We start from the raw sequence: 225005 nt of genomic DNA on the forward strand, positions 1-225005 counted from the left end.
AAGCAGCGGCCACACTCGTGAGCGGGCCGCCGACGGCACTGCGTCTGGGACCGGCGCGATTACACGGCAGCACCCTGCTGCTGCGGCTGCCGCGCTACACCGACTTTCCGCAGTGGCGGGCGCTCCGGCTGCGGGATCGAGCCTTCCTGGAACCGTTCTGGCACACCTCGCCCCTGTGCTGGGCCGAAAGGCACACCGAGAAGGCCTGGGTGCGTGAGTGTCTGGAGGCGGCCACCAATGCGCGCACCGGCCATCGGGTGGCCACCGTCATCGAGATCGACGGCCGCTTCGCCGGGCAGGTGGAGATCGGCAATATCGACGATCGGGCCAAGCAGGGCGAGATGGGGATCTGGATCGACGCGCGGCTGGGGCGGCACGGTTTCGGCGGCATCGCGGCGGGCCTGATCCTCGACTTCGCCTTCGACGCACTCGGTTTGGAGCGCGTGAACGCGCCCATCTCGCCGGGGAACGCGGCCGCCACCAGTGGCGCGGTGCAGATCGGGTTCGTGCGCGAGGGCCGGATGCGGCTGCACTTCGATGTCGGCGGGGCGCGCGCCGATCACGATCTGTGGTCGATGACGCGGGCGGAGATCCCGCCCAAGGGCTTCACCGAGATGTGGACCGAACGGACCCTCGAACACCGCACCCCGCCCGCGCCGCCCGGTAGGCCCGAGGACACTCTGCCCGACCCGGTAATGCCCGATACCGCCATGGTTTTCGGCGTCCAGGCCCGCTATCGCGCCGGGCAGGCGTGGCGAGCCGCGCGGCAGTTGCTGCCCGCCCGGCCGGTGACCTTGCGGCTGCCCGGTCACGACGGGGTGGTCTTGCGTTCGGCGCGGCCCGCCGACGGCCCGATGCGGGCCGCCGCGGTGCGTAACGCGGGACCCGTGACCGCCGACGGAATCGGTAGCAGCGGAACGGCGTGGCTACGCGAAATCGCCCTCAGCGCAGCGGGTGTCCGCTCCCCCGCCGGTCTGCTGTTCGTCCTCGACGTCGCGGGCGCCTACGCCGGCACCGCCCGGCTGTTCGACCTCGACCTGTTCGATCGCAATGCCCGGATCCAGCTGTGGGCCGATCCCGCCCGCGCCGACGACGCCGTGCGCACGGCCGCCATCCGGGCACTGCTGGGCTACGCCTTCGACCGGCTCGGACTGTTTCGGGTCAGTACGGCCGTGGCGGCCGCGGACACCGCGTCCGCCGCCGTCGCCGCCGACGCGGGCCTGCACAAGGAGGGAACCATGCGCAGTTACACCGGACTCGACGGACACCGCGGCGACCACGACCTGTGGGCCATCACCGCCGGGGGTGATCACCGTGCGTGACTACCGGCGCAGCAATGCGATGCAGGCCCGCCTGCACGAACTGGTGCCGGGCGGCGCGCACACCTACGCCCGCGGCGCGGACCAGTATCCCGAGGACATGGCCCCGATCCTGGTGCGCGGCAACGGCGCCCGGGTCTGGGACGCCGACGGCAACGAGTACGTCGAATACGGCATGGGCTTGCGCTCGGTGACCCTGGGCCACGGCTTCGCGCCGGTGGTCGAGGCGGTGGCGCGGACCATCGCCGACGGCGTCAACTTCTCGCGGCCCACCGAGCTGGAACTGGCGGCGGCCGAGGACTTCCTGCGTCTGGTGCCGGGCGCGGACATGGTGAAGTTCGCCAAGAACGGCTCCGACGCGACCACCGCGGCCGTGCGGCTGGCGCGCGCGGCGACCGGGCGGGAGAAGGTCGCGATCTGCGATCAGCCGTTCTTCTCGGTGGACGACTGGTTCATCGGCGTGACGGAGATGAACGCGGGGATCCCGGCCGCCCCGACCGTGAAGTTCCGGTACAACGACCTGGAATCGCTGGAAGCCGTGCTGCGCGGCGAGGACATCGCGTGCGTCGTCCTCGAACAGGCCACGGCCCTGGCCGATCCCGCGCCGGGCTTCCTCGAAGGCGTCCGCGCCCTGTGCGACGGGTACGGCTGCCTGCTGATCTTCGACGAGATGATCACCGGGTTCCGCTGGTCGGCCGGTGGGGCGCAACAGCTCTACGGGGTGGTGCCGGACCTGTCGTGCTGGGGCAAGGCCATGGCCAACGGCTTCCCGCTCTCGGCGCTGGCCGGGAAGCGCGAATACATGGAACTCGGCGGTCTGCGCACCGACGCGGACCGGGTGTTCCTGTTGTCCACCACGCACGGGCCGGAAACCGCGTCGCTGGCGGCCTTCCGGGCCGTCGTCCAGGCCTACCGCGACGGTGATCCCGTGGCGCGCATGGAGGCCTCCGGCAGCCGCCTGGCCGCCGGGGTGAACGCCATCGCCGCCGATCTGGGCATCGCCGACCATCTGGAGGTGGCGGGCCGACCATCGTGCCTGGTGTTCCTCACCCGGGACCCGGAAGGCGTTCCGTCGCAACCCTTCCGGACGCTGTTCCTGCAGGAGCTGCTGGATCGCGGGGTGCTGGGCCAGTCCTTCGTGAACTCGGCCGCCCACACCGCCGCCGATATCGACCACACCGTCGACGCCTGCCAGTCGGCGGCCACGACCTACCGCAAGGCGCTCGAGCAGGGCACGGTCACGGGGCTGCTCGCCGGGCGGCCGGTGGCCCCGGCACTGCGGCGCACGGCCGCACCGCGCCGGCTCGCGGATTGATCGAGGAGTTCTGATGTCGGCACCCCGGATCGCGCTGGTCCACGAACGCTTCACCGAATACGGCGGCTCCGAGGCGGTGGTCGCGGAGTTCATGAAGACCTGGCCCGGCGCACCGGTTTTCGCGCCCATCACCGACCCGCGGTGCACCCGCACTTTGCTGGAGGCCGCGGGACTGAGCCCCGGGACTTCCGGCACGGGCGGCCCGGGCGCGCTGTCCACGCCGGCGAGCGAGCTGGTGCGCGACACCTGGCTGTCGCGGGCCTACGCGGCCGGCGGGCGACGCTCGCACGCCCCGCTGCTCCCGTTCGCGCCGAGGGCCTTTCGCGCCCTCCCTCTCGACAACGCCTACGACGCGGTCGTGGTCAGCCATCACGCCTTCGCGACCCAGGCCGCCTTCGCCACCGCCGCACCGGTCATCGCGTACGTGCACAGTCCGGCCCGCTGGGCCTGGGACAGCGCGTTCCGGGCCCGCGAGGCGGGCGGGCGGGCCGGGCAGGCCGTGCTGACCGGTCTGGGCGCGCTGGCCCGGCGCAACGAACTGCGGGCCGCGCCCCGGCTCGCGCACGTGGTCGCCAATTCCCAGGCGGTCGCCGATCGGGTCCGCGACTGGTGGGACCTGCCCGCGTCGGTGGTGAATCCACCGGTGCGCGTTGCCCGTTTCGCCCCCGATCCGAGTATCGAGCGCGAGGACTTCTTCCTCTTCGCGGGCCGCCTGGTCCCCTACAAGCGACCCGACCTCGCCATCGCCGCCGCCCAGCGGGCCGGGGTGCGGCTGGTCATCCTCGGCGGCGGCCGCTACCGCCAGCAGCTCGAGGCGATGGCGGGCCCGGAGACCACCTTCCTCGGCGCGGCGCCCGATGACGTCCTGCTCGACATGTACCAGCGCTGCCGCGCGCTGCTCATGCCGGGCGTGGAGGACTTCGGCATCGTCCCGGTGGAGGCCATGGCCTGCGGCGCGGCGGTGCTCGCGGTCGGCGCGGGCGGCGCGCTGGACACCGTGGTGCCCGGCATCTCCGGCGAGCACGTCCCGGCCGGGAACGACGCGGAGGTGACCGACGGATTCGCGCGCGCCATGCGCGATTTCGACCCGGCCGCCTATCACGCCGACACCATCCGCAAGCATGCCGCCACCTTCTCCCCGGAGGCGTTCCGCACCCGAATCGCCGACATTGTGTCGCGCAATTCCCGCTGACCGACTATTCATGGATCTGCAAAAGCCATCGCGCTCGATAGCGTCAGCGGCGGCGTCATCATGGTCCAGGAGTAGCCAACATGCCCACCGTCCCCCTCGTCGATGCCCACATGCACCTGTGGGACACCAGCGCACACGCCTGGTACCCGAGTTTGGCGAGGTTCGTCGATGCCGGAAAACCCGAGATCGCGCAGAACTTTCTACCGGCCGACTTCGACCGCGGCCTCGGCGGCATCCGGGTGGACGGGCTGGTGCACGTGTCCGCAACCACCGCGCCGCACGCGTACCTGGCCGAAACCCGGTGGGCCGACGGCATCGCCGACGCCGATCCGCGGCCGTTCGCCCTGGTCGGCGGCATCGACCCGACCCTGCCCACGGACGAACTGATCGATCACCTCGACCAGCAGGCCCGCACCCCGCGGCTGCGCGGCATCCGGGCCTTCGCCGGGCTGTCGCCGAACACGCCCGCCGCCGACACCATCGTGGGCTGGCTGCAGGAGCACGACGCGGTCTTCGATCTGGTCGCCCAGCCCGGCGAGATCCTGGACTGGATCGACTTCCTGGCGGGCTACCCCGATCTGCGGGTGGTGCTCGAACATCTGGGCTTCCCGCAGGGCCGCTCCTCCGAGGCCCGCACCGCCTGGCACAACGCGATCTCCCTGGCCGCCAAGGAGACCCAGTGGCTGTGCAAACTGTCCGGGTTCGGACTGATCTGCCGCGACCTGTCCTGGCCGACGGTCGAGTACTGGCTGGAATCGAGTGTGGCGTTGTGGGGCTGGCGGCGACTGATGTTCGCCTCCAACATGCCGGTGGACTCGATGGCGGGGACCTACACCGAACTGGTCACCACCATCGATCAGGCCGTCACCACCGATGCCACCGAGCAGGAGGCGGAGTACTTCTACCGCACCAACGCCCTGGACACCTATCGGCCGCAATAGACCCGGAGTCGACGGGGCGGCGACCGAGCGCCGCCCCGTTCTCCCGTCAGGTCCTGTACCGGAACAGGATTCGCCCCCGATTCAGGTCATAGGGGCTCAGCTCGACGAGCACCCGGTCCTCGGGCAGGATCTTGATGTAGTTCTTCCGGATCTTGCCGCTGATGTGCGCCAGGACCCGATGCCCATTGGGCAGTTCCACCGTGAACGTGGCATTGCGCAGGCATTCGACCACGGTGCCCTGGATCTCGATGCCCTTTCCTTTCCGGCCCGGATTCGTCATCGCAGCACCAGTTCCAGGTTGCCGCCGACCCGGCGCGCGCCGACACTGTCGAACAGTGCCAGGGCCGGACCGTTCGACTCGTTCACTTCGGCTGTCGCGGTGGATATTCCGCGATCGTGCAATGCGCTCAGCGCCTGGGACAGCATGGCCCGGCCGATACCGCGACGCCGGGCATCGGACCGCACGGCGATCAATCCGATGCGCGGCAAGCGCGTCACCTGGACCACGCGCAGCAGTCCGACATAGCGATCGGCCTGTGCGGCGGCCACGTACAGCTTCGGATCCACCACGGTGTCACCGCCAGGCCCGCACAGGATCTCGGCGGGCATCTCCTGCCAGCCGATCGTCGATTCGACTTCGTCGCGAATGAACCGGTCCACGATGCGCAGTGGTTCCTCCTCCGCGCTGCCCGCGGGTACCACCGTGATGTCCGGGGGTGGTGTCACAACCCCCAGTCCGGTGGTCGCGGGAGCAGTGGGCACCGAGTACTCCCACTCCCGCCTCCGGGTCACGAAACCCGCTCGCCCCCAATGGGACAGCAGTCCGTCGTCGGCCTCGTCGACCACGGTGTGCAGTGGCCGTCGCAGGGTGGCGAGCATGGCCGCCGCGATCTGATCGAAGACGTCGTCGTGCCACGCGTCGATGCTGGCGAACAGCCGCCCATCGGGCCGTCGGGAAACTTCGCCGCACGCGACCACCCGGTCGTTCTCGACGGCTTCCCACCGAGTCGATTCGACCCGGCGGATATCTACAGAATTGGTGTTCATCGGTCGTCACCTTTCGGGATTGCCTACGCGGAGAGGCGCTCCCGGCGACGACTAGTTCGTTCGCCCATCCGCGACCACGAGGGGGAGCCCCCACATCGGTACTGTCTGCACGGGTCTCACCTCCTCGCCTGATGTCACGGTGGTCAGCACGCTAACAGGCCACTCCCCCACCTGCCCACCGATTTTCTACCTGCGGTTGTTCCGGCCCCCGGCGACCGCGTCACCGCCATCGCACTGCTCGTCGACCCGGCCCGCCTCGCCGCGCTGCGACCGGACCCGGCCCCGACCGGCGATCGAGAGGGCACCGCACACTGACAATCAATCCCCCGGAATCGGCCACGCGGTTGATCTTCGACCGATACGTTGGCCGAAATGTCCAGTTCGGTCGGGTGATGGTGGTCGCTATGGCGTCTCGTGGGTGGGGTGTGCGCAATGCCGGTGTCGCGGCGTCGGTCGCGGTCGTGGCCGCGATGACGGTCGGCGGACCGGGAGGTACGGCCGGAGCCGAGACACCGGGATGCGATGCGCCGCAATGGGTGAGCGGATGGATGGCCGCGCCCTCGGACGCCTTCGGGGCGGTGGATCCGTCGATGGTGCCGCAGGCGCATGTGGGCGGACAGACGTTCCGGCTGGTCGCGACACCGCACCTGGGCGGATCCGTTCTGCGGATTCATCTGAGCAACCAGAATCGGCCGGTACCGGTCGAATTCGCGCACGTCACCATTGCCGAGCAGGCCGCCGGGGCGGCGATTCGCGGCGAGACGCTGCGGGAGGTGAGCTTCGACGGGAGTTCCCGCGTCACGGTGCCCGCGGCCGGTGAGGTGGTCAGCGATCCGATCGAGTTGACGTTCGAGGCCTTTCAACCGCTGGCGGTGAGCGTGTACGCGCCCGGGCTGGCGGTGCTGCCGACCGAGCACTTCAACGCCAATGCCACCAGCTACTACAGCCTGCCGCTCGCCGGCGACGCCACCGACGAACCGTCCGGCGCGGCGCTGCCGCTGCCGACCACCTCGATGCCGTTCCTGTCGGGCCTCGACGTCCAGGCGCCCGGCACCACGTCGACCATTGTCGCGTTCGGGGATTCGATCACCGACGGCTATGTCGGCGCGACCTACCTGAGTGTGCCGCAGGACCCGGGCGTGGTGGACCGCAATGTCCGCTACCCCGACTTCCTGCAACGCCGCATCGACCAGGCGGGCCTGCCGTTCACCGTGGTCGACGCCGGGATCAGCGGAAACCGGGTCACCCGAGACGGATTGATACCGCAGTTCGGTCCGTCGGGCGTGAGCCGGGTGCAGCGCGACGCCATCGCCAAGGCCGGAGTCACCGACGTCATCATCCTCGAGGGCATCAATGATCTCGGCGTCCCGATCGGCGTCGATGCCGACCAGCTGGTCGCGGGTTACACCGACCTGATCGCGCAGCTGCACGCCGCCGGGCTGGCCGTGCACCTCGGCACGATCATGCCCGCGGGCAACGCGCTCTCCGACGGCATCGCCACCCTGCCCCTCGCCGGGCCGGTGCGGCAGCGGGTCAACGCGTGGATCCGCGCCCAGACCCTGTCGGACAGCGTCATCGATTTCGACGCCGCCCTGCGCGATCCCGCCGACCCCGATGTCCTCGCGCCGCGCTACGCCGGCGCCGACAATCTGCACCCCAACCCGGCCGGCTACCAGGCCATGGCCGAGGCCATCGATCTGAGCGTCTTTCGCGGCCGCTGCCGCTGACCCCGCACCGCCCTCCCGTGTGACTCGAATCATGGCGGGACGGCGGCCGTTCCCCGGTCGCGGCAAGTGTGACTCTTGTCGGCTTCACTCCGTAGTAGACCGATCGTCATACTGAACTCGGTACCTACTGATGAGTAACACCGAGGAAAGGTGGAGGTCGATGAATCGCCGTCGAGTGGCGACCGGGATTGTTGTCACCGGTATCGCGTTGAGCGCGCCCCTGCTGGGCGCGGGCTCCGCGGGAGCGACTCCGGTGAGCGCGGGCTGCCATTCCGGCGACCGCGTGCCGACCTCCGATCCGCACACCTACGACTCGTGCATCGAGGGCGAGTGGGGCAACCTCCGCCAGTGTCCGCCGTTCACGATCGTGACCCAAGCCGCCGACGGCGACGTCCGTTGCGTCAACGAATAACCGCAATCAATTCGCAATCGAAACAAGTGAGCGGCCGCTCAGGACAATTGACCAGTTGCCCGTGAATTGCCGAGTGCGCCTCCGAGTTACATCAAACCCTTTGTTACACACACCAACTCGAATAGCCCCGAGGTGACCAGTCACACAGGGCCGGAACGGCTATTCGGCTTGAATGGCAATTCGCGGAACCGTAAAGTTACCGACCAGTTAGGCACGATGGTGTTCCTACCTCGGCCCGACATTCTGCTAGGGGGCCGATCACACAACGTCCGCATCCACCGACGCATGTCGGACGAACCCCGTTGGGTATCAACAGGTTCGTAATAAGGAGGGGACGATGACTTCCTACATCGTCACGGGCGGAACCGGATTCCTCGGTCGGCGGCTCATCGCCGGACTGCTGGAACGCGACCCGGAAGCCGTGGTCCACGCACTGACGCGGGAGGCCTCGGTGGCCAAGCTGCGCGAGATGGCGGCGGGCTGGGGGGCCGAAGACCGCGTGTTCCCGCTGGTCGGCGACCTGACCGCGCCCGATCTGGGACTGATCGACGACGCGCCCCGCGCCGACCACGTGATCCACCTCGGCGCGGTCTACGACATGACCGCCGACCCCGAGGTCACCTACGCCGCCAATGTGCGGGGCACCGCCTCGGTGATCGCGCTGGCCCGCGAGCTCGGCGCGGTCCTGCACCACGTGTCCTCGGTCGCGGTCGCGGGCGATCACCGCGGCAAGTTCTTCGAGGACGACTTCGATCTGGGCCAGGGCCTGCATTCGCCCTACCACCGCACCAAGTTCGAGGCCGAGAAGATGGTGCGCGAGGCCGCCGACCTGCGCTGGCGGGTGTACCGCCCGGCTATCGTGGTCGGCGATTCCCGCACCGGCGAGATGGACAAGATCGACGGTCCCTACTACTTCTTCCCCGCCATCGCCGGACTGGGCGCGCTGCCGTCGGAGCTGCCGGTCCCGATCCCGGATCTGGGCGCCACCAATATCGTTCCGGTCGACTACGTGGTCGCGGCCATGCTCGAACTCATCGCCAAGCCGGGCCTGATCGGCCGCACCTTCCACCTGACCAACCCGGAACCGCAGCCCTTCACCGAGATCTACAACGCGCTGGCGCGCGCGGCCGGGGCCCCCACCGCGATCGGCACCGTTCCGGGCTCGCACACCGCGCTGCACGCCCTCGGCGGCCTGCCGGGCGTGCCCACGGTGCGCGATTTCCTGTTGGAGCGCTTCGGCATTCCCGCCGAGGTCGCCCCGCACACCGCCTTCGAGTCGACCTTCGTCTCCGAATCCACCCGAGCCCACCTGCGCGGCACCGGTATCGAGGTCCCGGCCTTCGAGGACTACGCCGAGACGCTGTGGTCGTACTGGCGCACCCATCTCGACCCCGACCGCGCCCGCCGCCACCACGGCGGCCTCGGCGGCCGGGTCGTGCTGATCACCGGCGCGTCCAGTGGCATCGGTTTGGCCACCGCGCACGCCGTCGCCAAGCGCGGCGCGACCGTGCTGATGGTGGCGCGCACCGAGGAGGACCTCGAGGCCGCGGCCGCCGCGGTGCGGGCCGACAGCGGTGCGGCGCAGGCGTATGTCTGCGACATCACCGACGAGAAGTCGGTGGAGCTGCTGGTGAAGCAGGTGCTCGCCGACCACAGGCACGTCGACTACGTCGTCAACAATGCCGGGCGCTCGATCCGCCGTTCGGTGCTCAACTCCACCGACCGCATGCACGACTTCGAGCGGACCATGGCGGTCAACTACTTCGGCGCGGTGCGGCTCATCCTGGCGCTGCTGCCGTCCATGCGGGAGCGCCGCTTCGGGCACTTCGTGAACATCTCCTCGATCGCGGTGCAGACCAAGGTGCCGCGTTTCGCCGCGTACGTGGCGAGCAAGTCGGCGCTGGACAACTTCAGTGAGATCGCCGCGGTCGAGAACGCCGACGCCGGAATCACCTTCACCTCGGTGCGCATGCCGCTGGTGCGGACCGCGATGATCGCGCCGACCGACCTGTACAAGTCGATCCCGGTGCACAGCCCGGATCAGGCCGCCGACATCGTGGTGCGGGCGCTCGAGCACCGACCCAACCGCATCGACACCCCGATCGGCACCTTCGCACAGTTCGTGGACACGGTCATGCCGTCGGTGAAACGCGCCATCCTGCACCAGGGTTACCGGATGTTCGGCGAGTCCAAGGCGGCGCGCTCGCAGCCGAAGACCGGGCACCCGGCGGTGGACGCCGAATCCACCACGGCGAGTGGTGAGAGCGCGGCGGAGAGCACCGCCAAGCCTGACTCCCGCAGTCCGCTGCTGGCGCTGGCCCCGATCGTGCAGCCGCTCATGGGCCTGCCCGCTCCCGCGGCCCGGATCACCAACCGGATTCCGGGCCTCAACTGGTAATCACTCTGCCCGGCAACGGCATTCAGGCCCGATCGGCCGGGTGAACAGCACCACACAGAGTTCGGCCCGGTGCGGGACAGCGCACCGGGCCGACTCGTGCGATACCCGCGGCTCACTGTGGGATGAGGCCCCGAGTGCCGTGACACCCGACGCCCCGCGAACCGCGGGTACCCGGGCCCCGCTCCGGGGTCTCGCGGGCGGGTCCGCCGAGACCGCCCGGGAGCCGGGCCCTTCCCCTCCCCGGGGTCAGATGTGGTTCGCGGCGAAATTGGCCGCGGCCACCAGATCACTGCCGTAGGCGACGTGCGCGTCGGCATTGAGGCCGGAACCACACACCGGGTCGCCGCCCACGCACCAGTCCCCCGTGCGGGACAGGAACTCGCCGGGCACATTCCAGCCCAGGCCGCGAACGGGGTCGCCGAAGAGCAGGACCGCCGCCACCCGGTCGCCGAGATAGCCCGGCAGCTGGACGCGGCCCGGGTACCAGGACACCACGCCGGTGCCCAGCGCGGCCTGCACGACCGCCGCCCCCTGCGAGTAGCCGACCAGGACGAACTGCTGACCGGGGCAGACGGTGGCGCGAACGGTCAAGTGCCGCACCAGATCCGCGCTGCCCGCGCCGACGTCGAAGCTGTAGTCGGCGGGATAGTTCACGCGGTAGGCGGACATCGAGACGGGCAGCCGATCCCGCAGGACACCGAAGAGGGGGTCGCCGATCTGATCGCCGAGCCAGCCGGGTTCGCCTGTGCCCCTGGCCACTACGACGTCCACCTCGGCGCAGCCCTGCGCGTGGGACCTCGGTTGTGGCACGAACGCGGCTGCGATCGTCAGCATGATCGCGACACCCCATGCCGTACGCCATCTTCTCGGCAGCAGCACCTTCCGGTCGCCCATCGTCCTCACCTCTCACATCGTTGTGAGAAGTCCGGTGACTCTTGTCATTGACTAGAGAACGATCACCGGACCATGTGACCCACGGTAAGAATGCGCCGGAAGGGCGGCAACGAATTCCACTGGAGAGACACCTGATTGGTACCCAACCGTTTCATCATGAAACTTGTTATCTACGTGCAACTTTGGGGCAACAAAACGGCCTCGGACCGGATCCAGAGCACACCGCGAACCGCACGCAAAATACAACCGGTTCTCATAGTGTGTTGGTATGGAACGACTTACCGGGCTCGACGCGAGCTTCCTCTATTTCGAAACAGACACCCAACTCCTGCACGTCTGCGCATTGCTGATACTCGACCCCGCCGCCGACGGGGTCACCTATGAGCACGAGGCGTTCAAGGCCGAACTCGGCCGGCGGCTGCATCTCATCCCGGCCATGACGCGGCGGCTGCACGCCGTCCCGTTCAACCTCGATCATCCGGTGTGGGTACGGGATTCGAACTTCGACCTCGACTACCACGTGCGGCGGCTGGCGCTGCCCAGCGGAGCCGGGGACCGCGGGCTGGCCGAACTGGCCGCCGACATCGCCGGACGCCCCCTCGACCGCGCCCGCCCGCTGTGGGAGATGTGGGTGGTGGAGGGCCTGCCGCACGGCCGGGTGGCGGTGGTCTCCAAGTACCACCACGCCATCGTGGACGGCATCACCGGCACCAACATGATGATGCACCTGTGCGATATGCAGCCGGGCGTGACCTACACCCCGCCCGCCGAGGCCGAACCCACCGAGGCCGAACCCACCGATCTGCAGCTCGCCGGTGAGGCGCTGCTGAACCTGCCGGGGCGCCTCGGCATGGTCGGCATGGTGCCCAAGACGGTCGGCATTCTGGGCGGGCTGGTGCAGCGGCGGCGCGAATCCGGCGGTCGCGGTATGCCGTTGCCGTTCACCGCGCCCCGCACGCCGTTCAATCGGGCAATCACCCAGCATCGGGCCATCTCCTTCGAACAGACCGAGTTGTCGGATATCAAGGAGATAAAGACCGCCTTCGGGGTGAAGGTCAACGACGTGGTGCTGGCCGTCGTCGGCGGCGCGCTGCGCAGCTACCTCGAACTGCACGACGAACTGCCCGAAACCTCGCTCATGGCCTCGGTTCCGGTGTCCACCCACGACACCTCACGCCACGAGGAGGGCACCAACAAGGTGTCGACCATCTTCGCCCGGCTCTACACCGAGATCGAGGATCCGGTCGCGCGGGTGCTGGCCATAGCCGAGGACAATCGCGGGGCCAAGGAGGAGCACAACCTGATCGGCGCGGACTTCCTCCAGGATTGGGGAAAGTACGCCCCGCCCAACACCTTCCAGCTCGCCGCGCGGGCGTACTCGTCGCTCAAACTGGCCGATCACCACCCGGTGGTGCACAACCTGGTGATCTCCAATGTGCCCGGGCCCAACTTCCCGATGTACTTCTTGGGGGTGCGGGTGTCGTCGATGTATCCATTCGGACCGGTGTTCCACGGCGCGGGCCTGACCGCCACCGTGATCTCCAACAACGGCCACCTGGACTTCGGCTTCATCGCCTGCAAGGAACTGGTCCCCGATGTGGACAAGATCGCCGACGCCGTCCCCGAGGTGATCACCGCGCTGCTCAAGGCCGCGCGCGAAAAGGGCTGAGCCCGAACCGAGTGGCTACCGTCTAGAGCCGCTCCGCCACCGACTGCACGGCCTCGAGGAACACCGGGACAAAGACGTCCGCCTCGAGTGCGCAGGCCGCGTGTCCCGCCTTGGCGAGGAAGATCTCCGCTCCCGGAATCGCTTTCGCCATCTCCAGCTGACGGAAGACGGGCAGCGCCCGATCCCGCGTGGTGATCACCACCGCCGTCGGCATCTTCAGCATCGGCAGCCATTCCGACGCATCGAAACGCCCCAGCACCGCGAGCGCCTGCGCGAGCGCCCAGCCGCTGGTGGCCCGCAGTTCCGCCATCGCCCAGCGATCCATCCGGCCCACCGGCCACGAGGACTCCGGCAGCGTGGGCAGTTTGTCGCGGCGCAGCTCCGCCCGGCGGAAAGACCACTCCGAGAACAAGGCGGCCGTCGCCGACCAGCCCCGATGGAAGGCGCGCTCACGCCACTTCTCCTGGAAACGGTAGGTGGTCGCGGCCAGGACCAGCCCGCCCACCCGGTCCGGGTGCCGGTGCGCGGCCAGCTGGGCCACCACGCCGCCCATGGAGTAGCCCGCCAGGATCGGGCGCTCGACGCCCACCGCGTCGGCGACCGCGATCACGTCGTCGGCCAGATCGTCGAGATCGAAACGCTCGGAACGGATTCCGTGACCGTGCCAGCGCTGATCGAACAGGACCACCCGGTAGTGGGCGTTCAGCTCGCGCAGCGAGGGGAACCAGTTGAGCATGGCGGTGGTCGCCATACCGTGCAGCAGCAGCACCGTCGGCGAATCCGCGGCCGGGCCCGGCAGGTCCACCACGTAGGTGGCGCCGCGGCCGGGCAGCTCCACCATCTCGCCCTGCGGCACCTCGGTCAGCCGGGAGATGCGCGGTGACAGGCGGCGACCGCGGCGCGGCGCGGCAGTCGTGGTCGGATCCGAGCTGGGGTTCGTCATCGAGGGCCTCCCGGCACACCGTCGCGGCGGTCGAACTGGAACACGTTTCACTCGATGATGCCATACCGCGGGCGCGGCGGCGGGTTACGGCGTGCAGGGCGCGGGGGCGGCGACCACCGTGGTCACGACCACCGGGGCCGGGGGCTCGGGCGGGGCGGGGGACGGCTCGGCAGTGATGTCGTAGAGCTGAATTCCGGTGCGGCGCAACTGCCCCGGCTCGATCGCGACCCCGGGGACATACGCGACATGGCCGTAGATGTCGGTCACCTGGGCGGTGAACGGGCCCCTGCCGATGCCCGACACGGTCCAGTAGTTGTCGTAGCCCCGGCGCATCGGGCGGTAGTCGCCGCCGGAATCCGGGCGCAAGGCTACTTGCGCGAGGGGATTGCCGGTGCCGGAGAACAGGATTCCGATCCAGCTGGTCGAAGAGCTCTGCTGGACGCGGTAGAACAGCTCCGGCGCGGGGTTCGGGTCGCGAACGATGCTGATCCTGACCGGTGCGACGCCGTCGACGGAATCGGCGATCGCCTCGAAAGCCGAACGGCTCAAGTCGTATTGGTCCGGGCCGCAGCCGGTGCAACGGTCGACGATCTGGGCACGGACGCTGCCCAGCGGGCCGTCGATGTCGACGTAGGAGCCGCAGGGGGCGGAACCCTCGTATCGGCTGGTCGGGACACCGACGTAATAGCCGTCCGGCGGCAGATCCGGCAGTGAGCAGGCGACACCCGGACCGAAGTCGTAGAACCGGGCCTCGACCTGCTCCAGGGGCGGTGACGCGTCCACGGTTCGAATCTGCTGAGGAGTAACCGCGCTCGGTGCGGGTGCGGCGGACAGCGTGACGACCGTCGGCGTCGGCGCGGCAGTGCTGCAGCTCAACGACTGCGGTCTGACCCACCACGCGGCCAGTCCCACCACCACCGCTCCCACCAGAATCGTCCACAACCACGGCCTGCCAGGATGGACCTCTTCGTGTCCGGTGCGGTGCATGGCCGGTCCCCAACCCTCCGAATTGTGTTTGCTGACTCGATGCTGCACTCCCCTTCAGGAAAGCAGCCGGGGTCGCTACGCTGAGGTCGAATGGCAATTTCGGAATGAAAAGCGCGGCGTGTTGGCGGTGTGTCCGCGATGTAGAACCCCGGGCCCGACCGCTACGTATGTCCGGATGTCCATATCTCCGACGTCACCACACCCGGGGAGAGATGCCATGGCCCAGCTCGCGCCCTTCTACCGGCAGGTCCAGGCTCACTACGACCTGTCCGACGACTTCTACGCGCTGTTCCTCGACCCCTCCAAGACCTACAGCTGCGCCTACTTCCAACGCGCGGGCCTGACGTTGGAGGAGGCCCAACTGGCCAAGATCGATCTGGCGCTCGGCAAGCTGGGGCTCGAACCCGGCATGACCCTGCTCGACGTCGGCTGCGGATGGGGCTCGACCATGATCCGCGCCGTACTCACCTACGGGGTCCGCGTCATCGGACTCACCTTGAGCCGCAACCAATTCGAGTACGTTCGCACCGAACTACGCGATCTGGGCATCTCCGAAGCCGAAGTGCGCCTGCAAGGTTGGGAGGAATTCGACGGCACCGCCGACCGCATCGTCAGCATCGGGGCGTTCGAACACTTTCGCAAACAGCGCTACCCCGAGTTCTTCACCCGCTGCCACCGCATGCTTCCCCCCGGTGGCCGCATGCTGCTGCACACCATCATCGGCCACAGCCTCGCCGACCTGCGGGCCGCCGAGATTCCGGTGACCCGTGAGGACGCCCTGTTCCACATCTTCGTCAAACGGGAGATCTTCCCCGGCGGCCAGCTCCCCCAGAAGGACACCGTCCCCCGGGAGGCCGAGGCGGTCGGGTTCCGCACGACCCGAATCCAATCCTTGCGCCCCCACTACGCGAAAACCCTTGACCTGTGGGCGGAATCCCTCGCGGCCCACCACGCCGAGGCCGTCGAGCTCACCTCCGAAGAGGTCTATCAGCGCTACATGAAGTACCTGACCGGGTGCGCCCATTACTTCCGCGCGGGGCACCTCGACGTCATGCAGTTCACGCTGCAGAAGTAGACCGGCCGAGGAAGGTCAGCAGCCGGTCGTGAGCGGGCGCGTCGGCGGACGACGGCCGCGCCGGGCCGAAAATGCCGGGGTGCCGGAAGGCGTCGAAGTCCATGGATCGCATGACGGTGAGCAGGTAGTCGGCCTGCCGCTCGTCGATGAGGTGCCGCTGCCCGGTGACGACGGCCAGGTCGATGCCGTGGACCAGGATTTCGGTCAGGTGGATCAGGGCGGCCATGCGGCCGGGCATCGGTCCGAAGCCGAGCCGGACGGTGGTGTCCAGCGCGCCGGGGCGCGACCAGGCGTCGCGGTCGAGGTGCGCGGCGGCGGCGTACGCGGTGCGGTGGCAGGTGCCGAGCCAGTCGTCGTGGTGGTCGCCGCCGGGATCGGTGTGGGTGAGTTCGGCGGCGAAGACGCGCAGGCCGCCGACCAGATGGTTGAGTTCGAATCCGACATCCCAGCCGGGGCACAGCGAGGGCAGGCCGAGCTGTGTGTCGCCGATCCCGGCGACGATGGCGCCGGTGGCGTCGAGCGCGTCGTGGATCCGATCGACGAGGGTGGGGGCCACGGTGTTCATGGTGGTGTCTTTCGGTCGGCGGATTCAATCCATCGAGCCGGAACGGTTCCGTCTCGTCTATGCCGAGAACGGTACCGCCGGTCAAGGCGATACGCAACCGTTCCGTCTCGTGTTAGCGTGTCTCGCATGCCCCATCCCCCGCGTCGCACGTCCGGCGGCCCGGTCCTGCAGGACGCCCTGACCGAGGCGCTCACCACCGCCTTCTTCGAGGAGCTCGCCGCGGTCGGCTATGGACGCCTCTCCATCGAGGCCGTGGCCCGCCGCGCGGGCGCGGGCAAGGCGGCCGTCTACCGCCGCTGGCCCTCCAAACAAGCCATGGCCACCGACCTCATCACCAAGATCGCCGTCGACGCCGCCGACACCCCCGACACCGGAACACTCCGAGGCGATCTCCACGCCTTCCTCACCGCGGCCGCCGCCGGCCTCCGCCACCCCCTCGCCTCGAAGATCATCCCCGACCTCCTGGCCGAAGCGGCCCGCGAACCAGCCCTGGCCGCCACCCTCACCACCGGCATCGCCACCACCCGCCGCGACCGCGCCACCGCCCTCCTCCACCGCGCCATCACCCGAGGCGAACTCCCCGACGACCTCGACATCCCCCTCGCCCTGGACTTCCTCGCGGGCCCCCTCTACTGGCGACTCACCATCACCGGCATCCCCCCCGAACCCACCTACCTGGACAACCTCACCACCATGCTCCTGACCGCCTTCCGCGCCAACACCCTTCCGACCTAGCGGCGCCGCATAGCGGCCAACACAGCGGGGTCAGCGGGGGCGATCGTCACGTCCTGCGGAGCGTTCCGGGGGAAGGTCCAGGTCAGTTCCAGGGTGGTGGTAGCGACCACGAAGTCCGCATCGAGGGTGACCCGGTGGAACGGGTTCGAGGTTCCCGACACCGCGACCCACCGCAGCGTGTTCTCCTCGTCATCGTCGGTCAGCGCAACCCATCCGATGCTCCCGTTCGACGCCGACTCCCCCACCATCGCCCGACTCCCACCGTGCACAGCCGAATCGAACGTCGCATCCACGTCGATCCACTCCACCGCCGACCAAGCGCTAGCCCTGAAATCCTCCTGCCAGAACCACTCATCCGGCTTCAAAACCCCGCCCCCAGGCTGCTGAAACCTGCGCCGCACCAACGACATCGTCACCAACGTTCCGTCGCCGAACACGATCGAGTCCCCATCCGGCGCCTCCCGCCCCCGCCACCGCTCGAGCACCTGCCGCACCGTCGCTTCACGACTGGTCATCGCAAGCACCCCTTCAAGCCTGGCCCACATCTGACCAACGGCCTTCTCCCCATCGAGAATCGACCCGAGGTGTGCCCGAAATGCCTGCTGTTCGGACGCATACATCGCAAACCACCGCGTCCCGACACTGGCTTCGACATTCGCGATCCGATCCGCCAGCTTCAGAATCACCGCCGACGGACAGCCCGCGATCTTGGCATAGATGTCCTCGTTCCGCTCCTCCCGCGTCCCCCCGATCCCGGTCACCGCCCACACCAGTTCAGCGACCCCCACACCAAACGCCCCCTCCAATTCCGCCCCGGTAACCGCCGTGTCCTCCAGAACATCGTGCAACCACGCAGCCACCCCCAGATCCCCCGAGAACCCGAAGTCGTCCAGCACATCCCGAACCGCCGCCAAATGAACCGAATACGGTGCCCCACCGTATGTTTGGCCACCATGCGCCGCCCGCGCGAAACACCGCGCGGCCTCTTCGATGTCGTCGCCGATCATGAACCCGAAGCTACCGTGGTAGGAGGATCCGGGCCGCCGAAGGCGGTGCGGAGGAAGGCGACGAGTTGGGTGCGGACCCGGGGTTGGGTGAGGCCGTCGGCGCCGGCGCGGAGGGCCGAGAGCAGGGCGGAGACGAGGAGGGAGAGGAGGACTTCGCCGGCTATGGCGGGATCGAGGGTGGGGTCGAGGTAGCCGTGGGCGATGCCCTCGCGGATTCGGGCCACCGATTCGGCGGCGTAGGCGCGGGCGTTGTGGAGGCAGCGGTCGAGGACGGCGTCGTCGATCGAGGAGGCTTCCAGGAGAAAGAAGTTCACCAGGCCGGGTTCGGTGGCGACCAGGTCGTAGCAGCGGTCGATGACCCGGGCGTAGCGGTCGCAGAAGGCATCCAAGGTGGTGGGGATGATGTCGCCTTCGGGGCCCAGGAGGAGGTCGCGGATGTGGCGGAAACTGTGGTCGATGACGGCGTCGAGGATGGCGCGTTTGTTCGGGAAGTAGTTGTAGAAGGTGCCGTGACTGACGCCCGTCGCGGCGGCGATGTCGTCGACGGAGATGGCGCGGAAGCCTCGGGCGACGACCAGTTCGTAAGCGGCGGTGATCAATTCGGCTCGGCGGCGGTCGGCTCGGGACCGGCGGGGTCGGTCGCGGTGCGGGTCAGCGGTCATGGGGGCGGGCTCGGGGGTGCCGGCGGGCGCAGGGGGCGCAGCGTTCGGTCGAGGTAGGCGAGGACCGCGGTCATGCTGCGATCGCGGATGGCCGGATTGCCCGCGCCCAGCAGTTCCCGCATGAGCCACGGGCCGACCAGGGTGGGGATGGTGTGGCCCAGCACTTCCGGATCGATGTCGGGACGAATCCATCCTGCCTCCAGGCCGCGGGTGAGTTCGGCGGCGATCAGGGAGGCGGTGAGGGCCTCCAGGCCGAGCAGGCGGTGCGCCAGTTCGGGATCGATGGCCCCGGCCTCGACCACCAGCAGCCGCAGCACGCGCGGCTCACGTTCGAGCAGGTCGTAAAGACGGGCCACGGCGGCGCGGACCGCGGCCACCAGGTCGTCCACCGAGGCGGCCGCGCCGAACACGGTGTGCAGTCGCATGGCGTCGGTCACCTTCTCGATGCCGAGATCGATGACGTGGTCCAGGATTTCGCGTTTGCTGCCGAAGTAGCGGTAGACGGTGCCCTGGCCGATGCCGGCGCGGGCGGCCACCTCGGAGATGGCGGTGGCCTCGTAGCCGTGCGCGGTGAACACCTCGTAGGCGGCTTCGATGATCTCCCGGCGGCGGCGCGCGGGGAGTTCGCGCTGCGGCGGGCGGCCGATGCGTGCCGAGGCTATTTCGCGGCCCCGCCCTTCACACCGGCGTCCTTGGGGCCGTAGTCGGTCACCAGCCACTCGCCGTCCCGCCCGGCCACCGTCACCACCAACAGGTTCGGCACCGTCGCCGGGTCGGGCTGCTGCACGTTCTGGGTGCGCTGGGTGGCGTAGACGGTGACCGTGTACTGGTCGTTGCCCTTGGCCTCCACCGAGGTGCCCACTACGTCGCCGGAGGCCACCACCTGGGCATCGGTCATGATCTTGGCGAGAGTGTCGTGGAACTGGGTGTACTTGTCGCGCAAGGGATCCGATGCCCCGCGCTGCACGCCGTCGAAGAAGGCGGGCAGGTTGCGGTAGTCGTAGGTGAGCGAGCGCAGCGTGTAGTCCTTGGCCACCTGCGCGGCGCGATCACGATCGGCGTCGCGGGACTTCAGCGCGTCGTAGTCGCCCGAGGCGTTGTGCCACAGCACCCCCAGCACCACGGCCGCGATCGCGAAGAGCGCCGCGGCCGCCACCACGAACGGATTGAGTCGTTCACCGATCCCCTTCGGGGACACCTTCGGAGATTCCTCGACGGTCTCCCCCGCGTCGGGCTGGTCGGCCTCGGTCTGCTCGGTCTCGGTCACGGTCTGCCTTCTCTCTAGCGAGGAATCTCGATGCCCACGTGCGCCGCGCCGTCGCCGGGGAACGCGGTGGACAGCAGGTCCACGATCGATCCGGCGTCCACGCGCAGCGGTTTGATCACGCTGGTGGCGGGTTTCAGGACGGTGGCGATCTGCCCGAGGTCGGGTCCGATCAGCCGCAGGTATTCGTCGATCTTGGTGACCAGCGGCCCGATCGGATCGTCGAAGATGTGCTCGCCGATGTAGGAGTAGTTCTGGAACGCGGCGATGATGTGCAGCAGCTCGGGCAGCGCGGTGGTGAGATCCCCGGCGGCCGCGCTCAGCATGGGTGCGCGCCCGTCGAACTTGTCACCGAGGGTCTGCACGTTCGAGTACAGCCGCCCGATGGCTTCGCGCTTGTCCCGCAATAGATTCGCGGTGCCGACCAGCGCCTTGGTGAGGTTGGCGACCTCGGCGTCACGGCCCTCGAACCCGGCGGCCACGGTGGTGGCCAGATTCTGCAGTTTGGCCGGATCCAGTTGCGCGGTCAGGGCATCCAGTTTGGCGAGGGCGTCCCCGACGGTGGTCGCGACCCGCACCTGCCGGTTGGGCACCACGCTGCCGCCGCGCAGGAACGGCCCCGCGGTCCCGGTCGGCCGGAAGTCGAGGAACTGCTCCCCCGCCGCGGACAGGTTGGCGATCTGCACGACGCTGTCCACCGGAATCCGGTACTTGGCGTCGTATTCGAGGGTGACCGCCAGCCCGCGCGAGGTCGCACCGATATCACGCACCTTGCCGATGGGCAGGCCGCGCAGCGTCACCTGGGAGGTCTTCATCAGCCCGCCCGACCCGTCGAGCAGCACGGTGACGGTGTTGTTCTGGCGGCGCGGATCCAGATTCAGCACCCCGACCGCCATGTAGCCGCCGCACACGAAGGTCAGCACCAGCAGCATGACCATCGACACCGGCCCGGACAGTGAGAGCTTCATTCAGGGCACCATCCCGATCCCGCGCAGCGTGCCGATCAGCTGATCGGCCTGCGCGTCGGCGGCGGACACATTGCGCACCTTCACATCCGGCGCGTTCAGGAAGGGAATGATCTTCTCCTTCAGCAGCGTGTGAACGGTGTCGAGGTTGGCCGCCAGGGTCAGGTCCGCGTACCCCGCCGTCACCGCGGTCGGCGCGAGCACCGACACGATCGACCGGAAGTCCCCCAGATGCGGCAGCACCAGGTCGCCGGCGTTCTTGGCGAGCGGACCGCCGCTGATGATCAGATTCACCACCGCCAGCAGCACATCCGATAGTCCGGCGGCCCGATCCGGTCCGAGGGTGAGGATCCGATCCACCGCCCCGCGACCGGATTCCAGCTTCCCGGTGATCTGCTGCGCCGAGGTGAGAATGCGATTCAGCTCGTCGGTGTGGGTGGCCATATCGTGCAGGGCCGCCCGGCCCGCCCGGTTGACCCGGTCCAACTCGGCCGGGTCCGACGGGAACGCGGCATTCACGTCGGTCACCAGTTTCTGGATGTCGGACCATCGTCCGCCGGTGATGATGTTCGACAGCGCCCGCAGAATGTCCTCGACATTGGTGGCGGGAATGGTCTGCGACACCGGAATCACATCGCCATTGCCGAGCAGTGTGCCGCCGGCGTTCTTGGGCGCTTCCAGCGCGATATGGATGTCGCCGAGAATGGTGGACTGCCGCAACTCCGCCGTCGTGGACTTCGACAGTTCGGCGTCGGTGTGCAGTTTCACCGTCGCCACCGCGGTGGTCCCGATCAGCTCGATGTGGTCGAGCATGCCGACCTCGACACCGTCGGAGATCACCTTGGCGCGGTCGGGCAGATTCAGCACCGACCCGAATTCGATGCGCACCGTATAGGTGTCGCCGGAGGGGTAGGTGCCGGGAATCGGGATATCGGTGGCCTTCACCCCGCAGCCGGTCAGAACCAGCGCGGCGGCGGTGACCACCGGCAGCAGCCGGACGACCGCGCGCCTCATTTCGCACCCGCCTGCGGTAGCTGCGCGGCCAGCGGCGGCAGCGCGGTGAGCAGCGAGGTGATGTCGCCCTGATGCTGCTGCACGAAGGTGTGCGCCTGCGGCAGCACCACATCCAACAGGCTGTAGATCTGCTGATCGTATTTCCCGGCATTGCGCGCGATCACCGGCAGGAATTCGACCGCGATATCGACCGCCCCGGAGAATTCGGCCGAGAACTGCCCGATCAACTGCAAACCGTTGCGCAGATTGCTCAGCACCTGCGCCATATTCGGCCAGTTGGTCACGAACATGGTGGTGAGCTGATCCAGATTGTCGACCAGCCGCCGGAACGCGGCGTCCTTCCGCGCGGGATCACCGACGACCGCGGACAGCCGCTGCAGCAATTGATTCCACTGCTGCCCGGTCCCGTCGATCGCCCTATCGGCCGCGGTCAGGGTGTCATCCAGCAGCGAATCCGGCTTACCGGCGCCACCCCCGGTCAGATCACCGGCCAGTGTGCCCATCGCGTCGAGCGCCTCACTGATCCCGATGGGCGTCTTGGTCCGTTCCATCGGAATGCATGTCGCCGTGTCGAATCGCGGGCCGCCGGTGTAAGGCTTGGTCAGCTCCAAGTGCCGGTCGGTCACGATGGAACTCGACATGGTGACGGCCGCGATATCGGCGGGCAGTTTCACCGAGTCCTTGACGCTCAAGGTGACCCGCATACGGTCGCCCAGCGCCTCGATCTTGGACACGGTGCCGACCTCGACCCCGAGCATGGTCACACTGTTGCCCTCGTACAGTCCGACGGTGTCGGTGAACTCGGCGCACACGTTCTGCTTCGGATCGCGGACGGTCGTCGCCCACGACACCCCCACCGCGCCGGCCGCCACCACCGCGACGGCGACGCCGGCGGCGAGTGCTGTTCTGCCCCAGTTCATTCAGCACGCCTTGCCTTCGAAGGGAATGCACAGCCGGACGCCGGCGGCCGGGTCCTTGACCTGCACCTGAGTGCCCAGCAGCCCGCTGAGCCGGTTGATCACCTCGCGCATTCCGGTGATCACGGTGTCGAGCCGGTTCGGGTCCTCCATGAGTTTGGAGAACAGCTGCTCGAACTGGGTGACCGACGGCTCGATGCCGTCATAGGCCATGAGCGGCCGGTGCAGCACGATCAGGAACCGTTTGAGCAGGGCGAACATGCTGACGATGTCGTTCTTGCGGTTGCCGAGCCGGTCGGCCACGGTACCCAGCTGTTTCACGAAATCCGCCAGCAGCGCTTTGTCGTCGGCGGTGGCGGCGATGTACTCGTCGGAGACGGTGAGCGCGCTGTTGAGCTGATCGGTGCGCTCGGCCAGCAGCCCGGTGAGCTCGTTGGCATTGCCGATCACCCCGCGCAGTGCGTCGGGCTGTTGCGCCAGCGCCGAATTCAGCTGCCCGATGGTGTCGCGCATGGTGGTGGCGTCGACCTTGCCGAATACCGGGGTGCCCTGGTCGAGAATGTCGCTCAGCTCGAACGGGGTGGTGGTGCGCTCGGGCGGGATGTGCTTCGACGCCAGGTCCTTGTCCCCGGCCGGGGCCAGCGCCAGGTAGTGGCCGCCGATCGGGGTCAGCATCTTGACCTCCACCGCCGACCGGTCCCCCACCCGCACATCGCGGTTCACGGTGAAAGCGACCTCCACGTGATCCCCGACCAGGTCCACGGCACGGATCTTGCCGACATTGATCCCCGCCACCCGCACCTCGTCGCCCGGCCGGGCCCCGCCCGACATCCGGAAGTCGGCGACGTAGGTGCGCTGCCCGAACGGGATCACGTACACCGCGCCCGCGACGGCCAGCGCGATCACGCACACCACGACACCGGCGATACCCCAGCGCAATTGCGTGTTCTGGTCCCCGCGACCGGTGAGCACGTCCCGGATCAGCTCGCCCATCCGGGCGATCAACGCTTTCATCAGTTGCACACCACCAGGTTCTGGTTGGACAGGATGACACCGGCTACCGCGGGCAGCGCGGCCTCACCGTGGGAGCAGGTGATGCGCGGCTTGGACCCCTGCCCGGGGACCGTCTGATTCAGCCCGGTCACCAATTGCGGTGCGAGAGCCAGGATCTGGGTCAGCTCGTCGGTCTGGGGCACCAGCCGCCGGAGCAGTCCGTCGACCGGACCGTAGGCGGTGTCGTAGGCGTCGCGGGTCTCCTCCAGCAGCGGCACCACCGGCGCCAGCAGGGTTTTCGCGGTGTCGACCGCGCTCAGCATGGCCTGGGTCTTGGCGGTGAACTGGTGCAGGATGCCCGAGAGCTGCTGCACCAGGTCGCCGACCGCCTTCGACTTGCCGCCGATGGCGTCGGCGACCACGCCCAGATTGCGGATGAGCAGCACGATCACGGCCTCGCTGTTACGGGCGTGCTTGGTGAGCGTGTCCACGTCCGCGAGCACCGGCCCGATCCCGGACCCGTCACCCTGGATGACGCGCAGCAGGTTGGTGCCGAGCTGGTTGAGCTGCGCGGGATCGAGCGTGTCGAACATCGGCTTGAAGCCGTTGAACAGCTTGGACACATCGAAGCTCGGGATGGTGCGCTCGACCGGGATCGTCGTCCCGGCGGCTATTTTCGTGCGCCCCGGCCCCTCGGTGAGCAGTTCGACGTACCGCTGACCGATGAGGTTCTGGTATCGCACCGCGGCCTTGGTGTTGTCGTACACCGGCCGCTCCCGGTCCACCGTGAAGTGCACCCGTGCCCGGCTGCCGTCCAGCGACACCGTCTCCACCTTCCCGACCGCGACACCGGACATGCGCACCGAGTCCCCGGCGAACAGGCCCGACACATCGGTGAACACCGCGTCGTAGGTGACCTTGTCGCCGGGGATCGGCGTCCGCAGCGCGGTCACGATGAAGGTGGTGCACCCGGCCACGACCAGCAGGAACGCGACCAGTTTGAGGGCCGACCTGGTGACCTCGCTCATTTGGCCCCTCCCCCGAGCGAATCCGCCAGGTACGGCATGGTTTTCGCGATCAGCTCGACCTGCAGCCGCACCCGGCCGTCGACCACCGGGAACGCCCCGTCCATGGCCCGCAGCAGATTCGGGACCCGATTGTGGGCCGCGGCCACCGAGCCCACGGACACGCTGATCGGCACCGCCACGTCGAGAATGCCGTCGAGGACCTTCTCCAGCTCCGGGTTGTTCTGCTGCAGCAGATTCGAGATGCCCACCAGCACCGCGTCGTCGACGCCGTGGGTGGAACGGTTGGTGCGCGCCCGGTTCTCCGGATCCCCGAAGTAGGCGCTCTGCTCGAGCACCGCCAGGATGGCGTGCCCGGCCGCGGGCGTCACGTCCCCGAACGCGCCGGTCATGTCGCCGCCGATGCGCAGGTAGTGCGCGAGACTGTTCTGCTGTCCGTCGGCCAGGGTGCGCGCGGTCTCGAAGAACGACCGCAGGACCGGGCCCATGCCGGCGGCATTGTCGAGCATCAGATCGAACAGCCGGTGCACGGCCGCCGAATCCAGCACCTGGGTCAGGCGCGCCGCCCGCCGGAACACTCCGGCGACGGTGGCATTGGTGGCGCCCGCCCCGATCTGGAGCACGGCGTGCTCACGCAACCTTTTGCCGTCGGTGCCGGGCACCAATTCGATGGCGCTGGAACCGAACACGTTCGACGAGGTGAACCGCGCCGTGACATCGTCGGTCAGCGCGTCGGCCTGTCGCCGGTCGATCCGCAATCCGATGCGCTGATGCCCGTAGCCCACGGTCTCGACGGTCGACACCGTCCCGATCGCGTACCCGCGGAATTTCACCTCCGCTCCCGGCGCCAGCCCCTCGCCGAGGGTCGCCGCATCGACGGTAACCTCGAACCGATCCGCGAAAGAGCCTCGGGCATAAGAACTCACGACAATCGTCACAGTGACGAGGACGACGGCGACCACCAGGCCGCGCAATCGCAGCAGCCACGGTCCGGCGCTACGGCCGGAATGATCCTTGAAGACGGCCATGTTTCACCCCGAGATCCGGATGCCGACATCCAGGCCCCAGATCACGATCGTCAGGATCATGTCCAGGATGACCACCAGCACCAGGCTGGCGCGAATGGCGCGACCCGAGGCCCGGCCCACGCCCTCCGGCCCGCCCGAGGCGTAGAAGCCCTGGTAGCCGTGGATGAGAATGATGGTGACCACGAAGATCGTCGCCTTGATCAGCGAGGCGACTACGTCGCCGGGCTGCAGGAAAGCGTCGAAATAGTGGTAGTAGGTGCCCGAGGACTGCCCGTGCAGGACGTTCACCACGGTCGCGCACGACAGGTACGACAGGATCAGGGTGAGCAGGTGCAGCGGCACGATGGTGATCGCGCCCGCGATCACACGGGTGGTCACCACGAACGGCATGGGCCGAATGCCGATGGCCTCCAACGCGTCGATCTCCTCGGAGATGCGCATGGCCCCGATCTCGGCCGTCATCCGGCAGCCCGCCTGCGCCGCGAAACCGATGGCCGCCACCATGGGCGCCATCTCGCGGGTGTTGGCGTAGGCGGAGACGAACCCGGTCAGCGGGCCCATTCCGACCATGTTCAGCGCGGTGAAGCCCTCCACACCGATGGACCCGCCGACCGCGATGCCCAGGAAAGCCAGCACCGCCACGGTGCCGCCGCCGACGATGAGCGAGCCGGAGCCCCAGGTGATGTCGGACAGGATGAGCATGGTCTGACGCCGGTACACCCGCAGCGTGTGCGGGATGGCCGCCAGTACCTCGTAGACGAAAGTCGCTTGGTGACCGAGGGATTCGACCAGGGACACGGGCGCCTGCGCCGAGGCGCCGATCGCCCGCCCCGCGGTCCCGAGTGGGGTGTACTTCGCCGGTACCTGGGTCATCAGCCCACCTGCGTCGGGATGAACATCGACACCAGCTGCGTGATCACCAGATTCACGCCGAAGGCGGCGATCACGCCGATCACCACCGCCGCGTTCACGGCATTGGCCACGCCCTTGGGTCCGGCGGTGGCCTCCAGACCACGCTGGCACGACACGATGAGCACGATGACGCCGAAGAGGATCGACTTCACGATCGCCACCCACAGGTCGCTCATCTTGGCGAAGGCCGCGAACGCCGACAGGTACGAGCCGGGCGTCACGCCCTGGAAGCCGACGGCGATCACGTAACCGGTGAACACGCCCATGAAGATGATCAGCATGCACAGCAGCGGCGTCAGCGCGATCATGGCCGCCAGCCGCGGGGCGACCAGCCGCCGCACGGGGTCGATTCCCATGACGCGCAAGGCGTCCACCTCGTCGCGAATGGTGCGCGCGCCCAGGTCCGAGGAGATGGCCGAACCCGCCGCGCCGCCCAGCAGCAGCGCGGTCACCATGGGCGCGCCCTGCCGGATGACGCCGAGGCCGCCGGCCGCGCCGGACACCGAGCTCGCGCCGACCTGCTGGGTCAGGCTCCCCACCTGGACCGCCACGATCACGCCGAACGGAACCGACACCAGCACAGCGGGAATCGCGGTCACGCTGACGATGAACCAGCCCTGCTGGAGGGTGTCACGCCAAGGATGGCGAAGTGTGATGATATCGAGGATCAGGAACCGGAATGCCGCGATCGCCAGCTGAATGGTGCGGCCAAACGTGCGCAGCCCTGAGAGTACGAATTCGATTGCCTGCCATAGTGATTCCGGCCCCCGGACAACTTTCTCGACCAATGTTCACCACCCCACAGCCCCTACTGTTTGGTCGATGCCGACCGGTCCCTCTGTTGACCCGGTTCCGACTGACCGAGACAGTAATACAGATTTCGGACTGACGTGTCAGTCTTCACCGAAATAACCAGGGCCTTGACAGGGGTCGCAAGAGCGGAGAAAGATACGCGCGCCGCGCGAATAGCATGCCTTACCAGCACATTTCAGCAATGAGTGGGCAAATGCGAAATGCCACCGGACCATTCGGTTGGCCCAGTGGCATTTCAGATATAGCGAGGTGTTAGCTCAACTGCGGGCGTCTGCCCTCACGACTGTCCGGACAGTACGATCGCCTCGGCCAGCGGCAAGGATTCGTCGACGCACGCCCCCGCGTCCAGCACCGCTCCCCGGCCGATCAGGTCCCGCGCGACCCGGAACTCCGCCGGGCGGGCGATCGCCACCACACCGACGGCGCGGCCGTCGCGCAGCGCCAGCACGGTCGCGTCGCCGGACTCCGCGCTCCCCCGCGCGATCAGCTCGTCATCGGCCTGAATCACGCCCGCGAACTGCACGTTCCGGCCGTACTGCATCGACCAGCCCCACGGCACCTCCGCGGTCAGAGCGGGCAATCCGAGCATCGATCGCGCCGCCGCCGCACCCTGCGCCTGCGCGCTGTTCCAATGCTCCTCGCGGCGGTACCGGCCCGATTTCGGATCCAGTCGATTCACCGCGTCACCCGCGGCGAACACCCCCGGGGCCGACGTGCGATACCGCTCGTCCACCCGGATACCGTCGTCCACGGCCAGCCCACCGGTAACAGCGAGCCGAGTGTCCGGGACAGATCCGATCGCCACCAGCACCGCCGCGGCGGTCCAGATCCGGTCGTCCTCGGCCACGGCGACCACGTCGTTGCCGGTGTAGGCCAGGTGCGAGAGCCGCACCTCGGTCGAGATGGCCACCCCGTTGTCCGCGTGCAGCTTTCGGATGTAGTCACCGACGACGGCGGGCGCGACCCGCTCCAGCGGCGTGGTTCCGGCGTCGAGCACCGTCACCTCCGCGCCCAGACCCCGTGCGGTCGCGGCGACCTCGCAGCCGATGAGCCCGGCCCCGATGATCAGCAACGACGGATCCCGCTCCAGCGTCGCCCGCAGGGCTTCGGCCTCGGACCGGCCCCGCAGGGTGTGCACCGGCAACGCGGCGTCGGACACCACGGATCGATCCGAGGTCACCGCCAGCCGCCGCGACACGGCGCCGGTGGCCAGCAGCAGCGAGTCGTAGCCGATCGCGGTCCCGTCGGCCAACCACACCAGACCCGGTCCGGGATCGATGGATTCGACCGGCACGCCCACCCGCAGGTCGATGTCGTTGCCCGCCCAGAAGTCGGCGGGATGCAACAGCGACCGCCGGTCCTCGACCGCGCCGGCCAGCAGTTCCTTGGAGACCATCGGCCGCCGGTAGGGCGCGGTGGGTTCCGCGCCCAGCAGCACGATCTCCCCGGTGTAGCCCTCGGTGCGCAGGGTGCGCGCGGCGGTGGCCCCGGCCACGCCCGCGCCCACGATGACGATGCGCCCGCTCACGCGCGGCTGACCTCGACCATCTCGAAATCGCTCTTGGCCGCGCCGCAATCCGGGCAGGACCAGTCGTCGGGGATGTCGTCCCAGCGGGTGCCGGGCTCGATGCCGTCCTCGGGCCAGCCCAGCGCCTCGTCGTATTCGAAGCCGCACTGCAGGCAGCGGAAGAGTTTGAAGTCGGTGCTCATGTCAGTGTCCCTTCTGAGCGGAAGCCGGTTCGAAGTCGATCTTTTCGCGCACCCCGCAGTCGGGGCAGCACCAGTCGTCCGGGACGGCGGACCAGGCGGTACCCGCCGGGAAGCCCTCGCGCGGCGCGCCTTTCGCCTCGTCGTAGACGTAATCGCAGATCGGGCAGCGGTAGGAGGCCATCACGCCGCCACCCCGTACCGGGCGAGCACGCGGGCGCGCTTGCGGGGCTGGACGTTGGCGCGGGTGATGTCACCCGAATAGTGCTCGAGCACGCGGTGATCCATCACCTTGCGCCACAGTGGCGGGAAGTAAGCCAGTGAGATCATGCTCGCGTAACCGCTGGGCAGGTTCGGGGCGCCGTCCATACTGCGCAGGATCTGGTAGCGGCGGGTGGGGTTCGCGTGATGGTCGCTGTGCCGCTGCAGGTGGTAGAGGAAGATATTGGTGACGATGTGGTCGGAGTTCCAGCTGTGCTCCGGGGTGCAGCGCTCGTAACGGCCACTGGCGGTCTTCTGCCGCATCAGGCCGTAGTGCTCGAGGTAGTTCACCGTCTCCAGCAGGGTGAAGCCGTAGATCGCCTGGATCACCAGCCACGGCAGCACCGCCGGGCCGAACGCCACGGCCAGCGCGCCGAACAGCACCACCGACATCATCCACGCGTTGAGCACGTCGTTGCGGATCGTCCACGGCCGCTTGCCGAGCCGCTCCAGGCGCTTGGCCTCCAGCTCCCACGACGAGCGCAGGCTGCCCCACACACTGCGCGGCAGGAAGCTCCAGAAGGTCTCCGCGAAGCGGGCGCTGGCCGGGTCCTCCGGGGTGGCGACGCGGACGTGGTGGCCGCGGTTGTGCTCGATGTAGAAGTGGCCGTAGAACGTCTGGGCCAGGGTGATCTTCGACAGCCAGCGCTCGAGCTCGTCCTTCTTGTGGCCGAGTTCGTGCGCGGTGTTGATGCCGACGCCGCCCATCACTCCCATGCTCAGCGCCAGGCCCAGCTTGGAGATCAGGCCCAGGCCGCCGTCGACGCCCAGCCAGGACAGGTCGCTCGCGGTCCACAGGTAGCAGGCCACGGTCAGGCTCAGCAGCTGGAACGGGATGTAGGCGTAGGTGCAGTACCGGTAGTACTTGTCGTTCTCGAGGTACTCCATCACCTCGTCGGGCGGGTTCTGGCCGTCCGGGCCGAAGAAGCGGTCCAGGATCGGCAGCAGGACGTACACGATCAGCGGGCCGATCCACCACCACACCGGCGAGACCGCGGTCCAGCCGAACTCGTTGAAGGCCCAGACCAGAGCCATCGCCAGGAACAGGGCGGTCGGGGGAACGAGACCGAGCAGCCACAGATAGCGCTTGCGGTCACGCCACTGCGGGCGGGCCGTGGCCTCCGGCTCACTACCGCGTCCGGCTCGAGAATGAGACGTCGTCATTGCCGTACTCCTAGCGTTTACACTTTCTCAAGAACTGTATTCATTAGATACACTGTGATCCAGTCTGTCAACGACGAGACGAAAGTTGAGCCCATGTACGATCGGGACGTGGTTGAAGCACCGAACTTCCAGACCGAGATGCGGCTGTTGCTGCGCGAGCGGATCATCGAAGCGGGCCGGCGCATCGTCATCACCGAGGGCTGGGGCGCGGTGAACATGTCGCGGCTCGCCAAAGAGGTCGGCGTGAGCCGCCCGGTGCTCTACAAGGAGTTCGCCAACAAGCACGAGCTGGCCGAAGTGGTGATCCAGCAGGAGGTCGACACCTTCCTGGTGGGCATCTCCGAATGCCTCGCCGCACATCCGACCGAGGTCGCGACCGGGATGACCGCGGCGGCCGAATTCACGCTGCGGACCGGCGCCGACAACACGCTGATCAAGGCGGTGCTGGCCGGGCGATCGGAGACCGACAGCTCCCTGCTGCCGGTGCTGATGACCGAGACCGAGCCGGTGCTGGGCCGCGCGGTCACGGCGCTCTCGGCGGGCATCCGGTCGCAGTACGGACTGCCCGCGATGAGCGACGCCGAACTGACCTCGATGACCGAGGTGCTGGTCCGGCTCGCGCTGAGTCATCTGTTCCAGCCGACCGGGCCGATCGACCGGGCCGTGGGGCAGATCAACAAGGTGATCGTCGGCGCCTACGGCTCGGTGCTGTGAGGACGGCGCGGCACGCGAAGCAGCCTGCCGCGCCCCCGAATCGGGCTACGCGAGCCGCGCCGCCAGGCGGGTCGCGTTCATGTACGCGATCGCCTCGATACTGACCATCGGGTTCACCCCCGACGAGGTCGGGAAGCAGGAGGCGTCGGCCACCACGATGTTCGGCACCTCCCAGGTGACGCCGTCGGGATCGGTCGCCGAATCCGCGGCCGAACCGCCCATCCGGGCCGAGCCCATGATGTGCAGCGCGCCCATCGAGCAGCGGCCCGGCGCGTAGCCGGCGGCGGCCGCCCGGGCGGCGAAGTCCTCGTGGCTGCCCTCGACGCCCGGCGCGTAGCCGACGCCCGCCTGATGCCCGGAGAAGATCCGCTGCGCGCCTGCCGCCTCCAGAATGCTTGCGGCATTGACGATTCCGGTGTGCATGTGGGCGGCGTCGCGGGCCGAGAGCCGGTAGCGCACCACGGCCTCGCCCTGCTTGTCGGTCTCCACCGAGCCGTGGTCGCGGTCGCGGGTGATGACGCCGACGGCCACCGTGTTCGCCAGTTTCAGCATGCGGTCGCGATGCGCGGCCGCGCCGGTCCACGCCTGGAAGCCCACCGACAGGCCCGGGGTCATGGGCCCGGTCTCGTAGATGACGCCGTAGCCGTGGCCGTCCAGGTCGCGGTCCTGTTTGGAGTATCGGGTCTGCAGGCCGCCCTCCCACGGGCGGATCTCCTCGTCGAAGACGCCGAACACCGCGGTGGCCGGATGCAGTCGGAGATAGTCGCCGATGGCACGATTCGTCAGTCCGGAGCGGCGCAGCAGGGCGGGGGTCTGGATCGCCCCGGCGGCGACCACCACCGCGCGGGCCCGCACCCACACCGAATGCCCGTCCGCCGTCACGGCTTCCACGCCGGTGGCGGTGCCATTGCTGACCTCGATGCGCCGCACGTCGGTGCCGACGAACAGGCGCGCGCCCGCCGCGGCCGCATCCGCCAGCCAGGTCTTGACCGCCGACTGCTTGGCCCCGATGCGACAGCCGAAACCGCAACGCCCGCATTCGATTCCGGCATCGCAATCGCGGACGTTGCGGGGCAGCGGCTCGACGTGCCAGTCCAGTTTGCGCAGGCCACGTTCGAGGATCTCGTCGCGGCGCGAGGCGGGCGAATGGTCGAGGTTCACCCCGAGCCGGGACACCACCGCGTCGAGCGCGTCGGTGTACTCCTGCTCGGCGAACTGGCTCGCGCCCAGCCCGGCCCATTCCGCGCGCACGTCGTCCGGGGTGCGGAAGGAGGTGGTCCAGTTGACCACCGTGCCGCCGCCCAGCGCGCTGCCCGCCACCAGACTCAGCTGGCCCTCGGCGGTGGCGGCCGGACCCGGCGCGTACAGCTTCAGGAACCCTTCCTTCTCACCGATGCCGAAGTCCGGGTCGTCGAGGTAGTCGCCGCGTTCCAGCACAACGACATCCAGGCCCGCCTGGGCCAGGACCGCCGCGGCCGTCCCGCCGCCCGCACCCGACCCGATCACGACCACATCGCACACGACGGTCGTGTCGGAGTCCGGCCGCTCCGGGCTGAGCCCGCGTTTCGCGCCCTCCACCGGGCCGAACGCGGGCGGGAAGCCCATCTTGTCCCACACCGGATTCACCCCGGTCGGCCCCGGCGTCAGGTAGTAGGAGGTGACCGCGGCCCCCTTCAACGCCTGGAACAGCGCCCGCTTCTGCTCGATCCGGGAGTTGGCCATCCCGAGCAGCATGCGCTCCCGCTCCGCGGCGCCGAGCCGCGAGAACTTGCGCCACCCCGCCCCATTGAGCGCCCCGAACACCCGCGAATCCCACACGCGCATGAGCAGTTCGAACTGCCGCCGCTCCGCCTCCCGGGGATTGCGCCCGAGCAACTCGGTGACCGTGTCGACGACCCCCAACGCGGAAGCCGCCACCACCTCACCCCCGTCCCCCGGCGCGAAAGTGTCACACACCATCTCGAGTACGGCCCGCCGCGCCGCATCTGAACCCATGCCGCCATCATGCGCTACCCACCCGCCCCTGTCCCGGCAATTGCGGCACACCGCCCTCACATGCCGCGCCGGCGAATCCGCCTACCCTCGAATCGTTCCACCAGCCCTAGCGAACAGGACCGGTCTTGACCCTCGAACAGAACTGGGATCGCATCCGCGAGACCGTCTCTCGCGCCGCCCACTGCGCCCTCGCCTCGACCGACCCCGATGGCGCGCCGTCCATCGCACCGATCGGCACGGTGTTCCTGCGCGACGACACGACCGGCTTCTACTTCGACCAGTACGCCGAGGCGCTGGGCCGCAACCTGGATCGCGATCCGCGGGTCTGCCTGCTGGCGGTGGACGGCCGGGGACCGTTCTGGTTCCGTGCGCTGCTGACCGCGCGCTTCCCGTCGCCACCCGGAGTTCGGCTCTATGGAACCGCCGGTCCCACACGCGCCGCGACCGAGGACGAACTGCGGCGGGTACGGGCGCGAGTGCGACTCCCGGCGCGGCTCCCCGGCGGAAAACTGTTGTGGTCGGACTTCTCTCACGTCCGCGACATCACCTTCACCGACTACCGGCCGGTTCGGTACCCGCACATGATGTCCCACCTCTGGCAATAGGCCGCTGCCCGGATCGCGGAGTTGGCACGATTCGACACTTTCTCCGGCGCACGCCGGCATGCGACAGTTGCTCGGCCAGTGCTGTCGGGTGCCGACCGAATGTGGGGTGAAGGCATGATCATCGCGATCTGGGTGGTACTGCCGTACGCCGCTGTCGTGTCGTGTGCGGTCGGACATCTATGGCGGTATCGGCGCGACGGCTTCCGCGGCTATCTGTACGGCCCGCACATCGACAAGGCACAGCGGATCGGGATCGCGGCTGTGCGCATCGGCTTCCCGGTGGTGTTCGCGGTGCGGGTGGCCGAGATGCTCGCGGCGGGGCCACACACACGGCCCGAACACGACATCCAGGTCCTGCTGTCGGCGGTACAGATCGTGGCCGCGCCCGTCACCGTCGCCGGAGTGGCACTGATCCTTATCCCGCCCCTGATCTCCGCCGACGTGCGGCACCGGGTCACACCCCTGGATCGGCTCACGCTGCCACTGCTCAGCGCCGCGCTCCTGTCGGCCGTACTGGTCACCTTCGACGGCAGCGCCACCGACGGCCGCTACCGCGCCGCCGAGACCCTGTTCCCCTGGGCGCGTTCCCTACTGAGCCTGCACCCCAATCCCTCCGGCATGGATCACGCGCCGCTTCTGTATCAGGCGCGCGGGCTGATCGTGGTGGCGATCATCGCGATCTGGCCGTACACGCGGCTCTCCGGGATCCTGTCCGTACCCGTCCTGCGGCTGCTGCGGCAGGCGGTCCCCGCCCCCTATCGGTCCGCGCCCACGGTCTGATCCGTCCCACCATCGAGGTTTCCGGGAGATAGCTCCTATTTCTCAGAACTCCTGTTTCGCGCACGGCAGAACGATTGTTCGCATGTGCGCGGATATCACCTTGGATCCGAGTAATGCGGTACTCATGACGCCGCCGACGGAAGCGGCGACACTCGGGAAATGGCGCGCATTTTCCTCAGCCATTCCAGCCGGGACAACCGGCAGGCCATTGCGCTGAAGGCCTGGCTCGTCGCGCAGGACCCCGCTCTGGCCGATGAGATCTTCCTCGATCTGGATCCCGACACGGGGATCGCACCCGGGGTCCGATGGAAAGATGCCCTGGTCCGAGCTACTTCCCGATGCGAGGCAGTGATCTGCCTGCTGTCGGAGCACTGGGATTCCTCGCCGGAATGCCGCACCGAGCTACGGACCGCGGAGAACCTCAACAAACGGATCTTCGCCGCCCGCCTGGAACCATTCGTGAGCCGAGAATCGACCCGGGAGTGGCAGCAATTCGACCTGTTCCCCGCCGGACCGGCCACGGCGGTACCCGTCGCCGGGGGCCCGCCCGTCGAATTCGCGACCGAAGGACTGCGACGGCTGTGGCGGGGTTTGCGGGAAGCGGGTATCGGAGCCGAATATTTCGAGTGGCCGCCGACCGGTGACCCCGGGCGGGCGCCCTATCGGGGATGGGCGCCGTTCGACGCGGTCGACGCGGCCGTGTACTTCGGCCGGGACGCGCAGATCGTGCGCGGCCTGGACATGCTGCGCGGCATGCGGACCTCCCGCGTGGAGAACCTGTTCGTCATCCTCGGCCCGTCGGGCACCGGCAAATCGTCGTTCCTGCGGGCCGGACTACTCCCCCGCTTGCGGCGCGACGACCGGCACTTCCTGGTGCTCGACATCGTCCGCCCCGAACGGGCGGCGGTCACCGGCCCGGTCGGCCTGGCCGCATCCCTCTACGCGGTGCGACGGCGGTTGGGGCTCACGCAACCGACCCTCGGTGCGATCAAGGCGGCCTGCGCGTCCGACCCCACTCGGGTCACCACCTGGCTGCGGGAGGCACAGGACGCCGCCACGGCGGGAACGCCCGATTCCAGCGACACCGTGCCTCCGACGATCGTGCTACCGGTGGACCAGGCCGAGGAACTGTTCGGCAGTGAGGCCGGACGCGAAGCCGGGCTGTTCCAGTCGATTCTCGCCCATCTGGTCGACGACGGCCTGGATATCATTGCCGCACTGACCATTCGTGCCGATCGCTACGAACCGCTGCAGACCTCACCCGCCCTCGCCGCGGTGAAGAGCGTGGTATTCGACGAGTTGCGCCCGTTGCAACCCGCGCGGTTCGCCGAGGTCGTCCGGGGTCCGGCGGAGCGCGCCACCGCCGCGGGCAGTCCGCTCACGGTGCGCGAGGATCTCGTGGAACGACTGCTCGCCGACTGCGCGGACAGCGCCAACCCACTGCCACTGCTGTCCCTGACGCTGTGGCGGTTGTACCTCGACTACGCCGCCGCCGGCGAACTGACCAGCGCCGACTACACGGCGATGGGCGGAATGGCGCACGTGGTCGAGTCGGAAATCGATTCCATACTCGCCCAGGATGATTCGGAGCGACAACAACAACTGGCACACCTGCGCGCGGCCTTCGTGCCCTGGCTCGCCACCATCGCCTCGGACAATGATCAGCCGCTGCGCCGCATCGCCCGACTGACCGATCTACCCGCCGCCAGCCGCCCGCTCATCGCCGCGTTCGTCGACCACCGCCTCCTGGTCCAGGATGAACGCGGCGGCGAGACCACCATCGAGGTCGCGCTGGAAAGCCTGCTGAGCGAATGGCCCGCCCTCGCCCAATGGTTGCGCGAGGAAGCTGCCGATCTACGGACCGCCGACGGTCTCGACCGCGCCGCCACCGAATGGGAGAGCAGCGGGCGCGACGACGCCTGGCTGATCGAAGGCACCCGGCTGAGCGAGGCCGAGAAGGTCGCCGCCACTCCGGGTTTCGCCGATCGGCTGGCCTGCGCGCGCGAGTACCTCGCCGCGTCCCGGCAGCGGCAGGATGCCGAAATCGCAGCCGAACAGCAACGGCGCGAGAAGGAGCTGAACGACGCCCGCGCCTACGCCGACGGGCTCCGCCGCCGGACGCACATCCTGCGGGCGGTCCTGGCACTCACCGTCATCGCGGCCCTGGTCGCCGGATTCTTCGCGGTACGAACCACACTGGCACAGAACGAGGCCGATCGGCGGCTGCACGAAGCGACCGCCCTGCGCCTGGTCTCCGAAGGGCAAGCCATGCTCGCCGGAATCCGGCCCGGTGGTGACACGCGAGCCATCCAACAGATCCTCGCCGCGCGCCGGATCGGATCGCATGCCGACGACGGCGCGGTCCTCGACGCGCTGACAGTTACGGCCGACGAGGTGAAGATACTCGACACGCCCGCAGAGAATTCCGTCACGGCATTCACGGTCAGTCGCGACGGACGGCACGCAGCCTCGGCAAGTGCGGGAAAGATACAGCTTCGCGACGGCAGCACCGGGCGAGCCACGGGGGCACCATTCACCGCGCATGACCGTCTAGTCGAGAAGCTCGCATTCAGTCCAGATGGAACGCGCCTCGCCTCTGCGGGCAATGATGGAACTGTTCAGGTGTGGGATACACAGAACGGCTCGCATGTCGCTGGTCCGTTTCGGACCGGACAGACCGCGGTCGTATCGGTCGCGCTGAGTTCCGACGGACGCCACCTCGCCGCCGGAGTCTTTCCTGACACGATTCAGATCTGGGATATCGGTGCCGGACAACAGATCCGCGTGATTCCGACCACCGACGCACCACTACAGATGGCCTTTCCGTCCGGAGGAACCCGCCTGGTCGCCACGGCAGATTCCGGACTGGCGATGTGGGACATGGAGACGGGCAACGTGGTCGCGCGAACACCCGATCAGAAGTACAACTCCCAATTCGCTGTCGCGGCCGATCCGAGCGGCAGTCTGATCGTCTCCGGGGGTACCGACCGACTCGTTCACTTCTGGGACGCAACAACCTTGCAACCGGCCGGTGAGGCGCTGAGCGGCCACGGTGACAGCGTGGAAGCCGTGGCATTCAGTGCGGATGGGCGCCGCGTGGCGTCCGGCAGCTCCGACGGATCGATCCAGGTGTGGAATGCCGTATCCCGCCAGCCGATCGGCCACCCTCTGGTCGGGCATCGCGACAGGGTCAGCGGCGTGGGTTTCAGCAGCGACGGGCGCCATGTGCTGTCGGGTGGCGATCACAGCGTCCGGGTATGGGACGCCGATGCGGCCGCCACCATCGGCACCGTCTTGACCGAGGACGATGACGCGGTTCTGTCGGTTCGCTACAGCGCGGATGGCACTCGCCTCGTGTCCGCCGGCTCTCGGCGCGATCCGGATTCGAGTGCCCCCGGCGTCATTCGCGTGTGGGATACAGGCACAGGAGCGCTGCGAACGACTATTCCTACCGACCCGGTGTTTCCCTTCAATGCGTACTTCAGTCCGGACGGCAACCGGATCCTCGCCTACGAAGCCGGAATCACAGCGCCTTCCGATCGCGTCGTGACGACATTCGATGACTTGGACTTCACATATATCCTCGCGACCTTCGACTCCAAAACCGGTGCACCACTGAACAAATGGGATTCTGAAGGTCAGAAATCCGTCGCCGCGACGGCACTGAGCCCGGACGGCACGATATTCGCCACCATCGGCGGCGTGATACCGAAAATCCCCGATGAGGGGCACCGGGTGCACGACCCGAGATCACCGTCATTGGACTTCAGTGTCTACCTGTGGGATCCGACCACCGGGAAGCGTCTCGGTGCTCCGATCGATGAGCATTCGATGGTCGGCGCGGTAGCGTTCAGCCCGGACGGCCGGCGCATGGTGACCAATGGACTTCGCGAACTCCGGATGTGGGATGTGGCATCCCACCGTCAGATCGGCGAGCCGTTTTCCGACACCGACGCGCCGACGATGCTCGCGTTCAGCCCCGATGGCCAACGACTCGCCACGGCGAGCCAGGAATCCATCCGCCTGTTCGATGTCGACTCACGCAAGGTCATCGGCGATCCGATAGGAGACCCCGTGCTGAAGATCAATGCCGTGTCGTTCAGCCCGGACGGCCGATACCTGATCGCGGCCGCGGGCAAGACGATTCGGATCTGGGATGCGGCCTCCGGTCTACCTGTCGGCAAGCCGATCACCGGCCCCACCGACACCATCACCACATTGGCCGTCAGTCCCGACGGCCGCCAACTGGTGACCGCTAGCGACAAGGCGGGGACAATCAGCGTCTGGCCCGGCCCCTCCGCCTGGACGGACCGCCTGTGCGACAAGCTCGGCGCGAACATGAGCCAAAAGCAGTGGAACGAGTGGGTGTCCCCGGACATCCCCTACCGCGAGGCATGCGACGGTCTTCCGCGCGCCTCGGACTCCGGTACATGAGCGGGACCGACGATCAAGTCGTCGCCGAACTCTGGGCCGACCGGCTGCGCTGGTCACAGGCGGCCTGCCGGCTCAAGCGCCGCCTCGATCGCGCGCGGATCACGGCGTTCACGGCCAGCACCATCGGCGCGCTGTGCACGACCGCGGCTGCGACGGTGGCGCATTCGGGCGGTGTGGCACGGACCTGCGTCGCGGCGGTCGGCGCGGTGTGCCTGGCCCTGGCCGCTTTCGTCGGATTCCAGTACCTGACCCCGGATGCCGTCCGGGCGTGGACGCGGGCCCGGGCCACGTCGGAGGGCATCAAACGACTGATCTTCGAGTTCCGCGCGGGCGCCGGGACCAGCATCGATGCCCTGCGCCACCAGATGACCGAAATCGTCACCGCCGCCGCGGATCTGCTGCCGTACGTCGACAACGGCGCGCCGCAGCCGACCCCGCCGCCGCCCGCTCTGACACCGGAAGCATATGTCCGGCAACGACTCCAGGGTCAGATCGACTACTACCGGCCGACGGCCCGCCGATACACGCGGTACGCGACGCGCTGGCGCCGGTTCGCGATCGCGCTGGGTATGGTGACCGCGCTCGTCGCGGCCGCCGCGGCCATCGCGTCCGGCACCGGCCCCACCGCCCTGGCCCCCTGGGTCGCGGTCCTGACCACGGCCACCGCCAATGTCGCCGCCTACCTGACCGCGCAGCGCTACGACTACCTCGCCATGACCTACCTCACCACCGCCCACCGCCTCCGCGCTCTCGCCGACGACTGGGCCGCCGGAGTCCACGCCGACTGGCCCGCGTTCGTCTCCGCCTGCGAATCGGTGATCGCCACCGAGAACACCGCCTGGATGGCCAAGTGGACCGAGGGGTCCACCGCTGGTTCCTGATCGGCATTCGCTTGCCGAGGCAACGGAGCCGCACTGCCCGCGCCGACGGCCCGATCATTCCCGGAGGCGGGCTTCGAGGCCGCTAGAGTCGGGCGAGAAACGGTTCGCCGGTCACCACCCACGCCCGATGGGAGCCACCGTTATGCACGATGACCGCCGGTTGATCGAGGGCAGGCTCGGGCGGGTGCTCGACCGCATCAAACCCGCCGTATACCCGGAATCGACGCCGATGCGGGTGTCGATCTGGGAAGCGCCGGGCGAACCGGTGCCGGTGGCCGAGGGGATCGCCGCGCCGCGCACGCCGACCGCGCCGGGCACCCCGTGGGGCGCACCTTGGGGCACCAGCTGGCTGACCATCGAGGGCACGGTCCCGCCGGAGTGGGCGGGACGCACCGTCGAGGCCATCATCGACCTCGGGTTCGACGCGAACCAGACCGGATTCCAGTGCGAGGGTCTGGTGTACCGGCCCGACGGAACACCGGTGAAGGGGCTGCATCCGCGTAATCAGTGGGTGCGCATCGCCGCCCCGGCGCGCGGCGGCGAACAGGTGCTGTTCCATGTGGAGGCGGCGTCGAACCCGATCATCCCGTTCTTCGGGCCGACCGGGCTCGGCGACCTCGCCACCGCGGGCACCGATCCCCAATACCGTTTGGGTCGAATGGATCTCGTCGTCTTCGATGACGACGTGTGGCAGCTGGTCCAGGATCTCGAGGTGCTCGGCGAGCTCATGCACGAGATGCCCGAGGACCCCGCCCGCCGCTACGACATCGTACGGGCCATCGAACGCGCCCTCGACGCCATCGACCTGCAGGACGTCAACGCCGGGGCGAGCGCCGCCCGCGCCTGCCTGACCGAGGTGCTCGCGCGCCCGGCCGTGCCGTCCGCGCACCTGATCTCCGCGGTCGGGCACGCCCACATCGACACCGCCTGGCTCTGGCCGCTGCGCGAGACCGTCCGCAAGGTCGCGCGGACCACCGCCAATATGACCGCGCTGCTCGACGCGGAACCCGACTTCATCTACACCATGTCCCAAGCGGCGCAATACGATTTCCTCAAACAGCACCGGCCCGAGGTGTACGCCCGGGTCAAGCAAGCGGTCGCGGAGGGACGATTCGTGCCCGCGGGCGGCATGTGGGTCGAATCGGACACCAATATGCCCGGCTCCGAGGCCATGGCCCGCCAGTTCGTGCACGGCAAACGGTTCTTCCTCGAGGAATTCGGCATCGAGAACGACGAGGCGTGGCTGCCCGACACCTTCGGCTTCGCCGCCGGACTGCCACAGATCATCAAGGCCGCCGGATCCAAATGGCTACTCACCCAGAAGATCTCGTGGAGCCAGACCAACACCTTCCCGCACCACACCTTCCTGTGGGAGGGCATCGACGGCACCCGGATCTTCACCCACTTCCCGCCCGTCGACACCTACAACTGCTCCATGCAGGGCCGCGAGATCGCCCACGCCGCCAAGAATTTCAAGGAGAAGGGCCGCGCCAACCGGTCCCTCGCCCCGACCGGCTGGGGCGACGGCGGAGGCGGGACCACCCGGGAGATGATCGCGCGCGCCGCCCGCCTGCGTGACCTCGAGGGCTCACCGAAGGTCACCTGGGAGCGGCCCGCCGACTTCTTCGCCGCCGCCGAGGCCGAGTACGCGAACCCCGCCGTCTGGGTGGGCGAGCTGTACCTGGAACTGCACCGCGCCACCCTGACCAGCCAGGCCAAGACCAAACAAGGCAACCGGCGCAGTGAGCACCTACTGCGGGAAGCCGAACTGTGGGCCGCCACCGCGGCCGTCCGCACCGATTTCGAGTACCCCGCCGCCGACCTGGACCGGCTCTGGAAGACGGTGCTGCTGCACCAGTTCCACGACATCCTGCCCGGCTCGTCCATCGCGTGGGTGCATCGGGAGGCCGAGGCCACTTACGCGCGGGTGGCCGCCGAACTCTCGGCCATCATCGAGCGGGCGCAATGGGCGCTGGGCGGGGAACGGTCCGGCTCCCACGTCTTCAACCCCGCCCCGCACGCCTGGCGGGGTGTCCCGGCGGGCGGGGCGGGACCGGTGGTGCCCGGCCGCGGCGCGACGGTGACCGAGCGGCCGGACGGAGGGTTCGTGCTCGCCAACGACCGGACGCGCGTCGAGATCGACGCGCGCGGACTGGTCGTGTCGGTCTACGACCTCGGGCAGCGGCGCGAGACCCTGCCGCCGGGTGCGGCCGCGAATCTGCTCCAGCTGCACCAGGATTACCCGAATTCCTGGGACGCGTGGGACGTCGACCAGTTCTATCGCAATACCGTCACCGACCTCACCGAGGTGGACTTCCTGGTGGCGGAGTCCGGGGCCACCACCGACGTCGCCATCCGCATCGGCCGCTCCTTCGGCTCCTCCACCGTCGAGCAGGTCCTCACCCTGCGCCCGGACACCGGTGCGCTGGAGATCGCCACCACGGTCGACTGGCACGAGACGGAGAAGTTCCTCAAACTCGCCTTCCCCCTGGACATCCACGCCGACCGCTACGCCTCCGAAACCCAGTTCGGGCACCTGTACCGGCCCACGCACACCAACACCAGCTGGGAGTACGCCAAGTTCGAGGCCTGCAATCACCGCTTCATCCACCTGGCCGAACCCGGCTGGGGCGTGGCCCTGGTCAACGACTCCACCTACGGCCACGATCTGACCCGCGCGGTGCGGCCCGACGGCGGCACCACCATCACCGTCCGCGCGTCCCTGCTGCGCGCGCCGCGGTTCCCCGATCCGCAGACCGACCACGGCGCACACCATTTCCGGCACGCGCTGCTGCCGGGCGCCTCGATCACCGATGCCGTGCGCTCCGGATACCGGATCAATCTGCCGCCGGTCACCCCGGGCGTCGCCGAACCCGTGGCACCGCTGTTCACCGTCGACAATGACGACGTGGTGACCAGTGCCGTCAAATTGGCCGAGGACGGTTCCGGCGATGTCGTGATCCGGCTCTACGAAGCGGGCGGCGGTCGCGCAACCGCTTTGCTCACACCGGATTTCGAGTACTCCGGTTATCGCCGCTGCGACCTACTGGAGCGGCCATTACCCGAGGAAAACGTCATGGAATCCGCCGATGCGGGAATTCGACTGCGCCTGCGGCCTTTCCAGCTCATCACGCTCCGATTCACCCGGTAAATCATTGCCGCCACCGGATTTTCAGGACGACCTCACATAATCGAACCGGCGGCTGCTCTGATCCAGTGAGCGGAAACTCCCGACCTGCGTTCCCTGAGTCGGACAGAGGAGGGTCGTGCTCTTGACCATCGAGGTCGAATTCTCCGGCCGAGCCGCGTCTTCACCACTGTCTGCCATGCGCAGGGTGGCGGTGAATCCGCCCGACGGAATGACCGCGTACAGACCCTCACCGTTTCCTAACCGGGCGCTGCGGAAGGTGAGACCGCCCGCTCCGTCGAAACTCAGCACGGTCCCGGGTTCACCCTCGACGGCGAATTCCCCGCGGTAATCCCCCAGGCTCGATCCGCACGTGCCCGCGGCCCCGCTGATCGGCGCGTTCGCGGTCATCACGGCGGAAACCGCCAGCGTGAGCGCCGCCGCGACGGCGATCCTCGAACCAGGTCCAGCAGCCATTGCGCGTCCCTCTCGGTCGGGTCCTTCCGGCAGTCCACAATAGAAGCGGACGAAACACCCCCGGACACGCCGGTTCGTAACCGAAACGTGGTCTAGCACAGTCCATAACACGATAGTCCGAAAACATGCCGTTCCGACCGATTAGTTTGTCTGTGCCACAGTGGAATTCACCCAACTGTGTACACGATCAGCAGGTTGCGACATTCCGGCGATCCGGCAATACCACGAATTTTGTTGAGCTGGTTGTAGCGTGGTGCGACATGACGCAAAAGAAAGCGATCGGCCTGCTCGTCAGTGCGTTCGTTTGTGCGGCCGTATTCACCATGAACCCGTCCGCGGCATGGGGATCCGGCGACGTCGGGACGCCCGGTTCGGCGCCCGGAGCGGTGGCGCCCAACGCCCCGGCCGGCAATGGACCCGCCGCGGTCGCGCCGGAGCGGATCGTCCCCGCCCCGCCGCCCGCCGGTGCCTTCCTCTGCCCGACCCCCTGATATCCCCATCCACCACTACCCCCGAAAAGTCCACCCCGACCAGCTCGTGCCGCGCCCGCCGGAAATCGGGTCCGCGGCACGAGCGATTCGGCTTTGACGGGGAATTCAGGCCGCCAGGGCCGACGACAGCCGCCGCAACTCCGCGACCGGCTCGGCGACATCCACGACCAGGCGCGTGAAATGCGCGCCCGCCAGTTCGATCAGCACGCCCTGACCGTCGAAACGCGTGTCCCAGAATTCCTTGCGGCCCTTGCCGCGGAAGATACCCGCGGCGATCACGCCCGGGAAGAACGTCCCCGGCGTCCGCAGCCACGGCGGGCGCAGATCCACGGGGGCGGGCGCGACCGCGGTGACCTGGGCCAGGTCGAAGCTCACGTGGTCGCGCAGCGCGAGCAGTTTGTGCGCACCGGTGACCCGGGCCGTCACAGTGGTTCCGGTGACCTCGAATTCGACCATTCCGCACCTCGCACGCTCGCCCGACACTGTCTGCCATCCACAGTGCCGGGCGAATCTGGTCGTAGCCTGAGGGTTTCCTGACGCTTCTCTCAGGCTTGCCCGCGCGGGGGTTCACGCCCTGGCGGTCAGATCCGCGACCAACCGCTTCGCCTGGGCCCGCGCCCCGGCGCGCAATTCCCTGACCTCGGCGCGGGTCACGTGCGACGGCATCGCCTGCTGGTCGGCGGCGGCCTTCGCCAGAGCCCCGGCGCGGGCCACCGAGGCGGCCCGCATGCTGCGCTCGGCGCGGGTCCGGGCCCCGGTCAGATGGCCCGAGATCAGGTCCGCGAGCACGTTCTTGTTCGACATCGTCGTTCTCCTTCTCCGGCGCCGGAACTGGTGTTTCCGGCTACGAGAGAACGATGACGGCCGCCGCTGACAGGCCGCCGACAACGCGCCGACAGCCCGAGCGGGTTCGCTGTCAGTCGGTCGGCAGGGTGATGTTCTCCGCGGCGGCCTTGGCGGCCACCTCGGCGGGGAAGATATTGCGGAACAGGTACAGGTCGCGGCCGAGCTTCCACCCGGGCGCGAGCGCCACCGCGTACCGCTCGAAGTAGCCGAGCTGCTTGCCCATCAGCACCAGCTGCTGCGGGCCGGACGCGCCGCGGCGCTTGCCGAACTCCAGCAGGCGCGCCGAGACCAGGCCCAGATCCAGCTTGTCCAGGCTGCCCGAGAGCACCGGACCCAGCGCCGTCGCGAGCTGACGGCCGATGGTGGCGTCGTCGCCGCTGTCGTCGGCCACCAGGTCCAGGGCGCGCAGCGCGCGAGCCACCGGCCGGAAGTCGTTGTCGATGGAGCTGGCGTAGAACAGCGCGCGCACGAACTCGCGCCATTCGGCCTCCATCCGGCCCACGATGCCGAAGTCGAGCATGGCCACCCGGCCGTCGTCGAGCAGCCACAGGTTGCCCGCGTGCACATCGCCGTGGAAGACCCCGTGCACCGCAACCGATTCCATCCACGCCTTCACCAGGCGGCGGATCAGCAGTTCCGGTTCCGGGTGGGCCTCGCGGATGTCGTCGAAGCGGTCCAGCGGCATGCCGCGCATGCGCTCCATGCACAGCACCCGGGGCGCGCAGAAGTCCCAATACACCTCGGGCACGGCCACCTGGGTGTTGTCGCCGAAGGCCGACAGATGCTCGCGGGCGCGGGCCTGGTTCTCGGCCTCGATCAGGAAGTTCAGTTCCGCGACCGTGGCCTCGTACAGATCCCGCACCACCGCTTGGGTATTGGCGACGCGGGCGTTCTCCGACCGCTTCTCCAGGGTGCGCGCCAGCCGCATGGCGGCGCGCAGGTCCACGATCATGCGCCGGGCGATCTCGGGCCGCTGCACCTTCACCACCGCGGGCCGGCCGTCGGGCAGCACGCACGCGTGCACCTGGGCGATCGAGGCGGCCGAGAGCGGTTCGTCGTCGAACTCGAGGAACAGCTCCGAGATCGGCTTGCCCAGATCGGCCTCGATGATGGCGCGCGCGTCCGCGGCCGCGAAGGGCGGGACGTCGTCGAGGCAGCGCAGGCAGGCGTCGGCCAGCTCGCGTGGGAAGGCGCCGGGCGAGGACGCGATGAGCTGGCCCAGCTTCACGAACATCGGTCCGAGCGTCTCGAAACCGTTGACCACGCCCTCGGCCGCGGCGCGCTTGCGCTTGGCCGGGCGCAGGCCCCCGCGCAGCACGCTCGCCACCACCGAGCCGCCCAGCACCGCGCCGACGACCGCGGTCCGCCGCCACTCCGAGAATCCGAAGGTGTCCAGGTCCGGCCGGATCACCTCGGGCGTCCCCGCTCGCACAGTTATAGGTGAGCTCACGGGCGGCAGTGTATCGCTGACGGCGGCGGACTTCGCGCCACGGGCGGGGCCTGGCGCGGCTCGAGACCGAAGCTCGACCGGCGCGAGACCTGGCACATCGCCCGGCGTTCGCTGGTTAGGAAGGGGACGGGCACGGTACCGTGAGCGGTCGAGTCGTGATCCGGCTCTACGCGGGCACCGATCGAGCCCGGCCATTGAAGGTGAAAGGCGAGACCTACGTAATGACGGGTACAGCGGAAAAGCTGGCGGAACTGCGCAAGCTCCTGGAGATCGCCGAGGAACCGACCGGTGAGAAGGGTATCCAGAAACGACTTGCCAAAGGCGTCGCCAGCGCCCGAGAACGGGTGAACCTACTGCTGGACCCGGGCAGCTTCGTCGAAATGGGCGCGCTCATGCGCTCGCCGGGCCAGTCGCACGCGCTCTACGGCGACGGCGTGGTCACCGGTCGCGGCCTGATCGACGGCCGCCCGGTCGTGGTCATCTCCCACGACTCGATGGTGCAGGGCGGTTCGGTCGGCGAGACCTTCGGGCGCCGCGTCCGCCTGGTCATGGAGTTCGCGTACAAGAACGCCTGCCCGGTCGTGGTGATCAACGACTCCGGCGGCGCCCGCATCCAGGAGGGCGTGACCGCCCTGGCCTGGTATGCCACCATGTGCCGCCTGCAGGAGGACCTGTCGGGCTTCGTGCCGATGGTCGCGGTCATGTTCGGCAAGTGCGCGGCCGGCTCGGTGTACGGCCCGGTCAATATGGACGTGCTGGTCGCCACCGACGACTCGTACATGTTCGTCACCGGCCCCGAGGTCATCAAGGGCATCACCGGCGAGGACATCAGCGCCGAGGAACTGGGCGGCGCGGCCGTGCAGGCCCGCAACGGCCTGCTGCACCACGTGGCCCGCACCGAGGTCGACGCGCTCAACTGGGCCCGCGAGTACCTCAGCTACCTGCCCAGCAGCTGCATCGAGGAGCCTCCGGTCATCAACCCGGGTCTGGAGCCGGAGATCACCGACTCCGATCGCGAACTGGACCGGATCATCCCGGACTCCGATCGCCAGGGCTACGACATGCACGAGGTGCTGCTGCGCATCTTCGACGACGGCGCCTTCCTCGAGGTCGGCGAAGCGGCCGCGCAGAACCTGATCACCGGGTTCGCCCGCGTGGACGGCCGCCCGGTCGGCGTCATCGCCAACCAGCCCATGGTGCTGGGCGGCGCGCTCGACGCGGCCTGCTCGGACAAGGGCGCGTACTTCATCCGCCTGTGCGACGCGTTCAACATCCCGCTCGTCTACGTCGTCGACACCCCCGGCGTGCTGCCCGGTGTCGAGGAGGAGCGCAACGGCGTCATCAAGCGCGGTGGCCGTATGTTCCGCGCGCTGATCGAGGCGACGGTCCCGATCGTCACCATCGTGACCCGCAAGGCGTACGGCGGCGGCTACGCGGTCATGGGCTGCAAGCAGCTCGGCGTGGACGTCAACCTGGCGTGGCCGACCGCCCGCATCGCGGTCATCGGCGCCGACGGCATGGTGACCGTCACCGGCAAGAAGACCCTCGCGGCCACCCCGCCCGAGCAGCGCGAGACCGTCCGCCAGCAGATGGTCGACTTCTACAACGCGCTCATCGACAACCCGTGGGTGGCGGCCGAGCGTGGCTACATCGACGCGGTCATCGAGCCCTCGGCAACCCGCCTCGAGATCCGCAAGGCCCTGCGTCTGCTGCGCGACAAGAACGCGGTCCGCAAGCCCAACCCGCGCAAGCACAACCTCTTCCCGATGTGACGCAGACCCAACTCTCGGGGGCTCTCAGGGGCTTCCCCTGAAACCCCTTCCACGAAGCTCCGGGGGCTTCCCCGGAAGCGTTGGTTCTCGCTGATGGTGAGAAGCGCTGCCCGCGTTCAACACTCGTTGGGCGCGGGTATGCCCTGCAATCTCTGGTCGAGCCAGGTCAGGGATTCGGGGTAGCCGGTGAAGGCGCCGATGAAGTGTTCGCCGAGGACGCTGCGGTAGACGGCGGGCACGCCCAGGTCGCACTGCTCGCGGTAGAGGTTCTTCGCGCCTTCGGCGGGGACCCAGAATTCCTGTTCGCCGTTGAAGATGAACAGCGGCACGGGTGACTTCCTGCCGTCCATGCGGGTGATGCCGTAGATCTCGTGCGCCAGATCGCTCTCGAGCGGATCGGGGATATTGGCGGCGATGTCGATGGGCAGCTGCAGCACGCCCGGGAGCGCGAACACCTCGCTGCACTGACTGTTGATCAGCTGCGAGGTCGTCACCCACTGCGCCAGATGGTTCATCCGGGCCAGGATCTCGGGCCGCTCGCGGCCGATCCCGAACACCGCGCCCAGGAACACCCCCGAGGCGAGATTGGCGTTCATCGAGTGCGCCAGGATGCTGAAGTCCGCGGGCACCCCGCCAAACGCCGCGCCGACCACCACCTCCGACAGTTCGGGGGCGTACTCGGCCATCAGCTTCACCGCGCCGTTGGTGGCGATGGCGCCGCCGGAGTACCCGATCATCCCGAACTTGCTCTCCCCCAGCTCATCCGGCAGGTAGCCGCGGGTCGCGCGGATGGCGTCGAGGATGGCGTGCCCGGCCACGGTCGGCTCGGCGTAGGCCATGCGCGGGCCCTCGTGGTCGGTGATGAGCACGCCGTAGCCGCGCAGCAGCGCCAGCTGGGTGGTGGGCAGGGCATAGCCGGTCAGATTGGCGGCCCGGGTAAACCCGTGCGCGAGTGTGTATCCCGGGTTGCAGTCGCGGCCCAGCGCGTCGATGGGCAGATTGTTGACCACCACCGGCCGCTGTCCCGGCCCGGTCCACTGCCCGTCCGGCAGCACCAGACTGGCGATCCCGTAGGACGGCTCGTCGTGAGAGTCGTTGGTGCGGTATTTGAACTGGAGCACCTGCCGCACCGGCACGATCAGAGTGGGTGCGGCCGTGGCGGTTACGTCGCGCACCGCGACCATGCCGCCCGGGTCCACGGCGTCGAGCCCGGCGGGCCAGTCGTCGATGAACGGATCGCCGATCGGCGCGGGCATGGTGGCGGCCCGCAGCGCCGCCAGATCCGGTGCCAGCTCCGGAGTGTCGACCAACGGGGACTCCACGGGGGCCGGGGGGAGGGCGGGCGCCGGGAGCAGCTGGTCGATCCAATGCTGGATGTCGGGCAGGGAGATGCCGGGCGGGTTCGGTGCGGTTCCAGGTTCGGGTGGCTGCGCGAAACCCGGTGCGGCGCAGTACGTGACGATCACGCAGCAGCCGATCGTCAAGGCACCGGCCAGTCTTCGGAAGCGACTCCGCACAATACCCCCACGGATCGGTCAGTCGGTGGTCCGCGAAGCCTACGGGGACACACCACTGTGACACTCGGGAGTGGTCGGTTCGACGCTGGTTCGAGACCGGTCCGTGCCCTGACCGGACCGCGTGTCACGCCCATCCTGTCATCGATCCGCGATCTCGCGGACCGATTGCCGAGGGCGCCGGCGGATTACAGCCGCTTGCGCATCACCATGTCGAGTTGGGCGTTGCTGATCTGGCGGCCCGCGTTGGACACCGAGGTCACCATGCAGCTGCCGAACGACCCGATCCGGTCGAACAGCGTGGCCACACCCACCGCCAGGCCATGTTCGCTGAAGTGGCTGTCGGCCTCCACGCCGATCTCGGTGCCCTCGGGCTGCCGCGAAAGGCCCAGCGTCATATCGGTATTGATGAACCCGATGCCCTTGTCGCCCCAGTTGGTCATCATGCTGGTCGCCTCGGCCACCACCGCGACCCGCACGAACGGGCTCAGCTCCTCCCCGGTCACCACCCGGATCGGGTTCTGCCAGGTGCGCTTGCGGTCGGCGTTCTCATGGTCGGTGGGCACCGAGTTCCACACCGGCGAGTCCTCGCCGCTGTTGAACAGCGGCGTCTGCGGCAGCGCCGAGGGCGGGGCGATGTCGCGCGAAGGCGGCTGCGGTTCCCGCTCTCGCCGCCACAGCTCCCCCGGCGGCTGCTCGGACGGCTGCAGCAGCACGGCGGTGGCGCGCGCGGCGATGGTGCCGCCCTGCACCACGCTCACGTCGGCGACCCGGATCCGCTTGCCGTCGCGCACCCGCACGACTGGCGTCGTGGTGTGCTCGAAGCGGGCGGCGCTGAACAGGTCCACGGTCAGCCGCACCGGCACGAAACCGTCGGTGGCCTGGGTCCGTTCGAGTTCGCGTGCCAGCAGGCCGGTCAGGGCCGGCCCGACCACCTGCGCCGAGGACCACTGGCTGGCCGCGAACGACGTCGGGAAGAACCCGCCGTCCACCTCGTCGAAATACGCGGGCACATCCACCACGGCACCGGCTCCCGTCCACTCGAATCGATCAATCCACTGTTCCCAGAGCTAACACAGGCGTGAAACCCGTTTCAATCCGGGGCCCGCTGGGTGGGTGATCGAGTCCCCGTCGGGCGGGTGGTCGACTCACGGATTCAGCGGGCCGGGGCACGGGTACGCCATCGACATGGTCCGCGCCATCGACCGGCTACTCGGCACCCTGACCCTCGCCGTACAGACCCTGCAGGACAACGACATTCCCTGCGCCCTCACCGGGGAGTGCGCGGTGTACGCCCGCGGCGGTCCGGTGACCGAGACGCCTCCGGAGGTCGACGTGCTGCTGCGCCCGTCGGACCTGCCGCGCGGGGTGCTCCTGTTGTCCGCCGCGGGCCTGCGGCCGCCACCAGGGACCGAGTCCGAGCGGGCCACGCTCTACGACGGCGGGGTGCGGCTGGATCTGGTGTTCGGCACCGATCGCCGCCCCGTCACCGACGCGCTGCTGGCACGCGCCGAGCGGCTGCCCATCGGGCCGATCGCGGCGCCCGTGGTGACGGTGGCCGACTTCCTGGTGGACGAACTGACCGTGGCCGATCCGCAGCGGCTGGATTTCACCCGGCTGCTGCACATCGCCCGGGAGTTGCGCGCACAGGTCGACTGGGAGCTCGTCAGGACCGGGACCACGGCCGCACCCTACGCACGCGCGTTTCTCAGCCTGCTGGACGATCTGGGCATCACTGACGGCCACGACGGTGTGCGGGCGGGCCTGTTGTGATCGCCGCGCGGCCGCGGTGGTTGCGTACAGGGGGCGACACCGCGTGATTCGGCCGAACCTGACCGGGTATCCGCTTGTTATCGGTTCTGCATTACCTCCGGAGAAAGGACAGTGATGTTGCCTGTCACTCCGTACGCGTACCCCGTCGCCCACATTCCGCCGGGCGGCGACCACATTCCTCGTGGCGGCACCCGCAATCGGCCGGGTGGCACCGGCCGGCCGCCGGACGAGACCCCCTATCGGCCGAGGGCCATCCAGAATCTGCCGGGCCCGATTCTGACCGCCTCCGGAATCGTGTCGATCGCATTGACTTTGACGACCGCCGGGTACGGTGAGCTCGTCTGGAGCGTGCTGTGCGGGCTCACCGGGGCGCTCTGCCTGCGTTTCGGAATCGGCCTGATGGTCCTCGAACAAGATCGGATCAAAGCTGCGAAGGCCCAGGACAGGGCTCATCACGGTGATAATTGATCTTCAGCGAATTCCTGGATAAAGCGGAACAGGCGTTTCCCTCCGGAACTTTCGATCGGAAGTACTGGGAAAGCCCTGTTCGGGGCGCATTACAACCTTTCGCCAACCATCGTTTCGCAAACTCATAGCATCCCGAAAAGCACTCTGACACTGCGAATTCGATGTTGCAGATGTACTTGCATCTGCGCAACGCACGGTCATAGACTCGTCGTTGCAAGGCACCAATAGGGGACAACCAGAGAGCCGAGCGGTGAATCACCGGCGATTCTTCGCCCACGGTCAGCCGTCGGCCTGGCGTCAGGGGCGTTCGAATGAACCAGCCAATCAACCTCAGCCGACTCGGGTTTGCCGACAGAAGTCAGCCGGAGCAAACCTATTCACGTGAGACGGCAACCGCTTTCGTCATTCGCCAGGTCGAATCCACTGGAGCGGCCACTCGGTATGATTTCGACATCGAGCGGATCGTCACCACGGCACACGCCATGGTGAACGACTGGGATCTGCACCATATGCAGCCGGAGGCGTTCTGGCGGATCGCTTCCAGCTTCATCAGGCAGTAACCGAATCCGGCCGTGCCGCAGACCCGCCCGGTTCGCGGCACGCTGATAGGGGCCCCGTGAGGGGCCCCTTATCCGTCTGCGGGGGTATCCGCAGGGCAGCCGGCGCGGGTCCTGATGGCCCCGCGCGGCGCTCAGTCGAGCTTCTCGGCAATCTTCGCCAGCTCTTTGCGTGAACGCTCCGGCGGCTCCGCCTGCACGCTGAGCTGATCCATCACCTGCCGGTACAGCTCGAGGTCCTCACGGCGATCCAGATACAGCGCACTGGTGAGCTGCTCCAGATACACGATGTCGGGCAGTTCGGCCTCGGCGAAGCGAAGCATGGTGAACGAGCTTCCCGCAGCCGCGTGGCCACCCGCCCCGTACGGCAGGAACTGGATGGTGACGTTCGGGCGCTTGGAGATCTCGATGAGGTACTCGATCTGACCGCGCAGGACGCCCGGCCCGCCCACGGGACGATGCAGGACCGCCTCGTCGAGCACGGCCCAGAAGCTGGGCGCGCCATCGCGGGTGAGTAGCTCCTGCCGACGCCGGCGCAGCGAGACGCGGCGCTCCCCATCCACATCGTGCCCGAGGGCAACGATCGAGCGAGCGTAGTCGGGGGTCTGCAACAGACCCGGAACCAGCTGTCCCTCGTAGGTGCGGATGGACTTCGCCGCGTGCTCGAGCCCCAGATAGGTTTCGAACCAGGAAGGCAGCAGATCGCTGTAGCGGTGCCACCAGCCCGGCTGATTCGCCTTGCGCACCAGGTCCAGGAACTGCTCGCGCTCACCGGGATCGTCAACGCCGTACAGCGTCAACAGATCCCGGATATCGCGCTCCTTGAATCCGGTGCGCCCGAGTTCCAGGCGACTGATCTTGGCATGGGACCCGCGGATGTGTTCACCCGCGGCCTCCCGCGTGATTTTGTTGAACTCCCGCAGCTTTCGTAGCTGGCTGCCCACCGCGATCCGCAGTGCGGTCGGGCCGCGTTCGGCGACAGCGGAATCCGCCTGCAGGTGGGCAAGGGGTTCTGCGATCATGAGGTCCACTCCGATGCTCGGGTTTGCCGGCAGTGGACTCACAACGGCTAGTCGCGAACCACCGCGCCGATTGCCAATGCTACCGCTCAGCGCGCGAGGTCGTCGAACTCTCCACTCTTCGCGCCTTGCAGGAACGCATCGATCTCCGGGCGCGTGTACACGATCAGCGAGCCTTCGGGGTCGCGCGAGTTGCGCACGGCGACCTGCCCATTGGCGAGCGGGGCGAGTTCCACGCAGTTCCCACTGGGATTGCTGAAGGTGCTCTTGCGCCACAAGAGATTCGAGCGATCGATCGAGGTTGCCGAGATGTCCGTCATTTCAGACTCCTTGCCAGTACCGCCCGCAGACGGTGGTCCCAGTACTTGCAATTGTTCGATCAGATGTACTTACAGTTGCAACCGCAAGCACGACGATAGCACGCAGGTAGCCCATGATCGATGGCCTCGAGCATGCACATCCTTTGCAACACAACAGATTTGATCTTGAAACCCATGCTCAAGAGCGAAGTTGCGAAGGGGGGACAGAGAATTCGGGTCAGTTCGTCCCGTTCGCCCGATTGTTTCCGGGACCCCATGCCCGAAAGGTCACGTGACGCCGGAATCTCTCCTCGAGACCCGCAACGAGCGTGCAGATGTGCTTGCATCTGCACGATCCGAGCTCCTAAACTCGGTGCACCAATCCCCCACTCGGCCAGAGGCATCCCATGACGCAGATGCTCGTCCGTACCACCGACGCCGTCGCTCGCGGCGACCAATCCGGTGACTGCGAGGCGGAACCACGCACCCTCACCTACCGCCAGGCCCGCGCCCTCCTCCGCGCGCACGACCAGCACTTCGCCTGCCGGCAGTATCTGGCGGCCATAGCGTACCTGTCCGCCGACAACGACGTGGACTGACCGTACCGGGCGCGCGCACTATTGCGTTCGCGTCGATGCCCGATGACGAACAAGAGCGCGACTTCCCTTGCGTGACAGTGGGTCCGGCGAGTACCCCGGAGGGTGAATTGCCCCATGTGGAAGAGCGCCGAGATGTTTCTTATTGCCGCCCACGAGCTGCTGACCCAGATTCAGCACGCGCAGATCGTCGATCCCACGCCCGAGACCCCACCCGCGGCCGACAAGCTGATGCGGCTGGTCCGGTACTTCACCTGGTTCGTGCTGCTTTCCGGAGTCCTCGCCATCACCTACGCGGGCGGTCGCTTCGCGTGGGAAAAGTGGAGCGGCAGCGGTTTACAGTCGCCCAAACAGGTGGCCGGGGCGCTCGTCGGCGGCATTGTGGCGACGAGCGCGGGCACCATCATGAACGCGGTAATCGGTCAATAGCTCCCAATTCGGGCGCTGAAAATCGTCGAGAATTCTGCCAAGAGGGGTTGTCTGAGACGAGACCGACCCGTCGGCCCGAACTCACGCGGTCGCGGCCACCACACCGGCGGCGCCGGATCCGGCCGCACCGACCAGTTCCTCGAAGCGCGCCACCACTTTCCGGTGGTACATGCCGAACAGATCCTCGAACAGCGCGAGCTGCGCCTGACTCGGACCGGCGTCGGATTCCCACACCGCCACCAGCGCCCGCCACACCAGCACGTGCAGATCCGGGGAGACCGCGAAGTACGCCTCGACCGCTGCCGGCACCTCGAGCACCATCTCGCCGATCGAGTTGAGCACCGAGCGCTGCACCGAGAGCCCGAGCGCGGTGAGCATCCGGCGCAGCAGCCCGAGTTCGATGCTCAGCATCCGGTACGGATCCGGGTCCGTGCCGCGCGCAAGGGTTTCCAGTTCGTCGATCTCGGCCTTGAGTTCGGCCGGATCGAGCGGGCGCTCGCTGCCGGTGTAGGCGAGCAGCGCCTCGAGCGCGATCCCGCGTTCCTCGTCGACGATATTGCCGAACATCTCCGCGGCGATCTCCGGTTCCGGCATGGACAGCCGGAACAGCCGCCCGTACACGTCCACGCCGCCCTCGGCGCGGACATCGCGGATCACGAATCCCTTGCCGCGGTGGGCGTCCACGAAGCCGTAGGATTCCAGCCGGCCCAGAATCAATTGCGCTGTCGCGCGATTGAGGTCGAACTCCTCGGCGACCTGGCGGACGGACGGCATCAGACCACCGGGCTCGTACTCCCCGGATGCCACGCGGCGCGCCAATTCGTCGGCAACGTCGGCGACGACCGTCCGGTCTCCCATCGTGTCACCTCTCCAAATCCCTCGATTACGTCCCAGACAGTCTAGGTGGTTGTTCGATCAACCGCACAAGTCTTCGAATCCGCAGGCAGCGGGGCCGGACAGTCCGGTATCTTTACGAATTCTCTACGGCATGGGGTTCCGATTCTCCCGGTTTTCAGACCTAGGCTGCGGAGCGTGGTTTCACCGATCGACGTAGCCAAACGACTCGTGCTCGGACGGCCGTTTCGCAGCGATCGGCTCGGCGAGACCCTGCTGCCCAAGCGGCTCGCGCTGCCGATCTTCGCCAGCGACCCGCTGTCCTCGGTCGCCTACGCCACCCAGGAGATCCTGCTCATCCTGACCCTGGGCGGGCTGGCATACCTGCACCTGACACCGGTGGTCGCGGCGGGCGTGGTGGTCCTGCTGGCCGTCGTGGCGCTGTCGTATCGGCAGGTGGTGCAGGCGTATCCGTCCGGCGGCGGCTCCTACGAGGTGGTGGCCGAGAACCTCGGCGCGCTGCCCGGCCTGGTGGTGGCGGCCGCGCTGCTGGTCGACTACGTGATGACCGTGGCGGTGTCGGTGTCGGCCGGCGTGGACAACATCATCTCGGCGGTGCCCGATCTGAACGCCTACCGGGTGGTCATCGATCTGGGGTTCATCGTCTTCCTGACCGCCATGAACCTGCGCGGTGTGCGAGAGTCCGGCCGCGCCTTCGCGATTCCCACCTACGGGTTCGTCCTCGGGGTGTTCGCGCTCATCGTGGTCGGGCTGGGACAAACCCTGCTCGGGCACACCCCGGTCGCCGAGAGCGCCCACTACGAGATCCACGCCGAGCAGGTGGGGCTGTCCACCGTCGGGGTCGCCTTCCTGCTGCTGCGGGCCTTCTCCTCCGGCTGCACCGCGCTCACCGGCGCGGAGGCCATCTCCAACGGAGTGCCCGCCTTCCGCAAGCCCAAGGCGCTCAATGCCGCGCGGACCATGACCGCCATGGGCGTCATCGCCATCGCCATGTTCTCCGGGGTGACAGCGCTGGCGATGATCACCAAGACCCGGGTCACCGAGAACACCTGCGACATCATCGGATTCGCCGGGGACTGCCACAACGACGCGCAGAAGACCGTCATCGCGCAGATCTCGGCGGCCGTGTTCGGCGGCAACAGCCTCGCGTTCTACTACCTGATGGTCACCACGGCGCTGATCCTCATCCTGGCCGCCAACACCGCCTACAACGGCTTCCCGCTGCTGAATTCGATTCTCGCGCAACACCGCTACATGCCGCGCCAGCTGCACACCCGCGGCGACCGGCTGGCCTTCTCCAACGGCATCATCCTGCTGGCGGTGGCGGCGGGGACGCTCATCTATGCCTTCGACGGGTCCACCACCCGGCTCATCCAGCTCTACATCATGGGAGTGTTCACCTCGTTCACACTGTGCCAGACCGGCATGGTGCGGCACTGGAACCGGGAGCTGCGGACCGCGCAGAGCTCCGGCGAGCGGCTGCGAATCCACCGGGCGCGCTTCATCAATGCCTTCGGCGCGTGCTTCACCGGCGTGGTGCTGGTGGTCGTGATGATCACCAAGTTCACCCACGGCGCGTATCTGGTGGTCATCGCCATGCCGATCCTGGTGGCCATCATGTGGCTGATCCACCGGCACTACACGTCGGTGCGCGGCGAACTCGCGATCGATCCGGACGAGCTGGAGATGCTGCCGGGGCGGGTGCACGCGGTGGTGCTGGTGTCGGGCTGGCACAAGGCGACCCAGCGGGCGGTGCAGTTCGCGCGCGCCACCCGGCCGGACACGCTGATGGCGGTGACGGTCAATGTGGACGACGCCGATACCCGCGATCTGGCCCGGGACTGGGAGAGCTTCGGGGTCGGCATCCCGCTCAAGGTCATCGAATCGCCGTACCGGGAGATCACCCGGCCGGTGCTCGACGAGATCAAGCGGCAGCGCAAGTCGCGGCCGCGGGATGTGGTGAGCGTGTTCATCCCCGAGTACGTGGTGGGTCGCTGGTGGGAGAACCTGCTGCACAACCAGAGTTCACTGCGACTCAAGGCGCGGCTGCTGTTCGAGCCGGGGGTGATGGTGACGAGCGTGCCCTGGCAGCTGCATTCGTCGCGCTTCCGCGCCACACCGCGCGAGGAGCACATGCCGGGTGAGATCCGGCGCGGCATCACCGGGTCGGGCGACAGGGCCTGATCGTCCGGCGCCACCGGGCCTCGCGTGCGCGGCGCCCTTACCCGCCGTCGGTGTCGCGTGTGCCCTCGAGGTTGTCGGCCCACCGCTCCGACCACTCCCACACGCCTTCCAGCGCGCGGCCCAACTCCGTACCGGCGGTGGTCAACTCGTAGGACTTGTCGGGGCGCTTGAGCACGACCCCGGCGTCGGCGAGCCGTTGCAGGCGCACCGACAGCATGCTCGACGAGCAATTGCCCATGCGGCGGCGCAGTTCCAGGAAGCCCAGTGCGCCCGGCTCCAATTCCCAGATCACGCGCAGGATCCAGCGCTGGCCGAGCAGGTCCATGGCGGCCAGGAGCGGGGCGGCCGAGTCGTCGGCGCGGCTGTTGGCGGGCGGTGGCTGACTTGCGCTTCTCATTTCGAAGTACCAATGTAGTGCTTCTGAATTAGAAGCACTCTGGAGGATGGAGGTCGCGCATGACTACGACGACAGGGACCGAACCGCGCATCGTGCTGATTACCGGGTCCTCCCGCGGGATCGGCGCGGAGACCGCGCGGGTGCTGGCAGGCCGGGGCGACCACGTGGTCGTGAACTACCGGGAGAAGCGCAAGCGCGCCGAGACGCTGGCCGCCGAGATCGCGGACGCGGGCGGCAGCGCCTCGGTGGCGGGCGCGGACATCGCGGATCCCGAGAGCGCGCGGGCGCTCGTCGAGAATGTGGTGGCGGAGTTCGGCCGCCTGGATGTGCTGGTGCTCAACGCCTCCGGCGGCCTGGAGCGCGATGCCGCGCCCGACTACGCCATGCTGCTCAACCGCGACGCCCAGACCGGGCTGGCCGCGCTCGCGCTGCCGCATCTCCCGGCGGGCGGTCGGATCGTGTTCGTCACCAGCCACCAGGCCCACTTCTCCCCCACCCGCCAGGCCCCGCCCGGCTACGAGCAGATCGCCGCGAGCAAGCGGGCCGGTGAGGACGCACTGCGTGCCATGACCGGCGAATTCGCCGACCGCGGAATCGGTTTCACCGTGGTGTCCGGCGACATGATCGACGGCACCATCATCGTGCGCCTGCTCGAACGGCGCGACCCCGATGCGGTCACCGAGCGTCGCGACCAGGGCGATCTGCCGACGGTTGAGGAGTTCGCCACCGCGGTCGCCGACGCCACCACCCTCGACGCGCCGCTGGGTCACACGGTCTACGTCGGCGGGCAGGACTTCCTGTCGGAGCCGACCACACCCGCCGCCTCCCACGGCTGACCCGCGCGCAGCAGCGCACGGCCACAACCCGCGGCGCACCATCGGGACCCCGGTGGCCGCGTGCCGCGCCCACCTCGACGGCCCGCCGGTCGCACTGTGGTGCGAGTCCGGGAGGCGCTCGGGGCCGGAAACGCGCGCGGGGCACAGGGTTTGCCGCAGCGCGGTCCCGTTCAGGTGCGAGCCGAGTCGAGCGTGAGCGGGGTCAGGTCAGCGGGCGTCAGCGGCCAGGCCGAGGCCGAGCGCGACGAGGATCGCGGCCAGGGCGCGTTCGATGCGGTGGCGAATGCCGGTGCGGCGCAGCCAGGTTCCGGCGCGGTCGGCGGCCAGGACGACGCCGACGCACCATGAGGTGTCGATGACCAGCTGGATGGCGGCCAGGATGAACACCGTCGGCAGCACCGGGCCGCTGCTGGGTAGGAACTGCGGCAGGATCGTCAGGCCGAAGACCGCGGCCTTGGGGTTGGCCGCGATGGAGATCAGCGAGGCGCGGAAGGCGGCCGCGGGCGTGCGGCCGCCGGGCAGCGCGGCGGTCAGCGCCGCACCAAAGGCGTCGTCGGCGCGGGCCCCGCGATCACCGCGGGTGCCACGCCAGGCCTGGACGCCCAGCCAGATCAGCACGAGCGCGCCGATCAGATGGATGCCCAGGTTCAGGACCTGGTTGGCCACCAGCAGTGCCGACAGTCCCGCGCCTCCGGCGACCGTCCACCCGAAGATGCCGATCTCATTGCCCACCACGGCCGCCAGCCCCGCGGCGCGGCCGTCGCGCACCGACCGCTGCAGGAACAGCGCGGTGGCCGGTCCGGGCAGCGCGGCCAGGATGAGCGAGGCGAGGGCGAAGGCGGGCAGCACCTGAATCCAGTGGGGCATGCCTCGATGCTGACATACGACCCAGTGGCCTCGGCCAGCGGTTTTCGCCAGAATGCCGTACTTCGCACCCCTGATCGGCATGTCGCCGCGTACACGCCGACGCCCTGCGAGGTCCCAGCATCCGGTGCCTCCCATGCGGTCAGGATGACACTGCCGCCGCAAGAGACCCATCGTGCCCAGTGCCCAGTGCCCAGTGCCCAGTGCCCAGTGCCCAGTGCCCAGTGCCCAGTGCCCAGTGCCCAGACGATGCCTACCCGACCGCCCATGGCCGACTACACCGCCGACTCGATCTCGGTCAGGCATCGAGGCAGCGGAATCGGCCGGCCGGGCGTGCCGGGCCGCCGTCGCGGGGACGATCATGGTGGTATCCAGCGCGGAACGGGTAACGCCAGGGTGAGGAGGTGCGGCGATGGTCAATGATGTGGAGAAGCGGTGGAACGATCCGGAGATGCTGCGGCACGCGACCCGCTACGTGCTGAGCGTGCTGGGGATCGCCGTGGCGGGCGGCGTGATCGTGCTGGTGTGGGCCTCGGCCCGGGATCGGTGCCTGAACGCGGGGTCGGTGCTGTGCGACGGCACCTCGAAGGTGGTCGTGGGCCTGGTGCCGGGCGGGGTCCTGCTCGCCGGCGGCATCCTCGCGCTGGTGCTCGCGTACCGGGCGTGGCGGGCCGGGCGGGCGTGGCCGATCTGGCAGGGCGTGGGCTGGTTCCTGTTCACGCTGATGGTCGTGTACCTGGGCATCGTCGGCTCCCAGGGCTGACCGATCAGACCGGGCGGCGCGCGGTGTCGACGGTGCTGTCGTGGTGGTCGAACGGGGTGCCGTGGATTCCGGCACGGGCGGCGAGGTAGCGCGCGATTCTGGTGTTGCGGTCCCACATGGGGTCGATGTGGCGGGCGCGGCGGATCATGCGGGCGCGGGTGTGCCATGGTGTCAAAACCCGGTCAGCTGGCGGAATCTGGTGATCGGGTCCGAGCCCCGATCGGCGTGGACCGGGCAGTAATGTCCGGGCTCGCTGTATCAGTACTTCCCGAACAAGGACGCGATCGTGGCCGCGGTCATCGAGCGCTATACCGCCGAGGTGACCGAGCGGGTCCGCGCGGGTGCTGTCGAATATCGGCCGCCCATCCCGCGCGAGCGCTTTCTCGCCGACCTCACCCGGCTGATCCTCAACTACTTCCGCGAGCCCGTGTCGCGAGCCGAACGCGGGTGATGGTTCGACGCTTCAGCGCCGCATGACCTTCCGCCGGTTCTGGATCCGGACGCCGGGGAGGGCGAGCAGCAGGTCGACGGCCCTGGAGGCGCTCTGGGCCGCGCTCTCCATCGTGGCCGACCAGTCGGTTCGGGTCCAATCCCCCGCCAGCACCAGCGTGGGCACCGAGGTGGCCTGGTCCGGCCGCAACCCGTCGGTGCCGACCACCTGCGAGAAGGTGGCCCGTGGCATCGGAACCACCTGCGCGTGCAGCACTTTCGCGTCCTCGGCGGCCGGGTAGTAGCGGCGCAGCAGCGCCATCTGCTCGTCGACCACCTGGTGGTGCGGCTTGTGGATCTGCTCGTACGCGCCGCTGGTGGTCAGGCAGTACAGCCAGCCGTTCAGCGTCCCGCGCCCGTGCATGCGCTGGCGGTCGAAGACCTCGTCGATGACGCCGGTCCCGCCGATGAGGGCCTCCATGGCGGCTTTGGTGCCGAGCGGGCGGTCCAGGTACAGGTTGGTGCTGACGATCGGGGTGTACCCGAGTTTGTCGGCGGCCGAATAGATGCGGTCGTGCTCGGGCAGCTCGTCGAGCAGTCCGCCGATGTAGGAGTTGGGAACCGCGCACACCACCGCGTCGGCGGGTTGCACCTCGCCCCCGGCCAATTCGACGCCGGTGACCGCGCCGTCGGTGATGTGGATGCGGCGCGCCACCGCCCGGTATTTCACGTCCACCCCGTGCCGGTCGAAGACCCGCTGCGCACCGGAGACCAACAGGGTGTCCAGGTCGGTGGTCGGGTAGCCGATGGTGACCGGCCGCATCCGCTTGACGCCCAAGCGGATTCCGGTGGCCAGTACGTCGGCGAACACCTTGGCCGATTCCTGCCGCACCGGTTCGGCGGCGATGCCGAGGGCCAGCCAGTCCCACAGCGCCTCGCGGGCGGTGTCGGGCATGCCGAGGCGGCGGAACCACTGGTCGGTGGTGAGGTCGGCCAGATCGCCGGGCTGGCGCAGACTCTGCCAGCCCATCTTGACGGTGGCGGCGGCCGCGCGCACCCGGTCGGCGGCGCTCGCGTCGGGGTGGGCGCCGAGCAGGGCGCGCACAGCGGGAAATCCGGCGGTACCCATGATCGCCGTGCGCCCGCCGGGCCAGCGCAGCACGCCCTGCTGCGGGAAGCTCACGTACTGCCGGGTGCCGACGCTGGTCAGGTACCGGAACAGATGCTCGTACCCGCTGGCGATCACGTGCTGGCCGTTGTCGGGAATGTCGCGCAGCGGCGCGACTTCCAGCGAGTGCGTGCGCCCGCCGAGCCGTCCGCGGCGTTCCAGGAGCGTGACCTGTTTCCCGGCTTCGGCGAGCCAGACCGCGGAGGCCAGTCCGGCCAGTCCCCCGCCGATGACAACGTAGCGTCGCGGATCGTTCATGTTCACCCCTGGAACTAGCCTGCACCAAGCAAGCTACGCCCGCCGCGTGCTCCGCATGCCCGGATTTCGTTACCTCGCAGAGGGAATGAGACCGGGGCGAAACGACGCCGCCCGCCCGGCCACCGGTGGGCGGCGGGGCGGGCGGCGTCTCGGACCCGTCCGGAGTTACTGGTGGACAGCGTTTTCCGCGGATTTGCGGGACATGAACGGGTAGGCCGCGCACACCAGCAGACCCCACACCGCGCCGACCACGAGCGCGCTGCGGCCGTCCTCGGTGAAGAACAGCAGCACCACGACCAGCGCGAGGAACGCCAGCGCCAGTGCCGTGGTGATCGGGGCTCCCGGCAGCCGGTAGTCACTGCCCGGCAGCACGCCCTGCTTGACGCGGACCCGGTAGATCAGGTGGCAGACCAGGATGATGCCCCAGACGAAGATGATGCCCATGGTGGACACCGAGGTGATGTAGCCGAACGCCTTGTCCGGCGAGAAGTAGTTCACCGCGACACCGATCACCATGACCGCCGCCGAGACCGCGATTCCGACCGCGGGGACCGACCGGCCGCTCAGGTTCGCCAGCGCGGACGGCGCGTCCTGACGCTGTGACAGGCTGCGCAGCATGCGCCCGGTCGAGTAGATGCCCGAGTTGCAGGACGACAGCGCCGCCGTGAGGAGCACGAAGTTGATGATCCCGGCCGCGCCCGGAATGCCGATCTGCTCGAAGACCTCCACGAACGGGCTGCGGCCCGCGTGGAAGGTGCGCCAGCTCGACACCGACATGATGACCACGAGCGCGCCGATGTAGAACAGGCCGATCCGCAATGGCAGCGAGTTGATGGCCTTGCGCAGGGTCCGCTTGGGGTCGCGCGCCTCACCGGCGGTCACGCCCACCAGCTCCACGCCGACATAGGCGAAGACGACGATCTGCAGGGCCAGCAGCGCCTGCCCGAAACCGTTGGGGAACACGCCGCCGTCGTTCCACAGATTGGTGACGGTCGGGTTGGTGGCGTGGCCGAAGTGGAAGATCAGCACGCCCAGGCCGAGCACGATCATGGTGACGATGGCGGTCACCTTGATGGTCGAGAACCAGAACTCGCCCTCGCCGAACAGTCGCACCGACACCAGGTTGGCGACGAACATGATGCCCAGCACGACCAGCGCGGTCACCCACTGCGGGATGTCGAACCAGTACTGCACGTACTTCCCGGCCACCGTGATCTCGGCCATGCAGGTGGCCACCCACACCGCCCAGTAGGTCCAGCCGGTGGCGAATCCCGCGAAGCGGCCCAGGAATTCGTGCGCGTACTCGGCGAAACTGCCCGCGACCGGGCGGTAGGTGAGCAGTTCGCCCAGCGCCCGCATGATCACGAAGATGGCCAGACCGGCGGCCAGGTAGCAGAGGATGAGCGCGGGACCGGCCTTCTGGATCGCGCCGCCCGCGCCGTAGAACAGGCCGGTGCCGATCGCGCCGCCGATGGCGATCATCTGGATGGTGCGCGGTGAGAGGCCGCGCGAATATCCCTCGTCCGTGGATGCGGCGCCGGTGTCCGGTAGCTGCCGTTCCGAGGCTGTCAAATGGTGTTCCTTCCGCGTGCCGGCGGCCGGAACCCCCCTGTTCGCACCTGCGAGACACCGGCCGCGTCGAGCTTGCCGACGAATTGCGGCGCTCGATCCAACGGCGTGTCACGCTACCGGAGTGGTCCGCGGCGCACAGTCACCACGGCGCGTGGTGTCGGGTCGGCCCGGTGCGGGGTGGCCGCCGTGGCGCGTGGGGCCGGTCAGCGCGGCGAGGGGCGCTGGGTCTCGGTCCAGTCGCCCTCGTCGATCAGCTCCAGACCGGTGACGATCTCGGCCTCGATGCGGATGACGTGGTCCATCGGCATATTGATCCACGGGTCCAGCAGCGTCTCGTAGCGCTGCACCTGTTCGGGATCCATGACCACCCGCGCCACCCCGGTGACGATCACGCTCCAGCCCTGCCGGGTGTGCTCGTCGAACGAGTCGGCCTCATACGCCACCACCTGACCGTCACCGCGCAGCAGGCTGGCGCCCAGGTGCGCGCGCACCACGACGACATCCTCCTCGACGATGTGATTGACCGGCCGGATGATCGGAAGTCCCCGGCGCGAGTAGACGATTCGCCCGTAGTGCGCGCCCGCCAGTCGTTTCAGTGAATCGGCAGCCGAAAGCTCGCGTAGCTTCCGTGCCCCTACGCCGCCCATCCCTCCGATTGTGGTCGATCGGCGCCGATAACGCCAATTGCCTTGCCCCATCGCGAGGTTCGCCGCGGTGTCAGCGCACTGGCGGGACCGAGACAAGGGCGGGCGGTTTGTCCGTGCGCAACCCCTTCCAGCTGGGCATGCGCAGGCGCTCGCCGGAGTATTCGCGATATTCGACGTCGGCGACGAGGATCGGATCCACCCAGTGCCAGCCCGCCCCTTTCGCTTCCGGCGGCGGCGGGTCGAAAGGGGCTGCGGAGACGGTGATCCCGTCGAGGGCGCCGCGCAGGACGCGGCGTGCGGCCTGGGTGAAGCCGGTGCCGACATTGCCGAGGTAGACGAGCCGGCCGGTCTTGTCGTGCGCGCCCATGATCAGCGAGCCGAACGTGGTCCCGAACGCGCCCGCGCCCGGCGTCCACCCGGCCACCACGACCTCGGTGTTCTGCCGCAGCGGCGTCTTGATCCAGGCCGGGGACCGGCGGCCTGGCAGGTACACCGAATCGGTCCGTTTGGACACGACGCCTTCGATCCGGTGTTCCCGCGCCACCTCCAGCAACTGTGCCGCGTCCACATCGAGCCAGTGCGGCGGCGCCGACAGCGGTTCGTTCAGCGGCAAGCCGGCCAGCCGCTCACGGCGCTGGAGGTAGGTCTCGCCGGTGATGTCGAGGTCGTCCACACCGAGCACGTCGAAGACGAAGAACCGCACCGGGACCTCGGCGATCAGCTGCTCCCCCGGCCGCACCACGTGCATGCGCCGCTGCAGCCGCCCGAACGAGGGCGCTCCCTCGCGGTCCGGCGCGACGATCTCGCCGTCCAAGATCAGAGATCCCTTGCCGGGCAAGTCTTTCAATGCCGTGACGATCTCCGGATAGGCCGCGCTGACGTCATTGCCGTTGCGGCTGAGCAGGGTGCAATCCCCGGCCTCGCGGATCGCGATGATGCGGACTCCGTCCCACTTCATCTCCACCGCCCACCCGGGCCCACCCGGCGGCGGCCCCCCGGTCGCCAGCATGGGCGACGGGCCGCGGCGGACCGAGGCGGCCACGCGGGCCGCTATCCGCGCCGATATCCGGGCGAACGGGACATGCCCGGGAGTTTGCTACCGAGTTGTCCTCCCGCTGCCGCGGCACGCCGGGGACGCCCGGTTCGTTATGGTCCGCCAACTCGGCCACCCTCATTCCGCGGGGCGGAGGCACGGGGATCGATGGGCGCACAGAATCCGTCACCGCCCCGTCGAACGCTCACCGGAGAGGGTCGTCACGATACTGGTGACGGTGGCGACCGATTTGCCGTCACCGCGGGTGATATCGCACCGGTAGTGCGTGATGGTGCGGCCCGAATGCGTCGGGTATGCGTGCGCGCGAAGGGTGTCGCGCCAGACCGGGCGCAGGAAGACCGCCCGCAGATCGATGCTCGTGAACGATTCGCCGGGACCGACCACCGTGGAGTGCGCGGTGCCGATGGCCGCGTCCGCCAGTTCGGTGAGCAGCCCGCCGTGCACCGTGCCCTGCTGGTTGCCGTGCACCGCGGGATCGGTATCGATCTCGACGACCGCCCGGCCCAGGACGACCGCGGTCAGGCGGATCCCGAGAGTGCGGGAAATCGCTGTCGGATACCGGAACTGGCAGGTCTGGCCCTCGGCCAGGGTTCCGGCCAGCTGGGCGTGCAGGTAGTCCAGAACCGGCAGTTCGGTCGGCGAGATCGTCATGGACGGGACGGTAGGACCGGTCAGATAGGACGATCAAGAAATTGTCCTAGGTACAGTCGGGTGATGCGCACGTATCAGCAGGTCGCGGCCGAACTCGCGGCGCAGATCCGCGCGGGACGCTGGGCCCCGGGGCAGCGGCTGCCGACCCATCGGGAGCTCGCGGCCGGGCACGGCATCGCGGTGGCCACCGCGACCCGGGTATTCGCCGAGCTCAAGCGTGTCGGACTGGTCGTCGGCGAGCCAGGCCGGGGCAGTTTCGTGCGGGACCGATCGGTGCGGCTGGCGTCGGCCGAATACGGGGCGGGCGCGGACACGGTGTGGGCGGATCTGGCCTTCACGCAACCGATGTCGCCGCGCCGCGCGGAACTGCTGCGCACCGCGCTGCGCGACCTCGCCGGCGGCGGCGACCTGGACGCCCTGCTGCGCCAACAGCCTCCGGGTGGGCGGCCGCACGACCGCGCGATAGTCACGGAGTTCCTGGATCGACGCGGAATCGCCGCCGACCCCGCGCGCGTCGTGCTCACCCATGGGGCACAGCACGGATTGGATCTCGTTGTCCGCGCGCTGTTCTCACCCGGAGACGTGGTCGCGGCGGACGAGCTCACCTATCCCGGCTTCAAGCTGCTCGCCCATGCCCACGGAGTCGATGTCGCGCCGATCCCGGCCGTCGCCGACGGCCCGGACCTGGACGCCCTCGACCGGCTGTGCGCGCGACGGCCGGTGCGCGCCGTCTACGCCATGCCGACCCTGCACAATCCGCTCGGCTGGGTCCTCGACCGCGGGCAGCGCGAGCGCCTCGTTTCGATTGCGCGGCACCATGATCTGTTCCTGATCGAGGACGCTGCCTATGCCTTCCTCGCCGACACCGCACCCGCGCCACTGGTCACCATGGCTCCCGAGCGCACGTTCTGGGTCTCGAGTCTGTCCAAGAGCGCCGCGGCCGGTCTGCGGTTCGGCATCCTGGTCATCCCGCCGCGCGCCGAACCCGCGCTCGGACGATTGCTCCGCGCGACCATGGCGAGCCCGCCGGGCCTGGTCACGGCCGTGGCGGTGCGCTGGATCGGCGACGGCACGGTCGACGCCCTGGAACACGCGAGCCGCCGCGCGGCCGGAGACCATCAATATGTCCTGCGCCAGGAACTGGGCGACCTCCGGCCGATCGCCCATCCGCGCTCGTTCTTCGCCTGGCTCCCCATCGACCCCGACCAGCGCATGGACCGCATCGCGGCCGAACTGTCGCGCCGCGGCGTCCGGGTCTGCACCGGCGACGTCTTCGCCGTCACCCAGCACGTCCCGCACGGTCTGCGCATCGCCCTGGGATCGCCCGCGCTGGAAGAGCTTCCGCTCGTACTCGCCGAATTGCGGGACGTCCTGGACTCGGTGCCACCCGGCTGACGGTGCGCCGGGGAGTCGATCGGCAGGCGAGTGCTCTCGATCCGGCTCGCGGCGTGGTCCGCCCCCACTCCCCCGACGCCGAATGCGATGAGCCGGTCCGGGTCTCGCTGGGGTACGCAGCCGGGCACACGCATCTCCCACCGCCCGCCGTCCACCGCTCCCCCGGGCCCGGTGCCCGTTTCGTGGCTTCCGGCGAGTCCGTGCACAGGTCGTCAGCGCCCGCCGATTCCAGCCTCCCGCAGCGAAGCACGGATCAGCCGGGCCAGCTGTGCCGCGACGATGTCGAGGGGTTCGTCCGATCGGCGCACCCGGGCCAGCAGGGTCGCACCCTCGTAGGCCGCGACCACGGTCACCGCCAACCCGGCCGCGTCCGCCTCGGGCAATCCCAGATCCGCCAGGAGTGAGGCGAATCCGCATTCCATGGCATCGAACGCCGACGCGCAGGCGGCACGGACGGTCTCCACGTCGCTGCCCCCGTCCAGCGCCGGGGTGCCGACCGGGCAGCCATCGGTCCAGTCCGAGTCGGCGAGTTTCGCGGCCATGAAGCCGAACAGCGTTGTGGTCGTGGCGAATACGTCGTCCGGCGCCTGCCGGATCATCCGTCCGACGAGGTTCCCGGTCCCGGCGATCGCCGCCACCGCGATCTCCTCCTTCCCACCGGGAAAATGGTGATAGATCGAGCCGTACGGCAGACCGGCGGCGCCACTGAGCGCCTTGAGCCCGAATCCGTGATACCCGCGCCGGGCCAGCAACTCCGCCGCGGCCACCACGATCCGCCGTTTGGAATCCGACATCCTGCCCTCCGCACACCCTTGACTAGAAAGAACGTTCTAGCGAAACTCTAGTCCATGCGGAGATTGATGCTGGATGGTCCCGGACGCCTGCGCTGGGAAGACTGCCCCGAACCGACACTCGACCATCCGGACCAGGCACTGGTTCGGCCGGTGGCGCTGGCGACCTGCGACCTCGATCCGGCCGTGCTGCGCGGTGGTTTCCCGCTGCCCGGTCCGTTCCCTTTCGGCCACGAAGGTGTCGCGGAAGTCGTGGCGGTGGGAGAGGACGTACGCACGGTCGCGGTCGGGGACCGGGTCGTGGTGCCGTTCCAAATTTCCTGTGGCACTTGCGAACCGTGCCGGCGCGGGCGGACCGGCAACTGCGCGAGCCACCCGATGATGTCAACCTTCGGTCTCGGCGCGATGGGTGGGCTGAACTGGGGCGGCCTCTGGGCGGACCTCGCCGTGGTTCCGCATGCCGACGCCATGCTCGTTCCGCTCCCCGACGGCATCGACCCCGCCGCGGTGGCCAGCGCCAGCGACAACATTCCCGACGCGTATCGCACTGTGGGACCGCGGCTCTCGGCCGAGCCGGGGGCGGAGGTGCTGGTGCTCGGCGGGCCCGCAGCGGCGTCGATCGGCCTCTACGCCGCCGGATTGGCGGTCGCGTTGGGCTCGTCGCGGGTCGTGTATGTCGACACCGAACCCGAACGGCTGGAGATCGCAACGCGATTCGGCGCCGAAGCCGTCGAGGCCGGACCCGACGCGAGAGTCGGGCGATTCCCTGTCACCGTGGAGGCGTGCGGCGGCGCGATCGCGCTGCGCGCCGCGATCAACGCCACCGGCCCGGACGGCACCTGCACCAGCGTCAGCGTGCAACGCGAGGACGTCGAGCTGCCGCTGCTCGCGATGTACTCGCGCTGCTGCACCTTCCACACCGGCCGCGCCCACGCCCGCCCGGCCATTCCGGCCGTTCTCGACCTGGTCGTCGCCGGCAGGTTCGATCCCTCGATCGTCACCACCCGCACCGCGGGGTGGGAGGAGTCCATCGACGCTCTGCTCGAGACACCGATGAAACTGGTGGTCACCCGCTGACGGCCGGGCCGGGCGCTACTTGGCCGAGAAGCCCTGGCCTCGAATGGCGTCGAGGACCTCGCCGTAGGTGAGCGAGGAGGTGACCGAGATGGTCTCGGCCGCGCGATCGACGGTGACCGCACTGGTGGAGTCCATGCCGCGCAGGGCGCGTTCGGCGAGGGTCGCCTCGGAGGCGAAGTGCGGCATTTCGTAGGTGTAGGTCGACATTGGTTCGCTCCCGTTCATAGTGCGTGAGTTCGCATTCCAGGCATAGCCACGGATTCGGCGGATAAACGGGCAGGACTCGCCGGACAACCTGCCGATTCGGGGTTTGGCCTGCGTGACAGCGGGCATTGCCCCGATATGTTCACAATCATCGGGCTCATCGCTCTGCTGGGTGCTGTGACCGTGGGCGTGGCCGGGGTCGCGGCCAACAGCGGTGACTCGCACGCACTTCCCAACGGCTTCACCGTATTCGATCACACCTACCACGGCTCGAGCGGACTGTTGTTCGCGTACGGGATGATGATCGGCGCGGCCGGCGCGGCCGGAACGATCCTGCTGCTGGCCGGAATCTGGACCACCTCACGGCGCGGCCAGGTGGCGCGGCGCGAGCTGCGTCAGTCGCGACGGGAAATGGCCGCCGCGCGAAAGGAACTCACGAAACCTGTACCCACCTCCAAGCCCGCGGGTAACGTGGAGCCACCTCGGAAGCCGGTGGTTCCCCTGGCCAAGGTGGCGCCGAAACGTGCCCTCTCGAAGCCGAACTGGTCGGTCAACCGTTTCCTCGGTCGCCCGAGCGGGTCCCCCGCACCGACAGAATCCGCCGCCAAATAGGAACCCTCCGAATGTTCGTCGTGCTCGGCCTGGCGCTGCTCGACGCCGGCTGGCTGCTCGCCACCCCGGCCCTGTCCTCGCTCGGAATCATCGCCATGGCCGTCGCCCTGATCCAGTGGCTGATGGGTGCGCCCGCCCGCTGGCTCGCGCACCCGCGCTATTGACTCGCGTACCCGTATCACCGACTCGCGTACTTGTGTCATCCACCGGACACCGAGGTCCGGTGCCACCACGCCGACCGGGATCCCACCCGGTCGGCTAGCGTCGGTTTCATGACGGTGACGGTGCTGGTGCCCGACGAACACGGCTTCGCGGCGATTTCCCGGCTGCCCGGGGCGCGGCCGCTGCGCTACACGCTGGGCGAGCCGCTCCCTGCCGGGGCGGACGAGGCCGAGGTGTTCGTGCCCGCGTTCCTGGCCAGCCGCCCCGAGAATCTCGAACTCGCTCGCGCGCTGCCCAAACTGCGCTTGGTGCAGCTGCTCACGGCGGGCGCGGAAACCTGGGTCGGACAGCTGCCCGAGCACGTCAGGATCTCCACGGGTCGCGGCGCGCACGGGGCCAGCACGGCGGAGTGGGCGATCACCGGATTGCTCACCGTCTACCGGGAATTCACCGAATTCGCGCTCGCCCAGCGTGAACACCGCTGGATTCAGCACCGCACGGATACCTTGCACGGCAAGCGCGTCCTGATCGTCGGCGCGGGCGACCTGGGCACCGAGATGCAGCGCATGCTGCTGCCTTTCGGCACAACGGTCGAACTGGTCGGTACGCGAGCCCGCGCCGGCGTCCACGGCGTCGACGAACTTCCCGCGCTGCTCCCGCATTTCGACGCGGTCATCCTCATGGTTCCGGTCACCACCGACACCATCGGCATGGTCGACGCCTCGTTCCTGTCCCGGATGGCCGACCGCGCCATCCTGGTCAATGCCGCCCGCGGCCCCGTGGTTCGCACCGACGACCTCCTCGCCGAACTGCAATCCGGCCGCCTGCGTGCCATTCTCGACGTCACCGACCCCGAACCACTGCCCGCCGACCACCCGCTGTGGGACGCACCGGGCCTGCTGCTCACCGCGCACGTCGGCGGCAGCAGCACAGGAAATCTGGAGCGCGGCTGGACCATCGCCACCGCCGAAATCGCGCGCTACCTCGCGGGTGAGCCGCCGGAGAACCTCGTCAGCGGCGAATACTGAACTGGCACAACACGAACCCGAGCGCCATGCGGGTTACAGCGTGTCCTTGCCGATCGGCCGATTGATGCCGCGCCACTCCCGCTCCCAGCGCGCATACCGCCGGGCATCGAGCACGGTCCCGGTGAACCACACGGTCGCCGCGGCGGCACACCAGGTTTCGACGAGTATCGCCAGCCCGGTCCCGATCCCCTCCGCGGCCGCGGACCCGGGCCGTGACGGCGCGATGGTCGGCTGCCCGTTCTTCGTCCACAATGTCACCGTGGCCCCCGCGGCCTGCGGTCCCGGCACATCCACGGTCGCGGTCGCGATCTTCCCGCCACTGTCCCACTGCACCGGCGCCTGATACCGCACCTGATGCGTCGCGTACCGATCCGAATCCGGCACCCGCACCGCATCCGCGGTCTCCGTGGCCACCACCCGGACCTTCCCCGAGTCCTGCGCCACGATCCGGGCCTGCGCCCCCGTATAACTGACGGTCCCCACCGCCCCCGCCACCGGCACCGCCGCGGCCACCACCACCACGGCCAACGCCCGGAGCACCACCTCCGCCCGATCCGACACACGCATCAACGGACTGGAGTTCCATGGGCGCACTCGCCACAGCCGCGTCGACCACGAAGGACGCATCGACACCTGGACCACCTCTCCCCACGCGCCGTCGTACCGCTTACATCGGTAGCTGTACCCAGAGGGATACGCCATGAACCAACGAACGTCAAGGTCAACGCATCGTCATGTTCGACGTGGCAGCGGACAACGACGACCTGCGGTTCTCGCTGGGCGGACCGCCCCCGGCCGGAGTCGCGGCAGCTATGGGGTCCGATTTCCGCCGGAAGCATGACCACGGTGTTTCTAGCGTCGGAGACATGGAACTCGATGTCATTCCGTCCTCGCGGGAATGGGTGCTGCGGACACCCACGGTGTGGTTCATGGCCTTCGCGGCCGCGCTCGGGACCGCGAGCATGTATCCGTTGTATCCCGCGATAGCCGAGTTGGCCGAGTCACTTCAGGCTTCGACGGCCGCCGCGGGCACGGCCTTGGCGTGCGGGCCGATCGGATACCTGGTGGGACTGGCGTTGCTGGTGCCGCTGGTCGATCGGTACGCGGCGCGCGCGGTGGTCTCGGTTCAATTCGCCGCGCTGGCCGCGGTTCTGGCCGCCACGGCGGCAGTCGGTTCGCCGTGGCCGCTGGGCCTCGCGGTGGGGCTCGTCGGGGCGGGATCCTCGATCGGCGCGCAATTGAGTTCGGTCGCTGGAAGATTCGCGGCCTCGCACAAGCGGGCCACCGTGCTCGGCATCGTGACGGCCGGCATTTCGGCGGGCATCCTCGCGGGCCGAATCGTCGGTGGCTGGCTGACCGATGTCGTGGGGTGGCGGGGAATGCTGCTCGTGTTCGCCGCGGCGTGCGTCGGCTGTGCCGTCGCCGCCCGCGTCGCGCTGCCCGCGGCGGCGGGCACCGCCACCGCAGGCTATCTCGCGACCCTGCGCGGAATGCCCGCGCTGTTCACCCGGCATCCGGCGCTGCGCCTGGCGGCGATCCGAGGCTCCCTCTGGTTCTTCGCCTTCTGCGCGATCTGGGCCGGACTCGCGGTCGCCCTGTCCCAGCCGCCGTTCTCGTATTCCCCCGAACGGATCGGCCTGTACGCCGTCGCCGGGATCCTCGGCATTATCGCCACCCGAATCGCGGGAACCTGGACCGATCGCATCGGTGCACGCCAGGTGATTCTGCTCGGCCTGCCGCTGGCGATCGCGAGTACGGCGATCCTCGCCGTCACTTTGTCGAACACGGCACTGACCCTGTTGTGCCTCGGCCTCTTCGACGCCGGACTGTTCGCCGCCCAAGTTGCCAATCAGAGCACGGTCCTGGCCATCGACCCCACCAGCCCTGCCCGTTTCATCAGCGCCTACATGGTCGTCTACTTCATCGGCGGCAGCCTCGGCACCGCGTTCGGCGCCGCGGCGGTCGGCTGGTTCGGCTGGACCACCACCGCGATGGCCGCGGCCACGGCGACCATCCTGGCCGCGATCATCACCGCCCTGACCGGACGAGTCAGCACACGGTTGTCATCCCCGGATGGCCTTCACTAGCACCACCGCCGTCTCGGCGCCGGCCCGGCGATCTTCCGAGATCCGTTGATAGTCATCCGATTCCGCCCAGTCCCGGAACGACGCCTCATCGGGAAAACTCATCAACACGACCTTGTCCCGGTCCCACTCCCCTTCGACGACCCGCGGCGCCTCATCGGCCACGAGCAGCGTTCCCGAATAGCGTTGGAACACATCCATGAACGCCGCCTGATACCGGTTGTAGGCGTCGCGGTCGGTGAACTTCAACTGAGCGATGGCATAGACGGTCATGCGGCCACCGTAGCCATCCCACCGCGTGCGGCAAAGGGGCGTACCGGTCGCAGACCGCGGTCTCGCGCCCTGGCCGCCCGGTTCAGGATGTGCGCACGCCGAATTCCGCGGCGATCGTCGATGAAATCGGGGAGATCATCCGGATCGCGGGAGGTGATCAGCGTCCAGCCCGCGGCGTTGCTGCGGACGACGGGCTCGTCGACCCAGGACGGACCCGCGTTGATCAGATCGGTGCGCAGTGAGGGATACAAGGCCTCAACCCTGTGCCGCAGCGGAATTCGCGCTACCCGGGCCATCGTGTACACGCGGCGGCGATCGTCCGCGCGATTTCCAGCTCGGTGTCCTGGCAACAGACCTCCAGCAGCCGGTCCACGCACCGCGCTCCGGTGACCACCCGTAGGACTCGCCGGCGGCCGCGGGCGTGGTCGTCGGCATCCAGAATGGCCTGGAGCCCGGAGATGCTCAGGAAGGTCAGTCGCGATAGGTCGACCACCACGAGCCGAGTACTCGTGGAGATCGCGTAGCCGAGGTGTTCGCGGAAATCTCCGACGTTGCAGTAGTCGATCTCGCCAGTAGCGGTCACTACCGTCGTGGACGGTGATGGTGCGCTGTGAGTGACTCCCAGCAGCGAGTGCCGTCCGCGCCGCTCGACGATCGCCGATCCACCAGCGACGATGAATGAAGTCGGCATCAGGATCAGATCCTTGTCCGTTTCATGTGACGTGCCCCGCCTGAGGCCGTCGCATCATGAAGCACCCATGCCGCAGGGCACAGGCTGGGCTGGTGGTTTTCAACCGTGAGCATGGAGTACCCGCTCCGTTCGCGAGATACACCTGCGATCTGTCCCGCCGCTTCCGCGAAATCAGGGTCTATGCGTGCGCCGGCACCGGACCGGGCGTCGCGTAGTGCCGCAGCAGTGGACGTAGCCGATCGAACAGCGAGTCGGTGCGGTCGAACTGGGAGAAGTGGTCGCCCGGCAGGATGCGTACCTCGCTGTGGACCGTGGTGTGCTCACGCCAGGCGGCCAGGTCGAGTTCATCGACCAGCGGATCGGCTTCGCCGCCGAAGGCGTGGATCGGGCACGGGAGCGGAGGGCGGGCGTCGTTTCGAGCGTCCGCGCAGACCCGGAGATCGTCTCGGATCACCGGCAGCGCGGCCGTGAGCAGCGCCGGGACCTCGAGGATCGGTGCGGGCAGCCCGCCCAGGTCGGTCAGCAATCGGATCAGCGCCATGTCGTCGAGCGCCTCGACCGGGGGCAGTGGCCACGGCAGGTGCGGGGCCGCGCACCCGGAAATGATCAGTGCGGCAGGCAATGTCGCACCCCGGTCGTGTCGGCGGCAGGCGAGCCGGTGCGCGATGAGCCCACCCATGCTGTGCCCGAAGAAGACGTGCGGTGCGGCCAGGTGTTCGTCCAGCCGAGCGTCCAGGTCGGCGAGCAATGGCTCGATTTCGCTGAATCGCGGCTCCGCGCCGCGTCGTTCGCGGCCCGGCAGCAGTACCGGTCGCACCGTGATGTGCGGGCCCAGCGCGCGCTGCCAGCCACGGTAGGGCGAGGACCCGCCGCCCGCGTGGTGGAAACAGAACAGCCGCAAGGACTCCGGATCCGCTGCGGCGACGGGGTCGAGGTACCCGTTCACCCCGCCGCCCGCAGGGTCTCCAGCTCCTCGGCGAGAATCTTCACCGTGGAGGTGATCTGTTCCTCGGTGTGGCAGGCGGTGATGAAGAACCGCAGCCGGGCCTTGTCCTCCGGGACGGCGGGATACAGGATCGGGTTGGCGTTGACGCCCCTGCGCAGCAACGCATTCGACAAGGCCAGCGCCCGCATCGAGTCGCCGATGATGCACGGCACCACCGGGGTGTCCTGACTGTCGCCGGTGTCGATGCCCGCTTCCTGGGCGAGGGTCAGGAACAGCCGGGACAATTCGCGCAGTCGCCGCGGCAGCTCGGGTTCGGCCCGCAGCTGGCGGATCGCCGCCAGTGAGGCCGCGGCATTGGCCGGGGTGATGCCGACGCTGTAGATGAATCCGGGGGTCGTGTATTTCAGGAAACGCACCAGTTCGGCGCTGCCCGCGACATAGCCGCCGCAGCCCGCGAGCGCCTTCGACATGGTGCCGGACCACAGCTCCACGTCGGCGCGGTCGATATCGAAGTGCTCGCCGATGCCGCCGCCGGTCGCGCCGAGCACGCCGATGCTGTGCGCTTCGTCGATCATCAACAGCGCCTTGTGTTTCCGCTTCACCTCGATGATCGCGGGCAGGTCGGGGATGTCGCCGTCCTGGCTGTACACGCCCTCGATGACGATCAGGACCCGCCGGTAGCGGCCGCGGATGTCGGCGAGTACACGGTCGAGCGCGGCGTGGTCGTTGTGCGGGAACGGCCGCCGGGTGGCTCCGGAGAGCTTGCAGCCCTGCAGGATGCTGTCGTGCGCCAGGCTGTCGTGGACGATCAGGTCGCCGGGGCCGACGATGTGCCCGATCACGGTGACATTGGTGGCGTGTCCGCTGGTGAAGGTGATCGCGTCCTCGGTGCCGAGCAGGGCGGCGAGCTCGCGCTCGAGTTCGGCGTGGATCGTCTTCTCGCCGGAGAGCAGGCGGCTGGCGGAGACGGAGCTGCCGTATCGCGTCACCGCGTCGCACACAGCGGTGGTGACGGCGGGGTGGCCGGACATGCCGAGGTAGTTGTAGCTCGAGAAGTTCAGGACGTCCTGTCCCCCGATCACCGAGGTATCGCGGGTGACTCCGTCATTGATCAGAAAATACGGGTTGCTGACGCCGAGCTGCTCGGCCAGCCCGATCCGGTCGAAGATCGCCCGCACCTCCGGGAAATCCGCGATGCGATACTGCGGTTCGACGCCCGGGGCGGGCTCCGGCACGAGCGGTTCCGCGGGCTCCGCCGGCGACGGCGCGGCCACCAGCCCGATCACGTCCGCGATCGTCGTCGCCGGGGTGAACCACTCGGGTGTGATGGTGAATCCCGGTACGCGGCGGGCGATTCCACCGAACAGGTCGGCGATCATGATCGAGTCGAACCCCAGGTCGCCGCTGACGGTCTGATCGCCGGTGAGCCCGGCTACCGGAAATCCGCTCACCCGTGCGAACTCGGCGCGGACCACGGCCGCGGCATCGGGGCTCGCGCCGCTGTGGGCGGGCACGGTGAGGGCGCGGGGCTGGGCCGGGTGCGCCGGGCCTGCGACGGACCCTCCGGCGGCGGCCGACAGCAGGGCGTTCTGTTCCCGGAACAGCGCGATGAGTTGGTCCATGGTGGTGTCCTCGAGCGTGGGTGTCGGTGACGGGGCGGGCGTGGAGTCGATCCGGGTCCAGTAGCGGTGGGTCGTGTCGAAGTCGTAGCCGCCGACGCGCCGCCGGATCCGATCGCCGGGTTCGTACAGCGCGTCCCAATCCGGGTCGAGCCCATCGCGATACAGCGCCGCGATGGTCTCGGCCAGCTCGTCGCCCGAGGCTCGCGGTCCGGCGCACGGCGCGTGCACCGGGATCGCCGGACCGTCGGCCGATCGGCCGAGCAGGGTCGCGAGCGTGCGCTGCGGGCCCACCTCGATCAGGTGGGTCGGCTCGGTGGCCAGCGCGGCGGCCGCGGCGTCGGCGAAGCGCACGGTGGCCTCGAGCTGATCGGTCCAGTAGGCGGCGTCCATCGGCTCCCCGGCGTCGAGCAGACGGCCGCGCAGCGTCGAGTAGATCGGGATTTCGGGCGGCTGGTAGGCGCATTCCCGTGCGACCGTGGCGAACTCGTCCCGCATGCCCGCCATCAGCGGCGAGTGGAAGGCGTGCGAGACGGTGAGCCGCCAGACGCCGACGCCGCGGCCGGTCAGCACCGTGCCGAGGCGCTCGATCGCGTCGCCCGCACCCGAAACCACCACGTCCTGGGGACCATTGATCGCCGCCAGCGCCACATCGGGCTCGTGCGCGATCAATGCGGCGGCCGTCTCAGGCGTCGCGCGCACCGCCAGCATCGCGCCGTCGCCCGGCAAATTCTGCATGAGCCGCCCGCGGGCGGCGATGAGCCGGCACGCGTCGTCGAGGGAGAACACCCCGGCGATCGCGGCCGCGGCGAACTCGCCGACACTGTGCCCGAGCAGCCAGGCGGGTTCGGCCCCTAGCGCGAGCAGCGTCCGAGACAGCGCGTATTCGACCGCGAACAGCGCCGGCTGCGCGAACTCGGTGCGATGCACGCTGCCATCATCGTCGCCGAGCAGCAGATCGGCGATCGAGCGGTGCAGGTGAACCGCCATGCGCTCGTCCACCTCGGTGAGCGCGCGCCGGTACACCGCGGAAGCCCGGTACAGCGCGCGCGACATTCCGGGATACTGGGAGCCCTGCCCGGTGAACATCCAGCCGATCGACAACCGCTGGGCGGCACCGGAGTTCATGTCGAGGACGACCGGGTCCGCGGCGCATTCACGCAGCGCGGCCACCGCGCTCTCCCGGTCCCGCGCCACCAGCGCCAGCCGGTGGCGCCCCGACGACTTCACCTGATTCGTCGACCAGCACAGCTCACTCAGCCGACCGGACTCCCCCGCGATCCGATCGGCGAGCCGAACAGCGTTGCGCCGCAGTCCTTCCCGATCGTTCGACGACAGGGTGAGCACGCCGCCGCCATCGGCCGCAGACGCCGGTGTGACCGGCGGAGCGCTCGTCAGCAGCATGTGCGCGTTGGTGCCGCCCATGCCGAAGCTCGAGACGGCGCCGTGTATCCGCCCCTCCGGCAGGGCCATCGGCTCGTCGAGCAGGCGCAGCCCGTGCTCGGCCAGGCGCAGCCCCGGGTTCGCCTCGGCCGCGTACCGGGTGGGCGGGACGGTGCCGTGGTGCAGGCTCAACGCCGCCTTGATCACTCCCGCGATTCCGGCGGCCCCTTCGGTGTGGCCGAGGTTGCCCTTGATCGAGCCGATCGCGCACGGAGTCGCGGCCCGTGCCGCGTGCACCGCGCCGAGCGCCTTGATCTCGATCATGTCGCCGAGCACGGTCCCGGTGCCGTGCGCCTCGAGGAACGCGACCTGATCGGCGTCCACCCCGGCCCGCCGGTACGCCTCGGCGACGACCTGCTGCTGGGCCCACCGATTCGGCGCGGTGATCCCATTGCTGCGGCCGTCGTTGTTCACCGCGCTGCCGGTGATCAGCGCATAGATCGGCAGCCCCGCGGCCTGGGCGTCGGCGAGCCTGCGCAGCACCAGCACCGCGACGCCCTCGCCGCGGCCGATGCCGTCGGCCTTGCCGCTGAACGGTTTACAGCGCCCATCCGGCGCGGACAGGCCGGCCTGGGTGTAGAAGACGTTGAGCGCGGGGGTCACCGCGATATTGACGCCCCCGGCCAGCGCTTGATCGCATTCACCGGCGCGCAACGCGACGCAGGCCTGGTGGATCGCGACCAGCGACGACGAGCACGCGGTGTCGACCGCCATGCTCGGCCCCTTCAGATCCAGCTGGTAGCTGAGCCGGTTCGCGGTCATGAAATACCCGTTGCCCGAACCGATCTGCGGGGTGATGCGCTCGTAGTCGCGCATCCGCACGGTGGCCCATTCGTTGGCCATGACCCCGACGAACACCCCGGTGTTCGAGCCCGCCTGCCCGCGCGGGTCCAGGGTGGCGTCCTCGAACGCCCGCCACGCCGCCTGCAGCAGCAGCCGCTGTTGCGGGTCCATCGCCTCGGCCTCGCGCGGCGTGATGCCGAAGAAGTCGTCGTCGAATGCGTCCGCGTCGGTGAGGAATCCGCCGGTGCGGTTGTTGACCCGGCCCGGGCCGCCCGCGGGATCATGAAAATCGGCCGCACGCCAGCGGTTGCCGGGAACCTCGGTGATCGCGTCCCCGCCCGCCATCAGCAACGCCCAGAGCGCTTCGGGGTCCGGCGCCTGCGGGAAGCGGCAGTCGATTCCGACGATGGCGATCGCGTCGTTCATGCCTGCGGCCCGGGTAATTCGGCGACTCGGCCGGTGATGTAGCCGCCGAGTTCGAGGATGGTCGGGTAGTCGAACACGATCGTCGGGTCCACCGCGAGGTCCCATTCGACTTCGATCTCGCCGCACAGGCTCACCGCGGACACCGAGTCCATGCCCAGTTCGGCGAGCGGCAGGGTGGGGTCGATATCACGCGGGGATCGGCCGAGGTACCCGGCGACCCGGGCGGTGAGCCAGTCCACGACGACGGCGTCCTGGCGAGCGGGCGCAAAGGGTCTCATCGGTGGTGTCTCCTGAGGTTTCGATTGCGGTCGGGTCAGCGGGCGAGAACGTTGGTGCGCAGCAGTTGGACCGACGGTTCGATCTCCTCGTGCAGCACGCCGTCGACGGTGTTGTCCAGGAACGCGGATCGCATCGAATTGCGTTGCACCTTGCCGCTGGTGGTGCGGTGGACCGCGCGGTGCTCGACGAGCACCACGTTCGGCGCGGGCAGCTCGAACCCGCGCGCCACCGCCGCCTTGATGCGGGACGACAACTCGGCGATGGGCAGCTCGCCCAGCTGCGCGGTGCGCACGCCCTGGACGACCAGCAGACGCTCCTGGCTGTCGGTGTCGATCGACAGCACCACCCCGGGCGCGTCGGCCACCGCCGGATGGGTGTCGCGCACGGCCTCCTCGATATCGTGCGGATACAGGTTGCGGCCGTTCACGATGATCAGGTCCTTGAGCCGTCCGGTGATGAACAGCTCGCCGTCGCGAAGCGCGCCCAGGTCGCCGGTCCGCAGATAGGGCCCCAGACCCTCGGTGCGGGCTGCGAAGCGGTCCCGGGTCTCGTCGGGCCGATTCCAATAGCCTTGTGCCACACTGGGTCCGCCGAGCCAGATCTCGCCGATCTGCCCGTCGGGCAGGGTCTTCAGGGTGCCCGGGTCGACGATCCGGACGTCGATGCCGGTGACCGCCGCGCCGCACCCCACCAGGCGGGTGCCGTGCGGGGCGGGCACGAGCCGATTGTGTTCCAGCTCCGCGGAATCCACGTCGAGGTATACCGGCGGCATGCCGGGCCGCGCCGCGGTCGCCATCAGCGTCACCTCGGCCATGCCGTACGCCGGGAGGAACGCGGTCGGGGCGAGACCCGCCGGGGCCAGGTGCTCGATCACCGCGTCCATGGTGCGGGCCCGGATCGGTTCGGCGCCGTTGAGCGCCACCCGCAGCGACGAGAGATCCAGGCCCGCGCGCTGCGCGTCGGTCACCCGGCGCGCGAGCAGTTCGTAGGCGAAGTTCGGGGCCGCCATGAGGTTCCCGCGGTAGCGGTCGACGGCTTCGAGCAGCCGGACCGGATGCTTGAGGAACGTCACCGGCGACATGAAGACCAGGTTCGCGCCCGCGTACAGCGGTTGCAGCAGCATCCCGATCAGGCCCATGTCGTGGAAGTGCGGCAGCCACCCGACGACGACGTCGGTGTCGACGACGGCGGCTCGCTCGGTGATGGCCGCCTCGTTGTGCATGAGGTTGGCGTGCGACACCGCCACGCCCTTCGGCTCGCTCGTGGAACCCGAGGTGTACTGCAGGAAAGCGATCGTCTCGCCGGTGATGCCCGGCATCGCCCAGGCCTCCGGATCACCGAGGGACTCCGCGTCGGTGGCCACGACGGCGACCGATCCGTTCTGGGCGTGCAGCCACCCGGCCACGGGTTCGCGCAGCGCGGTGGCGGTGAGGACGAGTCCGGCGCCGGCATCCGCGAGCATGCCCGCCACCCGCCGCATGCTGCGCGCGTCGGTGGGGACCGGCGCGGGCACCGCGATCACCCCCGCGTACAGGCAGCCGAGGAAGGCGCGCAGGAACTCCGGACCCGGCGGATACAGCAGCAGGACCGGTCGGTCGGCCTCGGCGCGCGATGTCAGCCAGTCGGCCAGGGCCCTGGCTTCGCGGTCCAGCTCGCGGTAGGTCGAGACGTCCTCGACCAGCTCGCGACCGGCCTCGCGCAAGTAGGTGCAGGTCCTGGCATCGCCGAGAGCCTCGGCTCGGCCGCGGAGGTGGGCGACGAAGGTGGAATGCATCCGGTGGACTCCTGGCTGGCGGATTCTGTCGTCGGGGGGACATTTCGGACCGTGCCCTGCCAGCAATGATGTGCGTGCAAATCTCCGGCAAATAGCCACCCAGGGAATGGGACGAACCCACCCTCTGGGGTTCGCGCCGAGTCCGAGGGTGCGCGTCACCAGCGGGCAGAGCGGTGGCCACGCCTCAGGGGATCTCCCCGGGCATGGCGAGGCCGATATCGACAGACACTAGGACACAACACAATTCAGGAGAAACAGAGATTTCGGGGCAATTCACAACCTGCACGTGTCAAAGCCCCGCGCCGATCCCGGGCGGCTCGGCAGAGAATCCGAATCCGGCGCCGGCGGGTACTGCCGCCACACCGGGCTCACCGCCCTATCACTACCCCATGAACGGGTTGTGGCGCACGGTCAGCTGCTTGTACAACATCCGCTGAATGGTCTCGCGAACCTGATCGGCGACCTCGAACATGGTCATCGGATCGTCAGCCGCCTGCGGGCCATAGTCGGCGGTGGGGATGGGGCGGCCGAAATCGATGTACCACTTCGACGGCAGCGGTACGCACCCGAGCAGACCCAGCTGCGGGAACAGCGGCGTCACCGGGAAGTACGGGAGCCCGAGCAGCCGGGCCAGCGGCGCGAGGTCGGCCAATTTCGGATAGATCTCCTCCGACCCGACGATCGAGCAGGGAATCAGTGGCACACCGGTTTTCAGGGCCAGCGAGGCGAAGCCGCCGCGCCCGAAACGCTGGAGCTTGTATCGCGCGCTGTACGGCTTTCCGACGCCCTTGAAGCCCTCGGGGAACACCCCCGCCAGCTCGCCGGTGCGCAACAGCTGCTCGGCGCCCTCGGGGCAGGCCGGCGTGTGCCCCGCCCGGCGCGCCAGCCCGCTCACGATCGGCAGCTCGAAGACGAGGTCGGCGGCCAGCAGGCGCAGCGCCCGATGCTCGGGGTGACGATCGTGCACGGCCAGTTGCAGCATCAGCGCGTCCAGCGGCAGCACCCCGGCATGGTTGGCCACGATCAGCGCGCCCTCGGCGTCCGGGAGATTCTCGATGCCGGAGACCTGGACCCGGAACCACCGCTGCGACAGCGGCCGCAGCACCGGCAGAATCAGCGACTTCAGGAGATGCTCGTCGAGGCCGAACTCGTCGCGATGGAAGTCGCCGGTGAGGCGGCGACGCGCGAAATCGGCAGCGCCACGGACACCCGCGACGAGATTGCCCGGCGCCAGATCACCGAGTATCACGCGAGGACCGCGACGACGGCGAGCTTCCGAATCCGCATGTTGTGAACCACCGTTCGATTAGTTACGGGAACTGCAAACGTGGGGTGTGGAGCACGGGAAAGCGTGATCGGGACGATCCTATGGGAACTCGGCGGAATTGCTTCGTAGTCACCATCGGAACCAGTGTCTGTGCGCCTCCGCCTCGTCGGCACGGGGGAAGCCGAACGCGAAGATAAACACCACCAGGAGCGCCGCGGCGACCCACCATAAGGCATTCAGTGCGAAACCGGCCGCAAAGACAATCCCTGCGAGCAGGAGCACCACTAGCGGAATAATCATTCTTTCGCACCTCCTACCGGCCGCGTACCCGGATTTGCCCCCTGCTAACAACCGGGCCGCAGCGCGCGGCCCGCGTGGCCGAACCGATCCGGGATCGCCCCACGTGCACGGGTTTCCGGTGGACGAGGGTCTCGCCCCAGCGTCGCGGTAGTACACGTGGGGCGCGACCCTCGTATCGGCTCAACCGTCGGGGTTGTGTGTTGCGCCGACATCTCAGCGCATACCAATGGGTCCGTCTTCTCAACCGGTCGGTGCCGATCGCGGCGAATAGGTGACCGGGTCGTTACCGGATCCCCCACCCTCCCCGGGAGTACTATTTGTTCAGGGTTTATGAAAAAGCCTGGTCACTCGCGGCCAAGCAGGGTGCTGACCGCGAACGGCGTTCTTCCAATGCGCCCCGAAACCCAGGTGATGGTAATGAACCGTCCAACGAACCCTGTTCTCATGACCACCTCGGCCACGATCGCGGACCATACGAACGTCTGCACCATCGGTGGCGAGATCGACGCCCTGACCGCCCCCGCCTTTCAGAAGGCACTGCTCGACAGTGTCGGCATCGGCGGATCGACCGTCATCGACATGACCGCGGTGACTTTCTTCGGCATAGCCGGGATCGGCGCCTTGATCGCGGCCCGCGATTTCGCCGATCGCCGGCATTGCGCGCTCTGTCTCGACGGCTCGTACTGCGTCACACGAGTGCTGGAAGTAGTCGGTTTGGCATCGGAATTCGATGTCCGCCGGTCGTCCGTCCTGCTGGGCATTCCGCCCGGCGAATGACCACCGGGGCCACGGTCTCCTTTCGCCGTCTGCGATGATCGAATCCGAAGATCTCGATCCGTGCCCAGGCAGCCGAAGAGTCACACCGAACAGCATGGACCAGCGCCGGACCGTTCAGACCCTGCTCGCCCTCTGACCGGCCTGCCGCGGAAAGGTCGCCATGTCGAGCCCTCGTGCGACAGCTCTCGCTTTCGACCGCGTGATCGCCCGGGCGGATCAATCGATGTGGATAGTCACGACTATCGCGGACGGCCATCGCGCAGGCTGTCTGGTCGGTTTCGGGACGCAGGTCGGTATCGAGCCGCGGCGGTTTCTCGCCTGCTTGTCCAAGGCCAATCACACCTACGGCGTGGCGTCTCGCGCGCGCCACCTCGCCGTTCATCTCCTCCCGGCGGGCGCGGGCGCCCTCGCCCAGCTCTTCGGCACCGAAACCGGTTCGGAAGTCGACAAATTCGAGCACTGTGAATGGCATGAGGGCCCGCATTCCCTGCCAATCCTGGAGACGGCCGCCGGGTGCTTCGCCGGCGAGATCCTGCGGCACGACGACTTCGGCGATCATGTCGGCTTCCTGATAGCTCCGACCTGGGCCGAGGCGGGCGGCGCCGAGCCACCGTCCATGCGCTACGACGAGGTCGAGGACCTCGTGCCGGGACACCCGGCCTAGTCGGCGGCACGTCGGTGCTTGCGATGACTGGTGTCGCACAGTGGATAGATCTCCGACCGCCGGCACAGGCACAGCGCCACCACACAACGGTCGCAGCGAATGGTGCGGCCGTCGGCGGTCACCAGTTCCACGGGGCCCTCGACGAGTGCGGGGCCATCGGCGGTGAAAGTGATTGTCCGCCGGTCATTGTCGGGGTCGGTCGGCACGGATGACCACCAGCTCCTCGTCTCGTTGCCCCGGCCGGATCCGCGCGGTGCGGGTGAGCCAGGCGGCTCGGCTGCGCAGGACCGGGCCGAACGGGATCGTCGTCCGGGCGACCGCGGCCGCCTTCAAACCCGCGTCGCGCAGCAGGGCCAGGGTGCCGTCGACGCCGGACAGCGCGGATTGCACCATCAGCAAAGTGCCGGTGTCGGAGAGCAACTCGGGCGCGAGTCGGCACAGCGAGTCGATGACCGACCGCCCGTCCGCCCCCGCGTCCCACGAGCGTGCCGCACCACGGGGTGGATCGCGATGTGGGCACGGAACATACGGTGGGTTGCACACCACTACATCGAAAGTCCTGCCCGGCAGCACTGTCCGGAAATCGCCGTGAAGCAGTTCGACATCGACGCCCAGGAGGCGGCAGTTGAACCAGGCCGAGGCGAGAGCGGTGCGTGAGATGTCCACCGCGGTAACCGACCTGGCGCATCGGGCGGCAGCGATGGCCAGGGCGCCGGTTCCGGTGCACACGTCGACGACCCGGCGGTGCGGTGGAATGTGCGCATCGGCGTACGCGCGAACCAACAGCCGGGTGTCGGCTTGGGGGCGATAGACGCCGGGCGCGCGAATCAACATCATGAACCAGGGATAGCCCTGAATTCACTGTTCATTCGCGAGCGGGCGATCGAACTCGCCTCCGGCTCCGGCCGGCCCCTCCGAGAGCAGCGAGGTGCGGCCGTCACGCCAGCGGGCGAGCACATGCTCGGCGAAGCGATCCTCCAGCAGGCCGGTGGCGTGAATGCCGAAGGCGATCGACGCGCGGAGTTCGGGTTCGGTCGCCCGCAGATCGCCGATCACCTCCCGCCGCATCAGCTGTTCGTGCACGGCGTCGGCCTCCACGTGTTCGCGGTAGAACCGGATGCAGGCTGGATCGGCGTGCAGCCGCTCCAAGGCGCCGACCAGGCGTCGCGACGCGGGCGAGGACGTGATCTCGACGGCGGCGAAGTGGCCGACACCCGCACCGCGCAGACCACGGTGCAGTCCGAACAACGACATCATGTTCACGATGGCGAGCATGTGGGCCGGAACAGCATCGAGATAGAACAGGTACGCGGAATTCATGCCCGCCCCGGCCAGCAGATCCGCGTAGAGCAGCTGATGGATCCGATCCGCCCGCCCGCCCCCGAACTCGTCGAATTCGACGGCGACCAGCGCGGCTTTGGCCCGGCCCCGCAGGCGCGGAATCAGCCACGCGTACGGGTCGGCCTCTTGGTGGTGCAGGATCGACCGGTGCGCGAAATACTCTCGCACCTGCCAGGGCTCACCGCGCTCCTCGAGGAACGCCGCGACACCGGTGTCTTCGTCGGGGACGGCCAGCAGAGCATCGAGCTCGCTGTCGAGATCGAGATCTGCCCCGACGTCGCTCCGCAACATGGTCAGGAACCGGTTCTCCAATTCGGAACGCAGACACAGCAACCGGGGATCCCACTCCCAGTCCTCGTCGATACCGTCGAAACCCGCGTAGTGCAGCGCGTAGCAGGTATGCAGCGCCACGTGCAGATCGCGGCTGTCCGCGGTCGCCCGGTCCGGCGCCGTCGGCACCGCCGATCCCGCCCTGCCGCCCAAGGCCGCGAGCACGCCCGCGGACAGTTCGCCGCACGGCTGCGGCAACGCCCTCCGCACGATGAACACCTCCTGCTGACGACAGCTCAGGAAATCACGGTCCGGCTAGCCTTGTGTTCGCCAGTCGCGCACCGCGTCTCGGACGCGGTCGAACACGGCCAGCGGCGGTCCGGCGATCAGGTTCGCCGCGCCCGAGGATCCCGTGTGCGGATGCGGCCGGGTGGGGGCCACCGCCTCGGCGGCACGCACGGATCCGGCCATGTGCTGGAGCTGGGTCGCCGAATACTGGCGTCGCAACAAGACGAATTCCTCCGCCTCCTCGTGCGCCGCGTGATCGGCGACCGCGTCGGCGAAATCGGCGAGCTCGGCCTGGAAATTCGGATGATGGACGCCGAGATCGTAGAGCTGCGCGAGCGCGCGTTTGGCGTGACTCTCTTCTTCCAGCCGGGCGTCGACCACTTCCTCGGCGCCGAACCTGGCGCGCTTGGCGATAGGATGCACCACTTCTTCCTCGGCGCTTTCGTGAATCGCGAGCAGACGGACCAATTCGGTGAACAGTTCCTCCTGATTCTCCCGCTCGGACTTCAGTTGTTCGAGCAAGGTGGCGATCTGCTCGTGTTGTGCGGTCAAGAGGTCGACCACATCCTGTTCGGCCATGACGGTGCCCTTCTTTCGTTCGATTTCGATCTCACGGGTAGGCGATACCCCGGCCGCTGCGGGCTATTACTGCGATAACCAGTTTTCCCACGGGATCGAGCACCGATGAACGACGAAACAGCGCACCATGATCAGGTCGCACAACCGCACTCCGACAGCGAACCGGCCCCCATCCAGGCCGCGGAGGAACGTGCGGCGGAACTCTCCAGCGATCGGCATCCGCTCGGCAGGCCCGGGCGCAGATTCGACCGGAACTCGCCGTTCATGGTGGGGCTGACCGGTGCCGCCGGGGTGCTGGTCACGGTCGGCGCGGTGCGGATCGTGCTTGCGGCGCACGAGGCCTTGCTGCTGGTGGCGGCCGGGTTGTTTCTCGCCATCGGAATGGAGCCCGCGGTTTCCTGGCTGGTTCGACACCATGTCCGGCGCGGTTTCGCCGTCGCCCTGGTGTTCCTGATCGTCGCGGGCGGTCTGGCCGGGTTCCTGTGGGCCGCCATCTCGCCATTGATCGATCAGGGACAGGGTCTGGTCCATCACGCACCCGACGCGCTGCGCGGCCTCGAGGACCGCTATCCCCTGGTCCGGGAGGCCGCCGAGCGATTCCACCTCGACCAACGACTCAGGGAGACCACCGACGCCGATTTCGGCAAGGTCTCCCACGGCCTGGTCGGCGCGGGGAAGGTGATCTTCGGCGGCATCACCGCCACCGTGCTGGTCGCGGTGCTCACCGCGTACTTCTCGGCGAACTTCCCGGCCTTGCGCGCCAATCTCTATCGGCTGGTCCCACGCGATCGGCGGCCGCGCGCGATCCTGCTCGGGGATGCGATATTCGCCAAGGTCGGCGGTTACGTGCTGGGAAATCTGTTGATCTCCTTGATCACCGGTGTGGTCACCTTCATCTGGCTGGCAGCGTTCGGTGTCCCGTTCCCGCTGGTGCTGGCCGTACTCGCGGCGGTGCTGGACCTCATCCCGTTGATCGGCTCCACGCTGGCGGGCATCGCCATCACGCTTGTCGCACTGACGGTTTCGCTGCCGGTCTGCGTGGCGACCGTAGTCTTCTTCATCGCGATGCGCATGATCGAGGACTATCTGCTGGTGCCGCGCATCATCGGGCGCACGGTGCAGGTTCCCGCGGTGGTGACGGTGGTCGCGGTGCTCGTCGGCGGTTCGGTCCTCGGCGTGCTGGGCGCGCTGCTCGCCATTCCCGTCGCCGCCAGTCTGCTCCTGCTGGTCCGGGAGCTGCTCTACCCGAGGCTGGACCATCCTGCGAAGCCCGGTCCGGCTGCCACGCGATCGCCGGGGTGATTCCCGTGCACAGTGGCGAATCGACCACCGTCAGGATGTGCGTACACAGAATTCCGCGGCGATCGCGTCGACGAAGTCGGGGAGATCGTCGGGTCTGCGGGAGGTGATCAGCGTCCAGCCTTCGGCGTCGCTGCGGACGACCGGCTGGTCGACCCAGGTAGCCCCGGCGTTGACCAGATCGGTACGTAGTGAGTGGTAGGAGGTCAGGGTCTTACCCGCGACCACCGCGGCCTCCACGAGCAGCCAGGGGCCATGACAGATGGCCGCGATCGGGCGGTCCGCCGCGATCAGCGATCGAACGAGCTCCCTTGCCGTGGCGTTGGTTCGGAGCTTGTCGGCATTGACGGTGCCGCCGGGGATCACCACGCCGTCGAACGAGCCGGGATCCACCTCGCTCAGCGCCAGGTCGGGCCGCACGGGCTCGGAAGGGATGAGGTCGTGCCGAAATGTCTGCACGTCGATATCCTCCGCGGCCGCATGGGTCACGAACGCGCCGCGAGCGCGCAGTTGATCTCGGGGAACAACCAGTTCGTCCCGCTCGACCCCGGTATTGGAAGTGACGATCAGGACGCGAACACCATCGAGTTCCGCTGACACCGATCTCTCCTCTCCCTTGGTATCGCGATTCGCGCGCAAATCTCGCCGTCGAGACACCGTCGCCGTTGACGACGCTGCTGGTACGGACCGCGACGGCCGTCCGGAAGTAATGCCTGCCAGACCATCTGGTCTGGACATCGTTCGCAATACCCGCGTGCAGCCGTCTCAACCTGTCCGGCGGGCCCGACATTTCCGAATTCCCCGATCGATCGCATGGGGCCGTCGGTGATTCCGGGCCGGCAGTGGGTAGCCGACCGGTATCCCATCGGCACCGAACGGAAGGACACCGCCGTGACCCGGTTCGGATACACCCTGATGACCGAGCAGAGCGGCCCGCGCGAGCTCGTCCGCTACGCGGTCGCGGCCGAACAGGCCGGATTCGACTTCCTGGTCAGCTCCGATCATTACTCGCCCTGGCTCGAGTCCCAGGGGCACGCACCCCACGCCTGGACCATGCTCGGCGCGGTCGCACAGGCCACCGAACGCATTCCGCTGATGACCTTTGTGTGCTGCCCGACCATGCGCTACCACCCGGCGGTCGTCGCGCAGCAAGCGGCGACCCTGCAGATCCTCGCCGAGGGCCGGTTCACCCTCGGACTCGGCAGCGGCGAAAGCCTCAACGAGCACGTGATCGGTGCGGGCTGGCCCGGTCTCGACGAACGCCAGGACCGCCTCGCCGAGGCCATCGGCCTCATCCGGGACCTGCTCACCGGGGACACGATCAGCCGCCGTGGGCGGTGGTATCGGGTCGACGCCGCCAAGATCTGGGATCTGCCCGCCCAACCCGTGCCCATCGCCGTCGCGGTCTCCGGGCCCCGGTCGGTCCGGCGCTTCGCGCCGCTGGCCGACGAGATGATCGCCACCGACCCGGACCCCGAGCCCGTCGACGCCTGGCAGCGCATTCGCATCGCCGAACACGACGACGAACCCTCGCGAGTCACCGGACAGGTTCCCGTCAGCTGGGACACCGACCGGGACAAGGCGATTCACCGTGCACACGACGAGTTCCGTTGGTCCACCGGGGGCTGGCACGTCAACGCCAACCTGCCCACCCCGGCGGGATTCGCGGCCGCGACACAATGCGTCCGCCCCGACGACATCGCCGAGCAGATCGCCTGCGGCCCCGACCTCGACGCCATGACCGAATCCGTGCACCCCTACCGGGCGGCGGGCTTCACCGATGTCGCGCTGGTCCAGATCGGTGACGAACAACAGGATCGATTCCTGGCCGAGGCCGCACCGCCGCTGCTGGACAAGCTCCGCGGTACCTGAGGTGGCCCGGAACCCGCACCGCCCGACCGCAGAGGAGGCGTCGTGAATCATTCCGCCGCACCGATACTCGATGCCCTGGCCGACTATCAGCGCCAGGGCCGCTACGGCTTCACCCCGCCCGGCCACCGGCAGTCGCGCGGAGCCGATCCGCGCGTGAACGAGATCCTCGGCCCGGCCCTGCGCGCGGACATCCTCGCCGGATCGGGCATGGACGATCGCTTGTCCCGCGGCCACCATCTCACCGACGCCGAGGAATTGATGGCCGACGCGGTGGGCGCCGACTACGCCTTCTTCTCCACCTGCGGCAGTTCGCTGTCGGTGAAGGCGGCCATGCTGGCCGTCGCGGGCGGGGACGGCGGGCTCATCCTGGGCCGCGACAGCCACAAATCGATCGTCGCCGGACTGATCTTCGCCGGTGTGCGGCCCTACTGGGTGCCACCCAGATGGGATGCGGCTCGACACTTCTCGCACGCGCCGTCCCCGGAACAGGTGCACCGGGCCTGGGAGCGATATCCGGAAGCAGCGGGTGCGCTGATCGTCAGTCCCACCCCGTACGGCACCTGCGCCGACATCGCCGCGATCGCCGAGGTCTGCCACAGCCACGGCAAACCCCTCATCATCGACGAGGCATGGGGTGCCCATCTGCCGTTCCACGAGGACCTGCCGACCTGGGCCATGGACGCGGGCGCGGACATCTGCCTGGTCAGTGTGCACAAGATGGGCGCGGGATTCGAGCAAGGGTCGGTGTTCCATCTCCAGGGCGATCTCGTCGACCGGAATCGGTTGCGCGAGTGCGCGGATCTGCTCATGACGACCAGTCCGAACGTGTTGCTGTACGCCGCCATGGACGGCTGGCGGCGGCAGATGGTCGAGCACGGCCACGACCTGCTCGGCGCGGCACTGAAGACCGCCGGGTACGCGCGCCGCGAACTCGACGCCATCCCGGGCATTTCGGTGATGGAGGACGAACTGCTCGGCGTCGAAGCCTCCCACGACCTGGATCGGCTCCAGGTCCTGATGGACGTCTCCGCGACCGGCGCATCAGGGTACGAGATCGCCGACTGGATGCGCGAACACCGGCGCATCGATCTCGGCCTGTGCGATCACCGCCGAATCCTCGCGACCCTGTCCATGGCCGACAGCCCCGACACCGTCGACGCCCTGATCTCCGGTCTCATCGCCTGGCGCACCCAACTGCGCGACCCGGCGCCCCCTGAGGTCCACCTGCCCAGTCCTCGTGACCTGCAACTGGATTCGATCATGCTGCCGCGCGACGCCTTCTTCGCGCCCTGCGAATCGGTTCCGATCGACCGCGCTCCCGGACGGATCGCCGCCGAACAGGTCACGCCCTATCCGCCCGGCATCCCCGTCATCGTGCCCGGCGAACTGATCGACGTCGCCGTGATCGACTACCTCCGCTCGGGCATCGCCGCCGGAATGAATGTGCCCGACCCCGCCGACCCGTCACTGGACACCCTGCGTGTCGTCGCCCGGGACGCCCTCCGGTAGACGCGCACGCAGAACGCCGGCACCGGGCGACTACTCCGGTCCGCTTACGCGGGCTGTCGGTAGGTAAGCGGCCGATATGGAGTTGCTGGATCGAATGCTCGGCCTCACCTCGGGCACCGCGCGCAACCTCACCCGCGGCGTGACGACCGCGGTCGAGGTCGGTGCGCAGCTGCGGCACGATCTCGGGACGCTGCTCGACCCCGGGCTGCGACGGGACCGGCGGGTGGTGCGGGTCGGGGAGCGGGTGTTCGTCGAGGCGCGCGGGCTCGATTCCGAGCGGGGCAGGAAGATGGCGGCAGCGTTGCGCGGCACGCTGGGCGCGCTGGCCGGAGTCGAACGGGTTCGCGCGAATTCGATCACCGGGCTGGTCGCGGTCACGGCGGATTCCGATACCGAGATCGCGGATCTGGTGCGGGCCGTGGCGGAGGTCGAGCGGCAGTTCGGGGTCGAGGATCGCGAATGGGATCCGACGACGCCGCATCCCGGGGATTTGGAACCGGCACTGTCCGCGGCGATTTCGCTGGCGGGCGATACGGTGGCGCTCGGTCTCGCGGTCGCGGGTGCGCTGACACCACGGCGGGCGCCCCTGCGTTTCTTCCAGGCGACGGCGGCATTGTTCGAGACGCAGCCGCGGCTGCGCACCGTGCTCGAGGATCGAATCGGGCAGGCGCGCACCGATCTGGTGGTCACGACCGCGAACGCCATCGGTCAGGCCGCGGGCGAGGGCGTGGGCACACTGCTCGTGGACGCGGGTCAGCGCGCGCTGGTTCTCGCCGAGGCGGGTGCGCGCCACGCGCGATGGCGGCAGTGGGAGCTGGAGGCGGATCACACCCACCAGGCAGGCACTCCGGATGAACCGCTCAGGATCGGACCCCGGCCGACGGAACTGCCGGCCGGACCGGTCGAGCGGTGCGCGGACGAGGTCGCCACCGGTTCGGCGCTGGCCGCGGCCACCGCGTTGTTCGGCCGCGGCGCCACCGACACCGCGCCCGCGCTCGGCCTGGCCGCACCGAAAGCCGCACGCACCAGCCGCGAATCGTTCGCCGCCGCCCTCGCCATCCGGCTCACACTGGCCGGGGTGGTGACGGTCGACCCGGGAGTGTGGCGGCGCCTGGACCGGCTCACCGCGATCGTCGTCGACGGCGAGGTCCTGCTCGGCGCGCATCGTCTCGTACTCGAGGCCGAAGCGACGGACGACCGGGAACGGCGCCGGATCTGGAGCGCCGCTCAGCATCGTCTGTGGAATACCGAAGGCGCGAATTCCGATGCCTCGGACGCGGATTCGGATTCCGAAGATTCCGCGACCGATTCCGCGACCGAGGACACCGCGATGTCATTCGATCCGGTCGAGGCGAGCGAGCGAGATCTGCCTGAGCCGGTCTGGTACGAAGTCCGCGACTGTTCCCGGAAGATCGGGCGTGTCCTGGTCGGCCACGAACTGCATCCGCATGCCCAGGCCATCCTGCTCGCGGCCCGCGACGCCGGGTTGCGGGTAATACTCGCCGGAACCCGCGATACCGCCGAACTCCGCTCGTCCGCGGACGAATTCGTGCCTCGCGGCCGCTCGCAGCACGACCTGGTGCGCCGGTTGCAGGAACAGGGCCACGGCGTCGCGGTCGTCTCCCTGTCCGCGGATCGCGCACTGGCGGCGGCCGACGCGGCCTTCGCCGTGGTCCGGAACGATATGGACTGCCGGACGCCGTGGGCGGCGGACGCCGTGTGCACCGATCCGCGGCAGATCCTCGACGTGCTCGCCGCGATCGCACCCGCGCGCGCCGCCAGCGGACGCGGCCGCGGGCTGGCGCTGTCGGCCGCGGCGCTGGGCGGCCTGCTGCTGGCGGCCGCTCCCCAGCGTCACAACGAACAACTCCCGGTCACCGCGGCCCATGCGGCTGGTCTCTTCCTGGGCGGCATGAGCGGTTGGCGCGCACCGGCTTCCGACCTGACGGCGGCCGAGGCGCCGCTGCTGCCCTGGCACGCGCTCGAGGCCCGTGAGGTGCTCACCCGGTTGCCCGAACCGGAGCCCGACGAGCCGTCCCGGCCGCATCCGCTCTCTCCCATTCTGACCCGCGTGTCCGCCGCCGCTACCCCCTTCGCCCGTTTCGCCGGACATCTGCGCTCGGAGGTGGCCGACCCGCTGACGCCGATCCTGGCCGTCGGAGCCGGCGCGTCCGCGATTCTGGGCGCACCGACCGATGCCCTGCTCGTGTCCTCGGTGCTGACGGTCAATGCCCTGGTGTCGACCGCACAACGCTCGAGCGCCGAGTCCGCGATCCGGGATCTGCTGCACGGCGAGCAGCTGTGGGCCTGCCGAATCGACCGGCGCGACGCCGTCGCGCCGGACATGGGCAACGTCGACAGCCTCGCCGGGCAGCGCATCCCGGCGGGTGAGCTGCGGATCGGCGATGTCGTGCTGGTGCGCACCGGTGATGTGGTGCCCGCCGACGCCCGACTGCTGTACTGCGACGATCTGGAGATCGATGAGTCCGCCCTCACCGGCGAGTCGGTCACCGTGGAGAAGCGGGTGGCCGCCACGCCCGGAGCGGCGCTCGGAGACCGGTATTGCATGCTGTTCCAGGGCAGTACGGTCGTCAACGGCGTCGCCGTCGCCGTGGTGGTCGCGGTGGGCGGTGACACCGAAGCCGAACGGGCCGCGGCGGCCGCCGTACCGCCACGCCGCACCGGGGTGCAGGCCCAGTTGCGGCGCCTCACCGATCAAACGCTGCCCGCGACCCTGGCAGGCGGGTCCGCGGTCACCGCGCTCGGCTGGCTGCGCGGCCGCCCCCTGCGCGCCGCACTGGCCGAGGGCGTGGCGGTCGCGACCGCGGCGGTGCCCGAGGGCCTGCCGCTGGTGGCGACGGTCGCCCAGTCGGCGGCCGCCCGCCGGTTGTCCCGCAGCGGAATTCTGGTGCGCGCCAGCAGGACCGTGGAGGCCCTGGGCCGGGTCGACACGATGTGCTTCGACAAGACCGGCACGCTCACCGAGGGCAAGCTGCGACTGACCACCCTGGCATCGCTGGATGCCGAATGGGAGCCCGGCGACGATGATCCCGTGGCCCGCCGACTGCTGCGCGAGGCCGCGCACGCCTGCCCGGATCCGGACGGCCCGATCGTCCACTCGACCGACCGGGCCGTCCTCGACGCCGCCGCCGAACTCCCCGAGGATCAGGACTGGGAAACGGTGGAGGAGTTGCCTTTCGAGTCGAATCGCGGCTTCGCCGCCACCCTCGGCCACAACCCGCGACGGCTGCGCCTGGTCGTCAAGGGCGCATCCGAAGTGGTCCTCGACCGCTGCGCGAAGGTGCGCCAGGACGGCGAAAAACCCTTCAGCGCCGACTTTTCCGCGTCCGAGCGCGAGCGGGCGGACACCCTGGTGCACGAACTCGCCGACCGAGGCCTGCGCGTGCTGGTGGTGGCCCGCCGGGATCTGCGGTCCACGCCCGGAGATATCGAGGACGTGGTCGAGAAGCTCACCCTCGTGGGATTCCTGGGCCTCGCGGACACCCCGCGCCCCCAGGCTCACCCGCTGATCACCGCCCTGCGGCACAACGACATCGGCGTCCGCATCATCACCGGCGACCACCCGGTCACCGCGGCTGCCGTCGCCCGCGAACTGGGTATCGACGCCGAGACCGTCACGACCGGCGCGGACCTCGACGAACTCGACGAACAGGGACAGGCCGAACTGATCGAGAACAGCGCGGTGTTCGCCCGGGTCAGCCCGCATCACAAGGTCCGCATCGTGACCGCCCTGCAGCACAGTGGCCATGTGGTCGCGATGGCCGGCGACGGCGGCAACGACGCCGCCGCCATCCGCTCGGCCGACATCGGAATCGGTTTGGCCGCACGGGGTTCCACGGCGGCGCGCAATGCCGCCGACCTGGTGCTCACCGATCCGGATCCGCTCGTCCTTCTCGAAGCACTGGCCGAGGGCCGCAGTATGTGGCGCCGGGTCAGCGATGCGGTCGGCGTCCTGGTCGGCGGCAATGCGGGCGAGGTCGCCTTCACCGTGCTGGGCACCGCCGTATCCGGCCGCGCACCTCTGGGCACCCGGCAATTCCTGCTCGTCAACCTGCTCACCGATATGTTCCCGGCCATGGCCGTAGCGCTGGCTCCCGACCCGGTCGCCGAGGTCGACGCCGGAACTCTCGGCCGCGCGGACGAACTCGGCGCGCGCCTGGCGGCCCGGCCACCCGCCGACCTGGGCGCGGAGCTGCTGCACGCCATCACGTCCCGGGGAGCCACCACCGCCGCCGGCGCGACGGCCGCGTGGCTGGTGGGCCGCTACACCGGATCCGAGCGGCGGGCCGGCACCATCGGCCTGGTCGCGTTGATCGGCACCCAGCTGGGCCAGACCCTGCTGGCGGCCCGGCACAGCCCGCTGGTCTGGTTCACCACCGCGGCGAGCGGAGCGGTGTTGTTCACCGTGGTCATGACACCCGGGATCTGCACCTATTTCGGCTGCCGCCCGCTGGGCCCGGTGGGCTGGACGATCGCGATCGGCGGGGCCGGAATCGCCACGGCGATCAGCGCGCACGAAGGTCGAGCGCTCCCGCCACTCCGGTGATTCCCGTGGGTTGATCAGTGTTTGAGGTCCGACACGCCGGGAACTGCGTGAGGGCCATAGCCGCTTTCCACGAAGGAATAGTCATGATCATCCTGGGCCTCATTCTGCTGATCTTGGGGTTGGTTCTCGGGATCGGCATCCTCACGACCATCGGTGTCATTCTGCTGCTCATCGGCGCGGTCCTGTGGCTGCTCGGGGCGGCCGGACGGCCGATCGGCGGCCGCGCGCACTACTGGTGATCGGACGATCCCCGAAGCGCGTCGCGGAAGCCGGAATCCCCGGCCCGCGACAGCGCGGGCCGGGGGCTCGGTACGGTCGCGCTAAGCCTCACCGCTCTGTCTGCGCCAATCGCGGATGCCATCGCGGATCCGGTCGAACACCGCCAGCGGCGGGCCGATGAGCAGATGTGCGGCCAGGGATGCGCCCGCGCCGGGATGCGGGCGCGTCGGCGCGAGGCTCTCGGCGAAGCGCACCGCGCCGGCCAGGCTGACGCGCTCGTCGTACGGGACCTCCAGCTGCAATCGGCTGAACTCCTCCTTCTCCTCGAGCTCCGCGTGCTCGATCACACTCTCGGCGAAAGCCGTGAATTTCGAGTCGAATTCGGGATGCGCCGGACCGAGGTCGTAGAGCACGGCCAAGACACGCTCGGCCTCCTGCTCCTCGCGCAGCCGGCTGTCGACGATCTCGTCGCCGACCGAGCGATGCCGGGAGGTAGGGTGCACGATCTCCTGCTCGGCGGCCTCGTGCACGGCGAGCAGCCGCACCAACTCCTCGAACTTCTGTTCCCGGGTCGCGCCGACGGCCATCTGCACCTGATGCAAGAAGGACTTGATCTCACAATGCTGGGAGACCAGCAGGTCAATCACGTCCGCGTCACGGTCGGACATGGATATTCCTCCGATTGTCTGATTGCAGGGACAACCGGGACCTACCCGCGATCGCCGGACGGAAACGAACTGCCGGACAGTCCGTTTCGACGAAGCGGGGTGGTTGTTTCGGGCGCACGGGGCCGGGCAATCGACAGAAGGGGTGACCGAGATACGAGGAAGTGTTCCCCATGACCGGACACACCGTTCGCACCGTGACCGTCCTGGCCGCGGCACTGCTGATTCCCCTCACGGGGGCATGCGATCAGGCCAAGGAAGTCGTCAACAAGGGCGGCAGCACGCCGTGCAGCGAATTCACCCAGCAGGACCAGGCGAAGCAGCGGATCACCGTCCGCAAATACCTCGAACAGGACACGAAGGTGACCTCGTCGGCCGCGCCGGACACCGTCGACGCGTCCATCGCGGCCATCACCGTGATGTGCGAGGCGCAACGCAATCCGGACACCCCGATCCGGGACGCGGACCTCACCGGCATCCTCGTCCCGAAGAAGTAGCGACCGAGTCTCGTGATCGGAAGCTCACGCGGGGACGGCGCGCGTGGCGCGTCGCCAGACCCGGTGCCGCGCCAGAACTTCCGCGAAGGCATCGGCGAATCGCGCCGGGATGTCCCGACCGGACGCCGTGGTGACCACGACGCCGTCGACATTGCCGAGTCCGTCGTCGGGCGGTATCGGACTCAGTCCGATGGTCCGCAGCAGCGCCGCGCCCGCCCCGAATCCGCCGATCGGTTTGGCGTGCTTGTAGGCCTCCAGCACGAAGTGGACCGCGGGACCGTCACCGCCCAGCGATTCGACCGCGTCCGGACCACCCGCGACCAGGACACCGTCGTACAGGACCGACGACACGGTCGCCAGCGAACGATCCACCGGCACCGTCCCGCCGCCCTCGGCGCCGACCTCACCGCCGTGGGCCGCCAGGGTTTCCAGCACCGCGCCGCGCCCTCGCAGCGCGGAACTCACCCGTTCCAGCCCATCGGCGTCGACGCCGTCCGCGATCAGCACGGCGATCTTGCGGGTGGCGATGCCCTCCCCGGGCAAGTTCGACTGCGACAGCGCCGGGGACGCGGTCACCTCCCCGTTGTACGACACACCCGGAACCCGCATGCCGAGTTCGGCGGCCACCCGGACCGCCAGATCGGCGTCGATGCGCGCGAGGTGTTCGAGGACGCGTTCGCGGATCTCGGGCCGGGTCAGCTTGCCGAGTTCGAAGGCGAAGGCGGCCACGATGTGATCGGCTTCGGGTTCGGACATACTGCGCCAGAACATGCGCGGCTGCGCGTAGTGCTCGCGGAACTTCGCACCGCGCGCCCGGGCCGTGGCGCCGTACAGCGACTCGGAATGGTGCTGGAACGCACCGTCCCCGGCCAGGACCGGGCAGCCGCCCCCGATCGTGTTCTCGGTGTAGGCCGCCTCGCCCTGCGGGATGGCGTGCTGTCCGTAGCCGTCCTGCTGGTGGTTGACCACGTCCGCCACCGGCCGATTGATCGGCAGCTGCGCGAAATTCGGCCCGCCCAGCCGGATCAGCTGCGTGTCCAGGTAGGAGAAGTTGCGCAGTTGCAGCAGCGGATCGTCGGTGAAATCGATGCCGCGCACCAGGTTCGCGGTGTGGAAGGCGACCTGTTCGGTCTCGGCGAAGAAGTTGTCCGGATTGCGATCGAGCACCATGGTCCCGACCGGTCGCACCGGAACGTATTCCTCCGGAATCAGTTTCGTCGCGTCCAGCAGATCGAAGTCGAAATCGAATTCCCGATGCTCCGGGATCAGCTGCACCCCGAGCTCCCATTCCGGGTACTGCCCGGCGGCGATGCAGTCCCACAGATCGCGCCGATTGAAGTCCGGGTCGCGCCCGGCGATCTGCTGACATTCGTCCCACAGCAGTGAGTGCACGCCGAGTTTGGGTTTCCAGTGGAATTTCACGAACGTCGACTGCCCGTCGGCGTCGACGAGCCGGAAGGTGTGCACGCCGAAGCCCTGCATCATCCGATAGCTGCGCGGCAGGGCCCGGTCCGACATGAGCCACAGGATCGCGTGCAGGGTCTCCGGTTGCAGTGCCACGAAGTCCCAGAGGGTGTCATGGGCCGAGGCGGCCTGCGGGATCTCGTTGTGGGGTTCGGGTTTCACCGCGTGCACGAAGTCGGGGAACTTGATGCCGTCCTGGATGAAGAAGACCGGGAAGTTATTGCCGACCAGATCGTAATTGCCCTCCGCGGTATAGAACTTCGTCGCGAAACCGCGCACGTCGCGGACGGTGTCGGCGGATCCGCGCGATCCCGCGACCGTGGAGAACCGCACGAACACCGGCGTCTCCACGGTCGGATCGGTGAGGAACCGCGCCGTGGTGAACCGGCCCAGCCATCCGGTGTGCGGCCGGAAGCGCCCGTGGGCCCCGGCTCCGCGCGCGTGCACGACGCGTTCGGGAATCCGCTCGTGATCGAAGTGCGTGATCTTCTCGCGGGCGTGGAAGTCGGCCAGCAGGGCCGGGCCACGATCGCCCACCTTCACCGTGTCGTCGGTGCCGTCCACCCGGACGCCCTGCTGCGTGGTCAGGTAGCCCCTGTCTCGCGCGACGCGATATGAATCCAGCTGGCGCTGCTTGTCGTTCCTCTCACTGTCCATATGGCGACCTTCCTCCGCTCGATGGCCGGAAACCCGGATGTCTGCGTATCGCCCGCTTACCCGACCCGAGCGGTTTCACACACCCGCCCGCGACATGTCCGCGCCGGAGGCCGGTCAGACCTCGATGCGCTCGCCGAGGGTCACCGTGCGGTGGCGAGGCAGGCGGAAGTAGTCGGCCACGTCCGCGGAGAGGTGGCTGGTGGCGATGAACAGCCTGGTGCGCCAACGGGACATCGCGGGGTTGTCGGCGGCGCGGAGTTCTACTTCGGACAGGAAGTAGGAGGCATGGTCCAGGTCGAGTTCGCCTTCGGCCTCGTCGGTGTCGAGGGCGGCCAGGGCGGCGTGGACATCGGGGGTTTCCATGTAGCCGACTCGGACGGTGACGTGGACGATGCCGTCGTCGCGGTAGCCGAGGTGGTCGACGCGGACGCGGTCGTCGGATGGGATTCGAGGGACGGGTTCGGTTTCCACCGAGGCGATGACGGTGTGGCGGTGGCGGACGCTGTTGTGTTCGACATTGGCGCACAGGGCCAGCGGCACGGTGTCCTTGCCGCGGCTGAGGAAGACGGCGGTGCCGTCGACGATCGTCAATCGTGAGGGGTCGTGCCACAGGTCGTCGACGAACTCGCGCAGGGAGCCTTCCAGGCGGTCGCGTTCGGCGGCCACCACGCCGCGCCCGCGCTGCCAGGTCGTCATGACCACGAAGGCGGCCAGGCCGATCAGCAGCGGCAGCCAGGCGCCGTGCAGGAGTTTGGTGAGGTTGGCCGCGACGAACAGCAGGTCCACCGTGAGCAGTGGCGTCCAGACCACCACGACGAGCCACAGCGGCAGTTGCCATTTCGCGTGGGCGAGGTAGCCGAGCAGCAGGGTCGTGATGGTGATCGTGCACGTGACCGCCATACCGAAGGCGAAGGCCAGGGCGGTAGAACTACGGAAGGCCAGCACCAGGGTGAGCACCGCGACCAGCAGCAGCCAGTTGACCCACGGCACGTAGATCTGCCCGGGCGTCGAGTCCGAGGTGTGTGCGATGCGCAGCCGCGGCAGGTAGCCGATGCGTGCGGCCTGGGAGGCCACCGAGTACGCGCCGGTGATCACCGCCTGCGACGCGATGACCGTCGCCGCGGTGGCGAGGGCGACCATGGGCAGCCGGCCCCACTGCGGGACCAGCAGGAAGAACGGGCTCGCCACGTGGGCGCGGGTCCCGAGGATCAGGGCGGCCTGCCCGAAATAGCTGAGCACGCAGGCGGGCAGCACCAGCACGAGCCAAGCGGTGGTGATGGATCGGCGGCCGAAGTGCCCCAGATCCGCGTACAGCGCCTCCGCGCCGGTGACCGCCAGCACGATGGCGGCCAGCGCGAAGAACGCGACGGCGAAATGCCCGGCGAGGAAGCCGAGCGCGTAGCCGGGCCACAGCGCCTTCAGGATCGCCGGGTGCCGGCAGATCCCGCCGATGCCGCATGCCGCGATCGCCAGGAACCAGGTCACCATCACCGGCCCGAACAACCGGCCCACCGACTCGGTGCCGAGGTGCTGAAAGATGAACAGCAGCACGATGATCAGAGCCGTGACCGGCACGACCGCCTTGGCCAGAGACGGTTCCACCACCTCGATCCCCTCCACCGCGGACAGCACCGAGATGGCGGGAGTGATCATGCTGTCGCCGAAGAACAGTGCCGCGCCGAAGATTCCGAGAGCGGCCAGTATCGCGGCGGGTCGGCGGCCGCGCGCGGCGAAGCGCCGCACCAGCGTGATCAGCGCCATGATCCCGCCCTCACCGTCGTTGTCGGCGCGCATGGCCAGCAGCACATAGGTGACGGTCACGATGATCAGCACCGACCAGAACACCAGCGACACGACCCCGTACACATTGGCGGGTTCCACCGGCACGGGATGCGGGTCCGAGGGGTCGAACACCGTGCGCAGCGTGTAGATCGGACTGGTCCCGATATCGCCGAACACCACCCCCACCGCCCCGATCAGCAGACCCGGCCGGAGCGCGTCCCGCATCGAACCGCGTCCGCCCGACGCACCGGACTGCCCGGCCGACCCCGGGTCATCGGAGACCGTCGATTCCTGGCGCTCGGACATACCGTCACCTGGCCCGATCGTGGTCCGGATCGATCCCGATCGATAGGTTCGGTCCGCCGGTTCGGGGTACTGCGGTCATGTCCCTACCCTCCTCGCCGAGTGCTGATGCCTTCGGCGTACCCGCTCAGAGAGCGGAGACACAGCATCGGAGCAGTGCCATGCCCCAGGAATGGACGAAGAAAGAGGAACGTCAGTACGAGCACGTCCGCGACTCCGCCGAGGACCGCGGCGAGAGCCCGGCCCGGGCGCGGGAGATCGGTGCGCGCACGGTCAACAAGAACCGGGCCCGCGCGGGCGAGACCAAGACCGCCAGCCGGACATCCTTGCAGGGTAAGTCCCCGCAACAGCGTGGTGGCGAGCGTTCGGGTCGGCGCGGACCCAAGGGCCTGACCAAGGACCAGCTGTACAACGAGGCCAAGCAACGAAACATCAAGGGCCGCTCGGGAATGTCGAAAGCGCAGCTCGCCCACGCTCTCGGCCGGGCCTGAACCGCCGCGGGCATCGGTTCGCCATGGCTGCCCGGTCATGGCGAACCGTCGCCCGGTCCGAGGTTCGCCCATTCCCGTTGCAGAGCTGGATGATTGGAGGCTTCGAGCAGTAGGGCGTGGACGAACGCCTGCGGTAGATTGCCCCGCAGCTGGCGCTGCGTGACATCGAATTCCTCGGCGAACAGGCCAGGTGTGCCGCAGGCGGCGCGGTTGCGTTCGAAGTAGCGGGCCGCGGTGACGGGCAGCGACAGATCGGCCGTCGCGATCGCCATCGCGAAGCCGCACAGCAGAAAAGCACCCTCGTTGTCGCCGAGCGGGTTCTCACCGTCGCGATACCGGTATACGTAGTAGTCGCTGGACAATTCGCGCGCGACCGCGGACACCGTGGCCCTGACTCGCGGATCACCCAGCGGCACGGCGCCGCGGATGATCGGCAGGAGCAGTGCGGCATCCACTTCCGGATGCCGCGGCGACCGTTGCCAGCGGCCCGTGGGGTGCACACTCGTCTTCGCCACCCGCGAGACCAGCGCGTCCGCCAAGGCGGTGCAGACGGCGCTGTCGGCTCCGGTGTCCGGCGACCCGGCGACCGCCCGCAGCCCGGCGGCGCAGATCAGCCCGGAGTGCGCCCAGTGCTCGTCGTCGATCTCCCAGATCCCGGCGTCACGCCGATCACGATGTGCGGCAATGGCTTCCACCGCGAGACCGACCGCTGACCGGTATTCGGCAGGCAGATGGTCGTGGCGGGCCGCGGCGGCGAACACCAGCAGCGCCTCGCCGAAGATGTCGAGCTGGAACTGGTCGCGCACGCGATTGCCGACGACTCCGGTGCCGCCCGGATAGCCGGGCAGGTCGACGTCCCGCTCACGCGGCACCGCCTCGCCTCGCAGGGTGTAGGCGGGCATCAACGATGGACCGTCGGCGAGCAGGCGTTCGGCGATGAAGCCGACCGCGGAATCGAGCAGGGGTAACGCGCCGGCCGCCGCGGCCGCCTGCCCGGCCAGGCACTGATCGCGGATCCAGACGTAGCGGTAGTCGTAGTTGGCTCCCTGTTCGTCCCGTTCGGGCAGCCCGGTGGTGGCCGCGGCGACCATGCCGCCGCCGGACCCGGTCATACCGCGCAGCACCGCGTACGCGTGGGACGCGTCGCGCGGCGCGGCATTCGCCCGCAGCACGGGCACCTCCTGATTCCAGTTGAATTCCGTTGCCGTCCAGGAGAATTCTGGATCCGGCGGAGCATCGGGCAAGCCGATGTCCGACAGTTCGAGGACCAGGTCCCGGTACTCGCCGGGTGGCACTCGCAGGAGCAGACGCCAACCCGGGCACACCGGGTCTTCATCGAACGCCGCGTCGGGTGCACCGCTCCATCGCAGCCGGAGTCGCCCGCACCGCGCCTCCCACGCACCGGCCGCGCGCCGGACATCGCGCAGCGGCGCCTGTCCGTAGTCGTGGACCGGGTTCAGTTCGACCAGGACCCGAGCTTCGTCGTGCAGCGCCCGCACCCGGCGCAGCACGACGACCCGGTGCGCGTCTCCCGGAAAGGCCAGCGCGTCACGGCATTCGATCACCGTGGATCCGGTGACCCACCGGGAATTCCAGATCAGACTGCGCGGGTCGTAGTGGCCGCCCCAGACGCAGCGCTCGTCGGGAGTCACCGAGTAGACGCTCGATCCCCCGATCAGCGTGTCGAAAACCGGCGCGCTGTCCCACTGCGGTGCGCACAGCCACGCGATGTCACCGCGCGGACCGATCAGCGCGCCCCGTTCGCCGTCAGCGGCGAACGCGTACTCCCGCAACACGTGTGGTTGCTCGATCCGGGTCGGTTCCACTCGGTTCGAGTACCACACGGTCGCGGGAGTAACCGTCCGGTGACGACGCCCCTACATGGGCGACGGCACCGGGAACATCAAGCTCCACACCATGCGGAACGTGTCCGTCATCATCTGCCAGACCATGACCATCACCTCCTGACCATTTCGGGGTTGCCATGACGCAGTACCCCGTTGAGCCCGACACATGCGATGGCAGGTTCAAGCGCTCCTACCGCGATGCTCGTGCCATGGATGCAATACCCAGATGGCCACGAAGAGGATGCCGGAAACAATTCCGGCGATGACTCCCGGCCGGGTACCGCCGACGGTGTCGAAAATGAGCACCGCCACCCCCGTCAACGCGACACCGAGCAGGCTCAGGCCCACGATCGCGTAGCGATGCGCGGCGGTCACCACATTCTCGAGCCGGTGGCGCCGGAACAGCATTCGATGCGCGGCGACCGGCGCGATCAGGCAGATGGTGGCCCCGATCGACGCGGCCACCACCACGAGGTAGACCACCCGCATCACGCCGGACAGCATGGTGAATCGCGCCTGGAACGGCAGTGTCAGCAGGAAACCGGTCAGCAATTGCACGCCGGTCTGCACGACGCGCAATTCCTGCATCAGGCTGTTCCAATTGCGATCCAGCCGTTCGGTGGGCGTTTCGTGCCGGTCACTCATGGACTGGGTTGCGGCACATCGACATGGCAGTCGGCGATCTTCGGATTCATGCCGAGGTAGTTGAGCGGACCCGCCACTATCGTGACCGCGATGGTTCCGGCGCTCGCGCAGTTGCTCGGCGCGCTGTCGTAATAGTGGCGTTGCCCCGCGGCCACGGCCCCGATGATCAGCCAGATCACGACCACCAGCAGCAGCAGGCTGCTCGCACCCGTGCGGCGTCCACGCCACACCCGACGGTCATTCGTGAAAGTTCTCATTTCTCATCACCTTCTCCTGACGGGCGAATACCCCGACAATCGGCCGCCTAACAGGGCAATCGACGCCGTTCCGCGAGCGTGGGCGCACAGGGGAAATCCCCTGGCCTGTTGCGCTGCGAGCCAGGGGATTTCGGTGTGGTTACGTATGAATCGGATCAGCGGTGCTGCTGCGCGCGCTGCCGCTGCTCCTCGGCCTCGGCCCGGGCGCGATCCTTCTCGGCCTGGGCCTCCCGCTTGGCGGCGTCGCGCTGGGCCTCGGCCTTGTCCTGCTGAGCCCGCCCCTCCTCGCGCAGCCCCTCATTGCCGAAGACCTTGCCCGCGGCTTCCTTGGCCGCGCCCTTGACGCCCTCGACCACGCCTTCGGCGCCTTCCCGAGGACCGCTCTTCTCGTGCTCTGACATGGGATATACCTCCGTATATCGATTGCAGGGACATTCGGGACCTACCCGGGGCTCTGGACTCGAAACAGGTTGTCGGCCATTTTGTTTCGAGCCTTCATCCCGACCGTCAGTGACGGGCCGGACGCATCTCCTGTGCCTTGGTCTTCGCACCCTGGACGATCAGGTGCCAGCCGCCGGGGTCGCCACGCAGGATGGCTTCCGCGGTGGCCTTCAACTGCTCCCAGGTGGCGTGTGGGGGTATCGGAGGGACTTCCGGATCGGTGCGGAAGTCGAGCAGCACCGGCCGGTCCGCGGATAATGCGGTGTCCCAGGCGGGGCCGACATCCTCGGGACGGTCGACCGCGACGGCGGACAGGCCCATGCAGCGGGCGACGTCGGCGTAGGAGATGTCCGGAAGCGTCTGCGATTCCTCGAATTTCGGTTCGCCGCCCATGGCGCGCAGTTCCCAGGTGACCTGGTTGAGGTCGTTGTTGTGGAAGACGCACACGATCAGTCGCGGATCGGCCCAGCGATCCTGATACCGCTGGACGGTCATCAGTTCGGCGAGCCCGTTCATCTGCATCGCCCCATCGCCGACCAGGGCGATGACCGGGCGATCGGGATGGGCGAACTTGGCGCCGATCGCGTACGGCACCCCGGGCCCCATGGTCGCCAGCGTGCCCGACAGCGATCCGCGGATATCGCCGCGGAAGCGCAGGCAGCGCGCGTACCAGTTGGCCGCCGAACCGGAATCGGAGGTGAGGATCGTGTTCTCGGGCAGGCGCCGCGACAGCTCCCAGGCCACCCGCATCGGGTTGACCGGCTTCGCGTCGAGCATGGACTGGTTCTCGATCGTCTGCCACCAGCGGGCCACGCTCTCCTGGATGTCGATCGCCCAGGCCCGGTCCGGGTTCGGCGTCAGCATCGGAATCATTTCGGTCAGTGTGGCTTTCGCGTCGCCGACCAGGTTGACCTCGGTCGGATAGCGCATGCCGATCATGGTGCCGTCGATGTCGATCTGGACGGCGCGGGCCTGTCCGAAATCCGGAAGGAACTGGGTGTAGGGGAAATTCGAGCCCACGATCAGCAAGGTGTCGCAATCGCGCATCAGCTCATAGCTGGGCCGCGTGCCGAGCAGCCCGATCGAACCGGTCACGAACGGCAGCTCGTCGGAGAGCACGTCCTTGCCCAGCAGCGCCTTGGCCACGCCGGCGCCGGTCAGTTCGGCGATGCGGGTGAGTTCGGTCGCGCACCCGCGAGCGCCCTGTCCAGCCAGGATCGCGACTCTGGTTCCGGCATTGATGATTTCCGCTGCGCGCTCGATCTCCGCGCGCAGCGGAATCACCGTCGGCGCCACCAGGGTGCCCGGGGAGCTGGAGGGCACCTGTTTGAATTCGTGTTCGGGCGCTTCGTATTTCTCCTCTTGCAGATCCGAGGGAATGATCACCGTGGTCGGCGCGCGCCGGGTGAGCGCGGTGCGGAAGGCCCGGTCCAGCGCGTTGGGCAGCTGGCTCGACACGTTCACCTCGACCAGATAGTCCGAGGCCACGTCCTTGAACAGGCTCTGCAGATCGACTTCCTGCTGGTAGCTGCCGCCCATGGCGCTGCGCGCGGTCTGGCCGACGATCGCCACCACGGGCACATGGTCCAGTTTCGCGTCGTACAGCCCGTTCAGCAGATGGATAGCGCCGGGACCGGAGGTCGCCGTGCACACTCCCACCTTGCCGCTGAACTTCGCGTACCCGGTCGCCTGGAAGGCGGCCATCTCCTCGTGCCGGGCCTGGATGAAGGCCGGGTCGCCGTCGGCGCGACCGAAAGCCGCGATGAGGCCGTTGATGCCGTCACCGGGATAGCCGAAAACCTGCTCGACACCCCATTCCCGCAGCCGCCGCACGACGTGATCACTCACTTGCCGGGTCATGGCCTCTCCTGTCCCTGTGCCGGATCTCCGCGAACAGCGCCCGAGTACCCGTGAACCCGCACCCCAATCGGCATGTGATCAGTCGGGCACAGCGGGTATTCGCGACGGGAGAACCGAAAACCGCAGGTGACCACCGGAGTGGAGGCACGCCGATGACGGCTGGATCCGATCGACAGCACCGAGCCCGACAACGCACGCGGCTGCCCCTGGAGGCAGTCGCCGCCGATCTGCGACGCGCCGTCGCCGGGGAGGTGCGCTTCGATCCGGGATCGCGGGCGGCGTACTCCACCGACGCGTCCAACTATCGGGCGCTGCCGCTGGGCGTGGTCGTGCCCCGCACGCCCGAGGATGCCGAGGCCGCGCTGGCGGTGTGTCGTGCGCACGATATGCCCGTTCTGTCGCGGGGCGGCGGCACCAGTCTGGCGGGTCAATGCTGCAACGCGGCGGTCGTGCTGGACTGGAGCAAGTACTGCCACCGGGTCACCGATCTCGACGCCGAAGCGCGGACCGTGGTTGCCGAACCGGGCATCGCCCTCGATGCCCTCAACACCGAGCTGGGGCCCTACGACCTCATGGTGGGGCCGAAACCGGCGACCCACGTCAGCTGCACCATCGGCGGGATGATCGGCAACAATTCGTGCGGTTCCACCGCACAGGCCTACGGGAAGATGGCCGATTCGGTGCGCAGGCTCGAGGTGCTCGCCTATGACGGCACCCGGATGTGGGTCGGCCCCGGGATGGCCGGACTCACCGACCCGCTGCGCGACGGATTGCGCGATCTGACCGAACGCCACGCCGACGACATCCGCCGCGCCTATCCGCGCATCCCCCGGCGGGTTTCGGGCTACAACCTCGACGCGCTGCTGCCGGAACGCGGTCCCGACGCGGCCACACTGCTGGTGGGCAGTGAGAGCACTCTGGTGACGGTACTGCGCGCCGAGCTCGACCTGGTCCCGGTCCCCGCCGCCAAAGCGCTCGTGGTGCTGGGCTTCCCCGATGTGTTCGCCGCCGCCGACGCGGTGCCCGAGGTGCTCGAGCATCACCCGGCCGCCCTGGAGGGTTTGGACGAGCGGCTCGTCCAGCTCGAGCACAGCCGGCACCTCGCCGAGCCGGCGATCCGGCGGCTGCCGGACGGAAACGCCTGGCTGATGGTGCAATTCGACGGCGACAGCCCCGACGAGGCCGATCACGCGGCCCACCGGATGATCCGCGCCGTCACGCACCACACCGGCGCGAGCGCCGCCCTGGTCGACGAGCCCGAGCGGGAAGCCGAGCTGTGGGCGGCGCGCGAGGCCGGGCTCGGCGCCACCGCGTATCCGCCCGGCGGCCGCGAGACGCACGAGGGCTGGGAGGACGCGGCGGTGCCGCCCGAGCGGCTCGGCGACTATCTGCGCGACTTCGAGCGGCTGCTGACGGTGTTCGACTACGAATCCAGCTCGCTCTACGGCCATTTCGGCCAGGGCTGCGTGCACACCCGCATCCCCTTCGATCTACGCACCGCCGACGGTATCGCCCGTTATCGCGAATTCGTCACGCGCAGCGCTCATCTGGTGACCGATTACGGCGGTTCGCTGTCGGGTGAGCACGGTGACGGGCAGTCACGCGCCGAGCTGCTGCGCATCATGTTCGGCGACACAGTGGTCGAGGCGTTCGGCGAGCTGAAGCACCTGTTCGATCCACACAACCGGATGAACCCGGGAAAGATCGTCCAGCCACGACCGTTGGACGGCGATCTGCGCCAAGGCGTGAACTATCGGCCGTGGGAACCCGCGACGCATTTCGCTTTTCCCGACGACGGATTCCGATTCAGCCATGCCGCCAATCGCTGTGTCGGCGTGGGCAAATGCCGCGGCGACAGCGGCGGCGTCATGTGCCCCAGCTACCGGGCCACCCGCGAGGAGCAGCATTCGACCCGCGGCCGGGCCCGTCTGCTGTTCGAGATGCTCGAGGGCGACGTCATCACCGAGGGCTGGCGCTCGACCGAGGTGCGCGACGCTCTCGATCTGTGCCTGGCCTGCAAGGGGTGTCGCAGCGACTGCCCGGTCGACGTGGACATGGCGACCTACAAGGCGGAGTTCCTGTCCCATCACTACCACCGCCGGCTGCGGCCGATCGCCCACTACTCGATGGGATGGATTCCGCTGTGGGCCAGGCTGGCCGCGCCCGTCGCGCCGGTCGTCAACGCATTGACCCACGCCCCCGGACTTCGTGGGGTGATCGCCCGCGCGGGCGGGGTGGATCCGCGACGGCAGCTCCCCCGCTTCGCCCGCCACCGGTTCACCGAGACATTCACCGGTTCGGACGGTCTCGCCGCGGCGTACCGCGGCCGTGTGCTGCTGTGGCCGGACACCTTCACCAACAACTTCGAACCCGCGATCGCGCAGGCCGCGGCGGAGGTGCTCACCGCCGCGGGATTCCATGTCGAGATCCCGGACCGGACCGTGTGCTGCGGCCTGACCTGGATATCCACCGGCCAGCTGCCGACGGCCCGCCGCATCTTGCGGCGCACCCTGCGCATTCTGGAACCCGCACTGCGCGAGAGCATTCCGGTCGTCGTGCTCGAGCCCAGCTGCGCGGCGGTATTCCGGTCGGACCTGCCCGAGCTGCTGCACGGCGACGAGGACGCCCACCGCCTGGCCGAGCAGACCCGCACGCTGGCCGAGCTGCTCGCCGAACGCGCTCCCGACTGGTCGCCTCCGCGGATCGGCGGTTCCGCCGTGGTGCAGCCGCACTGCCACCACCATGCGATTCTGCACTTCGACCGGGATCGGGAGCTGCTCACCGCCACCGGCGCCGAGGTCGACGTCCTCGATGCCGGATGCTGCGGTCTCGCAGGCAATTTCGGCTTCGAGCGGGGGCACTACGAAGTGTCCGTCGCTTGCGCAGAGGACGCGTTGCTGCCTGCGCTGCGGGCCCGTTGCGCCGATTCGCTCGTCGTCGCGGACGGGTTCAGTTGCCGCACCCAGATCCGCGATCTCCTGCCCGATGCGCGACCGCGGCACGCGGCCGAGCTGCTCGCGGCCGCGATCCGAGGTGAATCCCGGTGACCACCCCGCCCATCGACGACGTCACCGTGGAGATCTATCGATTCCCGACCCCGCAGACCGAAGCGGACGGAACACTCTCGTGGGACGCGACCACCGCGGTCGTCGTCTCGATCCGGGCCGGGCGGGAAACAGGGCTGGGCTGGACCTACAGCTCCCCGGCGGCGGCGACGGTGGTCGAATGTGAACTGGCGTCGTTGCTGTCGGGCACCTCACCCAGCCATGTCACCGACACCTGGCGGCGGCTGCGGCGCGCCTGCCGCAATGTCGGAACGCCCGGAGTCGTCGGACATGCGCTGAGCGCCGTGGACATCGCCCTGTGGGACCTCACGGCCCGGCTGCTGCGCGTGCCGCTCGCCACCCTGTTCTGTTCCGGCGGCCGAGCCACGCCCGTCTACGGGTCGGGCGGCTTCGTCAACCTCACCGACGAGCAGCTCGCCGAGCAGGTGGCCGGCTGGCAGGCCGCGGGCTGCGCGGCCGTCAAGATCAAGATCGGGGTGGACGCCGAGCGCGATCTCGAGCGAATCGCCCTGGTGCGCAGGCTCGCCGGAAGCCGGATCGACATCATGGTGGACGCGAACGGCGCGTACACGCCGGGCCAGGCCCGCCGGGTCGGCACCGAACTCGACCGGCTCGGCGTCGTCTGGTTCGAGGAACCCGTCACCAGCGACGACCTGCCGGGACTGCGCGCGGTGCGCGATGCCGTCGGCTGCGATGTCACCGCGGGCGAATACGTCTACAGCGCGTACGAGGCCGAACGTCTCATCGACGTGGTCGACTGCCTGCAACTCGACATCACCCGCTGCGGTGGCTACACCGGATTCCTACGCGCCGCCGCCATCGCCGCCTCCGAACACCGTGACATCTCGGCACATTGCGCTCCCGCCCTGCACGCGGGCATCGCCGCGGCGGTGCCGAGGCTGCGGCACATCGAATGGTTCGTCGACCATGCCCGGCTGGAACCACTACTCGTGACCGGGGCGCCGGAGGTCGTGGCGGGCTGCATCGCGCCACGCGGCGCCGAGGCAGATCCCTATGGGCACGGAATGCGTCTGTCGGAACGCGCTGCGCCGTACCGGATCTAGATTCCGCTGGATCGACCGATCGACAACAGCTTGCGCATCAGCCACGTCTGCGCGCTGTGCGGGTGGGCGCGCTGATCGAATTCGCCGTGCGCGCCGTAGTCGTGGCCGTCGGCGTGGTCCAACGGGGCCCAGAGATTGTCCGCCCGTTCCCGGGCCGGACGGTCGGTCTGCTGGCTGTCGAATCCGGTGTGGGCCAGATACCGGTCCAGCACGGCGGGAGCCAGCCGCTGAGCGATCAGCGTGCCGACCGTGCTCGCGCCGACCCAATAGTGCTTGTGCCGTGGATGTCCGGCCGCGATGACGATGGCACCCGCGACCACCTCCGGTTGATAGATCGGCGGCACCGGCTGCGGGGTGCGCGGCAGCCGCGACCGCACCCACGAGAACTGCGGGGTGTTCACCGCGGGCGCCTGCACGATGGTGATGTGCACATTGCTGTGCTCGTGCATCAGCTCCACCCGGACGGCCTCGACGACGCCGTTCACCGCGTGCTTGCCCCCGCAGTACGCCGACTGCAAGGGAATCGACCGCTCCCCCAACGCCGATCCGACCTGCACGATCACACCCCGATCCCGCGGCCGCATACGCGCCAGCGCCGCCCGTATCCCGTGCACCGACCCCAGATACGTCACTTCGGTGACACGCTGGAACTCTCGTGGATCGATCTCCCAGAACGGCGCGAACACCGAGGTGAACGCCGAATTCACCCACACGTCGATGGGACCCAGTTCCGCCTCGGCTCGGGCCGCGGCGGCGTCCACGGCGGCGTGGTCCGCCACATCGACGGGAATGGCCAGGGCCCGCCCGCCCGCGTCGCGCACGTCGGCCGCGGCGGCGTCGAGACCGGCCTGCCCACGCGCCAGCAGCGCGACCGACGCTCCTTGCGCACCGAACCTCCGCGCCGCGGCCCGCCCGATCCCCGCACTGGCTCCGGTAACGACGACCACCTTCGGTCCCTTGCTCGCATGCGGCTTCATGTCGGGCGGATACCACCCCGCACCGCCCACAACCGCCCCCCACGCGATCGCCCCCGCGACCTCGTCCGGAAGAACGCGAGCAGGCGGATAATGGGGTGATGGAGTCGTCGGCCGAACTTCCCGCGGAATCACTCGTCTGGGCCGCGGGGAAATACCCGGGCCCGCGGACGGGAAGTTTCCGCTTCTGGTTCGCGACCCGCCGCTGGGAATGGTCCGCCGAGCTGTACCGCATGCACGGCTACACGCCCGGCGAGGTCGAACCCACCACCGAACTCCTTCTCGCCCACAAACATCCCGACGATCGAGGCAAGGTCGCCGAGGCGATCACCCGCTCGGTCTCCTTGGGCGAGCCGTTCTCGAGCCGCCACCGATTCATCGACACCCACGGGGTCGAGCACCACGTGATGGTGGTCGCCGACCGCATCCTCGACGAAGGCCGCCCGGTCGGCACCACGGGGTTCTACATCGACCTGGAGGGCACCCTGATTCACGCCCAGCACGAGGCCATCGAGCAGCAGATGCCCGGCGTGGTGGAGGCACGCGCCGTGATCGAGCAGGCCAAGGGCGTCCTCATGCGCATGTACCGCATCAACGACGAGCAGGCCTTCAAACTACTGGTCTGGCGGTCCCAGGAGACCAACACCAAGCTCCGCGCCCTGGCCGAACAGCTCCTGCGCGAACTGCCCAATATTCCGCCCGCGCAGCCCGGCACCGTGTCGGCGTTCGACCACATCCTGCTGACCGTGCACGAACGCATCCCCGAGTGAACCCACGGCCTCCGCGGCGAATCGCGCTCACATCCCGTTGAATTCGACGATCGGCGGCGGATAGTCGGCCGCGAGGACGCCCGCCCGCCACGGGCGTTGGATCTCGGCGCCGGGCAGTTGGGCGAGTTCGGGTAGCCAGCGGCGGACGTAGTCGCCCTCGGGGTCGAATCGGTCGGCCTGGCGCAGCGGGTTGAGGACGCGGCTGGAGCGGGTGTCGGTGCCGGTGCCGGCCATCCACTGCCAGTTCAGCCGGTTGTTGGCGACGTCGCCGTCGACCAGCCAGCGTTCGAAGTGTTCGGCGCCGATGCGCCAGTCCACGCGGAGGGTTTTGACCAGGAAGCTGGCGGCGATCAATCGGGCCCGGCCCGGCATCCAGCCCTCGGCGAGCAGTTGCCGCATGCCCGCGTCGACCATGGGGTAACCGGTCCGCCCGGCTTGCCAGGCCGCTACGCCACGCGGATCGGACCGCCAGGGCTCGGCCGAGGTGGTCTTGTAGTCGGCCACGGCGACGCGGGGTTCGTCGGCCAGGACCTGGTGGTAGAAGTCACGCCAGGCGAGCTGACGGAGGAAGGCGAGGGCGCCCGGGTCGGTGGCGGGGGTGCGAGTCACGATCTCGGTGACGGACAGACAGCCGAAATGCAGGTAGGGAGACAGTCGGGAGGTGCCGTCGGCGGCGGGGATGTCCTTCTCGTCCTCGTAGCGGCGGACCGGGCCGGACAACCACTGCTCGAGCAGTTTTCGACCAGTCGTCTCGCCACCGACCGCCAGCCGCGGCGACCCGGGACCCGCGTCGAGATCGGCCGCGCCGGGGATCGCATCGCTCTCCACCTCGGGGACCGTCACGGTGACCGGCGGCGGCACCGGGCGACGCAGCGGCGTCTCCAGCCAACGGTTGAAGTACGGCGTGAAGATCGCGTAATGCCCGCGCCCGGTATCCGGCCGGATCGCACCGGGATCCACGGCGGTGATCGAGCTGCCGTGCACACGCAGCTCACATCCGGCCGACGAAAGCCGTTCCCGCAGCGCGTCCTCCCGCCTCCGGCTGTACGGGGTGCCGTCCGCCGCGAGGTGCACCGTGTCCGCCCCGACCTCGCGCGCGGCCCGGCCGACCTCATCGACCACCCGTCCGTGCCGCACCACCAGCCGCCCGCCCCGCGCACCCAGCTCGTCGTCGAGCTCGCTCAGCGCCGAGCACAGGAATCGCAGCCGGTTCGCCGCATCCCCGACCCGAGCCAGCAGGTCGGTGTCCAGAACGAACAAGGGAACCACCGACTTGTCCTCGCGACACGCGGCCGCCAGCGCCGGATTGTCGTGGACCCGCAGATCCCTGGTGAACAACACGATCGACGTCGTCATGCCCGCGCCCCGCCTCCTGATCGATGGTTGCCTGATCGAAGCGACAGTACGGTCCGGCGGCCCGGCTCGCCCGCCCCGCAACGCAGGGCCGGTCGACGCGGATCATGATCAGCGTGCAGAATCGGACATATGCCTCACTCAAATCCGATCAGTGCCTGGAAATCGCTCCGCGACGGCAACGAGCGCTTCGTGTCCGGCAGTCAGGTCCACCCCTCGCAGGGCGCCGGTCACCGCGAAGAGCTGGTCGCCGGCCAGCACCCCACCGCCATCCTGTTCGGCTGTGGTGACTCCCGGGTGGCCGCCGAGATCATTTTCGACCAGGGCCTCGGCGACATGTTCGTGGTCCGGACCGCGGGCCACGTCATCGACTCCTCGGTGCTGGGTTCCATCGAGTACGGCGTGCAGGTCCTCAACGTGCCGCTGATCGTGGTGCTCGGCCACGACAGCTGCGGCGCGGTGAAGGCCACCCTCGACGCGCTGGACGGCGGCGCGGTGCCCGGCGGGTTCATCCGCAGCCTCGTCGAGCGCGTCACCCCGTCGATCCTGCTGGGCCGCCGCGAGGGCCTGAGCACCGTCGACGAGCTCGAGGCCCGCCACGTCGCCGAGACCGCGCGGGTTCTCATGGAGCGCTCGCAGATCATCTCGCAGGCCGTCGACGCGGGCCGCCTGGCCATCGCCGGCGTCACCTACCAGCTCAGCGACGGCCGCGCCCACCTCAACCAGGTCATCGGCAATATCGGCGAACAGCCCTGAGTTCGGCCGTGCGGAAATCGACAATTCCGCATTGAAATACCAACGGGTCCTGAGGCTTTCGCCGTAATCACCGCAGGAAACAGGCGGCGCTATTCCGCATTCGATTTCCGGATTAGCACCGCCTATTTCTGCGTACACTCTCCCGCGATAGCCGACACCTATACAGCAGGGCTCAACAATGACAAAGCTCGACTGGACCACCACCGTGACAACCGGCCCCGGCGGCATCCGCACCGAGGAAGCCGGCACCCTCGACGGTGAGATCACCCTCCGCACCTTCTGGTCCGACACCGACAATCTCGCACTGGTCACGGTGCAACACAAGGAAATCCGCGAGTGGTACACGGTGGCGGGCAGCCCCGTCCCCGCCGACTCCAAGGAACTCGCCGAGGCCGCCCACCAGGCCGCCGTGGCCGCCGCCCGCGAGGGCGACAACGCCACCTCGGGGTAGCGATTCCCCAGAGCGCCCAATCCACCACGGTTTTCGCTCACGCATCGATTCCCACGGCTCGATCGTTCAGAGGCGAAGACTGGTGGATCAAGGTGGAACAGGCGTAATTCAGATGCATTCGCGCACCTGATCATTCGAGTGTGTCGATCTGTTCACCCGTGGAACATCCTGTAGCTCCGGAACATTGGGTTCGGCGCTACGAGGCGCCTCCAGGATATGCCGGTCCTGGCAGCGGCCGGGTCGGTGATGTTCCAGGAGGATTCGTGGTGACGATGCGCGACGCGCGCCGGTATCTGCCCAATACAGCGGCCACCATGGCGTTGATCGCGCTCGCGGTCGGCGGGGTCGCGATCACGGCGGATGCGCCGCAGAACGAACGGGCGGGCACGGTCGTGGCGTCGTCGAAGGTCTCCGATACCTCCACCGAGGCGGACCCGGCCACCGAGGCGGACCCGGCCACCGAGCTCGGGCCGGTCACCGAGCTCGCGGACGTGACCGAGACGCCCGAGGACGGGACCGTGCCGGACGACATGCCGGTGGCGGACACCCCCGACAGCGGAGACGTGCCCGGGACCGAGACGCCGAGCCCCGACACCACCGACCCCGCAACCAGCACGCCGGTCACGACGACGATCGACACTCCGACCACGAGCCCGTCGCCGGGTCCGACCATCAACGTGAATGTGAGTGCGAGTCTGGGCATTTCGGCGCAGGTCTCCCCGCCGACCGACGTCGTCACGACGCTGACGCCCGGCCTCACCACGGTGACCGCGAGCCCTTCGCCGACCACCACGACCACAGACCCGGCGCCGCCGGTCCCCGTCGCGGCAACAACAACCACCACGACCGCGCCGGTCCCTGCCGCCGCGGCGACAACCACCACCGCGACCCCGGTCCCTGCCGCCGTAGCGACAACCACCACCACGACCCCGGTCCCCACTACCGCGGCGACAACCACCACCCCGGTTCCTGCGACGACGACCACCACGGTCGCACCCACCCCGACACCCGCCAAGGGGACGACGACCACCCCTACCACGGTCCGCACGACCACCCCGTCCGGCAAGCCGACGACACCGCGCCACACCCCGACGTCGACCACGGTCACCAAAACGACCGCGCCCAAGCCGGTTCCGTCCTCGGCCCGTCCGACGGTCGCGCAACCGCCGACCACGACGCACCGGCCGACGCCGACGACCACCACGGTGGCTCCGACCACGCCCAAGCCCGTCCCGGCCAAGTAGCACCGATGGCGATGACAGCGCGTCCGGCGCTGCTGGTGGCCGCGGCCGCCGCGATCCTCGCGGGCTGCGGCGCCCCCGACGGAACTCCCGATCCGCTGCCGCCGCGCGCGACCGAGTCGATCCCGGCGATTCGCCTCGACGCGGCCGAGTCGCCGCTCGACCAGCTCCGCGAGTGGGCGCGTGCGCGTTCCGAAACGAGCGGCATCCCGATGCGAGCCCTGCAGGCGTACGGCTATGCGACGGTGGTCATGTCGAAGGCCCAGCCCGGTTGCCATCTCGGCTGGGTGACGCTGGCCGGTATCGCCCGCGTGGAAAGCAATCACGCCCGTTTCGGCGGCGCGACCATCGCCACCGACGGATCGGTGCGCCCACCGATCCGAGGGATCGCGTTGGACGGCACCGGGGGCAATGCGCGGATCACCGACCTCCATGCCACCACCCGAGCCGGTCATACGGTGTACGCGCGCGCGATGGGCCCGTTCCAGTTCATCCCCGACACCTGGAACCGCTGGGGCGTCCACGCGGCCGCCGGCTACAACACCCTCGCCCCCATGCTGAAGGCCGGCAAACCGGCTGCCACCGGCGACCTTTCGGGCAGTCCGGACAATATCGACGACGCGGCCCTCGCGGCCGGTCGATACCTGTGCGCGGCGGGAGGCGATCTGGCCACGGCTCACGGCTGGCGGCAGGCCATCCTGGCGTACAACCACTCCGCCGTGTACGTCGATCAAGTGCGCAGCACCGCGCTCGGCTACCAGAAGTAGCCGAGCGACCGGAACGGAACCGTCAGCCGGCCTTGGCGGTGGTAGTGGTCCGGCCGTTCGAGGACGGGGTCGTCGTGGGCATGTCGATCACATCCGGCAAGCGACCACCGCCGAGGACGGGTACCGCGCTGGTCGGGGACGGCGGGACCAGTGGGGTGCTGCGGTGATCGCCGCATCCCGTGATCGCCGCCGCCACCATCGCTATCGCCGCCACCGTGATCAAGTGCTTGGGCACGAGTCAACCTTTCGAAGAGGGTCCACCAATTCTGATGCACCCGCCTCGAGAATGTGGCGCGAAAGATCAACTTAGGCACGCAAAGTCGGCCCCGGTGGCACATCGCCGCCCGAATAGTTCCGTGAGTCCAGTTCTCCGACAGCAAATTTCGTAGCGACTCAGCAGCGAACGCCTGTGATGGCGAACCGTTCGACGTCGGCGACGTGTCCCCCGGTCGCCGCGACGATGGTGAGCGTGGCCGGACAGGCATCCGAAACGGACACCGTCGCACTCCAGGGCGATCCGGTACCGCCCGCGGGAATCGGAGCGGATCCACCGACGGGCTGATCCCGATCCGCGCGCAGGATCCGGACCCGAATGCTCTCGTCCACACCGGTAATGGTGCCGCCCACGGCCACCGGCGACGAGACCGCGCTGCCGTAGCGCGGCGTGGTCAGATGGAATGTGGTGTCGTCGGTGCCGACGACCTCCCACGGCGCGGTGTCACCGTGCCCCATCCGGGCCAGATGCACGACGGCCGCTATGACAGGCACACCGTTCGGATTGTCGAAACCGACGCTGACCCGCGACTGGTCCCCGTCGGTGGCCACCTTCACGATCTTGTCCACGCTCGAGAACCCGAGGTAGTGCTGGGTGAAGGACTGCGCGGTGGCGGCGGGATCGAGATGCCAGGGTTGATGCCCGGACCCGGCGTCCCGCTGCCAGGCCGCGGCTTCGGCGCTGTCGCGGAACGGCCACAGCGGTTGATACGGGAACTCCGCGGCCGCGGGTGTCGTCGTGGCGGCCGGCCCCGAGGTCCCCGGTGCGGAACTGCCCGGAGCGGCGGTCGTGGACGCACTGCCCGGCGCGGCCGTCGTGGTGGCGGCGGGCCCACCCCCGCCGGAACAGCCCACCAGCCCGGCCGCCGCCGGGATCACGACCATCGCGAGGACGGTGCGGCGCCGAGAAATTTTCGTGGTCATGTCCGCACCGGCCTCCTGCCGAAAATGGGCGCTTGGTCGGATTATCGGACGAATCATCCATGATCGCCATCATCTCCACGACCATGCCCGGAACCGAATACATCGCGATTGTCGGGGTAAGCGAGCGGTATGGAACCCCTGAGCGTCCGATCCGGTATCGAGTCGGACGGTGCCCCGGTTCCTCCGGTGCGACCGCCGGAACCGGTCCCACCGTTGGAGCCGGGGGAACCCATCCCCGAGCCCGAGCCGCCGGCACCCCTGCCCTCACCGGGCCCACCGATCCCCCGGCCACCTGATCCGCATCCACCGCCCGTGCCGCCGGCGCCGATTCCTGATCCGCTGCCACCGCTCGCACGTTTCGGTCCCGCATATCGGGTTACTCGACCGACTGCCGGCAGTCCGTCCGGCGCTCACGACAGCGGAAGGAAGACCTTATGCTGATGCTCACCCCCACTGCCGTCGAGGCGGTACGCGGTATCACGTCCGGGGAAGGCGCCCCGCGCGACGCCGGACTACGGATCACCACGCCGGATGACGCCGAAAGCTTTCGGCTCGCGGTCGCGGAGGGGCCGTCCGAGGATGACGAGGTATTGACCGCGGAGGGCGCGCGGGTCTACATGGACCGCCGGTCCGCGGAGTTCTTCGATGACAAGATCCTCGACGCGGGCCTGGACGCCACGGGCAATGCCACCTTCGTCGTCGGACCCCAGGCCGCCAACAGCTGATCGATCGCCATGTCCGGCAATCTGGCGCGCACACTGATCGCCTCGCATCTGGTGGCGGGTGCGATGACGCCGGGCACCGAGATCGCGATTCGGATCGATCAGACGCTGACCCAGGACGCCACCGGCACCGTGGTGATGCAGGAGCTCGAGGCCTTGGCCCTCGATCGCTCACGCACCGAGGTGAGTGTCCAGTACGTCGACCACAATCTGTTGCAGACCGACGAGAAGAACGCCGAGGACCACGAGTATCTCCGCACGGCCGCCCAGCGCTTCGGCCTGTGGTTCTCCAAGGCGGGAAACGGCGTCTCCCACCCCACCCATATGCAGCGTTTCGGGGTCCCGGGCAAGACGCTCGCCGGATCCGATTCGCACACGCCGGCGGCGGGTTCGCTGGGCATGCTCGCCATCGGCGTGGGCGGATTGGAAGTGGCGCTGGCCATCTCGGGTCAGCCGCTGCACCTGCGGATGCCGAAGATCTGGGGCGTTCGACTCGAAGGCGAACTGCCGCAGTGGTGTTCGGCCAAGGACGTGATCCTGGAAATGCTGCGCCGCCACGGCGTCAGCGGCGGGATCGAGCGCATCATCGAATACCACGGGCCGGGCCTGGCGGGACTGTCCGCGATGGACCGGCATGTGATCGCGAACATGGGCGCCGAACTCGGCGCCACGACCACGGTTTTCCCGAGCGACGAGGCCGTCCGCGCGTTCCTGCGCGCGGAGGGCCGCGAGGGCGACTGGGTCGAGCTGGCCGCCGGCCCCGGCGCCGAGTACGACATCGAGGAGACCATCGACCTGTCCACGCTCGAACCCCTCATCGCGAAACCGTCGTCGCCGGGCGCGGTGGTGCCGGTGCGCGAGGTGGCGGGCACCGCGATCACACAGGCGGTGATCGGGTCCAGCGCCAATCCGGGCCTGCGTGATTTCGCCATGGCGGCGGCCATGGTGGCCGGACGGCAGACCGTTCCGCAGGTGAGTCTCGACGTGAACCCCACGTCGCGGGAGATCCTCACGGATCTGACCCGGATGGGTGCGGTCACCGACCTGGTCGAGGCGGGTGCGCGCATCCACCAGGCCGGGTGCCTGGGGTGTATCGGCATGGGCCAGGCCCCCGCCGCCGGCCGCAATTCGCTGCGGACCATGCCGCGCAACTTCCCGGGCCGCTCGGGCACCAGGGAGGACTCGGTCTGGCTGTGCTCGCCCGAGACGGCGGCCGCTTCCGCGCTCACCGGCGTGATCACCGATCCGCGGGAGTGGGCGCGTACGGTCGGCATGGACTACCCGAAACTCGAACTGCCCGTGCGGGCCTCGGTCAATACGGCGATGCTGGTTCCCCCGCTCGAGCCGGAGCGGGCACGGCTGGTGCGGCCGGTGAAGGGGCCCAATATCTCCAGCCTGCCCGAGCTGACGCCGCTGCCGGATCGGATCGTCGGGCCGGTGCTGTTGAAGCTCGGCGACGATATCTCCACCGACGCCATCTCCCCCGCCGGAGCCCGCGCCCTGCCGTACCGATCCAATATTCCCAAGCTGGCGATGTTCGCCTTCACCCCGATCGACGAGACCTATCCCGAACGGGCGCAGCGGGTTTCCGATACCGGACACTTCGTCGTCGCGGGCGAGAACTACGGTCAGGGGTCCTCGCGCGAGCACGCGGCGATCACGCCCCGCTACCTCGGTCTGCGGGTGGTCATCGCCAAATCCTTCGCCCGTATCCATTGGCAGAACCTGGCCAACTTCGGCGTCCTGGCCCTCGAATTCGAGGATCCCGCCGACTACGACCGCATCGACCGCGATGACGTGCTGGGACTGCTCGATCTGCACGCCATCGCCCGCGTCACCACGCTCGAGGTGCTCGATATGAGCAAGGAATCCACTTTCACCGTGCGACACCGGCTTTCGCCACGTCAGGTGCGAGACGTCCTGGCCGGAGGCCTCATCCCCCGGCTGGCGGCGCGCGGCCTCGCGTTTGAGGACGAGGACGCCGGGAACAGCGACGACATCAGCGCCTGCTGAGACAGCCTTCCGGAAAGGAATCACCATGCTGCGACGTATTGCCCACCCCCTGCTGGCGACCGCTTTCGTCGCCGACGGAATCGACACGCTCACCCATCCCGATTCCCGGATCAAGACCGCGACCGAGGCGGTGCGGCGGGGCGAGCAGCGGTTGCCGGCCAAGCTCGCGGCCTATCTGCCCGACGATCCGGCCACGCTGGTCCGGATCAACGCGGCGGTCCGTGTCGGCGGCGGTGCGCTGCTGGCCCTGGGCAAGTTGCCCCGGTTGTCCACCGCCGTGCTCGCCGCGACCGTGATCCCGTCGGCCCTGACCGAACCGGGGTTCTGGACCGAGGAGGACCCCGAACGGCGTTCGGCCCGACGCAACGCGCTGCTCAAGGATGTGAGCCTGCTCGGCGGGTTGCTCATCGCCTCGACCGACCGGCAAGGCAAACCCTCACTCGGCTGGCGTGGCCGCCGGGCCCTGGAGAAGCTCCAGGCCGACGACTCCGCCCCCAACCGGCTCGCCGACGCCGCGAAGGTCCACGGACCCGAACTCGCCGCGGCGGTGCGAACCCGCGGTGAACACCTGGCGGAGACCGCCCGCGAACGCGGACCCGAACTGGCCGCGGCACTGCACGACCGCGGCGAGCGACTGGCCGATATCGCCCAGCACCGCGGCACACAGCTCGCGGAATCCGCTCGCGAACACGGACCCGAACTCGTTGCGGCACTGCACGATCGCGGTGAACGACTGGCCGATGTCGTGCACCATCGCGGCGCTCAGCTGACCGATTCGGCCAGGGAACTGGGCGCACAATGGGGCGATGTCGCCGCCGACCGCGGCGGCCAGCTTCTCGACACCGCCCGCGATCAGGGCGGTCACCTCGCCGCGAAGGCCAAGCGGCGCGGTGAGCGGCTCGCGGACGCGGCCCGCACCGCCGCCGACCGGGCACACTGACAGCGACCGGGCGCACTGGAAGGAGCCCGCCGTCATGGCATCTCAGCATTCACTCGCCCGCTGGCTGGGCGTGGTCGTGACGGCGGCCGCGCTCGCCGTGGGCTGCTCGAACAGCACCGAGCCCGGCGTGCCGGGAACCGGTTCGCCGCATCAGGACTCCGGATCGCCGAAGGACTCCGGATCGCCGACCATCTCCGCGAACGCCGCCAAGCAGTTGTGCGACATGATCCGACCCGAGGTCGAGAAGTGGCGCGCGGAGGATCCCATCGAGGCGCGGCTGAAATTCAATGTCACCGTGCAGGATTGGGCGTTGCGCAACAATGGCGTGAACATCGCCGTGATGCGCAATCGCTCGGTCATCGACCAGACCACCACCGCCGCGTGCCCGGATGTGCGGGACGCGGCGGTGCAGGCGATCCGGATGCCGGATCTGGCCTCGGGCCTGGCGGGATTCTGATCAGATGGCCCGCGCCTCGGCGCTCAGATGGCCAGCGCCTCGGCGCGTAGCCGGCCGAGGGTCTTCGCCAGGATGCGCGACACCTGCATCTGCGAGACCCCCAGCCGCTGCGCGATCTGGTACTGGGTCATCGAGTCGAAGAAGCGCATGGTCAGCACGCGCCGCTCCCGCTCGGGCAGTTCCGCGATCAGCGGGCCGACGGCGAGGTACTGGTCGACGTATTCGTAGCCGGTCTCCTCGGCCCCCAGCGCGTCCAGCATGGCCAGCGGCGTGTTCTCCCCGTCGTCGGGGCACGCGGCTTCCAGCGAGGAGCTCTGGTAGGCGTTGGAGGCCAGCAAGGCCTGGGTCAGTTCGGACTGGTCCACCTTCAGTTCGGCGGCCAGTTCGCGCGCCTTGGGCATGCGGCCCAGGCGCTGGGCGAGGGTTTCGACGGCGGCGCCCAGGCGGATCTGGGTCTCCTTGACCCGGCGCGGTACGCGCACGGCCCAGGTGCTGTCCCGGAAATAGCGTCTGACCTCACCCATGATGGTGGGCACCGCGAAGGACAGGAACCGCGACCCGCGCTCGACGTCGAACCGGTCGATGGATTGCACCAGCCCGAGCCGGGCCACCTGCACCAAATCCTCGAACGCCTCTCCGCGACCGGAGAATTTGCGCGCGATGTGGTCGGCCAGTGGCAGGCACCGATCGATCGCCTCCTCGCGCAATGCCTTTCGCTCGGGAGCATCGTTTTCCACGGCGACGGCAAGCTGTTTCAACAGCGGCTCGATATCGTCATAGCTGTCACCCGTCATCGGAATCACCCCGTATTCGGCTGAACTGCATAACAATGGTGTACCCAAACCGGGCGCCGGGGGAACATCTTTTCACGGCGTTCACCACAACCTCCCTGATAGACCTGGTCAGAGACGTATTGCCACAGTACGAATCTCGAAAACGGGCGCATCACGCCAGTTTTTCAGCACGTTTGACGGCCGGATCTGCGGGAACTGCGGGATTATCACAACCATCTTCGCAAAGGAATAACCATGATCATCCTGGGCCTCGTATTGCTGATCCTGGGAATTATCTTCGGCCTGTCGATCCTCACCACCATCGGGGTCATCCTGATGGTGGTCGGCGCGGTCGCCTGGCTGCTCGGGGCGGCCGGACGCCCGATCGGCGGACGCGCTCATTACTGGTAATCCCGGCCATCCTCGGTGAACTCCCCTGCATCAGCATGCATTTCATCCGACACATCACCGTGAGCCCAGCGGATTCGTCCGCTGGGCCATTGTCGTACCCGACGACCGGCCTCGCGCGACGGTTCCAGCGCGTGGGCAGCGTCGACCGAGCCCTCACCGCCGCGGTCGCCCGCCTGCCCGCCTCCCCCCTGGATTCGGGCCTGCTGCGGCTGACCCGCACCGCTGATTTCGGCGCCCTCTGGCTGGTCATCGCACTCGCTCTGGGAACCCGCGGCGGCGAGCACCGGCGGGCCGCGATCCGCGGCGTCGCCGCCCTCACCGCCACGGAGGCGATCGTGAACGGTGGTCTCAAGCCGATCATCGCGCGCCGCCGGCCGGCCGCCGACCTGCTGCCGGCGCATCGGCGATCGGCCCCGCGGCCCGCCTCGTCGTCGTTCCCCTCGGGCCACAGTGCCGCCGCGGCGGCCTTCGCCACGGCGGTCGCGGTCGAAAGTCCGCGGGCCGCAGCGGGTCTCATCCCGCTGGCGGGGCTCGTCGCCTACTCGCGGGTGCACACCGGCGTGCACTGGGGCAGTGATGCGCTCGCGGGCGCGCTGATCGGTTCGGCCGTCGCCCTGACCACCCGGCACTGGTGGCCGGCCCCGGTTCGGGCCACCGCCCGCGAGCGGCATCAGGGCACGCCCGCGCTGCCCGCCGGGCACGGTCTGCTGGTGCTGGTCAACCCGGTCGCGGGTGATCCTTCTGTCGATCCCTGCGAGGAGCTCGCGACGCTGTTGCCGGCGGCGACCCTGGTCCGCACCGACCAGGGCGATGATCCCGCCCGGCGACTGGAACTGGCGTTCCGCGCCTGCACTCCGCGGCCGACGGCACTGGGTGTCGCGGGCGGCGACGGCACGCTCGCCGCGGCGGCCACGGTCGCCCTGCGGCGTGGTCTGCCACTGGCGGTGTTTCCCACGGGCACGCGCAATCATTTCGCCCGCGATCTGGGTGTCCGCGACACGGCCGAGGCGGCCGCGGCCGTCGAATCCGGCGATGCCGTGGACGTCGACGTCGCGCGCGTCCGCTTCGACGACGAGGACGGACAGCGCACCCGGCACGTGCTCAACGTGGCGAGTGTGGGCGCCTACCCGGAGATGGTGCGGCTGCGGCGGAAATGGCGGTCGCGATGGGGGCGGCGGCTCGCCTTCGCGACCGCGTCGGTGGCCGCGGTGCGCCGGGCCCGGCCCCTCACGGTGGAGGTCGACGGCGACCGCCGTCGGGTGTGGGTCCTGTTCTTCGGCAACGGTTCCTATCATCCGCGGCGTTCCACCCCGGCCGTTCGCGACCATCTCGCCGCGGGGCTGCTCGACGTCCGATGGCTCCGCGCCGACCGGCCGTGGTCCCGTGTCCGGATCGTGCTGGCGGCCGGGCTCGCCGCCGTGGGGCGCACCCGCCTCTACGGCGAATGCCGCCGACCCGAGCTGACCGTCCGGCTCGCCTCCCGCGAACCCCTCGCCGCCGACGGTGAGGTGATCGGCACGGCCACCCGGATCCACATGACGGTGGCCGGGCGCCTCACGGTCTATCGCCTCATACCGGCTGCGCGCCTCGGAACCGGGTGAATTCCACGACCACCGGGTATCCGCGCTGTACGACGTCGAATTCGTCGGCATCCACCGTGATCGAATCGGTCAGGGATTCCACGAAATGCCAGCCGAAACTGTGCTCGATCAGTCCGCCGCCGCTGCCGACCACCGATGTCACACGAATCCGGATGCACAGCCGGTCGTACCGGAATTCGCAGTCGAGAACGGCCCCGGGGACGGCGGCGACGATCAGCGTAGTGGCCACTTGATCCAGTGCGACGCGCATATCGATGGCCACGTCGATGGTGAAATCGGCTGTGAGCATGATGGTCTCGGCTACCGCGCGCAGCATTTCCAGGTGCCCGGCGTCGGCGTGCACCCGCACACCCACGTCACCCGACAGTGGCGGTGACTCCCGGGCCAAGCTCTCGGTGCCTATGCGCGCCTTGCCATCACCTTGTGGCGGTTCCATCATCACTCACCACCCCATTCACCCCCCGTAGCGATCTTTGTCGCTGTCATCGTTCGCTTACCCGATAATGTCGGAGGGAAACCGATAAGAGTCACGGGATGGAAAAGAATTTCGCGCCGATCGTTCCCTGACTATCAGGATTGACGATGCGGGAGCACGCGCGCCAGGAAGGTCTGCGCCTCGGGGTCGCCGAGCTTCAGGATCGTGAAGTGAGTGGCCGGGGCGTACAGCACCAGTTGACTGTCGGTACCGGCCGATTGGAGCTGCTGCTGCAACAGCACGGTGGTCGGGACCGGCTGGACGGTGTCGGATCCACCCTGCAGCAGGACCACCGGAGCGCGATATCCCACGGCGGGCACCGACAAGTAGTCGCGCAGCGCCGAAATCACCGGGTCGGGCAGGGATGTGGTGAACAGCTCGCCGACGGACCTGCCCGCGACGGCCGCTTCCAGCGAACTCACGCAATCGTTTCCGGCTCGGGCGATGGCGAGAACCTCGTGGCCGTGCGGCGACAGGTAGCCGGGGACGCCGAGGTCGGGGCGGGCGTGGTCGAGGCCCGCGAGGATCATGACGAGCCGGGCGTGCAGGCCGTCGAGTCCGGGGAGCACGGGCACGCCCGGACGGCTCAGCAGGGCGATGATGTCCTCGACATTGCTGGTCGGCGCGTAGGCGAGGGTGCCGCGCAGATCGAGTTCCGGCGCGTAGCCCGTGGACATCCCGGCCGCGGCGAGCACCGACTGCCCGCCGATGGAATGCCCGGCCAGCACGAAGGATTCGGACAGCCCGGCATCCACGGCGTGGCCCGCGCGCACGATGTCGAGAACCGCGTGGCCCGCCGCGCGCCCGGCCAGATACTCGTAGACGCCGTCCGCGCCCAGGCCGATGTAGTCGCTCGCGGCCACCACGTAGCCGTGCGCCAGATACGTTGACAGCTGCGGTGTCTCGTCGAACTTGTCCGCCATGCCGCCGTTGATGGTGGGCGCGCAGCCGACCGTCATGCCGCTGGTCCCGTGGGCCCACGACACCACCGGCCGACCACTCGCCGGGGTCGCGCCTTCGGGCACGTAGATCGTGCCGCCGCTCACCTCCGGCTCGCCGTTCTGGCCCGTCGTCCGGTATGTGATGCGATACCCGCTCGCCGCGCCGGGAATCAGCTCGCCGGCGTTCAGTGGCCGTGACGACACCACCGCGCCCGGCGCTCCTCCGGTGTCCGGTTGCGCCACAGCCGATCCGGTCGCCGCGGCCGAGGACAGGGCGGCGATCGCCGCCAGGATGAGGTATCGCACGGGAAGCTCCTCCGAGATGAGTCGCCGACGCTCGCCGACGACTTTGCGAACACGTTCCGAAAGTAGCATCCGCAGGTCACGCTGTCGAGAGCGGAACAGGGCATGATGGCAGACATGCCCCGACCGACCGCCTCCTCCGGCCGCACCGGCCGACCGCCCGTCACGTCCCGCACGGAGATCCTGACCGCGGCCCGCCGGTTGATCGACCGCGACGGCTGGGAGCGGCTCACCATTCGCGGCCTGGCCGCCGAGGCCGGAATCGGCGCGACCACGGTCTACCGCCACGTCCAGGACAAGGAGGATCTGCTGGTCCTGCTACTCAACCACTACGCCGAGCAAACCGAACGCCCGGAGCTGCCCCCGGATCCACGCGACCGGATCGTCGCGGCCGCCACCGCCATGCACGACCTGCTGGCGAGCTGGCCCTGGGCCGCGGAAGTCCTCACCGTGGACGGTTTCGTCGGGCTGCTCGACGAATCCGCGCTGTGGACCGTCGAATCCATCCTCGCGGCCGCCGAATCCAGCGGCCGCACTCCCGAGCAGGCCGCCTACATCTTCCGCTCGATCTGGTACTACACCGTCGGCGAGATCCTGGTCCGCACCCACTCCCAGCGCCGCGGCAGCCCCGACGCTTCCGGCCGAACCGCCTTCGGCGATCTCGACCCCGACCGCGTTCCCCACCTGGCCGCGATCGGCGAACGCTGGCCCGCCCTCGCCGCCCGCGACACCTACGGCCAGGGCCTGCGAGCCTGCGTCGACGGCCTGCTGGCCCAGACCGGCCCCGCCGAATCGTGATGCCGCACGACCGGTTCCGGCCCCGATCCCCCGCCGCGGGTGACCGCTAGAGTGCGGGCATGCCGGAAAAGATCATCCGTAACACCTTCACCGTCCCCGCCTCCCCCGAGGCCGTCTACGACCACCTGATCCGGCCCGAGAACTACATCGGACTCTCCCCGCTGGTCGTCGCCGTCGAGGACGTCCAGGAGGGCTCCTACCTCGCCGTCGAACGCTTCCGCTTCCTGGGTCTGAAGCACGACAACCGCATTCGCGTCGCCCTGCTCGGCACCCCCGGCAGCGCGGTGTGGGGCGAGGTCGACAGCCCCGGCGGCGTCCGCATGGGCTACCGCTTCGACCTCACCCCGACCGCCGAGGGCACCCGCGTCGACGACGAGCTGCGCCTGCGAACCCCGTTCGGCCTCATGGCCTTCGCCTCCGGCCAGGCCCGCAAGGTCCAGCTGGCCCGCGCGGGCATCCTCGCCGACCGCCTCTCGACCGTCTAGGGCTTGAAGCCGACGCCGCCGGCGATGCAGTGGCGGACCGAGCTCAGCGGCGTGAGCTGCGGGCCGTCGGGCCACCATTCGTCGCACAGGACCAGGCCGGGTTCGATCATGGTGAGATTGCCGAACAGGGCCTGGATCTCGTCGCGGGTGCGGAAGCGGCCCGAACCCATGGGGCTGTGCACGAACTTCTCCTCCATCTTGCGCGCCAGGTCGCTGTATTCGGCGGTCTCCGGGTCGAGGAAGTGGGCGATGGCCACATACGAGCCGGAGGGCAGCACGTCCAGGTAGCTGCGCATGACGGCGGCGACATCGTCGGCGGCGTAGTGATGGAGGGTGCCGATCTGGAACAGCGCGATCGGACGGCTGAAGTCCAGTTCCTCACGGACTTCGGGATGTTTGACCACCTCGAACGGACGGAAGATGTCGGCCTCGACGATGGTGGTGCGCGGATTGCCCGCCAGCAGGGCCCGCGCGTGCGCCAGCACCATGGGGTCGTTGTCCACGTAGACCACCGAGGCACCCGGGTCCACGCGCTGCACGACCTGGTGGGTGTTCTCGGCGGTGGGCAGGCCCGAACCGAGGTCCAGATACTGGTCGATGCCCGCTTCCTTGGCCAGGAAGCGGCATACGCGGATCAGGAAATCCCGGTTCGCCCAGGCCAATTCGGCGACCCCGGGCGCGACCTCGCGCACTTGGTCCAGGACCGCGCGGTCGACTTCGAAATTGTCCTTGCCGTTCAACGCGGCGTCGTAGACACGGGCGATGCTGGCGCGTGTGGTGTCCACCCCAACCGGTGCCGCACTCGGGTAACTCTGCACTGACTCGGACATCTCACGCTCCCCTGACAATCGATTCACTCCGGCCCCGGCCCACAGCAAGTCTGTCGCATACGCGATGATTTGGGACCGGATCGCCGGGTCCACGCCGAATCGGTAGGGTGCGGCCGTGGATACAGCGGAATTCGTTCAGCGCGGCAGCACCATCGTGGACCGGTTGTCCACGACGCAGACCCCGCCGCCGTGGCAGCTGGTGGTGGGCACCGGCGTGGTGGCGCTGATACTGGTGGTGTTCCGTCCGACGTGGCGCATTCTGCGCAATGCGGTCACCATCGCCCACGAGGGCGGACACGCGTTCACCGCACTGCTGACCGGCCGCCGCCTCAACGGCATCCGATTGCATTCCGACACTTCGGGACTCACCGTGTCGAGCGGGAAACCCTATGGGCTCGGCATGATCCTGACCATGGCGGCCGGGTATCCCGCGCCCGCGCTGCTGGGGCTGGCCTACGCCGCGCTGCTGGGCGCGCACCGCATCACCCTCATGCTGTGGCTGACCATCGCGCTGCTACTCGTGCTGCTGCTCAAGATCCGCAACTGGTACGGCCTGCTGTCGCTGCTGGTGACCGGCGGCGCGGTGTTCGCGGTGTCCTGGTTCGGCAGTGACACCACCCAGGCGGCGCTGGCGTACGCGGCGTCCTGGTTCCTGCTGCTGGCCGCGGTGCGCCCGGTGCTCGAGTTGCAGCGCAATCGCGCGCACGAGCCGAACTCCGACGCCGACCAACTGGCGCACCTGACCAGGATCCCGGGTCTGCTGTGGGTGCTGGCCTTCGGCGCGATTGCGCTGTGCTCGCTGGTCCTCGGGGCGCGCCTGCTGCTGGCCGACGTGTCGGGGGTGTGTGTGCCGCCGCTCACGCACAGCACCTGCACGGCGTCAACCGCCGGGTGAGCATTCTCCCACCTCAGGGCGAGAGTGGTATCGCTGCAAGGATTCTGGCCAACGGGGACTACCATTCGGTTTGCACCGTCCGGGTGATCGGAAACACCGGATTTGCCCGGATCTCGGCCCGCTCGCACCACCGGCGGGCGTTCGACCGTTGCGGCTAGGAGGGTTTGGGGATGGACAGACCGGAATGGGCACCCGAAGGCGTGGACATGAACCGGGCCAGCCCGGCGCGCATGTACGACGCGCTGCTGGGCGGCTCGCACAACTTCGAGGTCGATCGACAGGCCGCGGAGGCGGGTAAAGCGCTGGTCCCGGACCTGCCGCGACTGGCCTTGAGCAATCGGGCGTTCCTGCGCCGCGCGGTGCGGTACCTGGTGGACCAGGGCGTGCGGCAGTTCCTCGACATCGGGTCGGGCATCCCGACCGCGGGCAATGTGCACGAGGTGGCGCAGGCGATCGACCCGGAGTGCCGGGTGCTCTACGCCGATATCGACCCCGTGGCCGTGGCGCACGCGCGCGCCATCCTGAAGGGCAATGACCGGACCGCCGCGATCGAGGCCGATCTGCGCGAGCCCGACGCGCTGCTGGCCCAGGCCCGCGGGACCGGCGTCATCGATTTCGACCAACCGGTCGGCGTCCTCCTCATCGCGGTCCTGCACCTGATGAGCGACGACTACACCCCCGTCGACAAGGTCGACGCCCTCTACGACGCGGTGCCGGCCGGTAGCTACCTGGCCCTGTCGCACCTCACCTCGGCCACTCGCCCCGACGACGCCGCCAAACTGGTGGAGAACTCGCGCGACGTCAGCAAGATCGGCCTGCAGTTCCGGACCCGCGAGCAAATCGCGGCCCTGTTCGGCAAGTGGGAGCCGATCGAGCCCGGTGTGGTGGAATTGCCGTTGTGGCGGCCGGAATCTGACCGTGACCAGCACGAAGCGCCGGGCCGGTCGCTCGGTCTGGCGGGTGTGGGCCACAAGGCCTGAGCAGGGGCACGAGGCAGGGGCAGGGGGTAGGCGGTGGGAGCACACGAGCTGGCGGTCCGATGGGCCGACGCTCTCGAGGGCGCGGTGGCGCCGACGATCACCCGGGCGCAAGTCGAGCAGTTGCTCGACGGTTTCGGCGACCGGCTGATCGCGGCCGTACGCGGCACCGAGGACATGTCGGTGGCCCGGGAGGCCGCCCGCGCCCTGGTGGGCGCCAACTATCGGGATCCACTGACCGTGCACCGGTCGGTCCTGGTGCTGTGCAAGGACCTGGTGACCGACGCCTGCCCGGACCCCGGCTGCGCGGACTACTGGCCGGTGCGCGATCGAGCGATCGAGCTGGCCGCCGAGTTCGCGGCCGAGTTCACCGCCGGACTGCGCAGTGTGGCGTTGTCGGAACAGGAGACGACCCTCACCGCGGCGCTGACCGCCGCGCGCGAGGCCGACGCCCGCAGGCAGCTGTCCGAAGCCCGCTTCCAGGCCATCTTCGAGGGCGCGTCGGTCGGCATCGGCACGGTCGACATCACCACCGGGCAGGTGGTCGACGTCAACAACGCCATGGCCGAGACCCTGGGCGTCCCGGCCGGGCAGATGCCGGGCCGCCCGGTGGCCGACATACTGGGCCCGATCAATATCGGCGAGGCGTTCGGTCTGTTCCAGCGTTTACTGTCCGGCGAGATCGACCGCTTCCGCTTCGAGACCGAACACACCAAACCCGACGGTTCGCACACCATCATCGACCTGTCCATGACGGTGGTCCGCGACAGCGACGGCAAGCCGCGCTTCCTGGTCGGCGTCACCGTCGACGTCACCGACCGCAAGGAACTGGCCGACCGGCTCTGGTACGACGCCCACCACGACTCGCTGACCGGTCTGCCGAACCGGCTGCTGTTCTTCGACCGGCTCGCGGCCGCCACGGGCCAGGTGGGCGTCTGCTACCTGGACCTGGACGGCTTCAAGGAGGTCAACGACCGCCGCGGCCACACCGCGGGCGATCAGGTGCTGTGCGAGGTGGCCCAGCGCCTGCGCCAGGCCGCACCGCCGCACGGGGTGGCGGCCCGGCTGGGCGGCGACGAGTTCATCGTGCTGGTCGAAAGCTGCTCGGGCCCGGAGGAATTGGACTCGGTGTCCGGGGACCTGCTGGCCGCGCTCGCCGACCCGTTCGACGTGGCGGGACTGTCGGTGCGGGTCGGCGCGAGTATCGGAACCGCGCTGGTGGATACCGACTCCACCGCGATCGACGAGCTCATGCACGCCGTGGACACCGCCATGTACCGCGACAAGGCGCTGCGACACGGGCGCTAGATCACGCGCTGCGGCACGGTCGCTAGATCACGAACGGCACCAGGGCCTTTCGCTCGGCCGGGTAGTCGGAGAACTTCTCGCGGTACCAGGTGTGGGTGGCGAAGGCGCGCGGCACCAGGTTGCCGAAGGTGATCAGGAAGATGACCACGCCCGGCAGCGCCCAGGTGAGGATGGCGAACCCGGCCCAGGCGATGAGCTCGCCGAGATAGGTCGGGCTGGTGACGAATCGGAAGCCCAGACCGAACGGAATCTTGTATTCCGTTGCGCCCGGATTGTTCTTGTCGCGAAGATTCCGCACGATCCACTCGGAACTGGTGAGCAGCGCGAAACCGCAGAGGTAGATGACCAATCCGATGATGAAGCGCGGGTCGGTCAGCCAGCCGGTGCCGTACTGGCCGAAGTAGTCGTGGCTGAACAGCGCGCCGTTGAGGTAGCCGTGCATGGCGGTGACGAACATGCCCATGCCGAGCACCGAAATGTTGAAACTGCTGGTCTTGCCGGGCACTTGGCGAATCGACAGGGGGAAGAACCAGCCACGGTTGGCGTAGTGGAGAATCCAGATGGCCGCCAGCACCAGGGAAGTCGGCTCGAAACGGTGCGGCCCGCTCAGGTACGCGACCGCGAAGACCACGGTGGCCGGAATCTCCATCAACCACCAGCCGAGTTTCGGGTTCAGGTTCAGTCCGAGCTTGGCGGTGGCGAACCGACCGTACGGGCTCTGCTGGAACAGGCCCCCGATCAGGACGAAGGCAGCGAAACCGAATGCGATCGTCAGCACGGTGTCGTAGACGGTATTGCCGGTATACCAGTTCATTCGTGGCCCTTCAGGTGAAAAACTAGAACAGGTTCTACCACAGCCCGAGCTCGACCGGTACCCACCGGCGGGCACGGACGGTGCCCGGCGGGTAGGTTGGCTGGAACCCCGGAGGGAGGCAAGGTGGGTTCGCAGGGATGGGATGTGCTGATTCAGTGGATGCCGTATTTTCTCGAGGAGGACGAGGACGCGGACGAATCGGGACTCGGATGGAATCCCCGTTTCATCCAGGTCCGTGACGAACTCACCGGCCGCCGAGCGCATTTCGCACAACAGGGCACCGAGATCGAGGTGCTGGTCGCGGTCCCCGACGACGCCGACGACGCCGACCGGCTACTGCGTGTGATCGGCGAGCAGTCCGACGGCACCTGGGATCCGGTCCCGGTGCCGTCCGAATCCGATGCCACCGCACCGGATCCGCAGTGGCGGGCCATGCAGCGCGTGCACCAGCAGCCCCGCCTGGCGCGGGAGTGGAGCACCGGCTGGCAACGCGGGGAATCGGTCGACCACCGCCGCGGCGTCGCCGAATCGGTGGTCACCGTGCTGCGCGACGGGCTCGGGATGGACGGCGGCCGGTTGCGCTTCGCCACCTGGAGCATGGACGCGCCCGGCGCCGGCAGCTACGGCCTGCCCGCCGACCGCCCCAGCGAACGGGGCAAGCCCGTGGTGTGCACGGACTGGGACGATTTCGAGGCGCGGCTGGCCTGGGCGCTGACCACCCTGCCCTGGGACGGCGTCATCAACCTCAGCACCCCGCACCCCGGCCCGGACCCGTGCTTCGTCCAATTCCTGCACGGCAGGCAGCTTTTCAACGAGGCCAGCGGCTGGGACGTGGCCGGACTCGGGGCGAGCGAGTTCGACCGGCGCATGCGCGAGCTGGGCTGGAGCTTCGCCCCGCACAGCGTGCCGGGCGGGGCGGCGCTGATCTGGGAGGGGCCGCTGGCCAAGGCCGGATTCAATCCGAGCCTGTGCGGCGCGCCGCGGCGGACGGTGACGACCTTCACCGAGGTGTTCACCGTCGGGCATCCGCAGGATCTGGTGTTCCGCGCCTTCCGCAACGGCCGCCGCCGGGATCCGGAATTGCGTTATCTGGACATCGAGCTCGGGATTCCGCGCGACGTGCGGTGAGCCGCGCGGCGGAGTGTCAGGGCGGGGGCGGCTTCAGAGGCGACGTAGGTGGATCGGCAGTCCGTCCGCGGGTGTCGGCCCGGTCCCGGCGATGAGGGGCACCTCGTAGCCGTCCGGCACGCTCCACCGGTACCCGAGCAGCATCCGGTGCATGGTCGCCTTGACCGTCATGCCGCCGAAGTACCGGCCGATGCACTTGTGCGCGCCGCCGCCGAAGGGCGGCCAGGCAAAGCGGTGCGACTTGTCCTCGGCGCGCGCGGGATCGAAGCGCTCGGGGTCGAAGACGTCCGGATCGTGCCAATACTCCGCATTGCGCATCATGGAGTACGGGCCCACCATGAGCAGCGCGCCCTTGGGGATGAAGTAGCCCGCGATCTCGGTGTCCTCCAGGGCTTCTCGCACCATCTGCCCGACCGGGGCGTACATGCGCAACGTCTCGCGGAAGGCCATCTCCAGGGCGGGCAGCCGGTCCAGGTCGGCGTAGTCGAGGGTCTGCTTGCCCAGCGCGACCGACTCCGCGCGCAGCCGCTCCTGCCACTCGGGGTGGCGGCCCAGCTCGTAGGCCAGCAGGGAGATGGCCAGCGTGCTGGTGTCGTGGGCGGCCATCATCACGAAGATCATGTGGTCGACGATGTCGGCGTCGGTGAAGGACTCGCCGTCCTCGGTCTCGGCGTGGCAGAGCACGCTGAACAGGTCCTGGCCGTCACCGGCTCGCTTGGCGGCCAGCTCGCGGCGGAAGTAGTCCTCGAGCAGCCGACGGCCGCGCAGGCCCCGATTCCACACGCCGCCAGGCATATTCGTGCGGACGATGGCCTTGCCGCCGTGTACGGCGTCCTCGAAGGCGTGCGAGAGGGCGGTGGCCTCGGGGCCGAGTTCGGCGCCGGCGAACACCACGGTGGCCTGTTCCAGCAACATCCGCTTGACGTGGTCGTAGAGCGGGAAGTCGGGGGCGGGCAGCCAGGAGTCGACACCACGCACGATGCGGGGCGTAGTCAGCTCCAGGTAGCCGATCAGCCGGGGCCGGGTGAACGCCTGCTGCAGGATGCGCCGGTGGTAGCTGTGATCGTCGAAGTCGCGCAACAGGATTCCGCCGCGGAAGAACGGACCGATCAGGAACTCCCAGCCCCGCTGGGCAGACAGGACATGCTTGCGGTCGAGCAGCACTTCCTCGGTGGCCGCGGGGCTGCCGATGCCGACCACCTGACGGCCGAACACGCCCATCCACTGGACCGGGCCGTAGCGGCGCATGCGCTCGCGGCTGAAGGTCAGCGGATCGGCGAGGGTGCTCACCACGTAGCCGATGCCGGGCGGTCCGTAATCGCCCATCACCGGCTTCAGCCCGCTGCCCGGCGGCGGCACCGCCAGCGGTCGCGGAACGGTGGGGTACCGCTGCAGCAATCCGGCGGCCCGGCACTGGATTCGATGATTCACCACGGCTTTTCGTACAGCCATGCCTCCACGGTAGCGGAAACGTCAGTTTCCGTAAACGGTCGTTTCCCGATTTCTGTGCCAAGCTGACAGGGTGACGCGAGCTGCCAATGGGACCTATCGCGGCACCACCACCGACGAGCGGCGCGAACAGCGCCGGCGACGGCTGCTGGACGCGGCCCTCGACATCGTCGGCACGCAGGGGCTGGCCGCACTCACGGTGCGCGGGGTGTGCGAACAGGCGAAGGTGGGGCCGCGCTTCTTCTACGAATCGTTCACCGACCTCGACGCGCTGGCCACCGCACTGCTCGACGAGGTGCAGGGCGAGGCCCTGGAACAGGCGCGCACCGCCATGACCGACACCCCCGGCGACCCGGAGGCCAAACTGCGCGCCGGGGTGGCGGCGCTGATCGTCGGCGTCACCGACGATCCGCGCCGCGCCAATATCGCCTTCGCCCAGGCCTACGGGTCCGAGCTGCTCATGCGCCGCCGCTTCGAGGGCATGCGGCAGGTGGCCGGGCTGCTCATCGAGCAGACCCGCGTGCTGCTCGACATTCCGGAAGGCGACGACACCGCTCTGACCGCCCTGGCGCAGCTCATCACCGGCGGCGCGGCGGAGCTGATCCTGGTGTGGCTCGACGGCGGCCTGAAGGTCGAGCGGCCGGTGCTGATCGGCATCGTCGCGGATTACGTTGTGGCCATGGTGGATCGGCTGCCCGGCATGCGGTCCCGCCTCCCCGAGACGTCAGCGCCGGACTGAGGGCCGCGAAATCAGCTCAGGTTCCGGAACGACCGAATCCGCTGTCGACGATCTCCTCGACCACGATCTTCGCCGTCTCCATGCAGGCGGTGATGCCGCCGTTGGCGTACTCCTTGACCGCGTCGCCGACATTCCAGAGATTGGCGATCGGGGTGTCGTGGGGTAGGTCGTATCCGGCGACGGCCCGCTGGGGCGGCCAGTCGTCGCGGGCGACGGCGATGGACAGGATGCGGGCCCGTTCGAAGCCCGGGATCTCCTCGCGCAGATCCTGGAGCACGAGCGCGGTCTCGGCCTCGGCGTCGAAGTTGCCGACCGAGGGTTTGGGCACGCCCGCACCGACGTAGAGATGCCAGCCCTCGGGCGCCATCTCCGGGCAGGTCGCGGTGAAATTGGCGACGTAGCACAGCCGCCGGGTGCGGGCGAAGCTGAGCAGCCCGGGCGCGTCGATCAGTGGTTCACGGCTGGCGAAGTTGACCGAGATCATGGCGCAGGGCAGGTCGCGCTGGAGCACGCGGCCGACATAGTCCGACGGGAAGTGCTCCGGGCCGACCAGATCCATGGTGGCCGACGGCCCGATGTCACTGACCGCGAAAGAGCAAGCGATATCCGAGATTTCGCCGTTGCGACTGATGCGAGCCCCGGTGATCCGATCGCCCTCGACGTGCAGTTGCCGCACCTCGCTGCCGAGCCGGACCTCTACCCCATTGCGCTCCACCGCCTCGGCGAGGGCCTTCCAGATACCGATGGTGCCCTCGGGACAGAAGCCGAACTTCTTGAACGCCGCCTTCCGCGTGAAGTAGGTGAGGAACACCCGCGCGGGCAGCTCCTCGGAGCCGACCGCGAAGATGGAGCCGCACATATTGCGGAAGATGCCTTGCACCGCGTCGTTTTTGGTATAACGGCGCACCCAGTCGGCGGTGGACAGCTCCCGATCCGGCAACTCCCCCTCCGCGCGGGCGGACCCGCCGAGCAGCTGGGCGCCGTGCCGGGTGAGCTGGGAGATGAGCAGTCCCCAGCCGCCACTGGAGACGTCCACGTCGCGGCCGTTGATCCGGTAGAGGATCGGCGGATCCGCCGGGCGCACTTCGAATTTCGCCCCGACCTCCTCGAAGGTCTGTTCGGTGATGCCGCCCAGTTCGATGACGACAGCGCCGGTGTTGATGGTGAATCCGTCGAGCTCGGCGGTGGAAGCCCGCCCGCCGACTCGGTCGAGACGTTCGGCCACCAGGGTCCGATAGCCCCGGTGCGAGAGCCGGGCGGCCGCGCACAGCCCGCCCGCTCCGGCTCCGACAACCAGTGCGTCCCACGCGTTCTCGCTCATGGCGAGGCTCCTCAGAGCAGGCTCAGCCCGCTGGGTTCACCCCGGGCTGAGCGTCGGACATATCAGTAATACGGCTCCAATTCTCCCGCACCTGATCCACGCTCGGGACCTCACTGAAGAACACGGGCTTGTTCCCGAACAACTGGGCGCGTTGCACCGAGCCGCCGCCGACCACCAGCACCATGCCGGAGTCGGTGCAGTCCTCGCCCATCAGGTGCGCCACGATCGGGGCGACCTGGGCGGGCGGCAGCTTCTCGAGCATGGCCTCCGAGGCGATGTCGGCGGTCATGCGGGTGGCGGCCATGGGCGCCACGGCATTGACGGTGATGTCGTACTTGCGGCCCTCGATGGCGAGGGTGTTCATCATGCCGACCAGACCCATCTTGGCGGCTCCGTAGTTGGCCTGACCGAAGTTGCCGTACAGGCCGGAGGTGGAGGTGGCCATGACGACGCGGCCGAAGCCCTGCTCGCGGAAGTGCGGCCAGGCGGCGTGGGTGACGTAGAAGGACCCGAACAGGTGCACGCGCTGCACGGCTTCGAAGGCCTCGGGGGTCATCTTCACGAAGCTCATGTCGCGCAGGATGCCCGCGTTGTTCACGATGCCGTGCACCGCGCCGAAGGTGTCGATCGCGGTCTGCACCAGCGCCTTCGCGCCCTCTTCAGTGGCGACGCTGTCGTAGTTGGCGACCGCGGTGCCGCCGGCCGCGCGGATCTCCTCGACCACGGCGTCGGCCATATTGTGCCCGGATCCCGAGCCGTCGCGCGCGCCGCCGAGGTCGTTGACCACGACCTGAGCGCCCTCGCGGGCGAGCAGCAGCGCGTACTCGCGACCCAGACCGCCACCGGCTCCGGTGACAATGATGACGCGATCGGTTACACCAGGCATGAATTCTCCTTGCCGTATCTAATAGCTTTCCAGAAGTTAGCAGCAGGGATGCGCCGTCCCTGTGCTACCCGCCACACTCGTCGAGTAACTGGACAATCGATAAGTTGGAGTGGTGATGCCGCACCTGTACCGCCTCCACCCCGAACTCGAGGCGACCCTGCCGTACCTGAGACTCGGCACGGCCCCGACTCCGGTCCGGCGACTGGACGCCCTCGACACCGCCTGTTCCGGCGGCGCGGAGATCTGGCTCAAGGACGACAGCGTGTTCGGCGACGGCGGCTGGGGCGGCAACAAGGTCCGCAAACTGGAATGGCTGCTGCCCGACGCGTTGCGGCAGCGCCGCAGCACCATCGTCACCGTGGGCGGGCTGGGCACCAACTGGGGGCTGGCCACCGCGCTCTACGGACGCGAGCACGGGCTGAAAACCGTTCTGGCGCTGATCGATCAGCCCGAGGACGACCATGTGCGCGCCCAGCTGGCGCGGCTGCGGGCCTCGGGAGCGGAGCTGCACTTCACCCACTCCAAGGCCCGGACCATCCTGAGCGCGCCGTATCTGCTGGCCCGGAATTTCACCGGGATCCGGCCGCCGTATTTCCTTCCGGCGGGCGGGTCGTCGGCGGTGGGCGCGCTCGGATACGTCGAGGCGGCACTGGAATTGGCCGAGCAGGTGCGGGCCGGGGAACTGCCCGAACCGAGTCACATCGTGATCCCGGTCGGATCGGGCGGGACGGCGGCGGGGCTGTCGCTGGGATTGCGGCTGGCGGGGCTGAAGACCCATGTAGTGGGTGTGGTCGTCAACGACACACTGCGGCTCGACGAGCCGACACTGACCGCGCTGGCCGGACGATGCGCGAAGCTGCTGCGCTCACGCGGCGCGCGCATCCCCGAGAACATCTCCCCCGCAGGCAATCTGGATATCGTCACCGAGTACCTGGGCCCGGGTTACGGCTATCCGATGCCGGAAGCCGCTACCGCGCAGGCGCTCTCGGCCGATCGCGAGCACATGACCCTGGAGCCGGTCTACACCGCCAAGGCCATGGCCGCACTGCTGGACATGAACGCGCACGGCCGGTTCGGCCACGGTCCGGTGGTGTATCTCAACACCAACGGACCGCGCTGACACCGGATTTCGCGTCCCTCATGCGGTGGCCAGCTTGGCGGCCAGGAAGTCCTCCCAAGTGCGCTGTCCCACGGCGTGCTCGGGGGTCAGGTTCGCGCCCGTCGCGTACACCCGGGCCGCCTTGCCGGGGGCCTTCACGGTGAACACCGGGCGGCGACGGCCGGTCGCCGCCAGGTAGCTGCGCTCGAGTTCCTTCATGGTGTAGATGCGCGGGCCGCCGATCTCGGCGACCAGTCCGGCGGGCTCGCCCTGCACCAGTTCCACCAATCGCGTTGCCACCTCACCGGTTTCGATGGGCTGGAAGCGGAAGTCGAACGCGGGCACCACCGGCATCTTGCCCATGGCCGACACCATGGTGAAGAGCAGGTCGTGGAACTGGGTGGCGCGCAGCGTGGTCCACGGCAGGCCCGAGTTCTCCACCACCAGCTCGGCGTCGCGCTTCGAGGCCATGTAGCCCATCACCTGCCGGTCGATGGCGCTCTCCACCGGGACCCGCTCCGCGCCCACCACCGAGATGAAGACCAGGTGCGGGAACGCCCCCGCGGCATTGATGGCGTCGACCAGGACGCGGGTCTTGTCGCCGTCGCCCTTGGTGGTGCCCGCCAGGTGCAGCACGGTGTCCACGCCCGCGACCGCCTCGGCGATGCCCGCGCCGGTCTCCAGGTCGCCAGCCGCGAACTCGATGCCGTCCTTCGCCTCGTGCGCGCTGCGGCTGAGCACCCGCACACCCAGCCCGGCCTGCCGCAGCAGCGGGGTGACCAGGCTGCCCAGGGTGCCCGTGCCGCCGGTGACCAGAACCGTCTTCGCCATGATGACCATCTCCCTCGTCTCGCGCCGCCGCTGTGGTGGCGTCCTGCCTTGATGACGACGCGGGGCCCGCGGGTGTGACACGACGTGACCGGCGGCACAGCGCGGGCGAGTCGTAGGCTTGCCGTATGCCCGGTTCCGGTTCCCCGCAGCGGTTCGAGCGACTGCTGGAGCTGGTCTCCGGCCGCCGCGTCGCGGTGCTGACCGGCGCGGGCATCTCCACCGACAGCGGCATCCCCGATTACCGCAGCCCCGGCGCGCCGGCGCGGACCCCGATGACCTATCAGCAGTTCGTCGGCGATCCGGTGTTCCGCCAACGGTATTGGGCCCGCAATCACGTCGGCTGGCGGCGCATGGACGCGGCGCGGCCCAACCCCTCGCATCACGCGCTGGCCCGGTTGGAGCGCGCGGGCATCGTGACCGGGCTGCTCACCCAGAACGTGGATCTGCTGCACACCAAGGCCGGGCATCGCCGGGTGATCGACCTGCACGGCGTCTACGCCCGCGTCCGCTGCCTGTCCTGCGCGGCGCTGACCTCCCGCATGACCCTGGCCGAGCGACTCGAGGCCGCCAATCCCGGCTTCGCCGAATCGGTTCCGCTCGACGGTCTCGAGGTCGCCCCCGATGCCGACGCCGTGGTGGCCGACACCGCGTCCTTCCGCATGGTCGACTGCCTGAGCTGCGGCGGGCTCCTCAAGCCCGACATCGTCTACTTCGGCGAATCCGTCCCCAAGCCGCGCGTGGCGGCCTCGTTCGAGTTGGTGGACGACGCCGATGCCCTGCTGGTCGTCGGCTCCTCGCTCACGGTCATGTCGGGCCTGCGGTTCGCCCGCCGCACCGCCAAGTCCGGTCGCCCGGTCATCATTCTCAATCGCGGCCGCACCCGCGCCGACGATCTCGCGGCCCTGACCCTGGACACCGGTTGCGCCCCGGTCCTCACCGCCCTCGCCGACGCGCTCGCGCCGGACCGAACTGTTCACCCTCGATGGGCATTCGCGCAGCACTGAAGGTCCGCATCGATGGTGCCGCAGCCGATATCGCGCGACGCACGGCACATGTCGAGGCAACCGTCGCCGCTGCCGGTCGGCGATCAAGGCTCGCGGCGGCGCTGGTCGGCGGCTAGGCACGCGGCCGCACGGATCTCATCGTCATCACGGCCCCGCCAGGCTTGGCGCTGGGCTAGTTCCGCACCTCGAGCCGTCGCACCAGGCTGACCAGGGCCGCCCGCAGTGCGTCCGGGTCATCGGTGTCCGGGCCCAGGATCATGCGGACCACCTGCGGGGCCGCGAACCACCAGGCGGCCAGGGCCGCGACCGCGTACAGCAGGTAGCCGGGGGCGACCTCGTCCGGGAGGGTCCCGTCCCGCTGGGCGACGGCCAGCGCGGCGACCTTCTCCGCGTAGTGGGAGGCCCGCGCCGATTCGGCGGGCAGGCGGCCCTCCTGCGGCTGCAAGCCCTCCCAGTACATGAGGCGCAGGAACTGGGGGTGGGTGCGGTGGAAGTCGAAGACATGCCCGGCGTACTCGGCCAGGTCCCCGGCCTTGTCGGCTGACAGCGGGCTCGCGGCGGCGAGCTGTTCCAGCTGGTCGGTGAGAACCGCTTCGAACAAGCCCCGTTTGTCGCCGAAGTACTGGTAGATGCGTTCCTTGTTGATGCCCGCGCGGGTCGCGATGGCATTGACCCGGGCGCCGTCGGGTCCGCGTTCGGCGAACTCGTGAACGGCCGCCTCGAGCAGCAGTCGTCTGGTTCTCTCGGTATCCCACGCCATGGCGTCCATCCAACCATCTCCAACCGGATGGTTGCGGTTGGGCTGGCGACTGTGGCAAACTCCAACCATTCAGTTGCAACCGTTTGGTTGCGGATGGTCGAGGCGAAGCAGGAGGTGGCGTCGTGCCCGAGTTGCGCTCACGCACGGTCACACACGGTCGGAACATGGCGGGGGCCCGCGCGCTCATGCGGGCCAGCGGAGTTCCGTCGGCCGATATCGGCCGCAAGCCGGTGATCGCGATCGCGAACAGCTTCACCGAGTTCGTTCCCGGCCACACCCATCTCCAGCCGGTCGGGCGGATGGTGTCCGAGGCGGTGCGCGCCGCGGGCGGCATCCCCCGCGAGTTCAACACCATCGCCGTCGATGACGGAATCGCCATGGGGCACAGCGGAATGCTGTACTCGCTGCCGTCGCGGGACCTGATCGCCGACTCGATCGAGTACATGGTGAACGCGCACTGCGCCGACGCGCTGGTGTGCATCTCCAACTGCGACAAGATCACCCCGGGCATGCTGATGGCCGCGCTGCGGCTGAACATCCCGACGGTGTTCGTCTCCGGCGGACCCATGGAGGGCGGCAGCGCGGTCCTGGTCGACGGCACCGTGCGCAGCCGCCTGGACCTCATCACCACCATGGCCGACGCGGTCTCCCCCGACGTCTCCGACGCCGACCTCGCGCTCATCGAGGAGAACGCCTGCCCCACCTGCGGATCCTGCGCGGGCATGTTCACCGCCAACTCGATGAACTGCCTGACCGAGGCGCTGGGCCTGGCCCTGCCCGGCAACGGCACCACCCTGGCCACCCACACCGCCCGCGCCGAGCTGTACCGCGACGCCGGGCGCACGGTGATGGAGCTGACCCGCCGCTACTACGACGAGGACGACGCGGGGGTCCTGCCCCGGAACATCGCCTCCCGCAACGCCTTCGACAACGCCATGGCCCTGGATCTGGCCATGGGCGGATCCACCAACACCGTCCTGCACCTGCTGGCGGCCGCGCACGAAGCCGGGCTGGACTACACGCTCACCGACATCGAGAAGATGTCGTTGCAGGTGCCGTGCCTGTGCAAAGTCGCTCCCAACGGCGAGTACCTGATGGAGGACGTGCACCGCGCGGGCGGTATCCCCGCGCTGCTGGGCGAGCTCGATCGGGCAGGGCTGCTGCACCGCGATGTGCGTGCGGTGCACGCGGATTCACTCGGCGCGTGGCTGAACGACTGGGACGTGCGCGGGGGCCGGCCCTCCGCGGCGGCGCTCGAACTGTTCCACGCGGCGCCGGGCGGCAAGCGGTCCGCCACCGCCTTCTCCCAGTCCGAGCGGTGGCATTCCCTCGACGTGGACGCCGCCCAGGGGTGCATTCACGATGTGGCGCACGCCTTCTCCCGCGACGGCGGGCTGGCGGTGTTGCGCGGCAACCTGTCCCCCGACGGCGCGGTCGTGAAGTCGGCGGGCGTGGCCGCGCACATGCACACCTTCACCGGTCCGGCCCTGGTGGTGGAGTCGCAGGAGGACGCCGTCGAGGCGATCCTGTCCGGCCGCATCACGTCCGGTGATGTGCTCGTCATCCGCTACGAGGGTCCCAGCGGCGGGCCGGGCATGCAGGAGATGCTGTATCCGACGTCGTACCTGAAGGGCCTGGGCCTGGCCGGGGAATGCGCGCTGATCACCGACGGTCGCTTCTCGGGCGGTTCCTCGGGCTGCTCGATCGGGCACATCTCCCCCGAGGCGGCGGCAGGCGGCCCGCTGGCGCTGGTGCGCGACGGCGACTCGATCACGATCGACATCCCGTCCCGGACTCTCACCATGGACGTGCCCGACGCCGAACTGGCCAGGCGGCGCGCGGAAGTGGAGGCGACCGGCGGCTACCGGCCGCGGCACCGCGAACGGCAGGTCTCCCCGGCGCTCAAAACCTATGCGCTGCTGGCCACCTCGGCGGACCGGGGAGCGGTGCGCGACACCACGCTGCTCCCCGGCTGAGGACTCACTGCGGCAGGGTGGCCAGCTCGCGCTGGACGGCCGCGTCGTGTTCGGCGGCCTCCTCCTCGGCCTTCCGGGGGCTCCAGTGCCCGGCCATCACGAACACGAACGGAATGAAGCAGATCTGGGCGATCAGGCAGATCCACCACCAGGTCTTCCACTGCTTCGGGGAGTCCTTCTGCGCCTGCTGCACTTCCTTGCCGTGCTCGGACAGGTAGGCCAGGTCGTCGGCGGGGATCGCGCTCACGGCCTTGAGCTTGCCGCTCGCGGCGGTCAGGGCCGGGCCGGCCTGGGAGGCCACGGCCAGCTGATCGACGGGCACCTTCCCGGCCGCCGCGATCCGGGCTCCGGCCTGATCCGGCGGGATGCCGAACTTCTGGGCGACCTGCCCGACCGCGGTGGCCTGGGCCGCCTGGTCATTGGGGTCGGTCAGGAGTTTGACCAGCACCTTCTGATCGATGGCCTGCAAGGTGGCGAGTTCCTCGGGGTACTTGGCGTTGAGTTCGACCGTGGTCTTGATGTTGGCCGGGGAATCCCCGGTCAGCTTCACCAGCGCGGCGACCTGCGCATCGACGTCGTTCGGATTCTTGCCGAGGGCGGTGAGCGTGTCCTCGCCCACGGTCTGAATGGTCGCGATCTCCTCGTGGTACTTGGCGTTGATGGTCTGCAACCGCGGCCCGTAGTTGACCAGCGTGCCCGCCGCGGTCACCACCAGCAGCAGCCCCAGCAGCACGAACGTCACCACCGTGCGCAGCACGCCGCCCCACACCGCGAGCCCGACCGCCGTGGCCGCCGGATTCCGCTTCTCCACGGTCTCGGTGAAGCTCGCCATCCAGGTGGAGTAGGCGATGCCGGTGCCGACCGCGGTGAAGCTCATGACGATCGCGAAGGTGTAGTAGTCGGTGCCGGGCCGGTCGGTGTAGCCGAGGAACACGTAGGTCCCGATGATGCTGATGATCGCGCCGAACACCATGAACGGTTTGCGGACCTTCATCTTGTCCGACACGATGCCGGTGATCACCAGCGAGAAGGCGCTCGCGATCCAATACCAGTTGCCCAGCGCGTTGGCCTGGGCGGCGGTGAACCCGAAGTTGGTCGCCATGTACACCGGCAGGAACGACACGATGGTGTAGAAGAACGCCAGGAAGATCGAGATGGCCAGCGCCGAGCCGACGATGTCGAGGTGCATCATCTGCTTCCACTGATTGCGTTCCAGCGCCTCGACGTCCAGCCCGCGCGCCCGCGCCTCGATCAGCGCCCTGTCCCGTAGCGACACCATGATCTGATCCCGCAGCCGGGGGCTGAGCTCGCGCAGCCCGACCAGACCGACGAGGGAGATCACCAGACAGATGACACCCGCGAGCCGGTAGTGGTACTGCCAGTCCGGGTGCGCGTCGAGGGTGTGCGTGGAGATCTCGGTGGTGACGAGCGCGCCCAGCACCGGTCCCAGGGTCCAGAAGCCCATGGCCGAGGCGCGGTCCAGCTGCGGGGAGAAGTCGCGGACCAGCGCGGGCGTCGCCACCAGCACCGCGCCCTCGACGATGCTGATGATGCAGTAGATGGCCAGGAAGGATTCCTTGGTCGTGCACTGCGGCTGCGCGAACAGGGTCAGCAGCGAGGTGACGACGGTGCCGTAGGCGACGATATTGGCGCGGCCCCAGCGGTCCAGGACGCCGGTCACCACCGAGGCCACGGCGCCGAAGGCCGCGCCGATGATGAAGATCCCGACGAAGTAGCGGAAGGTCAGGTGGAAATCGGCGATCAGCTGGTTGCCGACGGCTCCCGACACGAACAGCTGGTAGTACAGCGCGACGGACACCACGACGACGAGGAAGAGATACCAGGACCGGGCGGGCGTTTCCGGATAGTGCGGGAGCTTGCGCCGCCAGAGTCCGGTGACCAGCGTCGGCAGGGGGAATTCCGCGGCCGGAGGCACAACGGTCGGTGTACTACTCATGTTCGAGACGCCTTTCTCTCCACGGCGTTTCGCGCAGCCACAGGCCCTTGGTTCGCGGCACGAGCAACCGGGTGACAACAGGGTAGCGGCCATGAGTGACTCAGATCACTGTTATCGGACTCAGCGGCCGTACACCCCGCGTGGCGCCCGTTCACCAATTGTTGGCCGAGACAACAGCATCTGGCTGTCGGGTCATCGCGGGCCGGTCATCGGCGCTGGTCACCGTAATGCGGCTTGTATCACTGCATGAATTCGAGGATTCGATGTCGAACACCACCGTCGCGCGGGGCCGCCTGGTCGCCGCGTTCGCGGGCGCGCTGATGGCCCTGACCAGCGCCGTCGCGGTCGCCGCTCCCGGAGACCCGGGCGAGCGGCCCTCCTTCTGCGACCACGACCAGCGGTCCACCCCCGGCGCGGCCTACCTGTGCGCCAAGACCGACGACCTGGTCGACGTCCGCATCGGTGATGTGCTGCCGACCCAGCCGTCGCTGGGCTACGACGAGGTGTTCTACAAGCTGGGCCGCTACACGCTCGGCAAGGACGCGGTGAACAAGAAGTTCGACGACTGGTGCGAGGCCAACGGCCAGGTCGCCGCCGCCACCGTGAGCCCGGCCGCGCGGCTGAAGGATTCCTCCTCGTTCACCTGCAAGGTGGCGGTCGGCTCCGAGACCCCCGACTCCATCGCGCCGATGAAGACCGTGGTGATCGGCCCCCAGGGCCGGCTGTACCTCACCGACGGCCACCACACCCTGACCTCGTTCTTCGAGACCCCGGACGGCGGCGCGGACACCCACGTGCGGCTGCGCGTGCTCGGCAACCTGAGCACCCTGCCCGACGGCAAGTTCTGGGACGCCATGAAGGCCAACGGCTGGACCTGGCTCGAGGACGTCAACGGCAACGCCATCAAGGAGCACCAGCTCCCGAAGTCGGTGGGCCTGGCCAACTTCGCCGATGACAAGTACCGCTCCATGATGCACTTCGCCCGCGACATCGGCTTCCACGAGGGCACCCTGCCCTTCGAGGAGTTCTACTGGGGCGCGTGGATGCGCGACAACAAGGTCGGCGGCGACTGGAACCGCAACGATTTCCCCGCCTACCTGGCCGCGCTGAAGACCGTCACCCAGGCGCAGGTCGCGCTCGGCCCGAACACCGTGGTGGCCGAGGGCAAGACCGCCTCGCAGCTGGATGTGCTCCCGGCCTGGAACGGCGGCAGCCCCGAAGACAAGGGTGAGTTCGGCAAGATCTCCAAGCCGTACTCCGACGCCAAGCCCGGCAAGCTCGGCTACGCGATCGAGTACCGCCTGCGCACCGGCCGCTGATCACCGGACAGCGACGACGAAGACCTCGGGATCGTCCGACGCGATCCCGAGGTCTTTCGTTCGGTCAGGGGTAGGCCTGAATGATCTCGACACCCACCAAGGCGTTGAACGAGTCGCAGCTGGCCCACGACTGGTTCTGCCCGTACTGCATGGGCCCGTACTTCCAGTAGGTGAACGGGACGGGCCAGGCGACACAGGTGAGCTTCACCTGATGCCAGGTCGGCAACTCGCAATTGGACATTCCGCCGGTGTTGAAGATGTTGTACAGGTGGCAATTCGCCTGCCACACCGGCACATCGTCGGCCTGGGCCGTTCCACCACCGGCGAGCACCATGCCCGCGGCTGCGGTGGCGACGACGGCACTGGCAGCAAGCCGCTTCGCAGACAGCATTCCAACCTCCTGAATTGGTGTTGTCCTCAAGCAAATCGCATTCGGGTGCTACGTGTTACGGAAACAAAACAATTGATTACTTCGGAGGACTGTCCTTTATTCGGAATTGCACTGTTCGATCAGGGAATCGGGGGCGGGCGGTCCGGGACCAGAAGGGTCGCAATGGCAGTGCCGATGGGGATCGCGTTGTTCGTGTCGGCGTTCGCGGTGGCGCCGAGGGTGGCGTAGACGACGACGGTGGTGGCGGTCCTGGTGTCGTAGAACGCGACTCCGTTGTAGCCGCCGTAGGACGGGTTCATGAACAGCCAGTCGCCGATGTGCGGGACGCCGAACGCGAAGTAGTTCTGGGCGGTGAGCGGACCGAGTCCGGCGGTGGAGGGGGCCATCATCTGCTGAAACCGGTCCGCGGGCAGCAGTTCTCCCTTGCCCAGGGCGCGGACCCAGCGGCCGATGTCGGTGACGGTGGAGTTCATATTGCCGCTGTGCAGGAATGCTGTCGGATTCCAGAAGGTGGCGTCCTCGAAGATCTTTCGCTCGTCGGTGTAGCCGTGCAGGATCGGCTCGTCGACCTGGGCGGTGAGCATCACCTTGCTCTTCTTCATGCCCAGCGGATCCAGGACGTAGTCGGATATCAACTCGCCCAAGGGTTTTCCCGACGCCTTCTGCAGGACCTCGCCGAGTACGACCAGATCGCTGTGGGCGTAGGCGAAACTCGTTCCCGGGTCGAACAGCGGTGGGCGGCCATTGGCCAGGTCGAACAGTTCTCGAGCATTCCAGGTGCGAAACGGGTTGTCGCCGAATCGTTTCAGGAATTCTGGATCGGTGACATAGTCGGAGATTCCCGAGGTGCTGTTCGCGAGCATTCTCGGAGTAATGCGTTCGGCACGTGGGAAATTCGGCAGCCATCGGGCAATGGGCTCGTCCAGCCTCAGCGTGCCGTTCCCGTCCAGCCGCCAGAGCACGGTCGACAGCATCGGCTCCATCGGCTGACCCACCCGCAACTGCATATCGCTGGTCGCGGGAACACCGAGCGGCGACTCCCCCACCGCGCCGACGACCACTTCCTCGCCGTCGCGCCAGGCCCCGAACACCGCCGCGGTGAGATCGAACTCGCCGAGCTTCGCGCGAACGATATCGGTGATCCGCTCGGCTTCCCTCGAAGGCGGAGCCGGACTGCCGGAGCCCCGATCCGACCCGCACCCACCGACGATCAGGCTCAGCGCGACCATCAGCCCCGCACCTGCTCGCCATCGAGCGGACACACTCATCACCGGGTCCCTTCGCCGAAGAAGACGGGCGGAGCAGCGTCCACCAGAATCTACGCCGGTAGCCGACCCATAGCCACGACCCCGATCCCTAACCCGTGCGGCGCGGTCGCGGGCCCGAATCACCGCCCCGAAAACCCGGGGCATGCGGCCCGCCGCCGATCGGTGAACAGTGCTATTCGCAAACAATCATCCCGCTCTCATCAGCGTTGCCGAATCGAGAATCCCCGCATCATGCGTACCTCAGTCCGCACCCTCGCCGCGGCCGGAATCACCGCCACCGCCTCCGCCCTGACCGCGCTCTCCGCCGGACCGGCCGCCCACGCCGACGTCACCGGCACGGGAATGACCGTGCAGGGCAGCAACTTCCAGGTCGGCCAGACCTACAATGTCGTCATCCCGGTCTCCGACTGCGTCGGTGCGGGCCTCTCCGACACTTCCAACGGTGTAACCGTCCGCTCCGACTGGAAAGGCAAGTCGAGCATCGCGGGCCAGCCCTGCATGGGCACCACCTCCACCTGGACCTTCCAGTGGACCCCTCTCACCCCCGGCACCCACGTCCTCGGCTACGGCTACGGCAACAGCGACGTGAGCCTCCCTCCGTACACCGATATGGCCTCCGCGACCGTCCAGGTCGGTGGCTCCGGCAGCACCGACCCCCAGGCCTGCGACACCGCGTGCACGACGGTCCACGGCACCCCCGAGGTCGGCTGCACCCTCACCGTCACCATGTCCACCATCCCGGCCTCCCTGGCAGCGTCGTCGGGCTCGTCGGTTCTGCAGAGCCTCAGCGCGGGAAACACCACCCGCAACGCGTGGTTCGAGGACAACGCGAAGGCCACCGGCACCACGACGATCACCGGCAACTCGGTGACGATGACGTGGACCCCCACCACCGCCGGCTACCACCACCTCGCCGGCCGGTACGACACCGGCGCTCAGCAGCCCTTCCTCAGCTCCGGCATCATCCTCCCCGGCTACGCCGGTGACATCTGGCTCCAGGTAGCCGCCGCCGGAACACAGCCCTGCGCCTGACCCGCCCGCCCGGCCGGGGTCTGCGGATCGAGTACTGAGCGGGTGCGGGTACTGCGTTCGCAGTACACCGGACGGCCGTCACCGGGACGATGCCGACTACAGAGGCGTCGAACGAGCATGGCCGCATGGCGAAATTCCTGTACCGGGTCGGCCGGTTGGCGTTCGAGAAGCGGCGGCTCGTCGTGCTGCTGTGGGTGGGGCTGATGGCGGCGCTGGTGGCGGGCGCCGCCAGCGCGCCGCCGGCGCCACCGGATACGTTCTCGATTCCGGGGACCGAGTCCCAGCAGGCGTTCGATCTGCTGGGCGAACGGTTCCCGGGCACCAAATCCGATGGGGCGCAGGCTCGGATCGTGTTCGTCGCGCCCGAGGGGCAGCAGATCGGTTCCGACGCCAACAAGGCGGTGGTGGAGCGGATCGTCGCCGACGTCTCGGGCGGCACGCAGGTGAAGGGCGTGCTCGACCCGTTCCAGACGGGTGCGGTCAGCGAGAGCGGCACCACCGCCTACGCGACCGTGAGCTACGGCGACACCAGCAACAACCTCACCGAGGCGACGAAGACGGCGCTGACCGACGCGGTGGACACCGGTAAGGCCGCCGGGGTCACCGTGGAGATCGGCGGGTCCGCGCTCCAGGCGGAGCCGGAGATGGCCGGGGCGACCGAGGCCATCGGCATCGCCATCGCGGCCATCGTGCTGATGATCACCTTCGGCGCGTTCGCGGCGGCGGGCTTGCCGCTGATCACCGCGCTGGTCGGGATCGGCGTCGGGATCGCCGCGATCGTCGCCATCGGGATGTCCACCACGACAACGACTCTGGCGATGATGCTCGGGCTCGCGGTCGGCATCGACTACGCGCTGTTCATCGTGTCCCGCTACCGCACCGAACGCGCCGAAGGACACAGCGCGACGGAGGCCGCGGGGCGGGCCGTCGGAACCGCCGGATCCGCGGTGGTTTTCGCCGGGCTCACCGTGGTGATCGCGCTCGCCGGACTGGCCGTGGTCGGGATTCCGGCCCTCACCGACATGGGATTGGCCGCGGCGGGCACCGTCGCCGTCGCCGTGACGATCGCGTTGACGCTGCTGCCCGCACTGCTGGGCTTCTTCCAGAACGCGGTGCTGCCCGAGGCTTTCCGCAAGCGACAGCAGGATCGGGACAGTCTGCCCGCCGAATCGGTGCAGGAGGACAAGCCCGGTATGGGCACGCGCTGGGCGCGGTTCGTCGTCCGCCGTCCGGTGGCCGTGCTGTTGATCGGGCTGGTCGGCATGGGTGCGCTGGCGCTGCCGATGACGAGTCTGGAACTCGGTATGCCGGGTGAGGAGTCGCAGCCGACGTCGACGACCCAGCGCCGCGCCTACGATGCGCTCGCCGAGGGCTTCGGGCCCGGCTTCAACGGGCCGCTCACCGTCGCACTGGATGTCAAGGGTGTCAGCGACCCGCAGGCCGCGGTGGAACGGGCGACCAGCACGCTGGCCGCGACCGAGGGCGTCGTGGCGGTGTCTCCCGCGATGTTCAATCAGGCCGGTGACGCCGCCATGATCACCGTGGTGCCCGCCACCGGTCCCTCGACCACCGCGACCAAGGACCTCGTGCACACCCTGCGCGGCGAGGCCGGCGGTCTGCGGGCGGCGACCGGCGCGACCATGCTCGTCACGGGCGCGACCGCGATGAATATCGATGTCTCGCAGAAGATGTCCGACGCTCTGCTCCCGTATCTCGCCGTGGTGGTCGGGCTCGCGATCCTGCTGTTGATGATCGTGTTCCGTTCGATCGCCGTGCCGATCAAGGCGGCCCTGGGCTTCCTGCTGTCGGTGGGCGCGGCCTTCGGTGTGATCGTCGCGGTCTTCCAGTGGGGTTGGCTGGCCGAGCTGATCGGCGTCCACCAGACCGGTCCGGTGATGAGCATGATGCCGATCTTCCTGATCGGCGTGGTGTTCGGGCTCGCGATGGACTACGAGGTCTTCCTCGTCACCCGGATGCGGGAGGCCTTCGCGCACGGTGAGAGCGCCCGCGAGGCCATCGTGACCGGATTCCGGCACAGCGGCCGGGTGGTGGTGGCCGCGGCGGCCATCATGATCGCGGTGTTCGCCGGGTTCATCGGCGGCGGCGAACCGATGATCAAGATGATGGGTCTCGGGCTGGCGGCGGCAGTCTTCTTCGACGCCTTCATCGTCCGCATGACGCTGGTCCCGGCCGTGCTCGCGCTGCTCGGCGACCGGGCGTGGTGGCTGCCGGGATGGCTGGCCAGGATCCTGCCGAACGTGGATGTGGAAGGCGAGAGCCTGAACCGGCGACCGGCCCCCGAGCCGGAGCGGGAGCTCGAATCCGCTCGCGCCTGAACCGCGGGCCGGATCCGCGACAGTGACCGGTAGGCCGTCCCGGTGGGGCGGCCTACCGGTCACGGCGGGACCAGCCGATTAGTGTTCTCGACGAGGAGAAGGAGTGCCGATGACCGCCGAATGGTCACAGTGGCCGCGCCGGCACCGCCGGGTCGTCGATGTGGTGGTCGCGATTCTGCTGTGCGCGCTCGCCACCTACGCGAGCCGGTTCATCGATCACGACAATGGCGAGGGCCCGGTGGCGGTCCGGGCGATCTCGCCCGGGGTGTTCGCCTTGTCGGCGGCCGCCTCGCTGGCGCTGTTGTGGCGCAGGGAGTTTCCGCGGGCGGTGCTGGCGATCACGACGGCCTGCGGTATCGCGATCGGCGCCTTGGGTTTCGAGGTGTCGGTGCTCACCGCGGGTGCGGCCTTCGTCGCCATGTATTCGCTGGGGTTGTGGTATCCGAATGCCCGCACCGCCAAGCTCGCGCCGTTGGTCGCGGGCGCGGCGCTGTTGATCGCCTAGCTGGTGCACGACTTCAGCCCGCTGCTCACCGGGGGTCGCATCACGCTGATCGCCGGCGACCTGTTGGCCGGTGCGTTCGCCGAGGCCGGACGCAATCGGCGCAACTATCTGGCCGCTCTGCACGCACGGGCGGAGCTGGCCGAACGCACGCGGGAGGAGGAGGCGCGGCAGCGGGTGGGCGAGGAGCGGGTGCGGATCGCGCGGGAACTGCACGACATCGTCGCGCACCACATGGCGTTGGCGCATGCGCAAGCCTCCACGGCCGCCTACCTGTTGCGCAGCCAACCCGATCAGGCGCAGGAGATGCTCGACGAACTGGCGGGCACCACGTCCGCGGCACTGCGGGAGCTCAAGGCGACGGTCGGTCTGCTGCGTGAGGACGACTCCGACGCGCCGCTCGAACCGACGCCCGGTCTGGCCCAACTGTCGGAACTGCTCACGTCTTTCGAGAGAACCGGTTTGACACTGTCGCTGTCGATCACCGGGGTGCCGCGTCCACTGTCGCCGGGCGCGGACCTGACGGCGTACCGGATCATCCAGGAGGCGCTCACCAATGTCGCCAAGCACGCGAGCACCGCGACGGCGACGGTGCGACTGGTCTACTCGCGTCTGCTGCTGACGATCAGCGTCAGCGACGACGGCGGATCCGGCGCCGTTCGCGGCGACCAGGATTCGGTCGCCCCGGGCTACGGCCTGATCGGCATGAACGAGCGAGCCGTCTCCGTCGGCGGCCACCTGCACGCCGGCCCCAAGCCCGGCGGCGGTTTCGAAGTCACCACCGAACTTCCCCTGGAACCACCGACAACCCCCGACGACGAGGACGCGACGCCATGACCATCCGGGTACTGCTCGCCGACGATCAAGCCCTGCTGGCCGGAACCTTCCGCCTGCTGATCGATTCGGCCGAGGACATGGAAGTCGTCGGCATCGCCGGAAACGGCCGGGAGGCGGTCGAACTCGCGCAAGCCACCACCCCCGACGTCGTGGTCATGGACATCCGCATGCCCGGCACCGACGGCCTCGCCGCCACCCAGGAGATCTGCGCCGACCCCGCCCTGCGCGACACCCGGGTCATGATCCTCACCACCTTCGAACTCGACGAGTATGTGGCTCAAGCCCTCCGCGCCGGAGCCAGCGGCTTCCTCGGCAAGGACGTGGGCCCCGAGGAACTCCTCCGCTCCATCCGCGCGGTAGCCGCCGGCGACGCCCTCCTCTCCCCCACCGCGACCCGCACCCTGATCGCCCGCTACCTCTCCCGCCCCGAAAGCCGCATCACCGCAGCCGATTCCCTCGACGTCCTCACCGCCCGCGAACGCGAGGTCGTCGCCATGGTCGCAGAAGGCCTCTCCAACGAGGAAATCGCCGCAAAAATGTACGTCAGCCCCCTGACCGTCCGCACCCACGTCCAGCGCGCCATGTCGAAACTCGGCGTCCAGAACCGAGCCCAACTCGTCGTCCTCGCCTTCCAATCCGGCCTGGTCCGAGTCGAACCACCCCGCCCCTGACCCCGCAACAGCGCGTCAGGAAACCGCGATCGCGGTGATCACATGCACCACAAAGGCGAACACCGGCCCGGCAACCATGACGGGTTCTCCCCGCCGAGCCCCGATCGCGGCATCCGCGGCCTGCGCGACCGCGGCGACCGCCAGGACGAGCGCGCTGAGCGGACCGTGGGAGAAGAACGGAACCGAGCCGGCCAGCAGCCCCAACGGCACCGCCCGCGCCGCATACACCAACGCGTAGAACCGTTCTCCCGCACTAGGATTCGCTTCATGACTCATCGCCGACGGACGTAACGCGGCTACCACGGCGAAGCCGATCCCTATCAGCGACACCACACCATTGAGCACGGTCAGAACGATCATCCCATTGGTCACGCAAACTCCTGGGTGTCCACGTATCTCCCCTCGCGTCGGCCGCGACGCCGGGAGACCATTTCAGCGAGTCCAGTAGCGATCGACAGCAACCGTAGCGACATGAACGTGCCATCCGGAGGCGTCAGCCGCTGGGCCCGAGTGTCTACCTCTGAGATCGCTGTGGAGGGCGATCAGCGGTGGTGATGGTCGTGGTCGGGGACGTATTCGCTGTGGCGAAGCGGAAGTGCTCCCGTAGTGCGTTCGCGATCTGGGAGGGTGCTTCGAGCATTGGGATGTGTCCGACGCCGGGCAGTGTCACCTCACGGATGTGGCCGGGGAGGTGGTCGAGGATCCGGCGAATGTGCGGTGCGTGGTTGGGGTAGATATCGAATTCGGAGACCAGGATCGAGGTGGGCACGCGGACCTGGTCGAGGTCCACGACAAGACCGTCACGCGCGAATGCGCGGATCGAAGGCAGGTAGGTCGAGCAGTGCGCGATGGCGCGCAGCATGTCAGCCGCGTCGACAGGGTCGACCGCGGACAGGTCGTGTGCACTGCTGACCAGCACAGGCTTCTGGAACCGAGGGTTGGTGGCGACTCCGTCTCCGAGCATGCGGGTCGCGAGAACGAGACGGTATTGCAGGATGAACATGGCGGCAACGCGGATTCCGTTGGCGTCGAACCGTTTCGCTCCGATGCCGGCATTTATCGCGGCCAGTGAGCGTGCGCGCCCACGGCGTTCGAGTTCGAAGGCAATATGTCCGCCGAGTGAGTTCCCCACGATATGGCAGGTGTCCCAGCCGACTGCGTCGAGTTGCCTTTCGATGCCTTCGGCGATCCCGCATACACCGGCATCGCGCGAGGGCAGGGGCGATCCGCCCCAATGGCCGGGCAAGGTTGGCGCGAGGACGTCATAGTCCGGAGCCAACTCGGTCACCACCGGTCGCCAGACATGGTGAGACAGGGTGAATCCGTGTAATAGCAGCACGGATTCACCGGTACCTTCACGAGCCGATGCCGCCATCCGACCTCCGCAGTCCCTGCGCCGAATCACTGGTTGCTGTAGGCCGGGACCGTCAGGCAGAAGGGATGGCCCGACGGGTCGATGAGTACCCGCCAGCGATCGGGGGCAGGCTGGAAGTCGGGTTTGGTTGCGCCGCAGTCGATCGCAGCCTGCTCCGCGGAATCGAGATCGGTCACGAATAGATCGAGGTGCATCTGTTTGGGCACCCCGTTGCCGGGCCAGTCCGGTGGAACATGGTCGGCCACACGCTCGATCGTCAACGTCACCTTCGAGCCCTGCAGCACAACCAATTCGTCCGATTCGTAACGCAGGTCGAAATCCAGCAGTGCGCGATAGAACTGCGCGAGGCCACGCGGATCGCGGCTGTCGAGTGCGATCGCACCGAACTTCGCTATTGCGGTCATAGCTCCCCCGAACTTCCAGCCCCGCGTCACGCAAGGGCAACGCCACCACCATGCATAGCACAGCCCAGTACCCACTTGGACCCCGCCCCGCGAGTGAAGCGCGGCGAGTTCGCTCGCCATCCAGGGGTCGGCGGCGGCGGTCACGACGACCCCGGGCGACCTGTGGTCAACGAGTGTGGGGGCATCCACGGCGAGCATCTTCACACGGTGTGGACACCTCAGCTGCGGGAAGATGCCTTCGGCGACACCAGCTCCGGGCGGATGGCGATGGTGCTGACAGTGCCGTTTTCCCATACGGTCGTGTTCAGCAGCGTCCGCCCGTCGAGGGACACTGCGGTGACCTCTGGTACAAAACGTGTCGTCATCATGGCCGCGAACTCACTGCGGAGCGGGGCGGGCTCGAGCGCCCGCGCCATTTGAATATCGTTGAGCACCGCAAGGACACGGTAACCGCCGCAGCGATCGAGACCGATAACTCCGCCGTCCCAGGTTCCGCTGTCGGCATTCCGGCAGCGGAACCCGGTGAAACCGTGAGCCGCTACTTCACGCCGTTCTTGATGGCGGTGTCCTGCTTCTCGGCGATCGCGATCGCTACTTCGGCCGGGACGTGTTCACCGGTTTTGCTGTTGAATTCGATGATCGCGAAGGCTCCGCCCTCGGCGAACACCACGACGGTGGATCCACCCGGGCCATTCATGATGCCGCCGTCGACACCGATATCGATAGGCGTGAAGGCCGCACCCGCCTTCTGCGCCACATCATTCTTCGCCGCCGCGGCAGCGGCTGCGGCGTTCTCGCGCACAATGACCGCGGTGCTGATCTTCTCGGTCCCCGCACCGTTGCCGTAGACGCCGGTGATGCCGTTCGGCTCCGCCTTGGAGGTCTTCAACGTCCAGTCGGAGTCGATATCGCTGGGCTTGATGAGCAGCTTCGCGTAATCACTCGCGACAGGTGACGAGGCCGCACTGGTCGGCGCGACCGAGGTCTCCTTCGACGATGACGCCTGGTCCGCGCTACAACCGGCGATTCCCACGGACAGCACCACCGCGGCACCGAACACCACAGCCTTCGATTTCTTCATCGGCAGATGATGGCAGAGGCGCAAATCCGCCGCAAACGCAGTACCGCCCATTCAGCTCGCACTCGCCTTCAGCAGAAGTGCTGCGCATGCTCGGCCGCGGCCTACTCGAGCGCGTCCGCCGTGCTGATCACACCCGGTGCGCCCTGCTCAGCGAATGCCGGTGCCGCAGTACGCCCGATGCCCCGCGCATCCACCGGTGACCAAGACGTACTGACTGGCAAACATCTTGTCGGACACGACTTCTTCCCTGTGCAGCAGTCGCAAGGCCCTAGTGCCCCAGCCACTCGACGAACACTGGATGCCCTTGGAGGTGGCTCTCCGTGTCGTGGCCACGCGGGGTGAGCGGGTGATCCCGGACTGAACAGCGGTATGAACGCGATATCCGCAGGCAACCGGACGGGCAAGCCCGAGTGGTCGAGCACGGTGGTGCGCCATATTTTCGAATCCTGCCGACCCACTCATTCTCTGTCTACCGGCAGTCGTTCGCCGAGGTGAGGAGAAGGCGCGCGCGAGGATGGTGCTGTGTCCGGTCCGCCTTGCTCCTTGCGTATCAGGATCGCGGTGACGACCGCGAAGTAGATCACCAGCGGTGCACCGCAGACGATGGCTCGAACCCAATTCGGCATCTGGTCGACCGCGGCTGTCATCGCGGGGATGTAGCCCGGCGCGGCTGTCAGCCCCAGGTGTTCGATCTCGGCGTAGACCCACGAGACGCCCCACATGGATCCCGCCGCGAACACCGCCGCAGTCGCCGCCGCCCAGGCTGCACGGTGTTCATGTGTCCGAATCGTTTTGTGCAGCAGAATGATCAGCAGCGGGGCGATCCATACCCAGTGATGACTCCACGCGAGCGGCGGGGCCATGCAGGCGATCAGGCCGACAATGACGATGGCGGTCAGGCTCTGGTTGGCGCGCTGAGCTTTCACAGCGGCGCCGTATCCGAGTGCAGCGGCAACGGCGACGAGCAGCAGCCACAAAGCGGTGGGTGGTGTCGAAGGCGCCCACAAGTTCGCGAGCACACCGTTGATGGATTGATTGAACGGATGGGTGACCGGCCCGATGCGGTCGACGTCGTGCACCGCGTGCAGCCAGTACTCACCAGAGTCGGCCGGAATGATGAACCAGGCCAGGATTGCCGTCGCGGCCGCCATGACGGTGGCCGACGCCGCTGCTCGCCACTGGCGAGTCAGGATCAGGTAGGGCAGAAACACCACAGCGGTGAGTTTCACCCCGGTTGCCAGGCCGACTGTCCATCCACGGAATCGTGCCGTCGATGAACGGGTCAGGTCCCAGACAATCATCGCCATGAGGATCAGATTGATCTGGTCCTGCCAGAGTGTTCCTCGTACCGATTCCAATTCCGCGGCCATCAACGCAAATCCGATACAGGCAACCGCCAGATTGAGGTCACCGCGGTACCCGAGCACGCGGCAGCTTCGCCACAGAGTGGCCCACAGCGCCACAACAGACACGACGAAAACCACCAGCTGCGCTACGACGAGCGGCATCAGGGCTAACGGGACAAAGACGATCGCGGCGAACGGAGGGTAGGTGAACCATCCTCCCGGCGGGACCGGCGCAACGTAGAGAGATGCGTCATGCAGTACCTGCAGTGCGCCGCTGCGGTAGATCTCCAGATCACCCTGGTTGGCTAACAGCCCGAACTGTGGCGACGCCCGCAATGGAATCACCACCGCCTGAATGGCTAATGCGGCGACACCGGCCAGCAACGCGACCGCCGCCCACCGCGCCGATACGCCTCTATCTCGGTCCTGCATGAACAGCCCCCAAACGCGCGCAACTTGAAAGGAACGCTAACGATCCCCACCGTAGCCGTTGACGCGCAGCAACTTCCGAATTCACTCGATTCCGCGACCGGCTCAATCTCGCACTATCGCAGCGCAATCGGCAAGAAGTGGCCCAACCGATGCGAGTAGTGCGCGATATAGCCGGTCGTCACGAACTCGTCACCGCAGCAGGTCGGACACCTGGTTGGCCGGCTCCGATTCGGTACGGTCCAGCCATCGCCGAGGCTCACCGTCAGCCCGCCGTCATCGGAACGAGTACGTCTGCCGGAACGTCGAACAGGAAGGAGAGACCGCCACAGCTGATCGTCCACCACGGGCGGACCGTAGCGATGTCGCCGTCGATCGCGTCGATCGAGCATCGAATGCTGGTCGGGCGTGGGTAAGTCGATGTCGGCAACAGGTCTGCGCCGAAGATGGCGCACTTGTCGACCAGCCAGTGAGGGCGACCGTGTGCGTCGACGAACTCGACAAGGACCAGCCCTGGTTGCGGATCGTTGGTGAGCCAGATGGCAGCGGTCGCTGGCAGTTGGCATTCATCGCCCACGGCCCAATTCGGTGTCATGGCAGGACCATATCGCCGCCTCCGTACACACGCGATCCGTCGAGCGGACCGACCACGTCAGTGATCGCAGACCCCCGGACGGCATCCACGGCGCCATGGGTGCGGGGTCGACATCTACAAGATCGAATAAGGATCCGGATTGACGGTGTCGGTGTCTGCGATGTCGGTGTTGCGGGGTTCCGGGCCAAACAGGCGAATCGACACTGCGCCCGCAAGCAACGACAGCGCCCCGACATAGAGCAACCGGACTCCCACCACGAACGGCTGAAATGCCAAGGGCATCAGTGGAAGAAGCAACACACTGAGCGCGGCGACAAGTCCGGCCGCCGGCCAGAACCGCTTCGGCGCGCGCCGGGAAGGCGGTGGGTCACCGTGCCAGGCTCGCAGCAGTCCGCGGCGACCGATGTAGTAGAACAGACCGACCGCGAGTGCCCCACCGACGAAGGTCGATGTTTGCTGCAGCAGGTACCACCATGGCCTGCCGAGCGGGCCCGGCTGCAAGAGCACGGGGAATGTGGCGACTCCCCAGCCATGCCCACCGGCCGGATCATGCGTGAATCCGTCCCAGAAGATATGGGTCACCGCGCCGATCAGAATCGAGTGGCCCGTGACATACCACCGATATCGCACAGCACTGAGAACGCCGTAAGCGGGCAGGTCGAAAGCCCCGAGCCGGGGCAGATGGGCGGCGATATCCGCGGCACCCCAACGAATCACCCATGTCGCGACGATTCCCATCGGCAGACACCACCACAGCAGCGCAAGAAGTGTGTGCGTCTCCGGCATCGAAAAGAACCCGGCCACCGGATACGAGGCATCGGGAACCGCCGCACCGACCACTAACGCGACACCATCCAGATGACGCGGCCATCGCATCTTCAACGGGATGACTGCCAATGCATGCGACGGAAAGGTAAGCGGCACGGCCTAGTCTATCCACTGGCGTTTCAACCGGGTCGGGGACACGGCCACTGACGCCGTCTAATCTTGATGCCGGTTATGGCGATTCACGCGTGGCGACACCAGCTCCAACTGTAACGGGTGATGCCTGCCCGGCGACTGATCGATGAAGGCTCCAGCGCGGTAGGGAGCGGACATGCCTGACGTATCCGGATCGTTGGCGCGGTCGGCGTGGGAGCTGTGGCCAAGCCTCGTGCGACCGATCCTCGGCATTACCGCAGCGGCACTGCTGATCATCGCCGGCGTTGTGCTGTTTCCCGACGATCCCTCGCCCGGGCCGGTCGGGAGTCGCATGGTGTTCCCGGTTGTGATCAAACCCCTGCCGCAGGAAGCCCCACTGACTCCGGCTCCGGTCAGCGGCTCTGCCACCCCGCCGAAATGAGTTCGGCGGAGAGGTGTTTGCTGATCAATTCTGACGGGAGCAGGTGTCGTGGACCCTGCTCAGTCGAACAGGACGCCGCGCAATCGAGCCGTGTATTGGCCTGCTCGATCCATTGCGTCAGCGGCGGCGTCCAGCTCGATCAGCACTTCCTCCAGCACTTCCCGTGCACCGGCGACACAGTAGCCCGGAGTCGTCAGTGCCCCGGCACCGACGGTGTCGATGATCAAACCTGACTCCGGTAGAGCTGCGTATCCGTCGGATAGTTCCGCGATCGCGCGTCGCAGCTCGCTCAGCTGCGCCAGCAAGTGCCCGCGCTCACCCTCCAGCTCGATCGGATCCACCACCATGCGCACAGTCTGCCCCAAGGCGAGACCGGTGGCAGCTCAGGCCAGGTACCTGAATCGAGCGTGCCATGCAAGTAGCCGCGTTGATGCTTCAGTCACCGCGCACTCCAGAGTGGAGTAGAACGTGACCGGCCAGCCCCGGTGGCGACTGAGCCTGAAGCGTACGCAACTTGGCTCTAGAGAGGGTGTTCGGCGACAAGTACCGGCCGACAGTCAGTTGCGGGCCGAGCCGTCTGGCCAGACGATGTCGACTGGGACTGCCTTCTGCCTGGCGAGCTCGACGACTGTTCCCGTGCCACCCTGTTCACTGGGTTGCCCATCCCATACCGCGATCAACCGGTCGCAGGTTCCTACGAGCGCTTCGTTGGCGGCCTCGTAGGCCTCCCTGCCTGCCTCGTCGAGCTCCATCACATGCACGGTAACCGCGCGAGACGTCAGGGTGTCGAACAGTTCGGCATGATCCGGCTTGACCTTGCGCTGACGGTAATCCCGCGATGGTAGAACCACTTCCAATCGCCCACCGGCGTCGAGGACTGCCTGGGCGAACACGCTGTCGGCCCCGCGGGCGATGCAGCTGATTCCGATCAGTTCGGTCGGGTCTCCAGCGTCCGCCAAGAGCCGGGCTATCTCCGAATAGATCAGCGGGACCGAGTCCTCGGTGATGTTCATGTGCCCGGTCACGCCGATACGAGTCATGCCCCTTCTATACCGGGTCGGCGACCAACACGCGCATCCTGTCCCGCAGCTCCGCCACCGTGCGGACGTTTGCCACGTGTTCGGTACGTGCGAATATCTCCCGCAACTTGACTCGGACTCGGTCGGAGGCGGTCTGTTCTACCGTGGACAGCGCGGCGTGCCCGAGACGGCATGCCTCCTCGAGTTCGCCCTGGATCAGCCGGGCCTCCGCCAAACCGAGTTGGTCGAGTGCGGCGCTGCGCAGTCGGTTCGGTTGCCGCAACGCGATAGCCCGGCTGATCTGCTCGGCCGCCTCGCTCGCGAATTCCGGTGTGCGCTGCGCCATTTCGAGCAATCGCCCGCCGATCGTGCCCGCCATCTCCGAGTCGTCGAAGTAGCCGATCCAATAGGGGTCGATCGACGGGGAGGCCTCGGCAATGGCCTCTTGCGCCCGATCACAGGCATGGTGAAACGCTGACGGGCGATGGAGATGGGCGTATGCCCGTGCTTCTCGGGTACGGAGCATCGCGCGGACCGCCGGTGTCGCGGTCGCCGCTTGGTCCTGGGCGAGGCGCACAAGCTCCAGGGCATCAGCGGCACGACCGAGGTACAGGAGTTGTCGGGCCATACCCGCGAGAGAGTTTGCGGCGAAAGGCGAGTCCCCCGCCGCCAGCGCCGCCCTGACGGCTAGCACGAAGTATCGCTGGGCCGTCGATTGCTGTCCGGAGTCCCAAGACATCGTCGCGACTGTCTCGGCGAGATGGGCCAGCACAACCGTGAGGCGACGGCGGATCTCCGGCGGTTGAGTGTGAGTGAGCAGGTCGTTGACCTCGTTGAGCTGACCGATCACGGCTTTGCGGCGCAAACCTCCGCCGTACTGGTCGTCCCATTCGCGAAATACCCGTGCGGCATTCTCCAACCGCTCAACTTCCTGTATCCCCACGCGATACCTCGTCATCCCGGCAGGCGTGGCTGCACGGTCGCTCCCGTACAGCAGCCACCGTTCGAGGGGCTCGAGCAGGTTGGCTCCGACGACTACCCCGACCAGCGCACGGGCCGCCTGGCGACGATCCAACATCAGGTCCTCTCTTGTGAGGTCGTGGGCGATGGCCGTGCAATCGGCGGTCCACATGCCCGTTTCCCATTGCACGGCACAGGAATCCGCCCGATCGTCCGGATCGCAGGGGAGAACGATCGTGATACTGGCCTGTTTGGCCGCCACGAATCGCGCACGCTGCTGCGGAGTGGCCCGCGTGAGATGGGTTTCCATCAACTCGGCGAAGAACGACGGGAGCGTGACGGTCATCCCGCGCCGGGCCCACTTCTTGACAGTGCTCAACGCAACGCCGGTGCGCTCGGCGAACTCGGCTTGGGAAACACCCAAGGCTCTGCGCAACGCGGTCGCGTCGGCACCTGTCCATGCCTCATGCATACCGATTACCTCGCAGGTGCGGGAGATGCGTGAACCGAGCGTATACCCGCGTGCACCAGCGTCACCTTCAATCTCGGCGAACCCTCAGACACGCTGATTACAACACTAAGAGAATGACTGAGCGGACCCAGAGGAGCCCCAATGGATTTCGTCCTCGCCCTCATCCTCGCTGCCACGGTGATGTTCACGGCAGCTCTATCATCCAGCCGCACAGACCGTCCGGCGCAGCACCGCGGCGGGGCCAGCGTCGCCGACATTCGAGCGCGCCTCGCCGCCGAGAACGAATGCGGATACGAACCGGCTGGGCGGTGGTGACCATGTTCGAAATACCCACAGCTATCGGTTATTTGCGCAGCGACGTTTCCGGGGCCCGCCAACCGTGGGACGAAGCGCAGAACCGCAGCATCGCCAGCCGACTGGGCTATGCCGTGGCGAAAACCGTCGTGTTCAGCGAGCACATCGAAGACCCGATCCGGCGGCTGATCAACGTCGTGGGCCGAATGCACGCTGAAGCGGTGGTCGTGCCGAGCCTGGAGCACTTCGGAGGATCCGTGCCCCATGAATTGGTTCAGGTTGTCGACTTGATCACCGTTGATCCGCACGACACCTATGCCAGATGGATCATTCCGCCGGACGCGGCTGCGGAGATGCGGTCACGGTGGTGACAGACTCTTTCCTCCCGGTATCAGCGCCGCGCAGCTTTCACGATGTCGGCGTGCGTTGCTTCCTGGGCCTGCGCCGATTCGCTGAAGAGTCGGGTGTGCCATACGACCGACTCCAGCGATGGCGCGTCCACGGCCCGTACTGGGTACCGCCTCCAGTCGTCACGGTCGGCCGTTGGCCAGGGTGGACTCTTCCATTGATCCAGGCGTGGTCACCGATCGTCGTTGCCGGATCCTGACCGGTGCCGCCCGCATGGCGTTGGCCCGAACGTACGATCACTGCGGCGGACACGGTAACGATGTGCCGTGTTCGCGGGATCACCCATGCCGGACTCTGGCTCCGGATCAGTCGCGGCGATATTCCGCGCCCAGACATTTGGGTCGACGACAAGCCCGGCTGGATTGCCTGAAGACGGCTGAAAGGGACGGAGAAGACGCTCAGCCTTCGGCGGACAGGACCATCCAGTGTTCTGGATCAGGGAGGGGGGCGAAGCCCAGCCGGCTGTAGAGGCCATGGGCATCTTGGGTTGCGAGGACAATGCGCTCGAGTTTGTAGGGAGCGAGGTGGTCGCGGGCCGCGGTGACGAGAGCGCGGCCGAGGCCGGTGCCTCGGTGGTCGCGATCCACGTAGACGTCGCAGAGCCAGGCGAAGGTTGCCAGGTCGGTGACGATGCGGGCGTAGGCGACCTGGTCGCCGGTGTTGTCATAGGCGCCGATGTTGATCGAGCCGCGGATCGCGCGCTCGACGATGTCGTGTTCGCGGCCCAGCGCCCAGTAGGCGTCGGTGGACAACCAGTGGTGGACTCGGTCCGCGTTGATGCGGTCGGTGTCGACCGCGATCTCGTAGCCGTTGGGCTCGTTCATGATTCGGTGGCGTTGCGGAAGTAGAGGGTGTTGGTGCCGTGGGCGGAGAGGGGGCCTGCTTCGGCGGCTTGGCGGATGCCGCTGCCGGGGAGGCAGGTGAGTTTGGTGAACATGGTGGTGTTGCCGAAGGCGGAGCGGACCTGGGTTTCGGAGGCGTAGTCGGCGCCGTAGTCGGACAGGGCCTTGAAGTCCAAGGGGGCCAACGGCTTTTCCAGGGGGATTTGGGCGGCGGGGAGGCCCAGGCAGGCGTATTGGGTGGCGGCGCCGCCCTCGTACCAGCACAGTTCGTAGGACATCTGCTCGGTGGTGGTGACGCTGACGACCGGCCATTCCTGGGAGAGGCGCAGCGCGAGGGGGTGGCGGCCTACGGGGGCCACTTCCCAATTCAGGCTTTTGACCGAGACCCAGTGTTCGGAGACCTTCTCGATGAGGACGACGTCCTCGCCGAGGCGTTCGGCGCGGTTGGGTTCGGGTTCGGGTGTGCTCCAGTGCTTCTGGTCGACGCCGAGGTAGGCGGAGCTCTGGACCGGTTGGGCGCCGTCGGCGGTGTACGCGGCGAGAATCGCGGCGCGGACCAGGGTGACGGCGTTGCGGGAGGAGCAGCGGACACCGAGGGCGCCGAAGGCGGTGCTGATCTCGACCGGCTTGGAAGGCTGGTCGGGCAGGGCGCCCGCGGCGATCGGTTTGAGGCCGACCAGGGCCAGTTGCCAGTTGATCTCCTCGATGGTCGCCAGATCGCCGGCCGTCTGGTAGAGGATCTGCTGCTGGGTCAGGTAGCCGGCGCGTTCGAGGGTGGCGCATTCGAGTTTGCGCAGGGCGGTGACGGTCTTGCCGGTGAATCCGATGTCCTCGACCCGGATTTCGCGCAGCCGCTGCGTCATGCCCGCGGAGGTGACCTTGGCGTAGCACTCGCGGTACATGGCCAGGGCCTGTTTGCGCTGGCGGCCCACCATGAGGGTGCGCAGCAGGGTGTTCAGGGTGGACAGGTAGCGGTTGGCCTGGTCCGGATCGGCGGCGAAGAGTCCGGCTCGGATGCGGACCGCGTCCTCGCCGGCCGCGACGGCGGCCTTGGGGTCGAGGCGGCACAGCCACACGCTGCACTTGGACAGCGCGTCGGCCGACGCCCCCGCGGCGAGGGGATAGTGCTGCGCCACATGCCGATACGCCTGACAGGCGTTGCGAATGGTGGAGGTGGCCAGCTCGCGGTGGCCGATGGTGCGGGCGGCCTGCTCGAACAGGCGCAACGCCTCGGTCACCTCGGCGGCGAAGGGGGCGGTCACGTGCCCGGAGGTGAGCCAGCGCAAGCGGAGAAGCACCGCCTCCTGCGCGGGCTCCAGCGCCGACGCGGACCGATCCCGCGAATCCGGATCGGTCTTGGTCGCCATCAGCGCCCGGGCCAGCTCACACAGCGAGGTGGCCAGGGCCAGCTCCGCTTCGAGCGTCCGATCCCGTGCTGCCCCGCGATCCACGGCCACTTGCCGCTCGATGGCGCTGAGATCCATTGCGACCTTCAAATCCCGTACCCCGTACTACCTCGATCAATACAACCGTTGATCGCCCATCGACCGACCGCGTGTTTGCGCCGAGTCTGCCATAAATCGTGCACGCGGGTCGGGCGACCGCCGGTATGCCCGGATTTCGGGTGACCTGCGCGTCGCGCCCGCGATCAGGCCGGATGCGTGTAGCGCAGCTGCCCGGCCTTCACCCGGTCGTACTCGGCGCGGCCCGAGAGATGGTGCGGCACACCGACTTCCCACCACGCGCCGGCTTCGGTCCAGGTGGACGGCTGGGTCCGGACTACGACGACAGCGGGCCGGGACTCCGTTCGGGCGGCTGCCCTGGCGGCGGCATAGGCGTCGCGGAAGTCGCCGAGTTCGACGGCGGTGAACACCGAACAGCCCAGCGCACGCGCGTGCGCGGCGAAGTCCACGCGCGGCGGGGCGGCGTGAGTGGTGCGGCAGTCGGCGTAGAAGTTGTTGAACGCCGTGCCGCCCTGGCCTTCCTGTAAGCGGGCGATGACCGCGTACCCGTCGTTGTCGCACACCACCGCGACAAACGGGTGACCGGCGAAGGCGGCGGAGAACAGTTCGGAGTTGAGCATGAGGTAGGAGCCGTCGCCGAGCAGGGTGGTGACCAGTCCTCCGGTGTCGGTGCGCGCGAGCGCCGCACCCCACGCTCCGGCTAGCTCGTATCCCATGCAGGAGAACCCGTATTCGACGTCCATCGTCGGCAGCCCACCGGGCGCGCGCCAGCCGCCGATGAGTTCGCCGGGCAGGCCGCCGGATGCGGTCATGACATAGTCCGACGCCTCACTGAGTTCGTTCACCACGCCGACGATCTGTGCGTAGCTGGGCGTCCCGGGGGTGGGCGCGCGCAGTTTGTCGATATGCGCGTCCCAGTCGGATCGGACCGCCGCAGCTCGCGCGGTCCAGTCAGGATCGGCAGACCACTCCCCCAGTTCCGGTCCGAGATCGCGCAGCGTCGCGTCGGCGTCCCCGCCCACCGCCAGCGCCCCATGCTTGACCGCGTCGAACCGCGCCGTATTGATGTGCACGAGACGGACTTCCGGCGCGAACACCGTCCACGACGCGGTGGTGAAGTCCTGCAGACGAGTGCCGACGGCCAGCACCACGTCCGCCGCCGCGGCCAGCGCATTCGCCGAGGCCGCGCCCGTGATCCCGAGCGGACCGGCGAACAGCGGATGGTCATGCGGTACCAGTGTGCGCCCGGCGGTGGTCTCGGTCACCGGAATCCCGTGCCGCTCAGCGAATTCCAGCGCCTGACCACCCGCGCCCGAATACCGCACGCCACCGCCGAGCACCAGCAGCGGACGATGCGCGTCGCGCAGCACGCGAGCGGCCTCGGTGACCGCGCGCCGATCGGGCCGCGGGCGCGGAACATGATGCACCACCGGCTCGAACAGCGCGTCGGGGAAGTCGTAGGTCTCGGCCTGCACATCCTGCGGCAGGGCCAGCACCACCGGTCCGGTGTCGGCGGGATCGGTGAGCACCCGCGCCACCTGCGGCAGCGTCGCGATCAGCTGCTCGGGCCGGGTGATCCGGTCGAAGTAGCGGCTCACCGGCCGGAACGCGTCGTTCACGGTGACGCTCGGATCCCCGAAATGCTCCACCTGCTGCAACACCGGATCGGGGGCCCGGCTCACGAAGGTGTCGCCGGGCAGCAGCAGCACCGGCAGCCGATTCGCGTGCGCCACACCGGCGGCCGTCACCATGTTCAGCGCGCCAGGCCCGATCGACGAGGTCGCGACCCCGACCTGCCGCCGCTGCGTGGCTTTGGCCAGCCCGACCGCCGCCAACGCCATGCCTTCCTCGGTGTGCCCGCGCCACAACGGCAGCGCGTCGCGATGCTCGGCCAGCGCGGTGCCCAGGCCCAGCACATTGCCGTGCCCGAAGATGCCGAAAGCGGCTGGGAACAGCGGCACTTCGACGCCTTCGAGGGTTTCCGAGCGCTGGGCGACGAGCCAGGCCACCAGCGCCTGCGCGGTCGTGAGCTTCATCCGAGCCGTCCTTCGTGGGAGGTGACCGGGCACCGCGGGTCCGCCGCCAGCGACGCCCAGCTCGCCCGCACCCAGGCGTGCGCGGGGTCGTCGCAGAAGGCCATGGACCGTTCGGGCGCGGGACCGGCCAGCACGTTCAGGTAGTACATGGGGTAGCCGGGCGCGGCCACGCAGGGACCGTGGTAGCCGTGCGGCACGAGGAAGACGTCGCCGTCACGGACGGCCACGTTCTCGTCGAGCGCGCCGTCCGGGGTGTAGGTGCGGTGGAACCCGAAACCTTCGGGTCTCGTGGTGATTCCGTCGCGCCCCGCGATACGGAAGTAGTAGATCTCCTCGTTGACGACCTCGCACGCGGAGGCTTCGTCGTGCTTGTGCGGCGGATACGAGGACCAGTTCCCGTCCGGGGTGATCAGTTCGCAGGCATTGAGCTTGTCGGCGTGATCCCACACACCGGGCGTCCCGAAGTTGGTGACCTGACGGGTGGCGTGACCAGCGCCGCGCACCTCGACCGGAACCTGCTCGGCCGGACCGTATTTCGGCTCCAGCCGCCTGCCGCACCGAGCCATCGGCAGCGCGACCTCCAGACCGTCCGTCGTGGACAGCTCGACCTCGGCGTCGCGCGGCACATACGCGAAATCGGTCACCCGCGTGAACACCGAATCCCGCCCGGCGAGTTCGAAGGTCATCCCGTCCACCCGCACCGTGCACGCCCCGGCCAGCGGCAGCACGAACGCCTCGAACTCCCCGGTGGAGATCACCCGCCGCTCCCCCGCCGCCAGCCGCAACACCCGCAGCCCGGCGTAGGACCAGCCCGCGTCCTCGGGGGTCACCAGCACGGGATCGCCGCCGTCGGCCAGCGTTCCGGCCCGGCGATGCAGTGGCGTCATCTCCGCCCCGCCCTCACGTCGCCGATCGGAGCGGCCGGTACGCCGACACCGGCTGCGGGCCATGGCATTGCACAGCGCGGATCGCTCATCGCGCCGCCTCCAATACACGAGCCGCCGCCCGCACCGCGCCCGCGACGTCCCCGTCGGGCGGATAGAGCAGGCTGCGGCCGACCACCAGCCCGCGCGCGACGTCGTGGCGCAGCGCCGCGGCCCAGGAGGCGAGGTCGGATTCGGGATCATCCGAGGGCGCGCCACCGAGCACGAGAACGGGTAAGGTGGTGGCGTCGAGCACCGAGACATCGTCGGGTGCGGGAATCTTCAGCCACGTGTACGCGGAGGTGACCCCGAGTCCGGAGGCGACCGTGATCGCACGTTGCAGGGAGGCCGAATCCTTGTGCATGGCCAGTGCGCCGCTGTGGTCCCGGGCGTACGGCAGCGGCTCCACCATGGCCATGAGCCCGTGCTCGGCCAGTTCGGACACCGCGCGGGCGCACGCTTCCAGGGTCGGGATGGTTCCCGGATCCGAATCCACCAGGCGCAGAAGCATTTTCCCGCCGTCGAGGCGGTATTTCACCAAGGATTCGGCGTCGTAGCCGGTGAATCGGTCGTCGATCTCCCAGTCCGCTCCGGCCAGCCCGCCCCGGTTCATGGACCCGATGACGATCTTGTCGTGGACGGCGTCGAGCAGCAGCAGCTCTTCCACGATGTCGGGTGATCCGAGCACCCCGTCCACGGCCGGGTCGGCCAAGGCGATGAGCAGTCGTTCCAGCAGGGTGCGGCGGTCGGCCATGGCGGTGCGGTCCGCGCCGACGCCCAGCGCTCCCCGAGCCGGGTGGTCGGCGGCGACCAGGAACAGGGTCCCGGTGCCCGACAGCAGGTTCGGGCGGCGGCGCCGGTCGGCGTAGGCGCGGCGGATGGCCTCGGGGTCGGTGGCGCGGGTACGCAGCAGGTCGTACCAGCGCGCGTCGTTCAGGTGCACAGCATCTCCTCGATCTCGGCGGCGGTCGGCATGGCGTCCGCGCAGGCCAGCCGGGACGCCACCAGCGCGCCGGCGGCATTGGCGTAGGCGGCGACCCGGTGCGGGTCCCAGCCCGCGAGCAGCCCGTGGATCAGCGCTCCCCCGAAGCCGTCGCCCGCTCCGAGGCCGCACAGCACCAGCACCGGGCACGGCGGCACCGTCCAGCGCTCGGATTCGGTGGCGATGAGCACGCCCTCCGCGCCGCGCTTCACCACGGCCAGCCGCACCCCGCGCGCCAGCAGCCGGTCGGCGGCTTCGTCGGGATCGGCGGTGCCGACCGCGACCTGCACCTCGGTCCGATTGCCCACCACCACGTTCACGTGATCGACCATCCAGCCGATCTCGGCGCGCGCGGTGTCCACGTCGGGCCAGAACATGGGCCGATAGTCGAGGTCCAGCACGGTGTGCCCGCGCCGGCCCCGGCGTTCGAGGATCGCGCGCTGGGTGGTGCGGCCGGGTTCGGCGCTGACGCCGGTGCCGGTCACCCACAGCAACGGCACGGAATCCACGACATCCCAGGGGATCTCGTCCTCGGTGAGGGTGAGGTCGGGTGCGATGGGCGACCGATAGAACAGGAGCGGCGGGTCCGCGGGCGGGTTCAGCTCGCAGAACACCACCGGCGTCTGGAGCCCCGCCGCCGTCCCGACATACCGGGACGCGACGCCGAACCCCTCCAGCGCGTCGCGGACGAAGTCGCCGAATCCGTCCGGCCCGACCTTGGTCAGCACCGCGGTCCGCCGCCCCAGCCGGGCGGCGGCCACCGCCACATTGGTGGCGGTGCCGCCGAGGAACTTGGCGAAGGTCCGCACCTGTGCGAGCGGCACCCCGCTCTGCTCGGGATACAGGTCGACGCCGACCCGGCCGATCGTCAGGGCCTCCAGCTCGGTCACGGCACCACCCGCTCCAATTCGTGTTGCAGCGCCTCGAGTTCCGCGCCGCCCGCCATCAACCGGGTCAGCTCGGTGAGATCGATCTGCGACTTCTCGTAACCGCCCAGCGCGGACCCGCGTTTGAGCAGCAGGAACCGATCCCCGACCGGGTAGGCGTGATGCGGGTTGTGGGTGATCAGCACGACCCCCAGCCCACGGTCGCGGGCCTGCACCACGTACCGCAGCACCACCCCGGCCTGCTTCACGCCCAGCGCCGCGGTCGGCTCGTCGAGGATCAGCACCTTGGCCCCGTAGTGCACCGCGCGGGCGATGGCCACGCACTGCCGCTGACCGCCGGAGAGCGTGCCCACGGGCTGCTCCAGGTCGGGAATGTCGATCCCCATGTCCGCCAGCCCTTCTCGGGCGATGCCCTGGGCGCGTTCGCGGTCCAGCAGCTCGAACGGCCCGTAGCGTTTGACCGGTTCGGAGCCGAGCACGAAATTGCGCCACACACTCATCAGCGGCACGACCGCCAGATCCTGGTACACGGTGGCGATGCCGAGGTCCAAAGCCGAACGGGGCGAGGACAATCGCAGCTCACGGCCCTCGATCCGCAGTTCCCCGCTGTCGTGCTGGTGCACGCCCGCCAGGATCTTGATCAGCGTCGACTTGCCCGCGCCGTTGTCACCCAGCACGCAGGTGACCTCGCCCGCGTTCACCACCGTCGACACATCGCGCAGCGCGACCACGCCGCCGTAACTCTTTCCTATGCCGACGGTTTCGATCAATGGCACGGTCATCGGCGTACCCTTTCGGCTCGCTTCTTGAATGCGTTGTTGACCAGCACCGCCGAGAACAGCAGCGCGCCGAGGAACAACATGAACCAGTCGCTGTTCCAGCCCGCCAGCACGATGCCCTGCCGCGCCATGCCGAAGATGAGCGCGCCCACGGCCGCGCCCACCACCGAGCCGAAACCACCGGTGAGCAGGCAGCCTCCGATCACGGCGGCGATGATGTACTGGAACTCCAGGCCCACACCCTGATTGGCCTGCACACTGGCGAACCGCAGCAGGTTGCACGCGCCCACGATCCAGCCCGCGAACGCGGTGGTCATGAACAGCAGGATCTTGGTGCGGGTCGCGGGCACACCGACCGCGCGCGCGGTGGGTAGCGAGCCGCCGACCGCGAAGATCCAGTTCCCGAACCGGGTGCGGGTCAGCACGATCGCCGCGACCGCGGTCACCACGATCCACCACACCACCGACGCCTGGATACTGGCGCTACCGATCTTGGTGGTGGAGGCGAAAACCCAACCGGCGGACTGATATCCGTCCGCCGATCGCACGCCGGACACTTGCACGGTGCCGGTGGCCCAGCGGGTCACGCCGAGATTCAAGCCCTGCAACGCCAGGAAGGTGCCCAGCGTGACGATGAAGCTCGGCAGCCCGGTGCGCATCACCACCCAGCCGTTGAGCGCCCCCACCGCGAGCGCGAACACCAGCGACACCGCGAGCGCGAACCACACGTTCCAGCCCGCGTGCACCGCGAGCAGCCCGGTGATCAGCGCGGTGGAGGCGGTCATCACGCCGGTGGACAGGTCGAACTCCCCGCCGATCATGAGCAGCGCGACGGCCACCGCCATGATGCCGAGCGTGGAGGCGTCGTCCAGCCACGTCGAAATACCCAGGGGTTTGAGGAATTTGGTGGTGACGATGGTGAAGAACACGAACACCACCACCGCGCCCAGCAACGCGCCCACCTCGGGGCGGACCACCAGCCGGTTGAGGATGGCGAGCCGATCGGGCGGGGCCACCGCGGTCTCCGAATTCTCGGATGTCGTTGTCGTCGTAGTCATGTCGGCGTCTCCCGGCCCGTTCACCGCGTGCCCTGGCCGACCAGCGCGGCGACGGCATCGACGGTGGTCTTGTCCACGAACGCCGGCCCGGTCTGCACCGGATGCCCGCCGCCCACGGTATTGAGGGTCGACTTGTAGAGCTTCAGCATGACCACGGGCAGATAGCCCTGCTCGTACTGCTGCTGGTCCACCGCGAACAAGAGGCTTCCGGCCCGGATCGCGCTCACCACATCGGAATTCAGGTCGAAGGTGGCGACCGTCGTGGTCGCCGACGACTCCTTCACCGCGTCCACCGCGCGGGCCGCGATCTGCGAGTTCAGCGTCAGCACCGCATCGATGGAACGATCGGCTTCGAGCGCGCCCTTGATGCGGGACTGCACATCGGTCGGATTGTTGATGTCGACCTGCAGCGTGGTGGCCGACCCGAAGCCCTGGATCGCGCCCGCGCAACGCACATTGGCCCCGACATTGCCCGCCTCGTGAATCACGCACAGCATCTTGTGTTTTCCGGCGTCGGCGAGGCGCTTGCCCGCGGCCGCACCGGCCTGGCGCTCACTCTGGCCGACGTGGCCGATCGCCCCGAACTTCGTGCTCTCGGCCTCACCGGAGTTGATGGTCACCACGGGGATGCCCGCGGCCACCGCCTTCTCCACCGAGGGCCGCAGCGCGTCCGGATTGGCCATGGACACCACCAGTCCGTCGACGCCCTGGGCGACGGCATTGTCGATCAGCTTGGCCTGCTGGGTCGGATCGCCCGCCGAGTTGTACTCGACCCGGATGCCGAGATCCTTCCCGGCGGCCTCCGCGCCGTTCTTCACCACGTTCCAGAAGGCGTCACCGGGCGAGCCGTGCGTCACGACCGCCACCGATCGCACGGTGCCGACCGTGACGGGCGCCGCGCCGGGACCGGTGGCGTCGGTACCGGGGCCGCTACAGGCGGCGAGCACGGCCGCTGCGGCCAGCCACGGCGTCAGGCGCAGCCAGTGGGGGCGGCGTGGACGGGAGAATGCGGACATCGTCGTCGCCTCCCCACTAGATCCGAGCCGAGGCGAGACCAGCGGCGATCCCGGCCAGGTGTCGCAGACTCCGGCGCGCGGCCGCCGTCGGGACCTCGGCGGTCTCGCCGGGGCGCAGCGCGGTGTCCTGCTCGATCACGTACCAGCCGCGGTAACCGCCGGCGTGCGCCTCGCGGACCAGGGCGGTGATGTCGACATCGCCCGCGCCGAGCGGAACGTAGAGACCTTGCCTGACCGCCTCGCTGTATTCGACTGTGCCGCAGCGTACTTCGGCGGCCATCGCCTCGCGGACGTCCTTGAGGTGAATGTGCCCGATGCGCTCGGGGTGGCGGCGGGCCAGTTCGACCGGGTCGGTGCCGCCGATGAGCAGGTGCCCGGTGTCGAGGCAGAGGTCCAGATCGGAGTCGGCGAGAAAGCGTTCCACCTCGGCGGACGTCTCGACGTGCGTGCCCACGTGCGGGTGCAGCACCGGGCGCAGGCCGTGTTCGACGACGATGTCACCGACGGCGGCCGCGGTATCGAGGAGCGTGCGCCACTCGCGATCGTCGAGGGGTGTGCGCGCGTCGTAGCCGTGCTCCCCGGTCGCCGCGGCCAGCACCAGCACCTCGGCCCCGGTGGCCTCGAATCGTGCGGCGGCCGAACGCGCGATATCCAGGGCGCGGCTCGGTTCACGGTGCAGGGTGAGGGCGAGGAAGCCGCCGACCGGCGCAATACCGTAGTCGCGCAGTGTCTTCCGTAGTTCGAGCGGATCGTCCGGTAGGTATCCGGGCGGCCCGAATTCGGTGGCGGACAGGCCGAGGCCCGACATCTGCGCCAGGACGGTGGCCGGGTCGAGGACGTGCCCCCAGCCGGGGACCTCGCAGACTCCCCAGGAGATCGGCGCGGCGGCGATTCGTAATGGACGCAAGGGATGGAGCGGTTCGGTCATCGGCACTTCCCAGACCCGTCGTTGGCCATCGTGAGGCTCGCTATTGGAGCGCTCCAACAATGTAACCCGGCTCACTCGGGTGTCAAGATCCCGACATGCGCCGAGAAGTGGCGAGCAAGCTCGGAAAACACTGGCTTGCAGGGAGAATCACGAGAACTGTAGGTGACTGAAAAGTCCGATTAGAGCGCTCTATTGCCCCGGCCCGCGGCCACGCGGTAGCGTGCGTCGCATGACCCGACCCACCATGGAGGATGTCGCCGCCCGCGCCGGCGTCTCCCGGGCCCTGGTGTCGCTGGTCATGCGCAACTCCCCCAAGGTCAGCGCCCACCGGCGCGACGCGGTGCTGGCGGCCGCGGCCGAACTCGGCTACCAGCCGCACGCCATGGCCCGCTCGCTGGCCAGCCGCACCTCCAACATCGTCGGCGTCATGGTGTCGGACCTGCGCAATCCCTTCTTCGCCGATGTGGTCGAGGGTATGGACCAGGCCGCCCAGGAAGACGGGCTCGAGCTCATCCTCAATACCGGTCGCCGCAGCGCGGGCCGCGAACGCGCCGCCCTGGAGAGCCTGCTCGCCTTCCGCCCGGGCGGGGTGATCCTGCTGTCACCGGTGCTGCCCGCCGCCGCCATCCGCGACGCGGCCGCGCGCTGCCCGGTGGTGCTGGTCTCGCGCACCTCCACCAGCACAGCGGTCGACACCGTCAACGACGACGGCGAACTCGGCGCGGCGCTGGCCGTGGATCACCTTGTCACGCTGGGCCATCGGCGCATCGTGCACCTCGACGGCGGCGCGGCCTTCGCGGCCCCGCCGCGACGCAAGGGCTACACCGCCGCCATGGCCCGCTACGGCCTCGAACCCATGGTGGTCCCCAGCGAGCACACCGACACCGCGGGCGCGGCCGCCGTCCGAAAACTACTGAACATCTTCTCCCCCAGCACCTTTCCCACCGCACTGGTATGCGGTAACGACTTCAACGCCGTGGGCGCGGCCGCCGCGCTCGAAGAGGCGGGTCTGCGTGTGCCCGAGGACGTGTCGATCGTCGGCTACGACAACACCTCGCTCGCGGCACTGCGGCACGTCGCGCTCACCACCATCGACCAGCCGCGCAGCCGTATCGGGCGACTGGCCGTCGCGGCACTGACCGAACGTCTGCGCGAAGGCCGCACCGAGCCGGTGCGCCAGCGCCTCGAGCCGTCCCTGGTCGTCCGCTCGACCACCGCACCACCCCGAGACTGACCCCGCACCGCGACTGACAGGAGCTTCGCCATGTCCCCGATCACTGTGGGCCTCGCCGGCACCGGCCGCATCGGAACCTCCCACGCCGAGACCCTCGCGACCCTGCCCGGCGTGGCCCGGGTCATCGTCACCGACGCGGACGCCGAGCGCGCCCGCGCCACCGCCGACAAGCTCGGGCTGGAGTACGCGCCCGACATCGACGCGCTGTTCGACACCGGGATCGACGGCCTGGTCGTCGCCACCGCCACCGACTCGCATCCGGCCCTGATCACCGCCGCCGTCGACCGCGGCATCCCGGTCTTCTGCGAGAAACCCATCGCCGCCGACATTCTGGGCACGCTGCGGGTGGTCGAACGCCTCGAGCGCTCCGCGGTCCCGGTCCAGATCGGCTTCCAGCGGCGCTTCGACGCCGGCTACCGGGCCGCCCGCGCGGCCGTCGCCGCCGGAGATCTGGGCTGGATCCACACGCTGCGGGCCACCACCCTGGACCCCGCGCCCCCGCCCGCGGACTACATTCCGCGCTCGGGCGGGCTGTTCCGCGATTGCGGCGTCCACGATTTCGACATCATCCGCTGGGTCACCGGGCGCGAGGTGGTGGAGGTCTTCGCGACCGGCGCCAATCGCGGGGAGGAGTTCTTCGCCGAGTCGGGCGATGTCGACACCGCCGCGGTGGTGCTGCGCCTCGACGACGGCTGCCTGGCCAATGTCTCGCTCAGCCGCTACAACGGCGCGGGCTACGACGTGCGGCTGGAGGTGCTCGGCTCGACCGGCAACGCCATCGTCGGCCTCGACGAGCGCGCGCCGCTGCATTCGGTGGAACCCGGCTACCCGCCCTCGGCGCTGCCGGTCTATCCGGGCTTCATGGACCGCTTCCACGGCGCCTACGTCGAGGAGCTCGCGACGTTCGTGGGCGTGGTCACCGGGCAGGTGGCCAATCCGTGCCCGCCCGCGGACGCCCTGGAGGCGTTCTACATCGCCGAGGCCTGCGAACTGTCCCGGCACCAGGGCAGACCGGTCCGGCTGGCCGACATTCGACGCTGACCGATCCCCGCCGTGGAAACTCCGGCTACCGCCCGGCGGCATCCCCGTATAACTTCTTTGTTTGCCCGGTGAGAACAGCGGGACCACCGAGCGAGAGTTATTGGGATGAACGGCAATTCGATACCACCCGGCTATGATCCGCACGACGAGTTGTGGACGCAGGACACCATGGTCTTCGAGGCCGTGCACGACGGCCCCGATCAGCCGTCCGGGGGCCGCTCCGGCGGCCTCGCGGGCCTGCTGGGCGGCTCGCCGGCCACGCGGTACGCGATCATCGGCCTGACGGCGACCATCGCGGTGTCCCTGGTGGCCATCGTGATTCTGCTCGTCTCCGGGCACAGCGGCTGGGACGCCGCACCGAATGCCGCGAAAGGCCCGGGCCCGACGCGGGTCCTGGTCACGACCTCGGCCCGGCCCACCACGACCACCGCCGCCGAGCAGGCCGACGTCACGACCGCGCCCGAGCGGACCACGACGACCACCACGACGAGCTCGACCACGACCACCACCACCACGACCTCGACGACCACCACCACGGTCAGTCCGGTCGTCGGCATCCAGATGCCCTGCGAGCAGGTCGGCATGACCGCCACGACCTCCGACGGCACCGTCCTGACCTGCGACGCGACCGGCGGGGCGAGCCCGCACTGGCTGCCCATCACCCGGCCCGCGCTCGGATCCCCGTGCAATGTGGGCGAAGCCGGGAGCTTCGCCTACAGCAGCGGCGGCAGCCAGCTGGTCTGCACCCGCCGCCCCGGCGGCGGCTCGACCCCGTCGTACGTGTGGGACAGCCCCGGGACCCTGACCACCGGCAAGCACGAGCCCGGCCAGGTCTGCAATCTCAAGAAGGACGGCATCGCCCAGTCCTCGAGCGGCCGGGCCGTCTACTGCCTGCCCGCCGACAACAGCAACAGCCCGATCGGGGTGTGGAAGCAGGTGTACTGATCGCCGTCGGTCAGCTCACCAGCAAACCGATGGCGAGCCCGGTCATCACGAGCGCGATGAGCGAGTCCAGCACCCGCCACGCCTTCGGCTTCGCGAAGACCGGGGCCAGCAGGCGCGCACCGAAACCCAGCGACAGGAACCAGATCAGGCTGCCCGCGATGGCGCCCGCGGTCAGGAACCAGCGGTCCGGGGTGGCGTAGGTATTGGCGAACGAGCCCAGCAGCACCACCGTGTCCAGGTAGGCGTGCGGGTTGAGCCAGGTGACGGCCAGGCAGGTGGCGATCGCCGCGCCCAGCGCGATCGGGGCGCCGCCGCCCGCCGACAGCGCCGACGCGGACAGCGCGCGCTTGGCGGCGAGCGCGGCGTAGCCCAGCAGGAAGGCCGCGCCGGCGTACTTCGCGACGGTCATCACCATCGGCGCGGAATTCACGATCGCGCCGAAGCCCGCGACGCCGAGTGTCATGAGCACCACATCGGAGCCGATGCACACCGCGACCACCGGCAGGACGTGTTCGCCGCGGATCCCTTGTCGCAGGACGAAGGCGTTCTGCGCGCCGATCGCCATGATGAGGGAGAGTCCGAAGCCGAGTCCTGAGATGGCCGCCAGGGCCGCCGATGATGCGTTCACCCTTCGAAAGTAGGCAACCGTCCAGCACCAGGCCAGCTAAAGATTCTGAGGTGCCATTAGAATCTCTTACTGTGGATCTGCAGCTCGACCAACTGCGCGCCCTCGACGCGGTCATCAGGGAAGGCACCTTCGACGCGGCCGCCCGCAAACTCAATGTCACACCCTCGGCTATCAGCCAGCGCATCAAGGCGCTCGAGGACGCCGCGGGCCGCATCCTGGTGCAACGCACCAAACCGGTGCAACCCACCGAATCCGGGCTGGCCGTACTGCGCCTGGCCCGGCAGATCCAGCTGCTCACCGGCGACACCGCCCGCGAACTCGGCGAAGCGCATCAGCCCGCCGATCGGCCGGTGGTCATTCCCATTGCCGTGAACGCCGATTCACTGCACACCTGGGTGGTGGCCGCGCTCGGCCGCGCCAACGCGATCCAGCCCGGCGCGACGGGGCTCTCGTTCGAGATCCATCGCGAGGACGAGGAGCACACCACCCGCCTGCTGCGCGACGGCACCGTGATGGCGGCCATCACCTCCACTGCCGCACCCGTGCAGGGCTGTACCGTGCGGCGCCTGGGAGCGATGCGCTATCGCCCGATGGCCCACCCGGAGTTCGCCCGCACCTGGTTTCCCGACGGCGCGAATGCGAAGGCGTTCGCACACGCGCCCGTGGTGCTCTTCGATCGCAAGGACGATCTGCAGTTCCGCCTGGTGCGCCACTACACTCGCAAGCCGGTGGATCCGCCGCGTCATTACATCCCGTCCTCGGCCGCGTTCAACGACGCCGTGCGCGCGGGACTGGGCTGGGGCATGATCCCCGACCTGATGATTCGTCCCGAGGACGGCCTGGTTCCACTGGACGACAAGGTTTTCGTGGATGTGCCGCTGTACTGGCAGCAATGGCGACTGGATTCACCCGCCCTGACAGTCGTCGCCGCGACCATAGCCGAGGCCGCGGAGCAATCGCTGCTGTGATAGGACACTGTTCTTGTGATCGGACACAAGGGGATTCATTGTGCGTGACCCGGGGTAATAGATGACGTGGGCGGAACCGGATGCAATAGTCGAAGGCATTGCGTTTAGCCAGGAAGGAATTTCGTTGTCCCAAATTGTGCGCGGCGTTGTCGCTCGCTCCAAGAACGCGCCCGTCGAAGTCACCGAGATCGTGATCCCGGACCCGGGTCCCGGCGAGGCCGTGGTCCGGGTGCAGGCCTGCGGCGTCTGCCACACCGACCTGCACTACCGCGAGGGCGGCATCAACGACGAATTCCCGTTCCTGCTGGGGCACGAGGCCGCCGGCATCGTGGAATCGGTGGGCGAGGGCGTCACCGATGTGGAGCCCGGCGATTTCGTCATCCTGAACTGGCGCGCGGTCTGCGGTTCGTGCCGGGCCTGCCGGAAGGGCAAGCCCCAGTACTGTTTCGACACCTTCAATGCCGCCCAGCCGATGACGCTGACCGACGGCACGCCGCTCACCCCGGCCCTGGGCATCGGCGCGTTCGCCGAGAAGACCCTGGTTCACGCGGGGCAGTGCACGAAGGTGGACCCGAGCGTGTCCCCCGCCGCCGCGGGCCTGCTGGGCTGCGGCGTGATGGCGGGCCTGGGCGCGGCCATCAACACCGGCGGCGTGAGCCGCGGTGACTCGGTCGCGGTCATCGGCTGCGGCGGTGTCGGCAATGCCGCGATCGCGGGCGCCAAGCTGGCCGGCGCGACCACCATCATCGCGGTCGACATCGACGAGCGGAAGCTGGAGTGGGCCACCGGTTTCGGCGCCACCCACACCGTCAACGCCGCCAAAGAGGATGCGGTGGAACGGGTTCAGGAACTCACCGACAGCTTCGGCGCGGACGTGGTGATCGACGCCGTGGGCCGCCCGGAGACCTGGAAGCAGGCGTTCTACGCGCGCGATCTGGCCGGCACCGTGGTGCTGGTCGGGGTGCCGACCCCGGACATGACGCTCGAGATGCCGCTCATCGACTTCTTCTCGCGCGGTGGGTCGTTGAAGTCCTCGTGGTACGGCGACTGCCTGCCCTCGCGCGACTTCCCGTACCTGATCGAGCTCTACAAGCAGGGCCGTCTGGACCTGGACGGGTTCGTCTCGGAGACCATCGCGCTCGACGAGGTGGAGGCCGCCTTCACCAAGATGCATCACGGTGACGTGCTGCGCTCGGTGGTGGTGTTCTGATGGCGCACATCGACCACGCGGTGACCGTCGGGACCTTCTCCCTCGATGGCGAGACCTTCGACGTCGACAACAATGTGTGGGTGGTGGGCGACGATCTGGAGTGTGTCGTCATCGACGCCCCGCACAATGTCGAGGCCATTCTCGACGTGATCGGCACCCGCGAGGTGAAGGCCATCCTGGTCACCCACGCGCACGACGACCACGTCCGGGTCGCCCCCGAATTGGCCAGGGCCACCGGCGCTCCGATCCTCATGCACCCCTTGGACCTGGTGCTGTGGCAGCAGACCCACCCGCAGATCAGCCCCGACGGCGAACTGGCGGACAAGCAGATCATCGCGGTCGGCGGCACCGAGCTGCACGTGCTGCACACGCCGGGCCACGCGCCGGGTTCGGTCTGCTTCTACTCCCCTGACCTGGGTGCGGTGTTCACCGGTGACACGCTGTTCCACGGCGGGCCGGGTGCGACGGGCCGGTCGTACTCCGATTTCGGCACCATCGTGGACTCGATCGCGGATCGGCTGCTGACGCTGCCGCCGGAGACCCTGGTGCACACCGGCCACGGCGAATCCACCACTATCGGCGCGGAGCTCCCGCAGCTGGAGGAATGGCGCGCCCGGGTCGGCTGATCCGTCGGGCAGTGGCCCGGGCCGGTCGCCGTACAGACCGGACCGGATCACTGCCCGAGCCCCTAATCCGCCCCCCAATGCGGCGGAGCGCTTGTCGTTTTCACGATTTCCCGGACGAATCCGCGCCTAGAGTTGTCCATGAGAAAACTGACAGCCGTTCTGGCGCTGACCTCCCTTCCCCTGCTCGCGGTGGGCTGTTCCGTGTCCACCGGTTCCTCGTCCGTGAGCAAGAGCGATGTCCAGGCCAAGGCCTCGAGCTTCTACAAGGACAAGGCGCACGAGGCCGCGAAATCGGTGTCCTGCGATGGAAGTCTGGCCGCGCAGGTCGACGCCACCCAGACCTGCACCGCCACCGCGGCCGACGGCCAGAACTGGGTGATCGGCACCAAGGTCACCAAGGTCGACGGCAGCGACGTCTACTACGACCTGACCTTCGCCGACGCCTATGTCGCCCCCGACGACGTGGCCGCCACCATCTCCGACACCTACCGCCAGAAGTTCGGCATGTCCCCGCAGTCCTCCACCTGCAACGGCCTGCTGCGCGGCGCCACCGGCGCCTCCATCCGCTGCGTCGTGACCGAGAACGACGGCACCCGCTGGGGTTTCACCGCCAAGACCACCAATGTGGAAGGCACCAAGGTCAACTACGACATGATCGTCGACGACCAGCCCCTGCCGTAAACCCCGTAATCCGAATCGACCCCAGCCCGAGTACCCGAACGCCGGTCGTCCGTCGGGTCTACCGGCACGTGTACAGCGTCGCGTCGGCGAGTTCGGCTACCACGTCCGAGATGTCGCCGCGGGCGCGAAAGGCGTTGAGCTGCCGACGCGCTCCGTTGCCGCGGGACAGCAGAGCGGCGATGGTGTCGGTGACGAAGGGCAGGTCGCCCAGGTGTTCCAGGGCGGGCTGGACGAGGGCGACGAAGTGGTCGAGCAGCTCGGGGACCCGGATCGGGCGGCCGGTGTCGGGGTCGATCACGGTGCCGTCCAGGCCTTCGTGCGCGGCGCGCCAATAGGCCGCGCGGAGTGCGGGTTCCGGGACCGGAGGCCCGGATTCGGCGGTGCGGGCGGTCATGGCGGCGGCGCGGACCAGGGTCGCCAGGAGCGCGGATTCCTCGACGGTGGCGGGGACGTCGCTGACTCGCACCTCGACCGTCGGGAACGTGGAGGAGGGGCGGACGTCCCAATAGATCATCTTGCGGTCGAGGATCACGCCGAGCGCCAGCATGGACTCCACGGCCGCCTCGTACTCCGCAACCGAGGCGAAGTAGGGCGGCGGACCGGCGCTGGGCCAGCGCCGCCACATGATGTTGCGCCAGCTGGCGTAGCCGGTCTCGCAGCCGCGGTAGATGGAGGAGTTGGCGGTCAGGGCCAGCAGTACCGGCAGCCAGGGGCGCAGGAAGTTGCTGACCCGCAGGGCTTCGGCGAGGCCGGGGACGGCGACGTGCACGTGGCAGCCGCACAGGCCTTGTTCGCGGGCGAGCCTGCCGAACCGTTCGGCGATGCGGCTGTAGCGCGGGGTGCCGGTGATGGCGAGCTCCTCGGGGACCGAGGGCGGTACCGCGGCGGCCAGGAGCAACGCGTCGTTCTTCTCGGCGCAAGCGGCCGCGCAGCGCCGGAGTTCCCGCAGTTCCCGGAGCAGGTCGTCGGTGGTGGTGTGCACGCGGGTGGTGGTCTCGACCTGGCAGCGCATGATTTCCAGTTGCAGGTCCATGCCGAGGTCCGCCGCGGTCCGGGCGACGTCGGCATTCCGGCCGACCGGCGCTCCGGTGCGCGGATCCACGAGGAGGAACTCCTCTTCGACACCGACCGTAGGCGGGGCTTCCACATCGGGTGGATACCTCCCGAGCATGGGTCCACACCTGTCGGAGCGGTCTCTCCGGGTCACCCCTACCAGTGTCCAGGATGCCCGGGATTGTCGGTGGGCGGGGTCACACTGTCGTCATGGCATACGACGAGGAGCTGGCCGACCGGATCCGCGACGCGCTGGGACCCGAGGTGGCCCACGTGGTCGAGAAGAAGATGTTCGGCGGCCTGGCGTTTCTGGTGGGCGGCAATATGGCCGTCGCGGCCAGCGGCAAGGGCGGGCTGCTGGTGCGCGCCGACCCGGACACCGCCGGGGACCTGCTGCGGGCCGGTGCGGTCGAGCCGATGGAGATGGGCGGCAAGAAGATGACCGGGTGGCTACGTGTCACCGCCGAGACGGTCACCGACGACGACGCGCTCGACGAGTGGGTGCGCCTCGGGGTCGGCTACGCCAAGACGCTGCCGCCGAAATAGCACAGGGGCAAACACTGTGCCCCACAGCACAGCGCGGACGCCGGTGTGTTCGGCTTCACCCAATTGTGAGCTGCCACAACGGGTTCGCTGCGACTTGTCATGCCGTCTTTACACCGCACCACAGTGCGGAAACCTGCGTCGCGCACTGTGGTGAACATGAGGCAAACCGAGATACATGCACTGGCATGCGAGGTCTGTGGTCGTCTGCCCCATCCCACCCGCACGCGGCTGGCCCTGGCCAAGCTCGCCGCGGTCCTTCCCGTCGAACTGGCCCTGCACGCCCTGGTCATCCATCTCGAGCTGCCGTATCTGGCGACGGTGGCGATCCTGGCGGTGACCGCGACCATCCTGGTCATCTGGGTGGTCGAGCCGGGGGCGATGCGGTATCTGAGCCGCTGGCTGCACGCCCCGGAACTGCGGCACCGGCACCGCCTCGACAGCGCCGAGCGACTCTGGCGCATCCGCGTGCGCCTGGACGACAAGCCCGGCCGATTGGAACTGCTGGCCAAGCAGCTGGCCGACCGGCGGGCCAATATCCTCGCCATGCACGTGCACCATCTCGAGAACGGCGTACTCGACGAACTGGTGGTCTCCACCCCCGCGGAGGTGCTGCCGCAGCGCCTGACCCACGCGGTCGCCAAGGCGGGTGGCGTGGCGATCGGCATCTGGCCCGCGTCGGCGCTGACCCTGGTCGACGGCCAGACCCGGGCACTGGGCCTGGCCGGACGGGTGGCCGCGGATCCGGGTGAGCTGCCGCTGGCGATCGCGGAACTGCTGGGCGCGCAATACCTTCCGGATCCCGATCCGGCCCGCGTGCCCGGCGGCACACTGCTCGAAGTCGAGGCCGAATCCGACCGTGCGGCCATGACCTTCCTGCGCACCGGCGAGCCGTTCACGCCCGCGGAGGTGGCCCGCGCACACCGGCTCATCGACCTCGCGGTGGTCGCCACCCGCCAGCCATAACCACCCCGACCTGCGGATTCCCGTCGTGCAATCCAACTTTCGGCCCCTCGAGCCGAGCCACTCCGATTTTCATACCGCGCAGTTTCACTTCATGGCAGACTCCCTCGTGCGCGTTCGCTCGAAACGCGCTCGAGGGGTTGGTTGATCGATGAGTGTTCGACGGGCAGGGATCGATGTCGGCGGGAATCCGCCCGCCCGCAAGACGGTTCGCACGGCGAAGCTGGCGGCGGTGCCGCTGTCCTTCGCCGGACGGCAGGTGGCCGGGGCGAGCCGGCGCGCGCTGGGCCGCCCCGCCGGCGAGATCGATCGTGAGATCCAGCTCCGCACCGCCGAGCACATGGCCGACGTACTCGGCGAGTTGAAGGGCTGCGCCGCCAAATTGGGGCAGATCCTGGGCGTCTACGAGCTGGCGCTACCCGCCGAGCTGGCCGAGCCGTACCGGATCGCGCTCGGCCGCCTCCAGGATGCCGCGCCCGCCATGCTGCCGCGCACGGTGCACCTGGTGCTGGCGGAATCGTTCGGTCCGGATTGGCGAGACAATTTCCGCGAGTTCGACGATCGACGGTCGGCCTCGGCCAGCATCGGCCAGGTGCATCGCGCGGTCTGGCACGACGGCCGTCCGGTGGCGGTGAAGGTGATGTATCCGGGCGCGCGGGCCGCGGTCGACAGCGATCTGCGGCAGTTGCGCGGATTGGCGTGGCTGACGTCGGTGTTCGCCCCGCACGTCGACGGCCGCGCGGTGGTCGACGAGCTCGCCGAATGCCTGCGCGCGGAAATGGATTTCGAGGCCGAGGCCCGGAACCAGCAGCGCTTCGCGGACGCCTACGCCGGCGATCCTGATTTCGTGGTCCCGCAGGTCGTGGCCCAGCGCGGGGATGTGATCGTCTCGGAGTGGCTGGACGGGATTCCGCTGTCGCGCTTGATCACCACCGGCTCGCGGGCCGAGCGGGATCGGGTGGGCATGCTGGCGGTCCGGTTCTTCTGGTCGTCCGCGCCGAGGTCGGGCCTGCTCTACGGCGACCCGCATCCGGGCAATTTCCGGGCGCTGCCCGACGGCCGTCTGGGTGTGGTGGATTTCGGGGCGTGCCCGGTCTGGCCGCCCGCGCAGTTCCCGGCGCTGGTGCACGATCTGGCCGACGCACTCATTCATGGCGGCCCGGCGGACCTGGACGCCGTGACTCAGCGGCACGGTTTCACCGACGCGCAGCGTGGCCTGGACAGCGCGGCGCTGGCCGCGAAGCTGTTGCCGTTCACCGAACTGCTGCGCCACGAGACGTTCCGAGTCGATACCGACTGGTTGCGTGGCCGCACCCGGGATGCCCTGAGCCCCAAGCTCGACAATGCCTACCGGCAGCTCGGCGTCCCCGCCTACCTGATGCCGTTCCAGCGCGCGCTGATCACCCTGCTCGGGCTGGTCGCCCAGCTGGGCACCACAGGTCCGATGCGAGCGGAGATCCTGCGCTGGTCACCGGAATTGAGCGCGGTGATGGATCGCTGCGCACCCACCCCTTGATCACTGTCCCAGACAGATCTACCCTGGAGTGATGGGCGCAGAGCGGCTTTCAGCTCCCGACCACGAGGTCGTGGTGATCGGTGCGGGCCCGGGCGGGATCGCCGCCGGGGTCGAGCTGAAGCGGGCGGGGGTGCGCGACTTCGTGATCCTGGAGCGCGCCGACGAGGTCGGCGGCAGCTGGCACGAAAACCATTACCCCGGACTGGAAGTCGACATCCCGTCACTGGCGTATCAGTACTCGTTCGCGCGAAATCCGGACTGGAGCAGGTTGTTCGCCTCCGGCGCGGAGGTGAAGCGGTATCACCTCGAGGTGGCCCGTCGCTTCGGGCTGTACCCGCATCTGCGGTTCGGAACCGAGGTGGCCGCCGAGGAGTGGGACGAGGACCGGCACCGCTGGTCGCTGCGGCTCGCCGACGGCAGCGCACTGTCCGCGCGGTTCGTCATCAGCGCGGTGGGCGCGTTCGTCAGCCCCAAGGTGGATCCCGGGATTCCCGGACTCACCGGCTACCGCGGCCGGATCCAGCGCCCCTCGGACTGGGACGACAGCTACGACCTGGCCGGGCAGCGGGTCGCGATCATCGGCACCGGCGCGAGTTCGGTCCAGATCACCCCCGCCATCGCGGGCGAGGTGGGCAGCCTCGCGGCCTTCCAGCGCACCCCGGTCTGGTGCCTGCCCAAACCGAATCCGCGGATCCCGCGTGCCGTCCGGCTGGCGCTGCGCGTCCCGGGGGTGCAGGCGGGCGTGCACGGTGCGGCGCTGGTGGCGGTCGACGCCGCACTGCGGACCATGTCCAGCACGCCTCTCCCTGTGGTCCGCCCCGCGTTGCGCGCGATCGACGCCGCCGCCATCCGCGGCTATCGCGGCCTGCTGCGACTCATGGTGCGGGATCCGGAGATTCGTGAACGCCTGGCCCCGGACTACGGCCCGATCGCCAAGCGCCCGACCCTCAACACCGGCTACCTGCTGGCCTTCAACCGCGACAATGTCGACCTGGTGACCACCCCGATCGAGCGGTTCACCGCGCACGGCCTGCGCACCACCGACGGCGTCGAGCGCGAGTTCGACATGATCGTGCTGGCCACCGGCTATCACGTCTTCTCCGATCCGGAGACCTACACGCCCGGCCTGGTGGTCGGCCGCGACGGCCTGGATCTGGGCAAGTACTTCACCAAGAACGGCCTGCAGGCCTACGAGAGCGTCGCGCTGCCCGGCCTGCCCAATCGGTGGACCCTGGTCGGCCCGTATTCGTGGACCGGCAGCGGCTGGCACGCGTTCGTGGAGATGACCGCGACCCACGCGGTGCGCGCCATCTCCGAGGCGCGCCGCCGCGGCGCGACCTGTGTGGCCGTGCGCCAGGACGCGCACGACGCCTATCACCGCCGCGTCTACCGGCATGGCGCGGCCATGCGCTACTACCTGGCCGAACTGAACGCGCACGTGCCGACCTACTATCGCAATTCGCAGGGCGACTCGACGTACATCCGGCCCACCGGGTTCTTCTCGGCGCGCCGGGCGCATCACCGATTCCCGTTCTCGGACTACGACTTCGACCGTCTTACCGCCTGACCGTTCCCGCTCTCGAGGATCCGTGCCCATGATCGAACTGCCGAAATCGGTCCGGATCGCGCTCGGCGCGGCCGGCTACGGCATCAGCGACCGCCGTCTCGCACCGGCTGTCACCGGTTCCGTGATCCTGGTGACCGGGGCCTCCTCGGGCGTCGGGCGCGCCACCGCGCTGCGGCTGGCCGCCAACGGGGCGACCGTGCTCGCGGTGGCCCGCCGGGCGGCCCGGCTCGAGGAACTGTGCACGGAGACGGCGGGTTCCCCGGGCCGGGTGTACGCCTATCCGGCGGACCTGTCCGACACCGATGCCTGCGCCGCGCTGATCGAGCGGATGCTCGCCGATCACGGGCACGTGGACGTCTTCGTCAACAACGCGGGCAAGTCGATTCGCCGCTGGCTCTCCGATTCCCTGGACCGTTGGGACAATATCGACGACACCGCGCGCATCAACTTCCTCGGCCCCGCGCGGCTGGTCATGAGCCTGCTGCCGTCCATGCGGGCCCGGCGGCAGGGCCACATCGTGAACATCAGCACCGCCGGGGTGCACGGGCCCGGCGTGGGCTGGACCGCCTATATCGCCTCGAAGTCGGCATTCAATTCCTGGATGCGCGGCGCCGCACCGGAATTGCGGGCCGACGGCATCGACGTCACCGCGGTGCACCTGCAATTGGTGCGCTCGGAGATGCTGGGCCCCTTCCGGATCTACCGCTACACCCCGAGCATGTCGACCGAGGAGGCGGCGAGTCTGGTGTGCCGGGCGATCGTGGACCGCCCCTTGGCGATTCGCCCGTGGTGGGAGCGGGTGAGCGCGCCCCTGTCGTACGCGCTCGACAGTTCCCCGGCGGCGCAACGCATGCTGACGCTGTACGCGAAGGCCGGGAACGGGAACAACCGTCCGGTGGATTGGGCCGGTCCGCTCGGCCGCCTGGAACGCACGGTCAATCTGCTCGACGACGCGGTCACGGTGGCCGGGTGGATTCCGGCCAGCGGCGTGCTGGAACAACTGCCTCCGGCCCGGATTCCCCAGCTGGCCATGGCATTACGCGACGGGGTCGAGCTGGCCACGGTGCTGTCGCTGTTCGCGGCGCGGTTCCCGGACCGGCCCGCCATGATCGACGACGACGGCCCGATCACCGCGGCAGAGCTGGACCGGCAGGTGCGGGCGCTGGCGGCGGCGCTGCGATCCCGCTGGCGAATCGGGCATGGGCAGCGAGTCGGTGTGTTGTGCCGCAACCATCGCGGATTCGTGCTGGCGGCGTATGCGGCCGCGCGGCTCTCGGCGGATCTGGTGCCGTTGAACTACGGTTTCGCCGGGCCGCAGATCGGTGAGGTACTCGATCGCGAACGCGTCGAATTGCTGCTCTACGACGGCGGATTCCACGATGAGATCGAGAAGGCCGGGTACCACGGGCGGCGCGTGGTGGTCCGTGGCGCAGCCGGTGGCCTGCCGACGGTGGCGGAATTGGTGGCGGCGGGAGGGCCACCGGTGCGCGAGCCCGCGTCCGGGGGCGCGCTGATCCTGCTCACGGGCGGGACCACCGGGGTACCCAAAGGCGCGCCGCGCACCTTCGGCGCAGGCACACTCAGATCCTCGAGCCCACGCATGCTGCTGGCGGTCGGCGATCTCGCCCGGGTCGCGCCGATCCCGCGGCTGGGTCAGCCCATGGTGATCGCGCCGCCGCTGCATCACACCTACGGGTTCCTGGCCACCGCCGGTGCGTTCCTGCTCGGTTCGACCGTGGTCGTGCACGAGCGTTTCGATGCCGCGACCCTGCTCGCCGATATCGAGCGGCATCGCGCGCAGATCGTGTGCGTGGTGCCGACCATGCTCGGCCGGGTGATGGCGCTGCCGCCCGAGGTGCGGCGCTGCCACGATCTGTCGAGCCTGCGCATGATGGTGTGCGGGGCCGCTCCCCTGCCGCCGTGGCTGGCCACCGCGTTCCAGGACGAGTTCGGCGAGGTGCTGTTCAACGGCTACGCCTCCACCGAGACCGGCGTCGGAACCTTCGCCACGCCCGCCGATCTGCGGGCCGCGCCCGGCACCGTGGGCCGCCCGCTCGCCGGGATCGTGGACATCCGCATCGTCGACGGCGACGGCCGCGAACTGCCCGCCGGCGTCACCGGCCGGATCGTCAACAAGAACCCGAGCATGTTCCACGGCTACAGCGACGGCCGGACCAGGGAGATGGTCGGAAAGCACATGGACTCCGGCGATCTCGGCCATTTCGATGCCGAGGGCAGGTTGTTCGTGGACGGCCGTTCCGACGACATGATCGTCTCCGGCGGTGAGAACGTCTTCCCGCAGGAGGTCGAGGAGGCGCTGCTGGCTCACCCGGCGGTGGCCGACGCGGGCGCGGTCGGGGTGCCCGACGACGATTTCGGGCAGCGGCTCGTCGCGGCGGTCGTGCTGGAGCCCGGGGCGCGGGTGGACGCCCGCACCTTGCAGCGGCACATCAAGACGACGCTGGCCGGGTACAAGGTGCCGCGTGACATCGTCTTCGTCCCGGAACTGCCGCGCACCACCGCGGGCAAGTTACGGCGGCAACAACTTCCGGCGATCATCGATGCACAATGGGGCGCATGACGCAGCGACAGAATGTTTCCTCCGGCGCGCACTGGGAGCCGATCGTCGGTTATTCGCGCGCGGTCCGGGTCGGCCCGTGGATATCGGTCGCCGGGACCACCGCGGTCGATTCGGACGGCGGCGCGGTGGGCGGCGACGATATCGCCGAGCAGACTCGTGAAGTGTTGCGCCGAGTTGTGGCCGCGCTGGCGGAAGTCGGCGCGACACCCGAGAATGTCGTGCGCACCCGGATTTTCGTCACCGATATCTCCCGCTGGGAAGAGGTCGGCAAGGCGCACGGCGAAGTCTTCGCGGCGATCCGCCCGGCGGCGACAATGGTCGAGGTGAGCAGCCTGATCGCCCCCGCGCTGCTGGTCGAAATCGAGGCCGACGCGATCGTGCCGGAAACGGTTTGAGCGCATCGTCTTTCAGCCGCGCATACCCTCGATTTCGTGCCGGAGAACGTCCAGGAGTTTCTCGGGGTCGTCGAATTCCGCAGGGTCGATGGGTGTTCCGAAGTGGATGGTAACTGGATGGTGGCGGTTGAATCTGCGGCGGGCGCCGCCCCGGCGCATGGGTAGCACGCCGTCGGTGCCGGTGGTGGCGACCGGGATGATCGGAACACCGGTCGCCATGGCCAGCGTCGCGACGCCCGGTTTGTACGGTTCGCGCTCGCCGGGCGGGACCAGGCGGCCCTCCGGGTAGATGATGAGCACGCCGCCGTACCGCAGCACCTGCGCCGCGCGGCTCACCGCGGTGCGCCCGGAGTCCGGATCGCGCCGGACCACCGGAATATGACCCAGCAGCCGGACCAGCCGTCCGACGACCGGCCAGGTCCACAGCTCGGCCATGGCGATGGCCACCGCGCGCCGCCGCAGCGCACCCCACAGGAAGACCGCGTCGAGCAGGGAGATGTGGTTGCTCGCGATGATCACCGGACCGGTCGAGGGCACCCGATCGCGGTTGAGCACGGTGACTTGGACGAAGCGGGACCAGGCCAGGGCACGCAGCGTCCGGCGGACCAATTGCGTTGTGAGCCAAGCCCGTTTGCCCAGTCCACGGGGTCGTCGCGCATCGGTGTTCATGGCCCTCCCGGATCAATGGTTGTGACAACGGTTTTCATCCTCGTTCGGTGACCGATCGGAGAACACCGCAGAACTACTCAGCCGCAACCGTGTTTTTCGAGAAATAGCCTATGGCTATCAAGGCATTTTGCGCGTAGCCTGGTGGTTGCTGCACTCACGGCAATATCACACCGAAACTTCTGCGGAGGTCGTGTGCTGCCATGGTCGGAAACTGGTGGCGTAACACCGTTTTGCTACAACTGCGTCGACCCCCGGCAAGCGCGGCGGTGCTGTTCGTCGTGGCCGATGACGGGACCCCGGTCATCACATTCCCGAGACTCAATTGGGCATGGGTGGCGATCGCTTCCGCGGCAGTCCTGTTCTTCGGGATCACTGTCGCAATGTTGGTGAGCCTCGCCTATTTCGACGAGCCCACCAGCACCGTGCCGGATGCTCCGGCATCCTGTGAACCGTTCTGCGGCGCATCGACGCCCTAGAGTGGTTGCCTCGCCACGCCCACAGATATTCGACTCCCCGGTCATTCCGCTCGGTAGCGTCTCCGAATGCCGGAGTCGGCTCCGGCGAAATGGAGTCATGACCTGTGGGAGAGCGAATGAGGTTCTGGAAGGTCTCAGCCGTTTGTCTCGTCGCGGCGGTCACCGCGGTGGCCGCCGGTTGCGGAACCAAGTCGGACGACAAAGCTACCGGTTCGGACGAGGTGCGCACGATAGCCAAGGAGGCCTACACCTACGGCTTTCCGATGGTCGACATGTACCGCATCGAGAATTCGTATGTGGTGGACAAGAACAGCAGCCAGTACATGGGCGGCTGGAACCAGCTGCACAGCATCGCCAGGGTTTTCACCCCGGCGGACACTGCGGTCCAAACGCCCAATTCGGACACACCGTACTCGTTCCTGGTCGCTGACCTGCGGACCGAGCCGCTGGTGCTGACCGTGCCCCCGATCGAGGAGAAGCGCTACTACTCGGTCCAGTTCATCGACAACTACACCTATGTCTATGACCTGCTCGGAAGCCGGACCACCGGGAACGGCGGCGGCACATACCTGCTCGCCGGTCCCGGCTGGACGGGCGACAAGCCCGCCGGGGTGGACAAGGTCATCACCTCGGCGACCGACTTCTCGATGGTGCTGTACCGGACCCAGTTGTTCGATCCGGCCGATCTGGACAACGTCACGAAGATCCAGTCCGAGTACCAGGTGAAGCCGCTGTCATCGTTCGAGAACAAGGCGGTGCCGGCCGCCGCCCCGACCGTCGACTTCATCCAGCCGCTGACACCGGAGGAGGAGCAGACCTCCCTCGACTTCTTCAAGGTCCTCAACTTCACGCTGAAGTACGCGCCGGTCCAGCCGAACGAGAAGGAGCTGCGCGACCGGTTCGCGAAGATCGGTATCGGCCCGGACGGCGATTTCGATCCCGCGAAGCTGAGTGCCGATGACCGCAAGGCGTTCCAGGACGGCATGGCCGACGCCTGGTCGGAGCTGCACAACTTCCAGAAGAACGAGCTGGAGACCGGCAAGGTGAACTCCGGTCAGCTGTTCGGGTCCGCCGAGCAGCTGAAGGGGAACTACCTGTACCGGTTCGCCGGTGCGGTCATGGGCATCCTGGGTCTGCCGGGCGCGGAGGCCATGTACTTCCCGCTCACCAACGACACCACGGGCGCCAAGCTGAACGGCGCCAACAACTACACCCTCACCTTCCCCGACGGGAAGCTCCCGCCGGTCAAGGCGTTCTGGTCGGTGACCATGTACAAGTTGCCGGAGATCCTGCTGGTGGAGAATCCGATCAACCGCTACCTGATCAATTCGCCGATGCTGCCGAACCTGGTGCGCAACCCGGACGGCGGGATCACGCTCTACCTCCAGCAGACGTCGCCCGGCGCGGACAAGGAGGCCAACTGGCTCCCCACTCCGCCCGGCGATTTCGAGATGATCCTGCGGACCTACTGGCCCGAGCAGGCCATTTCCGACGGCAGCTGGACCCCGCCGAAGGTGACCAAGGCCTAGGCCTGGTCGTTCGACGGCAGGAAAGGGTGACGACGGTGCCGGGCGAGGACTCGATCTCGAGCCTCGCCCGGCCACCGTCGTTCCTTTCACAGTGACCATCCGCGGGCGGATACTGCACTTGTAACGTGTACGAACCACCCGCCACGTGGCGGGACCGATCCACGGGGGTGAACTGCGATGACACGGTTCGATCTGGTGATTCGCGGGGGCACGGTGTACGACGGGACGGGTGCGCCCGGGGTGCGGGCCGATGTCGGGGTGACCGACGGCAAGGTGGCCGTCATCGAGGGCGGCGGGCTGCCCGATGGGGAGCGGACGATCGACGCCACCGGCACATGGGTGATGCCCGGCATGCTGGACGTGCACACCCACTACGACGCCGAGGTGCTGGGCAGTCCCGGCCTGGGCGAATCGGTGCGGCACGGTGTCACCACGGTGGTGCTCGGCAACTGCTCGCTGTCGACGGTGTACTCCGAGGCCGAGGACTGCGCCGACCTGTTCGCGCGCGTCGAGGCGCTGCCGTGGGACGCGGTGCACTCGGCGGTCAAGGAGCACAAGGACTGGGACGACCCGCGGTCGTACCGGAAGTCGCTCGCCGACCGGCCGCTCGGCGCGAATGTCGCCGCCTTCCTGGGACATTCGGACATGCGCGTGACGGTCATGGGCCTGGCCCGCTCCGTGGACGCGCAGGCCCGGCCGACACCCGCTGAGCTGCAACGCATGTGCGCCATGCTGGAGGCGGCGCTGGACGCCGGATTCCTGGGGCTGTCCACGATCCGCAGCTCGTTCTCGAAACTGGAGGGCGTGCGGTTCCCGACCCGGCAGCTGCCGTCCACCTACGCGACGTGGCGGGAGTACCGGGCGCTGAACGCCGTGCTGCGGCGACGCGGCCGGGTGCACCAGAGCACCCCGAACCTGACCACCCGCACCGAACTGGTCAAGTACTTCGCGCAGAGCGCAGGCCGGTTCCGCGCGCCGCTCAAGACGACCCTCATCGCGGGCATGGACGTCAAGGCCGACCGCACCACCGCGCGGGCCGCGATGGCGTCGGCGTGGATCGCGAATACCGTTGGCGGAGCCCGCTTCCGGTGGCAGCATCTGCCGGTGCCGTTCGAGGTGTACGCCGACGGCGTGGATCTGGTGGTGTTCGAGGAGTTCGGCTCCGGCAGCGCCGCGCTGAATATCCGGGACGCCATGAAGCGCGGCGAGCTCCTCGCCGACGAGGACTACCGCCGACGGTTCCGCAAGGATCTGGCCAAGAAGTACGGGCCGCGAGTCTGGAACCGCGACCTCTACGACGCGGTGATCGTCGCCTGCCCCGAGGCGGACGTGATCGGGAAGTCGTTCGGCGCGGTCGCCGACGAACGCGGCATCGATCCGGCCGACGCCATGCTGGATCTGACGGTGGAGCACGGCCCGGCATTGCGGTGGCGCACCGTCATCGCCAATGACCGTGAGGAGGTGCTCGACCGGTTGCAGCGCTCACCCATGATGCAGGTCGGGTTCGCCGATTCCGGTGCGCACCTGCGGAATATGGCGTTCTACAACTTCGGGGTGCGGATGCTGGAGCGGGCGCATCAGCGGGGGTTCCTGCCGATCGAGACCGCGATCCACCGGCTCACGGGCGAACTCGCCGATTGGTACGGCCTGGACGCCGGGCGCCTGCGGGTCGGCGGGCGCGCCGATATCGCGGTCGTCGATCCGGCGGGGTTCGACGGCACGTCCAGTGCGTACGCCGAGGCGCCGTTCCCCGGGGTCACGGGGTTGCAGCGCATGGTCAATCGCAATGACCGGGCGGTCGCGGCCACCGTGGTCGGTGGCCGCGTCGTCTACGAATACGGTGAATTCGCACCGGGATTCGGCACCACCCTGCACGCGGGCAGCTTCCTGACCGCGCAAGGGTGAGGCCCTAGACGAGTTCCGGGGTACGCCCGCGGGCGCGGTATTCCTGCGGTGGGCAGCCCTGCCAACGCCGGAAGGCGCGGATGAAGGATGCCGCCTCGGCGTAGCCGAGGCGGGCCGCCACCTGCTCGGTGGTCATGTCGGTGCGGTCCAGCAGTTCCTCCGAGAGGGCTTGGCGCACCTCGTCGAGCAGGGCGCGGAATGAGGTGCCCTCCTCGTTGAGCCGCCGCGACAGGGTGCGCGGGCTGACGAACAGCCCGGCCGCTACGGCCGACTGATCGGGGATCACACCCGGATCGCGGATGAGGACGCCCCGCACGACGGCCGCGAAACCGGAGCGGACATAGCGGCGCGCCAGCAGTTCCTGGCACATCTGCTCGCAGGTGCTGCGGGCCTGCTCGGTCGGTTGCGGCAGGACGACGTCCAGGAACGAGGAGTCGAAGGCGAGTTCGTCGACGCTGGTTCCGAAGAGCGGCTCGACGCCGAAAACAGACCGGTAGCGGCTGGTATCGGGCGGTGCGGCGTGCCGGAAACTGACGCGGCGCACCGGCACGTTCACCGAGTACAGCTCACGGCCGAGCATCTGGATTCCGGCCAGGACCCGCTCGGCCAGGAAGCCGCGCACGTCCTCCGGAACGTCCCGGTCGTCGAACCGCAGCCGCCCTTCGCCGTCCACTTCCTCGAAGGTCACCTGCCCGAACGCGAAGACCAGCTCGGCGTATCCCGGCGACACCACGATCGCGTCCCGCATGGTCCGGCTGGCCAACAGCGCCAGACCCCAGGGCCCCGACAGCGAGACGTGATACCGCGTCCCCGCCTCCACGCCCAGTCCCGGTTCCCGGCCGAACCGGGCGAGGAGATTCCGCACCACCGCGAGTTCTTGCCGCGCCGTCACTTCCGTGGTCTGTTCGGCCACCGATTCAGGCGCCAGACCCGCTCCGGCGAGGCACTCCCCCGCCGGCATCCCTCTCTCATTGGCGAGCCGGGTCAGAATGTGCACGCCAGACGTGTGCCTGGCTAGATCCCAGTCGAGCATGTGCGCTTTGTCCTCTTCGACTACTCCCGACCCAAATGTCTGTTCCCCATCGGGTTGGCGCAACATATCAACGAGAGACCGCCCGGTGTGGCGCATCCGACATATTCGATCGTCCAGCGGTGATGCGCGCGACGCGCGGAACACGATTCGTCACGTAACAGCCGATGCGCCGGTGCGATTCACCCACAACCGGTTCGGACGACGACCAGCAATCGAGGTCTGCCCACCATGAGTTCCACCGCGATCCTGCTACTTCCCATGCTCGCGACCCCCGCGTTCGGCATCGGCATCTGGCTCGGCATCCGCTCGGTTACCGGCGAATACGCCTCCGAACGCCGCCAAGCGCGCTGCCGACGCACCCGATAACGTGCACGGTATGAGCAGCTCATCGACCCGCACCGTGGTCGTCACCGGCGCGTCCTCCGGCATCGGCAAGGCCACCGCCGCGGCCTTCGCGGCCCGCGGACACAAGGTGATCGGCACCAGCCGCAATCCCGATGCCCTCACCGAGGCCGACCGCGCGCCCGGCGTCGAGTACCGCGCGCTCGACATCACCGACCTGGAGTCGATCGAACGCTTCACGGCCGAGCTCGGGGCGATCGATGTGCTGATCAACAATGCCGGGGAGAGCCAGGCCGGGCCGCTGTCGGACCTGCCGCGCGAGGCTATCGAAAGACTGTTCCAGCTCAATGTTTTCGGGGCTGTGGCGTTGACCCAAGCTGTCTTGCCCGGCATGCGTGAGCGTGGGTACGGGCGGATCGTCATGGTCGGATCCATGCTCGGCAGCTTCCCGATGCCCTACCGCTCGTCCTATGTGGCGACCAAGGCTGCCTTGCGCGGGTTCGCGACAGCGGCGCGGTTCGAGGAGACTCCGTTCGGGGTGTGGATCACCACCGTCGAGCCCGGCCAGATCGATACGGGGCTGAGTGAGCGCCGGACCAAGTACATCGCCGATGGGTCGCCGCATGCGGCCGACTTCACGAAATTCATGGCTCGTCTCGATGCTCAGATGAGCAAGGGCATTTCGCCTGTGCGGGTTGCGGAAACCATTGTGGCGGCGGCCAGCTCCGATCGGCCGAAGCCGCTCTATGCGGTGGGCAGCAATGCGCCGTTGATGTTCGCTGTTCGCCGGGTACTGCCGCGAGGCGTCATGGAGCGTGTGATTGCCGCGGCGCAGGGACTCAAACGATAGAGAAGCCAAAAACAAAGAGACCAAAAGACAAAAGACGCCTGGAGAAGGGAGAGGGTGGCCGAGCTTGCGAGGCTCCCTCAGCTACCAGCCCCACTCACGGCTCGGCCGCGCGTCGTCCCGGGGAAGACGAAGGGATGGGGTTGGGCTTTCTGTAGATGGTGATCCGTGCAGTCCGTGGGCTGGGATCGGCGGGTAACGGCTCCCGGCTCGGCGTCAGCCCCGGTGCGGTAGTGCAGGCGAGGCGACCACGCTCCCGATTGGCCTTGCGTACGCCTGCGGGACGTGAGCAGCGGTGGTGGACGCAGCCCGAAGGGCCCCACCTTTGGTGAGGCTGGAACGGGCATCAGGGGCGTGACCACCACTTGACCGGTGGGCGAGTGCGGTCACGCAGGCGCGCGAGGGAAGCGGCCATCAGCTCGCCCGCATGATGGCGGTCGTTGACCTGCGGGGTTCGGCTCGGGTCGATATGCGCTGGTGGTATCCAACCGGTGCGGCCTGCGTATTCGGAATCCTTCGGCATAGCAACGGTTTTCCAACCGCCGGGTCCGTCGTGGATCAGGGCATGGCAGGCATCGCAGGCCAGCGTCAGGTTTTCGATGTCGGTCTTGCCGCCCTTGTTCCATTCGGTGACGTGGTGAATCTGAGTCAGAGTGGCGGGCGCATTGCAGCCGGGGCGGGTGCACCCGCGTTCGGTGGCGATCAAGGCCATGCGCTGTGCGGCGTTGGCGAGGCGCTTCGTGCGCCCCAGGTGCAGGGGGCGTCCCGCATGGTCGAAGATCGCCAGGAACGGCTTGGACTTCTGCGCGAGCTGCAAGGCTTCTTCCAGCGGAACAGTCCCACCTGAGGCAGTGGTGGCCACACCGGCGGCGGCCTCGACTTCCGCGAGCGAGATGGTGATGATCGTGGAGACCGGCAGGCCCCGGTGCCGGCCGGTGTTCTCCGGTCCATTTCGGGGCGCAGGAACGCCAACAGCGCGTCATGGTTGCGCTGCGCAGCCGTACGCGGATCACGGGCGGCGGCACGCTCCAACCCCGCGAGGGCTTCGTCAGCGAGTCCTTCTGTGGTCCAGGGGCTTTCAACGTCATCGGCGTTGCACATGCCCGGCCGTGCCAAGCCGGCGAAGATCGGGTCGAGCACCGCGCGCAGCGCGGGCGTCACCTGCGCGGTGATCACCGACATGCCGTCCACCCCCTGCTTACCGAGCGTCACGCCACGGCGGCGCTGCCGATCGACCTCACGGGTGAAGCGCCCATCCGGGTCGAGGTAACCGAGGATCCGGTCACCGATCTTGGGCAGGTCATCCGGCGTGGACTGTGCGGCGAAGCTCGCCAACTCGAATTCGGCGAGATCCCGGTCCTCGACGTCGGTTTCGGCGGGGATGCGGTCCATGATCTGCGCGATCCGCCGTGCCGAATCCGCCGACACCATGCCCATCTGCTGGTAGGCGGCGGTCCACGGCAGCCGAGGCTCCAACACCTCACCGCCGGTCTGACGCATCCCGAGCTGTTCCGCGGCACGCACCCGCGCGCACGCTTCGGCGTGACCGAGGCGCAGAGTCTGTTCGAGGTACTTCGAAACCCTTTTCACTCCAGCCTTTTCGGGCAGGTTCCGAGTCTCGATCTCCCGAACCAGCTTGTGCTCGAATGCGGCCATCCGGCGGCGCGTGGTCTCCCAATCCCGCATCAGTTCCACGAGATCCTCATCCGATATCGGATCCAGGGAGTCATTGAGCAGGACGTCCACAGCATCGAACACCACACCGGTGGCATCGCCCACCGTGATGTCCTCGCCGAGAATCGGCCCGCCCAATTTCATGCCACTATTCTATCAATTTCACCTCCACCTGTAACCCGAATAGCTATGCATAACAAGGCATTTTAGATTTCAGCTCTACAATTACGACCGTTCGGTAAGCCGCAAATCCCGGCCGATAATCTCCCGCATGATTTCAGAAGTCCCCCCGTACACCCGAGTGATCCGAGCGTCCGCAGCCATGCGCGCAATCGGGTATTCACGCATATACCCGTACCCTCCGAACAACTGCTGACACCGGTCGATACACCGGAACTCCATCTCCGAGGCCCACAGTTTGGCCTTGGCGGCGTCCGCAGGCGTCAACCGCCCCGCGTTCAATTCCAGCACACATTTGTCGATGAACGCTTCCGCGACCGACACCTCGGTAGCCACGTCGGCGAGCGTGAACTTGGTGTTCTGGAATGCCCCGATCGGCTGCCCGAAAGCCTCACGCTCCCCGACGTATTCGATGGTCGTCCGCAAGGCGGCCCGGGCCCGGGCCAGGCAGGCGACGGCGATCTGCATCCGTTCCTGGGGGAGGTTCCGCATCAGGTACGTGAATCCGCGCCCCACCTCCCCGAGCACGTTCTCCTTGGGCACCCGGACATCGGTGAAGTTCAGCTCGGCGGTGTCCTGCGAGTGCAGACCGAGCTTGTCCAGGTTGCGGCCGCGTTCGAAGCCCTCCATGCCGCGCTCGAGCACCATCACGGTCACCCCGGCGTGGCGTTCGGCGGAGGTCCGGACCGCAGTGATCACCAGATCCGCGTTGATGCCGTTGGTGATGAACGTCTTCGCCCCGTTCACCACGAAGTGATCGCCCCTGTCGACTGCCGCCGTGCGGATTCCGGCGACATCCGATCCCGCGCCCGGTTCGGTCATGCCGATGGCCGCGATCCGGGTCCCCGCCACGAATCCCGGCAGCCACCGCTCCCGCTGTTCCTCGGTCGTCAGATCCACCAGGTACGGGGTGCAGATGTCATTGTGCAGCGCGAAGTTCAGGCCGACTCCCGCGCAGTCGGCTTCCATGAATTCCTCGATGAGGATCTGGTTGAACCGGAAGTCCGTGACTCCCAGCCCGCCGTAGCTCTGCGGCACCGCGAATCCGAGCAGCCCCAGGTCTCCGGCTCGCGCGAACACCGATCGCGGCACGATCCCGGCCTCTTCCCATCCCAGGTAGCGCGGCGCGACCTCCTTGCGCGCGAATCCCCTCGCCAGCTCGGCGAATGCCAGATGATCGTCACCGTAGTGCCCTCGTTCCATGGACCCATGGTTGAGGACGGGCGTGGCACGGGACCAGAGAATCCCGGCCAATTCCGGGTGTCTCGACATCGGGTGAGCGGTGGTCGAGGACGGATTCGATCCGCCCTCGACCACTCTCACGCGACGCCTACCCGTCGACCGTGAGCACCGTGCCCGCGGCGACCGTCAGGTTGCCCTCGCGCACAGCGAATCCCAGCCCCGGCTCCAGCGGAACCGCGCGGCCCAAGGCCACCGCCAGTTCGACGGTGTCCCCCGGCATGGCGCGCCCCTCCGGCAGCGTCACCTGCCCGGAGACGTCGCCCGTGCGGACGAAGAACTGCGGGCGGTAGCCGCTGGCGATGGGCGTGCGCCGACCGCCCTGCGCGGCGGTCAGCAGCCGGACGCGCGCGGTGAACCCGGTGTGCACGGCGATGCTCCCCACCGCCGCGACCACCTGGCCGCGCGCCACCTGACCGCGCTGTACACCGCGCAGCAGCAGCGCCACATTGTCACCGGCCTCGGCCGATTCCATGGTGCGGCCGAAGGTTTCTACGCCGGTGACCACGGCCTCGATCGCGCCGCCGTAGCCGAGCACCGCGACCTTGTCGCCCATCCGGACCACGCCGCGCTCCACCGCACCCGTCACCACGGTGCCGCGGCCGGTGATGGTGAGCACATTCTCCACGGGCATGAGGAACGGCGCGTCGAGGTAGCGCTCCGGCATGGGCACGTACTCGTCGACGGCGTCGAGCAGCCGCACCAGCTGGTCGGACCAGTGCTGGTCGCCCTCCAGCGCCCGCAGCCCGGACACCGGCACCACGGGTACGCTGTCGCCGTCGTAGCCGTTGGTGGACAACAGCTCTCGCACCTCCAGCTCGATCAGCTCCAGCAGTTCGCCGTCGGCGACGTCGGACTTGTTGAGCGCGACCACGATGTGCTCGACGCCCACCTGCCGCGCCAGCAGCACGTGCTCGGCGGTCTGCGGCATCACGCCGTCGTCCGCCGACACCACCAGGATGGCCCCGTCGAGCTGGGCCGCGCCGGTGATCATGTTCTTCACGAAGTCAGCGTGCCCCGGCATGTCCACGTGCGCGTAATGCCGTGTCGCCGTCTCGTATTCGACGTGGGCGATATTGATGGTGATGCCGCGCTCGATCTCCTCCGGCGCCCGGTCGATGCGGTCGAAGGGGACAAAAGCGGTGCCGCCGCGTTCGGCCAGCACCTTGGTGATGGCGGCGGTCAGCGTGGTCTTGCCGTGGTCGACGTGACCCATGGTGCCGATGTTCAGGTGCGGCTTGGTGCGGACATAGGCCTGCTTGGCCATGATGAATTCTCCATCCGGGATGTTCGAGGGGGACCTCAGCAGCGAGCCGACCTTCCCCGTCTGAGGTCCCGGGACGTCCCGGAGAAGGTCAGCGTCGTGCGCCGTCGAATGCGGATGCCTGCAGGGCAAGCGCAGGGAGGTGGAGCGCGGCCATCGCACCCGCGACTGCGGGGTATGCGGCGATGGACTGCGGGAACATGGGACACATGCTGCCCGGCCGAAGCTGATTCGCGCCAGTTATTTTCGCGCCGGACCGAAACGGCTCACGGCCACGAACCCCGCCGCGGCCAGGATCATGATGGCCGAAACCAGAAGCGCCACATCGAGTCCGTGATGGAAGGCGACCGTGGCGGTCTGCAGGACCTCGTTGACGTGCGGGGCGTACTTCAGCGCTGTCGCCAAGTCGACGCCGGCCGGAATGCGGCCGCGCTCCACCGCGTCGATCGCGATCGGTTGCAGGTTGTCCGGCAGCCCCAATTCGGTCATGCGAGCGCGCAGATCGGCGGTGAGAAACCCGTTGACCAGCGACCCGAGTACCGCGACGCCCACGGCCGCGCCCACCTGCCGCATGGTGTTGGTGGCCGCCGCGGCCATTCCCGACTGCTCGGCGGGCACTCTGGTCAGGACCGCCGAGGTCAACGGCACCACCGCGATTCCGAACCCGAGCCCCGCCACCGCCAGCGTGACCGCGAGCGGCGTGAATTCGACCGTGCCGTCCAGCGAATGCCGCGTCAGCAGAATCCCGCCCGCCCCCAGCACGCACCCCACGATCATCGGCATCCGCGCCCCGCTGCGCGCCACCCAGAACCCCGCCGCCAGCGACCCCGCCACGATGGCGACCGCCATCGGCGCGAACACCGCCGCCGTCCGCCCGGCCGAATAGTGAATCATCACCTGCAGATACAGCGCGGTGAAGAAGAAGATCGAGAAGACCCCGAAGTAGACCGCGAACGCGACCACCAGCGCGCTGCGCACCGGCGGCAGCCGCAGATACCGGAAATCGAAGACCGGGTTGCGGACTCGCGTCTCGACGATCAGGAACGCCACGAACGCGACCGCCCCCACCGCGAAGAGCGCGATCACCGGCGGCGCGTCATACCCCCGGCTCTCCCCGGTGATCGCCGCGAAGATCACCGCGCCCAGGAAGATCGCACCGAGCAACGACCCGAGCCAATCCATCTGCCCCGGTTGCGGATCCGCGCTCTCGGGCACATACCGCAGCGCCGCCGCCAGTACGACGACACCGATGATCAGGTTGAACCAGAAGATCGACCGCCACCCCCACGCACCGACGAGCGCCCCGCCGAGTACCGGCCCCGCGGCCAGCGCCAGCCCGGACACCGCCGCCCATACCCCCAGTGCCTTCGCGCGGGTTCGGGCCTCCGGGAAGACCTGCCGCAGCACCGACAACGTGCCGGGCTCGGAGGCGGCGGCGCCCAGGCCCATGACCGCGCGCCCGAGAATCAACGCCGGCACGCTCGCCGCCAGCGCCGAAGTCACCGACCCCACACAGAAGATCACCAGTCCGATCACCATCACCCGTTTGCGACCCCACCGGTCGCCGAGTGATCCGGCGGCGAGCATCAGGCTCGCGAACACCAGCGTGTAGGCGTTGATGACCCATTGCAGCAGCTGGACATCGGTGCTCAGATCCGAGCGGATGTCGGCCAGCGCGACGCTGACGACGGTCGTGTCGAGGAAGGTCACGAACAGGACCGCGGTGACCGTGGCCAACGCGATTCCGGGCCGCGCCGCACCGCGCGACGTGTCACCGATTGCCACCTCCCCAGGTTACGGGGCACCGATAGCGGGCGTCCGGTTTCGATCGGCGTGGCGGACGGCCGTGCGATATCGGTTCGGCGACAGTCGATCAGCTCGACAGGGTCGCCGGCGTACCCGGCTTCAACACGCCCTCCAGCTCCGACCACGGGGCGATGACGTCGATGGTGGCTGCCGCATCGGGGGTCATCTGGCCCTGCGGGACAGGTGCAGGCTCGCCGGGGTGGCGGGCCGGTTCGGGCCTTGCAGGTGCCCTCGACCTCGACCCTGACCTGCGACAGGTTCACCTCGATGTGGATGTCGGTCTCCCGTCGGTCATCCGATCGGAGGTGGCCACGAAGTGCTAGCGGCCGCGCTGCTGGTCGACCATCGGGCCGGTGGTCACCGCGGGCGTGCCGACGCCGCCGGGACCGGTGGGCGTGTGCGCCGCCTGGCAGGCGGCCATGCCCAGCGACAGGGCGCATACGGCGATGACGGCGGCGGACTTCAACCGCATGGGATGCCTCCAGGGATTCGTGGGCGTCCGGTTCGTCGCCCACGATCAGAGTCGGTCCGGCGGCTTGGAACCGGCCAATGGCCCACCAATCGGCCCGGTGGCGCGGAGGATGGAGGCGGTTCGCGGCGGCGCGGCCGGTTCCCGGACGGCGGAAGGTGAGGATCGGTGCAGGACAGGCGGCTGATCGGCGTCGGCCCGGCCCCTCTAGACTGCCGAACGGGGAGGTCGGTTTGCTGAGGTTCTCGGTACTGGGCGAGGTCCGCGCATGGCGCGGGGACACGCCCCTGGATCTGGGCCCGCCACAACGGCGGGCGGTGCTCGCCGCACTGTTGCTGCGCGAGGGCAAGGCGGTCACGGCCGCCGAACTCGTCGAGGGCATCTGGGGCGAGGACCCGGTGCTGCGCGCCGTCCCCGCGCTGCGCACCCACGTCGCCAAACTCCGCCGCGAACTCGAACCCGACCGCGCCAATCGCGGGCCCTCCAGCCTGCTGGTCTCCGTCGGCGACGGCTACGTGCTGCGACTACCGCCCGGCCGCACCGACATTCACGATGTCGCGGGCCAGGTCGCCGCCGCCGAACGACTGCGGCACGACGACCCCGACAGCGCCCGCGGCACCCTCGAGTCGGCGCTGTCCCGCTGGCAGGGCGCGGCGCTGGGCGGACTGCCCGGCCCCTACGCCGAACGCCAGCGCGCCCGGCTCGAGCAGTGGCGGCTGTCCATCCTCGAGGACCGGCTCGCCCTCGACATCGAAACCGGCCGCAGCGCCGAGGCGGTCGCCGAACTGGGCCCGCTCATCGAGGAACATCCACTGCGGGAACGCTTCCGCGCGCTGCTCATGACCGCGCTCTACCACTGCGGCCGACAGGCCGAGGCGCTCGACGAATACGGCCGCGCCCGCCGCGCCCTGGTCGACGGCGTCGGCGTGGAACCCGGCCCGGAACTGAGCGAGGTGCACGCCCGAATCCTGCGCGCCGACCTGCCGAGCGTGGGCCGCCCGGCCCCCACCCGGCTCGCCCCCGCCCAATTACCGCCCGATATCGCCGATTTCACCGGCCGCTCCCGGGTGGCCGAGCAGATCGCGGGCCAGCTCACCGGCGGCGGACCGGCGGTGGCCATCTCGGCGGTCGGCGGCATGGGCGGGGTCGGCAAGACCACCCTGGCCCTGCACATCGCCCACCAGGTGCGCGACCGGTTCCCCGACGGCCAGCTGTATGTGAACCTGCGCGGCGTGGACCCCGACCCGCTGCCCACCGGCGATGCCCTGGGCGGATTCCTGCGCGGCCTCGGGGTCGCCGAGGGCGATATCCCGGCGGGCGTCGACGACCGGGCCGCGCACCTGCGAACCCTGTTGAGCGACAAGCGGATTCTCATGGTCCTCGACAATGTCCGCGACGCCGCCCAGGTGTCGCCACTGCTGCCCGGCACCCCCGGCACCGCGGTCCTGATCACCAGCCGCTCCGCGCTCACCGAACTGCCCGCGGTCCGCCGCACCCGCCTCGACGTCCTCGAACCCGCCGAGGCCATGACCCTGCTGACCCGTATCCTCGGGGCCGAACGCGTTGCCGCCGAACAGGATGCGGCGTTCGCGGTGATCGAGCAGTGCGCGTGCCTGCCGCTGGCGGTGCGGATCGTCGGCGCGCGGCTGGCGGTGCGCCCGCAGTGGACCATCGCCTCCCTGGTCGCGCGGCTGGCCGACGAGAACCAGCGGCTGGAGGTGCTGCAGACCGGTGACCTCACCCTGGAGGCCGCCTTCCGGCTGGGCTACGGCCAGCTGAACACCGAGCAGGCCAGGGCTTTCCGCACCCTCGCCCGCGCTGACGTGCCCGACTTCCCGGTGGATGGCGCCGCCGCGCTGCTGGGCGTCCCGGTGCCCCAGGCCGAGCTGGTGTGCGAATCCCTGGTGGATCTGAGCCTGCTGGAGACGCCCGCGCCCGGCCGCTACCGCTTCCACGACCTGCTGCGCCTGTTCGCCGCGCGCCTGGCGGGAACCGCAGCGAGCCATGACGCCGGTGAGAGCGAGGCCGAGATCGTGACCCGCCTGCTGGACTACTACCTGGCCACCACCAAGAACCTGCTCGGCGCACTGGATTACAGCAACACCACCCTGCTGCTGGTGCCCACCACGGTCCCGGGCCACACCTTCGCCGGCGGCGCGGAAGGCCAGTCCTGGAACGATATCGAGCGCCCGGTGATCATCGCGCTGCACCGGCAGGCGGCCCGGCTGGGCGGCCGGGCGGTGGCGCTGGCCGCGGATCTGGCCTGGGTGATGGCCGAGCTGATGGACACCGGCAGCCGCGCCCGCGAACTCGCCGACGGCCTGAAAGCCCTGCTGGACACTGCGATCCGGGACGGCGACCACGCCAGCGCCCGGCGGCTGCGGGTGGCGCTGGGCGCCATGATGCAGATCGGGCTCGGCGAGGTCGAGGCCAGTCTCGAATTCCTGCAACCCATCTCGCAGCCCGCCGACGACGCCGAGCGGCGGTTGCAGGTGCTGGCCGAGATCCTGCTCGGGGTGGCGGATCGGCGCGTCGGCAACACCAAGGACTCGCACCGGCACTACGCCAATGCCATCGCCTGGACCCGGGCCCTCGACGATCGTTCGCTGGAAGCCTGGATTCTGGCGCTGGCCACCCGCACCCTGTGCGAATCCGGGCAGTACGCCGAGGCGGTGGCGGTGGCCGAGCGGGCCATCGCGCTGGCCCAGGAGTCGTCCAACGCGGTCGCACTGGGCTGGGCCACCCACGAATTGGCGGCCACCCGGTCCATGCTCGGCGACCACGAGCTCGCGCTCGAGCTGGCGGCCGACGCGGTGCGCATGACCCACCGCAACGGGGTGCGCCTGTGGGAAGGCTGGGCCCGCACCCGGCTGGCCCAGATCCACCTGCGCGCCGGGCACGATGCCGCCGCGGAATCCGAGGCGACCCAGGCCCTGCGGCTGCTGAGCAAGGCCGCCGACCCCCTGGACCGGGCCCGCGCCCTGTTCCTGCGCGCCAGCGCCCGCACCGGCGACGCCGAGGCCGCCGCCCGCGAGCACGCCGACGCCGCCGAGATCTTCCGACGCGCCGGACTGCCCGCCCCGACGCCCGCGACCCTGTTCTCACCAGGGCCGGATCAGTCATAGAGAACGTTTATTCGCTTTTTATCGGCCCATGGGAACCTGCATCCACGCGGGCGCCCCGGAGCTGCAACCTCCGGGGTTCCCGCGCGCGATGAGGTCATGGCCGCATGCGTCACGAGGGGTGCGCATTCGGTTCATGCGGGTCGGACGGCCGTCGCCCACCGCGGCGACGGCTCCACCGCATGGCCCGCGATCACACCGGGGCATCCAGGGCCAGACCGAGGTCGCGCAGGTGCGCTGTGGCCGTCCCCGATTCGAACTCGGCTCGTTTGGCGGCCGTGAAGTAGCGCTGCATCGGATAGTCGAGGTAGATGCCGGTACTGGCGTGCACGTGGACGGCGGTGTGCGCGACACGGTGGCCGGCCTCGGACGCCCAGAACTTCGCCACGTCGATCTCGGATTCCGCTGTCAGGCCGCGCGATTCCCGCCAGGCGGCCTGCCACAGGGTCAGGCGTACCGCCTCGACATCGATGTAGGCATCGGCCAGGCGCTGCCGCACCGCCTGGAACGCGCCGATCGGCTTGTCGAATTGCTTTCTGGTGCGGGCGTATTCGGCCGTCATCTCCAGCGCCCGTTCGAGGACGCCCAGCTGGTGGGCGCAGACGGCCAAGGCCGCGCGGCGCCGGGCCCACGCGGGCGCTTCGGGCGCTGAGATCGCGGCGGCCCGCGGGACCAGAACCGCATCCAGTTCCAGCAGGGCCGCGTCGGTGCCGTTCACCGCGTGCTGCCGGGTGACCGTGACGCCCTCGGCCTCCCGCTCCACCAGCAGCAGAACCGAGTTCGCCCCGGCGCGAGCCTCGATCAGGTACCCGTCGGCGAAGGCTCCCGCCGCGACCACCGATTGCGAACCCCGGACCCTCCAGGTCTTCTCGTCGCGCTCGGCCTCGAAGGACGAGAAGTCGCGTGCGAGTACGGGCGCCAGTGTGCTCTCACCCCGCAGCATCGGCCGCAGCCATCGCCGCACCTGCGCGTTGTCGCCGAATTCGGCCAGCACCGCCGCGACCACGGCGATGCTCGTGGCATAGGGCGCGGGGGCGACGGTCCGGCCGATCTCGATCAGCACGCTGCACTGTTCGAGCAGCCCGTACCCGCCGCCGCCCACCTGCTCGGACAGCGCCGCCTCCAGCAGTCCCGCACCGGCCATCGCGCCCCACAGCTGCGCGTCGAACCCGGTGTCATCCGGGCGGGGATGCCTGCCGGCCCAGTCGGTGAGCAGTTCGCGGGCCAGTCCCGACAGGTCCCGCTGCGCCTCGGTGTATTCGAAATCCATTGTTCTGCTCCAGTGTTCGGGTCAGCGGGTGACGGGCAGCCCGAGGGCGTTCTTGGCGATGATGTCGCGCTGCACCTCGTTGATCCCGCCGCCGAAGGTCAGGATGAGCGCGGTGCGATGGAACCGTTCGAGCCGTCCGAGCAGCAGCGCGCCCGGAGAATCCGCGCGCAGCACGGCCGCGGCCCCGAGCACCTCCATGAGCAGCCGGTAGCCCTCGATGGCGAATTCGGTGCCGAACACCTTGGTGGCCGAGGCGTCCGCCGGGCCGAGTTCACCGCGATCGGCGGCCCAGGCGGTCCGCCAGTTCCGCAACTTCAGGTACTCGGTGTTGGCGTGCACGCGGGCCAGGTGCAGGCGCACCCATTCGGCGTCCATGACCCGGGTCCCGTCCGGCAGCGTGGTGGCGCGCGCCCACGCGACGACCTGGCGCAGCGACTCCTCCAGCGGTGCGGCCGAGGCCAGCGCCACCCGTTCGTGATTGAGCTGATTGGTGATCAGCGCCCAGCCGCGGTTCTCGCCGTGCACCAGGTTCGCGGCGGGCACCCGCACGTCGGAGTAGTAGGTGGCGCTGGTTCCGACACCGGCCATGGTGTGCACCTTCGTCCACGAGAACCCTTGCGCCGCGGTCGGAACGATGAAGATCGACAGCCCGGCGTGCTTGCCCGCCGCCGGATCGGTGCGCGCGGCCAGCCAGATGTAGTCGGCGTATTCGATGAGGCTGGTCCACATCTTCTCGCCATTGACCACCCACTCGTCGCCGTCGCGCACCGCGCGGGTGCGCAGCGACGCCAGGTCGGTGCCCGCGTTCGGCTCCGAATAGCCGATGGAGAAGTGCAGTTCGCCTCGCGCGATACGCGGCAGGAACCAGGCCTTCTGCTCCTCGGTGCCGTAGCGCATGATGGTCGGCCCGACGGTGTTCACGGTCAGATACGGCAGCGGCACGCCCGCGGCCGCGGCCTCGTCCAGGAAGATCAACTGATCGAGCATCGAACGTCCCTGTCCGCCATGCTCTTCCGGCCATCCCAGCACCAGCCAGCCGTCCGCGCCCAGCCGGCGCACCACCTCCTTGTAGACCGTTCCGTCGCCGTGCTCCCCGCCCGGCCCCGACCGCAGCGCCGCCCGCACGTCGGGGGTGGCGAGGTCGGCGAAATACTCGCGCAGCCGCTTGCGCAGACGGTGCTGATGTTCGCTCAAACTGATGTGCATAAATGGAAGGTAGGAATCGGCCGGGCCGGATCCGCCCCGCTGGCAGGAAGCTGCCAGATTCCGGGGAAACCCCCGGTCACCTGCCAGGATCGGGGAAGTGATGCAGCGACAGCCGACCGGCGCGACCGGGCACCTGGCCACCGGGATCGTCCGGTTCAGCCAGGACGGGCACTGGGACCAGGACGTCCACCACCTGCTCCGCTACGCCCGGCGTGAGGCGGTGGTGGCGGTCTCCAACCCCACCCACTCCACCGATCACCTCCGCCTGGGTCAGGTGGTCGTCGACGACCTGCTGGCCGCGGGCAAGGAGGTCCGGCTCCTCTACTCCCCCGACTATCTGGAGATCCGCGACCACCAACCCCTGCTGCGGCAATCCTCGCTCGGCGCGCAGATCCGCGTCACCGACAACGACTTCCACAATGTCCTGATCCTCGACCGCACCGTCGCGGTGCTGTGGAGCGGCGCCGGAGCCGACCACCCCTACGCCTACCTGGTCCGCGAACCCGCCCTGCTCCGCGCCCTGCACCAATTCGCCCTGCTCAGCTGGCAATCCGGCCACGGCCTCGCCGGCCGCGTCCCCACCGACCCCATCGAACTGAGCCCCACCGCCCGCGCGGTCCTCAACACCCTCAACCTGGGCCTCATCGACGAGACAGCCGCCCGCCGCCTCGACATGTCCCTGCGCACCTACCGCCGCCACATCGCCGACCTCATGACCCGCCTCGAGGTCCGCAGTCGCTTCCAGATCGGGGTGCGCGCGGCCCAACTCGGCCTCCTCGACGAACCCCGGGAGTAGTTCTCACACCGTCGAGCACCCCCACCGGTGGCAGCGCGACACCGGGCACCTCTGCCGGTGGTGCCACCCCAGGGCACGGCACCCGACTGGGGCTTCTCCGCAGGTTGTCCTGGGGCATCGGGTCATTCGATATTGCTTGGCATGAACGTGGTGGCGGCGCTCAAGCTCAATATGACCAATGTCGACGACCCTCGGGCCGGGAATCACGAGCGGTATCGGGCCGCGCTCGCGATGGCCGAGTACGCCGAGCGGGTCGGGTTCGCGGTGGTGAATGTCGAGGAGCACCACGGGTCGGGCACCGGGTGGCTGCCCGCGCCGCTGCTGATGGCGGCGGCGGTGGCGGCGCGTACCGAGCGGATCCGGATCAGCATCGGGGCGTTGATCGTGCCGCTGTACGACCCGGTGCGGCTGGCCGAGGATCTGGCGGTGCTCGACAATCTGGCGGGCGGGCGGCTCACCGTTCTCGCCGCGATCGGGTACCGACCGGCCGAATATGCCGCGCTCGGACGGGATTTCGCGCGGCGCGGCAAGCTCATGGACGAGGCGCTGGAGATCATGCTCGCGGCCTGGCGGGACGAGCCGGTGCGGCGAGGCGGGCAGTCCTTCGAGGTCACGCCCAAGCCGTTCAGCAAGCCGCATCCGCATCTGCTGGTCGCCGGGATGAGCCCGGCGACCGCGCGGCGGGCCGCGCGCTTCGGGCTCGGGCTGGCACTGCCGTTGCCCGCGCCGGAGGTGGAGGAACTCTACGAGCGGGAACTGATCCGCTGCGGCACAAGCGGTTACATCCACAAACCCGAGCCCGACAGCCGCCACACCCTGCTGCACGAGGACCCGGATCGGGCCTGGCACGACTTCGCCCCGCACATTCTCACCGAGATCCGCGAGTACGCGTCGTGGGGCCGCGAGGGCATTCACCGCCCGCACGACGCCGTGCCGGATTCGGTCGAGTCCCTGCGCGCCCACGGCTATCTGGAGATCCTCACCCCGGCGCAGCTGCGCGACCAGATCGCGGACGGGCGCACCGAGATCCTGATGAACCCGCTGATCGGCGGCCTGCCGATCGAGGCGGGCTGGGACAGCCTGCGCCTGCTCGGCGAGGACGTGCTGTCCCTCACCACCGTTCGATGACCCGACAACCGGCAAGAGGAAGTTCATGACAGATCTGCGCCCCGGGCGGCTGACGGCCGCCGCCAGGAAATTCCTGACCTGGGACGAGAATCCCGCCGTCTTCGGCGTCACCATCCCCTGCCCGGTCCCGGTCGGCATGGGCCTCGAGGACGCGCGGAAGCTGATCAACACCCTGATCGACACCCACGAATCGCTGCGCAGCCGATACAGCTACGGCGAGAACGCTTCCTGCGAGATCGAGCCCGAGTCCGGCGGGGTCATCGACCCCGGCCGCGTCGACGTGCGGGCCATGGACATCGAGGACCTCGACGCCGAGGCACTCACGACCTTGATCCAGGAGCAGTCCGCCGCGGCCAATCTACGGCTGGACCCGACCGCCGGGAAGATCGTCACCGCGGTACTGCTCACCCGCTCCTTCGACGTGAGCATCCTGCTGTTCACCGCCCACCACATCGCCATCGACGGCATCTCGATGTGGGTCCTGTGGGAGGACATCGCCACCTACGCCCGGCAATGGGAGGCGGGCGAGGAGATCGCGTTGCCGCCGGAACCGATCACCGGATCGGAGTGGGCGGAATTCCTCGACGAGTACGCGAAGACCCGGGTCGGCGAACGCGATTACTGGCTGGCCGCCTCGGATATCGAACCGACCACCCTGGACCGGCCCGCAACCCCGAAGTCGGCGCACTTCGACGGCGTCATCGACGGCGCGCTGGCACAGCGGCTGCTGGTCGAACTGCCCGCGGCGCTCGGGGCCAGCTACACCCGGATCCTGCTCGTCACACTGGGTTTGGCCATCGAGGACGCGACCGGCGTGGCCCGGCCCATCACCGTGCAGAAGCACGGCCGCTACAGCCGCTTGCGGCCGGGCACCGATCTGTCGCGCACGGTGGCCTGGATCTCCGACGACTACCCGTGGTTGTTGCGCCCCGCCACCGGCACCCTGACCGACCGGCTGCACGACGCCCTCGACGGATATCCCACGCACCCGGAGGATTTCACGCTGTTGCGCTGGCATCACCCCGAAAGCTGGTCGCATTTCCTGACTTTCAACTCGCCGAAGTTCTATTTCAACTTCCTCGGCGACGTGGGCGTGTGGATTCCCGACGCGCATTCGCGGGAGCAGGCCCGGCTGAAGATGTTCGACATGAGCCTGTTCCTGGGCACCAGCAAGCCCGAAGGCGTCGAGCAGGTGCACTATTCGGTGCACTCCCCCGACGGCGGGATCGGCGCGGACCGGATGCGGGCCATCGTCACCCGCTGGCTCACCATTATCGAGAGTGTGGAGGTCCGATGAGCAGGATCATTCTGGTCGGCATCGGCAGTCGCGGCGATATCGCGCCGCTGACCGGGCTGGGCGTGGGGCTGCGCGACGCGGGACACGAGGTGGTGGTGGCCGCGCACACCCTGTTCGCGGAGCAGATCACCGGATGCGGGCTCGAATTCCGGGAGATGACACACGATATCGACATCGACATGACCGATCCGGATGTCAATCGGCTCTCCGCCGGCTGGAAGTTCTCCTCCCCCAAGGGAGTTCGCAGCCTCGGGCTGGGCATGATCCGCGCGCTGATCGACGAGCCCGCCGATGTCCTGCTGCTGCCGCCGCCGACGGAGTACGCGGGCCTGGCACTGGCCGAGGCCAAGGGCGTCCCTTCGATCGGGCTGCGGTTCCAGCCGTTGTCCGCCACCGCCGAGCACGCGCCTTCCGCGTACGGCGCTCACGATTTCGGCGCGCGCGGCAACCGGCTGGCCGCCGACTTCGGCGCCTGGTTCAACGACCGCTTCTACGCGAGCACCGTCGCCTTCTTCCGCCGCGAACTCGGGCTGCCGCCGATCTCGGTGTACGACCTGCGCCGGGCCCGGACCGCGGCGGGCTGGCCGATGCTCAACGGCTACTCCCCCAGTGTCGTTCCGCGCCCGGCCGATTGGCGGCCGGGTCTGGAGGTCACCGGCTACTGGTGGCCGCCGCGCCCCGACGGCTGGAAACCGCCCGCCGAACTGACCGACTTCCTGGCCGCCGGTCCGCCGCCGGTGTTCATCGGCTTCGGCAGCATGGCCGACAGCAAGGAAGGCACCGCCCGCACCGGCCGGATCATCGCCGCGGCCCTTCGCCGGGCGGGCGTGCGCGGCGTCGTGCAGAGCGGCTGGCTCAACCTCGACGTCAGCGGCGACGACGTGCTGACCATCGGTGAGGCCCCGCACGATTGGCTGTTCCCGCGCATGGCGGCGGTGGTCCACCACTGCGGCGCGGGCACCACCGCCGCGGGCCTGCGCGCCGGCGTCCCGGCCATCGGCGCGCCCGTCTACGCCGATCAGCCCTTCTGGGCGCAGCGCCTCATCGATCTGGGCGTGAGCCCGGCGACCATCCCGTACGCGAAGATGTCCGAGGACCGGCTCACCGACGCCCTCCGCCGCGCCACCACCGATACCGCGCTGCGCGACAACGCGACTCGGCTGGCCGCCCGGATCGCCGCCGAGGACGGGGTCGGCCAGGCCGTGAAGGCCATCGAGGCGCACCTGGGCGCGCTGCGGAAGGGGTGACGTTGTAACTCGCCCCGCCCGGACCACCCGCCCCCGCCGGGTCCAGCGGCCCGACTGTGGTTAGATAGCGCGCAGTTTCGCCTGGTAGTTGCTGTGCATCGAACCCTATTGGCTGCTATTCAGCGGTGGAGGCGGGCCTCTTGAGCGTGCTGCGCGGACACAAACTGCTCTACTCGAATCTGGCTCTGATCGTGCTACTCGCGGTCGGAGCCGCATATCTGTTGATCACCGTGGCGCGGGTGCAGAGACCGGGCAACACCTACTCGGTCACCGTGCAACTGGATCGCTCCGGCGGTTTGCAGGCCGGTAACGATGTGACCTGGCGCGGGTTCCGGGTCGGCTCGGTCCGGTCGGTCGACATCATCGACGGCGGGGCCGGAATCGCGGCGACGGCGGACATCGAGAAGAAGTACCGGATTCCGGCCGACACCGAGATCGCGGTGGCGGCGCTGTCCTCCGCGGGCGAGCAGTACATCGATTTCCGGCCGCACACCGACGCGCCGCCGTACCTGCACGACGGGCAGGTGGTGCGGTTCGACCCGAGCAAGATCAGCACCCCGACGCCGATATGGCAGACGCTGACCGACAGCAACGAGCTCATCGCCTCGATCGATCCGGACAAGATCGGGGTGATCCTCGATCAGATGGACATCGCGCTCGGCGGCGGACCCGATCAGCTGCGCGGGCTCATCGAGGGTCTGAGCGTGGCCACGACCGGCTTGGACAACCGGCTCCCGCAGACCGTCAGCCTGCTACAGAACCTGCAGGTCATCGCGGGAACCACCGCGCACGCCCAGCCGGATCTGGCCACGGTGACCCGCAATTCGTCGATCCTGGTCGAACAGGCCCGCGCCGCCGACGGCGAACTGCGCGGACTGCTCGATCGCGCGCCCGAGCAGATCGCCGTCCTGGGCGCCACCCTGGACCGGAACATGGATCCGATCCAGAGCCTGGCCACCACCATGCGGGCCATCGTGCAGGCCGCGCTGCTGCGGCTGCCCGCGGTCCGGGCGCTGTTCCCGGCCCTCGTCATCGGCACCTCCGCCATGGGCGTGCCCGCGCACGACGGCGAGTTCTACACCATCCTCGACATCTGGAGCCGGCCGTGGTGCCAGTACCCGGTGCCGGCGCTGGCGGCGACCATCGCCACCGACCGCACCTTCGGACGCTGGAACTACTGCAACAATCCGCCCGACGACCAGCAGATTCGCGGGTCCGCCAACGCGCCGCGCCCGAACATTCCCAACAATGGCGCGCACCGGCCGACCGGCGTCGACCCGCAGGAGCGCACGCTGCCCCCGGTCAAATGAGCCCGCCGCCACGCCCGGGAGCGGGGCGGATTCGGCGTGCCGTGCATTTCGAACGGGCGTGTCGGCGCGCTTGACGCGTTTTGTCCCGCGAATCGCTCTCGGCACCAGTCAGAATGATCTACCGGTACCTCTTGGTCCCGTGCTTGTGTCAACGGAAGAGTCCCTTCGCCCTGGCAGGCGAGTTCGAACAGGGCGGTGGGCAAGGCTAGGAGAGGGTCGAACGCGATGAGCAGCAGAAGTTCCCTCGGCTTGGCGGCGCGATCGGCGGTCTTCGCCGGTGTGGCCGCCGCAGGACTCGCGGCCGCGCCCGCGCAAGCCGAACCATTGTGGCCCGGTGGACCGGACGTGCCCGGTATTCCGGCGATCATCCCCGGCATCGCCCCCGGCGATGTCAATGCGCCGTGCGCGACGGCCGGCACGCGCGCCTGCCTCAAGCTCAGCACCAACGAGGCGTGGCTGATGGACAACGGCAAGGTCATCTTCGGCCCCACCCCCATCTCCCACGGCATGCCCGGCTACGAGACTCCGCCGGGCGTCTTCCACGTCGCCTTCAAGAAGCCGTTCCACTGGAGCACGATGCACAACGCCCCGATGGAGTACGCGGTCTTCTTCAACGGCGACATCGCCTTCCACATCGGACCGGTCGACAAGAAGTCGCACGGCTGTATCCGGATGACCCCGGACGGCGCGCGGGAGTTCTTCAACTACCTGAACCCCGGTGACATCGTGGAAGTTGTTCCGTAGCAACACCTTCCGGTGGCGCATCGGCGCGGGACCTCCCGTGCCGGTGTGCCACCGGTCTTTTCGGGCGACGAATCAGGCGGCGCAGTTGTGGTACGCCGTGATCAGCCAGCGGTTCTCCCGGCGGACCAGGGTCCAGGTCGCCAGCACCCAGCGGTCGGCCGGGGCCTCGGTCTCACCGGCCATGAGAATGGCGGCGCGGCTGACCACCACAGCCGTGTCGGGGGCCGGGAACCGGACCTGCCGGGGTTCGTCCAGGACGCTGGAACCGCGCAGCGGGCCCGCGAATCCGGCGGCCATGCCGTCCCGCACCTCCGCGCGGCCGCTGCGGAACACGCCGGGCAGGATCGAGGTGGCGTCGGGGTCGTAGTCGGCGACGAACGCGTCGGCGTCATTGGCGGCCCAGGCGACGTAGAGGTCCTTCAGGACGGTCAGGACGGCGTCACGGTCGGTGGTCTCGCGGACGGCGGTGTCGTTCATGGTTACTCCTCGGTCGACGGCCGCCCGGTGTGGCGGCTCACGAGTACCTACCGGCGAGGTGCGCCCGATTCATCGCTCGCGGTGTAGAAAGTTCGGCAGGGCCCTGTTTCGACCGGTGGGGGCCGGGTTTCGAGGAGTGAGAGCATGGCGGACGCCGACTTCGCGGCGCGCACCGACCGATATCGGCGCGAATTGCTGGCCCATTGCTACCGCATGCTCGGGTCGGTGCAGGACGCCGAGGATCTGGTGCAGGAAACCTATCTGCGGGCCTGGCGCTCCCGCGACAGTTACGACGAGACCCGGGCCGGGATGCGGACCTGGCTGTACCGGATCGCCACCAATGCCTGCCTGACCGCGCTCGAACAGCGTGGGCGGCGGCCCATGCCGTCGGGCCTCGGGCACGCACCGGGCGACGATCCGCGCGAGGACCTCGTGCACGGCGGGGAAATCCCCTGGCTGCAACCGATTCCGGATGTCCTGCTCGGCGACCCCTCCGATGCCGCGGTGGCGCAGGGCAGTCTGCGGCTCGCCCTGGTCGCCGCCATGCAGCAGTTGCCCGCGCGTCAGCGCGCGGTGCTGGTGCTGCGCGAGGTGCTCGACTGGCCCGCCGCGGACGTGGCGCAGGCTCTCGACATGACCCCGGCGGCCGTGAACAGCGCGTTGCAGCGGGCACGGAAAACTCTGGGCCAGAACGGCATTCGCGAGGAGGAGGTGACCGAGCGGGCCGAGCAGCGCGCCGTGGTGGACAACTATGTCACCGCCTTCCGCAAGGCCGACCTGAGCGCCCTGGAGAAGCTGCTGTCCCATGACGTGATCATGGAAATGCCGCCCATGCTCAATTGGTACCTGGGCCGCGCGGCGTATGTCGGGTTCATGGCGCGGGTGTTCGAATGGAAGGGCTCCGATTGGCGGTTGGAGCCGGTGTGGGCCAACGGCCAGCCCGGCCTGGCGGCCTATTCCCGCGACGGCGACGGGTACGAGCGGCACACCCTGCAGGTCTTCACCGTGCGCGACGGTCTCATCACCAATCTGATCGTCTACCAGCTCGACGAGATCTTCGACCTGTTCGGCATGCCGCCCCGGCTGACCTGACGCTCAGTCGTCGTCACCGGCGGTCAGCAGGCCGTGCTCGTGTGCGAAGGCGGCGGCCTCGGTCCGGCTGGCGACGCTCAGCTTGGCGAGAATCCGCGAGACGTGCACCCCGGCGGTATTGGCGCTGATGAACAATTCCGCCGCCAGTGCGCGATTGCTCAGGCCCTTGGCGACCAGGTGCAGGACGTCCAGCTCACGCGCGGTCAGGCCGGAGCGCCCGGACATGGTGCCGCTCTTGGCTTTCGGGGCACGCTCGGCGGATCCTTCGAGCGGGAGGCGGGCCCGCTCGGCCAACGCCGCGGCGGCTGCGGCCAGCGGGACCGCGCCCAATGCGGCGGCGACGTCGAGGCACTCTCGCAGCGCCGACACCGCCTCGATCCGATTGCCTTCGGCCGCGGCCGCTTCCGCGAGACCCAGCAGGGCGATGGCCACATCGTAGGGCCGTCCGACACCGCGCCACGCCGCGACGGCCTCCGACCAGCGGGCCGCGGTGCCCGCCAGGTGCGCGGTGAACGCGGCACGCTGGGCGGCATCCACCGGCGACGCCGTCGGGAGCGTGTCCCCCAGCGCGAGCAATTCCGGTGGCGCTCCGGTGATTCGAGCACCGAGCACCACCAGCGGCCACGCCTCGTGCGGATGCGCGAACAGCGTCCCGACCCCGTCGCCGCCTTCGAGTACCCGGATCAACTCCGTCGCCGCCGCGCCCTCGTCGTCTCCCACCAACGCCAGTGTGGAGTTCAAAGCCGCCAGTTCGAGTCGATACTGCGCCGCCCACCGACTGTCCCCCAGCAGCCGCGCGGCGGTGACCGCCCCTTCCCTGGCCGCCACGAAATCCCCGGTGGCCAAGGAGATCCGTCCGAAGCACACCAGCAACGCCGCCCTGCTCAATGGCGGCAACTGCGCGAGCTGGGTCTCGTCGACCACCGCCCGCGCCTCGTCCCACCGCCCCAGGGCCGCCAGCGCCTGCCCCCACTTCACGAACAGAATCGGCGCCGACTCCGCGAACCGGAACGACTCGTGCGCCGCCCGCAACCCCTGCCGCACCGCGGTGATCGCCGCCTCGTACCGCCCGGCCCCCACCAGCACCGCCGACTCCCACGTGGCCACATCCACCACGATCCGCGCATCCCCCGCCAGCGCCGCCGCCCGATGCGCCTGCGCGAAATGCCCCAGTGCCCAATCTGTTTCACTGGCCGCGCCGGCCACCCGCTCGCGCCCGCCCGCCCCGAGATCCCGGCCGGACCGCGCACCGTCCCCGGCCGACGCATCACCCCCAGGCCACACACCATCCCCGGCGAGGCCATCGCTCGCGGGCCGCGCAACGCTGTCCCCCGGGCCGCCACCAATGGGGCGCGCACCACTCCCGACCGGCGCATCACCCCCGGGCCGCGCACAGCTCTCGATCGCCCCCTCGCCGGTCGTCCGCGAAAAAGGTTGCGCCAGCCCATCCCCCTCCGGCAGGACGTCCCCGTCATCGGCGGCGTCGGCCGTCAGGGAGCCCCCGGCGGCCGCAGCGCCCGCCAATCCCAGGTGCGCGTGCGCCCGCGCCACCAAGGCGTCCGCGCCGAGCCGCCGCGCGATGGCCAAGGCCTCGCGCGCGCGGGCCGCCGACCCTGCCGCGTCGCCTTGGAACACCCGTGCGGCAGCCGATTGCACCAACGCCTCAGCTCTCTCGAGACTGTCCGGGGTCTCGGCCATGAGCGTCAGCGCCCGCTCGAGGTCCGCTCCCGGGCCGGTCCCGGTGGTCGCACGCAGATAGGCGCGCCGCCGGTACATCCGGGCCGAGCGCTCGGAATCGGCACCGGCGTAGTCGATTTCGCCGTCCTCGCCCGCGACTGTCCCACCATCCAGGTGCACGGACACAAGCTCGCCGACCGCGGCGGCGTCCTGGCTCCACACCGGCAGCGTGGCAGGTGCGGCGGCGGCCGCGGGGGCCAGTAGGGCGAGGGCCGCGTCGGCGGCGGCGATGCCGCGTTCGGTGGCTCCGCAGGCGACGGCGACGTCGACGATCTGTTCCAGGACAGACAGTTTGGTGGTGGGGAGGACCTCGGTGGGGGCGGGGACCCGGTCCCAGAGGGCGAGGATTTGTTCGAGGAGGCGGAGGCGTTCGGGGTGGGTGGCGGGGACTCCGGCGGTGGCGGACCAGTAGGCGCGCAGGGCCCGGTCGAGGTCCCCGGCGGCGCGGGCGTGGCGGGCGAGGTCGGCGTGGGATTCGGAGTCGAGGGCGTCGCCGCGGGCGTGCAGGGCCGCGGCGGCGCGGGTGTGCAGACGGGTGCGCTCGATGGGGAGCAGGTGGTCGTATATGGCCTGGCGGATGAGGCCGTGGCGGAATTCGTAGCCGGTGTCGGTGGTGAGCAGCAGGTGGCGGTCGACGAGTTCACGCAGGGCGCCGGGTAGTTCGTCCGGAGGGAAGTCGACCGTCGCGGCGAGGAGGTCGTGATGGATCGGGGAGCCGAGGACCGCGGCGGGGGCGACGACGGCGCGCGCCTGTGCGGACAGACCGGTCTGGAATCCGAGGAGCAGGTCGGCGAGGTCGGCGGGGAGTTCGTCGGGGCACTGGCCCAGCGCCTCCACGAACAGCGGGTTGCCGCCGCTGCGGTCGAAAACCTTGGTGATGAGCGCGGTTCCGGGTTCGCGCCCGAGCAGGGCGGCAAGCTGACGGCCGACCTCGTGCCGGGTCAGCGGATGCAGTTCCAGGACGTGCACGCCCGGGTTGCGGCGCAGTTCGGCGACCAGTCCGCGCAGCGGCCCCGCCTCGCCCGGCCGGTAGGTGCCCACCAGCAGGGCATTGGCGTCGGCGAGATTGGCGGCCAGAAAGGTGAGCAGCTCCCGGCTGGCGTCGTCGGCCCAGTGCAGGTCCTCGAGTACCAGTACCACCGGCCGCGCCATCGCCAATTGCTCCAGCAGCGTGAGGATTTCACCGAACAGCCGGATCCGATCGGCCTCGGGCGCCGCGCCGCCGGTATGGACGGCCAGCTGCGGAAGCCAGTTGGCGAGCGCCGGATGCGGCGGCAGCAGTGTCGCCACCGCCTCACCGCCGAGTCGTTTGACGAGTCCGCGCAGCACGGTCAGGAACGGCGCGTAGGCGACACCCGCGGCGCCGAGTTCGGGACATCGGCCCAGCAGTACCAGCGCGTCGCCGCCGAGTCGCTCGGTGAACTCCGCGACCAGCCGGGACTTCCCGATCCCGGCCTCCCCCGCGATGAGCACGGTCTGCGTGCGGGCATCACCGACCGCCTCGACCACCGCGGACACCTCCGCGGCCCGACCGACCAGGACACTGCTGCCGGGGAAACTCACCACGCCACGATCATGCCGCACCTTCGCATTTCGCCCAGCCCGGACACAAAATAACGAATTGTCGTGATGTGGCCACCCGGTCTTTATCGGAAAACTCGATGGCATGAGCGACACCGAGAACCGCGCCATCCACCCCTTCCGCATCGACATCCCGCAGGCCGACCTCGACGACCTGCGCGACCGCCTGACCCGCACCCGGTGGATCGACGAGATCCCCGGCATCGGCTGGGAGCGCGGCGTGCCCACCGCCTACCTGCGCGAGCTCGCCGCCTACTGGGCCGAGAAGTTCGATTGGCGCGCGGTCGAGACCGCCCTCAACGCGCACCCGCAATTCACCACCACGGTCGGCGGCCAGCGCCTGCACTTCCTGCACATCCGCTCGGCCCGCCCGGACGCGACCCCGCTGCTGCTGATCCACGGCTGGCCCGGCACGCCCGCCGACTTCCTGGACCTGATCGGCCCGCTGACCGATCCGGCCGCCCACGGCGACCCCGACGCCCCGGCTTTCCACCTGGTCATCCCGACCCTGCCAGGGCACGGCTTCTCCGGCCCGCTCACCGAAACCGGCTGGCACGACGGCAGAGTCGCCGCCGCTCTGGCCGAGCTGATGGCGCGCCTCGGCTACGACCGTTACGGCGTGCAGGGCGGTGACCACGGCGCGTTCGTGGCCCCGCGCCTGGCCCGCGAGCACACCGACCATGTGATCGGTGTGCACGTGAACGCCCTGGTCACCTTCCCGACCGGCGATCCGGCCGATATGGCCGCGCTCGGCGACGCCGACCGAAAGCGGCTGGCGGGCATGAAGCGCTTCCAGGACGACGGCTCGGCGTACATGAACCTGGCCGGTTCCCGCCCGCACACGCTGGCGCAGCTGCTGGCGGATTCGCCCGCGGGACAGCTGGGCTGGATCGTGGAGAAGTACCAGGAGTGGACCGACGAGCGTCACGAGTTGCCCGAGCAGGCCATCGACCGCGACCGGATCCTGACCACGGTGGCCGTCTACTGGCTCACCGACACCGCGCGCAGCGTCGCCGACTACTACTTCGAGCGCTTTCACGACCACACCATGTTCATGCCCAATCCGAAGGGCACGGTGCCGACCGGTGTCGCGGTGTTCGCCAACGGCGACTACGCGATTCGGCGATTCGCGGAGCAGGCTCACCATGTCGTGCACTGGTCGGAGTTCTACTCCGGTGGCCACTTCCCCGCGCTCGAGGTGCCCGACCTGCTCGTGGGTGACATCCGAGCGTTCTTCGCGGGCCTGACCAGCTGATCCAGCGGCGGCCGGACATCCTGGGCCCCACCGCCGCCGCGATGACCGCACTGTCGCCCCAACGCGCAGTGCGGTATTCGCCGTTGTGAGGACCGGTCACGCATATTGCCGCGAAACGTGACCCCGGCTACAGTTACGGTCCAGTAGGAACGCCAGCGTTCCCAGACTGCTGTGGAGGCAACGCGCATGATCAAGGCAACGCAACCCCTCACGGCGGCACCGATTTCCGGACCCCTGCGCGACGCGCGCGGTCTCTCGGCCGCCCTCGTCGCGCATTTCGCCGAACACGTGGCCCGCTGCGGCACCCTGCCCGGGGACGCGCTGCGCGGTGAGGTCACCACCGTCACCCGCACCTGCCTGGAACTGGCCGCCGGCGTCCTCGAGGGCCGGGACGTGAGCGCCAAGATCGAACGGCTGCAACGCGCGGGCGCGGACTGGGCGCGCGAGGGCATTCCGATCGGCACCATCCACCGGGCGGTGCACGACGGCTTCGCCCTGGGCTTCGATCTCATCGTCGACGCCACCGGCC

Annotated in this window: 216 protein-coding genes and 3 pseudogenes (2 of these 219 cut by a window edge); 102 read left to right on the forward strand and 117 right to left on the reverse strand. The window is 68.7% G+C overall.

Features of this window, described 5'->3' with window-relative positions; all coding sequences use genetic code 11:
• The 5 genes from ABZ412_RS07390 to ABZ412_RS07410 all read left to right on the forward strand — a co-directional run.
• Nucleotides 1–21 carry the 3' portion of a glycosyl hydrolase family 28-related protein gene (locus ABZ412_RS07390; protein ID WP_357278142.1) on the forward strand. It extends 1308 nt beyond the left edge of the window, so the window shows 21 of its 1329 coding nt (coding positions 1309–1329); its start codon lies beyond the left edge, outside the window; it ends in the stop codon at nucleotides 19–21.
• Nucleotides 18–1322, forward strand: coding sequence for a GNAT family protein (locus ABZ412_RS07395; RefSeq protein WP_357277498.1), 1305 nt, complete (start codon nucleotides 18–20; stop codon nucleotides 1320–1322). Before ABZ412_RS07390 ends, ABZ412_RS07395 begins: the two co-directional genes overlap by 4 nt.
• Before the next feature lie 19 nt (nucleotides 1323–1341).
• Nucleotides 1342–2634 (forward strand): glutamate-1-semialdehyde 2,1-aminomutase, encoded by a 1293-nt coding sequence (locus ABZ412_RS07400; RefSeq protein ID WP_357278144.1) that lies wholly within the window; start codon nucleotides 1342–1344, stop codon nucleotides 2632–2634.
• A gap of 13 nt (nucleotides 2635–2647) precedes the next feature.
• Nucleotides 2648–3826, forward strand: a complete 1179-nt coding sequence (locus ABZ412_RS07405; protein WP_357277500.1) for a glycosyltransferase — start codon at nucleotides 2648–2650, stop codon at nucleotides 3824–3826.
• A gap of 80 nt (nucleotides 3827–3906) precedes the next feature.
• Nucleotides 3907–4767, forward strand: a complete 861-nt coding sequence (locus ABZ412_RS07410) for an amidohydrolase family protein (protein WP_357277502.1) — start codon at nucleotides 3907–3909, stop codon at nucleotides 4765–4767.
• Nucleotides 4768–4813: 46 nt separating this feature from the next.
• Here ABZ412_RS07410 and infA read toward each other — a convergent pair whose 3' ends face one another.
• Together infA and ABZ412_RS07420 are read right to left on the reverse strand one after the other, a co-directional pair.
• Entirely contained in the window at nucleotides 4814–5047 is a 234-nt protein-coding gene (gene infA / locus ABZ412_RS07415; protein WP_357277505.1) for a translation initiation factor IF-1, read from the reverse strand.
• Complete coding sequence (locus ABZ412_RS07420; protein WP_357277507.1) at nucleotides 5044–5814, reverse strand: GNAT family N-acetyltransferase; 771 nt, start codon at nucleotides 5812–5814, stop codon at nucleotides 5044–5046. Before ABZ412_RS07420 ends, infA begins: the two co-directional genes overlap by 4 nt.
• A gap of 404 nt (nucleotides 5815–6218) precedes the next feature.
• Here ABZ412_RS07420 and ABZ412_RS07425 point away from each other — a divergent pair, with 404 nt between their 5' ends.
• The 3 genes from ABZ412_RS07425 to ABZ412_RS07435 all read left to right on the forward strand — a co-directional run bounded on the left by ABZ412_RS07425 (nucleotide 6219) and on the right by ABZ412_RS07435 (nucleotide 10351).
• Nucleotides 6219–7541: a GDSL-type esterase/lipase family protein gene (locus ABZ412_RS07425; protein ID WP_357277509.1), complete on the forward strand. Its 1323-nt coding sequence runs from the start codon at nucleotides 6219–6221 to the stop codon at nucleotides 7539–7541.
• A gap of 160 nt (nucleotides 7542–7701) precedes the next feature.
• Nucleotides 7702–7953, forward strand: coding sequence for a hypothetical protein (locus ABZ412_RS07430; protein WP_357277512.1), 252 nt, complete (start codon nucleotides 7702–7704; stop codon nucleotides 7951–7953).
• 337 nt (nucleotides 7954–8290) lie between these two features.
• The gene (locus tag ABZ412_RS07435) at nucleotides 8291–10351 is read left to right on the forward strand and encodes an SDR family oxidoreductase (RefSeq protein WP_357277514.1); all 2061 of its coding nucleotides are present in this window, start codon (nucleotides 8291–8293) and stop codon (nucleotides 10349–10351) included.
• Nucleotides 10352–10597: 246 nt separating this feature from the next.
• Here the strand turns inward: ABZ412_RS07435 and ABZ412_RS07440 are convergent, their stop codons facing one another.
• Nucleotides 10598–11245: a cutinase family protein gene (locus ABZ412_RS07440; protein ID WP_357277517.1), complete on the reverse strand. Its 648-nt coding sequence runs from the start codon at nucleotides 11243–11245 to the stop codon at nucleotides 10598–10600.
• Nucleotides 11246–11513: 268 nt separating this feature from the next.
• On the opposite strand from ABZ412_RS07440, the gene ABZ412_RS07445 reads away from it, so the two are divergent.
• Nucleotides 11514–12914: a wax ester/triacylglycerol synthase family O-acyltransferase gene (locus tag ABZ412_RS07445; protein WP_357277519.1), complete on the forward strand. Its 1401-nt coding sequence runs from the start codon at nucleotides 11514–11516 to the stop codon at nucleotides 12912–12914.
• Nucleotides 12915–12936: 22 nt separating this feature from the next.
• Here the strand turns inward: ABZ412_RS07445 and ABZ412_RS07450 are convergent, their stop codons facing one another.
• Together ABZ412_RS07450 and ABZ412_RS07455 are read right to left on the reverse strand one after the other, a co-directional pair.
• Nucleotides 12937–13857, reverse strand: coding sequence for an alpha/beta hydrolase (locus ABZ412_RS07450; RefSeq protein ID WP_357277522.1), 921 nt, complete (start codon nucleotides 13855–13857; stop codon nucleotides 12937–12939).
• A gap of 84 nt (nucleotides 13858–13941) precedes the next feature.
• The gene (locus ABZ412_RS07455) at nucleotides 13942–14640 is read right to left on the reverse strand and encodes an expansin EXLX1 family cellulose-binding protein (RefSeq protein WP_357277524.1); all 699 of its coding nucleotides are present in this window, start codon (nucleotides 14638–14640) and stop codon (nucleotides 13942–13944) included.
• Between the two features lie 421 nt (nucleotides 14641–15061).
• Here ABZ412_RS07455 and ABZ412_RS07460 point away from each other — a divergent pair, with 421 nt between their 5' ends.
• On the forward strand, nucleotides 15062–15919 hold the full coding sequence (locus tag ABZ412_RS07460; protein WP_357277527.1) for a cyclopropane mycolic acid synthase family methyltransferase: 858 nt from the start codon (nucleotides 15062–15064) through the stop codon (nucleotides 15917–15919).
• Here the strand turns inward: ABZ412_RS07460 and ABZ412_RS07465 are convergent.
• The gene (locus ABZ412_RS07465; RefSeq protein WP_357277529.1) at nucleotides 15903–16484 is read right to left on the reverse strand and encodes a TIGR03086 family metal-binding protein; all 582 of its coding nucleotides are present in this window, start codon (nucleotides 16482–16484) and stop codon (nucleotides 15903–15905) included. The genes ABZ412_RS07460 and ABZ412_RS07465 overlap by 17 nt on opposite strands.
• 126 nt (nucleotides 16485–16610) lie before the next feature.
• Between ABZ412_RS07465 and ABZ412_RS07470 the strand changes: the two genes are divergently transcribed.
• A complete protein-coding gene (locus tag ABZ412_RS07470) occupies nucleotides 16611–17219 on the forward strand; it encodes a TetR-like C-terminal domain-containing protein (RefSeq protein WP_357277532.1) in 609 nt (202 codons plus the stop codon).
• On the opposite strand, the gene ABZ412_RS07475 is transcribed toward ABZ412_RS07470, so the two are convergent.
• From ABZ412_RS07475 to ABZ412_RS07550, 16 genes are all read right to left on the reverse strand, one after another.
• Nucleotides 17216–18226, reverse strand: coding sequence for an HD domain-containing protein (locus ABZ412_RS07475; RefSeq protein WP_357277535.1), 1011 nt, complete (start codon nucleotides 18224–18226; stop codon nucleotides 17216–17218). The genes ABZ412_RS07470 and ABZ412_RS07475 overlap by 4 nt on opposite strands.
• Nucleotides 18223–18888: a TetR/AcrR family transcriptional regulator gene (locus ABZ412_RS07480; protein ID WP_357277537.1), complete on the reverse strand. Its 666-nt coding sequence runs from the start codon at nucleotides 18886–18888 to the stop codon at nucleotides 18223–18225. The genes ABZ412_RS07475 and ABZ412_RS07480 overlap by 4 nt, the downstream gene beginning before the upstream one ends.
• Nucleotides 18885–19607: a TetR/AcrR family transcriptional regulator gene (locus ABZ412_RS07485; protein WP_357277539.1), complete on the reverse strand. Its 723-nt coding sequence runs from the start codon at nucleotides 19605–19607 to the stop codon at nucleotides 18885–18887. The genes ABZ412_RS07480 and ABZ412_RS07485 overlap by 4 nt, the downstream gene beginning before the upstream one ends.
• Nucleotides 19547–20155, reverse strand: a complete 609-nt coding sequence (locus ABZ412_RS07490; protein WP_357277542.1) for a G1 family glutamic endopeptidase — start codon at nucleotides 20153–20155, stop codon at nucleotides 19547–19549. Before ABZ412_RS07490 ends, ABZ412_RS07485 begins: the two co-directional genes overlap by 61 nt.
• A gap of 14 nt (nucleotides 20156–20169) precedes the next feature.
• Nucleotides 20170–21120 carry an MlaD family protein gene (locus ABZ412_RS07495; protein WP_357277544.1) on the reverse strand — a complete coding sequence of 317 codons (951 nt, stop codon included), beginning with the start codon at nucleotides 21118–21120 and terminating at the stop codon, nucleotides 20170–20172.
• Nucleotides 21121–22131: an MlaD family protein gene (locus ABZ412_RS07500; RefSeq protein WP_357277546.1), complete on the reverse strand. Its 1011-nt coding sequence runs from the start codon at nucleotides 22129–22131 to the stop codon at nucleotides 21121–21123. It abuts the gene before it with no gap.
• Nucleotides 22128–23051: an MCE family protein gene (locus tag ABZ412_RS07505; RefSeq protein WP_357277549.1), complete on the reverse strand. Its 924-nt coding sequence runs from the start codon at nucleotides 23049–23051 to the stop codon at nucleotides 22128–22130. Before ABZ412_RS07505 ends, ABZ412_RS07500 begins: the two co-directional genes overlap by 4 nt.
• Entirely contained in the window at nucleotides 23052–24062 is a 1011-nt protein-coding gene (locus ABZ412_RS07510; protein WP_357278146.1) for an MCE family protein, read from the reverse strand.
• Complete coding sequence (locus ABZ412_RS07515; RefSeq protein ID WP_357277552.1) at nucleotides 24062–25069, reverse strand: MCE family protein; 1008 nt, start codon at nucleotides 25067–25069, stop codon at nucleotides 24062–24064. Before ABZ412_RS07515 ends, ABZ412_RS07510 begins: the two co-directional genes overlap by 1 nt.
• Nucleotides 25066–26094, reverse strand: a complete 1029-nt coding sequence (locus ABZ412_RS07520) for an MlaD family protein (protein ID WP_357277554.1) — start codon at nucleotides 26092–26094, stop codon at nucleotides 25066–25068. The genes ABZ412_RS07515 and ABZ412_RS07520 overlap by 4 nt, the downstream gene beginning before the upstream one ends.
• A 3-nt stretch (nucleotides 26095–26097) precedes the next feature.
• Nucleotides 26098–26967, reverse strand: a complete 870-nt coding sequence (locus tag ABZ412_RS07525; protein WP_357277557.1) for an ABC transporter permease — start codon at nucleotides 26965–26967, stop codon at nucleotides 26098–26100.
• Complete coding sequence (locus ABZ412_RS07530) at nucleotides 26967–27749, reverse strand: ABC transporter permease (protein WP_357278149.1); 783 nt, start codon at nucleotides 27747–27749, stop codon at nucleotides 26967–26969. The genes ABZ412_RS07525 and ABZ412_RS07530 overlap by 1 nt, the downstream gene beginning before the upstream one ends.
• Nucleotides 27750–28096: 347 nt before the next feature.
• The gene (locus ABZ412_RS07535) at nucleotides 28097–29347 is read right to left on the reverse strand and encodes an FAD-dependent oxidoreductase (protein WP_357277559.1); all 1251 of its coding nucleotides are present in this window, start codon (nucleotides 29345–29347) and stop codon (nucleotides 28097–28099) included.
• Nucleotides 29344–29529, reverse strand: a complete 186-nt coding sequence (locus ABZ412_RS07540; RefSeq protein ID WP_357084824.1) for a rubredoxin — start codon at nucleotides 29527–29529, stop codon at nucleotides 29344–29346. Before ABZ412_RS07540 ends, ABZ412_RS07535 begins: the two co-directional genes overlap by 4 nt.
• A gap of 1 nt (nucleotide 29530) precedes the next feature.
• Nucleotides 29531–29710: a rubredoxin gene (locus ABZ412_RS07545; RefSeq protein ID WP_357278151.1), complete on the reverse strand. Its 180-nt coding sequence runs from the start codon at nucleotides 29708–29710 to the stop codon at nucleotides 29531–29533.
• The gene (locus ABZ412_RS07550; RefSeq protein WP_357277562.1) at nucleotides 29710–30951 is read right to left on the reverse strand and encodes an alkane 1-monooxygenase; all 1242 of its coding nucleotides are present in this window, start codon (nucleotides 30949–30951) and stop codon (nucleotides 29710–29712) included. The genes ABZ412_RS07545 and ABZ412_RS07550 overlap by 1 nt, the downstream gene beginning before the upstream one ends.
• 108 nt (nucleotides 30952–31059) lie before the next feature.
• On the opposite strand from ABZ412_RS07550, the gene ABZ412_RS07555 reads away from it, so the two are divergent.
• The gene (locus ABZ412_RS07555) at nucleotides 31060–31665 is read left to right on the forward strand and encodes a TetR family transcriptional regulator (protein ID WP_357277564.1); all 606 of its coding nucleotides are present in this window, start codon (nucleotides 31060–31062) and stop codon (nucleotides 31663–31665) included.
• Nucleotides 31666–31710: 45 nt separating this feature from the next.
• Here ABZ412_RS07555 and ABZ412_RS07560 read toward each other — a convergent pair whose 3' ends face one another.
• Nucleotides 31711–33660 carry an FAD-dependent oxidoreductase gene (locus ABZ412_RS07560; RefSeq protein ID WP_357277567.1) on the reverse strand — a complete coding sequence of 650 codons (1950 nt, stop codon included), beginning with the start codon at nucleotides 33658–33660 and terminating at the stop codon, nucleotides 31711–31713.
• A gap of 125 nt (nucleotides 33661–33785) precedes the next feature.
• Between ABZ412_RS07560 and ABZ412_RS07565 the strand changes: the two genes are divergently transcribed.
• The 5 genes from ABZ412_RS07565 to ABZ412_RS07585 all read left to right on the forward strand — a co-directional run bounded on the left by ABZ412_RS07565 (nucleotide 33786) and on the right by ABZ412_RS07585 (nucleotide 43511).
• Nucleotides 33786–34265, forward strand: a complete 480-nt coding sequence (locus ABZ412_RS07565) for a pyridoxamine 5'-phosphate oxidase family protein (protein WP_357277569.1) — start codon at nucleotides 33786–33788, stop codon at nucleotides 34263–34265.
• 114 nt (nucleotides 34266–34379) lie between these two features.
• Nucleotides 34380–35045, forward strand: a complete 666-nt coding sequence (locus ABZ412_RS07570; RefSeq protein ID WP_357277572.1) for a respiratory nitrate reductase subunit gamma — start codon at nucleotides 34380–34382, stop codon at nucleotides 35043–35045.
• Nucleotides 35046–35204: 159 nt separating this feature from the next.
• Complete coding sequence (locus tag ABZ412_RS07575) at nucleotides 35205–39479, forward strand: TIR domain-containing protein (protein WP_357277574.1); 4275 nt, start codon at nucleotides 35205–35207, stop codon at nucleotides 39477–39479.
• Entirely contained in the window at nucleotides 39476–40360 is an 885-nt protein-coding gene (locus tag ABZ412_RS07580) for a DUF4231 domain-containing protein (RefSeq protein WP_357277576.1), read from the forward strand. The genes ABZ412_RS07575 and ABZ412_RS07580 overlap by 4 nt, the downstream gene beginning before the upstream one ends.
• Nucleotides 40361–40502: 142 nt before the next feature.
• On the forward strand, nucleotides 40503–43511 hold the full coding sequence (locus ABZ412_RS07585) for a glycoside hydrolase family 38 C-terminal domain-containing protein (protein ID WP_357277578.1): 3009 nt from the start codon (nucleotides 40503–40505) through the stop codon (nucleotides 43509–43511).
• Between the two features lie 21 nt (nucleotides 43512–43532).
• Here the strand turns inward: ABZ412_RS07585 and ABZ412_RS07590 are convergent, their stop codons facing one another.
• A complete protein-coding gene (locus ABZ412_RS07590; protein ID WP_357277580.1) occupies nucleotides 43533–43964 on the reverse strand; it encodes a hypothetical protein in 432 nt (143 codons plus the stop codon).
• 260 nt (nucleotides 43965–44224) lie between these two features.
• Here ABZ412_RS07590 and ABZ412_RS07595 point away from each other — a divergent pair, with 260 nt between their 5' ends.
• Nucleotides 44225–44455 carry a hypothetical protein gene (locus ABZ412_RS07595; RefSeq protein ID WP_357277582.1) on the forward strand — a complete coding sequence of 77 codons (231 nt, stop codon included), beginning with the start codon at nucleotides 44225–44227 and terminating at the stop codon, nucleotides 44453–44455.
• A 105-nt stretch (nucleotides 44456–44560) separates the two neighbouring features.
• Here ABZ412_RS07595 and ABZ412_RS07600 read toward each other — a convergent pair whose 3' ends face one another.
• From ABZ412_RS07600 to ABZ412_RS07610, 3 genes are all read right to left on the reverse strand, one after another.
• Nucleotides 44561–44911, reverse strand: coding sequence for a hypothetical protein (locus tag ABZ412_RS07600; RefSeq protein WP_357277585.1), 351 nt, complete (start codon nucleotides 44909–44911; stop codon nucleotides 44561–44563).
• A 111-nt stretch (nucleotides 44912–45022) separates the two neighbouring features.
• Complete coding sequence (locus ABZ412_RS07605; protein WP_357277587.1) at nucleotides 45023–45259, reverse strand: hypothetical protein; 237 nt, start codon at nucleotides 45257–45259, stop codon at nucleotides 45023–45025.
• Nucleotides 45260–45371: 112 nt separating this feature from the next.
• Nucleotides 45372–46751 carry an AarF/ABC1/UbiB kinase family protein gene (locus tag ABZ412_RS07610; protein ID WP_357277589.1) on the reverse strand — a complete coding sequence of 460 codons (1380 nt, stop codon included), beginning with the start codon at nucleotides 46749–46751 and terminating at the stop codon, nucleotides 45372–45374.
• Between the two features lie 221 nt (nucleotides 46752–46972).
• On the opposite strand from ABZ412_RS07610, the gene ABZ412_RS07615 reads away from it, so the two are divergent.
• Nucleotides 46973–48523, forward strand: a complete 1551-nt coding sequence (locus ABZ412_RS07615) for an acyl-CoA carboxylase subunit beta (RefSeq protein ID WP_357278154.1) — start codon at nucleotides 46973–46975, stop codon at nucleotides 48521–48523.
• Nucleotides 48524–48639: 116 nt separating this feature from the next.
• Here the strand turns inward: ABZ412_RS07615 and ABZ412_RS07620 are convergent, their stop codons facing one another.
• On the reverse strand, nucleotides 48640–49989 hold the full coding sequence (locus ABZ412_RS07620) for a lipase family protein (RefSeq protein ID WP_357277591.1): 1350 nt from the start codon (nucleotides 49987–49989) through the stop codon (nucleotides 48640–48642).
• Between the two features lie 236 nt (nucleotides 49990–50225).
• The gene (locus ABZ412_RS07625) at nucleotides 50226–51059 is read right to left on the reverse strand and encodes an acyl-CoA thioesterase domain-containing protein (RefSeq protein ID WP_357277594.1); all 834 of its coding nucleotides are present in this window, start codon (nucleotides 51057–51059) and stop codon (nucleotides 50226–50228) included.
• Nucleotides 51060–51153: 94 nt separating this feature from the next.
• On the opposite strand from ABZ412_RS07625, the gene ABZ412_RS07630 reads away from it, so the two are divergent.
• From ABZ412_RS07630 to ABZ412_RS07640, 3 genes are all read left to right on the forward strand, one after another.
• Complete coding sequence (locus ABZ412_RS07630) at nucleotides 51154–51810, forward strand: hypothetical protein (protein ID WP_357277596.1); 657 nt, start codon at nucleotides 51154–51156, stop codon at nucleotides 51808–51810.
• A 114-nt stretch (nucleotides 51811–51924) separates the two neighbouring features.
• A complete protein-coding gene (locus ABZ412_RS07635) occupies nucleotides 51925–52278 on the forward strand; it encodes a hypothetical protein (protein ID WP_357277599.1) in 354 nt (117 codons plus the stop codon).
• Nucleotides 52279–52589: 311 nt separating this feature from the next.
• The gene (locus ABZ412_RS07640) at nucleotides 52590–52838 is read left to right on the forward strand and encodes a hypothetical protein (protein ID WP_213554958.1); all 249 of its coding nucleotides are present in this window, start codon (nucleotides 52590–52592) and stop codon (nucleotides 52836–52838) included.
• Nucleotides 52839–52969: 131 nt separating this feature from the next.
• Here ABZ412_RS07640 and ABZ412_RS07645 read toward each other — a convergent pair whose 3' ends face one another.
• Nucleotides 52970–53857, reverse strand: coding sequence for a helix-turn-helix transcriptional regulator (locus ABZ412_RS07645; protein ID WP_357277601.1), 888 nt, complete (start codon nucleotides 53855–53857; stop codon nucleotides 52970–52972).
• 86 nt (nucleotides 53858–53943) lie between these two features.
• Nucleotides 53944–54174, reverse strand: coding sequence for a DUF397 domain-containing protein (locus ABZ412_RS07650; protein ID WP_357277604.1), 231 nt, complete (start codon nucleotides 54172–54174; stop codon nucleotides 53944–53946).
• 386 nt (nucleotides 54175–54560) lie between these two features.
• Here ABZ412_RS07650 and ABZ412_RS07655 point away from each other — a divergent pair, with 386 nt between their 5' ends.
• A complete protein-coding gene (locus ABZ412_RS07655; protein WP_357277606.1) occupies nucleotides 54561–54752 on the forward strand; it encodes a hypothetical protein in 192 nt (63 codons plus the stop codon).
• A 132-nt stretch (nucleotides 54753–54884) separates the two neighbouring features.
• On the forward strand, nucleotides 54885–55178 hold the full coding sequence (locus tag ABZ412_RS07660; protein WP_357278156.1) for a hypothetical protein: 294 nt from the start codon (nucleotides 54885–54887) through the stop codon (nucleotides 55176–55178).
• A gap of 81 nt (nucleotides 55179–55259) precedes the next feature.
• Here the strand turns inward: ABZ412_RS07660 and ABZ412_RS07665 are convergent, their stop codons facing one another.
• Nucleotides 55260–56036: a GntR family transcriptional regulator gene (locus ABZ412_RS07665; RefSeq protein WP_357277609.1), complete on the reverse strand. Its 777-nt coding sequence runs from the start codon at nucleotides 56034–56036 to the stop codon at nucleotides 55260–55262.
• 174 nt (nucleotides 56037–56210) lie between these two features.
• Here ABZ412_RS07665 and ABZ412_RS07670 point away from each other — a divergent pair, with 174 nt between their 5' ends.
• Nucleotides 56211–58217: an APC family permease gene (locus ABZ412_RS07670; RefSeq protein ID WP_357277611.1), complete on the forward strand. Its 2007-nt coding sequence runs from the start codon at nucleotides 56211–56213 to the stop codon at nucleotides 58215–58217.
• A 37-nt stretch (nucleotides 58218–58254) separates the two neighbouring features.
• Here the strand turns inward: ABZ412_RS07670 and ABZ412_RS07675 are convergent, their stop codons facing one another.
• Complete coding sequence (locus tag ABZ412_RS07675) at nucleotides 58255–58614, reverse strand: helix-turn-helix domain-containing protein (protein ID WP_357277614.1); 360 nt, start codon at nucleotides 58612–58614, stop codon at nucleotides 58255–58257.
• A gap of 59 nt (nucleotides 58615–58673) precedes the next feature.
• On the opposite strand from ABZ412_RS07675, the gene ABZ412_RS07680 reads away from it, so the two are divergent.
• Nucleotides 58674–59450 (forward strand): SDR family oxidoreductase, encoded by a 777-nt coding sequence (locus ABZ412_RS07680; protein ID WP_357277616.1) that lies wholly within the window; start codon nucleotides 58674–58676, stop codon nucleotides 59448–59450.
• Nucleotides 59451–59657: 207 nt separating this feature from the next.
• Here ABZ412_RS07680 and ABZ412_RS07685 read toward each other — a convergent pair whose 3' ends face one another.
• Nucleotides 59658–60317 (reverse strand): LysE family translocator, encoded by a 660-nt coding sequence (locus tag ABZ412_RS07685; protein WP_357277618.1) that lies wholly within the window; start codon nucleotides 60315–60317, stop codon nucleotides 59658–59660.
• A 409-nt stretch (nucleotides 60318–60726) separates the two neighbouring features.
• Between ABZ412_RS07685 and ABZ412_RS07690 the strand changes: the two genes are divergently transcribed.
• Nucleotides 60727–61077 carry a hypothetical protein gene (locus ABZ412_RS07690; protein WP_357277620.1) on the forward strand — a complete coding sequence of 117 codons (351 nt, stop codon included), beginning with the start codon at nucleotides 60727–60729 and terminating at the stop codon, nucleotides 61075–61077.
• Nucleotides 61078–61081: 4 nt separating this feature from the next.
• On the opposite strand, the gene ABZ412_RS07695 is transcribed toward ABZ412_RS07690, so the two are convergent.
• Nucleotides 61082–61252: a hypothetical protein gene (locus ABZ412_RS07695; protein ID WP_357277623.1), complete on the reverse strand. Its 171-nt coding sequence runs from the start codon at nucleotides 61250–61252 to the stop codon at nucleotides 61082–61084.
• Between the two features lie 111 nt (nucleotides 61253–61363).
• Between ABZ412_RS07695 and ABZ412_RS07700 the strand changes: the two genes are divergently transcribed.
• A complete protein-coding gene (locus ABZ412_RS07700; protein WP_357277625.1) occupies nucleotides 61364–61528 on the forward strand; it encodes a hypothetical protein in 165 nt (54 codons plus the stop codon).
• A gap of 12 nt (nucleotides 61529–61540) precedes the next feature.
• Here the strand turns inward: ABZ412_RS07700 and ABZ412_RS07705 are convergent, their stop codons facing one another.
• From ABZ412_RS07705 to ABZ412_RS07725, 5 genes are all read right to left on the reverse strand, one after another.
• Nucleotides 61541–62932 carry an FAD-dependent oxidoreductase gene (locus ABZ412_RS07705; RefSeq protein ID WP_357277628.1) on the reverse strand — a complete coding sequence of 464 codons (1392 nt, stop codon included), beginning with the start codon at nucleotides 62930–62932 and terminating at the stop codon, nucleotides 61541–61543.
• Between the two features lie 165 nt (nucleotides 62933–63097).
• The gene (locus ABZ412_RS07710; protein WP_357277630.1) at nucleotides 63098–64504 is read right to left on the reverse strand and encodes an amino acid permease; all 1407 of its coding nucleotides are present in this window, start codon (nucleotides 64502–64504) and stop codon (nucleotides 63098–63100) included.
• Between the two features lie 203 nt (nucleotides 64505–64707).
• Nucleotides 64708–65151 carry a pyridoxamine 5'-phosphate oxidase family protein gene (locus tag ABZ412_RS07715; RefSeq protein ID WP_357277632.1) on the reverse strand — a complete coding sequence of 148 codons (444 nt, stop codon included), beginning with the start codon at nucleotides 65149–65151 and terminating at the stop codon, nucleotides 64708–64710.
• Nucleotides 65152–65221: 70 nt separating this feature from the next.
• Nucleotides 65222–66193 carry a non-homologous end-joining DNA ligase gene (gene ligD / locus ABZ412_RS07720; protein ID WP_357277635.1) on the reverse strand — a complete coding sequence of 324 codons (972 nt, stop codon included), beginning with the start codon at nucleotides 66191–66193 and terminating at the stop codon, nucleotides 65222–65224.
• A 177-nt stretch (nucleotides 66194–66370) separates the two neighbouring features.
• The gene (locus ABZ412_RS07725) at nucleotides 66371–66856 is read right to left on the reverse strand and encodes a PaaI family thioesterase (protein ID WP_357277637.1); all 486 of its coding nucleotides are present in this window, start codon (nucleotides 66854–66856) and stop codon (nucleotides 66371–66373) included.
• Nucleotides 66857–66919: 63 nt separating this feature from the next.
• Between ABZ412_RS07725 and ABZ412_RS07730 the strand changes: the two genes are divergently transcribed.
• Nucleotides 66920–68251, forward strand: coding sequence for a PLP-dependent aminotransferase family protein (locus tag ABZ412_RS07730; protein ID WP_357277639.1), 1332 nt, complete (start codon nucleotides 66920–66922; stop codon nucleotides 68249–68251).
• Between the two features lie 212 nt (nucleotides 68252–68463).
• On the opposite strand, the gene ABZ412_RS07735 is transcribed toward ABZ412_RS07730, so the two are convergent.
• Nucleotides 68464–69045, reverse strand: coding sequence for a TetR/AcrR family transcriptional regulator (locus tag ABZ412_RS07735; RefSeq protein WP_357277642.1), 582 nt, complete (start codon nucleotides 69043–69045; stop codon nucleotides 68464–68466).
• 54 nt (nucleotides 69046–69099) lie between these two features.
• Here ABZ412_RS07735 and ABZ412_RS07740 point away from each other — a divergent pair, with 54 nt between their 5' ends.
• Complete coding sequence (locus tag ABZ412_RS07740) at nucleotides 69100–70119, forward strand: alcohol dehydrogenase catalytic domain-containing protein (RefSeq protein ID WP_357277644.1); 1020 nt, start codon at nucleotides 69100–69102, stop codon at nucleotides 70117–70119.
• Between the two features lie 15 nt (nucleotides 70120–70134).
• Here the strand turns inward: ABZ412_RS07740 and ABZ412_RS07745 are convergent, their stop codons facing one another.
• Entirely contained in the window at nucleotides 70135–70326 is a 192-nt protein-coding gene (locus ABZ412_RS07745) for a hypothetical protein (protein ID WP_357277647.1), read from the reverse strand.
• Between the two features lie 135 nt (nucleotides 70327–70461).
• Here ABZ412_RS07745 and ABZ412_RS07750 point away from each other — a divergent pair, with 135 nt between their 5' ends.
• The 3 genes from ABZ412_RS07750 (at nucleotide 70462) to ABZ412_RS07760 (ending at nucleotide 72125) form a co-directional block, all read left to right on the forward strand.
• Complete coding sequence (locus ABZ412_RS07750; RefSeq protein WP_357277649.1) at nucleotides 70462–70935, forward strand: hypothetical protein; 474 nt, start codon at nucleotides 70462–70464, stop codon at nucleotides 70933–70935.
• An 11-nt stretch (nucleotides 70936–70946) separates the two neighbouring features.
• A complete protein-coding gene (locus ABZ412_RS07755; protein WP_357277651.1) occupies nucleotides 70947–71099 on the forward strand; it encodes a hypothetical protein in 153 nt (50 codons plus the stop codon).
• 108 nt (nucleotides 71100–71207) lie between these two features.
• Nucleotides 71208–72125, forward strand: coding sequence for a 2-hydroxyacid dehydrogenase (locus tag ABZ412_RS07760; protein WP_357277653.1), 918 nt, complete (start codon nucleotides 71208–71210; stop codon nucleotides 72123–72125).
• A gap of 33 nt (nucleotides 72126–72158) precedes the next feature.
• Here the strand turns inward: ABZ412_RS07760 and ABZ412_RS07765 are convergent, their stop codons facing one another.
• Complete coding sequence (locus tag ABZ412_RS07765) at nucleotides 72159–72692, reverse strand: hypothetical protein (RefSeq protein ID WP_357277656.1); 534 nt, start codon at nucleotides 72690–72692, stop codon at nucleotides 72159–72161.
• A 167-nt stretch (nucleotides 72693–72859) separates the two neighbouring features.
• On the opposite strand from ABZ412_RS07765, the gene ABZ412_RS07770 reads away from it, so the two are divergent.
• Nucleotides 72860–74212: an MFS transporter gene (locus ABZ412_RS07770; protein ID WP_357277658.1), complete on the forward strand. Its 1353-nt coding sequence runs from the start codon at nucleotides 72860–72862 to the stop codon at nucleotides 74210–74212.
• On the opposite strand, the gene ABZ412_RS07775 is transcribed toward ABZ412_RS07770, so the two are convergent.
• The 9 genes and pseudogenes from ABZ412_RS07775 to ABZ412_RS07815 form a co-directional block, all read right to left on the reverse strand.
• The gene (locus tag ABZ412_RS07775; protein ID WP_357277660.1) at nucleotides 74189–74482 is read right to left on the reverse strand and encodes a DUF1330 domain-containing protein; all 294 of its coding nucleotides are present in this window, start codon (nucleotides 74480–74482) and stop codon (nucleotides 74189–74191) included. The two genes, ABZ412_RS07770 and ABZ412_RS07775, sit on opposite strands and share 24 nt — an antisense overlap.
• 119 nt (nucleotides 74483–74601) lie before the next feature.
• Nucleotides 74602–74730, reverse strand: a pseudogene (locus ABZ412_RS07780) (DJ-1/PfpI family protein); the annotation flags it as partial.
• A gap of 35 nt (nucleotides 74731–74765) precedes the next feature.
• Complete coding sequence (locus ABZ412_RS07785) at nucleotides 74766–75173, reverse strand: STAS domain-containing protein (RefSeq protein WP_357277662.1); 408 nt, start codon at nucleotides 75171–75173, stop codon at nucleotides 74766–74768.
• A gap of 178 nt (nucleotides 75174–75351) precedes the next feature.
• Nucleotides 75352–76119 (reverse strand): alpha/beta fold hydrolase, encoded by a 768-nt coding sequence (locus ABZ412_RS07790; RefSeq protein WP_357277664.1) that lies wholly within the window; start codon nucleotides 76117–76119, stop codon nucleotides 75352–75354.
• Nucleotides 76116–80390 carry an aminotransferase class I/II-fold pyridoxal phosphate-dependent enzyme gene (locus tag ABZ412_RS07795; RefSeq protein ID WP_357277666.1) on the reverse strand — a complete coding sequence of 1425 codons (4275 nt, stop codon included), beginning with the start codon at nucleotides 80388–80390 and terminating at the stop codon, nucleotides 76116–76118. The genes ABZ412_RS07790 and ABZ412_RS07795 overlap by 4 nt, the downstream gene beginning before the upstream one ends.
• A complete protein-coding gene (locus ABZ412_RS07800) occupies nucleotides 80387–80668 on the reverse strand; it encodes an acyl carrier protein (protein ID WP_357277669.1) in 282 nt (93 codons plus the stop codon). Before ABZ412_RS07800 ends, ABZ412_RS07795 begins: the two co-directional genes overlap by 4 nt.
• Nucleotides 80669–80703: 35 nt before the next feature.
• Entirely contained in the window at nucleotides 80704–82443 is a 1740-nt protein-coding gene (locus ABZ412_RS07805) for a fatty acyl-AMP ligase (RefSeq protein WP_357277671.1), read from the reverse strand.
• 382 nt (nucleotides 82444–82825) lie between these two features.
• Nucleotides 82826–83692, reverse strand: coding sequence for a lysophospholipid acyltransferase family protein (locus tag ABZ412_RS07810; protein WP_357277673.1), 867 nt, complete (start codon nucleotides 83690–83692; stop codon nucleotides 82826–82828).
• A gap of 147 nt (nucleotides 83693–83839) precedes the next feature.
• Complete coding sequence (locus ABZ412_RS07815; RefSeq protein WP_357277676.1) at nucleotides 83840–84010, reverse strand: hypothetical protein; 171 nt, start codon at nucleotides 84008–84010, stop codon at nucleotides 83840–83842.
• Between the two features lie 363 nt (nucleotides 84011–84373).
• Between ABZ412_RS07815 and ABZ412_RS07820 the strand changes: the two genes are divergently transcribed.
• Nucleotides 84374–84787, forward strand: coding sequence for an STAS domain-containing protein (locus tag ABZ412_RS07820; protein ID WP_357277678.1), 414 nt, complete (start codon nucleotides 84374–84376; stop codon nucleotides 84785–84787).
• Between the two features lie 199 nt (nucleotides 84788–84986).
• Entirely contained in the window at nucleotides 84987–85451 is a 465-nt protein-coding gene (locus ABZ412_RS07825; RefSeq protein WP_357277680.1) for a flavin reductase family protein, read from the forward strand.
• Here the strand turns inward: ABZ412_RS07825 and ABZ412_RS07830 are convergent.
• From ABZ412_RS07830 to ABZ412_RS07845, 4 genes are read right to left on the reverse strand one after another with little or no spacing between them, the layout of a single operon-like run.
• Nucleotides 85448–85657, reverse strand: a complete 210-nt coding sequence (locus ABZ412_RS07830; protein ID WP_357277682.1) for a CDGSH iron-sulfur domain-containing protein — start codon at nucleotides 85655–85657, stop codon at nucleotides 85448–85450. The genes ABZ412_RS07825 and ABZ412_RS07830 overlap by 4 nt on opposite strands.
• Nucleotides 85635–86288, reverse strand: coding sequence for a HemK2/MTQ2 family protein methyltransferase (locus ABZ412_RS07835; RefSeq protein WP_357277685.1), 654 nt, complete (start codon nucleotides 86286–86288; stop codon nucleotides 85635–85637). Before ABZ412_RS07835 ends, ABZ412_RS07830 begins: the two co-directional genes overlap by 23 nt.
• A gap of 21 nt (nucleotides 86289–86309) precedes the next feature.
• Nucleotides 86310–87332, reverse strand: coding sequence for an iron-containing redox enzyme family protein (locus ABZ412_RS07840; RefSeq protein ID WP_357277687.1), 1023 nt, complete (start codon nucleotides 87330–87332; stop codon nucleotides 86310–86312).
• A 45-nt stretch (nucleotides 87333–87377) separates the two neighbouring features.
• Complete coding sequence (locus tag ABZ412_RS07845; RefSeq protein WP_357277690.1) at nucleotides 87378–87929, reverse strand: hemerythrin domain-containing protein; 552 nt, start codon at nucleotides 87927–87929, stop codon at nucleotides 87378–87380.
• A 105-nt stretch (nucleotides 87930–88034) separates the two neighbouring features.
• Here ABZ412_RS07845 and ABZ412_RS07850 point away from each other — a divergent pair, with 105 nt between their 5' ends.
• Nucleotides 88035–89231 carry an AI-2E family transporter gene (locus tag ABZ412_RS07850; RefSeq protein ID WP_357277693.1) on the forward strand — a complete coding sequence of 399 codons (1197 nt, stop codon included), beginning with the start codon at nucleotides 88035–88037 and terminating at the stop codon, nucleotides 89229–89231.
• A 30-nt stretch (nucleotides 89232–89261) separates the two neighbouring features.
• Here the strand turns inward: ABZ412_RS07850 and ABZ412_RS07855 are convergent, their stop codons facing one another.
• Nucleotides 89262–89828, reverse strand: coding sequence for a type 1 glutamine amidotransferase domain-containing protein (locus tag ABZ412_RS07855; protein WP_357277695.1), 567 nt, complete (start codon nucleotides 89826–89828; stop codon nucleotides 89262–89264).
• Between the two features lie 291 nt (nucleotides 89829–90119).
• Between ABZ412_RS07855 and ABZ412_RS07860 the strand changes: the two genes are divergently transcribed.
• From ABZ412_RS07860 to ABZ412_RS07875, 4 genes are all read left to right on the forward strand, one after another.
• Nucleotides 90120–91100, forward strand: coding sequence for a TIGR03557 family F420-dependent LLM class oxidoreductase (locus tag ABZ412_RS07860; RefSeq protein WP_357277698.1), 981 nt, complete (start codon nucleotides 90120–90122; stop codon nucleotides 91098–91100).
• A 42-nt stretch (nucleotides 91101–91142) separates the two neighbouring features.
• Complete coding sequence (locus ABZ412_RS07865) at nucleotides 91143–92609, forward strand: ornithine decarboxylase (protein ID WP_357277700.1); 1467 nt, start codon at nucleotides 91143–91145, stop codon at nucleotides 92607–92609.
• Nucleotides 92610–92685: 76 nt separating this feature from the next.
• Complete coding sequence (locus ABZ412_RS07870; RefSeq protein ID WP_357277703.1) at nucleotides 92686–97176, forward strand: cation-translocating P-type ATPase; 4491 nt, start codon at nucleotides 92686–92688, stop codon at nucleotides 97174–97176.
• 83 nt (nucleotides 97177–97259) lie between these two features.
• A complete protein-coding gene (locus tag ABZ412_RS07875) occupies nucleotides 97260–97415 on the forward strand; it encodes a hypothetical protein (RefSeq protein WP_357277705.1) in 156 nt (51 codons plus the stop codon).
• A gap of 81 nt (nucleotides 97416–97496) precedes the next feature.
• Here the strand turns inward: ABZ412_RS07875 and ABZ412_RS07880 are convergent, their stop codons facing one another.
• Nucleotides 97497–98063 (reverse strand): hemerythrin domain-containing protein, encoded by a 567-nt coding sequence (locus ABZ412_RS07880; RefSeq protein WP_357277707.1) that lies wholly within the window; start codon nucleotides 98061–98063, stop codon nucleotides 97497–97499.
• A gap of 170 nt (nucleotides 98064–98233) precedes the next feature.
• Between ABZ412_RS07880 and ABZ412_RS07885 the strand changes: the two genes are divergently transcribed.
• Nucleotides 98234–98557, forward strand: coding sequence for a hypothetical protein (locus ABZ412_RS07885; RefSeq protein WP_357277710.1), 324 nt, complete (start codon nucleotides 98234–98236; stop codon nucleotides 98555–98557).
• Between the two features lie 24 nt (nucleotides 98558–98581).
• Here ABZ412_RS07885 and ABZ412_RS07890 read toward each other — a convergent pair whose 3' ends face one another.
• Together ABZ412_RS07890 and ABZ412_RS07895 are read right to left on the reverse strand one after the other, a co-directional pair.
• On the reverse strand, nucleotides 98582–100678 hold the full coding sequence (locus ABZ412_RS07890; protein WP_357277712.1) for a catalase: 2097 nt from the start codon (nucleotides 100676–100678) through the stop codon (nucleotides 98582–98584).
• Nucleotides 100679–100792: 114 nt separating this feature from the next.
• Nucleotides 100793–102685: a KUP/HAK/KT family potassium transporter gene (locus ABZ412_RS07895; RefSeq protein ID WP_357278158.1), complete on the reverse strand. Its 1893-nt coding sequence runs from the start codon at nucleotides 102683–102685 to the stop codon at nucleotides 100793–100795.
• Nucleotides 102686–102924: 239 nt separating this feature from the next.
• On the opposite strand from ABZ412_RS07895, the gene ABZ412_RS07900 reads away from it, so the two are divergent.
• On the forward strand, nucleotides 102925–103254 hold the full coding sequence (locus tag ABZ412_RS07900; RefSeq protein ID WP_357277714.1) for a plasmid stabilization protein: 330 nt from the start codon (nucleotides 102925–102927) through the stop codon (nucleotides 103252–103254).
• Nucleotides 103255–103289: 35 nt separating this feature from the next.
• Here ABZ412_RS07900 and ABZ412_RS07905 read toward each other — a convergent pair whose 3' ends face one another.
• From ABZ412_RS07905 to ABZ412_RS07925, 5 genes are all read right to left on the reverse strand, one after another.
• On the reverse strand, nucleotides 103290–105080 hold the full coding sequence (locus tag ABZ412_RS07905; protein ID WP_357277717.1) for a glycoside hydrolase family 15 protein: 1791 nt from the start codon (nucleotides 105078–105080) through the stop codon (nucleotides 103290–103292).
• Between the two features lie 201 nt (nucleotides 105081–105281).
• Nucleotides 105282–105746 carry a DUF6328 family protein gene (locus ABZ412_RS07910; RefSeq protein WP_357277719.1) on the reverse strand — a complete coding sequence of 155 codons (465 nt, stop codon included), beginning with the start codon at nucleotides 105744–105746 and terminating at the stop codon, nucleotides 105282–105284.
• Nucleotides 105743–106003, reverse strand: a complete 261-nt coding sequence (locus ABZ412_RS07915) for a hypothetical protein (RefSeq protein WP_357277722.1) — start codon at nucleotides 106001–106003, stop codon at nucleotides 105743–105745. The genes ABZ412_RS07910 and ABZ412_RS07915 overlap by 4 nt, the downstream gene beginning before the upstream one ends.
• 155 nt (nucleotides 106004–106158) lie before the next feature.
• Nucleotides 106159–106404: a CsbD family protein gene (locus ABZ412_RS07920; RefSeq protein ID WP_357277725.1), complete on the reverse strand. Its 246-nt coding sequence runs from the start codon at nucleotides 106402–106404 to the stop codon at nucleotides 106159–106161.
• A 106-nt stretch (nucleotides 106405–106510) separates the two neighbouring features.
• Entirely contained in the window at nucleotides 106511–108304 is a 1794-nt protein-coding gene (locus ABZ412_RS07925; RefSeq protein ID WP_357277727.1) for a thiamine pyrophosphate-requiring protein, read from the reverse strand.
• A gap of 152 nt (nucleotides 108305–108456) precedes the next feature.
• On the opposite strand from ABZ412_RS07925, the gene ABZ412_RS07930 reads away from it, so the two are divergent.
• Both ABZ412_RS07930 and ABZ412_RS07935 read left to right on the forward strand, forming a co-directional pair.
• Nucleotides 108457–111351: an FAD-binding and (Fe-S)-binding domain-containing protein gene (locus ABZ412_RS07930; RefSeq protein ID WP_357277730.1), complete on the forward strand. Its 2895-nt coding sequence runs from the start codon at nucleotides 108457–108459 to the stop codon at nucleotides 111349–111351.
• Nucleotides 111348–112433: an enolase C-terminal domain-like protein gene (locus ABZ412_RS07935; RefSeq protein WP_357277732.1), complete on the forward strand. Its 1086-nt coding sequence runs from the start codon at nucleotides 111348–111350 to the stop codon at nucleotides 112431–112433. The genes ABZ412_RS07930 and ABZ412_RS07935 overlap by 4 nt, the downstream gene beginning before the upstream one ends.
• On the opposite strand, the gene ABZ412_RS07940 is transcribed toward ABZ412_RS07935, so the two are convergent.
• On the reverse strand, nucleotides 112430–113410 hold the full coding sequence (locus tag ABZ412_RS07940) for an SDR family oxidoreductase (protein WP_357277735.1): 981 nt from the start codon (nucleotides 113408–113410) through the stop codon (nucleotides 112430–112432). The genes ABZ412_RS07935 and ABZ412_RS07940 overlap by 4 nt on opposite strands.
• Before the next feature lie 98 nt (nucleotides 113411–113508).
• Here ABZ412_RS07940 and ABZ412_RS07945 point away from each other — a divergent pair, with 98 nt between their 5' ends.
• Nucleotides 113509–114177: a PAS and ANTAR domain-containing protein gene (locus tag ABZ412_RS07945; RefSeq protein ID WP_357277737.1), complete on the forward strand. Its 669-nt coding sequence runs from the start codon at nucleotides 113509–113511 to the stop codon at nucleotides 114175–114177.
• Between the two features lie 27 nt (nucleotides 114178–114204).
• On the opposite strand, the gene ABZ412_RS07950 is transcribed toward ABZ412_RS07945, so the two are convergent.
• Nucleotides 114205–115533 (reverse strand): deoxyribodipyrimidine photo-lyase, encoded by a 1329-nt coding sequence (locus ABZ412_RS07950; RefSeq protein ID WP_357277739.1) that lies wholly within the window; start codon nucleotides 115531–115533, stop codon nucleotides 114205–114207.
• A gap of 129 nt (nucleotides 115534–115662) precedes the next feature.
• Between ABZ412_RS07950 and ABZ412_RS07955 the strand changes: the two genes are divergently transcribed.
• From ABZ412_RS07955 to ABZ412_RS07970, 4 genes are all read left to right on the forward strand, one after another.
• A complete protein-coding gene (locus ABZ412_RS07955; protein WP_357277742.1) occupies nucleotides 115663–116286 on the forward strand; it encodes a carbonic anhydrase in 624 nt (207 codons plus the stop codon).
• Between the two features lie 178 nt (nucleotides 116287–116464).
• A complete protein-coding gene (locus ABZ412_RS07960) occupies nucleotides 116465–116737 on the forward strand; it encodes a hypothetical protein (RefSeq protein WP_357277744.1) in 273 nt (90 codons plus the stop codon).
• A gap of 266 nt (nucleotides 116738–117003) precedes the next feature.
• Nucleotides 117004–117981, forward strand: a complete 978-nt coding sequence (locus ABZ412_RS07965; RefSeq protein WP_357277746.1) for a hypothetical protein — start codon at nucleotides 117004–117006, stop codon at nucleotides 117979–117981.
• An 11-nt stretch (nucleotides 117982–117992) separates the two neighbouring features.
• Nucleotides 117993–118745, forward strand: a complete 753-nt coding sequence (locus ABZ412_RS07970; RefSeq protein ID WP_357277749.1) for a lytic transglycosylase domain-containing protein — start codon at nucleotides 117993–117995, stop codon at nucleotides 118743–118745.
• A 22-nt stretch (nucleotides 118746–118767) separates the two neighbouring features.
• On the opposite strand, the gene ABZ412_RS07975 is transcribed toward ABZ412_RS07970, so the two are convergent.
• Nucleotides 118768–118980 (reverse strand): hypothetical protein, encoded by a 213-nt coding sequence (locus tag ABZ412_RS07975; RefSeq protein ID WP_357277751.1) that lies wholly within the window; start codon nucleotides 118978–118980, stop codon nucleotides 118768–118770.
• Nucleotides 118981–119138: 158 nt separating this feature from the next.
• A complete protein-coding gene (locus ABZ412_RS07980) occupies nucleotides 119139–119942 on the reverse strand; it encodes a hypothetical protein (RefSeq protein WP_357277753.1) in 804 nt (267 codons plus the stop codon).
• Between the two features lie 434 nt (nucleotides 119943–120376).
• Between ABZ412_RS07980 and ABZ412_RS07985 the strand changes: the two genes are divergently transcribed.
• From ABZ412_RS07985 to ABZ412_RS08000, 4 genes are read left to right on the forward strand one after another with little or no spacing between them, the layout of a single operon-like run.
• On the forward strand, nucleotides 120377–120667 hold the full coding sequence (locus ABZ412_RS07985; RefSeq protein WP_357277755.1) for a hypothetical protein: 291 nt from the start codon (nucleotides 120377–120379) through the stop codon (nucleotides 120665–120667).
• A gap of 9 nt (nucleotides 120668–120676) precedes the next feature.
• The gene (locus ABZ412_RS07990; protein WP_357277757.1) at nucleotides 120677–122677 is read left to right on the forward strand and encodes an aconitate hydratase; all 2001 of its coding nucleotides are present in this window, start codon (nucleotides 120677–120679) and stop codon (nucleotides 122675–122677) included.
• 25 nt (nucleotides 122678–122702) lie between these two features.
• Complete coding sequence (locus tag ABZ412_RS07995) at nucleotides 122703–123617, forward strand: DoxX family membrane protein (protein WP_357277760.1); 915 nt, start codon at nucleotides 122703–122705, stop codon at nucleotides 123615–123617.
• 34 nt (nucleotides 123618–123651) lie between these two features.
• The gene (locus tag ABZ412_RS08000) at nucleotides 123652–124074 is read left to right on the forward strand and encodes a hypothetical protein (protein ID WP_357277763.1); all 423 of its coding nucleotides are present in this window, start codon (nucleotides 123652–123654) and stop codon (nucleotides 124072–124074) included.
• A gap of 23 nt (nucleotides 124075–124097) precedes the next feature.
• Here the strand turns inward: ABZ412_RS08000 and ABZ412_RS08005 are convergent, their stop codons facing one another.
• Nucleotides 124098–124868: an RNA polymerase sigma factor SigF gene (locus ABZ412_RS08005; protein ID WP_357277765.1), complete on the reverse strand. Its 771-nt coding sequence runs from the start codon at nucleotides 124866–124868 to the stop codon at nucleotides 124098–124100.
• Between the two features lie 234 nt (nucleotides 124869–125102).
• Between ABZ412_RS08005 and ABZ412_RS08010 the strand changes: the two genes are divergently transcribed.
• Together ABZ412_RS08010 and ABZ412_RS08015 are read left to right on the forward strand one after the other, a co-directional pair.
• A complete protein-coding gene (locus ABZ412_RS08010) occupies nucleotides 125103–125258 on the forward strand; it encodes a hypothetical protein (protein WP_357277768.1) in 156 nt (51 codons plus the stop codon).
• Between the two features lie 131 nt (nucleotides 125259–125389).
• Nucleotides 125390–126859, forward strand: coding sequence for a phosphatase PAP2 family protein (locus ABZ412_RS08015; protein ID WP_357277771.1), 1470 nt, complete (start codon nucleotides 125390–125392; stop codon nucleotides 126857–126859).
• Here the strand turns inward: ABZ412_RS08015 and ABZ412_RS08020 are convergent.
• Both ABZ412_RS08020 and ABZ412_RS08025 read right to left on the reverse strand, forming a co-directional pair.
• Entirely contained in the window at nucleotides 126828–127295 is a 468-nt protein-coding gene (locus tag ABZ412_RS08020; RefSeq protein ID WP_357277773.1) for an anti-sigma factor, read from the reverse strand. The genes ABZ412_RS08015 and ABZ412_RS08020 overlap by 32 nt on opposite strands.
• A gap of 134 nt (nucleotides 127296–127429) precedes the next feature.
• Complete coding sequence (locus tag ABZ412_RS08025; protein ID WP_357277776.1) at nucleotides 127430–128581, reverse strand: lipase family protein; 1152 nt, start codon at nucleotides 128579–128581, stop codon at nucleotides 127430–127432.
• Nucleotides 128582–128695: 114 nt separating this feature from the next.
• On the opposite strand from ABZ412_RS08025, the gene ABZ412_RS08030 reads away from it, so the two are divergent.
• The gene (locus ABZ412_RS08030) at nucleotides 128696–129376 is read left to right on the forward strand and encodes a TetR/AcrR family transcriptional regulator (RefSeq protein WP_357277778.1); all 681 of its coding nucleotides are present in this window, start codon (nucleotides 128696–128698) and stop codon (nucleotides 129374–129376) included.
• A gap of 59 nt (nucleotides 129377–129435) precedes the next feature.
• The gene (locus tag ABZ412_RS08035) at nucleotides 129436–129861 is read left to right on the forward strand and encodes an SRPBCC family protein (protein WP_357277780.1); all 426 of its coding nucleotides are present in this window, start codon (nucleotides 129436–129438) and stop codon (nucleotides 129859–129861) included.
• Here the strand turns inward: ABZ412_RS08035 and ABZ412_RS08040 are convergent.
• Nucleotides 129858–130691, reverse strand: coding sequence for an SAM-dependent methyltransferase (locus tag ABZ412_RS08040; RefSeq protein ID WP_357277783.1), 834 nt, complete (start codon nucleotides 130689–130691; stop codon nucleotides 129858–129860). The genes ABZ412_RS08035 and ABZ412_RS08040 overlap by 4 nt on opposite strands.
• A gap of 115 nt (nucleotides 130692–130806) precedes the next feature.
• Between ABZ412_RS08040 and ABZ412_RS08045 the strand changes: the two genes are divergently transcribed.
• The 3 genes from ABZ412_RS08045 to ABZ412_RS08055 all read left to right on the forward strand — a co-directional run bounded on the left by ABZ412_RS08045 (nucleotide 130807) and on the right by ABZ412_RS08055 (nucleotide 133871).
• Nucleotides 130807–131586, forward strand: a complete 780-nt coding sequence (locus tag ABZ412_RS08045; RefSeq protein ID WP_357277785.1) for a M50 family metallopeptidase — start codon at nucleotides 130807–130809, stop codon at nucleotides 131584–131586.
• 170 nt (nucleotides 131587–131756) lie between these two features.
• The gene (locus tag ABZ412_RS08050) at nucleotides 131757–132566 is read left to right on the forward strand and encodes an SAM-dependent methyltransferase (protein ID WP_357277787.1); all 810 of its coding nucleotides are present in this window, start codon (nucleotides 131757–131759) and stop codon (nucleotides 132564–132566) included.
• 33 nt (nucleotides 132567–132599) lie between these two features.
• Nucleotides 132600–133871: a sensor domain-containing diguanylate cyclase gene (locus tag ABZ412_RS08055; protein ID WP_357277790.1), complete on the forward strand. Its 1272-nt coding sequence runs from the start codon at nucleotides 132600–132602 to the stop codon at nucleotides 133869–133871.
• Nucleotides 133872–133893: 22 nt separating this feature from the next.
• Here ABZ412_RS08055 and ABZ412_RS08060 read toward each other — a convergent pair whose 3' ends face one another.
• Complete coding sequence (locus ABZ412_RS08060; protein WP_357277792.1) at nucleotides 133894–134685, reverse strand: 3-oxo-5-alpha-steroid 4-dehydrogenase; 792 nt, start codon at nucleotides 134683–134685, stop codon at nucleotides 133894–133896.
• A 123-nt stretch (nucleotides 134686–134808) separates the two neighbouring features.
• Here ABZ412_RS08060 and ABZ412_RS08065 point away from each other — a divergent pair, with 123 nt between their 5' ends.
• Nucleotides 134809–135813, forward strand: a complete 1005-nt coding sequence (locus tag ABZ412_RS08065; RefSeq protein WP_357277794.1) for a hypothetical protein — start codon at nucleotides 134809–134811, stop codon at nucleotides 135811–135813.
• Between the two features lie 33 nt (nucleotides 135814–135846).
• On the opposite strand, the gene ABZ412_RS08070 is transcribed toward ABZ412_RS08065, so the two are convergent.
• A complete protein-coding gene (locus tag ABZ412_RS08070) occupies nucleotides 135847–137265 on the reverse strand; it encodes a cytochrome P450 (protein WP_357277797.1) in 1419 nt (472 codons plus the stop codon).
• 70 nt (nucleotides 137266–137335) lie between these two features.
• Between ABZ412_RS08070 and ABZ412_RS08075 the strand changes: the two genes are divergently transcribed.
• A complete protein-coding gene (locus ABZ412_RS08075) occupies nucleotides 137336–138001 on the forward strand; it encodes a TetR/AcrR family transcriptional regulator (protein ID WP_357277799.1) in 666 nt (221 codons plus the stop codon).
• 16 nt (nucleotides 138002–138017) lie between these two features.
• On the opposite strand, the gene ABZ412_RS08080 is transcribed toward ABZ412_RS08075, so the two are convergent.
• Nucleotides 138018–139322 carry an FAD-dependent oxidoreductase gene (locus ABZ412_RS08080; protein ID WP_357277801.1) on the reverse strand — a complete coding sequence of 435 codons (1305 nt, stop codon included), beginning with the start codon at nucleotides 139320–139322 and terminating at the stop codon, nucleotides 138018–138020.
• 22 nt (nucleotides 139323–139344) lie between these two features.
• The gene (locus tag ABZ412_RS08085; RefSeq protein WP_357277804.1) at nucleotides 139345–140208 is read right to left on the reverse strand and encodes an SDR family oxidoreductase; all 864 of its coding nucleotides are present in this window, start codon (nucleotides 140206–140208) and stop codon (nucleotides 139345–139347) included.
• 115 nt (nucleotides 140209–140323) lie between these two features.
• Here ABZ412_RS08085 and ABZ412_RS08090 point away from each other — a divergent pair, with 115 nt between their 5' ends.
• A complete protein-coding gene (locus tag ABZ412_RS08090; RefSeq protein ID WP_357277806.1) occupies nucleotides 140324–141328 on the forward strand; it encodes a pyridoxal-phosphate dependent enzyme in 1005 nt (334 codons plus the stop codon).
• An 18-nt stretch (nucleotides 141329–141346) separates the two neighbouring features.
• Here the strand turns inward: ABZ412_RS08090 and ABZ412_RS08095 are convergent, their stop codons facing one another.
• The gene (locus ABZ412_RS08095; protein WP_357277808.1) at nucleotides 141347–142138 is read right to left on the reverse strand and encodes an SDR family oxidoreductase; all 792 of its coding nucleotides are present in this window, start codon (nucleotides 142136–142138) and stop codon (nucleotides 141347–141349) included.
• 125 nt (nucleotides 142139–142263) lie between these two features.
• On the opposite strand from ABZ412_RS08095, the gene ABZ412_RS08100 reads away from it, so the two are divergent.
• Nucleotides 142264–143142 carry an NAD-dependent protein deacetylase gene (locus tag ABZ412_RS08100; RefSeq protein WP_357277811.1) on the forward strand — a complete coding sequence of 293 codons (879 nt, stop codon included), beginning with the start codon at nucleotides 142264–142266 and terminating at the stop codon, nucleotides 143140–143142.
• A gap of 172 nt (nucleotides 143143–143314) precedes the next feature.
• Here the strand turns inward: ABZ412_RS08100 and ABZ412_RS08105 are convergent, their stop codons facing one another.
• Nucleotides 143315–143911: a TetR family transcriptional regulator gene (locus tag ABZ412_RS08105; protein WP_357277814.1), complete on the reverse strand. Its 597-nt coding sequence runs from the start codon at nucleotides 143909–143911 to the stop codon at nucleotides 143315–143317.
• A gap of 113 nt (nucleotides 143912–144024) precedes the next feature.
• On the opposite strand from ABZ412_RS08105, the gene ilvD reads away from it, so the two are divergent.
• Nucleotides 144025–145878, forward strand: a complete 1854-nt coding sequence (gene ilvD / locus ABZ412_RS08110) for a dihydroxy-acid dehydratase (protein WP_357277817.1) — start codon at nucleotides 144025–144027, stop codon at nucleotides 145876–145878.
• 4 nt (nucleotides 145879–145882) lie between these two features.
• Here ilvD and ABZ412_RS08115 read toward each other — a convergent pair whose 3' ends face one another.
• Nucleotides 145883–147835 (reverse strand): MFS transporter, encoded by a 1953-nt coding sequence (locus ABZ412_RS08115; protein WP_357277819.1) that lies wholly within the window; start codon nucleotides 147833–147835, stop codon nucleotides 145883–145885.
• Nucleotides 147836–148098: 263 nt separating this feature from the next.
• Between ABZ412_RS08115 and ABZ412_RS08120 the strand changes: the two genes are divergently transcribed.
• Nucleotides 148099–149154: a ParB/Srx family N-terminal domain-containing protein gene (locus ABZ412_RS08120; protein ID WP_357277821.1), complete on the forward strand. Its 1056-nt coding sequence runs from the start codon at nucleotides 148099–148101 to the stop codon at nucleotides 149152–149154.
• A gap of 64 nt (nucleotides 149155–149218) precedes the next feature.
• Here ABZ412_RS08120 and ABZ412_RS08125 read toward each other — a convergent pair whose 3' ends face one another.
• Nucleotides 149219–149545 carry a hypothetical protein gene (locus tag ABZ412_RS08125; RefSeq protein WP_357277823.1) on the reverse strand — a complete coding sequence of 109 codons (327 nt, stop codon included), beginning with the start codon at nucleotides 149543–149545 and terminating at the stop codon, nucleotides 149219–149221.
• A 119-nt stretch (nucleotides 149546–149664) separates the two neighbouring features.
• The gene (locus tag ABZ412_RS08130) at nucleotides 149665–150774 is read right to left on the reverse strand and encodes a serine hydrolase domain-containing protein (RefSeq protein ID WP_357277825.1); all 1110 of its coding nucleotides are present in this window, start codon (nucleotides 150772–150774) and stop codon (nucleotides 149665–149667) included.
• Nucleotides 150775–151044: 270 nt separating this feature from the next.
• Here ABZ412_RS08130 and ABZ412_RS08135 point away from each other — a divergent pair, with 270 nt between their 5' ends.
• The 5 genes from ABZ412_RS08135 to ABZ412_RS08155 all read left to right on the forward strand — a co-directional run bounded on the left by ABZ412_RS08135 (nucleotide 151045) and on the right by ABZ412_RS08155 (nucleotide 156191).
• Nucleotides 151045–151845: a hypothetical protein gene (locus ABZ412_RS08135; protein WP_357277828.1), complete on the forward strand. Its 801-nt coding sequence runs from the start codon at nucleotides 151045–151047 to the stop codon at nucleotides 151843–151845.
• Nucleotides 151846–151970: 125 nt separating this feature from the next.
• Nucleotides 151971–154181, forward strand: coding sequence for an MMPL family transporter (locus ABZ412_RS08140; protein ID WP_357277831.1), 2211 nt, complete (start codon nucleotides 151971–151973; stop codon nucleotides 154179–154181).
• Nucleotides 154182–154290: 109 nt separating this feature from the next.
• On the forward strand, nucleotides 154291–154686 hold the full coding sequence (locus tag ABZ412_RS08145; RefSeq protein ID WP_357277833.1) for a hypothetical protein: 396 nt from the start codon (nucleotides 154291–154293) through the stop codon (nucleotides 154684–154686).
• A gap of 3 nt (nucleotides 154687–154689) precedes the next feature.
• Nucleotides 154690–155520 (forward strand): sensor histidine kinase, encoded by an 831-nt coding sequence (locus tag ABZ412_RS08150; RefSeq protein ID WP_357277835.1) that lies wholly within the window; start codon nucleotides 154690–154692, stop codon nucleotides 155518–155520.
• Nucleotides 155517–156191, forward strand: a complete 675-nt coding sequence (locus ABZ412_RS08155; protein WP_357277838.1) for a response regulator transcription factor — start codon at nucleotides 155517–155519, stop codon at nucleotides 156189–156191. Before ABZ412_RS08150 ends, ABZ412_RS08155 begins: the two co-directional genes overlap by 4 nt.
• A gap of 15 nt (nucleotides 156192–156206) precedes the next feature.
• On the opposite strand, the gene ABZ412_RS08160 is transcribed toward ABZ412_RS08155, so the two are convergent.
• The 11 genes from ABZ412_RS08160 to ABZ412_RS08210 all read right to left on the reverse strand — a co-directional run bounded on the left by ABZ412_RS08160 (nucleotide 156207) and on the right by ABZ412_RS08210 (nucleotide 165214).
• Nucleotides 156207–156563 carry a hypothetical protein gene (locus ABZ412_RS08160; protein WP_357277840.1) on the reverse strand — a complete coding sequence of 119 codons (357 nt, stop codon included), beginning with the start codon at nucleotides 156561–156563 and terminating at the stop codon, nucleotides 156207–156209.
• A 142-nt stretch (nucleotides 156564–156705) separates the two neighbouring features.
• Nucleotides 156706–157566, reverse strand: a complete 861-nt coding sequence (locus ABZ412_RS08165; protein ID WP_357277843.1) for an alpha/beta fold hydrolase — start codon at nucleotides 157564–157566, stop codon at nucleotides 156706–156708.
• Nucleotides 157567–157592: 26 nt separating this feature from the next.
• Nucleotides 157593–158168, reverse strand: coding sequence for a VOC family protein (locus tag ABZ412_RS08170; protein WP_357278161.1), 576 nt, complete (start codon nucleotides 158166–158168; stop codon nucleotides 157593–157595).
• A 20-nt stretch (nucleotides 158169–158188) separates the two neighbouring features.
• On the reverse strand, nucleotides 158189–158404 hold the full coding sequence (locus ABZ412_RS08175; protein WP_357277845.1) for a hypothetical protein: 216 nt from the start codon (nucleotides 158402–158404) through the stop codon (nucleotides 158189–158191).
• Between the two features lie 104 nt (nucleotides 158405–158508).
• Nucleotides 158509–159051: a hypothetical protein gene (locus ABZ412_RS08180; RefSeq protein WP_357277848.1), complete on the reverse strand. Its 543-nt coding sequence runs from the start codon at nucleotides 159049–159051 to the stop codon at nucleotides 158509–158511.
• Between the two features lie 458 nt (nucleotides 159052–159509).
• Nucleotides 159510–160829, reverse strand: a complete 1320-nt coding sequence (locus ABZ412_RS08185) for a glycosyltransferase 87 family protein (protein ID WP_357277850.1) — start codon at nucleotides 160827–160829, stop codon at nucleotides 159510–159512.
• 262 nt (nucleotides 160830–161091) lie between these two features.
• Nucleotides 161092–161421, reverse strand: coding sequence for a hypothetical protein (locus ABZ412_RS08190; RefSeq protein WP_357277852.1), 330 nt, complete (start codon nucleotides 161419–161421; stop codon nucleotides 161092–161094).
• 114 nt (nucleotides 161422–161535) lie between these two features.
• Nucleotides 161536–162345, reverse strand: a complete 810-nt coding sequence (locus tag ABZ412_RS08195; RefSeq protein WP_357277855.1) for a DUF4184 family protein — start codon at nucleotides 162343–162345, stop codon at nucleotides 161536–161538.
• A gap of 477 nt (nucleotides 162346–162822) precedes the next feature.
• Nucleotides 162823–163110 carry a hypothetical protein gene (locus tag ABZ412_RS08200; protein ID WP_357277858.1) on the reverse strand — a complete coding sequence of 96 codons (288 nt, stop codon included), beginning with the start codon at nucleotides 163108–163110 and terminating at the stop codon, nucleotides 162823–162825.
• A 210-nt stretch (nucleotides 163111–163320) separates the two neighbouring features.
• Nucleotides 163321–163803 carry a hypothetical protein gene (locus ABZ412_RS08205; RefSeq protein ID WP_357277860.1) on the reverse strand — a complete coding sequence of 161 codons (483 nt, stop codon included), beginning with the start codon at nucleotides 163801–163803 and terminating at the stop codon, nucleotides 163321–163323.
• Between the two features lie 7 nt (nucleotides 163804–163810).
• Complete coding sequence (locus tag ABZ412_RS08210; RefSeq protein WP_357277863.1) at nucleotides 163811–165214, reverse strand: hypothetical protein; 1404 nt, start codon at nucleotides 165212–165214, stop codon at nucleotides 163811–163813.
• A 141-nt stretch (nucleotides 165215–165355) separates the two neighbouring features.
• On the opposite strand from ABZ412_RS08210, the gene ABZ412_RS08215 reads away from it, so the two are divergent.
• Nucleotides 165356–165529, forward strand: a complete 174-nt coding sequence (locus ABZ412_RS08215; protein WP_357277865.1) for a hypothetical protein — start codon at nucleotides 165356–165358, stop codon at nucleotides 165527–165529.
• A 2-nt stretch (nucleotides 165530–165531) separates the two neighbouring features.
• The gene (locus tag ABZ412_RS08220; protein ID WP_357277867.1) at nucleotides 165532–165879 is read left to right on the forward strand and encodes a hypothetical protein; all 348 of its coding nucleotides are present in this window, start codon (nucleotides 165532–165534) and stop codon (nucleotides 165877–165879) included.
• 435 nt (nucleotides 165880–166314) lie between these two features.
• Here the strand turns inward: ABZ412_RS08220 and ABZ412_RS08225 are convergent, their stop codons facing one another.
• The 10 genes from ABZ412_RS08225 to ABZ412_RS08270 form a co-directional block, all read right to left on the reverse strand.
• Nucleotides 166315–166740: a GNAT family N-acetyltransferase gene (locus ABZ412_RS08225; RefSeq protein ID WP_357277870.1), complete on the reverse strand. Its 426-nt coding sequence runs from the start codon at nucleotides 166738–166740 to the stop codon at nucleotides 166315–166317.
• A complete protein-coding gene (locus ABZ412_RS08230; protein ID WP_357277872.1) occupies nucleotides 166737–168242 on the reverse strand; it encodes a hypothetical protein in 1506 nt (501 codons plus the stop codon). The genes ABZ412_RS08225 and ABZ412_RS08230 overlap by 4 nt, the downstream gene beginning before the upstream one ends.
• 164 nt (nucleotides 168243–168406) lie before the next feature.
• Nucleotides 168407–170257 carry a 3D-(3,5/4)-trihydroxycyclohexane-1,2-dione acylhydrolase (decyclizing) gene (iolD, locus tag ABZ412_RS08235; RefSeq protein ID WP_357277875.1) on the reverse strand — a complete coding sequence of 617 codons (1851 nt, stop codon included), beginning with the start codon at nucleotides 170255–170257 and terminating at the stop codon, nucleotides 168407–168409.
• Nucleotides 170254–171144, reverse strand: coding sequence for a 5-deoxy-glucuronate isomerase (iolB, locus tag ABZ412_RS08240; RefSeq protein ID WP_357277878.1), 891 nt, complete (start codon nucleotides 171142–171144; stop codon nucleotides 170254–170256). The genes iolD and iolB overlap by 4 nt, the downstream gene beginning before the upstream one ends.
• Nucleotides 171145–171229: 85 nt before the next feature.
• Nucleotides 171230–172123: an aldolase gene (locus ABZ412_RS08245; RefSeq protein ID WP_357277880.1), complete on the reverse strand. Its 894-nt coding sequence runs from the start codon at nucleotides 172121–172123 to the stop codon at nucleotides 171230–171232.
• Nucleotides 172114–173052 (reverse strand): 5-dehydro-2-deoxygluconokinase, encoded by a 939-nt coding sequence (iolC, locus tag ABZ412_RS08250; RefSeq protein ID WP_357277883.1) that lies wholly within the window; start codon nucleotides 173050–173052, stop codon nucleotides 172114–172116. Before iolC ends, ABZ412_RS08245 begins: the two co-directional genes overlap by 10 nt.
• Nucleotides 173049–173831, reverse strand: a complete 783-nt coding sequence (locus ABZ412_RS08255) for an ATP-binding cassette domain-containing protein (protein WP_357277885.1) — start codon at nucleotides 173829–173831, stop codon at nucleotides 173049–173051. Before ABZ412_RS08255 ends, iolC begins: the two co-directional genes overlap by 4 nt.
• Complete coding sequence (locus ABZ412_RS08260; RefSeq protein ID WP_357277888.1) at nucleotides 173828–174886, reverse strand: ABC transporter permease; 1059 nt, start codon at nucleotides 174884–174886, stop codon at nucleotides 173828–173830. Before ABZ412_RS08260 ends, ABZ412_RS08255 begins: the two co-directional genes overlap by 4 nt.
• Before the next feature lie 20 nt (nucleotides 174887–174906).
• Nucleotides 174907–175902: a sugar ABC transporter substrate-binding protein gene (locus ABZ412_RS08265; RefSeq protein ID WP_357277890.1), complete on the reverse strand. Its 996-nt coding sequence runs from the start codon at nucleotides 175900–175902 to the stop codon at nucleotides 174907–174909.
• Between the two features lie 16 nt (nucleotides 175903–175918).
• A complete protein-coding gene (locus ABZ412_RS08270; protein ID WP_357277893.1) occupies nucleotides 175919–176830 on the reverse strand; it encodes a TIM barrel protein in 912 nt (303 codons plus the stop codon).
• A gap of 229 nt (nucleotides 176831–177059) precedes the next feature.
• On the opposite strand from ABZ412_RS08270, the gene ABZ412_RS08275 reads away from it, so the two are divergent.
• From ABZ412_RS08275 to ABZ412_RS08285, 3 genes are all read left to right on the forward strand, one after another.
• Nucleotides 177060–178064: a LacI family DNA-binding transcriptional regulator gene (locus ABZ412_RS08275; protein WP_357277895.1), complete on the forward strand. Its 1005-nt coding sequence runs from the start codon at nucleotides 177060–177062 to the stop codon at nucleotides 178062–178064.
• A 30-nt stretch (nucleotides 178065–178094) separates the two neighbouring features.
• Entirely contained in the window at nucleotides 178095–179105 is a 1011-nt protein-coding gene (locus ABZ412_RS08280; protein ID WP_357277898.1) for a Gfo/Idh/MocA family oxidoreductase, read from the forward strand.
• Between the two features lie 105 nt (nucleotides 179106–179210).
• Nucleotides 179211–180050, forward strand: a complete 840-nt coding sequence (locus ABZ412_RS08285) for a hypothetical protein (RefSeq protein WP_357277901.1) — start codon at nucleotides 179211–179213, stop codon at nucleotides 180048–180050.
• Nucleotides 180051–180060: 10 nt separating this feature from the next.
• Here the strand turns inward: ABZ412_RS08285 and ABZ412_RS08290 are convergent, their stop codons facing one another.
• Nucleotides 180061–180615: a LysE/ArgO family amino acid transporter gene (locus tag ABZ412_RS08290; protein ID WP_357278164.1), complete on the reverse strand. Its 555-nt coding sequence runs from the start codon at nucleotides 180613–180615 to the stop codon at nucleotides 180061–180063.
• A 134-nt stretch (nucleotides 180616–180749) separates the two neighbouring features.
• Here ABZ412_RS08290 and ABZ412_RS08295 point away from each other — a divergent pair, with 134 nt between their 5' ends.
• The 4 genes from ABZ412_RS08295 (at nucleotide 180750) to ABZ412_RS08310 (ending at nucleotide 184163) form a co-directional block, all read left to right on the forward strand.
• On the forward strand, nucleotides 180750–181646 hold the full coding sequence (locus ABZ412_RS08295; protein ID WP_357277903.1) for a LysR family transcriptional regulator ArgP: 897 nt from the start codon (nucleotides 180750–180752) through the stop codon (nucleotides 181644–181646).
• 124 nt (nucleotides 181647–181770) lie between these two features.
• Nucleotides 181771–182856 carry an S-(hydroxymethyl)mycothiol dehydrogenase gene (locus ABZ412_RS08300; protein ID WP_357277906.1) on the forward strand — a complete coding sequence of 362 codons (1086 nt, stop codon included), beginning with the start codon at nucleotides 181771–181773 and terminating at the stop codon, nucleotides 182854–182856.
• Nucleotides 182853–183482 (forward strand): MBL fold metallo-hydrolase, encoded by a 630-nt coding sequence (locus ABZ412_RS08305; RefSeq protein ID WP_357278166.1) that lies wholly within the window; start codon nucleotides 182853–182855, stop codon nucleotides 183480–183482. The genes ABZ412_RS08300 and ABZ412_RS08305 overlap by 4 nt, the downstream gene beginning before the upstream one ends.
• Before the next feature lie 138 nt (nucleotides 183483–183620).
• A complete protein-coding gene (locus tag ABZ412_RS08310; RefSeq protein ID WP_357277908.1) occupies nucleotides 183621–184163 on the forward strand; it encodes a DUF4333 domain-containing protein in 543 nt (180 codons plus the stop codon).
• Nucleotides 184164–184221: 58 nt separating this feature from the next.
• Here ABZ412_RS08310 and ABZ412_RS08315 read toward each other — a convergent pair whose 3' ends face one another.
• Nucleotides 184222–185310, reverse strand: coding sequence for a glutamate--cysteine ligase (locus ABZ412_RS08315; protein ID WP_357278169.1), 1089 nt, complete (start codon nucleotides 185308–185310; stop codon nucleotides 184222–184224).
• Between the two features lie 116 nt (nucleotides 185311–185426).
• Between ABZ412_RS08315 and ABZ412_RS08320 the strand changes: the two genes are divergently transcribed.
• The 6 genes from ABZ412_RS08320 to ABZ412_RS08345 all read left to right on the forward strand — a co-directional run bounded on the left by ABZ412_RS08320 (nucleotide 185427) and on the right by ABZ412_RS08345 (nucleotide 192781).
• A complete protein-coding gene (locus ABZ412_RS08320) occupies nucleotides 185427–185762 on the forward strand; it encodes a TfoX/Sxy family protein (RefSeq protein ID WP_357084480.1) in 336 nt (111 codons plus the stop codon).
• Nucleotides 185763–185918: 156 nt separating this feature from the next.
• Nucleotides 185919–186725: an amino acid-binding protein gene (locus ABZ412_RS08325; RefSeq protein ID WP_357277910.1), complete on the forward strand. Its 807-nt coding sequence runs from the start codon at nucleotides 185919–185921 to the stop codon at nucleotides 186723–186725.
• Between the two features lie 148 nt (nucleotides 186726–186873).
• Nucleotides 186874–188238 carry an AarF/ABC1/UbiB kinase family protein gene (locus ABZ412_RS08330; protein ID WP_357277912.1) on the forward strand — a complete coding sequence of 455 codons (1365 nt, stop codon included), beginning with the start codon at nucleotides 186874–186876 and terminating at the stop codon, nucleotides 188236–188238.
• Nucleotides 188239–188269: 31 nt separating this feature from the next.
• A complete protein-coding gene (locus tag ABZ412_RS08335) occupies nucleotides 188270–189805 on the forward strand; it encodes an NAD(P)/FAD-dependent oxidoreductase (protein ID WP_357277914.1) in 1536 nt (511 codons plus the stop codon).
• Between the two features lie 28 nt (nucleotides 189806–189833).
• Nucleotides 189834–192386: an SDR family NAD(P)-dependent oxidoreductase gene (locus ABZ412_RS08340; protein ID WP_357277915.1), complete on the forward strand. Its 2553-nt coding sequence runs from the start codon at nucleotides 189834–189836 to the stop codon at nucleotides 192384–192386.
• Complete coding sequence (locus ABZ412_RS08345) at nucleotides 192374–192781, forward strand: RidA family protein (RefSeq protein ID WP_357277918.1); 408 nt, start codon at nucleotides 192374–192376, stop codon at nucleotides 192779–192781. Before ABZ412_RS08340 ends, ABZ412_RS08345 begins: the two co-directional genes overlap by 13 nt.
• 12 nt (nucleotides 192782–192793) lie before the next feature.
• Here the strand turns inward: ABZ412_RS08345 and ABZ412_RS08350 are convergent, their stop codons facing one another.
• Nucleotides 192794–193450, reverse strand: a complete 657-nt coding sequence (locus tag ABZ412_RS08350) for a lysophospholipid acyltransferase family protein (RefSeq protein WP_357277920.1) — start codon at nucleotides 193448–193450, stop codon at nucleotides 192794–192796.
• Between the two features lie 200 nt (nucleotides 193451–193650).
• Here ABZ412_RS08350 and ABZ412_RS08355 point away from each other — a divergent pair, with 200 nt between their 5' ends.
• The 3 genes from ABZ412_RS08355 (at nucleotide 193651) to ABZ412_RS08365 (ending at nucleotide 197360) form a co-directional block, all read left to right on the forward strand.
• Nucleotides 193651–193926: a hypothetical protein gene (locus ABZ412_RS08355; protein ID WP_357277923.1), complete on the forward strand. Its 276-nt coding sequence runs from the start codon at nucleotides 193651–193653 to the stop codon at nucleotides 193924–193926.
• Between the two features lie 116 nt (nucleotides 193927–194042).
• A complete protein-coding gene (locus ABZ412_RS08360) occupies nucleotides 194043–195455 on the forward strand; it encodes a DUF1254 domain-containing protein (RefSeq protein ID WP_357277925.1) in 1413 nt (470 codons plus the stop codon).
• Nucleotides 195456–195632: 177 nt separating this feature from the next.
• Nucleotides 195633–197360 (forward strand): amidohydrolase family protein, encoded by a 1728-nt coding sequence (locus ABZ412_RS08365; RefSeq protein WP_357277928.1) that lies wholly within the window; start codon nucleotides 195633–195635, stop codon nucleotides 197358–197360.
• Nucleotides 197361–197364: 4 nt separating this feature from the next.
• Here ABZ412_RS08365 and ABZ412_RS08370 read toward each other — a convergent pair whose 3' ends face one another.
• A complete protein-coding gene (locus ABZ412_RS08370) occupies nucleotides 197365–198321 on the reverse strand; it encodes an AraC family transcriptional regulator (RefSeq protein ID WP_357277930.1) in 957 nt (318 codons plus the stop codon).
• Between the two features lie 300 nt (nucleotides 198322–198621).
• On the opposite strand from ABZ412_RS08370, the gene ABZ412_RS08375 reads away from it, so the two are divergent.
• The gene (locus ABZ412_RS08375) at nucleotides 198622–198759 is read left to right on the forward strand and encodes a hypothetical protein (RefSeq protein ID WP_357277933.1); all 138 of its coding nucleotides are present in this window, start codon (nucleotides 198622–198624) and stop codon (nucleotides 198757–198759) included.
• A gap of 10 nt (nucleotides 198760–198769) precedes the next feature.
• Nucleotides 198770–199585: an SDR family oxidoreductase gene (locus ABZ412_RS08380; RefSeq protein WP_357277935.1), complete on the forward strand. Its 816-nt coding sequence runs from the start codon at nucleotides 198770–198772 to the stop codon at nucleotides 199583–199585.
• A 343-nt stretch (nucleotides 199586–199928) separates the two neighbouring features.
• Here ABZ412_RS08380 and ABZ412_RS08385 read toward each other — a convergent pair whose 3' ends face one another.
• From ABZ412_RS08385 to ABZ412_RS08410, 6 genes and pseudogenes are all read right to left on the reverse strand, one after another.
• The gene (locus tag ABZ412_RS08385) at nucleotides 199929–200288 is read right to left on the reverse strand and encodes an HNH endonuclease signature motif containing protein (RefSeq protein ID WP_357278171.1); all 360 of its coding nucleotides are present in this window, start codon (nucleotides 200286–200288) and stop codon (nucleotides 199929–199931) included.
• Between the two features lie 54 nt (nucleotides 200289–200342).
• Nucleotides 200343–201400, reverse strand: a pseudogene (locus tag ABZ412_RS08390) (DUF222 domain-containing protein); the annotation flags it as partial.
• A gap of 81 nt (nucleotides 201401–201481) precedes the next feature.
• Nucleotides 201482–202639: an acyl-CoA dehydrogenase family protein gene (locus tag ABZ412_RS08395; RefSeq protein ID WP_357277937.1), complete on the reverse strand. Its 1158-nt coding sequence runs from the start codon at nucleotides 202637–202639 to the stop codon at nucleotides 201482–201484.
• Between the two features lie 127 nt (nucleotides 202640–202766).
• Nucleotides 202767–203942 (reverse strand): elongation factor Tu, encoded by a 1176-nt coding sequence (gene tuf, locus ABZ412_RS08400; RefSeq protein WP_357277939.1) that lies wholly within the window; start codon nucleotides 203940–203942, stop codon nucleotides 202767–202769.
• A 237-nt stretch (nucleotides 203943–204179) separates the two neighbouring features.
• Nucleotides 204180–205724 carry an MFS transporter gene (locus ABZ412_RS08405; RefSeq protein WP_357277942.1) on the reverse strand — a complete coding sequence of 515 codons (1545 nt, stop codon included), beginning with the start codon at nucleotides 205722–205724 and terminating at the stop codon, nucleotides 204180–204182.
• Between the two features lie 340 nt (nucleotides 205725–206064).
• Nucleotides 206065–206217, reverse strand: a complete 153-nt coding sequence (locus ABZ412_RS08410) for a hypothetical protein (RefSeq protein WP_357277944.1) — start codon at nucleotides 206215–206217, stop codon at nucleotides 206065–206067.
• A 230-nt stretch (nucleotides 206218–206447) separates the two neighbouring features.
• Here ABZ412_RS08410 and ABZ412_RS08415 point away from each other — a divergent pair, with 230 nt between their 5' ends.
• Entirely contained in the window at nucleotides 206448–209339 is a 2892-nt protein-coding gene (locus ABZ412_RS08415) for a BTAD domain-containing putative transcriptional regulator (protein WP_357277946.1), read from the forward strand.
• Nucleotides 209340–209529: 190 nt separating this feature from the next.
• On the opposite strand, the gene ABZ412_RS08420 is transcribed toward ABZ412_RS08415, so the two are convergent.
• Both ABZ412_RS08420 and ABZ412_RS08425 read right to left on the reverse strand, forming a co-directional pair.
• Nucleotides 209530–210606 (reverse strand): acyl-CoA dehydrogenase family protein, encoded by a 1077-nt coding sequence (locus tag ABZ412_RS08420; RefSeq protein WP_357277949.1) that lies wholly within the window; start codon nucleotides 210604–210606, stop codon nucleotides 209530–209532.
• 21 nt (nucleotides 210607–210627) lie between these two features.
• On the reverse strand, nucleotides 210628–211812 hold the full coding sequence (locus tag ABZ412_RS08425) for an acyl-CoA dehydrogenase family protein (protein WP_357277951.1): 1185 nt from the start codon (nucleotides 211810–211812) through the stop codon (nucleotides 210628–210630).
• A 97-nt stretch (nucleotides 211813–211909) separates the two neighbouring features.
• Here ABZ412_RS08425 and ABZ412_RS08430 point away from each other — a divergent pair, with 97 nt between their 5' ends.
• The 6 genes from ABZ412_RS08430 (at nucleotide 211910) to ABZ412_RS08455 (ending at nucleotide 218334) form a co-directional block, all read left to right on the forward strand.
• Nucleotides 211910–212608, forward strand: coding sequence for a hypothetical protein (locus ABZ412_RS08430; RefSeq protein WP_357277954.1), 699 nt, complete (start codon nucleotides 211910–211912; stop codon nucleotides 212606–212608).
• 141 nt (nucleotides 212609–212749) lie between these two features.
• Nucleotides 212750–213736, forward strand: a complete 987-nt coding sequence (locus tag ABZ412_RS08435; RefSeq protein ID WP_357277957.1) for an LLM class flavin-dependent oxidoreductase — start codon at nucleotides 212750–212752, stop codon at nucleotides 213734–213736.
• Nucleotides 213737–213761: 25 nt separating this feature from the next.
• Nucleotides 213762–215033 carry a condensation domain-containing protein gene (locus tag ABZ412_RS08440; RefSeq protein ID WP_357277959.1) on the forward strand — a complete coding sequence of 424 codons (1272 nt, stop codon included), beginning with the start codon at nucleotides 213762–213764 and terminating at the stop codon, nucleotides 215031–215033.
• Nucleotides 215030–216280, forward strand: coding sequence for a glycosyltransferase (locus tag ABZ412_RS08445; protein WP_357277962.1), 1251 nt, complete (start codon nucleotides 215030–215032; stop codon nucleotides 216278–216280). The genes ABZ412_RS08440 and ABZ412_RS08445 overlap by 4 nt, the downstream gene beginning before the upstream one ends.
• Nucleotides 216281–216405: 125 nt before the next feature.
• A complete protein-coding gene (locus tag ABZ412_RS08450; RefSeq protein WP_357277964.1) occupies nucleotides 216406–217590 on the forward strand; it encodes an MlaD family protein in 1185 nt (394 codons plus the stop codon).
• Nucleotides 217591–217815: 225 nt separating this feature from the next.
• A complete protein-coding gene (locus ABZ412_RS08455; protein WP_357277967.1) occupies nucleotides 217816–218334 on the forward strand; it encodes a L,D-transpeptidase in 519 nt (172 codons plus the stop codon).
• 72 nt (nucleotides 218335–218406) lie between these two features.
• Here ABZ412_RS08455 and ABZ412_RS08460 read toward each other — a convergent pair whose 3' ends face one another.
• The gene (locus ABZ412_RS08460; protein ID WP_357277969.1) at nucleotides 218407–218811 is read right to left on the reverse strand and encodes an SgcJ/EcaC family oxidoreductase; all 405 of its coding nucleotides are present in this window, start codon (nucleotides 218809–218811) and stop codon (nucleotides 218407–218409) included.
• 141 nt (nucleotides 218812–218952) lie between these two features.
• Here ABZ412_RS08460 and ABZ412_RS08465 point away from each other — a divergent pair.
• Nucleotides 218953–219903: pseudogene (locus ABZ412_RS08465) on the forward strand (sigma-70 family RNA polymerase sigma factor); the annotation flags it as partial.
• Between the two features lie 3 nt (nucleotides 219904–219906).
• Here ABZ412_RS08465 and ABZ412_RS08470 read toward each other — a convergent pair.
• Nucleotides 219907–223206, reverse strand: coding sequence for an AAA family ATPase (locus ABZ412_RS08470; RefSeq protein ID WP_357277972.1), 3300 nt, complete (start codon nucleotides 223204–223206; stop codon nucleotides 219907–219909).
• A 100-nt stretch (nucleotides 223207–223306) separates the two neighbouring features.
• Here ABZ412_RS08470 and ABZ412_RS08475 point away from each other — a divergent pair, with 100 nt between their 5' ends.
• Nucleotides 223307–224476, forward strand: coding sequence for an epoxide hydrolase family protein (locus tag ABZ412_RS08475; protein WP_357277974.1), 1170 nt, complete (start codon nucleotides 223307–223309; stop codon nucleotides 224474–224476).
• Nucleotides 224477–224662: 186 nt separating this feature from the next.
• Nucleotides 224663–225005 carry the start of a helix-turn-helix domain-containing protein gene (locus tag ABZ412_RS08480; RefSeq protein ID WP_357277976.1) on the forward strand. 917 nt of this gene lie beyond the right edge of the window, so 343 of the gene's 1260 nt are visible here — the first part of the coding sequence; its start codon is at nucleotides 224663–224665; its stop codon lies off the right edge, out of view.

The sequence above is a fragment of the Nocardia sp. NPDC005746 genome (assembly GCF_040630785.1).
Classification (GTDB): Bacteria; Actinomycetota; Actinomycetes; order Mycobacteriales; family Mycobacteriaceae; genus Nocardia.

What these genes read in the sequence shown, in the direction of transcription:
- ABZ412_RS07400 (WP_357278144.1), top strand. Translation starts at nt 1,342, where the DNA reads ATGCAGGCCCGCCTGCACGAACTGGTGCCGGGCGGCGCGCACACCTAC.
- ABZ412_RS07405 (WP_357277500.1), top strand. Translation starts at nt 2,648, where the DNA reads ATGTCGGCACCCCGGATCGCGCTGGTCCACGAACGCTTCACCGAATAC.
- ABZ412_RS07410 (WP_357277502.1), top strand. Translation starts at nt 3,907, where the DNA reads ATGCCCACCGTCCCCCTCGTCGATGCCCACATGCACCTGTGGGACACC.
- infA (WP_357277505.1), bottom strand. Translation starts at nt 5,047, where the DNA reads ATGACGAATCCGGGCCGGAAAGGAAAGGGCATCGAGATCCAGGGCACC.
- ABZ412_RS07420 (WP_357277507.1), bottom strand. Translation starts at nt 5,814, where the DNA reads ATGAACACCAATTCTGTAGATATCCGCCGGGTCGAATCGACTCGGTGG.
- ABZ412_RS07425 (WP_357277509.1), top strand. Translation starts at nt 6,219, where the DNA reads ATGGCGTCTCGTGGGTGGGGTGTGCGCAATGCCGGTGTCGCGGCGTCG.
- ABZ412_RS07430 (WP_357277512.1), top strand. Translation starts at nt 7,702, where the DNA reads ATGAATCGCCGTCGAGTGGCGACCGGGATTGTTGTCACCGGTATCGCG.
- ABZ412_RS07435 (WP_357277514.1), top strand. Translation starts at nt 8,291, where the DNA reads ATGACTTCCTACATCGTCACGGGCGGAACCGGATTCCTCGGTCGGCGG.
- ABZ412_RS07440 (WP_357277517.1), bottom strand. Translation starts at nt 11,245, where the DNA reads ATGGGCGACCGGAAGGTGCTGCTGCCGAGAAGATGGCGTACGGCATGG.
- ABZ412_RS07445 (WP_357277519.1), top strand. Translation starts at nt 11,514, where the DNA reads ATGGAACGACTTACCGGGCTCGACGCGAGCTTCCTCTATTTCGAAACA.
- ABZ412_RS07450 (WP_357277522.1), bottom strand. Translation starts at nt 13,857, where the DNA reads ATGACGAACCCCAGCTCGGATCCGACCACGACTGCCGCGCCGCGCCGC.
- ABZ412_RS07460 (WP_357277527.1), top strand. Translation starts at nt 15,062, where the DNA reads ATGGCCCAGCTCGCGCCCTTCTACCGGCAGGTCCAGGCTCACTACGAC.
- ABZ412_RS07465 (WP_357277529.1), bottom strand. Translation starts at nt 16,484, where the DNA reads ATGAACACCGTGGCCCCCACCCTCGTCGATCGGATCCACGACGCGCTC.
- ABZ412_RS07470 (WP_357277532.1), top strand. Translation starts at nt 16,611, where the DNA reads ATGCCCCATCCCCCGCGTCGCACGTCCGGCGGCCCGGTCCTGCAGGAC.
- ABZ412_RS07475 (WP_357277535.1), bottom strand. Translation starts at nt 18,226, where the DNA reads ATGATCGGCGACGACATCGAAGAGGCCGCGCGGTGTTTCGCGCGGGCG.
- ABZ412_RS07480 (WP_357277537.1), bottom strand. Translation starts at nt 18,888, where the DNA reads ATGACCGCTGACCCGCACCGCGACCGACCCCGCCGGTCCCGAGCCGAC.
- ABZ412_RS07495 (WP_357277544.1), bottom strand. Translation starts at nt 21,120, where the DNA reads ATGAAGCTCTCACTGTCCGGGCCGGTGTCGATGGTCATGCTGCTGGTG.
- ABZ412_RS07500 (WP_357277546.1), bottom strand. Translation starts at nt 22,131, where the DNA reads ATGAGGCGCGCGGTCGTCCGGCTGCTGCCGGTGGTCACCGCCGCCGCG.
- ABZ412_RS07505 (WP_357277549.1), bottom strand. Translation starts at nt 23,051, where the DNA reads ATGAACTGGGGCAGAACAGCACTCGCCGCCGGCGTCGCCGTCGCGGTG.
- ABZ412_RS07510 (WP_357278146.1), bottom strand. Translation starts at nt 24,062, where the DNA reads ATGAAAGCGTTGATCGCCCGGATGGGCGAGCTGATCCGGGACGTGCTC.
- ABZ412_RS07515 (WP_357277552.1), bottom strand. Translation starts at nt 25,069, where the DNA reads ATGAGCGAGGTCACCAGGTCGGCCCTCAAACTGGTCGCGTTCCTGCTG.
- ABZ412_RS07520 (WP_357277554.1), bottom strand. Translation starts at nt 26,094, where the DNA reads ATGGCCGTCTTCAAGGATCATTCCGGCCGTAGCGCCGGACCGTGGCTG.
- ABZ412_RS07525 (WP_357277557.1), bottom strand. Translation starts at nt 26,967, where the DNA reads ATGACCCAGGTACCGGCGAAGTACACCCCACTCGGGACCGCGGGGCGG.
- ABZ412_RS07540 (WP_357084824.1), bottom strand. Translation starts at nt 29,529, where the DNA reads ATGAGCACCGACTTCAAACTCTTCCGCTGCCTGCAGTGCGGCTTCGAA.
- ABZ412_RS07545 (WP_357278151.1), bottom strand. Translation starts at nt 29,710, where the DNA reads ATGGCCTCCTACCGCTGCCCGATCTGCGATTACGTCTACGACGAGGCG.
- ABZ412_RS07550 (WP_357277562.1), bottom strand. Translation starts at nt 30,951, where the DNA reads ATGACGACGTCTCATTCTCGAGCCGGACGCGGTAGTGAGCCGGAGGCC.
- ABZ412_RS07560 (WP_357277567.1), bottom strand. Translation starts at nt 33,660, where the DNA reads ATGGGTTCAGATGCGGCGCGGCGGGCCGTACTCGAGATGGTGTGTGAC.
- ABZ412_RS07570 (WP_357277572.1), top strand. Translation starts at nt 34,380, where the DNA reads ATGATCATCGCGATCTGGGTGGTACTGCCGTACGCCGCTGTCGTGTCG.
- ABZ412_RS07575 (WP_357277574.1), top strand. Translation starts at nt 35,205, where the DNA reads ATGGCGCGCATTTTCCTCAGCCATTCCAGCCGGGACAACCGGCAGGCC.
- ABZ412_RS07580 (WP_357277576.1), top strand. Translation starts at nt 39,476, where the DNA reads ATGAGCGGGACCGACGATCAAGTCGTCGCCGAACTCTGGGCCGACCGG.
- ABZ412_RS07585 (WP_357277578.1), top strand. Translation starts at nt 40,503, where the DNA reads ATGCACGATGACCGCCGGTTGATCGAGGGCAGGCTCGGGCGGGTGCTC.
- ABZ412_RS07590 (WP_357277580.1), bottom strand. Translation starts at nt 43,964, where the DNA reads ATGGCTGCTGGACCTGGTTCGAGGATCGCCGTCGCGGCGGCGCTCACG.
- ABZ412_RS07595 (WP_357277582.1), top strand. Translation starts at nt 44,225, where the DNA reads ATGACGCAAAAGAAAGCGATCGGCCTGCTCGTCAGTGCGTTCGTTTGT.
- ABZ412_RS07600 (WP_357277585.1), bottom strand. Translation starts at nt 44,911, where the DNA reads ATGGTCGAATTCGAGGTCACCGGAACCACTGTGACGGCCCGGGTCACC.
- ABZ412_RS07605 (WP_357277587.1), bottom strand. Translation starts at nt 45,259, where the DNA reads ATGTCGAACAAGAACGTGCTCGCGGACCTGATCTCGGGCCATCTGACC.
- ABZ412_RS07615 (WP_357278154.1), top strand. Translation starts at nt 46,973, where the DNA reads ATGACGGGTACAGCGGAAAAGCTGGCGGAACTGCGCAAGCTCCTGGAG.
- ABZ412_RS07635 (WP_357277599.1), top strand. Translation starts at nt 51,925, where the DNA reads ATGTTGCCTGTCACTCCGTACGCGTACCCCGTCGCCCACATTCCGCCG.
- ABZ412_RS07640 (WP_213554958.1), top strand. Translation starts at nt 52,590, where the DNA reads ATGAACCAGCCAATCAACCTCAGCCGACTCGGGTTTGCCGACAGAAGT.
- ABZ412_RS07645 (WP_357277601.1), bottom strand. Translation starts at nt 53,857, where the DNA reads ATGATCGCAGAACCCCTTGCCCACCTGCAGGCGGATTCCGCTGTCGCC.
- ABZ412_RS07650 (WP_357277604.1), bottom strand. Translation starts at nt 54,174, where the DNA reads ATGACGGACATCTCGGCAACCTCGATCGATCGCTCGAATCTCTTGTGG.
- ABZ412_RS07655 (WP_357277606.1), top strand. Translation starts at nt 54,561, where the DNA reads ATGACGCAGATGCTCGTCCGTACCACCGACGCCGTCGCTCGCGGCGAC.
- ABZ412_RS07660 (WP_357278156.1), top strand. Translation starts at nt 54,885, where the DNA reads ATGTTTCTTATTGCCGCCCACGAGCTGCTGACCCAGATTCAGCACGCG.
- ABZ412_RS07665 (WP_357277609.1), bottom strand. Translation starts at nt 56,036, where the DNA reads ATGGGAGACCGGACGGTCGTCGCCGACGTTGCCGACGAATTGGCGCGC.
- ABZ412_RS07675 (WP_357277614.1), bottom strand. Translation starts at nt 58,614, where the DNA reads ATGAGAAGCGCAAGTCAGCCACCGCCCGCCAACAGCCGCGCCGACGAC.
- ABZ412_RS07680 (WP_357277616.1), top strand. Translation starts at nt 58,674, where the DNA reads ATGACTACGACGACAGGGACCGAACCGCGCATCGTGCTGATTACCGGG.
- ABZ412_RS07685 (WP_357277618.1), bottom strand. Translation starts at nt 60,317, where the DNA reads ATGCCCCACTGGATTCAGGTGCTGCCCGCCTTCGCCCTCGCCTCGCTC.
- ABZ412_RS07690 (WP_357277620.1), top strand. Translation starts at nt 60,727, where the DNA reads ATGGTCAATGATGTGGAGAAGCGGTGGAACGATCCGGAGATGCTGCGG.
- ABZ412_RS07705 (WP_357277628.1), bottom strand. Translation starts at nt 62,932, where the DNA reads ATGAACGATCCGCGACGCTACGTTGTCATCGGCGGGGGACTGGCCGGA.
- ABZ412_RS07715 (WP_357277632.1), bottom strand. Translation starts at nt 65,151, where the DNA reads ATGGGCGGCGTAGGGGCACGGAAGCTACGCGAGCTTTCGGCTGCCGAT.
- ABZ412_RS07725 (WP_357277637.1), bottom strand. Translation starts at nt 66,856, where the DNA reads ATGACGATCTCGCCGACCGAACTGCCGGTTCTGGACTACCTGCACGCC.
- ABZ412_RS07730 (WP_357277639.1), top strand. Translation starts at nt 66,920, where the DNA reads ATGCGCACGTATCAGCAGGTCGCGGCCGAACTCGCGGCGCAGATCCGC.
- ABZ412_RS07735 (WP_357277642.1), bottom strand. Translation starts at nt 69,045, where the DNA reads ATGTCGGATTCCAAACGGCGGATCGTGGTGGCCGCGGCGGAGTTGCTG.
- ABZ412_RS07740 (WP_357277644.1), top strand. Translation starts at nt 69,100, where the DNA reads ATGCGGAGATTGATGCTGGATGGTCCCGGACGCCTGCGCTGGGAAGAC.
- ABZ412_RS07745 (WP_357277647.1), bottom strand. Translation starts at nt 70,326, where the DNA reads ATGTCGACCTACACCTACGAAATGCCGCACTTCGCCTCCGAGGCGACC.
- ABZ412_RS07750 (WP_357277649.1), top strand. Translation starts at nt 70,462, where the DNA reads ATGTTCACAATCATCGGGCTCATCGCTCTGCTGGGTGCTGTGACCGTG.
- ABZ412_RS07755 (WP_357277651.1), top strand. Translation starts at nt 70,947, where the DNA reads ATGTTCGTCGTGCTCGGCCTGGCGCTGCTCGACGCCGGCTGGCTGCTC.
- ABZ412_RS07760 (WP_357277653.1), top strand. Translation starts at nt 71,208, where the DNA reads ATGACGGTGACGGTGCTGGTGCCCGACGAACACGGCTTCGCGGCGATT.
- ABZ412_RS07765 (WP_357277656.1), bottom strand. Translation starts at nt 72,692, where the DNA reads ATGCGTGTGTCGGATCGGGCGGAGGTGGTGCTCCGGGCGTTGGCCGTG.
- ABZ412_RS07770 (WP_357277658.1), top strand. Translation starts at nt 72,860, where the DNA reads ATGTTCGACGTGGCAGCGGACAACGACGACCTGCGGTTCTCGCTGGGC.
- ABZ412_RS07775 (WP_357277660.1), bottom strand. Translation starts at nt 74,482, where the DNA reads ATGACCGTCTATGCCATCGCTCAGTTGAAGTTCACCGACCGCGACGCC.
- ABZ412_RS07785 (WP_357277662.1), bottom strand. Translation starts at nt 75,173, where the DNA reads ATGCCGACTTCATTCATCGTCGCTGGTGGATCGGCGATCGTCGAGCGG.
- ABZ412_RS07795 (WP_357277666.1), bottom strand. Translation starts at nt 80,390, where the DNA reads ATGAACGACGCGATCGCCATCGTCGGAATCGACTGCCGCTTCCCGCAG.
- ABZ412_RS07800 (WP_357277669.1), bottom strand. Translation starts at nt 80,668, where the DNA reads ATGAGACCCTTTGCGCCCGCTCGCCAGGACGCCGTCGTCGTGGACTGG.
- ABZ412_RS07805 (WP_357277671.1), bottom strand. Translation starts at nt 82,443, where the DNA reads ATGCATTCCACCTTCGTCGCCCACCTCCGCGGCCGAGCCGAGGCTCTC.
- ABZ412_RS07815 (WP_357277676.1), bottom strand. Translation starts at nt 84,010, where the DNA reads ATGATTATTCCGCTAGTGGTGCTCCTGCTCGCAGGGATTGTCTTTGCG.
- ABZ412_RS07835 (WP_357277685.1), bottom strand. Translation starts at nt 86,288, where the DNA reads ATGATGTTGATTCGCGCGCCCGGCGTCTATCGCCCCCAAGCCGACACC.
- ABZ412_RS07845 (WP_357277690.1), bottom strand. Translation starts at nt 87,929, where the DNA reads ATGGCCGAACAGGATGTGGTCGACCTCTTGACCGCACAACACGAGCAG.
- ABZ412_RS07850 (WP_357277693.1), top strand. Translation starts at nt 88,035, where the DNA reads ATGAACGACGAAACAGCGCACCATGATCAGGTCGCACAACCGCACTCC.
- ABZ412_RS07870 (WP_357277703.1), top strand. Translation starts at nt 92,686, where the DNA reads ATGGAGTTGCTGGATCGAATGCTCGGCCTCACCTCGGGCACCGCGCGC.
- ABZ412_RS07875 (WP_357277705.1), top strand. Translation starts at nt 97,260, where the DNA reads ATGATCATCCTGGGCCTCATTCTGCTGATCTTGGGGTTGGTTCTCGGG.
- ABZ412_RS07880 (WP_357277707.1), bottom strand. Translation starts at nt 98,063, where the DNA reads ATGTCCGACCGTGACGCGGACGTGATTGACCTGCTGGTCTCCCAGCAT.
- ABZ412_RS07885 (WP_357277710.1), top strand. Translation starts at nt 98,234, where the DNA reads ATGACCGGACACACCGTTCGCACCGTGACCGTCCTGGCCGCGGCACTG.
- ABZ412_RS07890 (WP_357277712.1), bottom strand. Translation starts at nt 100,678, where the DNA reads ATGGACAGTGAGAGGAACGACAAGCAGCGCCAGCTGGATTCATATCGC.
- ABZ412_RS07895 (WP_357278158.1), bottom strand. Translation starts at nt 102,685, where the DNA reads ATGCGGGACGCGCTCCGGCCGGGTCTGCTGATCGGGGCGGTGGGGGTG.
- ABZ412_RS07900 (WP_357277714.1), top strand. Translation starts at nt 102,925, where the DNA reads ATGCCCCAGGAATGGACGAAGAAAGAGGAACGTCAGTACGAGCACGTC.
- ABZ412_RS07910 (WP_357277719.1), bottom strand. Translation starts at nt 105,746, where the DNA reads ATGAGTGACCGGCACGAAACGCCCACCGAACGGCTGGATCGCAATTGG.
- ABZ412_RS07915 (WP_357277722.1), bottom strand. Translation starts at nt 106,003, where the DNA reads ATGAGAACTTTCACGAATGACCGTCGGGTGTGGCGTGGACGCCGCACG.
- ABZ412_RS07920 (WP_357277725.1), bottom strand. Translation starts at nt 106,404, where the DNA reads ATGTCAGAGCACGAGAAGAGCGGTCCTCGGGAAGGCGCCGAAGGCGTG.
- ABZ412_RS07925 (WP_357277727.1), bottom strand. Translation starts at nt 108,304, where the DNA reads ATGACCCGGCAAGTGAGTGATCACGTCGTGCGGCGGCTGCGGGAATGG.
- ABZ412_RS07930 (WP_357277730.1), top strand. Translation starts at nt 108,457, where the DNA reads ATGACGGCTGGATCCGATCGACAGCACCGAGCCCGACAACGCACGCGG.
- ABZ412_RS07940 (WP_357277735.1), bottom strand. Translation starts at nt 113,410, where the DNA reads ATGAAGCCGCATGCGAGCAAGGGACCGAAGGTGGTCGTCGTTACCGGA.
- ABZ412_RS07945 (WP_357277737.1), top strand. Translation starts at nt 113,509, where the DNA reads ATGGAGTCGTCGGCCGAACTTCCCGCGGAATCACTCGTCTGGGCCGCG.
- ABZ412_RS07950 (WP_357277739.1), bottom strand. Translation starts at nt 115,533, where the DNA reads ATGACGACGTCGATCGTGTTGTTCACCAGGGATCTGCGGGTCCACGAC.
- ABZ412_RS07955 (WP_357277742.1), top strand. Translation starts at nt 115,663, where the DNA reads ATGCCTCACTCAAATCCGATCAGTGCCTGGAAATCGCTCCGCGACGGC.
- ABZ412_RS07960 (WP_357277744.1), top strand. Translation starts at nt 116,465, where the DNA reads ATGACAAAGCTCGACTGGACCACCACCGTGACAACCGGCCCCGGCGGC.
- ABZ412_RS07970 (WP_357277749.1), top strand. Translation starts at nt 117,993, where the DNA reads ATGACAGCGCGTCCGGCGCTGCTGGTGGCCGCGGCCGCCGCGATCCTC.
- ABZ412_RS07980 (WP_357277753.1), bottom strand. Translation starts at nt 119,942, where the DNA reads ATGACCACGAAAATTTCTCGGCGCCGCACCGTCCTCGCGATGGTCGTG.
- ABZ412_RS07985 (WP_357277755.1), top strand. Translation starts at nt 120,377, where the DNA reads ATGCTGATGCTCACCCCCACTGCCGTCGAGGCGGTACGCGGTATCACG.
- ABZ412_RS07990 (WP_357277757.1), top strand. Translation starts at nt 120,677, where the DNA reads ATGTCCGGCAATCTGGCGCGCACACTGATCGCCTCGCATCTGGTGGCG.
- ABZ412_RS07995 (WP_357277760.1), top strand. Translation starts at nt 122,703, where the DNA reads ATGCTGCGACGTATTGCCCACCCCCTGCTGGCGACCGCTTTCGTCGCC.
- ABZ412_RS08000 (WP_357277763.1), top strand. Translation starts at nt 123,652, where the DNA reads ATGGCATCTCAGCATTCACTCGCCCGCTGGCTGGGCGTGGTCGTGACG.
- ABZ412_RS08005 (WP_357277765.1), bottom strand. Translation starts at nt 124,868, where the DNA reads ATGACGGGTGACAGCTATGACGATATCGAGCCGCTGTTGAAACAGCTT.
- ABZ412_RS08010 (WP_357277768.1), top strand. Translation starts at nt 125,103, where the DNA reads ATGATCATCCTGGGCCTCGTATTGCTGATCCTGGGAATTATCTTCGGC.
- ABZ412_RS08020 (WP_357277773.1), bottom strand. Translation starts at nt 127,295, where the DNA reads ATGGAACCGCCACAAGGTGATGGCAAGGCGCGCATAGGCACCGAGAGC.
- ABZ412_RS08030 (WP_357277778.1), top strand. Translation starts at nt 128,696, where the DNA reads ATGCCCCGACCGACCGCCTCCTCCGGCCGCACCGGCCGACCGCCCGTC.
- ABZ412_RS08035 (WP_357277780.1), top strand. Translation starts at nt 129,436, where the DNA reads ATGCCGGAAAAGATCATCCGTAACACCTTCACCGTCCCCGCCTCCCCC.
- ABZ412_RS08040 (WP_357277783.1), bottom strand. Translation starts at nt 130,691, where the DNA reads ATGTCCGAGTCAGTGCAGAGTTACCCGAGTGCGGCACCGGTTGGGGTG.
- ABZ412_RS08050 (WP_357277787.1), top strand. Translation starts at nt 131,757, where the DNA reads ATGGACAGACCGGAATGGGCACCCGAAGGCGTGGACATGAACCGGGCC.
- ABZ412_RS08060 (WP_357277792.1), bottom strand. Translation starts at nt 134,685, where the DNA reads ATGAACTGGTATACCGGCAATACCGTCTACGACACCGTGCTGACGATC.
- ABZ412_RS08070 (WP_357277797.1), bottom strand. Translation starts at nt 137,265, where the DNA reads ATGGCTGTACGAAAAGCCGTGGTGAATCATCGAATCCAGTGCCGGGCC.
- ABZ412_RS08080 (WP_357277801.1), bottom strand. Translation starts at nt 139,322, where the DNA reads ATGAGCGAGAACGCGTGGGACGCACTGGTTGTCGGAGCCGGAGCGGGC.
- ABZ412_RS08085 (WP_357277804.1), bottom strand. Translation starts at nt 140,208, where the DNA reads ATGCCTGGTGTAACCGATCGCGTCATCATTGTCACCGGAGCCGGTGGC.
- ABZ412_RS08090 (WP_357277806.1), top strand. Translation starts at nt 140,324, where the DNA reads ATGCCGCACCTGTACCGCCTCCACCCCGAACTCGAGGCGACCCTGCCG.
- ABZ412_RS08095 (WP_357277808.1), bottom strand. Translation starts at nt 142,138, where the DNA reads ATGGCGAAGACGGTTCTGGTCACCGGCGGCACGGGCACCCTGGGCAGC.
- ABZ412_RS08100 (WP_357277811.1), top strand. Translation starts at nt 142,264, where the DNA reads ATGCCCGGTTCCGGTTCCCCGCAGCGGTTCGAGCGACTGCTGGAGCTG.
- ABZ412_RS08105 (WP_357277814.1), bottom strand. Translation starts at nt 143,911, where the DNA reads ATGGACGCCATGGCGTGGGATACCGAGAGAACCAGACGACTGCTGCTC.
- ABZ412_RS08115 (WP_357277819.1), bottom strand. Translation starts at nt 147,835, where the DNA reads ATGAGTAGTACACCGACCGTTGTGCCTCCGGCCGCGGAATTCCCCCTG.
- ABZ412_RS08120 (WP_357277821.1), top strand. Translation starts at nt 148,099, where the DNA reads ATGTCGAACACCACCGTCGCGCGGGGCCGCCTGGTCGCCGCGTTCGCG.
- ABZ412_RS08125 (WP_357277823.1), bottom strand. Translation starts at nt 149,545, where the DNA reads ATGCTGTCTGCGAAGCGGCTTGCTGCCAGTGCCGTCGTCGCCACCGCA.
- ABZ412_RS08130 (WP_357277825.1), bottom strand. Translation starts at nt 150,774, where the DNA reads ATGGTCGCGCTGAGCCTGATCGTCGGTGGGTGCGGGTCGGATCGGGGC.
- ABZ412_RS08135 (WP_357277828.1), top strand. Translation starts at nt 151,045, where the DNA reads ATGCGTACCTCAGTCCGCACCCTCGCCGCGGCCGGAATCACCGCCACC.
- ABZ412_RS08140 (WP_357277831.1), top strand. Translation starts at nt 151,971, where the DNA reads ATGGCGAAATTCCTGTACCGGGTCGGCCGGTTGGCGTTCGAGAAGCGG.
- ABZ412_RS08145 (WP_357277833.1), top strand. Translation starts at nt 154,291, where the DNA reads ATGACCGCCGAATGGTCACAGTGGCCGCGCCGGCACCGCCGGGTCGTC.
- ABZ412_RS08155 (WP_357277838.1), top strand. Translation starts at nt 155,517, where the DNA reads ATGACCATCCGGGTACTGCTCGCCGACGATCAAGCCCTGCTGGCCGGA.
- ABZ412_RS08165 (WP_357277843.1), bottom strand. Translation starts at nt 157,566, where the DNA reads ATGGCGGCATCGGCTCGTGAAGGTACCGGTGAATCCGTGCTGCTATTA.
- ABZ412_RS08170 (WP_357278161.1), bottom strand. Translation starts at nt 158,168, where the DNA reads ATGCTCGCCGTGGATGCCCCCACACTCGTTGACCACAGGTCGCCCGGG.
- ABZ412_RS08180 (WP_357277848.1), bottom strand. Translation starts at nt 159,051, where the DNA reads ATGAAGAAATCGAAGGCTGTGGTGTTCGGTGCCGCGGTGGTGCTGTCC.
- ABZ412_RS08185 (WP_357277850.1), bottom strand. Translation starts at nt 160,829, where the DNA reads ATGCAGGACCGAGATAGAGGCGTATCGGCGCGGTGGGCGGCGGTCGCG.
- ABZ412_RS08190 (WP_357277852.1), bottom strand. Translation starts at nt 161,421, where the DNA reads ATGACACCGAATTGGGCCGTGGGCGATGAATGCCAACTGCCAGCGACC.
- ABZ412_RS08200 (WP_357277858.1), bottom strand. Translation starts at nt 163,110, where the DNA reads ATGGTGGTGGATCCGATCGAGCTGGAGGGTGAGCGCGGGCACTTGCTG.
- ABZ412_RS08205 (WP_357277860.1), bottom strand. Translation starts at nt 163,803, where the DNA reads ATGACTCGTATCGGCGTGACCGGGCACATGAACATCACCGAGGACTCG.
- ABZ412_RS08210 (WP_357277863.1), bottom strand. Translation starts at nt 165,214, where the DNA reads ATGCATGAGGCATGGACAGGTGCCGACGCGACCGCGTTGCGCAGAGCC.
- ABZ412_RS08215 (WP_357277865.1), top strand. Translation starts at nt 165,356, where the DNA reads ATGGATTTCGTCCTCGCCCTCATCCTCGCTGCCACGGTGATGTTCACG.
- ABZ412_RS08220 (WP_357277867.1), top strand. Translation starts at nt 165,532, where the DNA reads ATGTTCGAAATACCCACAGCTATCGGTTATTTGCGCAGCGACGTTTCC.
- ABZ412_RS08225 (WP_357277870.1), bottom strand. Translation starts at nt 166,740, where the DNA reads ATGAACGAGCCCAACGGCTACGAGATCGCGGTCGACACCGACCGCATC.
- ABZ412_RS08230 (WP_357277872.1), bottom strand. Translation starts at nt 168,242, where the DNA reads ATGGATCTCAGCGCCATCGAGCGGCAAGTGGCCGTGGATCGCGGGGCA.
- iolD (WP_357277875.1), bottom strand. Translation starts at nt 170,257, where the DNA reads ATGAAGCTCACGACCGCGCAGGCGCTGGTGGCCTGGCTCGTCGCCCAG.
- iolB (WP_357277878.1), bottom strand. Translation starts at nt 171,144, where the DNA reads ATGACGCCACTGCATCGCCGGGCCGGAACGCTGGCCGACGGCGGCGAT.
- ABZ412_RS08255 (WP_357277885.1), bottom strand. Translation starts at nt 173,831, where the DNA reads ATGACCGTGCCATTGATCGAAACCGTCGGCATAGGAAAGAGTTACGGC.
- ABZ412_RS08260 (WP_357277888.1), bottom strand. Translation starts at nt 174,886, where the DNA reads ATGACTACGACGACAACGACATCCGAGAATTCGGAGACCGCGGTGGCC.
- ABZ412_RS08265 (WP_357277890.1), bottom strand. Translation starts at nt 175,902, where the DNA reads ATGTCCGCATTCTCCCGTCCACGCCGCCCCCACTGGCTGCGCCTGACG.
- ABZ412_RS08270 (WP_357277893.1), bottom strand. Translation starts at nt 176,830, where the DNA reads ATGACCGAACCGCTCCATCCCTTGCGTCCATTACGAATCGCCGCCGCG.
- ABZ412_RS08275 (WP_357277895.1), top strand. Translation starts at nt 177,060, where the DNA reads ATGACCCGACCCACCATGGAGGATGTCGCCGCCCGCGCCGGCGTCTCC.
- ABZ412_RS08280 (WP_357277898.1), top strand. Translation starts at nt 178,095, where the DNA reads ATGTCCCCGATCACTGTGGGCCTCGCCGGCACCGGCCGCATCGGAACC.
- ABZ412_RS08285 (WP_357277901.1), top strand. Translation starts at nt 179,211, where the DNA reads ATGAACGGCAATTCGATACCACCCGGCTATGATCCGCACGACGAGTTG.
- ABZ412_RS08290 (WP_357278164.1), bottom strand. Translation starts at nt 180,615, where the DNA reads ATGGCGATCGGCGCGCAGAACGCCTTCGTCCTGCGACAAGGGATCCGC.
- ABZ412_RS08310 (WP_357277908.1), top strand. Translation starts at nt 183,621, where the DNA reads ATGAGAAAACTGACAGCCGTTCTGGCGCTGACCTCCCTTCCCCTGCTC.
- ABZ412_RS08320 (WP_357084480.1), top strand. Translation starts at nt 185,427, where the DNA reads ATGGCATACGACGAGGAGCTGGCCGACCGGATCCGCGACGCGCTGGGA.
- ABZ412_RS08325 (WP_357277910.1), top strand. Translation starts at nt 185,919, where the DNA reads ATGAGGCAAACCGAGATACATGCACTGGCATGCGAGGTCTGTGGTCGT.
- ABZ412_RS08330 (WP_357277912.1), top strand. Translation starts at nt 186,874, where the DNA reads ATGAGTGTTCGACGGGCAGGGATCGATGTCGGCGGGAATCCGCCCGCC.
- ABZ412_RS08335 (WP_357277914.1), top strand. Translation starts at nt 188,270, where the DNA reads ATGGGCGCAGAGCGGCTTTCAGCTCCCGACCACGAGGTCGTGGTGATC.
- ABZ412_RS08340 (WP_357277915.1), top strand. Translation starts at nt 189,834, where the DNA reads ATGATCGAACTGCCGAAATCGGTCCGGATCGCGCTCGGCGCGGCCGGC.
- ABZ412_RS08345 (WP_357277918.1), top strand. Translation starts at nt 192,374, where the DNA reads ATGGGGCGCATGACGCAGCGACAGAATGTTTCCTCCGGCGCGCACTGG.
- ABZ412_RS08350 (WP_357277920.1), bottom strand. Translation starts at nt 193,450, where the DNA reads ATGAACACCGATGCGCGACGACCCCGTGGACTGGGCAAACGGGCTTGG.
- ABZ412_RS08355 (WP_357277923.1), top strand. Translation starts at nt 193,651, where the DNA reads ATGGTCGGAAACTGGTGGCGTAACACCGTTTTGCTACAACTGCGTCGA.
- ABZ412_RS08360 (WP_357277925.1), top strand. Translation starts at nt 194,043, where the DNA reads ATGAGGTTCTGGAAGGTCTCAGCCGTTTGTCTCGTCGCGGCGGTCACC.
- ABZ412_RS08365 (WP_357277928.1), top strand. Translation starts at nt 195,633, where the DNA reads ATGACACGGTTCGATCTGGTGATTCGCGGGGGCACGGTGTACGACGGG.
- ABZ412_RS08370 (WP_357277930.1), bottom strand. Translation starts at nt 198,321, where the DNA reads ATGCCGGCGGGGGAGTGCCTCGCCGGAGCGGGTCTGGCGCCTGAATCG.
- ABZ412_RS08375 (WP_357277933.1), top strand. Translation starts at nt 198,622, where the DNA reads ATGAGTTCCACCGCGATCCTGCTACTTCCCATGCTCGCGACCCCCGCG.
- ABZ412_RS08380 (WP_357277935.1), top strand. Translation starts at nt 198,770, where the DNA reads ATGAGCAGCTCATCGACCCGCACCGTGGTCGTCACCGGCGCGTCCTCC.
- ABZ412_RS08395 (WP_357277937.1), bottom strand. Translation starts at nt 202,639, where the DNA reads ATGGAACGAGGGCACTACGGTGACGATCATCTGGCATTCGCCGAGCTG.
- tuf (WP_357277939.1), bottom strand. Translation starts at nt 203,942, where the DNA reads ATGGCCAAGCAGGCCTATGTCCGCACCAAGCCGCACCTGAACATCGGC.
- ABZ412_RS08410 (WP_357277944.1), bottom strand. Translation starts at nt 206,217, where the DNA reads ATGCGGTTGAAGTCCGCCGCCGTCATCGCCGTATGCGCCCTGTCGCTG.
- ABZ412_RS08420 (WP_357277949.1), bottom strand. Translation starts at nt 210,606, where the DNA reads ATGGATTTCGAATACACCGAGGCGCAGCGGGACCTGTCGGGACTGGCC.
- ABZ412_RS08425 (WP_357277951.1), bottom strand. Translation starts at nt 211,812, where the DNA reads ATGCACATCAGTTTGAGCGAACATCAGCACCGTCTGCGCAAGCGGCTG.
- ABZ412_RS08435 (WP_357277957.1), top strand. Translation starts at nt 212,750, where the DNA reads ATGAACGTGGTGGCGGCGCTCAAGCTCAATATGACCAATGTCGACGAC.
- ABZ412_RS08440 (WP_357277959.1), top strand. Translation starts at nt 213,762, where the DNA reads ATGACAGATCTGCGCCCCGGGCGGCTGACGGCCGCCGCCAGGAAATTC.
- ABZ412_RS08445 (WP_357277962.1), top strand. Translation starts at nt 215,030, where the DNA reads ATGAGCAGGATCATTCTGGTCGGCATCGGCAGTCGCGGCGATATCGCG.
- ABZ412_RS08455 (WP_357277967.1), top strand. Translation starts at nt 217,816, where the DNA reads ATGAGCAGCAGAAGTTCCCTCGGCTTGGCGGCGCGATCGGCGGTCTTC.
- ABZ412_RS08460 (WP_357277969.1), bottom strand. Translation starts at nt 218,811, where the DNA reads ATGAACGACACCGCCGTCCGCGAGACCACCGACCGTGACGCCGTCCTG.
- ABZ412_RS08475 (WP_357277974.1), top strand. Translation starts at nt 223,307, where the DNA reads ATGAGCGACACCGAGAACCGCGCCATCCACCCCTTCCGCATCGACATC.